General features: G+C 43.0%; 150 protein-coding genes, 3 tRNA genes and 1 pseudogene. 73 read left to right on the top strand and 81 right to left on the bottom strand.

The features are described 5' to 3' along the window. Positions 1-302 precede the first annotated feature (302 nt). Positions 303-869, bottom strand: a complete 567-nt coding sequence (locus ABFV72_RS10750; protein WP_347163632.1) for a DNA glycosylase — start codon at positions 867-869, stop codon at positions 303-305. Positions 870-1,350: 481 nt separating this feature from the next. On the opposite strand from ABFV72_RS10750, the gene upp reads away from it, so the two are divergent. Together upp and ABFV72_RS10740 are read left to right on the top strand one after the other, a co-directional pair. Next, on the top strand, positions 1,351-2,010 hold the full coding sequence (upp, locus tag ABFV72_RS10745) for a uracil phosphoribosyltransferase (protein ID WP_057761878.1): 660 nt from the start codon (positions 1,351-1,353) through the stop codon (positions 2,008-2,010). A gap of 73 nt (positions 2,011-2,083) precedes the next feature. After that, entirely contained in the window at positions 2,084-2,833 is a 750-nt protein-coding gene (locus ABFV72_RS10740; RefSeq protein ID WP_347163619.1) for an SDR family NAD(P)-dependent oxidoreductase, read from the top strand. 69 nt (positions 2,834-2,902) lie between these two features. Here ABFV72_RS10740 and ABFV72_RS10735 read toward each other — a convergent pair whose 3' ends face one another. Further along, positions 2,903-3,583 carry a hypothetical protein gene (locus ABFV72_RS10735; RefSeq protein WP_347163618.1) on the bottom strand — a complete coding sequence of 227 codons (681 nt, stop codon included), beginning with the start codon at positions 3,581-3,583 and terminating at the stop codon, positions 2,903-2,905. A 222-nt stretch (positions 3,584-3,805) separates the two neighbouring features. Between ABFV72_RS10735 and ABFV72_RS10730 the strand changes: the two genes are divergently transcribed. Beyond that, positions 3,806-4,780, top strand: coding sequence for an alpha/beta fold hydrolase (locus ABFV72_RS10730; RefSeq protein WP_347163617.1), 975 nt, complete (start codon positions 3,806-3,808; stop codon positions 4,778-4,780). An 80-nt stretch (positions 4,781-4,860) separates the two neighbouring features. Here the strand turns inward: ABFV72_RS10730 and ABFV72_RS10725 are convergent, their stop codons facing one another. The 4 genes from ABFV72_RS10725 to tyrS all read right to left on the bottom strand — a co-directional run bounded on the left by ABFV72_RS10725 (position 4,861) and on the right by tyrS (position 8,060). Then, positions 4,861-5,085: a DUF1653 domain-containing protein gene (locus ABFV72_RS10725; protein WP_431192101.1), complete on the bottom strand. Its 225-nt coding sequence runs from the start codon at positions 5,083-5,085 to the stop codon at positions 4,861-4,863. Beyond that, a complete protein-coding gene (locus ABFV72_RS10720; RefSeq protein ID WP_347163615.1) occupies positions 5,086-5,607 on the bottom strand; it encodes a DUF4411 family protein in 522 nt (173 codons plus the stop codon). It abuts the gene before it with no gap. 17 nt (positions 5,608-5,624) lie between these two features. Continuing rightward, positions 5,625-6,755, bottom strand: coding sequence for an ImmA/IrrE family metallo-endopeptidase (locus ABFV72_RS10715; RefSeq protein WP_347163614.1), 1,131 nt, complete (start codon positions 6,753-6,755; stop codon positions 5,625-5,627). Positions 6,756-6,848: 93 nt separating this feature from the next. Beyond that, positions 6,849-8,060: a tyrosine--tRNA ligase gene (tyrS, locus tag ABFV72_RS10710; protein WP_347163613.1), complete on the bottom strand. Its 1,212-nt coding sequence runs from the start codon at positions 8,058-8,060 to the stop codon at positions 6,849-6,851. A 143-nt stretch (positions 8,061-8,203) separates the two neighbouring features. Between tyrS and ABFV72_RS10705 the strand changes: the two genes are divergently transcribed. The 3 genes from ABFV72_RS10705 (at position 8,204) to ABFV72_RS10695 (ending at position 12,026) form a co-directional block, all read left to right on the top strand. Next, complete coding sequence (locus ABFV72_RS10705; protein ID WP_347163611.1) at positions 8,204-9,562, top strand: anhydro-N-acetylmuramic acid kinase; 1,359 nt, start codon at positions 8,204-8,206, stop codon at positions 9,560-9,562. A gap of 153 nt (positions 9,563-9,715) precedes the next feature. Continuing rightward, complete coding sequence (fabF, locus tag ABFV72_RS10700) at positions 9,716-11,050, top strand: beta-ketoacyl-ACP synthase II (protein WP_296210241.1); 1,335 nt, start codon at positions 9,716-9,718, stop codon at positions 11,048-11,050. Positions 11,051-11,180: 130 nt separating this feature from the next. After that, on the top strand, positions 11,181-12,026 hold the full coding sequence (locus tag ABFV72_RS10695) for a hypothetical protein (RefSeq protein ID WP_347163609.1): 846 nt from the start codon (positions 11,181-11,183) through the stop codon (positions 12,024-12,026). 138 nt (positions 12,027-12,164) lie between these two features. On the opposite strand, the gene ABFV72_RS10690 is transcribed toward ABFV72_RS10695, so the two are convergent. The 5 genes from ABFV72_RS10690 to ABFV72_RS10670 form a co-directional block, all read right to left on the bottom strand. Further along, entirely contained in the window at positions 12,165-13,982 is a 1,818-nt protein-coding gene (locus ABFV72_RS10690) for an aminopeptidase P family protein (protein ID WP_347163608.1), read from the bottom strand. A gap of 407 nt (positions 13,983-14,389) precedes the next feature. Beyond that, positions 14,390-15,958: a peptide MFS transporter gene (locus ABFV72_RS10685; RefSeq protein WP_347163606.1), complete on the bottom strand. Its 1,569-nt coding sequence runs from the start codon at positions 15,956-15,958 to the stop codon at positions 14,390-14,392. Positions 15,959-16,276: 318 nt separating this feature from the next. Continuing rightward, positions 16,277-16,735: a hypothetical protein gene (locus ABFV72_RS10680; RefSeq protein ID WP_347163605.1), complete on the bottom strand. Its 459-nt coding sequence runs from the start codon at positions 16,733-16,735 to the stop codon at positions 16,277-16,279. A gap of 192 nt (positions 16,736-16,927) precedes the next feature. Beyond that, positions 16,928-18,502: an apolipoprotein N-acyltransferase gene (gene lnt / locus ABFV72_RS10675; protein WP_347163603.1), complete on the bottom strand. Its 1,575-nt coding sequence runs from the start codon at positions 18,500-18,502 to the stop codon at positions 16,928-16,930. A 275-nt stretch (positions 18,503-18,777) separates the two neighbouring features. Then, positions 18,778-19,677, bottom strand: coding sequence for a CBS domain-containing protein (locus ABFV72_RS10670; RefSeq protein WP_057761902.1), 900 nt, complete (start codon positions 19,675-19,677; stop codon positions 18,778-18,780). A 462-nt stretch (positions 19,678-20,139) separates the two neighbouring features. Here ABFV72_RS10670 and ABFV72_RS10665 point away from each other — a divergent pair, with 462 nt between their 5' ends. Further along, entirely contained in the window at positions 20,140-21,315 is a 1,176-nt protein-coding gene (locus tag ABFV72_RS10665) for a DUF4105 domain-containing protein (protein ID WP_347163602.1), read from the top strand. A gap of 7 nt (positions 21,316-21,322) precedes the next feature. Here the strand turns inward: ABFV72_RS10665 and ABFV72_RS10660 are convergent, their stop codons facing one another. Further along, entirely contained in the window at positions 21,323-21,865 is a 543-nt protein-coding gene (locus ABFV72_RS10660; RefSeq protein ID WP_347163629.1) for a YcgN family cysteine cluster protein, read from the bottom strand. 229 nt (positions 21,866-22,094) lie between these two features. On the opposite strand from ABFV72_RS10660, the gene ABFV72_RS10655 reads away from it, so the two are divergent. The 5 genes from ABFV72_RS10655 to mutY all read left to right on the top strand — a co-directional run bounded on the left by ABFV72_RS10655 (position 22,095) and on the right by mutY (position 30,043). Further along, positions 22,095-22,832, top strand: a complete 738-nt coding sequence (locus tag ABFV72_RS10655; protein ID WP_102092069.1) for a dienelactone hydrolase family protein — start codon at positions 22,095-22,097, stop codon at positions 22,830-22,832. Positions 22,833-23,004: 172 nt separating this feature from the next. Then, on the top strand, positions 23,005-26,211 hold the full coding sequence (locus ABFV72_RS10650; protein WP_347163601.1) for a DUF2339 domain-containing protein: 3,207 nt from the start codon (positions 23,005-23,007) through the stop codon (positions 26,209-26,211). Between the two features lie 125 nt (positions 26,212-26,336). Further along, positions 26,337-27,293 carry a ribosome biogenesis GTPase YlqF gene (ylqF, locus tag ABFV72_RS10645; RefSeq protein ID WP_057761911.1) on the top strand — a complete coding sequence of 319 codons (957 nt, stop codon included), beginning with the start codon at positions 26,337-26,339 and terminating at the stop codon, positions 27,291-27,293. Positions 27,294-27,344: 51 nt separating this feature from the next. Then, positions 27,345-28,724 carry a hypothetical protein gene (locus tag ABFV72_RS10640; RefSeq protein WP_347163600.1) on the top strand — a complete coding sequence of 460 codons (1,380 nt, stop codon included), beginning with the start codon at positions 27,345-27,347 and terminating at the stop codon, positions 28,722-28,724. Positions 28,725-28,777: 53 nt separating this feature from the next. Further along, positions 28,778-30,043 carry an A/G-specific adenine glycosylase gene (gene mutY, locus ABFV72_RS10635; RefSeq protein ID WP_347163598.1) on the top strand — a complete coding sequence of 422 codons (1,266 nt, stop codon included), beginning with the start codon at positions 28,778-28,780 and terminating at the stop codon, positions 30,041-30,043. Positions 30,044-30,130: 87 nt separating this feature from the next. On the opposite strand, the gene ABFV72_RS10630 is transcribed toward mutY, so the two are convergent. Both ABFV72_RS10630 and rapA read right to left on the bottom strand, forming a co-directional pair. Further along, positions 30,131-31,033 (bottom strand): acyl-CoA thioesterase, encoded by a 903-nt coding sequence (locus tag ABFV72_RS10630; protein ID WP_102093910.1) that lies wholly within the window; start codon positions 31,031-31,033, stop codon positions 30,131-30,133. A gap of 360 nt (positions 31,034-31,393) precedes the next feature. Continuing rightward, positions 31,394-34,282: an RNA polymerase-associated protein RapA gene (gene rapA / locus ABFV72_RS10625; protein WP_347163596.1), complete on the bottom strand. Its 2,889-nt coding sequence runs from the start codon at positions 34,280-34,282 to the stop codon at positions 31,394-31,396. A gap of 454 nt (positions 34,283-34,736) precedes the next feature. On the opposite strand from rapA, the gene ABFV72_RS10620 reads away from it, so the two are divergent. Next, positions 34,737-35,684, top strand: a complete 948-nt coding sequence (locus ABFV72_RS10620; RefSeq protein WP_347163594.1) for an NAD(P)-dependent oxidoreductase — start codon at positions 34,737-34,739, stop codon at positions 35,682-35,684. Positions 35,685-35,695: 11 nt separating this feature from the next. On the opposite strand, the gene ABFV72_RS10615 is transcribed toward ABFV72_RS10620, so the two are convergent. Then, the gene (locus ABFV72_RS10615; RefSeq protein ID WP_347163593.1) at positions 35,696-37,321 is read right to left on the bottom strand and encodes a flavin-containing monooxygenase; all 1,626 of its coding nucleotides are present in this window, start codon (positions 37,319-37,321) and stop codon (positions 35,696-35,698) included. A 97-nt stretch (positions 37,322-37,418) separates the two neighbouring features. Beyond that, positions 37,419-38,132 carry an RluA family pseudouridine synthase gene (locus ABFV72_RS10610; protein WP_347163591.1) on the bottom strand — a complete coding sequence of 238 codons (714 nt, stop codon included), beginning with the start codon at positions 38,130-38,132 and terminating at the stop codon, positions 37,419-37,421. A 481-nt stretch (positions 38,133-38,613) separates the two neighbouring features. Between ABFV72_RS10610 and trxA the strand changes: the two genes are divergently transcribed. The 3 genes from trxA (at position 38,614) to ABFV72_RS10595 (ending at position 41,279) form a co-directional block, all read left to right on the top strand. Further along, a complete protein-coding gene (gene trxA, locus ABFV72_RS10605) occupies positions 38,614-38,940 on the top strand; it encodes a thioredoxin (RefSeq protein WP_057761928.1) in 327 nt (108 codons plus the stop codon). Between the two features lie 525 nt (positions 38,941-39,465). Continuing rightward, positions 39,466-40,734: a transcription termination factor Rho gene (gene rho / locus ABFV72_RS10600; RefSeq protein ID WP_055125334.1), complete on the top strand. Its 1,269-nt coding sequence runs from the start codon at positions 39,466-39,468 to the stop codon at positions 40,732-40,734. Positions 40,735-41,051: 317 nt separating this feature from the next. Beyond that, positions 41,052-41,279: a hypothetical protein gene (locus tag ABFV72_RS10595; RefSeq protein WP_057761930.1), complete on the top strand. Its 228-nt coding sequence runs from the start codon at positions 41,052-41,054 to the stop codon at positions 41,277-41,279. 194 nt (positions 41,280-41,473) lie between these two features. Here ABFV72_RS10595 and ypfJ read toward each other — a convergent pair whose 3' ends face one another. After that, positions 41,474-42,361, bottom strand: a complete 888-nt coding sequence (gene ypfJ / locus ABFV72_RS10590; RefSeq protein WP_057761931.1) for a KPN_02809 family neutral zinc metallopeptidase — start codon at positions 42,359-42,361, stop codon at positions 41,474-41,476. Positions 42,362-42,905: 544 nt separating this feature from the next. Here ypfJ and ABFV72_RS10585 point away from each other — a divergent pair. Continuing rightward, a complete protein-coding gene (locus ABFV72_RS10585; RefSeq protein ID WP_201549039.1) occupies positions 42,906-43,262 on the top strand; it encodes a hypothetical protein in 357 nt (118 codons plus the stop codon). Positions 43,263-43,508: 246 nt separating this feature from the next. On the opposite strand, the gene ABFV72_RS10580 is transcribed toward ABFV72_RS10585, so the two are convergent. The 5 genes from ABFV72_RS10580 to rpmI all read right to left on the bottom strand — a co-directional run bounded on the left by ABFV72_RS10580 (position 43,509) and on the right by rpmI (position 48,668). Beyond that, positions 43,509-43,808, bottom strand: coding sequence for an integration host factor subunit alpha (locus tag ABFV72_RS10580; protein WP_057761935.1), 300 nt, complete (start codon positions 43,806-43,808; stop codon positions 43,509-43,511). Positions 43,809-44,023: 215 nt separating this feature from the next. Next, positions 44,024-46,423 (bottom strand): phenylalanine--tRNA ligase subunit beta, encoded by a 2,400-nt coding sequence (gene pheT, locus ABFV72_RS10575; RefSeq protein WP_347163588.1) that lies wholly within the window; start codon positions 46,421-46,423, stop codon positions 44,024-44,026. A gap of 188 nt (positions 46,424-46,611) precedes the next feature. Beyond that, positions 46,612-47,667 (bottom strand): phenylalanine--tRNA ligase subunit alpha, encoded by a 1,056-nt coding sequence (gene pheS / locus ABFV72_RS10570; protein WP_347163587.1) that lies wholly within the window; start codon positions 47,665-47,667, stop codon positions 46,612-46,614. A gap of 327 nt (positions 47,668-47,994) precedes the next feature. Then, positions 47,995-48,351 carry a 50S ribosomal protein L20 gene (gene rplT, locus ABFV72_RS10565; protein WP_011281252.1) on the bottom strand — a complete coding sequence of 119 codons (357 nt, stop codon included), beginning with the start codon at positions 48,349-48,351 and terminating at the stop codon, positions 47,995-47,997. A gap of 119 nt (positions 48,352-48,470) precedes the next feature. Next, the gene (rpmI, locus tag ABFV72_RS10560) at positions 48,471-48,668 is read right to left on the bottom strand and encodes a 50S ribosomal protein L35 (RefSeq protein WP_057761939.1); all 198 of its coding nucleotides are present in this window, start codon (positions 48,666-48,668) and stop codon (positions 48,471-48,473) included. A gap of 435 nt (positions 48,669-49,103) precedes the next feature. On the opposite strand from rpmI, the gene ABFV72_RS10555 reads away from it, so the two are divergent. The 7 genes from ABFV72_RS10555 to ABFV72_RS10525 all read left to right on the top strand — a co-directional run bounded on the left by ABFV72_RS10555 (position 49,104) and on the right by ABFV72_RS10525 (position 55,496). Next, on the top strand, positions 49,104-49,547 hold the full coding sequence (locus tag ABFV72_RS10555; RefSeq protein WP_347163585.1) for an acyl-CoA thioesterase: 444 nt from the start codon (positions 49,104-49,106) through the stop codon (positions 49,545-49,547). Positions 49,548-49,735: 188 nt separating this feature from the next. Then, positions 49,736-50,593, top strand: a complete 858-nt coding sequence (gene hisI, locus ABFV72_RS10550) for a phosphoribosyl-AMP cyclohydrolase (protein WP_347163583.1) — start codon at positions 49,736-49,738, stop codon at positions 50,591-50,593. 218 nt (positions 50,594-50,811) lie between these two features. Next, positions 50,812-51,051, top strand: coding sequence for a Sec-independent protein translocase subunit TatA (gene tatA / locus ABFV72_RS10545; RefSeq protein ID WP_057761945.1), 240 nt, complete (start codon positions 50,812-50,814; stop codon positions 51,049-51,051). 26 nt (positions 51,052-51,077) lie between these two features. Continuing rightward, positions 51,078-51,788 carry a Sec-independent protein translocase protein TatB gene (gene tatB / locus ABFV72_RS10540; protein WP_347163582.1) on the top strand — a complete coding sequence of 237 codons (711 nt, stop codon included), beginning with the start codon at positions 51,078-51,080 and terminating at the stop codon, positions 51,786-51,788. Between the two features lie 149 nt (positions 51,789-51,937). Beyond that, on the top strand, positions 51,938-52,675 hold the full coding sequence (gene tatC, locus ABFV72_RS10535) for a twin-arginine translocase subunit TatC (RefSeq protein ID WP_431192100.1): 738 nt from the start codon (positions 51,938-51,940) through the stop codon (positions 52,673-52,675). 211 nt (positions 52,676-52,886) lie between these two features. After that, complete coding sequence (locus tag ABFV72_RS10530; RefSeq protein ID WP_057761950.1) at positions 52,887-54,386, top strand: UvrD-helicase domain-containing protein; 1,500 nt, start codon at positions 52,887-52,889, stop codon at positions 54,384-54,386. Between the two features lie 75 nt (positions 54,387-54,461). Beyond that, positions 54,462-55,496, top strand: a complete 1,035-nt coding sequence (locus ABFV72_RS10525; RefSeq protein ID WP_347163578.1) for a tRNA dihydrouridine synthase — start codon at positions 54,462-54,464, stop codon at positions 55,494-55,496. 217 nt (positions 55,497-55,713) lie between these two features. Here the strand turns inward: ABFV72_RS10525 and ABFV72_RS10520 are convergent, their stop codons facing one another. Together ABFV72_RS10520 and ABFV72_RS10515 are read right to left on the bottom strand one after the other, a co-directional pair. Further along, positions 55,714-56,142, bottom strand: a complete 429-nt coding sequence (locus ABFV72_RS10520) for an MAPEG family protein (protein ID WP_406947838.1) — start codon at positions 56,140-56,142, stop codon at positions 55,714-55,716. Between the two features lie 11 nt (positions 56,143-56,153). After that, positions 56,154-56,567, bottom strand: coding sequence for an OsmC family protein (locus ABFV72_RS10515; protein WP_201549050.1), 414 nt, complete (start codon positions 56,565-56,567; stop codon positions 56,154-56,156). Between the two features lie 475 nt (positions 56,568-57,042). Here ABFV72_RS10515 and ABFV72_RS10510 point away from each other — a divergent pair, with 475 nt between their 5' ends. Next, a complete protein-coding gene (locus tag ABFV72_RS10510; protein WP_057761956.1) occupies positions 57,043-57,561 on the top strand; it encodes an RNA pyrophosphohydrolase in 519 nt (172 codons plus the stop codon). A gap of 97 nt (positions 57,562-57,658) precedes the next feature. Here ABFV72_RS10510 and ABFV72_RS10505 read toward each other — a convergent pair whose 3' ends face one another. Both ABFV72_RS10505 and ABFV72_RS10500 read right to left on the bottom strand, forming a co-directional pair. Further along, the gene (locus ABFV72_RS10505; RefSeq protein WP_347163576.1) at positions 57,659-58,492 is read right to left on the bottom strand and encodes an NRDE family protein; all 834 of its coding nucleotides are present in this window, start codon (positions 58,490-58,492) and stop codon (positions 57,659-57,661) included. A 108-nt stretch (positions 58,493-58,600) separates the two neighbouring features. Continuing rightward, positions 58,601-60,253 (bottom strand): DUF4139 domain-containing protein, encoded by a 1,653-nt coding sequence (locus ABFV72_RS10500; protein WP_347163575.1) that lies wholly within the window; start codon positions 60,251-60,253, stop codon positions 58,601-58,603. A 412-nt stretch (positions 60,254-60,665) separates the two neighbouring features. Between ABFV72_RS10500 and urtA the strand changes: the two genes are divergently transcribed. The 8 genes from urtA (at position 60,666) to ABFV72_RS10460 (ending at position 69,627) form a co-directional block, all read left to right on the top strand. Continuing rightward, on the top strand, positions 60,666-62,018 hold the full coding sequence (gene urtA / locus ABFV72_RS10495; RefSeq protein ID WP_347163574.1) for an urea ABC transporter substrate-binding protein: 1,353 nt from the start codon (positions 60,666-60,668) through the stop codon (positions 62,016-62,018). A gap of 228 nt (positions 62,019-62,246) precedes the next feature. Then, entirely contained in the window at positions 62,247-64,073 is a 1,827-nt protein-coding gene (gene urtB / locus ABFV72_RS10490; protein ID WP_431192098.1) for an urea ABC transporter permease subunit UrtB, read from the top strand. Between the two features lie 10 nt (positions 64,074-64,083). Next, on the top strand, positions 64,084-65,154 hold the full coding sequence (urtC, locus tag ABFV72_RS10485; RefSeq protein ID WP_347163573.1) for an urea ABC transporter permease subunit UrtC: 1,071 nt from the start codon (positions 64,084-64,086) through the stop codon (positions 65,152-65,154). Then, a complete protein-coding gene (gene urtD / locus ABFV72_RS10480; protein WP_347163572.1) occupies positions 65,154-65,999 on the top strand; it encodes an urea ABC transporter ATP-binding protein UrtD in 846 nt (281 codons plus the stop codon). Before urtC ends, urtD begins: the two co-directional genes overlap by 1 nt. Before the next feature lie 85 nt (positions 66,000-66,084). Next, the gene (gene urtE, locus ABFV72_RS10475; protein ID WP_347163570.1) at positions 66,085-66,783 is read left to right on the top strand and encodes an urea ABC transporter ATP-binding subunit UrtE; all 699 of its coding nucleotides are present in this window, start codon (positions 66,085-66,087) and stop codon (positions 66,781-66,783) included. Between the two features lie 304 nt (positions 66,784-67,087). Further along, positions 67,088-67,972 (top strand): prolipoprotein diacylglyceryl transferase, encoded by an 885-nt coding sequence (gene lgt, locus ABFV72_RS10470; RefSeq protein ID WP_057761969.1) that lies wholly within the window; start codon positions 67,088-67,090, stop codon positions 67,970-67,972. Between the two features lie 148 nt (positions 67,973-68,120). After that, positions 68,121-68,990 (top strand): thymidylate synthase, encoded by an 870-nt coding sequence (locus ABFV72_RS10465; protein ID WP_347163568.1) that lies wholly within the window; start codon positions 68,121-68,123, stop codon positions 68,988-68,990. A 64-nt stretch (positions 68,991-69,054) separates the two neighbouring features. Then, positions 69,055-69,627 (top strand): dihydrofolate reductase, encoded by a 573-nt coding sequence (locus ABFV72_RS10460; protein ID WP_347163567.1) that lies wholly within the window; start codon positions 69,055-69,057, stop codon positions 69,625-69,627. A 133-nt stretch (positions 69,628-69,760) separates the two neighbouring features. On the opposite strand, the gene uvrC is transcribed toward ABFV72_RS10460, so the two are convergent. Together uvrC and ABFV72_RS10450 are read right to left on the bottom strand one after the other, a co-directional pair. Then, the gene (gene uvrC / locus ABFV72_RS10455) at positions 69,761-71,605 is read right to left on the bottom strand and encodes an excinuclease ABC subunit UvrC (RefSeq protein ID WP_160022103.1); all 1,845 of its coding nucleotides are present in this window, start codon (positions 71,603-71,605) and stop codon (positions 69,761-69,763) included. Positions 71,606-71,756: 151 nt separating this feature from the next. Beyond that, a complete protein-coding gene (locus ABFV72_RS10450; protein ID WP_347163565.1) occupies positions 71,757-73,280 on the bottom strand; it encodes a DUF3360 family protein in 1,524 nt (507 codons plus the stop codon). A 512-nt stretch (positions 73,281-73,792) separates the two neighbouring features. Here ABFV72_RS10450 and ABFV72_RS10445 point away from each other — a divergent pair. Beyond that, positions 73,793-74,353, top strand: a complete 561-nt coding sequence (locus ABFV72_RS10445; protein WP_296210096.1) for a DUF4442 domain-containing protein — start codon at positions 73,793-73,795, stop codon at positions 74,351-74,353. Between the two features lie 252 nt (positions 74,354-74,605). On the opposite strand, the gene rplS is transcribed toward ABFV72_RS10445, so the two are convergent. The 4 genes from rplS to rpsP all read right to left on the bottom strand — a co-directional run bounded on the left by rplS (position 74,606) and on the right by rpsP (position 77,044). Then, complete coding sequence (rplS, locus tag ABFV72_RS10440; RefSeq protein ID WP_057761981.1) at positions 74,606-75,028, bottom strand: 50S ribosomal protein L19; 423 nt, start codon at positions 75,026-75,028, stop codon at positions 74,606-74,608. 205 nt (positions 75,029-75,233) lie between these two features. Further along, positions 75,234-75,998, bottom strand: coding sequence for a tRNA (guanosine(37)-N1)-methyltransferase TrmD (gene trmD, locus ABFV72_RS10435; protein WP_102092093.1), 765 nt, complete (start codon positions 75,996-75,998; stop codon positions 75,234-75,236). Positions 75,999-76,075: 77 nt separating this feature from the next. Then, positions 76,076-76,609, bottom strand: coding sequence for a ribosome maturation factor RimM (gene rimM / locus ABFV72_RS10430; RefSeq protein ID WP_101205950.1), 534 nt, complete (start codon positions 76,607-76,609; stop codon positions 76,076-76,078). A 165-nt stretch (positions 76,610-76,774) separates the two neighbouring features. Next, positions 76,775-77,044 (bottom strand): 30S ribosomal protein S16, encoded by a 270-nt coding sequence (rpsP, locus tag ABFV72_RS10425; protein WP_021812802.1) that lies wholly within the window; start codon positions 77,042-77,044, stop codon positions 76,775-76,777. A 426-nt stretch (positions 77,045-77,470) separates the two neighbouring features. On the opposite strand from rpsP, the gene ABFV72_RS10420 reads away from it, so the two are divergent. Beyond that, positions 77,471-78,946: an ATP-binding protein gene (locus ABFV72_RS10420; RefSeq protein ID WP_347163562.1), complete on the top strand. Its 1,476-nt coding sequence runs from the start codon at positions 77,471-77,473 to the stop codon at positions 78,944-78,946. Between the two features lie 38 nt (positions 78,947-78,984). Here the strand turns inward: ABFV72_RS10420 and ABFV72_RS10415 are convergent, their stop codons facing one another. From ABFV72_RS10415 to ABFV72_RS10355, 13 genes are all read right to left on the bottom strand, one after another. Next, positions 78,985-79,164: a hypothetical protein gene (locus ABFV72_RS10415; protein ID WP_057761990.1), complete on the bottom strand. Its 180-nt coding sequence runs from the start codon at positions 79,162-79,164 to the stop codon at positions 78,985-78,987. A gap of 191 nt (positions 79,165-79,355) precedes the next feature. Further along, a complete protein-coding gene (locus ABFV72_RS10410) occupies positions 79,356-81,053 on the bottom strand; it encodes an ATP-binding protein (RefSeq protein WP_347163561.1) in 1,698 nt (565 codons plus the stop codon). 329 nt (positions 81,054-81,382) lie between these two features. Beyond that, the gene (locus ABFV72_RS10405; RefSeq protein WP_057761994.1) at positions 81,383-82,099 is read right to left on the bottom strand and encodes a response regulator; all 717 of its coding nucleotides are present in this window, start codon (positions 82,097-82,099) and stop codon (positions 81,383-81,385) included. Between the two features lie 600 nt (positions 82,100-82,699). Beyond that, complete coding sequence (locus tag ABFV72_RS10400; protein WP_347163560.1) at positions 82,700-83,116, bottom strand: F0F1 ATP synthase subunit epsilon; 417 nt, start codon at positions 83,114-83,116, stop codon at positions 82,700-82,702. A gap of 114 nt (positions 83,117-83,230) precedes the next feature. Beyond that, the gene (gene atpD / locus ABFV72_RS10395; RefSeq protein WP_057761998.1) at positions 83,231-84,664 is read right to left on the bottom strand and encodes a F0F1 ATP synthase subunit beta; all 1,434 of its coding nucleotides are present in this window, start codon (positions 84,662-84,664) and stop codon (positions 83,231-83,233) included. A 38-nt stretch (positions 84,665-84,702) separates the two neighbouring features. Then, positions 84,703-85,584 (bottom strand): F0F1 ATP synthase subunit gamma, encoded by an 882-nt coding sequence (gene atpG, locus ABFV72_RS10390; RefSeq protein ID WP_347163559.1) that lies wholly within the window; start codon positions 85,582-85,584, stop codon positions 84,703-84,705. A gap of 216 nt (positions 85,585-85,800) precedes the next feature. Then, entirely contained in the window at positions 85,801-87,345 is a 1,545-nt protein-coding gene (atpA, locus tag ABFV72_RS10385; protein ID WP_057762002.1) for a F0F1 ATP synthase subunit alpha, read from the bottom strand. Between the two features lie 93 nt (positions 87,346-87,438). Continuing rightward, on the bottom strand, positions 87,439-88,062 hold the full coding sequence (locus ABFV72_RS10380; protein WP_057762004.1) for a F0F1 ATP synthase subunit delta: 624 nt from the start codon (positions 88,060-88,062) through the stop codon (positions 87,439-87,441). Positions 88,063-88,075: 13 nt separating this feature from the next. Continuing rightward, on the bottom strand, positions 88,076-88,546 hold the full coding sequence (locus ABFV72_RS10375; protein WP_101205956.1) for a F0F1 ATP synthase subunit B: 471 nt from the start codon (positions 88,544-88,546) through the stop codon (positions 88,076-88,078). A 117-nt stretch (positions 88,547-88,663) separates the two neighbouring features. Beyond that, positions 88,664-88,912 (bottom strand): F0F1 ATP synthase subunit C, encoded by a 249-nt coding sequence (atpE, locus tag ABFV72_RS10370; protein ID WP_010197960.1) that lies wholly within the window; start codon positions 88,910-88,912, stop codon positions 88,664-88,666. 33 nt (positions 88,913-88,945) lie between these two features. Beyond that, the gene (gene atpB, locus ABFV72_RS10365) at positions 88,946-89,812 is read right to left on the bottom strand and encodes a F0F1 ATP synthase subunit A (RefSeq protein ID WP_101205957.1); all 867 of its coding nucleotides are present in this window, start codon (positions 89,810-89,812) and stop codon (positions 88,946-88,948) included. Positions 89,813-90,489: 677 nt separating this feature from the next. Then, the gene (locus ABFV72_RS10360; protein WP_057762011.1) at positions 90,490-90,888 is read right to left on the bottom strand and encodes an ATP synthase subunit I; all 399 of its coding nucleotides are present in this window, start codon (positions 90,886-90,888) and stop codon (positions 90,490-90,492) included. Between the two features lie 277 nt (positions 90,889-91,165). After that, positions 91,166-92,059 (bottom strand): metal ABC transporter solute-binding protein, Zn/Mn family, encoded by an 894-nt coding sequence (locus ABFV72_RS10355; protein ID WP_347163556.1) that lies wholly within the window; start codon positions 92,057-92,059, stop codon positions 91,166-91,168. 209 nt (positions 92,060-92,268) lie between these two features. Here ABFV72_RS10355 and ABFV72_RS10350 point away from each other — a divergent pair, with 209 nt between their 5' ends. The 6 genes from ABFV72_RS10350 to gluQRS all read left to right on the top strand — a co-directional run bounded on the left by ABFV72_RS10350 (position 92,269) and on the right by gluQRS (position 97,957). Further along, positions 92,269-92,847, top strand: a complete 579-nt coding sequence (locus ABFV72_RS10350) for a Fur family transcriptional regulator (RefSeq protein ID WP_347163555.1) — start codon at positions 92,269-92,271, stop codon at positions 92,845-92,847. A gap of 72 nt (positions 92,848-92,919) precedes the next feature. Further along, on the top strand, positions 92,920-93,717 hold the full coding sequence (locus tag ABFV72_RS10345; RefSeq protein WP_296211205.1) for a metal ABC transporter ATP-binding protein: 798 nt from the start codon (positions 92,920-92,922) through the stop codon (positions 93,715-93,717). 113 nt (positions 93,718-93,830) lie between these two features. Beyond that, positions 93,831-94,634 carry a metal ABC transporter permease gene (locus tag ABFV72_RS10340; protein ID WP_347163554.1) on the top strand — a complete coding sequence of 268 codons (804 nt, stop codon included), beginning with the start codon at positions 93,831-93,833 and terminating at the stop codon, positions 94,632-94,634. Between the two features lie 315 nt (positions 94,635-94,949). Beyond that, entirely contained in the window at positions 94,950-95,789 is an 840-nt protein-coding gene (locus ABFV72_RS10335; protein ID WP_347163553.1) for a metallophosphoesterase, read from the top strand. Between the two features lie 492 nt (positions 95,790-96,281). Beyond that, positions 96,282-96,719, top strand: coding sequence for an RNA polymerase-binding protein DksA (gene dksA, locus ABFV72_RS10330; protein ID WP_057762021.1), 438 nt, complete (start codon positions 96,282-96,284; stop codon positions 96,717-96,719). A 242-nt stretch (positions 96,720-96,961) separates the two neighbouring features. After that, positions 96,962-97,957: a tRNA glutamyl-Q(34) synthetase GluQRS gene (gene gluQRS / locus ABFV72_RS10325; protein ID WP_347163551.1), complete on the top strand. Its 996-nt coding sequence runs from the start codon at positions 96,962-96,964 to the stop codon at positions 97,955-97,957. A gap of 141 nt (positions 97,958-98,098) precedes the next feature. Here the strand turns inward: gluQRS and ABFV72_RS10320 are convergent, their stop codons facing one another. Next, entirely contained in the window at positions 98,099-99,295 is a 1,197-nt protein-coding gene (locus tag ABFV72_RS10320; RefSeq protein ID WP_179799106.1) for an FtsW/RodA/SpoVE family cell cycle protein, read from the bottom strand. A 276-nt stretch (positions 99,296-99,571) separates the two neighbouring features. Further along, positions 99,572-100,996 carry a UDP-N-acetylmuramoyl-L-alanine--D-glutamate ligase gene (gene murD / locus ABFV72_RS10315; RefSeq protein WP_347163550.1) on the bottom strand — a complete coding sequence of 475 codons (1,425 nt, stop codon included), beginning with the start codon at positions 100,994-100,996 and terminating at the stop codon, positions 99,572-99,574. Between the two features lie 744 nt (positions 100,997-101,740). Here murD and ABFV72_RS10310 point away from each other — a divergent pair. The 4 genes from ABFV72_RS10310 (at position 101,741) to ABFV72_RS10295 (ending at position 106,462) form a co-directional block, all read left to right on the top strand. Beyond that, a complete protein-coding gene (locus ABFV72_RS10310; RefSeq protein ID WP_057762027.1) occupies positions 101,741-103,240 on the top strand; it encodes a SulP family inorganic anion transporter in 1,500 nt (499 codons plus the stop codon). A gap of 179 nt (positions 103,241-103,419) precedes the next feature. Continuing rightward, the gene (locus tag ABFV72_RS10305) at positions 103,420-104,274 is read left to right on the top strand and encodes a universal stress protein (protein WP_057762029.1); all 855 of its coding nucleotides are present in this window, start codon (positions 103,420-103,422) and stop codon (positions 104,272-104,274) included. Between the two features lie 479 nt (positions 104,275-104,753). Further along, positions 104,754-105,092, top strand: coding sequence for a P-II family nitrogen regulator (locus ABFV72_RS10300; RefSeq protein ID WP_010197981.1), 339 nt, complete (start codon positions 104,754-104,756; stop codon positions 105,090-105,092). Positions 105,093-105,199: 107 nt separating this feature from the next. Next, the gene (locus ABFV72_RS10295) at positions 105,200-106,462 is read left to right on the top strand and encodes an ammonium transporter (RefSeq protein WP_057762031.1); all 1,263 of its coding nucleotides are present in this window, start codon (positions 105,200-105,202) and stop codon (positions 106,460-106,462) included. A gap of 201 nt (positions 106,463-106,663) precedes the next feature. On the opposite strand, the gene ABFV72_RS10290 is transcribed toward ABFV72_RS10295, so the two are convergent. The 3 genes from ABFV72_RS10290 to ABFV72_RS10280 all read right to left on the bottom strand — a co-directional run bounded on the left by ABFV72_RS10290 (position 106,664) and on the right by ABFV72_RS10280 (position 108,492). Continuing rightward, entirely contained in the window at positions 106,664-107,047 is a 384-nt protein-coding gene (locus tag ABFV72_RS10290) for a DUF2147 domain-containing protein (RefSeq protein ID WP_057762037.1), read from the bottom strand. A gap of 261 nt (positions 107,048-107,308) precedes the next feature. After that, complete coding sequence (locus tag ABFV72_RS10285; protein WP_057762038.1) at positions 107,309-107,572, bottom strand: hypothetical protein; 264 nt, start codon at positions 107,570-107,572, stop codon at positions 107,309-107,311. 71 nt (positions 107,573-107,643) lie between these two features. Then, the gene (locus tag ABFV72_RS10280) at positions 107,644-108,492 is read right to left on the bottom strand and encodes a DNA/RNA non-specific endonuclease (RefSeq protein WP_347163549.1); all 849 of its coding nucleotides are present in this window, start codon (positions 108,490-108,492) and stop codon (positions 107,644-107,646) included. A gap of 174 nt (positions 108,493-108,666) precedes the next feature. On the opposite strand from ABFV72_RS10280, the gene ABFV72_RS10275 reads away from it, so the two are divergent. Both ABFV72_RS10275 and ABFV72_RS10270 read left to right on the top strand, forming a co-directional pair. Continuing rightward, a tRNA-Ser gene (locus ABFV72_RS10275) sits at positions 108,667-108,757 on the top strand. Positions 108,758-109,030: 273 nt separating this feature from the next. Then, positions 109,031-110,389, top strand: a complete 1,359-nt coding sequence (locus ABFV72_RS10270; RefSeq protein ID WP_347163548.1) for a tyrosine-type recombinase/integrase — start codon at positions 109,031-109,033, stop codon at positions 110,387-110,389. On the opposite strand, the gene ABFV72_RS10265 is transcribed toward ABFV72_RS10270, so the two are convergent. Continuing rightward, positions 110,386-111,351, bottom strand: coding sequence for a hypothetical protein (locus ABFV72_RS10265; RefSeq protein WP_347163547.1), 966 nt, complete (start codon positions 111,349-111,351; stop codon positions 110,386-110,388). The genes ABFV72_RS10270 and ABFV72_RS10265 overlap by 4 nt on opposite strands. Positions 111,352-111,829: 478 nt before the next feature. Between ABFV72_RS10265 and ABFV72_RS10260 the strand changes: the two genes are divergently transcribed. The 6 genes from ABFV72_RS10260 to ABFV72_RS10235 all read left to right on the top strand — a co-directional run bounded on the left by ABFV72_RS10260 (position 111,830) and on the right by ABFV72_RS10235 (position 116,850). Then, entirely contained in the window at positions 111,830-112,720 is an 891-nt protein-coding gene (locus tag ABFV72_RS10260) for a YagK/YfjJ domain-containing protein (protein ID WP_347163545.1), read from the top strand. 150 nt (positions 112,721-112,870) lie between these two features. Next, the gene (locus ABFV72_RS10255; RefSeq protein WP_347163544.1) at positions 112,871-113,152 is read left to right on the top strand and encodes a hypothetical protein; all 282 of its coding nucleotides are present in this window, start codon (positions 112,871-112,873) and stop codon (positions 113,150-113,152) included. Between the two features lie 49 nt (positions 113,153-113,201). Then, entirely contained in the window at positions 113,202-114,194 is a 993-nt protein-coding gene (locus ABFV72_RS10250) for a DUF932 domain-containing protein (RefSeq protein WP_347163543.1), read from the top strand. 97 nt (positions 114,195-114,291) lie between these two features. Continuing rightward, a complete protein-coding gene (locus ABFV72_RS10245; protein WP_347163541.1) occupies positions 114,292-115,419 on the top strand; it encodes a YqaJ viral recombinase family protein in 1,128 nt (375 codons plus the stop codon). 88 nt (positions 115,420-115,507) lie between these two features. Further along, entirely contained in the window at positions 115,508-116,419 is a 912-nt protein-coding gene (locus ABFV72_RS10240; protein ID WP_347163540.1) for a hydrolase or metal-binding protein, read from the top strand. A gap of 170 nt (positions 116,420-116,589) precedes the next feature. Beyond that, positions 116,590-116,850 (top strand): helix-turn-helix transcriptional regulator, encoded by a 261-nt coding sequence (locus ABFV72_RS10235; protein ID WP_347163538.1) that lies wholly within the window; start codon positions 116,590-116,592, stop codon positions 116,848-116,850. Positions 116,851-116,973: 123 nt separating this feature from the next. Here the strand turns inward: ABFV72_RS10235 and ABFV72_RS10230 are convergent, their stop codons facing one another. Together ABFV72_RS10230 and ABFV72_RS10225 are read right to left on the bottom strand one after the other, a co-directional pair. Continuing rightward, on the bottom strand, positions 116,974-117,933 hold the full coding sequence (locus tag ABFV72_RS10230) for a restriction endonuclease subunit S (RefSeq protein WP_347163536.1): 960 nt from the start codon (positions 117,931-117,933) through the stop codon (positions 116,974-116,976). Beyond that, positions 117,933-119,879 carry an HsdM family class I SAM-dependent methyltransferase gene (locus ABFV72_RS10225; protein WP_347163535.1) on the bottom strand — a complete coding sequence of 649 codons (1,947 nt, stop codon included), beginning with the start codon at positions 119,877-119,879 and terminating at the stop codon, positions 117,933-117,935. The genes ABFV72_RS10230 and ABFV72_RS10225 overlap by 1 nt, the downstream gene beginning before the upstream one ends. Before the next feature lie 939 nt (positions 119,880-120,818). Between ABFV72_RS10225 and ABFV72_RS10220 the strand changes: the two genes are divergently transcribed. Beyond that, positions 120,819-121,538, top strand: coding sequence for a hypothetical protein (locus ABFV72_RS10220; protein ID WP_347163534.1), 720 nt, complete (start codon positions 120,819-120,821; stop codon positions 121,536-121,538). A gap of 94 nt (positions 121,539-121,632) precedes the next feature. Here the strand turns inward: ABFV72_RS10220 and ABFV72_RS10215 are convergent, their stop codons facing one another. The 8 genes from ABFV72_RS10215 to rsmH all read right to left on the bottom strand — a co-directional run bounded on the left by ABFV72_RS10215 (position 121,633) and on the right by rsmH (position 131,925). After that, entirely contained in the window at positions 121,633-121,929 is a 297-nt protein-coding gene (locus tag ABFV72_RS10215) for a hypothetical protein (RefSeq protein WP_201572366.1), read from the bottom strand. 433 nt (positions 121,930-122,362) lie between these two features. Further along, positions 122,363-123,310, bottom strand: coding sequence for a putative RNA methyltransferase (locus ABFV72_RS10210; RefSeq protein ID WP_347163625.1), 948 nt, complete (start codon positions 123,308-123,310; stop codon positions 122,363-122,365). Positions 123,311-123,449: 139 nt separating this feature from the next. Further along, positions 123,450-124,568, bottom strand: a complete 1,119-nt coding sequence (mraY, locus tag ABFV72_RS10205) for a phospho-N-acetylmuramoyl-pentapeptide-transferase (protein ID WP_057762045.1) — start codon at positions 124,566-124,568, stop codon at positions 123,450-123,452. Positions 124,569-124,571: 3 nt separating this feature from the next. Next, positions 124,572-126,023 (bottom strand): UDP-N-acetylmuramoyl-tripeptide--D-alanyl-D-alanine ligase, encoded by a 1,452-nt coding sequence (locus tag ABFV72_RS10200; RefSeq protein WP_347163531.1) that lies wholly within the window; start codon positions 126,021-126,023, stop codon positions 124,572-124,574. Positions 126,024-126,105: 82 nt separating this feature from the next. Further along, complete coding sequence (locus tag ABFV72_RS10195) at positions 126,106-127,818, bottom strand: UDP-N-acetylmuramoyl-L-alanyl-D-glutamate--2,6-diaminopimelate ligase (RefSeq protein WP_347163530.1); 1,713 nt, start codon at positions 127,816-127,818, stop codon at positions 126,106-126,108. Between the two features lie 66 nt (positions 127,819-127,884). After that, complete coding sequence (locus ABFV72_RS10190; protein WP_347163528.1) at positions 127,885-129,975, bottom strand: peptidoglycan D,D-transpeptidase FtsI family protein; 2,091 nt, start codon at positions 129,973-129,975, stop codon at positions 127,885-127,887. After that, positions 129,972-130,454, bottom strand: a complete 483-nt coding sequence (gene ftsL / locus ABFV72_RS10185; RefSeq protein WP_347163527.1) for a cell division protein FtsL — start codon at positions 130,452-130,454, stop codon at positions 129,972-129,974. The genes ABFV72_RS10190 and ftsL overlap by 4 nt, the downstream gene beginning before the upstream one ends. A gap of 436 nt (positions 130,455-130,890) precedes the next feature. Next, complete coding sequence (gene rsmH / locus ABFV72_RS10180; RefSeq protein ID WP_431192099.1) at positions 130,891-131,925, bottom strand: 16S rRNA (cytosine(1402)-N(4))-methyltransferase RsmH; 1,035 nt, start codon at positions 131,923-131,925, stop codon at positions 130,891-130,893. A 364-nt stretch (positions 131,926-132,289) separates the two neighbouring features. Between rsmH and gltX the strand changes: the two genes are divergently transcribed. The 5 genes from gltX (at position 132,290) to ABFV72_RS10155 (ending at position 135,708) form a co-directional block, all read left to right on the top strand. Continuing rightward, on the top strand, positions 132,290-133,816 hold the full coding sequence (gene gltX, locus ABFV72_RS10175) for a glutamate--tRNA ligase (RefSeq protein ID WP_347163621.1): 1,527 nt from the start codon (positions 132,290-132,292) through the stop codon (positions 133,814-133,816). Between the two features lie 158 nt (positions 133,817-133,974). Then, positions 133,975-134,340, top strand: coding sequence for a hypothetical protein (locus ABFV72_RS10170; protein WP_347163525.1), 366 nt, complete (start codon positions 133,975-133,977; stop codon positions 134,338-134,340). A 122-nt stretch (positions 134,341-134,462) separates the two neighbouring features. Continuing rightward, a tRNA-Ala gene (locus ABFV72_RS10165) sits at positions 134,463-134,538 on the top strand. A gap of 148 nt (positions 134,539-134,686) precedes the next feature. Further along, positions 134,687-134,762, top strand: a tRNA-Glu gene (locus ABFV72_RS10160). A gap of 292 nt (positions 134,763-135,054) precedes the next feature. Continuing rightward, on the top strand, positions 135,055-135,708 hold the full coding sequence (locus ABFV72_RS10155) for a LysE family translocator (protein WP_347163524.1): 654 nt from the start codon (positions 135,055-135,057) through the stop codon (positions 135,706-135,708). Positions 135,709-135,807: 99 nt separating this feature from the next. Here the strand turns inward: ABFV72_RS10155 and ABFV72_RS10150 are convergent, their stop codons facing one another. Together ABFV72_RS10150 and ABFV72_RS10145 are read right to left on the bottom strand one after the other, a co-directional pair. Next, positions 135,808-138,645 carry an aconitate hydratase gene (locus ABFV72_RS10150; protein ID WP_347163522.1) on the bottom strand — a complete coding sequence of 946 codons (2,838 nt, stop codon included), beginning with the start codon at positions 138,643-138,645 and terminating at the stop codon, positions 135,808-135,810. A gap of 296 nt (positions 138,646-138,941) precedes the next feature. Continuing rightward, entirely contained in the window at positions 138,942-140,012 is a 1,071-nt protein-coding gene (locus ABFV72_RS10145; protein ID WP_347163521.1) for a DUF3025 domain-containing protein, read from the bottom strand. A 126-nt stretch (positions 140,013-140,138) separates the two neighbouring features. On the opposite strand from ABFV72_RS10145, the gene ABFV72_RS10140 reads away from it, so the two are divergent. Further along, positions 140,139-140,855, top strand: coding sequence for a hydrolase (locus ABFV72_RS10140; RefSeq protein WP_347163519.1), 717 nt, complete (start codon positions 140,139-140,141; stop codon positions 140,853-140,855). A 59-nt stretch (positions 140,856-140,914) separates the two neighbouring features. Continuing rightward, a complete protein-coding gene (locus tag ABFV72_RS10135; RefSeq protein WP_347163518.1) occupies positions 140,915-141,490 on the top strand; it encodes a YchJ family protein in 576 nt (191 codons plus the stop codon). Positions 141,491-141,514: 24 nt separating this feature from the next. Here the strand turns inward: ABFV72_RS10135 and ABFV72_RS10130 are convergent, their stop codons facing one another. The 4 genes from ABFV72_RS10130 to ABFV72_RS10115 all read right to left on the bottom strand — a co-directional run bounded on the left by ABFV72_RS10130 (position 141,515) and on the right by ABFV72_RS10115 (position 145,115). Further along, positions 141,515-142,435, bottom strand: a complete 921-nt coding sequence (locus ABFV72_RS10130) for a class II glutamine amidotransferase (RefSeq protein ID WP_347163517.1) — start codon at positions 142,433-142,435, stop codon at positions 141,515-141,517. Continuing rightward, positions 142,436-142,765 carry a hypothetical protein gene (locus ABFV72_RS10125; RefSeq protein WP_347163516.1) on the bottom strand — a complete coding sequence of 110 codons (330 nt, stop codon included), beginning with the start codon at positions 142,763-142,765 and terminating at the stop codon, positions 142,436-142,438. A 72-nt stretch (positions 142,766-142,837) separates the two neighbouring features. After that, positions 142,838-144,001 (bottom strand): homoserine kinase, encoded by a 1,164-nt coding sequence (locus tag ABFV72_RS10120; RefSeq protein WP_347163515.1) that lies wholly within the window; start codon positions 143,999-144,001, stop codon positions 142,838-142,840. Positions 144,002-144,266: 265 nt separating this feature from the next. Beyond that, on the bottom strand, positions 144,267-145,115 hold the full coding sequence (locus tag ABFV72_RS10115; RefSeq protein ID WP_347163513.1) for a class II glutamine amidotransferase: 849 nt from the start codon (positions 145,113-145,115) through the stop codon (positions 144,267-144,269). A 97-nt stretch (positions 145,116-145,212) separates the two neighbouring features. Here ABFV72_RS10115 and hisF point away from each other — a divergent pair, with 97 nt between their 5' ends. The 7 genes and pseudogenes from hisF (at position 145,213) to glmS (ending at position 152,996) form a co-directional block, all read left to right on the top strand. Further along, positions 145,213-145,995 carry an imidazole glycerol phosphate synthase subunit HisF gene (hisF, locus tag ABFV72_RS10110; protein ID WP_347163512.1) on the top strand — a complete coding sequence of 261 codons (783 nt, stop codon included), beginning with the start codon at positions 145,213-145,215 and terminating at the stop codon, positions 145,993-145,995. A 185-nt stretch (positions 145,996-146,180) separates the two neighbouring features. Further along, positions 146,181-146,702, top strand: coding sequence for a 6,7-dimethyl-8-ribityllumazine synthase (gene ribH, locus ABFV72_RS10105; RefSeq protein WP_075106501.1), 522 nt, complete (start codon positions 146,181-146,183; stop codon positions 146,700-146,702). Between the two features lie 216 nt (positions 146,703-146,918). Next, positions 146,919-147,755: pseudogene (gene nusB / locus ABFV72_RS10100) on the top strand (transcription antitermination factor NusB); the annotation flags it as partial. A 28-nt stretch (positions 147,756-147,783) separates the two neighbouring features. Then, positions 147,784-148,815 carry a thiamine-phosphate kinase gene (gene thiL / locus ABFV72_RS10095; protein WP_347163510.1) on the top strand — a complete coding sequence of 344 codons (1,032 nt, stop codon included), beginning with the start codon at positions 147,784-147,786 and terminating at the stop codon, positions 148,813-148,815. Between the two features lie 3 nt (positions 148,816-148,818). Beyond that, a complete protein-coding gene (locus ABFV72_RS10090) occupies positions 148,819-149,424 on the top strand; it encodes a phosphatidylglycerophosphatase A family protein (protein WP_347163509.1) in 606 nt (201 codons plus the stop codon). Positions 149,425-149,593: 169 nt separating this feature from the next. Next, positions 149,594-150,970, top strand: a complete 1,377-nt coding sequence (glmU, locus tag ABFV72_RS10085; protein WP_347163507.1) for a bifunctional UDP-N-acetylglucosamine diphosphorylase/glucosamine-1-phosphate N-acetyltransferase GlmU — start codon at positions 149,594-149,596, stop codon at positions 150,968-150,970. A 181-nt stretch (positions 150,971-151,151) separates the two neighbouring features. After that, complete coding sequence (gene glmS, locus ABFV72_RS10080; RefSeq protein WP_347163506.1) at positions 151,152-152,996, top strand: glutamine--fructose-6-phosphate transaminase (isomerizing); 1,845 nt, start codon at positions 151,152-151,154, stop codon at positions 152,994-152,996. Positions 152,997-153,300: 304 nt separating this feature from the next. Here glmS and ahr read toward each other — a convergent pair whose 3' ends face one another. The 7 genes from ahr to recG all read right to left on the bottom strand — a co-directional run bounded on the left by ahr (position 153,301) and on the right by recG (position 164,003). Then, positions 153,301-154,302 carry an NADPH-dependent aldehyde reductase Ahr gene (ahr, locus tag ABFV72_RS10075; RefSeq protein ID WP_347163504.1) on the bottom strand — a complete coding sequence of 334 codons (1,002 nt, stop codon included), beginning with the start codon at positions 154,300-154,302 and terminating at the stop codon, positions 153,301-153,303. Positions 154,303-154,569: 267 nt separating this feature from the next. After that, a complete protein-coding gene (locus tag ABFV72_RS10070; protein ID WP_347163502.1) occupies positions 154,570-155,505 on the bottom strand; it encodes a DMT family transporter in 936 nt (311 codons plus the stop codon). An 89-nt stretch (positions 155,506-155,594) separates the two neighbouring features. After that, entirely contained in the window at positions 155,595-156,305 is a 711-nt protein-coding gene (locus tag ABFV72_RS10065; protein WP_347163500.1) for an AraC family transcriptional regulator, read from the bottom strand. Between the two features lie 84 nt (positions 156,306-156,389). After that, on the bottom strand, positions 156,390-159,479 hold the full coding sequence (locus ABFV72_RS10060; protein WP_347163499.1) for an efflux RND transporter permease subunit: 3,090 nt from the start codon (positions 159,477-159,479) through the stop codon (positions 156,390-156,392). Next, a complete protein-coding gene (locus ABFV72_RS10055; RefSeq protein WP_347163497.1) occupies positions 159,476-160,804 on the bottom strand; it encodes an efflux RND transporter periplasmic adaptor subunit in 1,329 nt (442 codons plus the stop codon). The genes ABFV72_RS10060 and ABFV72_RS10055 overlap by 4 nt, the downstream gene beginning before the upstream one ends. Before the next feature lie 90 nt (positions 160,805-160,894). Beyond that, a complete protein-coding gene (locus ABFV72_RS10050; RefSeq protein ID WP_347163496.1) occupies positions 160,895-161,578 on the bottom strand; it encodes a TetR/AcrR family transcriptional regulator in 684 nt (227 codons plus the stop codon). 73 nt (positions 161,579-161,651) lie between these two features. After that, complete coding sequence (gene recG / locus ABFV72_RS10045) at positions 161,652-164,003, bottom strand: ATP-dependent DNA helicase RecG (protein ID WP_347163495.1); 2,352 nt, start codon at positions 164,001-164,003, stop codon at positions 161,652-161,654. 279 nt (positions 164,004-164,282) lie between these two features. Between recG and ABFV72_RS10040 the strand changes: the two genes are divergently transcribed. Continuing rightward, a complete protein-coding gene (locus ABFV72_RS10040; protein ID WP_347163493.1) occupies positions 164,283-165,287 on the top strand; it encodes a patatin-like phospholipase family protein in 1,005 nt (334 codons plus the stop codon). Between the two features lie 174 nt (positions 165,288-165,461). Here the strand turns inward: ABFV72_RS10040 and ABFV72_RS10035 are convergent, their stop codons facing one another. Continuing rightward, positions 165,462-166,049: a hypothetical protein gene (locus ABFV72_RS10035; protein ID WP_347163492.1), complete on the bottom strand. Its 588-nt coding sequence runs from the start codon at positions 166,047-166,049 to the stop codon at positions 165,462-165,464. A gap of 398 nt (positions 166,050-166,447) precedes the next feature. Between ABFV72_RS10035 and argA the strand changes: the two genes are divergently transcribed. Next, positions 166,448-167,770 carry an amino-acid N-acetyltransferase gene (gene argA / locus ABFV72_RS10030; RefSeq protein WP_057762129.1) on the top strand — a complete coding sequence of 441 codons (1,323 nt, stop codon included), beginning with the start codon at positions 166,448-166,450 and terminating at the stop codon, positions 167,768-167,770. Positions 167,771-167,903: 133 nt separating this feature from the next. Here the strand turns inward: argA and ABFV72_RS10025 are convergent, their stop codons facing one another. Then, entirely contained in the window at positions 167,904-168,635 is a 732-nt protein-coding gene (locus ABFV72_RS10025) for an FKBP-type peptidyl-prolyl cis-trans isomerase (protein ID WP_347163491.1), read from the bottom strand. Positions 168,636-169,091: 456 nt separating this feature from the next. Here ABFV72_RS10025 and ABFV72_RS10020 point away from each other — a divergent pair, with 456 nt between their 5' ends. Further along, the gene (locus ABFV72_RS10020; RefSeq protein WP_347163489.1) at positions 169,092-170,756 is read left to right on the top strand and encodes a mechanosensitive ion channel; all 1,665 of its coding nucleotides are present in this window, start codon (positions 169,092-169,094) and stop codon (positions 170,754-170,756) included. A 143-nt stretch (positions 170,757-170,899) separates the two neighbouring features. Here the strand turns inward: ABFV72_RS10020 and ABFV72_RS10015 are convergent, their stop codons facing one another. Then, positions 170,900-172,351, bottom strand: coding sequence for a hypothetical protein (locus tag ABFV72_RS10015; RefSeq protein ID WP_347163488.1), 1,452 nt, complete (start codon positions 172,349-172,351; stop codon positions 170,900-170,902). A 298-nt stretch (positions 172,352-172,649) separates the two neighbouring features. On the opposite strand from ABFV72_RS10015, the gene ABFV72_RS10010 reads away from it, so the two are divergent. After that, entirely contained in the window at positions 172,650-173,432 is a 783-nt protein-coding gene (locus ABFV72_RS10010; protein WP_057762139.1) for an SDR family NAD(P)-dependent oxidoreductase, read from the top strand. A gap of 179 nt (positions 173,433-173,611) precedes the next feature. On the opposite strand, the gene ABFV72_RS10005 is transcribed toward ABFV72_RS10010, so the two are convergent. The 3 genes from ABFV72_RS10005 to ABFV72_RS09995 form a co-directional block, all read right to left on the bottom strand. Further along, positions 173,612-174,307 (bottom strand): lysophospholipid acyltransferase family protein, encoded by a 696-nt coding sequence (locus ABFV72_RS10005; protein WP_347163486.1) that lies wholly within the window; start codon positions 174,305-174,307, stop codon positions 173,612-173,614. A 165-nt stretch (positions 174,308-174,472) separates the two neighbouring features. Further along, positions 174,473-176,359, bottom strand: a complete 1,887-nt coding sequence (gene parE, locus ABFV72_RS10000) for a DNA topoisomerase IV subunit B (protein WP_347163485.1) — start codon at positions 176,357-176,359, stop codon at positions 174,473-174,475. A 110-nt stretch (positions 176,360-176,469) separates the two neighbouring features. After that, positions 176,470-177,138 (bottom strand): YqiA/YcfP family alpha/beta fold hydrolase, encoded by a 669-nt coding sequence (locus ABFV72_RS09995; RefSeq protein WP_347163484.1) that lies wholly within the window; start codon positions 177,136-177,138, stop codon positions 176,470-176,472. Between the two features lie 187 nt (positions 177,139-177,325). Between ABFV72_RS09995 and ABFV72_RS09990 the strand changes: the two genes are divergently transcribed. Then, positions 177,326-177,586 carry a DUF1289 domain-containing protein gene (locus ABFV72_RS09990; protein WP_057762147.1) on the top strand — a complete coding sequence of 87 codons (261 nt, stop codon included), beginning with the start codon at positions 177,326-177,328 and terminating at the stop codon, positions 177,584-177,586. Positions 177,587-177,623: 37 nt separating this feature from the next. Here the strand turns inward: ABFV72_RS09990 and ABFV72_RS09985 are convergent, their stop codons facing one another. Next, entirely contained in the window at positions 177,624-177,932 is a 309-nt protein-coding gene (locus ABFV72_RS09985; protein ID WP_347163482.1) for a hypothetical protein, read from the bottom strand. Positions 177,933-178,246 lie beyond the last annotated feature (314 nt).

Genomic DNA, 178,246 nt, shown 5'->3' with positions numbered 1-178,246 from the left:
AGCTTTCCAGCTCGTCTTGATGAGGTGCGTATTATAGACGGTTTATCTTTTGTGTCAACCCGTTTTATTAATGTTTTTAATCTTATTTTAATAGATAAATAAATCTGTATTTCTTTCAATGGGTTATCGTTTGATTAATTTCAATAGGTTTAGAGACTGACTATAGATGTGTCATTTACTATACTTTCTAACATCAAAAATGCTCAGCTTTACTAGATAAATACCTTTTACAATCTTTGATCTTTATCTTCTATTAAAGCAACCATTTCTCTATTTGAACTTTATAACTTACCCATTGAACTTTATAACTTACCCATCTTTTCAAAAAACGCCTTATACGCCGCTACTTTTTTATCCAACGATAGTGGATAAGCACGTGAAGTCGACGGTAACCTATATAAGGTTAGGTTATTCACATCAGCTTTCTGGTTATCTGTACTTTGCCATTGATAAGGGTAATCCATACTTTGATTGGTTTTCGGATGCTTTGATTTGGCAATCGGCTCGTCTAATAACCCAAGCAGTACTTCGGTCGCCTTTCCTCCTGTTGTAAACAATGACTCTACCTTTGGGACTTGCGGCAAGATAACCTCTAGATCAACAGGTGTGACTACTGTTAGATTTTTATCAGAAGCGTTACCCGTCTCACGAATGGCCTGCTTTACTGTCGGACAAGAAGCAATACCACGTTCGAACATAAAATCTCGAATGCGCTCAGGGTCAAAACGCTTCTCATCGCCTACTCTAAAGTAGTCAGCATCATCAAAAAATACTCGGCCATATATCCGCCACATATCATTATAAAAATTGGGATAATGAAAGCTCATCGCCCATTTATCAGCAGTCGGTGGAAACGTACCCATCATCATGACCGTGGCATTTGGCGGTAAGACAGGCTCAAAAGGATGGGTTTCGAGCTCTGTGGCTTTGTCATTAGACAATTTCGATTCAGTATCAGTGGTTTTTTGAGTGCTTGGTGTTTTTATAGTCATGATATTCTTCATCAGAAAAGCGGTTTTTTTGGTATCATAGCAAGTCTAAACACTACCTCACTTATAATCACGTTATATAGTCAAACTTAGTCGGTTCAATCAGTTGACTTAAACAGCGCGATATCATTTTACTTAGCCTGAATTGCTTAGGCTTTGATGGCAGCTGTGAACGCAAATATTGTCATTGTGATAAATGAGCACTGTCGTAAAGTAGTTTATTAGCTTGATTGTGAAGGGTTTAACTTTACTATTTATGAGCTGAAGATATGGTTAAAGTGCGGTAAGTGTTTGTATCTTTTATACTAATAGCAACCGCAGTAACTGCGCAAGCATCAGACAAGAAACCAAGAGAGTACCTATGAGTGACTTAAACAGCGATTTAAAAATTACGGTAATCGATCATCCACTAGTCCGTCATAAACTCAGCCTTATGCGCGAAAAAGACTGTAGTACTTATAAATTTCGTACATTGACCAAAGAGCTTGCGCGCTTGATGGCTTATGAAGCAAGTCGTGATTTTGAAATCGAAACGTTCCCAATGGAAGGCTGGTGTGGCGAAATCACTGGTGAGCAAATCATCGGTAAGACAGCAACGATCGTACCGATTTTACGCGCAGGTATTGGCATGCTTGATGGGGTGCTCGACTTGATCCCTACTGCTAAGATTTCTGTGGTCGGTCTACAACGTGATGAAGAAACATTGCAGCCAGTCCCTTTCTTTGAAAAATTCGTGAGCCACATGGACAAACGTCCTGCGCTGATCATTGATCCAATGCTAGCCACGGGCGGCTCAATGGTTGCAACCATCGAGATGCTAAAGAAAAATGGCTGTACTAATATTAAAGCATTGGTACTCGTGGCTGCACCTGAAGGCGTACGCTTAGTAAATGAAGCGCATCCTGACGTGACTATCTATACTGCTGCGTTAGACAGCCATTTAGACGAGCACGGCTACATCATCCCGGGTTTAGGCGATGCTGGTGATAAGATTTTTGGTAAGCAGCTATCTAATAGATAAATTGCATTAGGGTAAATAAAGCCGTCATCAAAATTATGGCAACAGCAGACAGTATCAACAATAAGGACAGATCATGAACGTATTGATTACAGGAGCAAGCGCGGGTTTTGGTAAAGCGTTGGCAGAGCGTTTGGTTGCTAACGGCCATCGCGTGATTGGTTGCGCCAGACGCCTTGATAAACTGAATGCTTTGGCAGAGACTTTAGGTGAGGCTTTTTTACCCGTGGTTATGGATGTGAGTGATACAGCTTCTATCCCTCACATCATTGCTGACTTGCCTGATGGTTTTAAACAAATCGATGTCTTGGTCAATAATGCCGGACTAGCACTAGGTACAGAGCCTGCACACAAGGCCAATCTTGATGACTGGATGCGTATGACTGATACCAATATTAAAGGCTTGATGGCGTTGACTCATGCGGTCTTGCCAGCGATGGTAGCTCGCGATAGCGGTTATATCATTAATGTCGGTTCGATTGCTGGTAGCTGGCCTTACTTTGGTGGCAATGTTTACGGCGCAACGAAAGCGTTTGTAAAACAGTTCAGCTTAAACTTGCGAGCGGATCTGATTGGCACCCAAGTGCGTGTGACCAATCTTGAACCTGGTAATGTGGCTGGCACTGAGTTTTCAAACGTGCGCTATCACGGTGACGATGACAAAGCTGCCAAGGTTTATGATGGCTTTAAAACCATGACAGGTGAAGATATCGGTGATATTTTGTTATGGCTAATTGAGTCACCTGCTCATATTAACGTCAACCGTCTAGAAGTAATGCCAGTCGCCCAGACCTATAATGGGCTGACGATAGCCAAGCAAAACTAATACTATTTGCCTTATTGGTTAACGTATTGGCGTTGATTATCGATATATTACTTATCAACACCAAACCTGTTAGCGTAATTCATAAGACCGAAGCAATATAGAGTCATCTATATTGCTTTTTTTTATGTCTTCAATAGCTTGCTCATTGACCAAACGCAAATCCTGAAAGTCCAAAATCAGCACTTCGTTACGCAGACGTTCGCTAGTGCGCTTGTTATGACGTATCGCAAACCCTAATACTTGCTTACCAGTGATGGTTATCTGATTAATAATTAACTTTGAAGTATTCACGGTCAGCTTTTGTGCCAGATTATGAGACATTTTCTGAGCATTTATTATTGCCGTTGCTGGATTTACCGTCGTGGTTAACGTCTTAGTCTGTCGTACACTTTTGGGCATATCTCCTGCAAAAAACAATACCTGACCTAATGGTAAATACTGCGCATGGCGTACTAGTTCTTGACGGAACAAGGCAGGCATATCTGTATTAAAACTGTCTTCTGTCTGCTGATAAAATGCGGTAAAGTTACGATGTAAATAACGCCCGAACACCGTAGTATTAATCCATTCTTGATAGACATCGTCTGCCAATAACTGCTTGGTAAAAGCACTGGCATCAATTGTGACCTCTCTACTCAAAGTAGCAGACAACATCGATAGCAAAAGCGCTTGCGGACTGGTAAATGTCTGCTGCTGCCATACTTGTGGATATAGGCTACTATCGAGTAATGGCAATGTTGATCTGCTCATGCACTTGTATCCTCATCGATAATTTCCAGCCCATACATAGACTGGTATCGTCTCACTGTTAACTTTTACCCTTAGCCAAATTCTATGCTATGGTCAGGTGACAGCTTTAATATAGCAGTCTTTTATTCGCGGTATAACTATTTTGTAGCGGTGTACTCTACTGCAATATTCTCTTAGCTAAATTGACCGAGACAGCTTAAAAAATCAAAGAGATATCACTCTATGAAAAAAGACCTCATACCCTTTCCTACTCCCTACCAGCTAAAGACCATTACTGTCCAAACAGCTGATGGAACGCTGTTGCCCGTCTCTGTCATTGGCAAAGGTAAACCTGTCCTATTAATGCACGCTTTTGGTATGGATGCGAGGCAATTTTTGCCATTTATTTTACCGCTCATTCAGCACTACTGTTTTTACTTGCCGCATTTTAGAGGGTTTGGTTTGGCCAGTAACCTAACGCTGCCAACGTTTGATTTTATTGAGCAATATGCACAAGATACCCAAGATGTATTTGAATACGTGAGTAAAGAAACTGGCTTTGAGGCTTTTCCTGTCGCCGCGATATCGATGGGAGCATTGGTCATGTGGGCGTATTTTCAGCGCTTTGGTACTCAGCGCGTGAGCCATTATCTGAACATTGATCAAGCACCGATTATTCATAATCAGCCAGACTGGCAAGGTGGCGGTGTATTTGGTACACGACAAACCGAATTGTTTGCGCAATTTACACAGTTAATTACCGACACTGCCCTTTATCTACAAGCCGAGCAAATGGTTGACTTCCGTCACCTGCCCTATCGATTAAAAGTAAACTTATTAGACATGGAGCGCTCTTTTTCTCTGCTCTCTGTCAGTAGCAAACCTTCGCAATTATTGGTAAAAGCCCTCAGTTATCGGGCACCGCACAAAATCTCATTAATGGAGCATGCGACTTGGCAACATAAACTGCGTTGCCTATCTGCTTATGTTGCGCTGCCCTACGATTACCGCGATGTGTTGCCCACTGTCAACATTCCAACTACCTTACTAATTGGTGCGCGCTCGCAGTTATATAATGCAGAGTGGCAACAGCGTTTGACCACTCTGCTGCCCAATGCGCACAGTATTATTTTGCCAACATCAGGGCATGCCGTACCGATGGATGCACCAATTAGTTTTTATAAAGTATTGAAAGAGTTTCTGAACGCTCAATTGTGAGTTTGCGATAATACACAAAAAAAACGACCTCAACGGGTCGTTTTTTTGCGCTAAATTCAATCTAAATCATTGGCTAAGTATTAATCATTTAATGGTTTGATCAATTCAAATCGCGGAATTTCTTTACCATCGACCGTGACCGTTTCAGCAAACATCGCAAGCGGACGTGCCCACACGCCATATTCACCGTATAGGCAACGATATACCACTAGCGATTCTTCGGTTTCTGAATGCTGCGCCGTATGCAAGACCTGATAAAGGCTACCTTTGTAATGGCGGTAAATGCCTTGGGATATTATGATAATTTAAAACCTCATACCTAAGTGAGTGAAGACTTCTAACCAATTGCTACAAGGAATATTTTTATAACGACAGACATCAGGAATTTTTAATTGAGTGTTTTTGCTTAATACTGGATTAGTAATATCTTTATTAAAGCCCTGTTCGCTAGTAATAACTTTCGCATTCTTGATAGATGCTACTGAGATGTTTGATAAGTCTTCATCTAAGTTATCTAGAAATGTTCCTTGCTTTTTAGTGATGAAAGGCACATTACTAGCTAAATCTCCTTTTAAGCTAATTAGAGCTTGAGCATAATCACTGTTTCTTATTACATCTACTTTCAGACGTTTTATGAAATCATCGTAATTGTTTCTAGGATAGCCAAACTGAACAAGCTTCCCTTCAACTTCTTTATTAATATGCTCAGATTGAATAAAACGTACTTGCCCTGCAATAACAGCAGACTCTAATCCATCCCATAGACCTGTAAAAGAATCATTAGGGTAATAACGATAGCATATATCTAATAACGCATTAGTATCCACACAACACATTAATGTCATTAGGTGAAGGCCTTCTTCTCTAGATGGTCTAAATCACTCATTTTTTCAATACCTAGAATTCTCATGGCACTACCTAAACTCAGTGCATCCTCCCAAACGGCTGAAAACACTTGCTGAATATAGATCTTACCAAAGTGATTATAGGTAGTATGTTTTTTATAACTAGCTCTGAAACCACTATCCTTTTCATCCATTTCTTTCTGTTTATTAGCAAAATATGTATTTAAGTCGTTCTGTGAGATTTTTCCCACTTGCTTTAATTGTATAGCAATCGCATCATAACTGACTTTAATAGCTTTTCGAATGTGCTCAATATTCTCGATTAATTGCTTTTTTTCATCATAAATTTCATTTATAACTGAAGTAGGTACTAATACATGGCCTGCTACTTCATTACAATAATTTTCAGTTTTATTGTTAGCTTCCAAAATATAGCCATCTAAAGCACTTTGTCTTAGACCTAAATGTACTAGTTCATGAATTAAAGTAAAGAGTTTTCTTGATGGAGTTTGACCAGATGTAATAATAACTATAATAGGTAAGACATCATAGAAAAGAGACAAACCTTCTGAACCTATACTAAGTCTAGACTTCTCTAGAACTAAAACATCTTTTTTCTCTAATAATAAGCGCCATGACTTATAGTAGTCGCTTCCTTCAACAGTCAAACGAGCGTTATCCACGTCTAGAAAATCTCGAATACGTTTAGCATCTTCCTGTGCATTATTTCCTAATAAGCTTAACTGGAAACCTCCAAGGCTTTCTTCGATAGCATCATATACATGTAATAAGTTCTCTCTATCTTTATAAACTTCACTAATCAGTTTATTTAGCTCATATAAATCCTCATCATCCGAATTCTTATCTGAGTAGTTTCTATGATCAATATACTTTGGGATATTTTTACTATAGACCTTATCCATTGTAAGATAATAGGTAGGTAGAATGAGAGTTTTAGCGATACTCTCTAACTGCTTCACAGTGAAAACTTCGGACTCTGTTTCACCTATGAGAACTTTCTTCAAATTAGTATTCGATTTTTTGGCAAGCAAATCTACAGATAGCGACATCTGTTTTCGATAATGAGTTAAAGCTTTAGGAGAATGTGTCACTAGCTGACGGCTTGCCATATATGTCTAAAATTCCTAATCAAATGAAAGTGGAGATACAATTAATATTATATCTCCATTCATAGTTCAAGTTTGTAAATGTATTATTTTAATTTAACCAACCGTTACTTTTGCATAAGCCTTTTTACCTGCCTGGATCACGACCGTTTGACCTGAGGTTAGACTAAAGCCACCATCAACGACTTCGCCATCTACTTTTACCGCGCCACGTTTTACCATGTCTTTGGCAGCTGAGTTGTTTTTAGCGAGCTTAGCTTGGTTCAGGATTTGAGTGATAAACAACGCATCTTGCCCTTCTAGATCCAACATAATTTCTGGCAAATCCACTGGTAGCTCGCCATCTGCTAAGACGTTACCCGCTGATTTGTGCGCATTGGCAGCGGCATCAGCATCATGAAAACGCTCGATTAACTCTTCAGCTAAGATACGTTTGATTTCTTGTGGGTTGCGCCCGTCTTTCATTTCGCGCATCAAGCCTTCCACTTCTTCCATTGGCTTAAAGCTTAAAAACTCAAAGTAGCGATGGATCAGTGTGTCCGGCATCGACAGGATTTTTTGATACATGGTGCCTGGTGCGTCGTAGATCGCGACATAGTTGCCCAGTGATTTGGACATTTTATTGACACCATCCAACCCTTCTAAGATTGGCACAGTGATACAAACTTGTGGTTCTTGGCCATAGCGTCCTTGCAGCGTGCGACCCATTAGCAAGTTAAAGGTCTGATCGGTACCACCAAGCTCAACATCGGCTTTTAGGGCGATAGAATCGTAGCCTTGTACTAACGGATAAAGAAATTCATGGATAGAGATGGGCGTTTGTGATGCATAGCGTTTTGAAAAGTCATCACGCTCTAGCATACGCGAGACGGTTTGCTGACTGGCAAGCTGAATCATGTCAGCTGCGCTCATGTCATTGAACCATTCAGAGTTAAAGACCACGCGAGTCTTTTCTTTGTCCAAGATTTTAAATACTTGTTCAGCATAAGTCGTGGCGTTGGCTTTGATTTGCTCATCAGTCAACGGTGGACGCGTGCTGTTTTTGCCAGAAGGGTCACCAATCTTGGCCGTATAGTCACCGATTAGAAAATAAATCTCATGACCCAAATCTTGAAAATGCTTAAGCTTATTGATCAATACTGTGTGACCCAAATGCAGATCTGGTGCGGTAGGATCAAAGCCGGCCTTGATACGTAATGGGCGATTGAGCTTTAGCTTAGCCACTAAGTCATCTTCAGATAATATCTCTTGTGTGCCACGCTGAATAAGGGCCAGTTGTTCTTCTAGGGTGTAAGTTTGATTGCTCATGATGCTCTCTATATATCACTTTAATTGGGATTTTTATGAATGACGGTTACTGGCTCAACACCTTAGGAAGTTTAGAACCTCAAAAGGTTGGAAAAAATGCTAGAATTTGACGGATATACTAGCGTTTTTTAAGGTAAATTGCCATGACCAACCCCGCATCGATTGCTGATACTGACCATAATGCCCTCGCAGACTTGCTTATGAATAATGGTTTGGATAACCCTTCAGACGATATTGATGATTTGACCTCTGATAATTCGAACTATGCCACCTTAACGGATGCCCTTGAGCAAACCGTATTTGAAAGCTTCGATGATGGCTTATATATTGGCATGATGTCTGGCACCAGTTTGGATGGTATGGACGCTGTTCTTTGTCAGTTTAATTCTGAGATAAGCAACGAAGATAACACTCAACCGCCGATGCGACTGCTTGCAACCTATAGCCAAAACTTTCCGTCACGTCTGGGTGAAGTATTATTGGCATTATGTCAGCCGAACGGTGTGAATCAACTCGTACCAGAGGCCGATGAACCAAACAGTGAATTGGACTGGTTCGGCTGGGCAAGTCGTGCGTACGCTGAGTTCGCGAGCGAAGTGGTCAATACTTTATTGCAGCAATCAAATACCGATCCTGAGTCAGTGCTAGCGATTGGCTGTCATGGACAGACCGTACGCCATCGCCCGCAGATGGGATTCACGTTGCAATTGGTCGATGCCAATATTATCGCTGAGCGCACAGGTATCAGCGTGGTCAGTGATTTCCGACGTCGTGACATGGCGGTTGGTGGTCAAGGCGCGCCTTTAGTACCTGCATTTCATCAGGCATTATTTGCCAATCCCGATAGCACACGTGTGCTATTAAATTTAGGGGGGATTGCGAACATAACGGTCTTGCCAGCCAATGAAAAAGATCAAGTTGTTGGCTACGATACGGGTCCTGCCAACTTATTATTGGATGCGTGGATATCTTTGCATACTGACAATGCTTATGATGCAGGTGGCGCTTGGGCACAGTCTGGAACTCTCATTGAACCATTATTACAGCAACTTTTGGTACATCCATTTTTTGCTCAGTCTCATCCAAAAAGCACAGGTCGTGAGGACTTTAATTTAACTTGGTTGCAGGACGAGCTACAGGCTTTTGAGCAAGCCAATGCTAACATCAGTTATTCAGCCGCCGATGTGCAAGCAACCTTAACTGAGCTAACGGCTATCAGTGCCAGTACGCAAATCAATATGTTTGTCAGCCCTGCCAAAAACAGCTCAGTATATGTTTGCGGCGGCGGGGCATTGAATGACTATTTAATGACGCGTCTGCAAGCACACCTACCCCATTGCACAGTAAAAACCACTGAACATTTAGGGCTTGCGCCAACATGGGTAGAGGCCGTTGCTTTTGCATGGTTGGCCAGACAAACATTGATGGGTGAAACTGGTAATTTACCAGCGGTAACTGGTGCAAATAAAGGCGTGGTATTGGGTCAAGTATGTTTTGCCTGACCAGTTAAATTTTAGTTTACATACGTGCACCTATGTGTTTTATAATGACTTTTGAAACGCCATCCTCTTAGGACCTGTAAGTATAGGATATATCGCATGAGCCAGAATAGTAGTTCACCTATCGACCAAGCCACCACTGATGACACAAATAATATGACTGCAGCACCTGTACATAAATCGCGTCAAAAACCACCTCACTACGAGCGTTCTGATGATACGCGTGTGGTAGTCACAGGTATGGGCGCCATTACGCCGCTCGGTCTAGACGTCGATAGCTCATGGACCAAATTGCTCAATGGCGAGAGTGGTATCTCACCGATTACGCATTTCGATGCCACAGGCTACCGTGCGCAAATCGCAGGCGTGATCAAAGACTTTGATGCCAAGCAATATATGAATGCCAAAGATGCGCGTCGCTATGATGAGTTCATGCATTATGGGGTTGCCGCTTCTGCCATGGCCCTAAAGCACGCTGGTTTTATCGATGAAGTCAGTGCTGCTGATGCGCCTGTGCAAGGCGTTGACCAAGATCGCTTTGGTATTATTTTAGGTTCAGGTATTGGCGGTATCCAAACGATTGAAAACAGTCGTGATACCCTACACGAAAAAGGCGCAGGCAAAGTCTCACCTTTTATCATTCCAGGCTCTATCGTTAATATGGCCGCTGGACTGGTAGCGATTAAGCATAAGTTAAAAGGCCCAAACCTTGCGACATCGACGGCTTGTACCACGGCGACTCATGCTATGGGTCTTGCTGCTCGTTTGATCGCTTATGGTGATGCTGACGTTATGTTGGCAGGCGGTAGTGAAAAGGGTTCTAGCCCACTTGGTATAGCTGGCTTCAGTGCTATGCACGCACTATCTACGCGCAACGATGAGCCAACTAAAGCTTCACGTCCGTTTGATAAAGGTCGTGATGGGTTTGTCCTTGGTGATGGTGCTGGCGTGGTGGTATTAGAAAGCCTTGCCCATGCCAAAGCGCGCGGTGCAACGATATTGGCAGAGCTAGTCGGTTTCGGTATGAGCGATGACGCCAGTCATATTACTGCACCACCAGAAGACGGTAGCGGTGCGGCAAGAGCGATGCAAAATGCGCTAAACGATGCTGGTATCGAGTCATCAAGCGTCGGTTATGTCAACGCTCATGGTACTAGTACCCCTGCTGGTGATGTTGCTGAGTCTATTGCTATCGAAACTGTGTTCTCTCCTGTGAAAGACAGTATCTTAGTTAGCTCAACCAAATCGATGACCGGTCACTTACTTGGTGCTGCTGGTGGAGTTGAAGCTATCTTTACAGTACTTGCGCTACAGCATCAGCATGTACCACCTACGATCAATCTAGATGATGTCGAGGACAACTGTAACCTTGATTATGTGGCTAATCAATCGCGCAAAGTTGATAACTTGCAGTATGCAGTATCCAACAGCTTCGGCTTTGGTGGTACCAATGGCTCCTTGGTATTTGCTCGCTGGCCTGTCAATCAATAACAGCCACCCAACTACCTCGCAGCGCATGGTAATGAATGCGTTGTAACGTTGGTGTCAGATTTGCTACGTTTGTCCACTTGCAGCCCCTTATCGTACTTGCGTATGATAAGGGGTAATTTTTGGAACATTTATGGAAGATACCATGTCAAGCTACTCATTTTCCCATCAGTTTTATCAACGCTGGACGTGTGCACCTGAGCCAGTACGCGCAGCGATTACCCAAGAACTAAAAGACATCACTACCCTGCTGCAATCTGACACCTCATTTGAAGACTTTACTTTTAATACCCATGACTTAGATGCGTATGTAGACGAGCTATATGACAACTACAATGCTGAGCAAGCCATTGCGAAAGCAATCACGGACAAACAAGAACAAGAAGACGCAGCCGCTGCAAAACAAAAACTAGAAGACGAACAGAAGCAAAAAGAAGCAGAAGAAGCCACACGCAAGGCAGAAGCGACTCAAGAAGAACAAGAAAAAAATGAGCAGGCAGCGTTAGAGGCAGACAACGACAAAGAACTGGCTGCTACCGATGTAGCTAAATCAAATACAGATAAAGTCGTGACAGATAGCGCTGTTACTGACGATTTTGTTACTGATAATTCTAGTGCAAAAACTGAAAAAGTGGCATCAGAAGTCGTAAATACTGAAGGTAATGCTAGCGATAATAAAAATGCTGACAACAAAACCACTGGCGAACAGGCACATACGCTTAGCGATAACCATATTAAAGATATCAATAGTAAAGCCAGTGCAGCGATTAATTTGGCCTTAAAAGACGCGAAGCTAGATGCAACACACCAACAGCTAATCCGCGAGCTAGAAACACAGGTCGATGACTATTTAAGTGAGCAAATGATGCTAATGTCTGAAAACCTAAAGTCTTGGCTACGTGCTGAGGTCACTCAACACTTCAGTGAACAGAATCACTCAACTACTAATAACGAAGCTGCTAAGAAAAGTATTCACTGACAGTGATTATCCTTCAGTATTGAACCTACAGTTAGCAACAGTCGCTCAGTAATAAGTATTAAATAACGAACACTAAAAAGCCCCGTAAATAATTTACGGGGCTTTTTAGTGCTTTTAGTTAATGTTTTGTGCGTGGTATTAAATGGCTTTGGTACGTTCAGTCAACCACTCAAGCGCTGCACCTTCAACACGACCTTTTAGCTCTGCAAAGACTTGGCTATGATAGTCATTTAGCCAATCAATCTCGGTTTGATCCAACAGTGACGGCTCAATCAAACGCGTGTCAATTGGGCAGTAAGTGATGGTCTCAAAGTTTAAGAAATCACCAAACTCTGTCTCAGTAGGCTTAGCAACTGGCGTATTTACTACCAAGTTCTCGATACGAATACCCCATTTGCCTTCGCGGTATAGACCTGGCTCATTACTTGAAATCATACCGACTTTCATCGCACGCTCTTTTGGTGTGCTAGCGCTATAGGCGATGACTTGTGGGCCTTCATGTACGTTTAAGAAATACCCAACGCCGTGACCTGTACCATGACCATAGTCCATCTGTGCTTGCCACAATGGCGCACGGCAGATAGCATCGATCAATGGTGAGGCGATACCGTCAGGGAAATGAGCGCGAGCCAGCGCGATGTGGGCTTTTAGCACAATCGTAAAGTCGCGTTTATGCTCAGCAGTGACTTGCCCAATACCGACTACGCGGGTGATATCAGTCGTACCGTTTTGATATTGTGCGCCTGAGTCAATCAGTAGCAACCCGCCTTCGCCCTCGGCCACATCAAGGTAGCTGAATTTTTCTGGCGTTGCACGGTAATGTGGCAATGCGCCATTTTCATTAAAGCCTGCGATGGTCGGAAAACTTGGCGAGACATAATGCGGCTGACGACTGCGCACATCTATCAGCATGCTATCAACATCTAGTTCACTCAAACGCTCACTGTTTGCTAGACGCTGCTCAAATGTGGCAAAAAATTCAGCCAAAGCAGCACCATCTTGACGCATCGCTTCACGCACATGATCGATATCTGCATCAGATTTTACAGATTTGAGTAATGTACTAGGTGCCATTTGCTCAATAAAGCCAACATCATCTGCCATTTTTGAGAGCGTACCTACTGCGACTTTGCTCGGATCTAACAATAATAAATCGTCTGGCGTTAATGCACTCAATGCATCTTGCACAGCAGAATAGTCAGCCAATGTGATACCACTGTCTTTTAGACTCTGTGCAATATCTTCGCTTACTTTATCAGTATCAACAAACAACGTTGCTTTGTCGGCATTAATCAACATATGTGATAAGAATACCGGATTATAATCAACATCCGCACCGCGCAAGTTCGTCAACCAAGCGATGTCATCTAAGCTTGAAAGCAGATGATGGGTCGCACCTGCTTCTGCCATGCCTTCGCGCACATCAGCAAGTTTTGAGGTGGCAGATTGAGCAAGGAACTGTTCATCATGAGCGTATAATTTAGCCGCTGGTAGTGCAGGGCGGTCTGTCCAAATCTCTGTCAGTACATCACGCTCAGTGATCAAAGTAATGTCATTAGCATCAAAAGCATTTAACAAGCGATCTTGCTCAGCGATAGATAACACATTGCCGTCTACTGCTACGCTATCCCCTTCTTGCAAATGCTCGGCTAGCCAATCGATATGATTTGGCTGACCTGGCGCAAGCTTTTCTAAAGTAATACCTGTGCCTTCTAACTGGTCGGCAGCATGTACCCAATAACGGCTATCCGTCCATAGACCTGCAAAATCAGCAGTCACGACCAGCGTACCGACAGAACCGGTAAACCCTGACAGCCATAAGCGTGCTTGCCAGTACTCTGGTAGATATTCAGATAAATGTGGATCAGCAGACGGTACGATGATTGCGGTGAGATCTTGCGCGGCTAAGGTGCTGCGTAAGTTAGCAATACGTTCGTGAATGGCTTGTTTATTCATTGAATGTGTCCTTATAGAAGTTATAAAAATATGATGATGGCGCGATTATTTACAATCGTCTTGTTTTAATAGTCGTCTTGTTTGAGGTATTGATACCGCTTTAGTTTTAATAAGATATTTATTATCGATAGCAATTATTCAAGCAAACAGTCTACTTATTTAGCTATCTAATTATGTTTGTTTGGGTAATTGCTTCTACTTATTAAGAATAAAAAATTGAGATTAATATTGCCTCACGGATATTTATGGTGAGCTATCATTAGATGTTTGGGCAGATAGTAAGCTTTCAATGGCTTGTGCTAAATATCCCACTAACTAAAACAATAAAACGTGTTACCAGTAATGGTAACACGTCTCATCATGTGTCACTTGTGCTGTTGCTATCCACAAATGTACATCAGACTATCTTATTGCTTGGCCAGTTGTTTCTCACGCTCGCTTTCTTTAAGCATCTTATTAATAGGTTTTGCTAGTATCAATAATAGTACAGCAGTAACTACCAAGAAGATGGTCATGGTGGTAAATAGACCTGGTAACCCTTCGATTTTGTCAGCAGATACATGCCCACCAAAGAAGGCGGCAACCAAGTTACCCATAGCTATAGAAGCAAAGAACAGCCCCATCATTTGGCCTTGCATACCCTCTGGCGCTAGCTTAGTCATGGCAGACAAACCAACTGGGCTTAATGCTAACTCACCTAGCGTCAATAATAATAAACTACCAACCAACCATAGTGGCGATGCCAGGCCAGCACCAGGCGCTAAAATGCTTTTTGAAGCAAAAATCATCAAGGCGAAACCTGCGGCTGCCAGTAGCATACCGAGTGCAAACTTAGCCATACTGCTAGGCTCAAGACCTCGGTTACCAAGCTTGACCCAAATAATACTAACGATAGGTGCCAATATTAAAATAAATAGCGGGTTCAATGACTGGAACCAAATACTTGGTATCTTAAATCCTAAAACATTCAGATCAGTATAACGATCGGCAAATAAGTTAAAAGACGTTGGCTGCTGCTCAAAACTTGACCAAAACAGCGTCGAACCAATAATTAAAACAAAGCAAATTAGCAAGCGTAGTTTGTCCGTCTTATCCAATCGCGGAGAGATAAACATAATAGCGAAATACAAGATGACCACCGCAGCAATGATATACGTCATATACTCTGCAACCATCTCAGGATTGAACGATATCATGCCGGTAGACACTAATAGCACTGCGGCTACTAGCAAGGCGACAAAACCACCAACCCAGCGACCGATGTTTTTGTAATGGTCGTTAGATTTTTCCCACTCAGCAGAAATACCTTTAGCGCGTGCATAACGCGTTAAGTTCTTTTGCGCGACAAAGCGATAAATCAGTAATGAGACCAGCATACCCAAACCACCAACGCCAAAGCCGACATGCCACATGCCTTTTTCTTTGAATACGCCAACGATAAGTGCTGCTAATAACGCACCGATGTTAATACCCATGTAAAACAAGGTAAAACCGCCATCACGGCGAGAGTCGCCTTTGGGGTACAAGGCGCCAACCATCACTGAGATACAGGTCTTAAATAACCCTGAGCCCAAGACAATACAGATTAAACCAACAAAGAACAGCGTCATGCCAAACATCGCTGAAAGCGCGATACACAAGTGACCAAGGGCAATAATAATACTGCCCCACCATAACGCACGCTCTTGACCTAGCCAGTTATCTGCTAACCAGCCACCTGGTACTGCTGCTAAGTATAACGAACCGGCAAAAATACCATAAATAGCAGAAGCGGTGACTTCATCGAAGCCAAAACCGCCACTACTCACTGTTGCCACCATAAATAGAACTAATAGTGGACGGATACTATAATAGGAGAATCGCTCCCACATTTCGGTAAAAAACAATGAGCGTAAGGGCGCAGGATGTCCCATAAAGCCATTGTCTAGTGCTTCTAGCTCTGCTGCACTAGCCCCCGATTTTGTTTCTGTGCCCATAACTTTATTCCTTTAAAGATCATATTTGTAATGACCAAACCCCTGATTATCCAGATGGACGGTCATATAGGCGGAACATTGTTTCACTTGGCTATAATCAAGTAAAGAAAGAATTGGTCAAAAATTACACAAATACTCATAAAAAAAGCCCGCTCTCAATGGTTGAGAACGGACTCTTTTTATGGGTATCTAGGACAGTAATATTATGCTTATAGCACTGTTGATACAGACTTCATAATGCAGCTCATTTGACAATCGAGTAGCACCATTTTGGATCATTTACACTATTTTAGATCAGTTACATAGTCATACTACAGCTTACTGTGCTGCGGTCTCATCAGTAGCGTCGCCAGCATTCCCAGCATCTAAGTCACCATCCGCTTGCTCAGCTGTCAAATCAGCATCAGCAACAGCGGCTTGGCTTACAGTACCAGAAGCAGTTGCGGTACCAGCTTCTGCAGTGACAACTGCACTATCTGCATCTGCCGCTGGTGTTACGGTTGCATCTGCTGCAGTATCAGGCGCTGTAGCATCTGACGCTTCTTCTGTTGCTGCAGCTTCTGCATCGGCTGGAGCCTCTTCTTCTTCAGTAGCAGTGGCTTCTGCTTCATCTGCCGCAGCTGATGCTTCAGTTGTCTCAGCAGTGATATGCTCGCCTGCTGGACGCAAAAATGCAGAAACACCAATAAGTAAGACAATACCTAAGAACATGGCAATGCCACCTAAAGCGAATAACAGCTCTTTTTTTGGATTGTTATTAACGATACCTTCTGACATACCTTATCCACCTTGCACAAAATATTTGAAATATTGACCTATTATATCGCAATTTATACTGATTTGTGAAAACCCTTAAGTATTTAAAGGGTTTATTATCCACAATTTAAATATTCATTTTTGGCACTTGTAACAGCTAACTACTTAATCAGTTATCTATTATTCGCTATCGACACATCTTACTTAATAATACTACTTAACCAAACGTACTGTAGTCTTCGGACGTTTACCCAAATAGCTGAGTATCAGCAACAGTGCCATGATAAATAAGATAGGATATTGACCAAAGCGCATGAACGGCGTATTGCCAACTCGCGCCTGAATATTACCGCGCAATACAGTACGTTCAAACTGCGGTGCACGTTCTACGATACGACCTTTATGATCGATAATAGCTGTCACCCCTGTGTTGGTCGCACGCATAAACCAGCGACCGTTCTCTAATGCGCGCATCTGTACCATTTGTAAGTGCTGTAGTGGGCCTGCTGACGTACCAAACCAAGCATCGTTTGAGATGGTCAATAAGAAGTCCGTGCCAATGGCGTTTTTGCGCGTGGTATCTGGATAAGCCACTTCGTAACAGATGGCTGCGCCTAAATTATGCCCTCGCACACGTAGCGGTGACTGCTGATCACTGCCGCGACTATAGCTCATAATGTCTTGACTACCTGCTAGATTAGGCAAAATATCGAGCACACCTTGGAATGGAATATATTCCCCAAATGGCACCAGACGTTGCTTTTTATACAGCCCCTCTGCCTGTGCCCCTAGCGCAACCACGCTATTATAAAATGGCGGATATTTATCTGTACTGGCATCAAACGCTGCTTCATCCTTATAAGGAATACCTGTCACCCATGTCGTGTCAGTCTCTTTGGCCATCGCGACCATTTCGCTGATAAAACCAACAGCTTCTGTCTGAAACATGGGAATCGACGATTCAGGCCACAGCACGATGTCACGTCCCCATTCATCTCGGGTCAACGTTGCATAGATTTTTAGCGTCTCAATCTGATACTCGGTGAGCCATTTTAGGTCTTGCGGGATATTACCTTGAATCAAAGATACCGATAAATCAGGAGTGCCTTTTGGTTTGGTCCATTGCGGATTGATCAACCATAGCGCGCTACTAATGATTAGCAATGCTATCGATGGAATCATATAGCCACCGCGGCGACGCAATAGCTCAACGATACTGGCAGCCAATAATACCGCTACGAAAGAAACCGCAAAGACACCAGCCACAGGCGCGAGCGACGACAACCAGTACTGCTCAGTAAACGCATAACCAACGAATAGCCAAGGAAAACCAGTAAACAGCCACGTTTTCATCCACTCTTGGAGTATCCACAGGGCGGCAAAAGATAACGGCTGCTTGCCGACCACACGATTAAAGATGAGCGCCAAAAAGCCATGGAACAAGCCCATGCCTAGACCCATGAGCGCAATCATAATCAGCGCAAGCCATGCGGGCGTATCGCCATAAACATGTATCGAGGTATATAGCCAAAACGCGCCAACACACCATAGCCCTGTACCGTAGGCCTGACCGATTAGAAAGGCGCGGCGACCTGTCATCGCTGGTACCAATAACGCATATAAGATGGCAGGTGATACCAAAGCAACTGGCCAAATACCATAAGGCGCGAGCGCGAGTATAAAAGCGGCCCCTGCCAGCCAAGCTATTAGTACCGTCAATCCCATGTGTAAACCTTTTGGCTTATCGGGGTTCAGACGTTTTTGCAAATCAACAGTAGACAGACGCATAGCAGTTATCCAAAACCATATTTTCTAAAATTTCTCAGCTAAGCGATGAGATAACACTCACGCAAAACCTGACTGCATAATGCTTTATGCAGGACCACAAATAAAACCCACCCATGATACCAGTCAAAACCTACAAGTGGGTAAATTTGCGTAGCTAAAACCTCATTCTAAAGTTCAAAAGGCAGAAAGCAAAAAACACGATTTTTCATCGTGTTTTTTATTAATTTGCTAACAAGTTTTATTCATTGACCAACTATCATGATACTATACGCAAGCTAATGGCTGCCTATCAATATCTGTTGCTCGGCATTGGTTTTGGTCAGCTCTAGATTTTGGATAAATCGCCCTTCTACATCAGTAATGGTAATTTTCCAATCATCTATCACGACGCTCTCGCCTTCTAGATCACCAACGAAGCCAAGTGCTTGCATGACCAAACCGCCCATCGTATCGACATCGGTATCGTCAAAACGACTACCCAGCTCATCATTACAGTCTTCAATCACCGTAGACGCTTGGACACGCCATGTGTTTGGTTTTTCTGGATCAGGGACGATGTTATTGATATCGCTGTCTTCATCAAAGTCATCATGCTCATCGACGATGTCGCCAACGATTTCTTCCAACAAATCTTCCATGGTGACGACACCACCAAAGTTACCAAACTCATCAACGACAATCGCCATATGTACTTGGGTGCGCTGCAATGAGCGTAGCAAGGTATCAGAACGAGCCGTCTCACTGATATATAACGGCTGGCGCACCAAGTCTCTGAGACGCTTACTGTCAATTTTATCTTCTTGGTTGCGGACCATATGTACCAGAATCGGAATCAAGTCTTTTGCCAATAAGATACCGATGACGGCATCATCATCTTGACTGTCAAAAACAGGATAGCGCGAATGGGTGGTCTCAAGAATGATGTCCATCACTTCGGCAAGACTGGTGCTCTCGTGCAGACCAATCACTTGCGGACGCGGCGTCATGATTTCGCGGACTTGTGTCGCAGGCAAATCGAGCACGCCTTCTAACATATCGACAGTATCAGGCTCTAAAAACTGGCGCGAGTCTTGTACCAGACGAATCAATTCATCACGGGTTTCGGGGGCGGTCGATAGCCAGCGTTTTAAGCCGCGCATCGACCAACTACTCGGGCTGGGAGTGTCGTCAGACATGGTGGTGTGATTTAACCTCTTTAGTTAATAAAAATTAGAATAGTATTCAATAAAAAAACGAACAATACTCAATAAAAAAACAAGTAGAGCCTAGATGGGGATAAAAGCAGCAAATAAAACCGCTGGTTTGTTATTAATTACTGCATGAATAACAAATTTGCTAATACAAATTAGCTTCACTTTATCGCAAGGCTCACCGACATTCAACGACAAATTCACTCAAATTGTATTGTCAGCGTGTTATAAACTTTGCTATGGTCAAAGCCTTTATTTATCAAAGCAAACCCTATGTCGCTACGTTCTGTTTTTTCTTGCTTACTCTCGTCGCGTTCACGCAGTCGACGGTCAGACAGTCGTGGCTTAGAGAGCCATGGTTTAGAGAGTCTTGACTTAAAACGGAAAATATCAAAAAACAGCACATCAAATAGCAAACAGCCAAAGCTTACATGGCGTCAGCGTCTTGTGACTTTTTTAATTGCTGTTACGTTGTTGTTATCAGCGCTATGGTTGTTACTCGCGATTTGGTATCAGTACGGTGTTAGCTCAGTATTGACTTGGCTTGCGACAATAGCGATTGTAGGTATATTAGCTGCGCTGCTAAGTACGCGTTATTGGGATGCCGTCACAAAAATATTGCACAGTGACTCACTATCTAATAAAAGATCAATTAATAAAGGCACAGCAATCAAGCTGCTTATCGGCGCATATGGCGCTGTTTGGCTGGTGGGTCTAGGTTGGTTTTTTTCTATCGAACCGAAACAAGATCGAGAATGGATGGCTGAGGTCGACCAGCGAGTCTCTTATGAGCGCGATGCGACCAACCCTGACTTGATTACTTTAACCAATGTCCGTAACTTTGATTGGCAAACTGAAGAAGACGCTACCGAGCATTGGGATACCCGTACAATTGATCTGTCTAAATTATCTGGCGTTGATGTGACCAACTCTTATTGGATGGGGCCACTGATCGCTCATACCTTGGTTAGCTTTCGATTTGAAGATGATAGGCCACTTGCCTTCTCGTTTGAGATTCGTAAAGAAGATGGTGAGTCTTTTTCAGCGTTGGCTGGGTTTTTTCGACGTTATGAGCTGAGCCTGATTGCCGCAGAAGAACGCGACATTATCTACACTCGCAGCAACGCTCGTGGCGAACAGGTTTATTTGTTTCCTATTAGCAATTTGCAGCAGCATGAAGTGAGGTCGCTGTTTGAGTCTTATCTAACGGCGGCTGATGGTTTGAACGCTAAACCTGCTTGGTACAATACATTGGTCAGTAACTGTACCAATATTATCTTTTATATGGCGCGTATCGTCAGTGGCGATCGTTTGCCATGGGATTATCGGATTTGGGTGTCTGGTTGGTTACCGAACTATCTATATGATGTAGGCATGTTGGATGCGGCGCCAGAAAAGGACAACCAGCCTTGGTCAATGAACACCTGGTATGAACGCACTCATATCAATCCAAAGGCAAAAGGCTTTGATAATCAAGTCAACTCACAGTCTGATATTGATAGAGATAAAAACAGCCGTAAATTCTCACAGCAGATTCGTCAAGATATTCCGATACCAGCATTGGCTAACTCGCAAGCCAGTGCTGAAGCACAAGCCAAATCTACTGCTCAGGCATCTAACTAACTGTAGATTAAGGGTTAACCCAGTTAACCACCCGCGTCTCCATTTCTTCATCAGACATACCGATTTCCGTGACACAGCGACCAGCGACGCCTACGTTGGCAGCGCGCATTTGTTGTTGTGTCACCACAGCATCCCCAGTCAATAATAAATGCCAACTTGGTAAGTCCTGCCCTTTATACAGACGCTTATAGGCGCAATGCGATGGTAGCCACATCATCTTGGGCAAGTTGTCCATAGTCAGCTGAATACAGTCTGGTACGTGCTCTTGACGCGTTGCATAGTGACTGCAATATCCTGTCGCGCAGTCCATCAACTGGCAGGTGACATCAGTATATTCGACCAGCTCTTCATCCACATTGCCGCTTTCATCTTCATCGATGTACTTAATCAAGCAGCAACTGCCGCAACCATCGCACAACGCTTCCCACTCGCTATGGTTTAGTTCTGTTAACGCAAATCGCGACCAAAACTGCGGACGTAGTGGCTCGGACTCATACTTAGAGTCAGAATCAGCAGAATCAACATCGCCACTATCGGGGAAAAAACTCACCGATTGGGCAAGCTTGGCCGCTGCATCGAGATCTAAGTTCAAGTCAGATTGGTCATTATTTTTGTTTAACAAATTTATAGTCATAAAGTCGCAGTAGCATTTTGATAAAGAGCGTTACAGTATTATAGCTGTTTTTGCTAGACATGGGCGTTAAGGTAGTACGAGTTAGAAAAACGAACCATCACAATGACGAATAATTAAAACTCACAACATAAAAAAGGACAATAATATGTCAATTAAGACTTTTGAATTAATCAGTACTACCGAGAATGGTGTAGAACTTATCAGTTATGTAGCACTACCAGAAAACGCTTCAGATGAAAATCCAGCAGCAGGTATCTTGGTTGCACCAGAATGGTGGGGCGTGGTCGATCATCCAAAATCAGTGGTTGAGCGTTTGGCAGAGGCGGGCTATGCAGCAGTCGCTATGGACGTTTACGGTGAAGGCAAACTAACTACCGATGCGGCAATGGCAAACATGTGGATGGAGCAAGTACTGGCCGATCAAGACATGCTAATGGCACGCTGCCGCTTAATTCTTAATGACTTCAGCGATCAGCTATCTGTCGATGGTGACAACCTAGGCGCAATCGGTTACTGCTTCGGCGGTAAAGTTGTACTAGATATGGCTCGCGAAGGCATGCCGCTAAAAGCCGTTGCCACGTTCCATGGTAACCCAACCCCAAAACAGCCAGCAGACAAAAACTTTGCAGCAAAAGTGTTGGTCGCTCATGGCCGTGATGACTCAATGGTATCAATGGATGCTATCGAAGGTCTAAAATCAGAGCTAGACGCAGCCGATGTTGACTACACTATCGACGTCTATGACAACGCTAAGCATGGCTTTACCAATCCGCATGCTGATGAGCGTGCAGCCAAAAATGAAGTAGATCTTGGCTACAATGAAGCCGCTGCTAAACAAAGCTGGGAAAACATGCTTGAGTTTATGAAAGCCAATTTAGCATAATAAACGATTTGGTATAAAGACCATTAAAAAGGGTAGCTTAAGTATTAAGCTACCCTTTTATTTTGATTGTCATTCTAGCATTTGTCTTTTAGCCCAGTAATCAGAGTAGTCTTGTGCTTCTTATCAAATCACGTCATTATCACTTTACTATAAACTGGATTGAGTGACGAAGATGTTGTATCTAATGGTGACCCAGTTGGGCTGGCTGGCTTTTACGATTTTGTTGATCGTGGTGGTCGCGTTATATACTAGGATAACTCGAAAAATCGAGCATCTACGCCGCGATGTGACGACGCTGCAAGCTGAGCTGGAACAGCAAAGATATCGTAGTATGACGCCTCCATCTGCACCTTTGATCGATAAAAATGATTATGCACGCAACACTGCTACTAACGAGCACGATCTTAAAAACAATGTTCCTAAAGACAGTGACGCTAAAGACCATGATGCTAAAGAAATAACTTTTGACTCACAACACTCTTCTCCAGATAATCGGCTGCCTGTATCACCACCACCGCTTCCTACCGTTGCTTCAAACTCGACCACACATGCAGCATCAAGTATCTATGACGATAAACCTGTAGACGATAACGCCTCGATAAATACGCAAAACACAGCGTCTACCGCACAGATTGAGCCTGATGAACGCTCATTACCTATTGTGACCTCACTGATTCATTCAATCAAAAACTGGTTTTTCGGTGGCAACTTGGTCGTGCGAGTCGGCGTACTGGTGCTGCTGGTAGGTGTGGTGTTATTGCTACGCTTATTAAGCGAATATATCGAGATTTCGATTGCCACAAAGCTTCTAGCAGTTGGCGTTACAGGATTAGCATTGGCAGCACTTGGATTAAAGCTGACGGCAAAACGCTTTTCATATGGAATTACGCTACAGGGCGCAGGCTTAGCGATTGCCTATCTAAGCACCTTTTTCGCTTACAGTGTTTATGAAATCATTCCTAGTATCCCAAGCTTTATCGGGCTTGGGTTATTGTCTGCCATTACCATTGCTCTCGCCGTACGTCAAAACGCCTTCCCATTAGCATTGTTGGCATTATCGGGTGGGTTTTTTGCACCGATTTTGACCAGTGAAGATACTGGCAGCTTGGTCACCTTATTCAGCTACTACCTACTATTAAACGTCACCATTGCCGTCATTGCTCACTATCGACCATGGAAAATATTGAATCTATTCGGTGTGACTGTGACATTTGGCTTGGCATACTATTGGGGTATCAGCGAAAACCTGAGCGCCGTCATTGAAACGCAGCGCTGGGCATTGGTAGCATTGGTAACCTTACACTGGCTGCTTTACTTATTTGTCGTCATTCGTTATGCGCAGCAAATCATCACCTATAATGCACTAAACGAAAAAGACCTCAGTCATGCTGATAATGTAGATGACACAAAACACTTGGACAGAGCCAATGTAGGCAGCTCCTATGTATTTCCCATTGATACGGGTTTACTGTTTTCAGTACCGCTACTGGCCTTTGGTTTGTTTTCTGCCTTACTAAACGACATCTCTAACGCCCTCACGATTACCAGTGCCATTTTGGCTATGGTTTATCTTGGGATGGGCTGGTTGTTCATCCAGCGCAGTAGACGCTATGCTTTAATCACCGAAGGTATGCTGGCGTTAGGATTAGGATTTTTTGCGCTCGTTATTCCGTTGGCGCTAGATGCTGAATGGATTGCTTTTGGCTGGTCAGTACAAGGGTTGGCGCTAGTATGGTTTGGGCGACGCTCACTACGCTCATGGTCGGTATTATTCGGCTTGCTATTACAGCTCGTCAGCATTGGTATGCTAGTGACGACAGCGATATTCTCTAGCAAAGACTATCCCGTTTTAGCTTTCAGTATTTCAGCGCTCAGTTATCTAGCGACCGTCTTTATATTACGCGCTAGCAACTCCCCTGCTGTGCTGCTTAATAGCTTAGATAGTAGTAACAACCTTAATAACCTTAACAGTAAAAGCGCTACAACATCCTCGGTCATACAATCACTGGACAACGCATCAGATGCATTGACCAGCTATGCCCATGCGCTGGGCGTCAGTATGCAAGCGACGCAGCAATGGCTGACCTCCATCGATAGTCAGAGCCGTGTATTCAAATTTGTTTGGCATAGCCCTAGATTCATCAAATTTTTGACACTGACCGCGATGGCTTGGATGCTACAAGTATTAATGCTTGATTTGCATCATTGGTTTGATATCTGGCAATCAAGCACGACGGTAATTGCACTAGCAGCACTCATCAGCTTGATCGCCTATTGGGTCATCAATCGCTATCGTCTATGGGCTGAAATCAGACAGCTTAGTCATGGATTATTAGCCCTGTTCTACTTCATGCTAATACTGCAACTACCGCAAAAATTCGAGCAAAATTTAACATGGGCAATAGCGGAATGGTTGGTCTTAATAGGGTTGATAATCGGCTGGTTAGTCATGGGTCAGCTATGGTTAAAGACATGGTCTGATACATGGTCCGATAACAAAAATACCTCACGTTATACTGCTGCAAGCTGGCTAGGTACGGGTATCTTACTCATTGCTGCCGCGGCGCATTATGGCCTACCAGACTCTGATGGCGTAATGGCTTTCTTGTTTTCAGCGGTGCTTATATTGCTTGGGTTATGGTTAAATCATCATTATACGAGACAAAATGCAGAAAACACCTCAACTAATAAAGTTTCAGAACAAGGTCTGCTGTACTGGTTTGATTGGCAACAGGCACTATTAGGATGCGCTGCCATCTTTGCTCCTATTGCTTTACTGTGGGTTGTTCTTACCAATTGGTCTTATGACGGTGTGATTTGGAGAATGTCTTATTTTCCATTATTTAACCTATATGACACCACATCTTGGCTGACATTATCGGTTGGTTTTAGTCTGTATTACATCAGCCAACGCCGTCGCAATGATACCGTTATCGAGTCGAGTACAGCTGCCAAATCTAAGCGCGTATTCACCGCTGAGAACTTGCTAATTATATTGGGACTGATCAGTTTTTGGTTGATCTCCAGCATGTTGGTCAGAACGCTACATGCCTTTATTGGCACACCACTTTGGAATGACTATCAAGGCGGCGCATGGCAGAGCGAGCAAGTACAAACAGGACTGACGATTTTATGGACGCTCTTGGCATTGGTCGCCACCATCATGGCGAGTCGCTACTGGCAGCGCTCGCTTTGGTTTATGGGTATTGGTCTACTAGGCATTGTCGTACTCAAGCTGGTCTTGGTCGATTTGTCACAGACCGAAGCGATTTGGCGAGTCATATCCTTCCTTGGCGCAGGCAGCTTAATACTATTAATTGGTTACCTTGCCCCATTACCACCCGCGCATGAGGAAACAGAAAACCAAAATCAGGCGTAATGACAAAGCTGGTTGGGTGAAATTGTGCCGTGAACAAGGTGGTTCTGTAGTAAACTGGACACCATTAGAAAGTAAACGTTGATTGTTTTACTTTTAGCATTTTTTATAAAAGGTTATGAAAGCAGATGGATAAGAGAGCAAGTATTCAGTGGTTCCCTGGGCACATGAACAAAGCCCGTAACGAAATCAAAGAAGTCATGCCGCAGATGGATTTGGTCATCGAGGTCATCGATGCGCGTATTCCATATAGTAGTGAAAACCCAATGGTCGCAGCACTGCGCGGCGAAAAACCTGTTATCAAAATCCTGAACAAAGCTGACCTTGCCGATCCTGAGTTGACTCAAGCATGGATGGATTATCTCGAGCAGCAAGATGGGGTCAAAGCCATTGCTTGCGATACTGAAAAAGCCAATGATGTAAAACGCATCATCGCCATCTGTAAGCATCTCGTACCCAATAAAGTCGGGACTGGTCGTCAAATCAAAGCGATGATTATGGGTATTCCAAACGTTGGCAAATCAACGCTGATCAATACGCTAGCAGGACGCGCTGTGGCAAAAACAGGCGATGAGCCAGCCGTGACCAAGTCGCAGCAGCTGATTAAGCTCGACGATGACATCATGCTCTATGACACGCCCGGTATGCTATGGCCAAAAGTTGAAAACGAAAACTCAGGTTATCGTTTAGCAGCGACAGGCGGTATTCGTGATACGGCTTTTGATTTCGCTGATGTGGCAAGCTATACCGCTGAGTACTTGATGCAAGCCTATCCTGAGCTGCTAAAAACTCGCTATAAAATTGAAGAGCTGCCAAAGACTGACTGGGAGTTTTTTGAAGTGGCTGGACGTAATCGCGGCTGCGTACGCGCGGGCAATCAAGTCGATACTTACCGTATGTCTGAGATTCTAATTAACGAATTGCGTAGCGCGAAGATTGGTCGCATCACGCTTGAAACACCAGCAATGACTGAAGCTGAAGAAATCGTGGTCGCAGAACAACGACTCGCGGCTGAAGAGAAGAAAAAAGCGAAAGAGGAAGAAAAACGCTTACGTCGTTTAAAGACACGGAAGAATCGGAAGTAGATTAGAAGGTAGTTAATAAATAGTCAATATTAATTATATTTAGAGAAAATTATGACAGATTTCCTAGTAGAAATTGCAGATGAAGTGAAACATTTAACAGCTTCAGATATCGATGAGTTATACCAACGATATCTAAATGGTGAAAAAAACTCTGTTTTGATATCTGAGTATAAGATCGATATTAACCCTAACAAACTAATTAAAGTACTACCTCCTCAGCAGTTGCTCAATACTGTATGTCCGTACTGTCAAATACCAATGTATGTAAAACGTAAGAGTAAGAGCGATGGTTCTTATAAAAAGAATCCTATTGAATGCTATAAATGCGACCACAAGATATTTGATAATAGTAACAATTATTTTGAAAAAAAATGTGAGTGTACTGAATGCGTTAAGATAGAAAAACAGGAAATCATAAATAAGAAGAATACAAAGAGAGAAATGGTAGAAGATGCATACTGTATTCTTAATTTTCGTACTGTAAGCTATGAATCATTGGGGTTTAAAGAAAAGTTATTATTGTTAACTTTGTTTAGAATCCAAACTGATGAGGAATTTGAACACATATTATCTTTGAATAATCCTTTGAGAACAAAGCTATTTACGCCTTCTGATAATATGGATGAAAGCTATATTGATAAACTATATAGATCAAATATACTATTGATAGATCCTCTTTCTCCACTTGACGCTTTTCCAGATGAAGCTCCAGATAAGGGATATTATCCTAGACGAGTCCAGTGGATAGTTAACGTAGCTATACATGATGACGAACGTAGTAACTTAAATGAAGTTTATAATCAGATTTATTTCGATTTGAAAGACAATATTGACTCAAATTACGAAGATGATTTCTTCAAAATTATATTGGAGCTTAGTGTTGAAGAGGCACTACAGTATCTATATATAAAAGCTGAAGAGCTAAATATAACATTTAGTGCAGAAAAGAAAACTAGAGAGGTATTACAACAGTTGTTAGAAGATTTCTCAATAAGTGAAATATACTATTTTATAAAAAAATCAGTTGAGGATGCCCATATTTTTTATACCAAGGGGTATGCTCAAAGCAAAAAACATGCAGGAAATATCATCCCTGGGAAAATGTTATCTTTGGGTGAGAGAGCATTACAAGAAAACTGGGATACCTATAAATATAATCGCGACTCACGAGCTCCAAGATCTTATTTAAGTCAAATAATTTTTGACTTTATTTTAAAAGACGAAGATGCCGGATTTAAAAAACCTATAGGTAAATACTGGAATCAGGAAATAGTCCCTAAGTATTTTAACTTTGAAGAAGAAGGTAATGAGAGTGTTTTGCACTGTATCAAATGCAATTCCAAAAATGTAAAAGTCAATATGGAAGGCTCGAAAATTTCGCTTGATTGTGAAGCTTGTGGTTTTAAGAAAGATTACAATTCAGAAAATTAAAAATATTTGTTGTCTTCTAACAAATTCATATTTATCAAATATTACTATCGCCTATGACCAAACCAACCACTATATCCAATATTTCCTTTTCTCAGCCTATAGAAGCGTTAAACTCCTTTGCCCCGCGCCTACTTGATTGGTTTGCCGAAAATGGTCGCCATGATTTACCTTGGCAACAGCACCAAACCGATACGCCAAATCCTTATATCGTTTGGTTATCCGAAGTGATGCTTCAGCAAACGCAAGTGACCACTGTACTGCCCTACTTTGCACGTTTTATGGCATCGTTTCCGACTGTGCAGGACTTGGCCGCAGCAGAATGGGATACCGTAGCGGAGCATTGGGCAGGACTTGGCTATTATGCGCGTGCGCGTAATTTGCATAAAGGTGCTAAGCAGTTGGTTGAGGTAATCGATGAAACGGGCGAGTTTCCACAGACGCTATCAGGATGGGAAGCGATTTCAGGGGTCGGGCCGTCGACTGCTGGGGCGATTATGGCGATGGGATTGCATCATTATGGCGTCATCTGTGATGGTAACGTCAAACGTGTGCTGACACGTTGGGCAGCAATTGACGGCGATATCACCAAATCTGCTACCACCAAAAATTTATGGGCATTGGCAGAGCGACTAACACCGACAGAGAACTCAGGACTATTTGCGCAAGCCATGATGGATATGGGTGCGACATTATGTACCCGTAGCAAGCCTGCCTGTCTGTTATGTCCATTAAAAGAAGACTGCCTAGCCCATGCGCAAGGGCGCGAGACTGATTATCCCGTCAAAGCAAAAAAGCAGCCCAAACCTAGTAAATTCAGTGACGCACTGCTCATCGAAAGTGCAGATGGTGAGATATTATGGCTACAACGCCCTGACAATGGTATCTGGGGTGGATTATGGAGTTTGCCATTACAGTTTGTGGAAAAAGTTGACGGTAAAGCGAACACTAAGGCTACCGTTAAAAAGACACTAGCTAGCGATGATAAGCCATCAAACACAGTAAACGATGTCCGTAGTAATGAAAAAGTATACGAAGCAGAATTTACCACTGCTGAGCAAATCATAAATGAATGGCTGATAAAGAATGAACTGGTCGCAAAATCAGTCAGCAATACTTTACTCGATGACGCCCCTATTAAGCATTCGCTGACGCACTTTCACTGGTATTTGACCCCGCGTAAATTAACAATTAATGCGACGCAGGTCACCGAGTTAAATAATAAATTAGCAGCGGCTGAAATTGACTTTAAGTGGTTAACCGAACGAAAAGCGCAAGACAGCCTAGGACTGCCTCGCGCGATGCTTAAGATCTTAGAATAAAAATTAGCATAAAAAAAAGCGACTCACTATTAATAATGAGTCGCTTTTTTATGATGATAATATAAAGATAGCTGGGTCTAAATAACTCTAAGACTTTGGCACACGTAAACGCATGAGGCCTTCTTGTTGCACAGTAGCGACCAGTTTGCCATCTTGCCAAAACTGACCATGATTCAAGCCTTTCGCATTAGACGTGGTATCACTCCACATGTCGTACAGCATCCATTTGTTTAAGTCAAAATCACGATGGAAATGCATCGAATGATCGATACTAGCGGCCTGTAGACCACTGGTCATAAAGCTAACACCATGAGACATCAGCCCTGTGCCAACCAAATAAAAGTCAGACGAAAATGCTAATAGCGCTTGCTGAATAGCCACTGGCTGATTGCCCAATTCACGAATGCGTAGCCAGTTTGCTTGTTTAGGCTTCATTGGTTCTGGGCTAATCGGATTACGCGGCTTTACTGGCTTAATCTCGACATGACGGCGGCGCATAAATCTTGCTTTTAGCGCTTCTGGTACTTTTCCGACATTCTCTTCTTTTAGATCCTGCTCTGTTAGCAAGTCTTCTGGCGGTGGATAGACAGGCATGTCTTCTTGATACTCAAGCCCATCTTCCATCGGTGAGAACGAGGCAATCATTGAAAATATTACTTGCTCAACAGGCGGCTTACCACGTACTTCTTTGTACTGAATAGCGGTGACTTCACGTGCAGACAGGCTACGACCATCACGCAAACGACGGACTTGATATATCACCGGTTGGTTGATATCACCACCACGCAAAAAATACCCATGCAGTGAGTGACAAGGTTTGTCTTGATCTAATGTATGCGCCGCTGCCATAATCGCTTGAGCGAGCACTTGCCCACCAAATATACGACTGCCCACATAGTCATGGCTTTTACCCTCAAAAACATCAGGGGTAACTTCAATAAGCGCGATAGTAGCCAGCAGCTCATCAATCAGTTGTAGATTGTCGGACATGACGATATGTTTCCTTATTTTTATCAAAAACGCTCAGCATCTGATGATATTGATGCCATATAGCCATCATATTTGAATGTAAAATAATGCGAGATCACTTGTTAAGATCTGTCGAAGGAGACCTTAAAATAAACATACAGACATCGTTAGCGATGTTATCACCGAATATTTATTTTCTATAGAAAAGGTAAACATCTTACCCAATATTGGTGGCTTTGACTAGTTACTGTCGGCTTACTCATAAGTATTGCTTATCTATTTTTGCCAGAAAAATCGCAACTAAAGAGCAAAACAAGCAATCTCAACCATAAAAAAACGAGATGTATAATAACACCTCGTTTTTGACAAATACGCCGATGCTTATGGCTTAACTGCTACGAGTACGCGAATAGAATCCGGCACTAATGACAGATTACCAAGTGCTTGCTCACCTTGAGCTTTAAGCTGCTCTAAACGCTCAATCTCTTCAGGACGTACGTTTGGATTAATCGTCTGTAGATGTTTTAAACGCTTAATTTCGCGTGACCACTGCTGGCTAAAGCGGCTACTTGCTTGCTCACCAATCTCAGCGATCTGCTGACGAGCGATGTCTTCAGCTTCGTAATAACGCTGCTCAATCACATCGCCGCGCACTTTAATCACTTGGCGAGCACGGTTTTTATCTAAACGCTCAACGTGCGGCATAATCATTTCAGCACTGATACGAGCCGATAAGTCACTGCCCTGCTCACTGATAAAGACACGGATATTTTGTGTGGACAAAGTCGCTGGCAGATTGAGCACTTTTGGCGCGATCGCTTCAACACGGAAGTTCACCTCTAGCAGTACCATACCTTGCGGAACAGCGGCACTTTTTAGCATTGCAACCGTGGTGTTACCAAAGGTGCTAGTGCTCGCTAGCTCATAAATCGCACGCATCAATGGATGCTCGTGAGTGATAAACTCGATGTCTTCACGTTGAAGCGCTTGCTCACGCTCAAAAGTCAACGTCATACCGTCTTCATCACCAAGTGGCAAACCATCAATATAGTCACTGATCTCGGTGCTATCGATAGGTGCGATGACCCACGAGCCATCACGTTGGATGTTGTGATCGATATTGGCAGACGCAAAGAAACGCTCAATAAAGTGCGGCAACAAATTATTGCCATCAAAGTCACGCATAGCATCAGCGATACGACCAGCGACACGCGGGCGGCATGAGTTGTACTCTAGCAGACGGTCACGACCAGCCTGTAGCTGTGCTTCTAGTCCCAAACGTGTCTGTAGCGCCTCGTCAATGATGTCTTGCAAGATGACATTATTTTCAACGGTATCAGCACCCTCAAGCATAGGCTTAAGCTCTTGGATATATTGCTCTTGTACGCTTTGTGCCGTTGGCGATATCTGATTGAACATGTTCAGTGCATCGTTATACCACTGATACAGACGCTCTTGTGCTGTACCCTGTACATAAGGCACATGTAGCATGATTTGCTGCGTCTGACCGATACGATCTAGACGGCCGATACGCTGCTCTAAGGTATCTGGGTTAGCAGGTAGATCCCATAGTATTAATTGGCTTGCAAACTGGAAGTTACGACCTTCTGAACCAATCTCTGAACACAGTAGTATCTGCGCACCTTCACTATCAGCAAAGAACGCAGCTGCTTGGTCACGCTCAAGCAAAGTCATCTGTTCAGTAAAGATAGCTGTCTTAATGCCCGCATGCAGACGCAATACTGCTTCTAAACTCTCTACCGTCGCACCACTACGAGCGATTAATAGGACTTTTTGATGCTTAAGCTCACCGCGCAAAATATCAATCAACCAAGAAACACGTGGATCATCTTCTAGCCAGCCACCGTCTGGTTGGTTTTCTTCGCCCCATAGCTGCTCACGCAACTTACCATTGGTTTGATAGCTATCTTTCCATGCTTCAGGTAATGGCAGTGGATATGGTTGGCTACTACGGCCGTAGAAACCTTTGACACTCTCACGCGTATTACGGAACAAGATACGACCTGTACCATGACGATCTAATAGCTCGTTTAGCGCATGTGTACGCAGTTTTTCATCTTCATTGATTGAAGATAGTTCTTCAATACTAATATCTAATAGACTACTTAAGGCAGCAATTTGGCCTTCATTCAGTGGCTTTTCTTCTATCAAGACACCAGCAACTGCTGCTGTCTCTGCAAAAGCTTCTTGACCATCGATAAATTCATCCAAATCATCAAAACGATCTGGATCAAGCAAACGCAGACGGGCAAAGTGACTCTGCGCACCAAGCTGCTCTGGCGTTGCTGTCAATAGCATCACGCCTGGCGTTTCTTCTGCGAAATCTGCAATCAGGTCATACTTATCATTGCCGCCCTGTGCTTCATCCCAATGCAGATGATGCGCTTCATCAACAACCAATAAATCAAACCCTGCATCCATCGCTTGGTCATATAAGTCTGGGTGATCGAGTAACAGATCCATGCCACCAATGATACATTGCTCAGTGGCAAAGACGTTTTGTTCAGGGTCGTGTTCTTTAATAGCTGCAGTACGCACTAGATCAAACAAGGCAAAGTTTAGGTTAAAGCGGCGACGCAGCTCAATCATCCATTGATACTGCAAACTATCTGGTACCAAAATCAACACACGCTCAGCTTTGCCCGTTAGCAACTGCTGATGAATAATCATGCCCGCTTCGATGGTCTTACCAAGGCCAACTTCATCAGCCAATAATACACGCGGCGCGATACGCTTACCGACTTCATGTGCGATATACAGCTGATGCTCGATGATATCGACACGTGCACCCATTAGGCCTTTTAGTGGGTGGCCTGCTAGCGCTGACTGCATGCGCAAGATGTCTTGACGCAGCTCATACCAGTCACCGCGCTCAATACGGCCAGCAAGCAAGCGTTCAAGCGGCTTGGCCAATGTGATATTGGCAGCAAGGCGGGTTTCCATGATGCCGCGCTCGTGCTCATCGACGCCATATTTAAGTACGCCCATCACTTCATCAACGGCATTGACCGTATAGCTTTTTCCATCTTGATCGTAGATGCTATCGCCTACTTTAAACACCACGCGCGATAATGGCGCAGAGTTTTTTGCGTAGACGCGTGTCTCTTCACTTTGCGGAAATAAAATATGCACACATCGGTCGTCAACATCGATGACCACACCTAAGCCAAGCTCAGACTCCGTATCAGATAAATAACGTTGACCAACGGCGAATTCAGTACTGTGCAATGAAGCAATAGAGATAGTCATAAGGCGATGTCTTTTGTACTCAGATAATGAAATTTAGATAGATAGCTTAGAAAACAGCAATGGCGGCTAACAATAGCTAAATAAGGTTGTTCACACCATAAAATGTCAAAAAGACATAGAAGAAATGCCACAACACCAATCAAGCCAATCGTTCAGCCCAACCATTATATAACGTTAGCGGGTAGATGAGTGCGTTAAGTTGAATTTTCAAGAGGCAGCTTGCGATAGCTATGATTTTATAAGTTATTTAATCGATACTATGTTAGACAAATACACGATTGTTGAATAATAAAGATTGTCCTGCTTTATCAGCAGCTTATATCTATTCGATCGATATTTGGCCGATTCATTTTTGACTAAAAATACCAACGTGCTACATTAAGCCGATAAGGATTCATGCGATAGCCGTTTATTCGCTAACTATCTATAAGACAACAATAAGTAAGGACTAGCCATGCAAGCCGTTTTTTTAGATAAAGGTACGTTTTCTGAAGGTATTGACCTGCCAGCGCCAATAGGTGTGAGCGATTACATCACTTATAATGACACGCCAAAAGACACGTCTGTCATCATTGAGCGCTGCAAAGATGCTGATATTATTATCACCAATAAAGTCCAAATTGGTGCTGAGGTGATAGAGCAATTACCGAAACTCAAGCTTATTCAACTGACTGCTACTGGCATGAATAACGTCGATCAAGAGGCTTGCGATAAGCACGGTGTTGCGCTGTTCAATGTCGCCGGTTATGCAGTCAAAAGCGTGCCCGAACACACATTTATGCTCATGCTGACAGCGATGCGTGCTGGTATTCATTATCATCAGAAAGTCGCTGACGGCACGTGGCTGGCAAACGGCAATTTTTGCCTGCTGGATATTCCGTTGATAGATTTGGAAGATAAGACATTAGGTATTATCGGTATTGGCACCATTGGCAAGCGCGTGACCGAGATTGCTCGTGCCTTTGGTATGACCGTACTGTGGGCGGAGCACCAAGGAAGTGAACCACGCAGCGACGACTATACCGCGTTTGATGAAGTATTAGCGCGTGCGGATGTGATCAGTCTACACTGTCCATTGAATGAACAAACTGAGCATCTTATTAACAAGGATACTCTAGCAAAAATGGTTAAACAGCCGCTCATCGTCAACGTCGCCCGTGGCGGCATCGTTGATAGCCAAGCATTAACTGACGCGATTAATAGTAAGCAGATCATCGGCTATGCTAGCGATGTGTTTGAACAAGAACCGATCGCTGATAATGATCCTTTGCTCAGTATCAGCGATCATCCGCGTGTTATCTTTAGTCCGCACAATGCATGGGGCAGCAAAAGCGCCCAAGAGACCTTGTGGCAGATGTTAAGCAAGCAAGTTGCCGATTTCATCGACAACCATCATCAATAACTACCAAGATACTAACGACTAAATCGTAACCAGTCGTCTTTTATCTTGCGATACTTAAGCATGATTCGATCACTTAGATAGTTATTGGTCACAAACCAAGGATAGCGATCGCCTTGCTTAGGTAGCTCGTCTTTGCCGCGTCTGACATAACCAGACGATAGCGAACCCATCACGGTATCTGCTTGAGCACAGGCTGTCATATCGGCAGTCTGTGCTTGTGGCATGGCGACTTGATAACGGTTTTTATGCATATACCCCAACAGCCTCACTACATACTGACAAGCCAAATCGATTTTAAGTGTCCACGAGGCATTGGTATAGCCAAACAGTGCCGCCAGATTAGGTATGCCTTCTATCATGACTGCCTTATAGGTCATACGCGTGCCAATATCGATAGATTGACCGTCGATATATACCGCTGCCCCGCCCAGCATCTGTAGCTTTAAACCAGTCGCAGTAACGATGATATCAGCGTCGAGATGCTGGCCAGATTGCAGCATAACTCCTGTCTCAGTAAAGTGGCTGATTTGATCGGTCACTACTGTTGCGCGTTTGTCCTGCAGGGCTTTGAATAAATCACCGTCAGGTACCGCACATACTCGTTGATCCCATGGATTATAGTCAGGCATAAAATGCTTGCTATCAACGCCGCTACCTTTCAGCTCTTTTTTCACCCCATTTTTTAAGACTGCCTTCATCACCTTGGGTGCGTGAGTCGCAACTTTGTACAGGCCTTGTTGCCGTAACACGTTGCGCGCACGCAGTACCGTATAGGCTTGCTCTTTTGATAATGGTGAAAACTTGCCTGATAGCCAGTCAATAGCATGGTCATCACCCGGCACGCTTGCCACATAGGTCGGCGTACGCTGCAGCATCGTGACATGACGCGCACACTGACCACTGTCTTTATCTACTAGCGCAGGTAGCAACGTCATCGCTGTGGCACCGCTACCAATAATGATGACTTTTTTATCATCATAGTCTAGATTATTCCAGTGCTGTGGATGAACGATTTGACCGTGAAAATCCTCCTCTCCATCAAAATGAGGGCGATAGCCTTGCTCATAATCATAATAGCCAGTGGCACCTACAATAAACTTAGCAGTCTTAACAAACATCTCACCGCTTGCATGGTTTTTAATAGTTGCTGACCACTGTTGATCCTCACTAGACCAAGATATCTGCTGAACTTCATGCTGATAGTGGATATGTTCGGTCACCCCAAACTCGCGTGCCGTATCAGCGATGTAACGCTTGATATCATAGCCTGCTGCAAGCATTCTATAGTCAAGCCACGGCCTAAAGTTATAACCAAAGGTCAAGGCGTCAGAGTCAGAGCGAATCCCCGGATAGGTAAATAAATCCCATGTACCACCCAAATCAGCCCGCTTTTCTAAGATAGCAAAGCGCTGTGGAGGTTTTTGCTTATTAGTCGGTTTTGCCTGCTTTTGCTTTTTTGGAGCTTTATGACCGAATAGACCTTTATGCTGCTGTTGCTGTAAACGGCAAGCCATACCAATACCTGCGATACCCGCACCGATAATCAATACTTCATAGTCGGCTACTTTATCCGTCTTTGACTTTTTACCTTTAAGGCGGTTTTTGATAGCCTGTTTGGTCGTGGTGATATCAAGCATACTTTCATCCTTGTATTTGCATGACTGGCATTTTATAGCTGGCTTTATAGCCGTTGTTTATCGCATCTATTGACAGCAAGTGGCAAAATCTAACGATTTAAAACGGGCAGGGACTTTCCCAGTCCATCCAAGCACCCAGTACTGGATGCTTTAAACGCAATTGCTGTGCATGTAAGTTGAGCCTTGGTGCTATCTCTAGTGCGGCACCTTCAGCATAAATCGGATCGCCAATCATCACATGATCGACATGGACCATATGTACGCGTAGCTGATGGCTACGGCCCGTGACTGGCTTTAGCATGACACGAGTGACTGTCTCGCCATTACAGGTTTCGTGAGCCACAACTTCGTATAGCGTCAGCGCATGCTTTGACCAGTCGTGATCGACGATATGGCGCGGTTTGGTACTTGGCTCATAGCGTACTGGCACTGATATCTCACCAGTTGCGCCGACCTGCTCCCACTCACCAAAGACACGCGCTTGGTATTTCTTTTGCGGTAGACGCTCGATAAATTGCTTACTGATATTGGTTTGCGCTGCTGCATTTTTTGCAAAAATAAGCAGTCCAGATGTGTCCATATCTAAGCGGTGAATCAATTTGACGGCTGGATTGGCACGCTCAAGCCGAGCAAGCAGACTCACTTTGAGTGTCTTGCCATCGACGCTTAATAGGCCTGCAGGTTTATCAACTACCCAAATGTCATCGTCTTCGTAAACCGTAATCTCTTGTGCAAAATTTTTAAAAAACTCAAGTGGATAAGCGCTTTCTTGGGCATTGAGGGCATTAACTTCTTCATCGGTAAAAGGCATAAAATTAACTACTTATGTAAATTGGTTTTAAGATAAGGATTTTTGGTGGCTAGTCTTTTAGACACGATAGCTATATTTGGCACGACAGCCATTTTAGGAACAACGGTTATTCGGATAAAATGGCAAAACTTTGACTGATTTTTAAAGTTATTAATATCGCTAGCTACTAATCACTAACTACTATATAAACGAGGTATAAAATAAGACTTCTATCTGGCTGAGATACATACTTTGATAAGGATAATCGTATTCAATAACAGATTGGACACTCTTGTGCTGCACCGTTTCGATTTATTGTGCTAATACTAGTTGTTAAACAATTTAACCAGCCTGTATCTGTCAAATTAGGGCAAACATGTTAATATAATGGCACATTTTCACCCCTTCTAAACAATTCTTTGACCACCAACTGATTTATTATTAAACCAATATATAGGTTGATGAGTGGTGATAGAAGTAATAAAACAAGAGAGATAAAATTATGTCAGACCTTATTGTACATACTACCGACACAGACTTTGATCAAGATGTTCTACAATCAGACGTACCTGTACTAGTAGACTTCTGGGCGCCATGGTGTGGTCCTTGTAAAGCCATTGCTCCTATTTTAGAAGATCTAGCGACTGAGTACCAAGGTAAAGTTAAAATCGTTAAAGTAGACGTAGACAACAACCCACAAGCGGCTAGCCGTTTTGGTATCCGCAACATCCCAACGCTATTTGTATTTAAAGATGGCGAAAAAGTTGATTCAGTAATGGGCCTACAGCCAAAAGCTGAATTGGCTAAAGTACTAGACAAGCATTTATAAGTTAAATTTGCCAGCTCTAGATTACCTTGAGTAGGCAAAATATAATAACCGAGAAAGCCATTATCTGACTAAGATAGTGGCTTTTTTGCTTGTTTTTTGTGCAAAAAACTCGATAATGTGACTTTTTTGGCAAAATTTATTGACAACGCTATTGTGAAGACCGTATAGTCTGCTGACAAGAGAAAACCAACTGTTTTCCTAAGTATCTTGTCGCTATTCTCCTCGTGTTTATCAACAAAAACACAATCGTCATTATAAACACCATTGCTGAACAAAATGACTAAACGCAATTACTGATATTGAGTTTTTGACGCAGACTCTTATGTAGCCTTTTTTATCCTTATTTCTTATTACCTTGCCTCCAATGATGACAATGCGTACATAAGCAGACATATAAAACCAAAACTACATAAACTACAGCGCTGTGCACACACCCATATCATCATATTACCGTTATTTTAATCACTGTCGTGACTTGTGCTGCTAATGGCATCTCTCATCTGATCAATTGCTAATGACCTATCTATGAATCTTACTGAATTAAAGAAAAAATCAATCGCTGAGCTATTGGCTATCGCCAAAGAAATGGGTCTTGATAATATGGCTCGTAGCCGTAAACAGGACATTATCTTTGCTATTCTAAAAACCCATGCGCGTAACGGTGAAGCCATTTATGGTGACGGCGTACTTGAGGTTCTTCCTGATGGTTTTGGATTTTTGCGCTCATCAGAAGGCTCATATTTAGCCGGTCCTGATGATATTTATGTCAGCCCTAGCCAAATTCGCCGTTTCAGTCTAAAAACTGGTGACAGTATCGCTGGTACGATTCGTCCACCAAAAGATTCTGAGCGTTATTTTGCATTATTAAAAGTTGGTGAAATCAACTTTGATACGCCAGATCGCTCACGTCATAAGCTTATCTTTGAGAACCTAACGCCCCTATTCCCAACTGAGCATTTAAAACTTGAGCTTGGTAACGGAACCACTGAAGATTTGACTGGTCGTATCATCGATCTAATCGCTCCGATTGGTAAAGGTCAGCGTTCTATCATTGTCGCACCGCCAAAAGCGGGTAAAACGATGTTGCTACAGACCATCGCGCAATCAATCACTCGTAATAATCCTGAATGCTATTTGATCGTACTATTGATTGATGAGCGTCCAGAAGAAGTCACCGAGATGGTACGTACGGTACGCGGTGAAGTGGTTGCTTCTACCTTTGATGAGCCACCACAGCGTCACGTACAAGTTGCTGAAATGGTCATCGAAAAGGCCAAACGTTTGGTCGAGCATAAGCAAGACGTGGTGATTTTACTTGATTCGATTACGCGTCTAGCACGTGCTTATAATACGGTTATCCCATCATCAGGCAAAGTATTGACGGGTGGTCTGGATGCCAATGCTCTAGAACGTCCAAAACGTTTCTTTGGTGCTGCGCGTAACGTTGAAGAAGGTGGTAGTTTGACCATTATTGCCAGTGCATTGATTGATACTGGTAGTAAGATGGATAGCGTTATTTTTGAAGAATTTAAGGGAACTGGTAACCAAGAGATTACGCTTGAGCGTGACTTGGCTGAAAAACGTGTATTCCCTGCGATTAATATCAAAAAATCTGGTACACGCCGCGAAGAGCGTCTATTGGACGAAGACAAGCTGCGTAAAGTATGGATTTTACGTAAACTACTTCAACCGATGGATGGCGTACAAGCTACTGAGTTCTTATTGGATCGCCTAAAAGAAGCGAAAACCAATGATGAATTCTTCGAGCAAATGAAGCGTAAATCACAAAACTAATTCTTAGTCAGTTTGCTAGACATATTCAGCTTTGATTTGATATTAAGACTACCTATAGGTAGTCTTTTTTATGGCAGCATCAAAATATTAATAGTTCAGCCAATTAAACTATACTGCTCTGTCGCTCATAGGCATTACTGATGATACAGTACGGCAACATCGCTTACATCTCGTTTGCAAAGATTAGCGTTTTTACTACGACTATATTATTAGTAACCGACTATTATGACAGACAGTAGGAATATACTTGAAAATATCATGGACACAGTATTTTGAAGGTATTGTATTTTAAACTTGATGACTTAATAGGTGATAATATGAAATTTGCTAAAACGATCGCAATGACTGCAATTACTAGCTCAGCACTAATCATGACTGGTTGTAACTCTTATAGCGGTATGAGCAACACTGCTAAAGGTGCTACTGCTGGCGCAGCAGCTGGTGCTCTTATTAAAAGCAAAGGCGACAGCAAAGATATCGCTCGTGGCGCATTGGCTGGTGCAGCGATTGGCGGTGCTGGTGGTTATGTTCTTGATAACAACTAAATCTTTCTACGCTGATATTATTTGAAAATTGATTGAGTAGTATCAGATAAAAGATGACAAAAAGCCTGCAATTCGTTGCAGGCTTTTTTGTGTCTTAATTTTGTTTATAAGTCCATGCACTAGACTTATAGTCAAAAACATCAGTATTACAAAACATCGTTAGTCAAATACACGATTATTAATATATATGGCCATTAAAGTGCACCGCTGAACGTATCGCAAGATTGTACATTACCGCTTTGTAGACCACGGGTGAACCATTCGACGCGTTGTTGACTGGTACCATGAGTAAAGTTATCAGGCACTACTGCACCACCACTCGCTTTCGCTAGACGATCATCTCCGATTTGACTAGCTGCATTTACCGCTTCATCAAGATCACCAGCTTCTAAAAACTGTACACGCTCTTGATTGCGCTGTGCCCATACACCAGCAAAACAATCCGCTTGCAACTCTTGTAATACTGATAGCTTATTGGACTGTGCTTGTGTTACTTGCTGACGAGCTTCATTGACCTGTTGGCTAATGCCCAATAACGTCTGAACATGGTGACCTACCTCATGCGCTATCACGTAGGCCTGTGCGAAATCGCCAGCCTTGCCTTGGTTCTCTTCACCACCAGAGCCTTGCTGATCGCCTGAAATACCAAGATTCTGTCGCATCTCTACAAAGAATGACGTGTCTAAATAAACAGTCTGATCCCCTGGACAATAAAATGGACCTGTTGCAGAGCTAGCACTACCACATGCCGAACTAACCTGACCATTAAACAAAATCAATGACGGCTCTTGATAAGTGCTACCAGCTTCATTGAAGATTTGATGCCAGACTTCTTCTGTATCTGCTAGTACAACTTTCACAAACTGCGTGTCTCGGTCTGTGCTGGTTGCCAGCTCGGTAGATGACTCACTACCACCACCTGTAACCGCTTGTCCTGTCTGTAATGCGGTCATTGGGTTTACCCCAAATACCAACCACAATATACCTGCAATGATAATACCGCCAATACCACCGCCGATCATCTTACCGCCACCTGTGCTAGAGCGCACATTCGAGCTGCCTCGTCTACCTTGCCATTTCATAGTTCTCTTCCTCAAATGTAGATTGATTCATTATTTCTACTAACCATTATCTCTACTAGCCACTACTTCTATTACTCATCACTTATGTTATATATTGTTTGGCCAGTTAATTTACGCTATGACCTAGTCTACTATCCTAAAATCAAGTAGAAACTTATAAAATTGCTAACTTAACTAGGATTTATGTAATATAGGACGATAATCAGACTATTTAATTCAATTCTTACCCATAAGAACAGGGCTAATATCAACAATTCGAGACAAAAAATGAGAACTAAAAAAGGTCTCAATCCCTCTGATATCATTGATTATACGTCGATTAATCTAGCTTCTTGTATTAAAAAGTATATCGGATAGCCAAAGTAAAATATTATTTTAAATTTTATTGTTACTTAATTGTACAGGCTATTTCTATTTACTTAGAAAACCTATAGAATGCGTGGAAGCTGAGTAGCTGTGACTAAGACTAGTTGAATTCTGAGAAATCTCGGATTTCGACCTTTGTTGCTGCTACTGCTCATTTCATTTTTCCGGAGAAAACCATATGAAACTTAAATTACTTGCTCTAGCTGGTATCATGACTGCAACTATGGGCCTTACTGCCTGTGATAGCAGCAAAGAAAATGCTGCTGAAGATTTATCTGACGCGCAAGAAGAAGTGCAAGACGCTTCTGAAGAGCTAAACGAAGCTGCTGCTGAAGGCGAAATGACTGCTGATGCTGACGCTGCTGTTGCTGGCGCTGAAGCTGACATCGCTGATGCACAAGCTGCAACTGCTACTGACGAAATGGACGCTGAAGTTCCTGTAGACGGCGACACCACTAGCATGGATGTAGCTAGCGAAACTGATACTGCTGCTGTTGAAGCTTCTGACGAAGTAGTAGTTGAAGAAGCTCAGTAATTTATTGTTCATACAATAGATAAACTGTAGTAAAAAAAAGAGAGCCTATGCTCTCTTTTTTTATGTCTATGATTTATGATCTTAGTAGGACTCTACTTTATAGATAACCCTAATATACGATGCATGCTGCAATATCGGAATATATAGATGTACACAAAAATAACTAAGTGCAAATACGCACTAGCATTCTTATAAACTCACGATAAAACAGACACACTATCGTTCAGCGCAGTGCCAAACTAAGTATTAGCTATCAAACAAACGCTCGTCAACCTTCTGACGAAATTTCTGTCCTGTCTTGAAAGTAACCACACGGCGCGCGGATACTGCAACAGGCTCCCCTGTTTTCGGGTTACGGCCTGGACGGCTGTTTTTATCTTTAAGCTCAAAGTTGCCAAAGCCTGAAAGCTTGACCTCTTTGCCATCAATCAAACTTTCTGACAGCTCATCAAAAAAGTTCTCCACCAGACAGCGGCCTTCTTGGCGTGTTAGGTTTAGGTGACTCATTAAATGCTCAATCATGTCAGATTTGGTTAAGGTGCTCACAGTACGACTCCTATGCTATGTCGTGATGTCGAATATCATGGTTTAGCGGTATGAGGGTTAAGGCTAGCTATTATAAAGGTTTTTTGACCGTTTTTTAACAAAGTCTTCATTAAAATCCTTTATTAATAACCACTTAACTTATTCTATGAATAGCAATGCTCCGTAGCCTCATGGTAAAAAGACTACAGAGCATTGGGTATAATACTTACTAAATGTTAGCTGTCGCGCAGCTGTACAGAATGCTGGTCAGTTAGCGCTTGTACCACTTTATCTGTGGCAGTCTTGACGGCTTCGTCAGACAACGTTTGCGTACTATCTTGCCATATCAGTGCAAACGCTAGTGAGCGCTGGCCTGCTGGTACTTTGTCACCTTGATAGACATCAAATAACCAAAGATCAGTCAACAAATCACCTGCTGCAGTTCGCACCGTTGTCTCTAGCGTCTGCAAACTGATGTCACTGTCTACCAAGATAGCAATATCGCGGCGTACTTGCGGGAACTTGCTTGGTGTCGTGATAGCATGCTGCTCACGTGCAATCGTCAATAGCGGTGCCAGTGACAATTGAGCGACCCAGGTAGTAGTCAGATCTAATTGCTTAGCAGTATTTGGATGCAACTGACCCAACCAACCAACGTATATATCATCGATATATAACTCAGCGCTTTGTCCTGGATGCAGGAAACTCAGCGTACTACGCTCATAGCGGATACGTGCGCTATCGATTTGTGCTGGTAATAACTGCTCAATGTCATGCTTTAGGTCATAAAAATCTAACGCACGGTTTTGATAAGCTTGCTCGCTCCATATATCACCAACTGCGACTAGAGCAATACTTGGCGTTTGTACTAAGTCACTAATACTTTGTCCAACAAAGCTAAGACCTGTCTCGAAGAAACGTACACGTGGCTGCTGACGATTTAAGTTATATTGAACGCAAGGCAGTAGGCTCGATAGCAAGGTACGACGCATAACGGCCAAATCACTAGAGATAGGGTTTGCCAGTGCCAATACCTCCCCTAGCGCTTCGTCGTCAAGCAATGCTTCTAGTTTTGCATCACTGAAGCTAAAGCTAATCGCTTCCATATAACCATTGTCGACCAACGCGAGCTTCATCTCATGCGTCAAATCTGCAGTATCATCATAATCCATGCTGACTTGCAAATGTGGCAGGACACTTGGAATATTGTCATAGCCATAGATACGAGCAATTTCTTCGATTAAATCCTCGCGGATACTCATATCAAAACGATAAGATGGCGGCTTGCAAACTAGTGAATCGCTCTGCTGCTCTACGTCAAAACCCAATTGGGTCAAGATACGTACCATCTCAGTTGGTTCAATATCAATCCCAATGACATCACGAACTTTCGCGATGGGCAATGTAATCGGTGCGCGTGCTGGCAAATGCTCAAGGTTTTCGGCCGTGACTATTTGTCCAGCTTCACCGCCAGTAATACTGGTGATTAAATCACAAGCTCGTGCCAACGCTAATGCTGGCAATTCAAAGTCGACGCCACGCTCAAAACGCTGTGATGCGTCCGTATGTAGTCCGAAACGACGTGCGCGTGCAGCAATAGCTAGCTGATTAAAGAAAGCACTTTCTACAACGATATTGGTAGTGCTATCAGTGACACTGCTACGCTGACCACCCATGATACCAGCTAGTGCCAAGGCACCTTTATCATCAGCAATCACAAGCTCATCACCAGTCAAGGTAACGGTTTGCTCATTTAGCAAAGCAATGGTTTCATCAGGTTGTGCCAAACGTACAACGATATCACCTTCGATCATGTCTGCGTCAAACGCATGTAACGGTTGACCCAATTCCATCAGTACATAGTTGGTCACATCGACCAAGAAGTTGTGTGAACGTAGTCCTGATTGTACCAGCGCATCTTGCATCCATTTCGGAGTATCGATGCTACGATCAATATTGCGAATCGACTGCAACAGATAGCGAGGGCACGCTTCCTTTGCATCGACTGTCACAGCTGGTGTTGCGGCAGTGCCAGCGGTATTGGCCGAGATTTCTGGCATTTGTACAGGTAAGTCGTTGATGACAGATATTTCACGAGCAATACCACGTACGCTAAAGCAATCACCACGGTTTGGGGTGATAGAGATATCCAATATTTGATTATCTAAACCTAAATATTCACGGATATCTGTACCAACTGGTGCATCTTCAGGCAACTCAAGCAAGCCATCTATATCATCGACTAAATCAATTTCAGAAGCGCCGCATAGCATGCCGTTTGAGGCAACACCGCGTAGCTTACTCTTTTTGATTTTAAACCCTTTCTTATCATCGCTTGGCAATACCGCACCAACGGTAGCAACCGGTGCTTTCATACCGACGGTCACATTAGGCGCGCCGCAGACAATTTGTAGCGGCTCAGCATCACCGATATTTACTTGAGTGATACGTAATTTATCTGCATCAGGATGCTGCTCAACGCTGATGACTTCACCGACAACCACACCGCTAAAAGCACGGGCAACCGCATAGCGATCATCAATCTCAAGACCTGCCATAGTCAACTGTTCGGCTAACTGTTCGCTAGTATTTGTAGGGTTTACCCACTGACGTAGCCACTGTTCGCTAATTTTCATAAATATCTCGGATCAGAATTTTATAATAAAGATGTTGGAGTAAAGCTTGGCGAATTCACTTGCTATAGTCAATCCTATATAAACTAGATACAGCGTCAGGCTCGTTCAGTCTACAATTTGTAGTACTTTCACACGCCTTCCTTGTATCTAAATTATCTTGAACTGACTATATAGATATAAGGAAAACTCTAGCCAAATTGCTTTAAGAAGCGCACGTCATTTTGGAAAAATAAGCGCAAGTCATCAATACCGTAATACAGCATCGCAAAGCGCTCGATACCCATACCAAAAGCAAAGCCAGTGTATTTATCGCTATCAATACCGCAATTGGTCAATACTTGTGGATGCACCATGCCGCAACCCATCACTTCAAGCCATTTGCCATTATCATCTAAGATATCCACTTCTGCAGAAGGCTCAGTGAATGGGAAAAACGAAGGACGGAAACGTACGGTCAACTCTTTGGCAAAAAATGCTTCTAGAAATTCACTAATCAAACCTTTTAGCTCAGCAAAAGTGCTCGACTCGGTGACCATAAGTCCTTCTAGCTGATGGAACATCGGCGAATGAGTTTGATCTGAGTCATTACGATAAACACGGCCTGGGCAAATGATGCGAATCGGCGGCTCATTTTTTTCCATGGTACGAATCTGGACAGGACTGGTATGCGTACGCAATAGATAATGCGCATCAAAATAAAAGGTATCGTGCATCGCGCGCGCAGGATGGTGCGACGGGATATTCAACGCTTCAAAATTATAGTAGTCGCTCTCGACTTCAGGGCCAGTTGCAACATTGAAGCCCGCTTGAATAAAATACTGCTGCATACGCTGAGTAATCATAGTTACTGGATGCAGATGACCTTTTTGCCCACCACGAGCAGGCAAAGTGATATCAATACTCTCGCTTTCTAGCTTGGCATTGAGCGCTGCGACTTCTAGTTGCTGCTGTTGGTCTGTTAGTGCTTGCTGAATGCGGCTACGTACTTGATGCAACCAGCCGCCATAAGTTTTTTTATCATCAGCATCAAGCTTGCCCATCTGCTTTGACCAGCCCGTTAACGGACTCTTTTTACCAGTCAATTGCACACGCAAATCTTGTAGTGTGCGCGCATCAGTTACTTGTAGGATTAGAGCTTCAGCAGCATTTGCAAATTCGGTAAGCTGAGCTTCGGTAAGCTCATTGAGCTCTGAAGACAAGGTCGGTAGCGCCGACAAGTCGTTGGTGGCAGCAGGGTTAGTCATAAGACGCATTATTCCTGATTTGAACGGACTATTAATTGTAGGGATTTGACCAAATATTGCAAACCATTTATCCAGTTATGTTTATATAAAAGATTAATATAAAGGCTGGTTATAAGAATGGCTTGAATATTTAGACAATGATAAGCGTATTTTTACTCAACAAAGTTCAATATAGAGCACGCTTAAAATAATTTAATATAAAAAAAGCCACCGACCAGCGGTAGCTTTTATTAATATCATACTATTAATCAATATTAGTCCTGTCCATTTAGACAATTGCTTATAAATAATTATTTAAAAGCATCATACCTAAAGGACGGTTAATATTTAGGCCAATTCCGCTTTTGCTTTTTCGACCAATGCTGTGAAAGTCGCTGCATCATGCATAGCGATGTCTGCTAGAACGCGACGATCGATTGCGATGTTTGCTTTTTTCATGCCATTGATGAAGCGGCTATAGCTTAAGCCGTTTAAGCGTGCACCAGCATTGATACGTGCGATCCAAAGACGACGGAAAGTACGTTTCTTGTTGCGACGGTCACGATAAGCATATTGACCAGCTTTGGTCACTGCCTGTACCGCTACGCGGTAAACACGTGAACGGGCACCGTAGTAGCCTTTTGCGCGCTTTAAGATTTTTTTGTGACGGCGATTTGCCTGTACACCACGTTTTACACGGGCCATAATTTACTCCAAGATTTTTTAATCACTGTTAAGCGAGTGATGATGCCGTTAAATAACAAACATCATTGTCAGATTGCGAAGTCAAATATTTTCAATCAAAGATAGATGACGGTAGGCTATTAAATATATGGGCACATACGACGAACTGCTGCTTCGTCAGACTTGTGCACCAACTTAAGACCACGCAATTGGCGAATACGCTTAGCTGATTTCTTGGTCAAAATATGGCTTTTGAATGCTTGCTTACGCTTGAAGCCATTCGCTGTTTTTTTGAAGCGTTTAGCTGCGCCGCTTCTGGTTTTCATCTTAACTTTCATGATGATTTGCCTCTTTTTCTGTTTTAGAACCTGGTCGTCAAATAGTCACACTGAATAATCGTTATATAAATAACCACTAAACCTCTATTTGCCTCGAGGTGGGAGGCGCTATTTTAGCAGATAGTGCCTTGTTTTGCCAAGTAAAGTTTTGGCGAGGTTTTAGTAGACAATATAGACAAGTAATCAGCATCAAATAAGCGATAGCGGCTCTCCTAAAAGCGCCAATAAAATGGCTAATTTTTCTCCAAATAGATTGAATGTCAGCCTAAGCTGTGCTTAAGTAGAGACTGAGCTATATCTTTATATAAATACTATTAAAACCCGCTTATTCATCATGAATATTTAGGCTGGAATGCATAGCTACAACGATAACAGTGCTGCTAACTTACGGCATGGTAAATAAAACAATCTTTGGCCATCACTCTAGGAGATAGTGTGTCAAAACAAGAGTTAGTATTCGACGACGACTTGTTTGTTTTTGAGACAGTGATGCGTGTACGTCATACGGAAGCCGACGCAGGACAGCATATGACGGTAGAATCTCTGACAGCGCTATTGTCCGAAGCACGGCTAAGATTTCTATACGCTAAAGGTATCAGAGAAATCAATGCAGACCATCAAGGCTTGATTATAGATAAATTGCAGCTAGATATTGTGAGCCGTATCCGCGTACGAGAAGAGCTGTTATTTGAAGTTGGTGTTGAGCCAATATATGATAATGGCGGTAATATAATACTAAAGGTCACGCGGATGCATACGGGCGAAATAGTAGCAAAAGCGCGCCAGCATTTTAGAGGTTACGACTTTAACCTCAATAAAGTGACCAAGCTTGATAATACGATCAAAGAAGCGCTGTATCCGCATTTATTTAGACTGTAGAATCGCTTGTTATAAATAGTATGCTGTCATTTAGCATACTTGCACTCTATAGCGCATTTAGTTGATATCATATTGCTAGCTGTCAGCATCTTGCAAAGCATTTCAGATAATCTCCCCGCTTTAATCATAAGTAGTATAATTGCTTATCACTCTTTTTCACTTTCTACCTATAAGACGACAAATACATTATGACTTTACCTGCTTGGCTGACTGCCGTAACTTTTAATGCTGATGGTTTGATTCCTGCAATTGCTCAAGATCATCAGACAGGTCGTATTTTGATGATGGCATGGATGAATGCAGAGGCATTACAGCTCACCGCACAAACACAGACAGCGGTTTATTTTTCACGCTCGCGTGCCAAGCTGTGGCATAAAGGTGAGTCATCAGGTCATACGCAAACTGTGCATGATATTCGTCTAGACTGTGATGCAGATGTGATTGTGCTTAGTGTCACTCAGGCTGGTGGCATTGCTTGCCATACGGGACGTGAGTCGTGCTTTTATCAGCGGTTGGATTTGTCAGGCCAAACGCCTGAGTGGCAGACCGTCGATAAAGTATTGAAAGACCCTGCGGATATTTATCACACTCATGAATCTACTAGCAACACTCATGAAACGGAAAACACTGGCGCGAATACTGATTCTGATACCATCCAAGCACAATCTGATATTACTCAAGCACAAGTCGATAAAGCCTCTGTATTGCAGCAGCTTGATAGCGTATTAGCAGAGCGCAAACAAGCCGATGCCGACAGCTCTTATGTGGCCAGTCTGTATGCCAAAGGATTAAATAAGATATTAGAAAAAGTTGGTGAAGAGAGTACAGAAAGTATCATCGCTGCCAAAGATTTTGCTAACTGCGATGAGAGTACAGACAAAGCAAGCTACGATGAAGCGCGTCATGAGCTGATCTATGAAGTTGCCGATGTCTGGTTCCATACCTTGGTTGGACTGGCATGGTTTGATATAGAGTCGGATGCTGTGTTAAATGAGCTAGGCAGACGTTTTGGGTTATCCGGTATCGATGAAAAAGCCGCTAGATAAGCCTAAATAAAAAATAAACGTCTATTTTATTGGATTATTGTTGCTTTCACCTATTTGTAATAAGTGCAGGTTATAATATAGCTCTGTTTTATCTCGCATTATATGTCGATGCTTTTTGTTTGCTAGATAGACCCTTTTGCAAACTAAAAGCAGGCGTATAAAGACTGAAAACCAAGTCACAAAATCAGGTCACAAAACCAGGTCACAAGGATACCATTATGGGTAGTTTTTCTATTACACATTGGCTGATACTATTGGTCGTTGTCGTTGTCGTGTTTGGCACCTCAAAACTCAGAAATGCTGGTAAAGATTTGGGCGGTGCGGTCAAAGGTTTTAAAGAAGCTGTTAAAGATGAAAATACAGAGCATGCCAAAAAACACGCGGTTCTTGACCACGATGCGACGGCACACACTGAAGAGCGCTCAACCACCAAGGTTGATGATAAGCATAACGTATAGCATCTAAACAGTGACATCGGACCATTATGTTTGATATCGGGTTTTCTGAACTACTTCTCTTTGGCGTTATCGCCCTAATCGTACTGGGCCCAGAAAAACTGCCGCAGGCAGCGCGCACGGCTGGGCAATGGTACGCCAAAATTCGCCGTACAGTCTCAACATTGCAATCTGAAATAGAGGCTGAGCTTGACTTGGCTGAGACACGTCAGCAAATGCAGAAAGAACTTGCCAAAATTCGCCAGACCGAAGCTGAGATGAGGCGTGAAATGGCTGAAATGCGCGGCAATATGAAAGCTTTTGAAAGCTCACATAGTCCTGCTTCGATAGCTTCTGAAGCATCTACGAATGCTGAAAATAGTAAGGGTGACGAAGCTCATGAAAATAACCGCACACAAAAACAGCAACCAGCTACGCCAAAAGCATTCGACTATGCTTATGCCACTGAAGAGCAGCCAGATACATTAGAAAATGGTCAATTATCGAAGCGCGGTCACAGCGGTGGCAATATAAATGATCCAAATGTAGATGATCCAAATGTGAGCGATAACGCCAAGGCAGCGCCAGTTGTTCAGACCATCACTACCCGTCCATGGGAAAACATGTGGTTTCGACTGGGCGCTTATGATAAAGCACGTCGGCTCCCAATGCCGCCATATGTGCCAAATTATAAAGCGGACGCCCTACTCAACAGTCCTGCCAACATGCAGACTTCTGACCATAAGCAGGAGACTGATTGATGCAACTACTCAAACGCAAAAAAAGTCGTCAAGAGAAAATCGCTGTTTCTGCCATTACTGACCCAAATGTCATTGATCAAGATACTGAAACAAAAACTAGTACCACTCAAGATAAAAAATCAGAGGATGTTTTAAGCCCTTTGGCTGATATGCCTATTACCGAGCATTTGATTGAGCTGCGTCGGCATTTGATCAAAATATGTGTGGCAGTACTGATAATATTTTTAGGTTTGGTCGGCTATTCGCGCGAGCTATACAACTTGTTGTCTGATCCACTAGTTGCGCAGTTACCTGCCAACTCGACCATGATTGCCACTGATATCACGTCAAACTTTATGGCGCCAATACGTCTGACCGTATTTGTAGCCGCGTTTTTGGCGATGCCCTACATTCTTTATCAAATTTGGTCATTTGTAGCGCCCGGCTTGTATAAAAAAGAAAAGAAAATCGCTATTCCAGTGCTGCTATCTTCTATATTTTTGTTTTATGCTGGCGTGGCTTTTTCTTACTTTGTTGTGCTCAAAGGGGTCTTAAAGTTCTTTATCATGTTTGCCCCGCAAAACGTACTACCCATGACGGATATCGACAGCTATCTCAGTTTTGCCTTAAAACTATTCATGGTATTTGGCTTAACCTTTGAGATTCCAGTCGTCACTTTGCTATTGATATTGGCAGGCATTGTCTCCATTCAGAGCTTAGAAGAAAAACGTCGTTATATCATTGTGGGCTGTTTTGCTGTGGCTGCTGTTGTCACGCCGCCAGATGGCGTATCGATGCTCATGCTAGCGATTCCGATGTGGTTGTTGTTTGAGCTTGGTTTATTTTTGGCGAAGATTCTAATCAAAGAAGAGCCCAGTCCTACTCTCATATCGACAGACAAAGAATAAAACACTTACCAGTCTAATCTAAAATAAAGTTATTGATTACATATAGCTATGCGTTAAACTACCATTACACCGTTTTATTCTTGCCTCATTAGTAAGCTGATTGCTTATTATCACGTTTTAGCATCACCATCATCTATAAGCCATTGTTTACCCAGTGGCTTTTTTTGCCCCTTTTGTTTTTAATCAATTTTTGTATTTAGGTAGCTTTATTATGTCCGCATCTATGCCAGCTTATATGAGCGATCCCACTGACGAGCAGCTGAGCGCGCTGAATATGGCGATGGATCATAAGTCGTTTAAAGTGGTCGCTTATGCGGGCGCCGGTAAGACAACGACGCTCAAGCTAATCGGTGAGCGCCTACGCGGACGCGGCCTATATCTGGCCTTTAACAAAGCGATTGCCAATGATGCTCGTTCAAAGTTTCCGCCGCATGTAGAGTGCCGTACTTTTCATTCACTAGCTTATCGTCATGTTGCTCGTGATATTACCGCCAAACTATCTTTGCCGCGCTTTTCACCCAAGCGCCTCGGTGATGATTTGGGACTACAGCCTGTGCAAGTGCGTCGACAAATGGATGGGGTTAATAAATACATTACGCTGACACCCGCACGATTGTCTCGGTTCGTCAGCGATGCAGTAAGTAATTTTTGCAGCACGCATGCCAGCTACCCTGCGCCAAGGCACATACTCTTCCCAAGTTGGCTCGATGACTCAGATGCAGAACAGTTACGCGAGATGCTCTACCCTGCTGTTGAGCAGCGCTGGTTACAGTCGATTGATGCGCGTCACCCTGCTGGTATTGGCCATGATATTTATCTCAAGCTTTGGGCGTTGTCTAAGCCCAGTATTCCAGCGGACTTTATCTTATTTGATGAAGCCCAAGATGCCGATCCCTTGATGATGGGTATCTTGACTCAGCAGTCGAGACAAGTCATCTATGTGGGCGATGCACACCAGCAGATTTATGAATGGCGCGGCGCGGTCAATGCGATGAAAAAGTTGCCATTGCCGCAGACATTATTGACACAGTCTTTTCGCTTTGGTGAGCCGATTGCAGAAGTGGCCAATACTCTATTAAAAGCACTACAAGAGGACGTACCGCTAAAAGGCAATCCGAATAAACAGTCCTCTACCGACAAGGGCATGGTACATAGTAAAAAAGATGCTATTTTGTGCCGTACCAATGCTGCTGCTATGTCGCAACTGTTGACAGGGCTAAAGCACGGGCATCGCGTGGCGCTACAAGCAGATACCGACCGTATGCTCAAATTCTGTCAGGCAGCCGAAAACTTAAAAAATGGTAAATCGGCTTACGGTGTACCTGAGCTAGCTTATTTTTATAATTGGGGTGATGTACAAGAATACGCTGAGACCAACGAGGGTAGTGATCTAAAAACACTGGTCAAACTGGTCGATGACCATGGTACCAATGTCTTGAGTCAAGCGGTCAATAGTCTGACCAGTATTGAAAATGCTGACTATGTCATCTCTACTGCTCATAAAGCCAAAGGGCTCGAATGGGGAAAAGTGCAGTTAGACGATGATTTTTACTACGATGTGACCACCAATGCAGTCAAGATCAGTCCAGAAGAGCTGCGTTTGCTTTATGTCGCCTGTACTCGTGCGCAAAGCAATTTGGATATTCATAATATTAAAGACTTGATATCAGGATTACAGACGGGTAAAAAAGTGATTTTTGGTAATACTTAATTACCCTACACCTCTGTCAGCCTCAAGTTTTATTCAATCTTTCTTATAACGACCCTTTAGCAGTGAATCACCAGCATGAATAATAGCCAGCAACTTCAAACGCGTCAAAATACTATTAATCAGTTATTTGCAGCTCCCGTGCGTTTGCTCGCGCCTATGGAGGGCTTGACCGATCCATTAATGCGCCAAATCTTAACCCAAATTGCGTCTGACTTGGGCCGTCCTTATGATTGGTCAGTGAGTGAATTTATTCGCATCACTCAACACGTCTTGCCTGCGCACGTGTTTTATAAATATGTGCCTGAGCTACATCATGATGCCAAAACGGCCTCTGGTACGCCCATTCATGTACAGATTTTGGGTAGCGAAGCACAGCTTATGGCCGAAAACGCAGCGTACGCTTGTGAGCTTGGTGCGCCTGCTATTGATATAAACTTTGGCTGTCCTGCAAAAACGGTCAACAGCCATCGCGGTGGTTCTGTATTGTTAGATGAACCTGAAACCATGTATCAGATTATCAGTGCCGTACGCCAAGCCGTTCCCGCCCACATACCAGTATCTGCTAAGATTCGTCTGGGCTATACCGACACCAGCCGAATGGATGATATCCAAGGCGCAATTAACGATAGCGGTGCTGACTGGCTAACCATTCATGCACGCACTAAGACCCAAGGCTATAAGCCGCCTGCCTATTGGGACAAAATCCAGAGCTTTAATGCGCTCGATATTCCAGTCATTGCCAATGGAGAAATTTGGAACATCGAGCATGCGCAAAACTGTATGATGCAAGCAGGTACACCGCATTTGATGTTAGGTCGCGGCGCAGTAACGCGTCCTGATTTAGTGGCACAGGTTGATAATGATACTGAAAACAGTACTGACAGCATAGAGAATACAGCTACATTATTATGGCAAGATTTAATTGCCCATCAGATCAAGTTTTTAGAAGGTGAAGCAAAGAACGATGTGGTGTTAGTCGGACGCTATAAGCAATGGCTCGGTATGCTCACCAAAGGCTATGTTGAGGCACAAACAGTGTGGGAAGGTATTAAACGAGAAAAAAATAAAGCGGTGATTATTAGCGCACTACAAGCAAGCGTACGAGATTAATCACCTGCTTGTATTTGAGCATTTTGGCGGTTACGGGTATTTTTACTAGGGTGTGTCCTCATTTCAAAAATAGAGATAAAGATGAGATAAATTGCCGTTAAACGAGAAAAATAGCGTAGATAATATCGAGATACTAGCAAGCGATTTGACGCTGTTTGGCAAAATTTAGCCATTTTTAATCCGTTTAGATAACTGTCATTTGAATTGAGGGCATGCCCTAGACGCTGACTCGTATCGCTAAATAAAATAGCATTAGACAGCAGGCCATTGATAATACCCAGAGGATAGAGCGGAACATTGCCAAATTAGTAATATACGCCACACAAAAACCAATTCGTATCATCACATACAACCAAGCCAATACGTTGATAATCGACTGCGGTACAAAGAACAGCATAGCTACCAATACTGCCGCCAAAAACACTGGCAAGGTTTCATAGCTGTTTTGTTGTGCTGCATTAGCACGTGCTGCCATGCCTGTCGCATTTTGAAAAAATTCGCGAGGATGTGCATTATTTCTGATTCTAAAGCCACCAGATACTTTTGCAACAATCGACACCGCCCATGGTAGTAGGCTTGCTACCACCATGGCCAAAATGGCAGACGCCACTTTATCAGTTACCAACTCAAAGAATGCACTTATCATTATATAAGTCCCTAGCCTGCAACCACTTCAAAGTCATGGGTGATATTGACCCCACCTGCTACTAGCATACGGCTGGCAGAACAGTATTTTTCTGCTGATAACTGGATGGCTTTTTCGACCTGTTTTTCTTTGACCTCTTGACCAGTGACAATGAAATGCATATGAATATCAGTATAGACCGCTGGTACGGTTTCAGCGCGCTGGGCAGTTAGCTCACAACGTACATCCGTCACTGCTTGGCGTGATTTTTGTAAAATCTCTACGACATCATAACTGGCGCAACCACCTAGTCCTAACAAAATCAGCTCCATCGGGCTTGAGCCTTTCTCTTTATCAGCATCGATTTGTACATTATGTCCTGATGGTGACACACCCATAAAGGCTTTGTTCTCTTGCCATATGACGCTTGCTTTTGATTCTGACATTGTAGATGATCCTTATTTTAAATGGCGTATTGCCTATTATTATTGTGTGAATGATATATTGCCCAGCTAGTGTAGCATAAGCCAAAGCAAGATTTTATAGGCTCATTGTTTTGCTACTAACTCACCAGTGAAATCTGTACTTTTATCACTTTATACATATCGAAATAGTGGAGTTCGATAGTTTACTGAATAATCGTATGTCCATGCGCCTATTACTACTCTTCGACACTTGCCTAAAAGTGTCGTATAAAAACCTACAAAAGTCTACTTATAAATAGTTGATTTTAAAAGGTAAAACTCGTGAAACATTTTATAGCAAAATACTGTTACACATTTTGCTTGTTTCTTGGTTTAATAACGGTAATGAATCTTGTTTTGAGCGAATATCGATAACAATCACCTTATAATAATTACGATTGCTGTCACGGTTTCAAGTCAAAACAAGCTATTTTTAAACAAATTAAAAGGTTTAGTCATGATAGATGCAGACGGCTTTCGCGCCAACGTCGGCATCATCTTGGCAAATACACAAGGGCAGGTTCTGTGGGCAAAACGTATTGGTCACAACGCTTGGCAATTTCCGCAGGGTGGTATCGACCGCGGGGAGACGCCGATGGATGCAATGTATCGCGAGCTCTGGGAAGAGGTCGGCTTACATCCGCGTCACGTAGACTTATTGGCAGTCACGCAAGACTGGTTGCGCTATCGTTTGCCAAAACGTTATGTACGTCATGGTCAGCATCCCTTATGTATTGGGCAAAAACAAAAATGGTTTTTGCTACGCTTAGATGAGCCAAATACTCAACATATCCGCTTTGATGAAGGGAAACCTGAATTTGACCATTGGCAATGGGTCAGCTACTGGTATCCACTCGGACAAGTGATTCACTTTAAACGAGGCGTTTATCGTCGTGCCTTACAAGAATTGGTACGCGAACTCCCCCTAAAGCAAGAGCTGATCATTCCTGAGCAAAATAATCACTTGCTGATGTAATGAGTCACTCAATAGTACAATGCAAAACACCCACGATAGTAGCTAGAATGTTAGCAATTACCGTGGGTGTTTTTTTATAATCTACTAACAGTCGTTGTTAGTGACTATGATTATGATTGTCAAACTCTCGGCTAATAATATTCGCCTTATAGTTTGCTCCCGTATCTCTCTCTTTGCGCAACGTTAAGATGCTTTGAGTGCGGGTACCATAAGTAGGTTTGCTAGTTTCAGTGTCGCTAAAAGCGACGGGGTCAATATAAACAGACGACAGCATCTGCTCCACTTCAAATGCCACGCCAGTCACAGGCAATTTGTCTTCTGGTGCTTTGGTACTATCTGACAAGACATTGAAAGCCGCCGCTTGCCAGTACGCAGGTGAGCTATCCTCCGCAATCAATGGCAGCACTTCTTGACGTAGTCGCCCGCGCAACCGCTCTGTCTTAAACCAGCTGTCCTCTGGTTGACCATTAGAAATAACATGTAGACCTGCATATAATGGCGTGGGTGCATGACCGCGATTATTGACGATTACAGCTTGCGCAGCGTCACCAATGATCAGATTAAAACCCGCATAATCCTGCAAATCAATCTGCCGTGCAAAATCCATCGGACTTAGAGCCCCTGTCAAGAATTCAGTGACCAGTGCACCACGTGAGCGCTCATCACTGCTTGCTTGCACTCCATCACGAAAATTTAATACCGCAGCCCAACGACCATTTTGTTCATAATACTCTGGACTCTGCGCTGGCGATGCTTGCTGATGAATGCCTAACCACGTACCACCGCTTTGTTTATCACGTCCAGCATAAATAGGTTGGTCAAACCACTGGTGGAGCGGCTCAGTTGGGCGCTGCAAAAACTCATCACGGTTAGACAGTAGTACCAGCGGTAACTCATCAAATAATTGCCAAGCAATAGCGACAATACACATAGCTTTCCTTTTATAATAATTTTCGTTATGCGGGTAATTCTTAATAGAGGCAAAGATATTATTTCAGACTTTACTTATTAATAAGGTAGCACTTACAGGCAGTGCTCATTAATTGCCAGTCAGTAATTTATTGGCAGGATAACTAATCTGGGAGGTTGAACGTATTACCTTTGATTGCTTACTTGGTAAGTCAAACTCCCACGCTACCATGCCTTGATTGTCATTCCAATCTCGCTCAGTTACAGGCGGCGTATGCGTCATTGCAACCTTTAAACTATCGTCACGACTGATAGGCTCACTGCCCAGTACTTGCAAGCGTACGTTGCGATTGTGCTGATTGGTAAATTGATAAGCTTTGGTGGTCGTCAGTGTTTGCGTACGGTTTAGTACACCTTTTTCACCTTGCTTATCTTCATTAGTCAGCTCTTTTACGAGCATATTTGAGTCACGACCAAATCCAATTCCCTGCTCTTTTAGCACTTGATAATTATAACGCGACTGACCTACATAATTGTCATCACGGTACAGCTGTAGCGAACCATCGACCCAGTCCGGCGTCAAAAACGGCGCTGACGCATACCAGTAGGCAGCAGTCTCAACACTTGGCGTACTGCGAATCCAGAGCTTACTATTACCTGCCTGCTCGCCAATCACTGTGCGTACGCGTCTCCCGTCACTCGGAATACTGACCAACTGCGGTAAACGATACTCGATGATGCCATTCTTGTTTTGGCTACTGACCGTAAAATTAGGTAGCGGTGCCATAGCTGCCCCTGCTCCTTTGTTATAAGCAGGCTCTTCCATCATAACAGGGGACGCATCCATCATAGGGAGCTCACGTCTTACTCGGGCATCTTCGCTCTCTTCATACAATGACAGACGCTGCACATACGGCAATTGCCCCGTCGTACTTTGATTGGGGTTCACGGTACTGAGTGTCAGAGGTACGTTTGTCCAGTTCTCGCCAGTTTGCTGAGCGATAATCGCAGAAGCTGTGATACTTAACTGCTCACTGTTTGTGTTTAGGCGAGCTTGATACGCAGGCTCCCAACCTGCACCTTGCACTTGATAATGCAACTTAACGCTACTTGGCGAGCGACTTGCCGTACGTACACTCACCTGTGTCACCTTGTTAAAGGTCGATGTCGCGCTGCCTGACATAAGCTGATTAAGTGCATCTTGAGCACGCGCCTGACGCTGTTGAATCTCTAAAATCCTTTGGTTAATACTGGTCGCTTGAGTTTCTATATCGCGGGCATTATTGGCAATCGTGCTATTTGTATTGACTTGCGTGGCTTTGGTCAAATTCTGCAAGTAGGCCTTTGCTAATCGTGCCGCTTCTAATTCAGCATTGATATTGGCTAGGGTATTTTGCTGCGTCTGTACCTTGGCGTCACCTTGGTACTGGCACTGGGCTGCCTGCTCACCTGTCAGCTCTTCGATACTGACTTCCCCAACGTTGACACTACCTGTCGCTTGTACGCTTAGACTTTCTTTATCCATATAAGGTGACAGGCAGGAAAACACCACCGTTTGCTCACCGCTACCTGTTATTGGTAATGCGCGCGTCACGCTCGCTAGCCCCTGATAAATGATCACTTGCTCGACACTACTGGCTGCTGCTTGTGCCGAAGACAATCCCAAAATAGCACTACTACTAAGTACAAATGGCAGGATAGCAAATCTAGTCATTTGATTAAGCGGTGGTAATACGCTGCCATGGCTTGTTGAGACAGGCGAATCCGTTAATTGTGCGTTCATACATCATTCCTTAGCAGTAAAGTCCATCATGGCAGCCACGCATTGGCTCAACGCGCAAAATAGTAACTATCTTAAAGATATTACCGTAGCCGTTTTGCAGGTCTTTGGCAATAAATGCTTTTAGCAAGCAGCATTTTTATTAAGAAGCACTTTTAACGGTAAATCTACTCATGTGGCAGCTATTCAGTTTTAAAAATTTGGTTTTTGATATTGCACCATTTTTTTGTTCATTTCCCCTTTATGGTGCAATTTATTAACCATCCTGCACTAAATTAATGAATATATTAAACAGAACTTAATTATTGCTCAATTATTACTCGATTATTGGCTTTTTTAACTTGGCACGGAACTTGAACTCTTAATAGGTGTTCAGGAACATTATTTTACCTTTTGTATTTATTAGGAGATGTCCATGTTTTCGTTACCAATTTTAGCCAACACTCAAGTAGTAGACCCTCAATCACACGGAAAAATAAAATCACGTTTTTCGTTACTAGCGGTGGCCGTCGTTGGCAGCTTAAGTCTTATTGGTTGTCAAAAACCTGCCGAAACTGCAGCATCAACAGAGACTACAACTGAAACCAGCACAGAGACAACCACCGAGCCTGCTGCTGATGGCGACACTATCAAAGTCGGCATACTACATTCACTGTCTGGCACCATGGCCATCTCTGAAACCTCTCTAAAAGATACTGCATTGATGACGATTGATGAAATCAATGCCAATGGCGGCGTGCTCGGTAAGCAACTCGAACCAGTCGTCGTCGACCCTGCTTCTGATTGGCCATTATTCGCTGAAAAAGCACGTCAGCTACTCACTCAAGACAAAGTAGATGTCATCTTTGGCGGTTGGACATCGGTATCACGCAAATCCGTGTTGCCTGTGGTTGAAGAGTTAAACGGATTGATGTTCTATCCAGTGCAATACGAAGGACAAGAGCAATCAGAAAATATTTTTTACACTGGTGCGGCACCAAATCAGCAAGCTATTCCAGCAGTAGAGTATTTAATGAGTGAAGAAGGCGGCGGTGCAGAGCGCTTCGTATTGCTAGGTACTGATTACGTCTATCCACGCACCACCAACCAGATTTTAAAGGCATTTTTGAAATCAAAAGGCGTAGCTGATGCAGACATCATGGAAGAGTACACACCATTTGGTTTCAGCAATTATCAAACCATCGTATCTAACGTTAAAAAGTTCTCAACGGGTAAAAAGACCGCGGTTATCTCGACCATCAACGGTGATTCAAACGTTCCGTTCTATCGTGAACTAGCGAACCAAGGCATCAAAGCGTCAGACATTCCAGTCATGGCATTCTCAGTCGGTGAAGAAGAGCTACGCGGTATCGATACCAGTCTGCTACAAGGGCATTTAGCGGCGTGGAACTACTTTATGTCAATCAAAAACCCAACCAACAGCGCCTTCACCAAACGCTATAAGCAGTATGCATTGGACCAAAAACTACCAAATGCTGAAAAAGTCGTGACCAATGATCCAATGGAAGCGACTTATGTCGGTATCAATATGTGGAAGCAAGCTGTCGAAAAAGCAGGTACGACTGATGTTGATAAAGTACGTATTAGCATGGCGGGACAAACGTTCGATGCACCTTCTGGCTACACGCTAAAAATGGATGAAGAAAACCATCACCTATGGAAGCCTGTCATGATTGGTCAAATTCGTGCTGATGGACAGTTTGATACGATTTTCAAAACGCCTGAGGTCATCCAAGCCCAGCCATGGAGCGAGTACATTCCTAAATAACCTGCCCTAAAAATAAAATGATACTGAAAATCACATGGATAGTAATTGAATAGTAGGCGGATGGATAAACGATACCAATAACCGTCCTAACGCCTACTTTTCACATTTATTTTTAACACTTATTCTTAACTTTTAAATAACACCAAACCTTATCAACTCTTCTATCGCTTAATACGTTAAGTAGTAGTGGCTAAGGGTTTGTTGTCTGTGAAAAACAGGGAGCCGCACATGCAGCACCATACTTTACGCCCGTTTGTAGGGCAAACATCGTCCAAAAATGGAAATAACCCACAAGCATCAGCCAGTGAAGTCATGCAGTATGCGCCTCGTTTTTCAATTTATGCGCCTCTGCGATTACTTGCATTGATGGCATTATGCATAACAACCTTCACCACCACAGCATATGCGGATCATGATGGTCAGGTACATGACCACGATACGGATATCGCTCATAGTGAGCAATCTTTGGTCACACCTGTCAACGTAGCCACTTCTACTCAAGCCAGCACCTCAAATATTTCAACAGCAACTACAAGCTCAGGTGATGCCATTCAACAATTCGTGGCCGGCGATTTTAGTAAGCGTCAAGCCATGCTAAGTGATTGGCCAGGATCCGTTGAGAGTTTAGATAGTTTGGTTGAATTTATTGCCAATGATGAGCTATATCAAGGCAATGGTGGACAAACGTATCTACTGAATAAAGATGACCAGCTATTTACTTATCCTGATAAAAAAGAGACTGACGATTGGCCAAGTGATTTATCACAAATCACCCTAACCAATGCACTTCGCTCAGCACTCATCTTTGGTCAAGCCAAGGTAAAGCTAGCTTCTGACAAGCCCGCACAGCGCCTACAAGCTGTAGAGATTTTGGCCGATAATATTGACCAAGTAGATCCAGCCATTATTGCGACAGCAGCGGTAAATGAAGACAGCGCTAAAGTCAAAAAGGCACTAACGGCACTACAGGCGCGTATAGATTTTAAAAACGGTGACTTGCCCACTCAGATTGCAGCGGTCAATCTACTCGCTGATAGTGATAACCCACAAGTATTGGTCGATATTGAATCTGCCCTTGCTACGGATAACTTAGATGCCTCGCTCAAAGCTGCACTTATCGATGCTGAATCTAGCGTGTCACGCCGTATCGAAATCAGTACATGGACAGGTCATATCTTCACCGGTATGAGTACCGCCAGTATTTTACTGCTAGCGGCGCTTGGTCTTGCCATTACCTTTGGTTTGCTTGGCGTGATTAATATGGCGCACGGTGAGCTAATTATGATCGGGGCTTATACCACTTATATGGTGCAAAACTTCTTTCAAGCTTATATGCCAGATATGGCAGGTTGGTATTTGCTTGCTGCTATTCCAGCTGCTTTTTTAGTCAGTGCCATCATCGGTATGATAATCGAGCGCATTGTCATTCGTCCGCTATATGGCCGCGAGCTAGAGACCTTGCTGGCGACATTCGGCGTAAGCTTAATATTGATGCAATTAGTACGGATGATTTTTGGTGCGCAAAACGTTGAAGTCAGTAACGTGGCGTGGCTTAGCGGCGCATATCAGATGTCATCCAGCCTTGTACTGCCTTATAACCGCATCGCCATTATTGGTTTTACGGTCATCATCGTGGCGCTACTGGTGTACTTACTCAACAAAACGCGCTTTGGATTATTTATACGCGCAGTCACCCAAAACCGCCAAATGGCAAAAGCAGTTGGTATTCCTTCTGCACGTATCGATATGATGGCGTTTGGTTTGGGCTCTGGACTTGCAGGCATGGCAGGCTGCGCGCTTGCCCAAGTAGGCAATGTGGGTCCTGACTTGGGACAAACCTATATCATTGATACGTTTTTGGTCGTCGTCGTCGGCGGTGTCGGTCAAGTATGGGGTGCAGTACTAGCAGCCTTAGGACTTGGTGTGAGTGGTACGGTACTCGAGATTGGTATCGGTGCGGTATTGGCAAAAATAGTATTGTTGGTTCTTGTGATTCTGTTCATTCAGAAGCGGCCACAAGGTTTATTTGCACTCAAAGGCCGCTTTGTCGAATAAGGAGACTCCTATGATACTGACCAAATTACTGTCTGATACACCGCGTAGTGCTGTTTTAATTGGCTTATGTTTTGCCGTACTACTGATACTGCCTTGGCTACATCTTATGCCAGAGACCTCAGCTTTTCACCTTTCGGCCTACTGGATTACTCTGATTGGCAAAATAATGGCTTTAGCCATGGTCGCTTTGGCACTAGATCTCGTCTGGGGCTATGCTGGTATTTTGAGCTTGGGACATGGCCTGTACTTTGCCTTAGGGGGTTATGCGTTTGGCATGTACCTAACACGTGAGACAGCAGGAGATGCGCTTCCCGATTTTATGCGGTTTTTGAGCTGGACTGAAATGCCCTGGTATTGGGCTGGCACGCAAAACTTTTGGTGGGCTGTCGCACTGGTTGTATTAGTGCCTGGCTTGGTTGCATTTATCTTTGGTTTCTTTGCCTTTCGCTCCAAAATCAAAGGCGTTTATTTTTCTATTATCACTCAAGCCATGGTTTACGCGGCAGCCTTGCTGTTCTTCCGTAATGAGACAGGCTTCGGCGGCAACAATGGTTTTACTGGTTTTACTACCCTTTTAGGCTACGACATTACCGCTGCCTCTACTCGTTCAATGCTGTGCTTTGTCACGGCCGTAGCATTATTAGTCTCTTATATGGGTTTGCGTCATTTAATGAATCAGCCGTATGGGCGAGTGCTTGGCGCTATTCGTGATAGCGAAAACCGCTTGCAGTATCTAGGCTACCGTACGTTATGGTACAAGCTATCCGCTTGGGTATTATCCGCCGTCATCGCTGGTATCGCTGGTGCGCTATATGTGCCGCAAGTAGGCATTATCAATCCGAGTGAGATGAACCCAGTGAACTCAATTGAGATAGCCGTCTGGGTAGCGACTGGTGGTAGAGGAAGCTTAATTGGCGCGATCTTAGGTACTGGTGTGGTCAATGCTGTGAAAACTTACTTTACGGTCGCCTACCCTGAGTTTTGGCTATTGATATTAGGTGGACTGTTCGTCATCGTGACGTTGTTTTTACCCAATGGCATTATGGGCTTGTTCGATCGATTCAAAAAGGAGAAGCAATAATGCTAAATGATAAACCTTCAACGACTGAGCAAATTATTAATGAGTATGGACGTAATCATGGCGGTACTGGCCGCAGTCACCCAAAGCCATCAGGCGTCGATTTTAGCCACGGTATTGCATTATATTTAGAAGATCTAAGTGTTTGGTTTGATTCGTTTCGAGCACTCAACAATCTGTCACTATATATTGAGGAAGGTGAGCTACGTTGCATTATTGGCCCCAATGGCGCTGGTAAAACCACGCTAATGGATGTCATCACAGGAAAAACTCGTCCTACCGAAGGCAGTGTATTTTTTGGTCAGACTCATAACCTTGCCAGCTTATCTACCGAACAAATCGCTGAAGCGGGTATCGGCCGTAAGTTTCAAAAACCTACTGTCTTTGAAAATTTTACGGTAATGGATAATCTGTTACTTGCTGCGCCAAAAGACAAACGTGTGGTCAAAAGCTTATTTAACAAACTCGATGCCGATACTCGCGATACCCTCGACGCTACCTTACAGCAGATTCGTTTGACCGACAAAATCAACAACCCAGCTGGATTGCTTTCACATGGGCAGAAACAGTGGTTAGAGATTGGCATGCTACTGATGCAAAGCCCCAAACTGATTTTGCTTGATGAGCCCGTAGCAGGTATGACCGATGCCGAAACAGAACATACCGCTGAGCTGTGTCTACGGCTTAAAAAGAACCACACTTTAGTAGTAGTCGAGCACGATATGACCTTTATCGATGCCATCAGTGAAAAAGTCACGGTATTGGCACAAGGAGCGATTTTGGCTGAAGGTACGTTAGCGGAAGTGCAAGCCAATGAAGCCGTGATTGAGTCCTATTTAGGTCGATAGCTGAATTGATAGCTGAAATAATAATATTGACAAACTGCTATGCCATTTAGAGATTAGGAAACGATTCGAATGTTAGGAGACAGCCATGTTACAAGTTAACGATATCAATCAATATTACGGCGGCAGCCATATTTTACGAGACGTCTCGCTTACAGCCCCCATCGGCGAATGCAGTGTAGTACTTGGTCGTAATGGCGTGGGCAAAACCACCTTACTTAAGTGCCTGATGGGGATACTACCGATTAAATCAGGAGAGATTTTGCTCAATGATAAAGACATCAGCAAGATGTCTCCCGAGCAACGTGTCCGAGCTGGGCTGGCTTATGTACCGCAAGGACGCGATATTTTTTCGACACTGACGGTCGAAGAAAATATTTTGATCGGCATGGCCAAGTTTTCACGCAGTAAGGCCAAACACGTACCCAAACATTTATACGATATTTTCCCCGTACTCGATGAGATGAAACATCGCCGCGGTGGTGATCTGTCTGGTGGTCAGCAGCAGCAGCTTGCTATCGCCCGCGCCCTAGCCTCCGAGCCGACTGTATTAATTTTGGACGAGCCAACTGAAGGTATTCAGCCCTCTATCATCAAAGATATTGGCCGCGTCCTGCGTGACTTAGCTGACAAAGGTGACATGGCCATTGTACTGGTTGAGCAATTCTATGAATTCGCCGAAGAGCTTGCTGACAATTACACGGTACTATCACGTGGTAAGGTAGTGTCACAAGGCGCAGGTGACACGATGGTCGAAAATAACGTACAAGATTTGGTCGCCATCTAATTCCTTTTAATAATAGATGTAATAGTACAACTTGGTAGTGAAAGTTGAATAATGCTAAAAATGGCATTTTTATCCCAAGCTGCTAGCTACCAAGATTACATATCATCACGAAAACACTCCTTAATTAAAGTCACTTTTTTCACCTCACTTCTTATTTTTTTGACTCTTAGCCTATACATTCTGTACCATCTCAAAAACTCAAATTACTCATACACTCTGATTGGCACCAGAGCAATTATGTATGCCCAGCCAACGAAATTTGCTATTATAGTCAGCATTTTATTATCAATATTATGATGCCCTTATGATGATTCATCCTCAGTACGATCCTGTAGCATTAGCAGTTGGGCCTGTCGAAGTCCATTGGTATGGGCTGATGTATTTGTTGGCATTTGCCGCAGCCTACGGACTGGCATGGTATCGCAGTACTAAGCGTGAAGGCTGGACGACCGATATGGTCTCAGACCTAGTGTTTTTTGGCGCACTTGGTGTGATATTAGGTGGCCGTGTCGGCTATGTATTGTTTTATCAGTTCGGTGAGCTACTCCAAAACCCTGCCTATCTGTTCAAGGTCTGGGAAGGCGGTATGTCATTCCATGGTGGCCTGATTGGTGTCATGTTGGGTATGCTGTATTTTGCCCGCAAATATAAAAAGACACCTTTCCAAGTGCTCGATTTTGTCGTTCCCTGTGTACCAACTGGTTTATTGTTCGGACGTATTGGTAACTACATCAATGCCGAGCTATGGGGCCGCGTCTCTGACGGTGGCTACAACTGGTTGACCTACTTCCCGCAGGCCGCTAGTGTTGATATGCAGCAGCTACAAGCCAATCCTGCGCTGCAAGACCTTATGACTGAAGTCAATGGTCAGTACCTGTTGCCTCGTCACCCGTCGCAACTGTATGAAGCCCTTGCAGAAGGTCTCCTGTTGTTTCTATTCTTGTGGTGGTACTCATCAAAGCCCCGTCCTCGTATGGCAGTGACTGGTGTCTTTATGCTTGGTTATGGCTTTAGCCGCTTTATCATTGAGTTCTTCCGCCAGCCAGACATCGACCAAGGATTCATCTTGCTAGGTTGGATGACCAAAGGTCAGATACTAAGCGCCCCAATGATAATTATCGGTCTATTCTTGATCGGTTACGCTTACAAACGCGGCATCTACGACTGGGGTAAGCAAGCTGCTTATTAAGCCTACCTTTTTGTGATAAAGGTTTAGGACTTAAAATAGGGTAAGCTGTCAAAACACCTACTCTAGTAATACTTTCAATAATGACAGTGTATATATCGACTACCCATTTAGCCTGTATGCGCTGTCAGTAGTAACTAAAGAGCATTTTATGATCAATGGCACCCAAAGTAATAACGAGCAAGGCTATTTAGATTTGCTACGCCACGTTCTCGACAATGGTACTGAAAAAGGCGATCGTACTGGTACTGGTACGCTTAGCCATTTCGGCGCACAGCTACGCTTTGACTTAGCAGATGGCTTTCCATTGCTAACTACCAAAAAAGTTCACTTTAAATCTATTGCTTATGAGCTATTATGGTTTTTAAGTGGCAGCACTCATGTTGACTATCTACAACAGAATAACGTTCGTATTTGGAATGAGTGGGCGACAGCTGAACAGACAGCACGCTTTAACAGACCTGCTGGCGATTTGGGTCCTATCTATGGTCATCAATGGCGTAACTATGGCGCGACCAAAAATGAAGATGCCAGTTATAACGCTGATGGCGTCGATCAAATCGCACAAGTCGTTGAACAGATAAAGAACAATCCGAATTCGCGCCGTTTGATTGTTTCAGGCTGGAATCCAGGTGAGGCAGAGCAAGTAGCCCTACCACCATGTCATACGTTATTTCAGTTCTTTGTCGCAGATAATAAGCTGTCATGCCAGCTGTATCAACGTTCTGCTGACTTATTCCTAGGCGTGCCTTTTAACATTGCGAGCTATGCGCTATTGACTCATATGATCGCGCAGGTATGTGATCTGGAAGTTGGAGAGTTTGTTTGGACGGGTGGCGATTGTCATATTTACCAAAACCACCGTGAACAGGCCGAGCTACAGTTAACACGCTCGCTATATAAACTGCCGACATTGTCTTTGAACCCTGAAGTAAAAGACATATTTGCATTTGAGTACGAAGACATTAGCGTCAATGACTATGAGTCGCACCCTGCTATCAAAGCCAAAGTTGCCGTATAAAGTTAGTCTGGTTAACTACGCCAAATAAGAGCAAAATTTAAGAATATAATAAAAAGGATATATTATGAGCTATGCCCATACCGAAGTTGCCCAAATCGCTGCTATTAGTAGCAATTGCTGTATCGGCAAAAACAATGAGCTACCGTGGCATATCTCAGCAGATTTGCAACATTTCAAAAGCATGACGACCAAAGAAAACGATAGTAAGATTCAAGGTATCGTAATTATGGGTCGTAAGACATTTGAGTCAATGGGTAGTAAACCATTACCTAAGCGTGTGAGCTTCATTGTCACGACACAGATGGACTATGCTGAAACAAAAGGTCTTGCAGATAGCAGCAATGCTTATGTAGTACACAACTTAGATGACGCACTGACACAAGCAGCTAGCCTGGCTCATGGCGCGCATCTCGATACGATTTGGGTGATTGGCGGTGAGCGAGTATTTAGTGACGCTTTGATGTACACCGACCGTATTGAGCTGACTCATGTAGATACTGATATTGCAGACGGCGATGCATTTTACCCTGAGTTGCCAGAACGCTTTAAAGTAGCAGACGAATCTGAGCAAATGCACGATGAAAAAAGCGATTTAAGCTTTAAATTTACCACTTATAAAGTAGAAACTGATAAGTAGTAAAAGCTTATTAAAAAAGGGGCAGTCTTGGATAAGTAAAATTATCTAAGACTGCCCCTTTTTTTGTTTAATCTCCACACAGCTTTATTTATAGACAATCAATAAAAACTGATGCTTGATACTATCTAATCCATTACTCATGCAATACTTTATACACCGTTTTTGCGAGTACTGGTCCGATACCTTGTACACCTGCCAACTCCTGCTGTGAAGCGCCAAGCAGCTGCTGCATACCACCAAAGTGATTGAGTAAGTCACGACGACGTTTTTCACCCAGTCCTGGTATCACCTCTAGCACTGATGACGAGCGACGCTTATCGCGTTTTTTACGGTGAGCGGTAATCGCAAAACGATGCGCCTCATCACGAATATGCATCAGCAAGTGCAATGCTTTGCTATCCATCGGTAGATCTAACGGTTCGTGATCGATAAAGTGCAATACCTCAAGCCCAGCCTTACGCCCTTCCCCTTTTGCCACACTGATGAGCAAGGTGTCGCCAAGAATACCTAACTCAGTTAATACTTCTTTGGCAATACCAAGCTGACCTTTACCACCATCAACCAATAGCAAATCCGGCAACGGCTGCTTCTTATAACGTCTGGTCAGCACTTGTTTCATCGCCGCATAATCATCGCCACCTTGGATATCATGGATAGCATACTGACGGTAATCGCGACGGCGCGAGCCACCTTGGTCAAACACCACGCAGCTACCAATGGTCGCTTCACCCATCGTATGTGAGATATCAAAACATTCAATGCGATCAATCGTCCGATCGGTGACAGTCGCCAATACGTCTTTTAGTGCGCCAAAGCGTGCATGCAGCTCTAAATAATCGCCAAGCTTGGTTTTTAATGCATTACTGGTATTCAATGTGGCTAAGTCCAGCCACTCTGAACGGTGTTCGCGTACATTGGTCTTGATGACTACTTTATTACCAAAGTGCGTTGCCAATGCTTCACTCACTGCCACCTGATCTGGTATCTGATGGCTCAATATGATTTCAGCTGGCAGATCATCGGTCACTTGGAAATAAAATGATGTAATAAAAGCTGATAAATTGTCTGCTAACGACTCACTACTATCCACATCTGGGAAATAGTTTTTTCCACCTAGTACACGGCCGCCACGTACCGTCAGCACGTTCACACAGGTCATGCCAGCTTGACTGGCAATCGCAATAACATCTGCCTCACCTTGTACGGTATAAACCGCTTGCCTTGCTTGTACTTCACGTAACATGGACAGTTGATCTCGATAAAATACCGCCTTTTCAAAATCTAACGCTTCAGCTGACGCTTCCATCTTTTCAATCAGCGTACTATGGATATCGCTAGAATCTCCCTTTAAAAAACGAATGGTATTATTCACATCTTCTGCGTACTCTTCTGGCGATACCAAACCGACACAAGGCGCACGACAACGTTTAATCTGATACTCAAGGCAAGGACGCTGACGCTGCTTAAAAAAGGTGTTAGTACATTGACGCATTTGAAACATCTTTTGCATCAATACCAACGTTTCTTTTGCCGCATGTGCAGAGGGAAACGGGCCAAAGAATCGACCCTTTTGATGATTGCCTTTGCCGCGACCGTAGGCCAAACGTGGATAAGGCTTATCGGCTGAGATAAACACATAAAGATAGGATTTATCATCACGCAGCAGCACGTTATAGGGCGGACGATGCTCCTTGATTAGATTCTGTTCAAGCAACAGCGCTTCGGTCTCACTACGCGTAATAATAGTCTCAATATTATGAATCCGCGCCACTAGCGCCCGTGTCTTTGGATGATCAATCGTCTTGGCAAAATAGCTATTTACCCTGCTTTTTAGCGACTTAGCTTTACCAACGTATAATATATCGCCGTTCTTGCCCAGCATCTTATACACCCCTGGCAAGTTAGGCAGGCGTTTAATCAGATGCTTAAGACGGGCTTTTTTATCATCGACAGGACTCGATTCTGAGACATTAACCATAGAATTTATTGCTCTTAAAAACCTTAGTAATACTGCTAGTTATGGGGCGGGAGTCATTGTTTTACAAGCCAATTATTATCGCAGCGCTACCCATAAAAAAGCCAGCTTTCGCCGGCTTAGTTTGTTCTATTATCGTTTATGTAACAACCTACTAATGGCGGAAATTTGCCATTAATGCTGGGATACCCGGCAGCATACCAACGATAGCCATCACGCCTGTCAGTACCACAAACATAATACCCGGTATGATCCAGCGGCTCATTTTAGTCAAATTCGCACTACGTTCTTTAGAGCCAATCAGTCCCAAGTTATCAAGCAACAACGTGAGCGACCAACCAAAGGCTGGGTTAACCAATGCCGACGCGAATACCACGATAGCAGCAGACTGCGTGGTTTTACCTTCACGCGTCATCTCCATACCAGCTTCTAGCAATGGAATAAATACCCCGACAATCAAGGCTACACACATCACTGGCTGCCAAATGGCCAAATCCATCGGATAGCCCCAAACCCCTGCAATGATACAGAATAGAGCTGTCAGTAAAGCTCCGGCAGGAATTGGACGTTTAGCAATCGCCGCAGGAACAATATACGTTCCCCAAGATGACGCAAAGTTGGCACCGCCTAATACAGAGCCGACTACCTGACGAAATGAAGCACTGGTCATGGTGTCATCAATATCCATAAGCACTTTTTCAGTACGTTTGGGATAGCTGATTTTTTGGAATACCTGATGGCCTAAGAAATCTGGCGACCACATTGCCACGGCCAAAATAGCAAACGGCAGTACTACAATGAAGCTTTCAATCGTCGGCAGACCTAACATCCAACCTGTGTTTTCGCCCCACCAATACATTGGATTCATGTTTGGTAGACCTGGCGCTGTTTTGAACTCAAAAGGTGCACCCAATGCAAATGCAAGACCACCACCCAACACACAGCTTAGCGGAACCGCGAGCCAGCGTTTTTGCCAATGCTCAAGCAGTGCATACAGCAGGATAGTCGCCAGAATAATAAAGAAAGCAATATGCGACATACCAATCCCTTCGGCCCAAGCAAAGAGATTTTTGACCTGTGACGTCGTTCCGATAAAGCCCAAGTAAATCAAGAGGCCACCGCACACACCTTTACTGGTCAAATTAGCCAGCAGACTCCCCCCTTTACTAATCGCGAGGAGCAGACCAAAAGCACCAATAAGCAGACCAAAGGCCATCGGGTGCCCACCAGCTGCTACCACAATAGGAATCAAAGGAATAAGTGGGCCGTGAGTACCAGCGAGGTTGGCCGTCGGCAGTAGAAAGCCCGAAAATAAAATAATAAAGAAGGAGACGATCAATAGCTCGTAGCGCACGTTTTCTAAGACAAACGCATCACCTAAGCCGAGTGGACCTGCAAAGGTTGCTGCAATGGCGCCCACCATAACGACTTTACCGATGGTCGCGGCCATTGCTGGAATAGTATCTTCGTATTCAAAACGGTAATCACGGAATGGTAAATTAGGACGCCAGCGTTTCGGCTGCATGATTTGTAATTCATGGTTTAAATAAGCATCACGACTGTCGAAACTAGAACTGGGCTTATGCAAATCTACATAACTGCCTTGTACTTGACTGTCGTGGTTTACGTTCGAGGTCGGCGTATTAGACCCTGAAGAGGGGGTCTGAGGGTTACTCATCACATTTCCTTGTGTCGATTACGTCTTTGATTGACTACACACGCTCTGCTCTAATGTCATAGACCAAAGCGCCTATTACAAACTGCGAACTATTGTATGCCAAGACTTGATGAAATGCGAACCTAAAACCATTTAAAGATACTATGTATCTCATTATAATATATAAACTAAAGTTTCTATTTGAGACAAAATTGACCTTAATAGAAAACCATGAGGAAAAAATCTTTCTGTTATAGACTTTGAATTAGAATAAACGACCGTTTTATTGATAATGATTTACATCTAGGTGGATTTTTATCACATAGATGAATAGCAAAGATAGTTATAATAAATAACGATTGCTATCTATAAGTGGGCATAAATATGTCATTTTGGTTACGCTTTAGAGCTAGCAGGCTAAGTACTTTTTAATTATGATAAATACTTTTTATCGATTTATTTCTCAGTGATACTGTTTAAAACCGCATTATTGGTACAATCAAAAAATTAAAAAAAGGCAACAGGACAAGTTTATGAGCGTATTACCTACCAACCTTGAGACTTTGAAACGTCGGGCCAAGCAAAGCATCATGCCATTGCTGACACCGCATCTATTGAAGCTGCGCCTTAATACTTATGCACCATATATTGGCGCAGGTATCAAAATCGATCATATCAGCCTCGATCAGGGTTTGTGCGTAGTCAGCATGGGACTAAACACTCTGAACAAAAATATCGTCGGTACTCAGTTCGGTGGTAGCTTATATTCGATGGTTGACCCTTTTTATATGCTCATGCTGATGCATCAACTGGGTAGCAATTATGTGGTGTGGGACAAAAGCTCACATATTGATTTTATTGCGCCTGGCAATAGTAAAGTCACTGCACGCATGAAAATACCTAGCTCTGAAATCATTACGATTCAAGAGCTGGCAAAAGAAGGTGAAGCGGTATTCCGTGAGTATAAAGTCGATATCGTTGATGAGCAGCAAAAGCTAATCGCGACCGTTACCAAGACTTTATACATTAGACTGCGCAAATACAGTAAGTCCAAAGAGCAAGTCAACCGCATCGATACATTTGATGCTCAATAAACTTTAGCCTATAACTGGCACTATTAGAGCTGATAACTGATAACTGATAACTGATAACTGATAAAACTTAAATTATTAATGCTATACATACAAAAACCCCAATCTAGCTTTCGCATAGATTGGGGTTTCGTCTTTTTTGGTATGGCCCGCTTATTTATAAATAAACCTATGAATAAGGGCTTGTATCTACTATTACCTTGTCTTGAGCCAATTCTAAAATTATAGGACTAACTCAAAACGGCAAACTTGTGCTTAGATACCAGGTGCAGTATCAACTGCATCAGGTACGCCAGCGTCAGTTTTTTTCTTAGCAACTGGACGAGCACCAAGTTTTTCGCGGATACGTGCTGATTTACCAGAGCGCTCACGTAAGTAGTATAGTTTCGCACGGCGAACAGCACCGCGACGTTTCACTTCGATGCTCTCGATGATTGGTGAATGCAATTGGAATGCACGCTCAACGCCAACGCCGCTTGAGATTTTACGTACGGTAAACGCTGAGTTTAGACCGCGGTTACGCTTAGCAATTACAACGCCTTCAAAAGCCTGTAAACGCTCACGCTCACCTTCACGTACTTTTACTTGTACCACAACGGTATCGCCGGGTGCAAAGCTTGGGCGCTCAAGCAATTGAGCGTTTTCGATGACCTGAACCAATGGATGCTTGTTGCTCATGAGAGTTATCTCCTCACATTAGATAATAGAGGCTTGACGCATATCACCTGTTTGTAATAATTAATCGCATCTCTTTATAGTGAGACACAACGTAAATGGGTTATAACCAACGGCCACTATGCTATGACTCGTTTTATTATTGCTCAAAATTCTGTTTCTTAACTGTTTATCAAACTTGCTAACGATAAAGTTAGATTTTAAAAACCTACTTTTTATCTGCTTTGGCCAATGCTTTCAACCACTTTGCTTGCTCTACCGTTGGAGTAAACGCTTGCCATAAGTCTGGACGACGCGTTTGCGTACGACTGACTTGCTGACTAAAACGCCACTTAGCGATATTGGCATGGTGACCTGAAAGTAACACCTCAGGAACCGCCATACCTGCAAACTCATGCGGCTTAGTATAGTGTGGACAGTCAAGCAAGCCATCGACAAAAGAGTCTTGCTCCGCTGACTTGTCATCACCCATGATATCGGGCAGACGACGTATCACACTATCCATCAGCACCATTGCTGGCAACTCGCCACCAGTCAACACGTAATCACCTAACGATACTTCCATATCGACATATTGTGATAGTAAACGCTCGTCAATACCTTCATAACGACCGCATAATAAAATCATGCCATCGTAATCAGTCATATTAACTACGCTACTCTCACTAAGCGTTTGCCCTTGCGGTGACATATAAATCACCGGACAGTGCTCACTATCGACACGGCAACCATGTTGACTGGCACGCAATCGTGCATCCTCAATGGCTTTCGATAATGGTTCAGCCATCATCACCATCCCAGGACCACCCCCATAAGGGCGCTCATCAATACGGCGATAGTTATCGGTGGTATAATCACGTGGATTAATGCATTCAATCGTAACTTGCTCTTGAGTCACTGCTCGGCCCGTGATTCCAAATTCACGAATCGTGGCAAACATCTCAGGAAAAATACTAATTACGGCAAAATACATCTGATGTCTACTTGCGTTAAGGCTAAAACAATCGGTGTAAGTACTAACAACATCTGACTAAAAAGCCAGAAACGCTATTAGTAATCACTTGGCCATGCCACAAGCACTGTTTTTTCAGTCATATTGACTTCTATCACAGTTTGCTTATGCCATGGAATCAGGCGTTCTTCATTGTCCAAACTGTCTGAATTTGCCGTTACACGCATGATGTCATGGGCACCGGTTTCAAACATTTCAGTGATATTACCTAGATACTCATCCTGCTCGTTCATCACGCGCAGACTGACCAAATCCGACCAATAATATTCGTCTTCAGCTGTTTCAGGTAGGACGTTTTGTTCGACCCAAACGGTAACACCGTTCATAGTCTCAGCAACATTACGATCAGGAATCTGCTCAAATTGAGCCACAATTCCTGTTCCTTGCTCACGCCAAGCCTTCACAGTCAAAGGTTTCATGCCAGTAGCAGTTTTCATCCACCACGGCTTCATGTCGAATATTGCTGTACGGTCATCCGTATCACTGAATACCCAAAGCCAGCCTTTAATGCCGTAAGGCTTCTTAAGCTGACCAATTTTCATAAGGGCACTAGCGTTTGGAACAGATGACATAGCAGCTAACCTAACAATGATTAAAACAGCAATTGCAAAAACAATTGCGTCAAAAGCGATAAACAGTTAATGGCGCACCCTGGTCAGACCAGTTACGCTATGTATTCTAAAGTCTACTGAGTCATGTCATAGTTTTGCTACGAACGTCTCAGTAACAACCAAAACTTAAGCAGTTGCTTCAGTTTGAGCTGCAGACTTGTTGTAAGCTTTTGCTAATGAAGCAACGCGATCTGAAGGTTGTGCACCTTTTGCGATCCACGCATTGTACGCTTCCATGTTTAGGCGTACTGCTTCTTCAGACTCTTTAGCGAGTGGGTTAAAAAAGCCGATGTTTTCAATATAGCGACCGTCACGCGCGCGGCGTTGATCAGCAACAACTACTTGATAAAATGGGCGTTTCTTGGCACCGCCCCGTGCTAAACGAATAACAACCATGTGAATTCTCTCTTTCGCAGGTATACCAAAAAGGGCATAATTATATCACAGTCTTTATTTGTTGAAAACATAAACTGTGCATATTTAATTATTTATTAACAATAGCTTAAATGACGACCTAAGTAAAATATAACTGATGATAATGGCTTATTTTTAAAGTTTTTCTTTAGACTCTATAGATTACTATCGCTCTCTCTGAAAAATAGATGATTGTTAAATACGTCTATCCTTAAGCTTAACTTTATATCTATTCCTATGATTATCTGGCTTGTTCGTCGATTGCATACTGTATCAGTACTATTTATTGGTTATGCTATTCTATGATATATCGCTATAGATTGATGCACGGACTAGCTTTAAGGCAATCGTATTTAGAGAGCTACACGCTATATCACAATAACTTTTCTTTTACTCTGTTGGACACATATGATCTCTCCGAACCCAAAGCCGCGTCGTAAAGGTTGGCTGCCACGCTCTTATTCCAACACTTGGCTAACAACCTTAATGGTTGCCTTTATCGTGCTTATTAGTGTGAGCTTATCAATTTTGTTCTTTTGGCGTAGTCTGTATCTACCAGAGCTAAAAAACCATGCGCGTTATTTAACGAGTGAGTTGCAGCTGATCAATAGCGTTAATAAAGACTGGCAAGGTCGTCCCGAAGTACGCCAATGGATTTACCAGCACTCTCATGTCGTCGTGGTAAACAATCCGAGTGACTTTCCAGAAGTCGCTGACAAGCCATTTGTAAGCTTTTTTACTGACGTACTACAGCGTGAAATCGGTGCGCAGCTCGGTCGCCCTGTAGAGGTTTATTTTAAATTTAAGCCAACGCCGCAGCTATGGGTACAAGATAGCCGTGATGACAGTTTTTGGGTGCGTGAGCCTGTGGTTTACTATTCGCAGTATAGCCCGACATTACTGGTGCTATTTTTGATTGGCCTGCCTATCCTATCGTTACTAACGATTATTCTATTAGCGCGTCAGTTAAATCGCCCACTACGCTACCTACAACGTGCAGCTACTAACTATATTAGGCTTGGTCATGCAACCACTCTGCCAACGCAAAAAGGCCCCACAGAGATACGTCAAGTTAATATGGCGTTTAACCGACTGTTTACGACATTGAACCAAGCTCAAAAAGAGCGAACTATTATGCTCGCGGGCATCTCACACGATTTGCGTACACCGTTGACACGTATGCGCTTAACCGCAGAAATGCTACCAGATGACTTCTTTCGTGAAGGGCTGATTTACGATATTGAGGATATGGATGCTATTTTGGAGCAGTTCATCTCTTTTATGAAAGATGGTTCTGATGAGCCAGTCAGCTTGACCAATCTAGATACCATATTTAACGAAATCATGGTGCAGTTTGCACCGATGAAGTTTGTATATGAGTCAGAATGCGACAAGGTCGTTCCCGTACGTCCATTATCCATTAAGCGTCTGATTATCAACTTGGTCAATAATGCCAATCGTTATGGAAAGCCACCTATTTATTTATCGGCAACGGTTGTACCGACATTTATAGAAACTGTTGAAGACGAAGATACAGATGTGGTCAGCGAAAATGTAGTGAACAAAGAAGCACAAGAACAGTTAGTGATTTGTGTACGAGATTGCGGTGATGGCGTCGCTGACGATCAATTAGAGCGAATTATGCAACCGTTTGAACGTGGAGAGACGGCACGGACTACTCAAGGTAGCGGACTAGGTCTTGCGATTGTTGATCGTATTGCACGATTACATCATGGTACTGTTGAAGCCATCAACCACCCTGAAGGTGGGCTACAAGTATGTGTACGCATTCCCCTACTTTCTAAAGTCGCTGGAGATACTACGTTAGCGGCTGACATAGACGAAGTAACTGAGGTAGACAGTACGGTGCCAGATTCAAAATAGCGATGAGACTTCAGGTTAAATAAGTAAAGAGGTCAACGCTAGTCTTTGCTACCAATAGCCGGCGGAATATACTCAGCACTGTTAGTGAAAGCTAATGGCTGGGTAATTTCAGCCTGAGCTGTTTGTAGTGTTTGGGTCGTTGATGGCTGTTTTAAGAATAAATAATAGCCTAGCGTAATCGCATTCAACACTACCAAGCCACCAAATAAATATGGCATCCTATGCCCTCCTATGACATTGTCCAACTGTCTTAAAAATAGCGACGAGCGCGTCATCTAGCTACAAAGCGCTATCGTGTTATACCATTAAGATGCCGCTGATTGTCTTTAGTATCATGACTAATACTTACGGCCTAGTCTGATAACTTAATCTGATAGCTTGCGTTTATAATATAGCTCTATAACTTGGTTTAGTCTGACAACTTAGTATCGAAGTCGCGCTCGCTTTTCTCTTGGGTCAATTCATCAGCAGCAAGAATTTGCGTCAATGGTTTAATAGGCCATGTCATCACAAACCTTGCACCTCCTAACTCACGACTCTCGTCCACCTTCATACTACCATTAAACCAAAAGGCGATACGCGATACAATAGACAAGCCTAGACCATAACCACCTGACGCGCGTGTACGGCTGTCATCTAAGCGTGAGAATGGAATAAATACTTTTTCGCGATCTGCTTCAGGAATACCATGTCCATCATCTTCGACACTGACGAAGGCATTACCTTTTTTGACACCTGCACTAATGATAATGGTTGTTTCTGCATAGCGTAACGCATTACCTGCAAGGTTCTGAATCACACGGTGTAAGTAGCGTCTATCTGCCACTGCTGTGACTTTTGCATTTGGCAAACTGGTTACTACTTTAATAGGTTTACCTAGTGCATTGGTTTCGCGCTCGATCTGCTCTAACAGCTCTCTTAAATTTACTGGTTCTAAATCTAACTTTGGTGACCCTTCCTCAAGCTTAGCATAGGTCAAAATCTCATCAATCAAACCATTAAGCGATTCAATATCTTCATCAATATAGTCACGCTGCATAAAACGTGAGTCTTCGTCATCCGTATCAGCAAGCATATCTACTGCAAATCGAATACGAGCCACTGGCGTACGAAGCTCATGTGAAACCGCTCGGGTAAGCTCTCGCTGTGATTCAATTAAACGCTTAATATGAGAGGTCATGGCATTAAAGGTCGCTGACAAACGCGCTATTTCATCCTGACCAATAACCTGTACTTGAATATCAAGGTTACCTTGACTGACCTCATTTACACCTACCTGAATCAATTGTAGCTTACGTTCAAGCGGGAAGATGAGCGCATATACACCTAAGCTAATTAGGAACATGCTGATAAGAATCATACTAATAATTAAGTTAAGCGGGAACCAGTTAAATAACGGTATAGGCCCAATCAAAATTGCCATATCATTGATTTCAGAGGGTACTATTACCCTAATCGCAGAGTTACTCGTACTACTGTTAGTATCTTGCAACGATATAACAACTTCGTCACGGCGCAGGCGAGACATCTGATCTGAATCTAACTCAAGTGTATTGACTGCTTTGAATGCTAAAGGAAAAGAAAACTTTTTTTCCAGTTCAGCCAAACGTGCGCGCTTATCCGATAATGTCATGTGATAAGACAAATCATCTAATAAAAAGACCGCAATTGCCCTTACTTGCTGCTCGGTAACTTGAGAGATTCTCGCTGTTAACACACTTTTATTATCCGGCAAACGATAATAAACATCTGCATATACAGGCTGGTTAAAATAACGTACAACGGTATTATCATTTTTAAAACGTCGTAGCTCACTGGCGCTAAAATCTACTTCGTCGATAGGTAAGACTTTGAAAGTAGTACCAAATAAACTACTCGCATCTGACAACCAATATTCACGCTCTTCTTCGCTATTTTGGTGAGAGATTCCTTCACTCACCAAATGGAACGCCCCCATTGCCATATTTTCACGATAGGACTGCACACGCTCTTTATTGATGGTATCCATCAATAACTGCGCAAACAGTGCCACACACAAGCAGACTATAAGTAGCCCAGCATAGATACGAACAAAAATACTGTGTTTTAAAGAAGAGACTAATGACATACGTGCCGTGACCAACTTAATAAATAGAGATTGCTAATATCATCAAACATATAGGTAGTGCTATGTGGTGGATGATATCGAACATGATCGAATAGGGATAAACTTTAACTTTGACTTTTAATTACCGCATTTTAATTCATATGCAGCAATCATCCAAAGACTTATATGTATGACATATATTTAGTCAGCGTCTATAATAATGGCTTAATTAAACCACATAACACTGCATTTAAGTTTAAAAATTAAAATTTAGCCACAAAAAAACCAGCATCATTGCTGGTTTTTTCGAATAGCGATCAATAATTAATCAACCTATAGAAGCAACAATATTAGTTGCCTTCTTTTACGAATAGATAGCCTTTACTACGTACGGTCTTAATACGTTTTGGATTTTCTGGATCATCACCGATTTTTGGACGAATACGTGAGATACGTACGTCAATTGAACGATCTTGACCATCATACTCAATACCGCGTAGACGTTCAAAGATATCTTCACGAGATAGGATACGACCTGCATTAGAAGCAAGTAACCATAGTAGATCATACTCAGCACTGGTGAAATCAACCAACTCATCACCTAGGTTAACTGAACGACCACCGTTGTCGATGACTAACTCGCCAAACTCTAGACGTTGTGGCACATCTTCTGATGGTGCATTTTCTGAACGGCGTAATAGCGCACGGATACGAGCAAGCAATACACGTGGCTGAGCAGGCTTGGCAACATAATCGTCAGCACCCATTTCAAGACCCAATACCTGATCCATGTCTTCAGTACGTGCAGTCAACATCAAAATTGGATTTTGATAATGTGGGCGTACTTCACGGCATACGGTCAAACCATCGCTACCAGGTAGCATGACATCAAGTACAACCATATCTGGTTGCTCGTTGACGATACGGCGAATAGCACGATTACCATCAGTTTCAATTGCCACTTCTAAACCATTTTTGACCAAGTAATCTTGAGTCAACATGGCCAGACGCTCATCATCTTCAACAATCAAGATTCGGGGGGTGTTGTCTTCTTCATTCGTTGTCATTGTTATATCCTCTAATACATCTAATTTAAAAGCAGTAAAAGTAAGAGCGGTAAAATTAATAGCACCATATAGTGGCACAATTGATGTTCGTATAGCTGTTACAAACTTGGTAGCACAGTATACTATTAAATTATCAGCTTCCTATACTATAGCTGATAGTCGGTAACAAAACCTATAAACTACCCCTATCAAAACTTTAGTTTGCGTCCAGAAATTACGTCAATTACTTCGTTAGTACATCGCAATTTGTATTATCTATCATTTGCTAATTACCCAAACCATCGAGCCAACATTATCGCGTACAGTTACTGCTCGCTGCTTATAACACGTTATGTCTAATATAACCATATATTAACGTTGTCGCCAGTGTCTTTTTAAGAAAATTCCAATAGGTGATGATTCATTGATAATAAAAGATTTTTCCTGAAAATAGATTGGACTGCCACAAATACTATCGAAGTAATAACTATGTGTATTTACCGCAGAGCCGTTAATTTCATAATGAATAGACATAAAAAAACAGCCCATATAATGGACTGTCTTTTTATTATTACTTTTAGCGATAACTCTAAATAATTAGCTAGAGCTATCAGTAATAAATTACGCGCGGTTTTTGTACTTACGAATAGTCTGTAATTGTCCTACTGACTCTGCAAGTGAGGCCAAAGCCGCATTGGTTTGTAGCGTATCAGACTGGTTAATTAGCATTTGCTCAGCTTTTTTACGTGCTTCGACGATTTTGCTTTCGTCAAGATTGTGTGCACGCATGGCTGTATCAGCCAATACCGTAACCATCTTAGGCTGTACTTCTAGTACACCACCTGAGACGTAAATTACTTCTTCTTCACCGTTTGGTGTTTGCACTCGCATTGCACCTGGCTTTAGCAAAGTAATAAGCGGTGTGTGACCTGGCAATACACCAATCTCGCCTTCGGTACCAGTAGCTATTAACATGCTAATTTCGCCTGAATACAACTCTTCACGAGCACTTACGACGCGACATTGTAACGTTGCCATACTTAATTCCTTACCATCAAAGCGCGATCAAAAAACAGTAAAACTGCGATGCGTTACTGAAGAGTAGATACAAGGTTTATATTATATCTACTCGTTAGCTTATGCTTATACAACTTACGCTGACTTAGACTTCATTTTTTCAGCTTTAGCGACTACTTCATCGATGCTACCAGCCATGTAGAACGCCTGCTCTGGTAGGTCATCGTATTCACCAGCGATGATTGCTTTAAAGCTAGCAATGGTATCGCGTAGTGGTACGTATTTACCAGGTGCACCAGTGAAGACTTCGGCTACATGGAATGGTTGAGACAAGAAGCGCTGGATCTTACGAGCACGATAAACAACCAGTTTATCCTCTTCTGATAACTCATCCATACCCAAGATAGCGATGATGTCTTTAAGCTCTTTATAACGCTGTAGAACTTCCTGAACACCACGAGCAACGTTGTAATGATCTTCACCGATTACTTGTGGATCTAACTGACGTGATGTTGAATCCAATGGATCAACCGCAGGATAGATACCTTGTGATGCGATATCACGGCTTAGTACAACTGTTGCATCCAAGTGAGCAAACGTTGTAGCAGGTGATGGATCGGTCAAATCATCCGCAGGTACGTATACCGCCTGAACTGAAGTAATAGAGCCTGACTGAGTTGACGTAATACGTTCTTGTAGTAAGCCCATCTCTTCAGCTAGTGTTGGCTGATAACCAACTGCTGACGGCATACGACCAAGTAGTGCTGATACTTCAGTACCCGCTAGTGTATAACGGTAGATGTTATCAACAAACAATAGTACGTCACGACCTTTGCCAGTAACAGGATCTTTAGTATCACGGAAGTACTCAGCCATGGTCAAACCAGACAGTGCAACACGTAAACGGTTACCCGGTGGCTCATTCATCTGGCCATATACCATTGCTACTTTAGACTTACTGAAGTCTTCAGTGTTTACAACGCCAGCTTCCTGCATTTCGTGATAGAAATCGTTACCTTCACGAGTACGCTCACCAACACCAGCAAATACTGACAAACCTTCATGTTTTAGAGCGATGTTGTTGATCAGCTCCATCATGTTAACGGTTTTACCAACACCAGCACCACCAAACAGACCAACTTTACCACCTTTAGCGAACGGGCAAAGTAGATCAATAACTTTAATACCAGTCTCTAGTAGCTCAGTGCTGTTTGACTGATCCGCGTAGCTTGGCGCTTCACGATGGATAGACCATTTTTCGTCAGCAACAACAGGACCTTCTTCATCGATAGGACGACCAAGAACATCCATGATGCGACCTAGCGTACCAGTACCTACAGGCACAGAGATAGGTGCGCCAGTATTAGTAACAGGTAGGTTACGCTTTAAACCTTCGGTTGAACCCATTGCAATAGTACGTACAATACCGTCACCTAGCTGTTGCTGTACTTCTAGGGTAGTTTCGGTACCGTCTACTTGCAAGGCATCAAAAATTTGAGGAACTTCATTACGGTTGAACTCAACGTCAAGAACCGCGCCAATAATCTGTACAATACGACCGCTACTCATTGCGTTCTCCTTGAACTTCTATATATAGGTGTAGTCAATTATGAAACAGCAGCAGCACCGCCAACGATTTCCGAGATTTCTCGGGTAATCGCCGCTTGACGCAGCTTGTTATAAACCAACTGTAAATCGTTAATAAGGTCACCAGCATTATCTGTTGCCGCTTTCATCGCAACCATACGTGAAGACTGCTCAGAGGCAATGTTTTCCATTACCGCTTGATAAACAATCGACTCAATATAGCGACCAAGCAATTCATCAATTAACGTCTTGATGTCAGGCTCGTAGATATAATCCCAGCTAAGTTCTGTCTGTATACCACTGTCTTCATCATCAAATGACTGCTCTGGTAGAGGAACCAACTGATTGACTGTTGGTTTCTGAGTCATTGCATTGACGAATCGGTTATAGACCACATAAATACGGTCAATATTGCCGTTACTATAGTCTTCAAGCATCGCTTGAACCGGTGCATTCAATTGTTCAAACGTTGGTTTATCGCCATAATCGGTCACAGCCGACGTAACTTTACCACCAAAGTTTTTGAAGAAACTCACACCTTTGGCACCGATGACTGCAAACTCAGCTTGTACAGACTGATCTTGATAATCTTGGATACTTTTAGTTAGGGCTTTGAATAAGTTAATATTCAAACCACCCGCTAGGCCACGGTCAGAGGTAATGACAATATAGCCAACCTTATTGACTGGACGCGATACCATATACGGATGTTTGTAGTCTGATGAGGCATGCACCAAATGTGAAATAACCCGGCGCATACTATCAGCATACGGGCGACCCACATCCATGCGCTCTTGCGCACGGCGCATTTTACTTGCCGCTACCATTTGCATAGCACGAGTAATTTTCTGGGTGCTTTTAATACTGGTGACTTTGGCACGTATCTCTTTTAAGCTTGCCATAATGATTCCAATATAAGAGGGTTAAAAAGCATTGGCGCATGCGACAATCGTTTGATATACAACATCAATCCTACAGAATAACATTTTATATCTTGTGGCATTACGCGATCTAATACCGGTAATGGTTAAAACAGTGGCGCAAATATCTGGTCAGACAACGCGCCACTTTATCAGCTCTAAGCTACAGTTATAACCAATTCGGCTTAACCCGTTAAATTAATAACTGTGATTTTGTTTAAAGGTCTCTAGAGATGACTTTAAACGACCTGCGATATCATCATTGTAGTTCGCAGTGTCATCAATCTCACGCATCAATTCACTTTGCTCATCATGCATATAGCGTAGGTACGCTTCTTCAAAAGAACCAATCTTTTCGACAGGTACGTCAGCTAAGAAGCCTTCGTTTGAAGCATAGATAACGGCTGCTTGCTCAGAGATTGACATCGGCTGATACTGCTTCTGCTTCATCAATTCAGTCACACGCTCACCATGGTCAAGCTGTTCGCGAGTTGCGTCATCAAGATCTGATGCGAACTGAGCGAATGCTGCTAGTTCACGATACTGAGCTAGAGCAGTACGAATACCACCAGATAGCTTTTTGATGATCTTAGTCTGAGCAGCACCACCAACACGAGATACCGAGATACCAGCGTTTACTGCTGGACGGATACCTGAGGCGAATAAGCTAGACTCTAGGAAGATCTGACCATCAGTGATCGAAATCACGTTGGTTGGTACGAATGCAGATACGTCACCAGCTTGTGTTTCAATGATTGGTAGAGCGGTTAAAGAACCAGTTTTACCTTTCACTTCACCGTTAGTGAACTTTTCTACATAATCAGCATTTACACGTGATGCACGCTCAAGTAGACGTGAGTGTAAATAGAATACGTCACCAGGATAAGCTTCACGACCTGGCGGACGACGTAATAGTAGTGAAATCTGACGATAAGCAACTGCTTGCTTTGATAAGTCATCAAATACAATCAGTGCATCTTCGCCGCGGTCACGGAAGTATTCGCCCATCGTACAACCTGAGTACGGTGCGATATACTGAAGTGCTGCAGGCTCTGATGCTGAAGCAACCACAACAGTGGTATATTCTAGTGCACCAGTTTGCTCAAGCTTACGTACGACGTTAGCGATAGTCGAACGTTTCTGTCCGATAGCCACGTATACACATTTAATGCCTGAAGCTTTCTGTGCGATGATCGCATCGATAGCCATCGCTGTTTTACCAGTCTGACGGTCACCAATGATAAGCTCACGCTGACCACGACCAATTGGGATCATAGTATCAACGGCTTTATAACCAGTCATTACTGGTTGATCTACTGATTGACGGTCGATAACGCCTGGAGCGATCTTTTCGACTTTATCAGTCATCTTGGCATCGATAGGACCTTTGCCATCAATAGGATTACCCAAAGCATCAACAACACGGCCTAACAGCTCAGGACCTACTGGTACTTCAAGAATACGACCAGTACAATAGGCTTTTTGACCTTCTTGCAGCTTTAGGTAATCACCAAGTACTACCGCGCCAACAGAATCACGCTCTAAGTTTAGAGCCATTCCGTAGATTTCGCCTTCAAACTCAATCATTTCGCCGTACATGGCATCTTCAAGACCATGAATCTGCACGATACCGTCAGATACTTTGACAATCGTGCCTTCATTCTTTGCAGTTGCACCCGCATCAAGGTCTTGAATACGCTGCTTAATCAGGTTACTGATTTCCGCTGGATTCAATTGTTGCATTGCCTTGTTTCCTTTAATTTATGATAACCCGCCCACTGACTTAATTGCTCTTATAATCATACAGTCAATATTTGACTGTATTGATGATTGGCATTAGGCAGTTAGCTGTGTTTTTAACTGTTGTAACTTGCCGCGCATCGAATCATCAATGACTTTGTCACCGACTTTGATTGTAGCGCCTGCCAATAGACTTGGATCAACTGATTCGTGAATCACTACACTAGCATTTAGCGAGGCAGCAAGACGCGTTTGTAGCGTTTGACGCTGTTCATCAGTCAATGGGTAGGCAGAGGTCACATATGCGTCAAGCTGCTTTAAGCTTATTGCCTTGTGACGGCGATAATGCTCATAAACTTCAGGAAGCAGCGCCAGACGCTCTTGTTCTGATAACTGTTTAACGAAGTTACTAAGTGCTACTGATACCTTTGGATAGCTTACGTTACTGTCAAGGCTAGTCCCTTGAGCTTCGCTTAATAACTGCTTAAAAGCAGAATCATTAGCGCTAGCTACTTGCGTATCATAAAGATCGACCAAAGCAGCTGACTTATGCTCAGCAGAAACAGCTGGATTGTCTAGCCAAGTACTGAACGACTTGTCATTGACAACAGTGCTAGCAACAAGTAAGAAGTTTTCCCACTCGTTGACTGCGCCGTTTTCGTTGGCATAGTCAAACGCGGCTTTAGCGTACGGTCGTGCTAAGGTTGATAAGTCAGCCATTATATCCTCACAATTACAGCTTCGCCGCCAGTTGGTCTAACATACTGGCATGTTTTTGCACATCGACTTTGTCTTGCAAAATCTTCTCTGCACCAAGTACAGCCAGTTCAGCAACTTGGGCACGTAATGATTCACGCGCTTGATTGATTTCTTGATCGATAGATGCTTGCGCTTGTTGACGAATGCGCTCGCCTTCCGCTTGGGCTTGCGATTTTGCATCTTCGACGAGCTGATTGGCACTCTTGTTCGCTTGCTCGATTAGAGCGGCAGCCTTGGTCTTTGCAAGATCAAGTTCCTGCTGGACATTTTGCTCCGCGGTCGCCAAATCTGCTTTTGCTTTTTCTGCGGCATTCAGACCTTCAGCAATTTTACGCTGACGCTCATTGATGGCACCGATAAGTGGTGGCCACACGAATTTCATGCAAAAAATCACAAATATTGCAAAAGCAATGGCTTGACCGACGAGGGTAAAATTGATATTCACGTGATCACCTCTTTGTTAATGAAAAATCAGTTTCATTGATCATGTTTGGTAGTCAAATCTTGACTATATTTGATAGAAAGTCTCCGAATACCAAACATTTACAACTGAGCTTTCGGATTAACCTGCTAGAGGGTTAGCGAACAACAATAGCATAGCAATACCAACACCGATCATCGGAATAGCATCAAGAAGACCTGCTACGATGAACATACGAGTTTGCAATTGTGAGCCAAGCTCTGGTTGACGCGCAACGCCTTCTAAGAATTTTCCACCTAGAATAGCAAAACCAATACCTGTGCCAAGTGCGCCAAGACCGATAAGTAGTGCTACTGCGATAACTGTGTAACCACCTAATACTGGATCCATTGATGTATCCTCATTTACCTATTGAATGTCTAATTAATGTTCAGTTGATGATGCAAGCGACATGTAAACTATCGTCAGCATCATGAATACGAACGCTTGAAGTGTAATAACTAAGATGTGGAAGATAGCCCACGGTACCGATAACGCCCATTGAATCCAAAACGGCATTAGAGCAATCAGTATGAAAATCAATTCCCCAGCATACATGTTGCCGAATAGACGCAAACCAAGTGATACAGGTTTGGCTATTAGAGTAACTGCTTCTAGGATGAAGTTGATGGGAATCAAAATCGCTTGTACGATTGGGTTTTTGGCGCCAAACGGATGTAGTGTTAACTCACCGATAAAGCCGCCCAAACCTTTTTCTTTAATGCTATAAAAGATAATCAGTGCAAAGACAGAGAACGACATGCCAAGCGTGATGTTAGGATCAGTCGTTGGAACAATCTTAAAGAAAACATGATGTGGATCATGGCCCATAGCGGCACCGATTTGCCCAGCAATACCTGGAATGAAATCAACAGGTATTAAATCCATCAAGTTCATCAAAAAGATCCAGACAAAAATGGTCAACGCCAATGGCGCAATCAGTTTTGATGTACCACTGTATGAATCACGAACGTTGTTATCAACAAACTCAACGATCATCTCAACTGCTGCCTGAGTTTTTCCTGGCACGCCTGAAGTGACTTTTTTAGCAACCATCCAAAAGACGGCGCAAAATAAGATACCTAGACCAATCGACCATAGCATAGAATCAAGATGGATAGCGTTAAAGCCCATTGCCCCTGCTTCTTCAGCAGTATGAGCAACTTTCCAACCTTCGCCCGGCAGATAGCCATACGTCCAATTCGTTAAGTGGTGAGAGATATATTCTGATGATGTTTGCTCGGATGCCATAATGTAAGCTTCTTATTAATCAACGATTTAATCAACTACCAAAAATATGGTTGTCATCTGATGAGGTATAGTATTTATATCTATCTTGCTATTAAGCAAGATAGATAAACCGTACTAAATCACTCATGTAACCAACAACATCCAACCCATAGTTCTATTACTAATATGCAGTATTTGATAGCGTGAGATAAATTTTAGCTATCAAAAAAGGGCTTATGATAACTCAGTAATAGCCCTTGCATTTTTATACGCAAAATTATTATATATGTGCTTGCCCACTGACCGTTTTTTACGATCGGCGCTTAATGTAGCGCTTATAAGCAAAATATTTAGCCGCCTATATTAATGCAGCGTTGTATTCGTGTAAAGTCAATTGTGATTTTTTTATCCACTGTATGAATAAGTTAGCCACCAGTTTTACTTGCTAATATAGCCACTAACCATAATTAGATATCAGTACTCTAATTATCAGTAATACAGATAGTTGAATAACCCCTACCCTCTCACTGCATACTACGTCTAACATTGAGACTCATAGTGCGGTCTTTATAATCACTGGTGCTATCCTAAGACAGCGTTGTGCTTCGACTTTTCGAACTAGTCATAGAGAAGCTGGACGGCAGGGTGACTTGCCAGTACTATTAATAAACCATCTGTTTAGCGATCATTTATTAGCGCTAGCGTATATGCCACAACATCCAACTGTGACTAATTTGCATTACCATAAAACCGATAAACAGCGCTGGCGCAGATAGGGGTTGTACGGTAATAAAAATTAGTGCAAAACCAAACACGGTCAATAACCATTTTGACATTTGACCCCGATATAGCTGGCTAACGATATGTTGGCGCGCGCGATATCCGGTGTACCAAAAAATAAAAAACGCAAATACTGCTTGAGTGATAAAACTTAGTAGCGCACCAATTGCAGCGCTTTTTGCTATCGTAAGCTCACTATGTAGCCAAATAGTATCTACTAACCAAGCAATGATAATAAGGATAAATAGTATCCATGCTTGTCGTTTAATATAGATGCCAATCTTGTCTTTTTGCGTGCGTTTGGCAGGCTTGGTCATCGGTATTCCTATAGCCCTTACAGCATTGGGACAATATATCATACTTATGATAATTTTATCCGTGAATGACTTACTCTATAGGCATTACCTTTCGGCCAAAATAAAACGCTACTTATTATAGGTAGAGCGTAACTATTAAGCAAGTAAAATATGACTTTTATCAGTCACCTAACGCATTTTGCTAAGATTATTATATTATTTAGTCTGTCATAAATGCTTGAAGACAAGCTATACAACCAACTCAAACAATCCTAGCAAATTGCTGTTTTTGATTACATTATGAGATACATTGATATATCTGTTTGGCCATACTCTGCCAACCACTAATAAAGTCATCGCTACTACTCATATCTTCTGGTTGTACCGTACTCTTCACTGGTTGCAATTTCGCAAGTAAGCCTTTTGCTGGCTCACTTGGACTAACCAAACACATTTGCTTGGCTGGGCGTTGCTCATTCAACCAACGGAGTTGGCTTGCTTTGGGCGATAGATGATGATCCACGCTAAGGCTACCGACGAGCGTTAAATGTAAGCTATTTTCGATATATTGATAAGCATCGTGATAAGCCCAATAAGGTCGTGTTTTTGAGGCGCTCTGAACAGAGCTTTTCTCAAATGTAGTAACTTCTTTGTCTAGTTGCTGTGCAAACTTTTTCGCGTTGGCTTGATACAAGTCTTTATATTGCGGATTTGCATGGCTATGAATCACAGCCAATGCACGGGTGATGGCTTTTGCATTTTCAGGGTCTAGCCAAATATGTGGATCTAGTGTACCCGCGATAGCGTTGCCCTTTACATCACGTAATGGATGACGATTGAATGCATCGAACTCAAATAAAGCAATGGCATTTGGGGCTGTTTTTAGACTTGCTGCTAGATTGTTTTCTAGCGGCTCACCAAACCATACGACGAACTTACTGTCTTTGATTGCCTTGATATCACCTGGGCTAATACTACCATGATGTCCCACCTCCCCCGCTTGCAATAGTCGATTGGCTGATGGCGCGCCTTCTGTTACTGCTTCACTTAACAAGAATAGCGGATAATTGCTAACACTGACCGTTGCAGCTTGTGCATTCAGTGTGAAAGTTCCTAGAAATATCAGTCCTGTCATTAGCAAGCGCTGTAATGTGATAAGCGAACGTACGGAGTAAGTAAAAACAGCGTTCATAGTAAGCTCTTTTATTGTTAGATAGCATTGTTGGATAACGAAAGTATAAATAATAGTGTCCTGCCCTACTCCTGTAAAAAGGTAGATAGACAAGACTATTATAAGACTATTAACTCAGTTCTTACTTTAGTATGTTATACTATAACAATAAAAAACGCTATCATAAAAAACGTCATGCGATTACCATGCTATTTTTAGGAGCTTGTACCATGTCTACTACTTCATCGATCTGCGAACATTTGCATGATGTGCAAGATCTGACTCCGCATGATGTTCATGAACGCTTAGCAGCAGCTAAAGAGCATTGCCGTCTAAATGGCGCGCGATTTACTCCTTTGCGTCAGCAGATATATCAATTGGTCTTGGAGGCAGATCAGCCCGTTGGCGCTTATGACCTAATCACTCAGTTGCAGCAAATGCGACTGTCTATACCTGATGACAGCGATATTCAAAAAGTAGCGAGCTCACCAACACTTTCGGTAGACACTAAGACAACCAAAAAACGTGCGCCGAAAAATGTCGCGCCACCGACGGTTTATCGCAGTTTAGAATTCTTACTAAGTGAAGGGTTGATTCATCAGTTAACCTCTATTAATGCTTATGTTCCTTGCTGTCATCCGCGCGCCCAGCATACAGCCGCCTTTTTGATCTGCGATCAGTGTCAACGCGTGCAAGAATGCAGCAGCCTACCCGTTCAGGAAATGATGAGCTTTGCCGAGCAAGATGTAGGGTTTGTGGTTGAGCGTAGTGTCATTGAGCTTAGCGGTCGTTGCCAAGCTTGCCAGTAGAGCTACTATGGTTTGTGTAAACGTTTTAAGCATGATTCGTCGATTGTCTATTTACCTATGCGTTGTCATATTATGAATACCTCTACCCTACCTTCTAATCAGTCAAATACTGCTGTTGCGAATAGCAGTACTGTGAGTAATGCTGACAAATTATTGAGCTTAAACAATATCAGTTACCATATTGGGCCTCAACGCCTGCTCTCTCACATAGATATCGACATTGCTGTTAACGAGACAGTCAGCCTTATCGGTCCCAATGGCGCTGGTAAGTCAACGCTAGTCAAACTTATCTTAGGTTTGATTGAGTCAACTGATGGCTCTATGACAGCACATCAGCCGCTACAGCTTGGCTACGTACCGCAGCGATTTGCTGTGCCACCGATATTACCACTACGCGTTTGCGACTTGTTGGGGCAAGCAGATAAGAAACGTTTAACCCCTGAGCAGCGACAATTTATCTTCGATAACTTATCATTAACGCATTTACTGTCACGGCAGATGTTGCATTTATCAGGTGGTGAGACACAGCGCGTACTATTGGCCAGAGCGCTACTAGACAAACCCAACTTGCTTATTTTAGACGAGCCGATGCAGGGTCTCGATCCCGATACTGAAGTTTGGCTCTATCAGTTTATTGATGAGCTGCCTGATTTCTTACGTTGCGCCATGCTAGTGGTGTCTCATGATTTGCACTGGGTCATGAAAGGCAGCCGCCGCGTCATTTGTTTGAATAAGCATATTTGCTGTGAAGGACAACCTAGCGAGCTGGCTATTAGTACTGAATTTCAAAAGCTATTTGGTCATCATTATGAGCAGCCATACGTACATCAGCCTCATGCCTGTGAACACCATGCACCAAGCGAGTTATAGCGTTAGTAATCAAGGTTCGAAATCGTCGAAATCTAGCTCATTAAAGCCAAAACTATTAAACATATAAGCCATATAGCTTTACTCTATTTATAAAATTTTTACGGACATTCATTATGACTGCTTGGTTAGCCATCATTGCGCCTGCTTGGATCGCTGGCAGTATATTAGCGTTATTATCAGCGCCGTTAGGTTGCTTAGTATTGTGGCGGCGCATGGCGTTCTTCGCTGATGCCTTAGCCCATGGCACTTTGTTAGGTGTGGCTTTAGCGGTGTGGTGGCAACTGCCAATGGGTATCGGCATTGCATTAGTCAGTGTTATGGTCGTGCTAGGACTGGTATTGATTGATGATGAGCGTCTGCCAGTTGATGCTGTATTGGCAGTCGTCTCAGTGTCGCTCTTGTGCCTAGGCTTGCTGGCCTTGACCCAATTGACTGACCAACAGGCCAATGTGCTCGGGTTTTTATTCGGCAACTTGCTAGACCTTGATTGGGTAGATTTGCCTTTGCTTGCTGGTAGCGTATTAGCTGGCTTGGGACTGCTTATTTATATTTGGCCTGCGCAAATCAAGCTGGCAACGCATGAAGCATTGGCACGTATTCAAGGTATCAACCCAACACGGCAACGACTGTTTTTTATGGGTGTACTGGCAGGGTTTTGTGCGATTGCACTACAAGCAGTTGGAAGCCTATTAATTAGCGGATTATTAGTGCTACCTGCACTGACCGCACGTCTATGGTCGGCATCGCCAAAACAAATGGTGATTATAGCGTTGATAATCGCTCAACTGGGTGTGACACTTGGTGTGTGGGGCAGTATTTGGTTAGACATTCAAACAGGTCTTTCTATCGTCTTGATATTAGCTGCTTTATTTTTTACTGCACTCATTTTTTCGAAGTTAATAAAGATAAAACTTTAGTTAGCGTCGTTGTAAATACGTTATAATAAATGAAACATGACTTTTTTCGCTATCTTTTTGTTCGACTTTATTTTATTAATATAATGAATACTTTAGCTTGATAATACTATAAGGTGGCTCTAGACTTTAAATTTGATATTACTAGTTGATAGTATAAATATCGTTGATTAGAGTCAAAGTAAGCTCTAAGCAAACGCTATGCTCTTTTATAGTAGATTCATGATAATTATAAATACCCAGTGAAAAATAGTAGCTCATTTATCCATACTCGCGCTAAAAATACTTATTGTTGTGATTCGATAAGGGACTGAACCAATGCCAAACTATCCTGCCAATAAGTTAAGCACCTCCGACCAAACAATAAATATTTTACAGATTACTGATTTGCATTTATCGACGCCTGTCTTTGTTGATGAGAGTGACATCTATAGTGATGACATGGCTTGTCAGCGTAGTTTTGAAGCAGTACTCCAACAAGCGCTTAGTGAAGATATTCGCTGTGATCTGATTATTGTAACCGGTGACTTGGTCAATCGAGTAAAGTCCTCAATTTATGATCATATCTTTACTGTATTACAAGCGACTCAGATTCCTTTTGCTTGTATTGCTGGTAATCATGATGTGACGGACGAGAATGGTAAAGACTTGCCGTTTTTTCAACGAGAGCTTGTCGCTCAGCCTGCTGACTCACGTTTGTTAAGTCGTCATGTCATTGAGACTGAATACTGGCAGCTGTTGTTATTAGACTCCTCCATTTCTGGTAAGGTCGCAGGCGAAATCACGCCTACTGATATCGATTGGTTATGTGAGAGACTTAGCACCTGTGATAAGCCCGCATTAATCGCCCTACACCATCATATTGTTCCAGTTGATTCTGACTGGATTGATACCCATATGGCAGAAAACACTGAAAGTTTTTGGCAGCATATGGCACCATTTGAACAGCTACAAGTGGTAATCAGTGGCCATACTCACCAAGAGCAAGTTCGACTGCGCCAAGGCGTCACGGTGTATAGCACGCCATCTACCTGCTATCAGTTCAAACCTTATGAAGATGATTTCTCTTATGATGAGCATGCACTACCAGGATATCGCTGGTTGCAATTAGCCAACAATGGAACAGTTGCAAGCTGGGTTGAAAGACTGGATACTTGATGCCCAGAATTATTAGCACTAGTATAAGTCTTAGCCCTTATTACTTATAGCTTTCGTCAATATTTTTTGATAAAAAATACAGTAATAAACAAATAAAATATGCATTCAATATAAAAAATCACTTCATTATTATTACAAACAATGATACAACTTATGAAATAAAGCAAGGGTGGCCCCATATCTGATATGAAGCCACTGCACGATAGCTAGGATGGCCCATTAACCACAAGCTCAGTTTTCACAATCAATGACCTACGGCATGCTTTAGACAGTATTATTAAAACCGAAGTTTGTATAACAACCTATCTAACAATCGGTATATAACTGTCAAGATCTAAAGTCTACGATATTATTTGATCAGCTGTGTTACTTGTATTACCAAGTGGTGAAACGTTTGATAAAAGGACAAATTGTAGCGTTTGTAGCATTAATAACGTCTTGTCTTTTGATACGTCGTTTTATTGAATTAATTTGAAAAAGTAGGATACCCATATGAGCACCCTGACCACGAATCCGAGTGAAGTTAAATTTACTCCTTATGTGCCGGCCAAAGACGAAGAGTATATGTCTGATGCGCAGTTGGAGCACTTTAAGGCTATTTTATTGGATTGGAAAAACCAACTGATTGGTGAAGCGGATCGTACCAAAAACTATATCCAAGATGAGTCAAGCGCCATGCCAGACATCAATGACCGTGCCACTCAAGAAGAAGAGTTTGCATTGGCATTACGTACTCGTGACCGTGAGCGCAAACTTATCCGCAAAATTGACAAATCTATGTTAGAAATCGAAAATGATGACTATGGATTTTGCGAGACTTGTGGTGTAGAGATTGGATTACGTCGCCTTGAGGCACGTCCAACCGCTACCCAATGTATCGACTGCAAAACCTTATCTGAAATCAAAGAACGTCAAAACCAAGGCGCTTAGATCAGATATTACAGATATGAATGTAAACAGAAGCGACCTTCTAATAGGTCGCTTTTTGTATTTTAGACTGTCACTATTTTGCTAACCTCATAGCACTACTTCACAAGATATAATCGCCTGAATAATGATACAACTAACAAAACAATCTCATTTAATGAATATCTTTTGATACTCATATTTATTATTCTATCTTTATTACCTTTTATAGACAGCCATTTATTTTGAAAACAATGCCTACCGCCATGCCGACTCAAACGCCACCATCACAGCCCATTGGCCGCTTTGCGCCTTCACCAACAGGTGAGTTACATCTCGGCTCTCTAACCACTGCGCTTGCCAGCTTTTGCCATATCAAATCAATCGGTGGTAAGTGGCTGTTACGTATGGAAGATACCGATACTGAACGCTGTGATAGACAGTTCACTGAGCAAATTTTGATGGATCTTGAGGCACTTGGATTACATTGGGATGGTGATGTCATTTATCAGTCTGAGCGCATTGATATCTATAACGATTATCTATCATCATATCTGCGGCCGTTGACCTATGGCTGCCAATGCTCTCGTAAAGACTTAGAACAGTACTGGGCGCAAGAAGAGATAAGTAGAAACCATAGTCCTGCTAGTTTAGCTGCGCTGACCGACCAGACATCGTTAGACGAACAAGTTTCACCAATTGATCAAGTACATTCAAATAGACAACGCTATCCGCGTCGCTGTGTGTCAGCTGACCTTGATAGACAGCAGCATAAGCTACGTATTCAACTACCAGACTATCGGATTGGCTTCAATGACGGTATTCAGGGACTACAATGGGATAATCCGCAGCAGACGTTAGGCGATATGGTCGCTCGTCGTCAGGATGGCATGATTAATTATATACTGGCAGCCAGCCTCGATGATGGTCTACAGCAGGTTACTCATATCATGCGTGGTCTTGACATCCTACCTATGACGACGGCGCAAATCGGTATCATGCAAGCCACCCGCCTACCTACTATTGACCAATGGTATCATCTGCCATTGATTAATAATGCTGACGGCCAAAAACTCTCTAAGCAAAACCTTGCTCAACCAATCGATACATCAGATCCTAGCCAACTTATTGCTGAAGCCCTATCACTACTACAGCAAGCAAAGGTTGATATCGATACCCCAGAAAACATGCTCAAACAAGCCATTGCGCAATGGGATAACACCCCGTTACAGGGTAAGCAGCAGTTAAATCTGTCTTATTAATAAGAGTTATTCCATCAAAAGTCATAACATAGACAATAAAAAGCGCCACTATGAGTGACGCTTTTTATTGCAATAGTACTGCACACTATTTACCGAAACTCTGAAACTACATTATGCCAAGCCCATTGTATGCAAAACCTATTAGTAATAACGGCATTGGCTTTTTTCTATTTCAGGGCTTTCTTTATATATCTTCAATAATAGCGCGACCATAACCAAGCTAATCAACATAGACGATCCGCCATAACTAAAGAACGGCATAGTGAGACCTTTGGTTGGGATGGCACCCATGTTCATCGCAGCGTTAATAATCGTCTGGGCAATAAATACTACACCGATTCCGAAAGCGGTATAGCTCATACGCATCTGGCGGCGTTTCAGAGCGTTGTAACTGATTCGCATCGCACTACCGATGATCAACGCTTCAAGTATCAGCACCATGCTGACACCGACGAACCCTAACTCTTCACCCGTAATGGCTAATAGGAAATCCGTATGCGCCTCAGGCAAATGCGACAGTTTCTGTACACTTTCGCCATAGCCGACACCCGTGAACTGCCCACGACCAAAGGCGATCAAACTACGTGCGAGCTGATAATCAGTATCCTGCACATCGTCAAATGGATCCATAAACGACATCACACGCACCAATCGGTACTCGGCCGTAGTCACCATCAAAACAGCCCCACCGATAGCAGCAGCACCCAAGGCTAAGAAATGCTTGTAAGGTGCCCCAGCGATATAAAAAATCGCGAACAACGTACCAATGATGACGACAAAAGAACCAAAATCTGGCTGTGACAATAGCAGTATCGTTATTAGCGCCACTACCAGCATAATTCGTAAGAAACCGTCTAGGCCATTACGAACTTCAAAAGATCGCCGCACCACAAAGTCAGATACAAACACAATCATGACCAGTTTGGCTAACTCGGCTACCTGAAAGTTAAAACCACCTACCGTAAGCCAGCGTTTAGAGCCATTAATTGGTGTGCTAAACAATGTGGCAACAAGCAATAGCCCCGTGATGCCTAACAAAGCAAACTGGGTCTCGGTCTTATATAGTGTGCGTAAAGACACGCCATAATAAGGAATGACCGCAACGATTAAACCAATCGTCATATACAACAACTGGTTTTTGAAAAAATACAGCTCGGTCATACCGCGGCTGAGCGCAAAAGGGATAGAAGCAGAAGCAACCATCAGCAAGCTAAGCACCATCATACAGCCGACGCTTGATAATAAAATTGCGCGCGCTGATGGCATAGATAGAACACCATCTGAGCCAGAGGTTTGCTTGGTTTGGGGCGAGGAGCGAAAAAAAGAAGAGAGCGCCATAATTTTATATACACTAACAAACGAAAAACACGGCGTCTATGAAACGCCACCGTTTAAAAAATCATAAAGTAAATCGTACTAGATAGATGATAGAAAACCTGTAACCATCGGCAAACGCCTTAGCTAGCACCTATTTTAGTAATCAGGATTATATGCTTGACAGTAGCAGCAATCTATAAGCAAAACAATCATTTATCCATAAAATACTGGCTGTTGCTAGAGAAGAGACATCTGCTATGCCAATCTATATAGCTGCTTAATATATTCGACTACCTATCAAGCTTCTGATTGTGCGGTGTCTAATTGATTGACCAGTTGGCTAAAGTGCTCACCGCGAGCCGCATAACCACTATATTGGTCAAAGCTAGCACAGGCAGGTGACAACAATACAGCCTGTACTTGCGATAAACTACTGGTAGTGACTTGTTGAATAGTCGCAAACGCATTCTCTAATGTCTGACACTGATGTAGTGCGACATCATCACTCAATTTCGCAGCTCTTAGATGTTGTTCAATCTGCTGACCATCTTCACCAATAAACAAAACTTGGCTCACATATTGATTGATAAAAGGCGTTAATTCACCAAACTGTTGCCCTTTGCCTTGCCCGCCTAAGATCAATAATAGCTTACCGTCTTTCGGCGCATAGACTGCACCCAAGCCTTCGATAGCGGCCATGGTCGAACCAATATTGGTGCCTTTAGAATCATTGAAATAATCAATACCAGCAGCATTTGCCACATATTGGCAGCGGTGCTCAAGACCTGTGAACTGCTGCAAAGTGGTTAGCATGCTCTCTAGCGGTAATCCTGCAAGCTCGCCAAGTGCCAGAGCCGCTTGCGCATTCAGTAGATTATGACGACCTTTAATCAACAGTTTGTCTGCCGAAAGTAATCGTTCTGTACCACGAGCAAGATAAGTTTGGCCCTCTGTGTCGGTAATCAGACCATACTGACCTTTATCAGGGGCATGAATACCCGTACTAATTCTCGGTAGATTGTCCGCGACCAATGGACGAGTGAGCGCATCTTCACGGTTAATCATCACCGACTTGGCACCTTGGAAGATACGGTGTTTGGCTTGATGGTAGCCAAGCATGTCTCCATGACGATCTAAATGATCAGGCGACATATTGAGCACAGTCGCTACTTTTGCGCCCAAATTGGTGACGGTTTCTAATTGAAAGCTAGACAGCTCAAGTACCGCAAGTTCCATATCAGAATTATCTAGCAATGTTAAAGCTGGTACACCGATATTGCCACCGACACCTACGTTAACGCCAGCATCTGCCGCCATTTGACCAACTAACGTAGTGACCGTACTTTTGGCGTTAGAACCTGTAATCGCTACGATGGGTACGGTACACGCTTCACAGAACAGTTGAATATCGCTAACTACAGGAATATTAGCTTGGCGAGCAGCAGCCACAGCGGCAGTCTCAAGAGAAATACCTGGGCTAATAATAATACGTGCCGCTTGCTGCAATAAATCGGCATCTATCGCACCAAACTGACGAATCTCAATCTCGGCTGGCAACTGATCGGCCAACTTAGGGGCAGCTTGAGCATCAGTGACTGCGACTTGATAGCCTTGCTTGCCCAGATAATGCGCGACTGACAATCCAGACTGCCCCAAACCGACCACGACTTGTAGACCACTACCCTTATGAAGTAAGGCTTCTGTTGCTGTATTAGTGGTCATATCTATTCCTTCTATTGAACGAAAAAAGTTGTATCAAATAAATCTGCTGTATAGCGACTCTAAACGACGCCGCTAAGATATGCAGCATCTTAACGCCATCGTTCAAATTTCGGTACTGATTTTTTATGAGTTTATGCTATTATTCGCCTATTTTTATATTAAGTGGCTAATGCTATAATAGTCAGCTTGATTAATATTTATCAGTATTTTGCTGAGCACATTGCTCAAGCATTTTAGTTTAGCATGTTGTCACATTTATCGCGCTATTGTCACGCCTCTTCATCAACGATTCTTGTTGTGATAAGGGTGTATCAGACAATTTTGATAATTTGACGAGTGATATATCACCTTCTACTACAGCAAGTGATTGCTGACTCTATATATTATTGTAGGTACATCTATCTAGTTGCCTATTTTAAGCAATCTTTTAAAAAATATTTTTAGGTAATTTACTGCCCTTATCATCGTATTGATTATTGATGAGCGTATTTTTGATACCAAAAAAATCAGTAGATACTTTGGTTATTAGTTAGATACTTTGGTTATTAGTTAGATACTTTAGTTATTAGTTACCTCAGTTATTAGTTAGATATCTTGGTTATTAGTTTCTCACAATCCAACACAGCAACATGACCTAGTGCATGTTGACGTAAAAGAAAAATGAATAGCTATTATTAGCGACGCGATCATTTTATAAATGAGTAATGATTACTTTTTTTGCCTCTAACCCTATGTAGTTTACTTATGACATCTTTTATTGATAACTTGCGTGACGAGTGGTTTTCCAATGTTCGCGGTGACGTTTTATCGGGTTTGGTTGTAGCTCTAGCCCTTATTCCAGAAGCCATTGCCTTTTCCATTATCGCTGGTGTTGATCCAAAGGTTGGCTTATATGCCTCATTTTGTATCGCGGTAGTGATCAGTTTTGTCGGTGGTCGTCCAGGTATGATTTCGGCAGCGACTGGCGCGATGGCATTGGTCATGGTCGATTTGGTTGCTGACCACGGTCTGCAATATTTGCTTGCCGCAACTTTGCTTTGTGGTGCCATTCAGGTCGTGATGGGCATTCTAAAACTTGGTAATCTGATGCGCTTTGTCTCCCGCTCAGTGGTTATCGGTTTCGTCAACGCTTTAGCAATATTGATTTTTGCTGCGCAATTACCAGAATTAAACCCAATGACTGAGCGTGTTGGCATGACCGTTTATATCATGACGGCAGCTGGTTTGGCGATTATTTATCTGTTTCCACTTATTCCTAAAATCGGTCGCATCGTTCCTTCACCACTTATTTGTATTGTAGGTTTGACCGCCGTTGCAATGTATATGAATCTCGACATTCGCAACGTTGGTAGCATGGGTGATTTGCCAGATTCACTGCCAGTGTTTTTGTTGCCTGACATTCCATTAAACCTAAATACCTTATTGATTATTGCGCCATACTCTATCGCGCTTGCCATTGTCGGTCTTTTAGAGTCTATGATGACAGCGACGATCGTTGATGAACTGACTGATACCCCAAGTGATAAAAACAAAGAGTGTCGTGGTCAAGGTATGGCTAATGTCGTATCAGGTTTCTTTGGTGGTATGGCAGGCTGTGCGATGATTGGCCAGTCAATGATCAACGTCAAATCGGGTGGTCGTACGCGTCTATCTACTTTGATGGCAGGTGTTGTGCTTCTTATTATGGTCGTGTTCTTAAGCGAATGGGTCAGTCAAATTCCAATGGCAGCCTTGGTTGCAGTCATGATTATGGTATCGATTGGTACGTTTAATTGGCAGTCTATTCGCGAGTTTAAAACGCATCCAATGTCATTTAATATCGTCATGCTAGCGACTGTATTGACTACCGTCTTTACTCACAACTTAGCTTACGGTGTCGGCGTAGGTGTCTTACTATCTGCTTTAGCATTTGCTAATAAAATTGGTCAGTTCTTAACGATCTTTAGTGAATATGATGATAGCAGCAATACCCGCTACTATTATGTTCAAGGGCAGGTATTCTTTGCCTCTACCACCCAGTTCTTGCATAGTTTCGATACCAAAGAGGCTGTAGATAGTATTCAGATTGATGTAAGCCAAGCACATTTTTGGGATGTCAGCGCTGTTGACACCTTAGACAAACTAGTGATGCGCTTGCAACGTGAAGGCATTGATGTCAAAGTGGTAGGACTCAACAATGCGAGTCGAACACTGATTGATCGCTTCTCTGTTCATGACCGCCGAGACATTGGCTTGTTAGACTAAGCGAAACTGCTAAGCAAATCTACGCGGTTGCCATGTGGCTATATTATTAGTCCATGACTGATGTATAGGATATTAATAGACAGTTATCTTGGTAGAAGGGTTGGGTTGGATGTATTTTTCATACATCCAACCTAAACTAAGATAGCAGATTTTTATTATTAAAATGATGTGGTCGTTTTATGAGTAATTTAAAACCAGATAGTGTGATTGCTTGCTTGGACTGTCCTGATCATGTTCAAGCGGTACTAGAGGCCAGTATGTGGGCTTCTATTCGCCTGCGCGCGCCTGTTGGCTTATTACATTCGATGCCAAGTTTGCAGCAAAAAGCCGCTATTAATTATTCTGGTTGCCTCAATATTGATGACGAAAACGCTTTGCTCGAACAGTTCACATCCAAAGAGCATTTAAGCAACTGTGAGCTAAAAGCACAAGGCCGATTGTTATTATCTCAAGCAACCTCGTATTGTGAACAGCAACGCCATAAGCTAAAGACATATACACTACATCGTCATGAGAACCTCAACCAAAGCATTGATTACGTCGATGACAAAGCACAAATGATCGTTATAGGTCATCATGTCACCTGCAAATCTACACTGAGCCAACTTATTCGAGTCAGTCACTGCCCCATTTTGGTGACACATGCACCATTTTTGCCCCCTACTACTGCTTTATTTGCGTTTGATAATAGTCCAACGTGCCATAAACTACTAAATTGGCTGTGTAAAACGCCACTGGTGCGTGCACTAACGGTTCATATTGTGATGGTTGGCAAGGAAACTTCTGATAACTGTGATGCGTTGCGTGAAGCCTATGCCAAGCTCAAACAGGCGGGTATCAAATCCAAAAAGACATTGCTGGATTGCCGTGATGTCGCGGCAGCTTTGAACTACTATCAAAACCAACATGATATCGGTTTACTTATGACTGGGGCTTTTGGCCAATCTCGTCTACGCGAATTACTACAAGGTAGCGATACAAAAAAGCTATTGGTCAGCACAAAAACCCCTTATCTACTCTTTCCTAAAGCATAACGACGTATATATAAACACGTCCAAACCCTTTATCTACCTAAGCACAGGGGTCTGACTACTATGTTAGGCTCTGCCGCTTATCTCTATTTTCTCTCTACCTTCCCGCCATTCATCTTTGATACGCTTGCATGAAAAGGCCAAGCTAACGACCAAACTCAAGTTAGCAAATCGTCACATGAAATAAAGGGATAGCCTCCCCAAGCACTCAAAAAGTTGGTTATAATAAAGTTTTCGTTAACCAAACGCTAAAGATTGATTCACCTTTATTATGCTTGTAGCGATGGCTCTAATCGTTGCATCGTAGCCCATATTCTATGTTACTACTGTCATTACTTTTTAGTGAACAACGCCAATTCTACCTCCCCCCTTGAGTAGGTTGGCACGGTTCTTGAATAACTTACAGTAAGCAAGGCAGAGATATGATGATGCACCATAGTACTTCTATCAATCTGCGGCATCACACAAATAAGGAATTTTTTATGAAGCTAATCACTGCGATCTTAAAACCGTTTAAGCTCGACGACGTGCGTGAAGCGCTTTCCGACATCGGTGTTAAAGGTGTCACTGTCACTGAAGTCAAAGGTTTCGGTCGTCAAAAAGGTCATACAGAGCTCTATCGCGGCGCAGAATACGTGGTGGACTTTTTACCTAAAGTAAAAGTCGAAGTCGCTGTGATCGACGAAATGGTTGAGCCTGCTATCGAGGCAATCACTCGTATCGCTAGCACTGGTAAGATTGGTGATGGCAAGATTTTCGTCACTGCACTTGAGCAAGTTATCCGCATCCGTACGGGTGAAACAGGACCTGACGCTATCTAAATTTGAAGACCTACCTACGGGCATAAACTTATAGGTACAGACTCTTACAGCATTTTTATCTATCGGTAATGCCGATATCTATATTATAAATTCAAGGGGGAATTTAAATGGAAAGTCAAATCTTTGAGCTCCAATATGCGCTCGATACGTTTTACTTTTTGATATGTGGTGCGTTGGTCATGTGGATGGCAGCAGGCTTCACTATGTTAGAGGCCGGACTGGTCCGATCAAAAAATACAGTCGAAATCTTAACCAAAAACGTCGCACTATTTGCAACGGCTAGTATCATGTATATGGTATGCGGCTATGCGATTATGTATGGTGGCGACCTATTCTTAAGCGGAATTGCAGGCGGTGATACGTTAGTAGAAGACGCCTTAGCAGCCTCTGCTGAAAACGGCTTCGGTGGCGACTCTGTCTACTCTGCCGCATCAGACTTTTTCTTCCAAGTGGTCTTTGTAGCGACCTGTATGTCAATCGTATCAGGTGCCGTTGCTGAGCGCATGAAACTGTGGTCATTCTTATTATTTGCTGTGGTCATGACCGGTGTTATCTACCCACTAGAAGGTAGCTGGACATGGGGCGGCAACGATGTCTTTGGTTTATTCAACCTAGGCGACATGGGCTTCTCTGACTTTGCAGGCTCTGGTATTGTGCATATGGCAGGTGCAGCAGCAGCTCTAGCAGGTGTATTGCTCTTAGGCTCACGTAAAGGTAAATATGGCCCTAACGGCGAGATACGCGCTATTCCTGGTGCCAATCTACCATTGGCAGCACTCGGTACACTAATCTTGTGGATGGGTTGGTTCGGTTTCAACGGTGGTTCAGTGCTTAAATTAGGCGACATCGCTAGTGCTAATGCTGTTGCAATGGTATTCTTGAACACTAATGCTGCTGCTGCCGGCGGTGCTGTCGGTGCCTTAATCTTAGCCCGCATCATCTTTGGTAAAGCGGATCTAACCATGCTCCTAAACGGTGCACTAGCAGGTCTAGTAGCCATTACTGCTGAGCCTTCAACGCCTTCTGCATTACAAGCTACTATCTTTGGTGTTATTGCCGGTATCATTGTAGTGTTATCAATCTTAGCCTTAGACAAAATCAAGATTGATGATCCAGTTGGTGCAATCTCAGTTCATGGTGTGGTCGGTCTATTTGGCTTGCTAATTGTACCTATCACTAACCCAGCATCTACCTTTATCGGTCAGATTGTAGGCGCTGCAACCATCTTTGCTTGGGTATTCATTGCCAGCCTAGTGGTTTGGTCTATTATCAAGCTGGTTATCGGTCTACGTATCTCTGAAGAAGATGAGTACGAAGGTGCTGATATTGCAGAATGTGGTATGGAAGCTTACCCAGAATTTATAAGATAAGCTCCTTTTAAGTAAGCTAAAGATTGATGTCAAATGCGCTGATACTACCTACTGTAGTATCAGCGCTTATAGTTTTAGTGTTTAAAGTTCTCCCTTATTAAAGATATGAAATATAAGCTTAAATCTAAAACGTAAAAAATCCCGCGAGACCTTCCGGTAACGCGGGATTTTTATATATTACGCTGAAACTAGTTTTTTGGTTTATTTCTTTTTCCACTCTTGGCTACGAGAGAATGGCCCGATATAGCCTTTTAGCTTTAATGTGTTGCCGCTTAAGCTTGCAGTCATACGATAGTCTTTACCTTTTGCTGGATCAGTAATCGTACCACCACTATATTTACCACCACCGTCAGCTTTTAGACCTCTAATAATGGTCGTACCAACGTGCTTTTTGCCTTTCGCAGTATTGGCAGCAATAAGAGTACCGGTCAGAACACCATTTGACTCAGTGATTTTTACCGTACCTTTTGGTTCACCATCATCATATGTCTGCCAAGTAGTGTTGGCTAATGGGTCAGCGGCGAATGCCATGCTAGCAATACCAATACCAGCAACTGCTAAAGTGGTCTTTGTAAATAATTTCATAGATTGACTCCCTTCATACAATGATTACTCGAAACGTTATGTTTCTGTTGTCCTATGCTTATCCTTTGCTAGAACCTTTCATTACGAGCTTTACGGTTTCGACCTTTTTAAATGATAGTTACCATTACAACTTATAAGCTTTTGGTCAAAGATTCGAGCGACACAAGCGATGTCTTAACTCATTATAAGCAATTTTTAGGTTTTGCCTAGTAATTTTTTTACAGTTTCTTATTTCTGTAAAAATAAAACCATATCAAAGACTTATAGGAAAGGATTGTCGATATCTTTATCTAATTGGTCATCATTTTCCTTTGACTTAGCATCATTCTTACTATATAGATTTTTATCTGCAAATGCTTGTACGATTTTCTCCGACAGCTCATGTAACTGTTGGGCTTGCTCGTATCCTAACTCGTCAAAAGTGAGATCAATATCACCATATATAATAATCTTGTCTTTTTGATTTTCAATGACAAGATCACCAATCTGCATGCTTTGATGGTCGTTGGCGAATGGCTCAATCATTTGATTATCCTTATTATCAGTAACATTTTATTTTTTTCGAACTGAGGCTATTTTTGGGTCTTACTTTCAGTTTAAGCCTTTAATTGTGCAATCAACCATTCTAAAATAGCCCACACAAACAGCATCCACTCCGGCTCTTCTACTGGCGCCTCGGGGGTATCTGAGCTCTCACCTGCCTTTAATGGCAAGTCAAACGCTTGAGATTTGGACTGACTATCTAGCATAGGTAATACATCGATGCCAATCTCAGTAGTCAGCTCATCGATACTAATTACGTTGATGCGTTCTGACTCATCATTTGGGGCGTAATACACACCTGCTTGATTGGTTGCTGGGATATATACCGCTTTGAAGAAATGGCTAGGCACAAGGACACGATTAGCGAGCTGCTTGGTTTTTTTATCAGTAAATGCCACACCTGTGATGGTATACACCTCACCGTATTGCTGTGTTAAATACCGAGTAGCAGATTCTATATTACGCCAGATGTAGCGATTGTTACGTGGTGACTGCGGGGCAATATTGGCTAGACTAAAACTATCATACTGCTGGCTGCGATTGGCCATATTGGCGTTGGGTGCCAAATGCCCTCGATCATAGCCAGAACCTGAATAGTCAGATAATGAGGCTCGTGCTGACTTTGGCAGTTTACTCTCTTCGTGAAAGCTATCTTCACGGTCAATCTGTTTAGCTTGTTGTAGACGTATGCGATCGAGATGCTCTGCTGACCAAAGCGGGGTACGCGATACCCCTGAATACATGACTGCAAAGCCATCCATGCACAGCGCTTGTGTGTCTTTTTTTAGCTTGGTATTGGTAAATTCAGGATAAACACCACCATAAAAAGACTGGCTACATTGGGTCAAATCATCAGCATGTGCTTGGGTAATACCCGTCGCGACAAGCAATACTGCCATCATCGCACTATTCTTACATCCGTACTTAAGCCTACTAAAACTTATCATTCAACTTTCAACCATTTATACTTGCCGTTACATACTTGCTATCCTAGCAGGCGCTTGCCAATAAAGAAAGATAGCGCGCAAGTCGTGACATTTTAAATGGTATCCGCTATACTTAGGCGTTCAAAAAACGGTGAAGTGGGTGAGTGGCTGAAACCGCACGCCTGGAAAGTGTGTATACGTTCATAGCGTATCGAGGGTTCGAATCCCTCCTTCACCGCCAATCTTATTAAACCTCAGTTTTCCTACCCTGTCCTAAACACCGCTTAAACCCTTTATAAATAACGCTTCTCGCGTTTTTTTTATGCCTGCTATTTTCCCAAGCTATCCGAATATAGCCCACCTATCACGTGGCTTGTGTTGGTCTATCCGTTGGTCTATTATTTATATACACCTAAATTAGACCAACATTCGATCTATTTTTATACGCCTTAGACCAACATAATCGTCTTAATGCTGTAAACATATAGCTCGTAGGTATAGGAAATAGACCAACATGTTGAGTGATGCCAAAATTCGTAAGCTTAAGCCAACTGATAAATGCACCCCTTCTCGTCCAGACAAATATAGCGACCAACAAGGTTTGCAGTTACTGGTACGTAGCTCAGGCACTCGAACATGGGTAAGTGCTTATCGCTACGATGGTAAGCAGCAGAAGACTACTTTAGGTACATACCCGCAGATGGGCTTAGCAGAAGCTAGAGTAGCTAATGCTGATATTAAGGCTTTAGTAGCAAATGGAATCAATCCCAAGAATAAAAAGCGTCAAAACAAACTTGCGAATGAACAAGCTAAAATGTTCAATGAGTATGCACTTGAATGGTTAGATGAGCGTAAGCGCAACGTAAAGACTCGCACCTATCAACAAGACTACAATCGCATGCATAAAGACGTGCTACCTAGCTTTAAAGGAATAGCCTTGAAAGATGTGAAATTTGAAGATTGTAAATCGATGGCAGATAGCATTGAAGCTAGGGCCGAAAAAGGAACACCGCCACGAGAAGTAACCAGACGCACTATTGACCTCGTTGGCAATATTCTTAAAAGAGCTAAGAGAGAACGTCTAATAGAGGTAAATCATACAGAAGGGTTAAAAGAGCTATACCCGAAAGCGAAGACTAAGCACATGAAACACGTTGAGCTTAGTGAGTTACCCAAGCTATTACAAGACATTGAAGGCTATCATGGTCATGACCAGACTCGATTAGGCATGAAGTTTTTAGCATATTCATTCTGTCGTACTATCGAGCTACGTATGATGAAATGGGAACATATCGACTTTCCCAACCGTCTATGGCGTGTAGATATTGATAACCTTAAGATTGCGCGTAAGCATGTCGTTCCTTTGTCAAACCAAATGCTAGCAGTGTTAGAAGAGATGAGACCCATCACAGGCCAATACGAATACGTGTTCTATCATACTGGTATGCACCAGCCTTATAGCGAAGAGTTCATTAATAATGCTTTAGACATACTTGGCTACGCTGGCAAGCAAACTGGTCACGGATTCCGACATATTGCCTCAACTAATCTAAACGAGCTTGGCTATATGGGAGATGCCATCGAAAAACAGATGGCACATGATAAAAAAAGCAGCATTCGCGCAGTTTATAACCACGCGCAACACTTAGAAGAGCGACGTAAAATTATGCAAGTCTGGGCTGATTTTTTAGATTTGCTTAGAAACACAGGTGAAGTTGTAGACTTTCAGACAGCGCGGCAGAAAATTGAAGAGTCTTTAGCTAAATCTGAAGAGAAGTCAAAGACACACAATAAGAGTATTATGATAAATGCTCTATTGAAGAGTGGACTAACCAAAGAGGACCTAAGGCGATTTCTAATCTCCGAAGACTAAAATATATCATTGCCCTGCGGATTAATATACTCAGACTCGTAAAAAAAATTGATGAGTTCATTCAATTTAGCAGTATCAGATTTTTTCTCAATCGTGGCCATTTTTTTTAACCTCTCTCTAGATATTTTAGTTAACGGCAAATGGTAAGGCCTCTTAGTTTTCCCTGCGTTATTATACTTTTTCTGACTCCAAGCTCGTTTTATCTTATCAATAGATATTTTTCTACTATCTATTATAGCCTGAGATATTTCATAATCTTGAATAGCTAACTGCTCGATACCTATGGCGTCTAGTGATGCTAGTATCAACTCTGTCTTCTTATTGTGATCAATAACTATAGCGCTGCCTGTTGAGAGAATTTTAGATGTCCTAACAAGATGCTTATAAATCCAGTCTTCACGTTCATTGTCACTTTCGTTGACCCACGCAGTGTATTTATCATTCTTGATGATACTTAACCATTTTCTTTGAATTGATTGGATTAGCTTTTGTTTATCTGAAATATCATTGACTAAAGTTGCATTCTTTCCAATTTTATAAAATTTTACCTGAGTATCAAATAGCCAGTAAATATAACCTAAAGGATCATACGTGTAGAAAATATCTCTGTAGTCGTGATGTGCTCCATCATAATTCTTTACCAAAAGAGAATAAGTAAACACTTGAGCTCGGTAGTCATTCCGAAGCCAGTCAAAGTATGAATCTGCAATAATTGAATGACGTTTTATTTCTATAATAAAGTCAATCGTCATTTTTTCATTAGACAGTTTTTGTAAAATATCTATTAAATTACTCTTAACATTATTGGGTGATATATTTTTTGGACCTATAGGTTCATGCAGGCAAATATAGTTAGCTGTCCATGCTAAATCTCTATCTGTAAACTCATTGAGTTTCTGTTCTATTTTATTTTTATTGGCATGGTTTGAGCTACCGTAACGCGGTGGTTGGTAATTTGGCATAGACAATGATGCTCCGCTTGTTTTTATCATGCATGATATTTTATATAACATTCTACATGATATTTATATGATATTAGGGTATTTTCCAATATTTGACCCATTGCGTAGGTCGCCTATAGGCCTAACTTGTTCTCTTCTAGATTTTAGCGCTCCTCTTGTAACATAGCCCTTTATCACTCTGCGATTCACCACGAAAAGCTTAGATTTGTATCTGAAAAAATCTGAGAAATGACTTAGTACCATCCTGTCTTTATTTCGAACAAATACGTAACTCCCCATACAGTGAACTCATATGTCAGTAGGCTTTTTAGAAAATTAAAACCACACCACAGCATGATATTTGTCACTCTTAAAATCCGGTTATTAATAATATTTATATAACATGGCATACCATTTTCTAATGTAGCCACCTTTCAAGCTGCAGTAATAATTTATCTATCTGCCCAAGATTATGAACGTATAACCTTAGGCAAATAACATGACCACCTTAAAATTAACCCACGAAACAGTAGTCGCTAAAGTCGACAAACTCGTTAACGATATTCTTACTCCTAACAACAAAATGAGTATTCAACAGATCAGTGAGCAACTGAACACTTACTATCAACCAATGACATTGCTCTTCGATGACGAGTTGGAGTACACCAACTCTATAAAATGGTTCATAGGCAGTGGCTATCTTGTGTGTGGTAGTTGCTATCCCAATGAAATTTTTTGGAACGAGGATATGACACAAAGTTTCTTACGTGCGTTAGTTTTTTATCGTGATGAATTTAACACTGCTATCACTAACTTCGCTTATCAAGAACAAAGAAACGGTTATTCACTTTACAATTATATGAGTTATTTTTTGAAAGAGTATTCACGAGTGCTTATCGTAAGAGTGGATCTTAAGATAAAGTCGGAGTTTGCACATCTAATAGGTATAGAAAAATTTCATAATTTAATGGACGAGTTGAGAGACAGTCTTGGGAGAAAGAGAGGTTGTTTTGAGCATTTAAGGGGTCATGCTTGGGCGATAGAACAAGGAACTGACACAGGTGGTCTACATTGTCATCTGCTATTGATATATAACGGTGACAAGCGGCAGAAAGACTGGTTCTTAGGTGATGCCGTTGGCAAAAAATGGATAGAGATAACGGATGGTTTTGGTTCGTACTATAACTGTAATACGAGCGAGCATAAAAGTACGTACAAGAAGCAAGGCACGCTTGGTATTGGCATGATTCATAAAAACAATGCTGTAGAAGTTAAGAATGCCATCAATGCAGCACTGTACTTAACTCGACCTGACAAGTACGAACAGCGCCTTAAAGCATGGACGCCAAGCATGCGCAGCTTTGGTCGCGGAACTACCCCTAAGGATTAAGTGGTACCTAGCATAGCCCATAGCTAAATAATTTCAAATACATACTACATTCATGAGATCGAGCATCAACGTCCTAACGCTCATCCTTACTCACCATTAAAGGTCTGCCTCGTGCAGGCCTTTTTTATGCCCAAAATAAAAGGAGTCTTTATGAAACCAGTATGTCCACGTTGCCAGTCATTAGCGGTGTATGAAATGACGGATGGTACTCACGACCGTTTGATCGATGAGCTGCTGTCTCCTACTGCAATGATCGGTCTTGGTATCAGTCTATGCAAGACGTTTAAAATCCATCCTGTGTTCGGTGTGATTACAGGTACTGCTATCGCAACCCTGATCGAGATGGCTCAATCAAAGAACGCTTTACCGCTGTTGATCAATAAGCAGTATCGCTGTGATGAATGTACTCACGTGTTTACAGCTTTTAATTAACCATCAATCATCAACTTACTTAACCAATCAATTTAAAAGGAATATTCTCATGGCACATTTAATCGAAAGTATGGCATACGTTGGCGAAACCCCTTGGCATGGTCTAGGTAACGAGCTTGCACCCAAGCAGCCACTTGAGGTTTGGGCACGCGAGGCAGGTCTTGATTGGCGTATTGAATCATCAGACGTCAGCTACATGGCTAATAACGATAAAGGTCAGAATCTGATCTTGCCCTTTTCTGAGAACAAGGTGCTCTATCGCAGTGATAACCTAGAGCCGTTATCAGTCGTAAGTCAACGCTACCAAGAAGTACAACCGCGTGAGATTTTAGAGTTCTATCGCGATCTCACCGAACAGTCTGACTTTGAGCTGGAAACGGCTGGTGTATTAAAGGGTGGTCGTAAGCTATGGGCATTGGCTCGTACAGGCCAGTCAGCAACGCTTCGCGGTGGCGATGTGAGTAACGGCTATCTATTACTGGCAACGGCCTGTGATGGAACGCTTGCGACCACAGCACAGTTCACTAATATTCGTGTGGTCTGTAATAACACCCTTGCTGTTAGCTTAGCCAACGGAAGTGGTGGTGTGGTCAAGGTTCCGCATAGTACCTCCTTTGATGCTGGAATGGTCAAGCAGCAATTAGGCGTATCAGTAAAGCAGTGGGAGGAGCACGTTTATGAAATGAAGCAATTATCGGAGCGCCGTGTCACTCAAGCGGATGCCGCTAATTATCTCAGCCGTGTGTTCAATGACCAAGACAATGACCTTATCTTGTTCAATAGCGCTAAAAAGCAAAAGGATACTGTTCCTAATGCCAAAGCGATGAATAAGGTGATGCAGATGTTTAACGGTCAAGGACGCGGTGCTGATTTAGATGCTGCCCGTGACACAGCTTATGGACTGCTATGTAGTATCACGGAATACGTTGACCATGAACGTCGAGCGATGAGTACCGATAATCGTCTCAATTCAGCATGGTTCGGTGCTGGGGCTAAGCTGAAGCAAAAAGGTTTAGAGGAATCGCTACTGATGCTCGCGTAACCTGTTGTATTGAAACTCAACAATTAAACCACACCCTAAGAGCGTGGTTTTTTATGCCTACTATTTTACTTTAATAAATTTATCTAAGGAGTTCACTATGAACCTAATCACATCAAACACGATGACTCAGCTAAGAAAGACAAAGCATACTAGCGTAAAGCTTAAGGCTCCTCTAAAGACTAAGACCACTATAGAAAGCGCGCCTGAAGTTAAGATGAAGGAGCCATTAAAACCTTCTGCTAATACTTCTACTACAGCTAAGCGCCTAGTCAATACCAAAGACTTAAGCCGTGAAGAATGGCTAGCGTTTCGTAAGCAAGGCATAGGCAGTAGTGATGCTGCCGCTGCGTGTGGCATTCATCCCTACCTTTCCATGCTAGAGCTATGGCTGATTAAAACCGGACGTTTGACTTCAGACTTAGATGAGAGCATCGAGGACTATTCACCGCTATACTGGGGCAACACGCTTGAGCCAATGGTCGCTAATTACTATCAACAGCAGACAGGCAATAAAGTAAGGCGCGTCAATGCCATACTTCAACACCCTGATCCTAAGCAGCATTTTATGCTAGCTAATTTAGACTACGCCATAACTGGTAATGATGAGGTTCAGATATTAGAGTGTAAAACCGCTGGAGAACGTGGCGCAAAGTTATGGCGTGACGGTGTACCGCTCTATGTGATATGCCAAGTACAACATCAGTTAGCGGTTACTGGTAAACAAGCAGCTCATATTTGTGTTTTGCTTTGCGGACATGAAGCCAAGATTTATAAGGTTGAGCGTGATGAACGCTTAATTGCATCGATTATTGAACATGAGCGTTTGTTCTGGCAATACGTAGAAACAGGTACAGTACCAACATCTGATCATAGCGAGTCAGCTGCTCGTGCTCTCAAGCTACTTTATCCAACCCCTAAACCCTTAAGCAAAGTCGATCTAACGAATGATGAACGTGCTAATGAGCTGTTCAATAAGCTGCTTGGTTACCGCTCTTCTATGGAGAAGCTAGAGCAACGACATAATCAGGTAAAGCACCAACTACAAAGCTTAATGCAAGACCATGAAGTAGCTATATTTGCCAATGGATGTATCTCTTGGAAAAAATCTAAAGACAGTACTACCTTAGACAGCAAAGCATTACTCAAAGCTCAACCTGAGCTGCTAGACAAATTTAGTAAGGTCAGACAAGGCAGCCGTCGATTTGTCATTCACAGCGACAGCTAATCCATTAAACCAATTCAGCGCATGGATAGCCCACCTTCAAAAGGTGGGCTTTTTTATGTCTATAACAATCTATCTAAGGAATACCCTCATGATTAAAGGTCTCATTATTACCCCACCAGTATTAGGTCGTATTAGCATCGGGCGAGTCGTTGAAAAGAACGGGAAACGTTTGCCTAGTAAAGACGATCAATTCACAATCACCAGTCAGATCCAGAATAAAGACGGTTGGATCAATCACCCTATTAATGCCGTACTACGTGAAGGTAGCGACGGTAAACTCAGAAAAATCCCTGTGAGGATGCTGTTCAATGATCCAGAGCTAAATCTTAGAGCAGAGTACACACTCTTTGACAGGCAGACTGGCAGACCCGTTTGTGTAGGAGATGGCGAACAATGCCAAAGGCGTACTGGCCAAGGTGTAGAACAACTTCCCTGCCCTTCCCCTGATCGCTGTCCTTTAGCGCAAGGTGTCGCTTGTAAGCCTTATGGACGGCTGTACGTCAATCTGTCTGAGGACGATGAGCTGGGTACTTTTATCTTTCGTACCACTGGCTTTAACAGCATAAGAACGCTTGCTGCCAGGCTAAGCTACTTTGCAGCAGTATCAGGCAATAAATTGTCTTGCCTACCACTGCAACTTACCCTACGGGGTAAAAGTACAACCCAGAGCTATCGGACGCCAATCTACTTTGTCGATTTAACTTTACGGGAAGGTTTGACATTAAAGGATGCGGTACAAGATGCGCAGTCTATTTATGCGGAGCTTGGTCATCACGGTTTTGATCAGGAGGCTTTAGAGGCGACTGCTAAGCGTGGCTATGGCAATTCTATCTTCGAGATGAATGACGCTGAAGCCTTAGAGGTAATAGAGGAGTTTTATCCTGCTGAGCAAGATAACGATCACCGTAAGCTACAACATCAACCCCCTTCGGAAATATCCTCTAATGCTATTGGCAGCATTGAGAAAGGACTACGCCAAAGCGTGACCGCTGTGAGATGATGCCTTCACATATTTTACGCAAATAAAAAGAGCTGATCATATCAGCTCTTTTTTTATATCTTTTAGCTCAGTCAAACTGAAGACAGGACTGCATGGGATGCCGTAAAAAAATATTGGACTCGGTAACTGTATGAGAGGAAACGCTCTCATTCACTTACAAGGAGCTAATTATGGAAATCTCAAACTTCAATGCTCAAGAAAACTCAGCTAATACTGTTAGCTATCGCCTTCCACGGATGCTGCCATTAAAAGAAGTGACCTACTATACAGGACTAAGTAGTACGACTATTTACGATATGTTAGACAAAAAGTCTAAACGCTATGATCCTACCTTTCCTATTCAAGTCAAACTCTCAAAAGGACGTGTCGCATGGGTGGAGAGTGAAATCTCGGAATGGTTAGAGTGTAAGATAGCTGCTAGATTTTGCTAAATAGCAAAACTAAATAAGCGACATGAAGTCGCTTATTTTTTTATTAAGGCTTCATGATTAACTTAAGCCTAATTGAAATTCGAGTAAAAGTAGCTAATCCATATATTCACTACTCCACAGTCATCATTCAATACTTGAGCTAAATTGTAAACTCTTAATATAAGACTCCATAAAATTTAAGTCAGGTTTACCAATATTGTCTACAGGCACTTTAATAATAGATTTCTTCATTCGATCAGTGTGCCATTTACGACCATAATTAAAACGGTAACGATCTAATTTAATAAGAGGTATTAAGAATAGAGCTATATAAGAGTTAAAATAAGGAAACATATCAGCTATTGGGTATAATACGTTCACATCATCTGAAGCCCAAAATGGTATTTCCTGATAAAAGCTCTCACCCACTGATCCATTATAATTAACAGTGATAACGTTTCCTTTATGAATAGGCTCTTGACCTACAAAATTAGTTAATCCGTTATTACTATCTGTAGAGCCTATAAATGGAGTGTCACCAGATAACATATTTGCTTTGGTTAATCGTAAGCCTTTATTTATGTCAAAAAGCTCTTCATATGAGAATTCCTTCCAACCTGTAGTATCTAACTTAGGAGTAGGTATATCACGGATTTTATCGTCAGAACCCTTAAATCTTTTAAGATCACTTCGATTAACCCATTCAGGTATAGCTTCCAAACCAGGAACTTCTAGGTCTTTGAGTGTTCGATTAGCTTCGCGACCACAAGCTGAAAACCTAAAAGCATTAGCATATATGACATAGCAGTAAAATAGCTTTTCTTGTTCAGACATGACCTGTAAAGCATTTAGAACAGCTACATTTTGCGATGTATAAAATGGATTGACTTGTAAGAAGCTTGAAAGAACTGATCCTCCTAATGCTACCGTAATTAGTCCTGGTTTATAAGGTTTAACACCTCTAATTAAATCAACTTTTGCACTGACTCCGTTATTTTTTTGAGATCTTCCAACGAAGTCAATCTTAGGGTCTACTTGAGTCATTTTATTAAGATCTAGTTTACTACCATAACTTACATCAAAAATATCTTGGAGTTTAGCCATTATTTATCCTCGACTTTAGAGGCTTTATCTCTATTCAGCAATTTGAATAAAGCGTAGTTTGTTACAACTTCTTCGAATTTATCTTGAGTTATTGTAGAATAATCTGTCTCTAAATAAGCTTCTGCTATCCACTCATCTTCATCTGTAACGTAAGCAGTAACCGATTCGCCTGGATGAACTTCATTATTACGGTATTGCTCTAACCAATTCTGTTTTATGTCTAACCATGTATCATTCAGATCTATACGACCTAAATGCTTAGTTTTTTCAAACCCATCATCACGCCAATAGCCGAACCATGTTTTCTTAAAAGCTTTTTTATGTTCTATTGTCTTATTGGTAATTGGATCAATGACTTTAGGGGTCATGTGGGGCTTATGTGCTTCAAATACAACTATACATGTAACTGTGGCAACTGGATAAAACAACTCGCTTGGCATTGACATTACGGCTTTCAGAGTATGAAATTTAAGCACTTCTGCCTTAGCTTTATTAGGTGTTATAACACAGCTTACTGGAATAATCGCTACCCCAATACCTCCCTCCTCTAGCATATCTAACATTTCTTTCACAAAATAAAGCTCATGTAACTCTGCATCACTTTTAGATTGAGCATATGGAGGATTAAGTAGTCCTATATTAGGTCTTTTCCGTTCAGAGTCTTTTTTAGGTGCAATAATGCTTTCCTGTAAAGAAGGTTCAAAGCAACTGCTTTGATATAAATTAGCCTTTCCATCGCCTCTTAGAATCATATTGCTAGCAGCTAAAGAAAACATTTTTGGATTATTTTCAATACCTATAAGCTGATTTTTTTTAATACCCTCCTCCTCCTTGTCTGTAACTGCTTGTTTGAGCATTGCTTGCATTGAAGAGATTAAAAACCCTCCTGTGCCAGCACATATGTCAAGTACAGTATCTTTTTTAGATACATTAGCTATTTCACAGAACAATTCAGTGATATGTCGTGGAGTTAAAACAATACCCAAAGCTTTTTTATCACCTCCAGTGTACTTTAGAAACTCACCGTAAAAATGACCAACTACATCAAAGTTATGATATACATTAATGAATGGCCAGACATTATCATTAATATTGTTAATAATTTCTGCAAGTACACCTTGGGGATATTTTTTCTTAACCTTAGCATCTGGCTTACCCAGATTTGGTTGAGCTGCAACGCTTGCATAAGGTTGTAACATTGTCTCTTTTTTAGCTCGCGGTATATCAGCTCTATTTAGTACTTCCCTTATGGCCTCTAGCCACTTTGTAGGCATAGTTTCAGCATCATAAGCCTGATAAGTCAATAAAAAAGGCTTGTACATTAAGGCAATTAAAGTACCACTGACTAGTAAAGGTTTTTCTTCTTCTGAAACTTTAGCCGCAGTCCAAATTAATTCATGTAGTTTTTTAGAAAAAGCTATCAGGTCTTGATGTCTTATTTTTTCAACAATAGGATCATAAGATGAAAGCTGATAGTACTTATTAAATGACAATATCTCATCAACTAGAGTACCTTTTATATTGGTTAAATCTTTATAGTCATCTGCACCACAGGGGTATAAGTAATTACTAACTTTTAATTCAGACTCGTTCTGACCGCTAACAGCAATAGCTATGACTGTAAATTTTTTAGAAAGATGTTTAGCATAGTGTAATACCCCATCAACTGCATAGTCCTTCGGTTTATTAAGGTCGATACTTGCATGGTTTTTTACTGATGCTTTGCATTCAATAACGATTACAAAGTTCGTATCTACATCCCAGTTAATAATGAACTCAGGGTAACCTGAGTTGCCCGTAGATGACTTACTAGCGATTTTCAACAGATTATCAATAGCCTTTATTTTGGATTTTTGCTCTTCAACGACAATTTGACTATCTGAGTCATAGTAATTATTTTCTCTTAATAGCTTTCTTACAATATTTTCAGTGATTCGCTCGCTCATTGTCTGACCTCAGTCTTAATTTGTAGGTAATTATGGGTTATTTTCAATACGTTCGACTGTAGTGAATTTTTAATATACCATTATTCACTACAGTCGACAAGATAAGATCGAATTTAATTCTTATCTCCAATTAGATATGTACGTACAATAAATAGTGTTGTTTTTGAAAATTACGTTGAGATAAATTATTTTAGGTGAGAAGAGTTCGTTGGTGTAAGTTATCAATCATTTTAACAAATAGTAGTGGAGTGCCCAAAAATGGTTTTTTGGTGATATTATGTATTTGAAATCATATTGGCCATATGAAATATTCAGTTACATTATGTCAGTCTATTTTCAACATCTGACAATTATTGGTCTATTTGTTGGTCTATTATTTCGATATAAAAAATAAATACTTAAAAATCAATAACTTATTATTATTGTTTAACTTCCTCCTTCACCGCCAATCTTATTCTACTTAAGCAAAACCTCAGTTTCCTGTCTTGTTCTACCTTTCTCTAAATATTCTTTATATCCTTTAATGATAAGACATTAAGTCTATATTCATTCTCTACTGCTGTCTGAAATACTTCTGTCTAGCCTTAATTTCGTGTGTCGAATGAATCTAATAACTATATATCTATTCAAATAATACATTGATTGACCAAGCTAAAAAACTCGTCTCATGGACTGAGAGTGATTCATAAAATGAGTCGATATTCTATTACGATTCGTTTTATTATCAGCTTGTTTTTATCATTAAACCTTTGTACAGAAAGGCGTTGAATTTTTCTGTGATGCTCAATCTAGCTTTGCATCTATATTTACCATCATTGCTATACCGTACAAAAATGTAATAACAGTAGGGTCACTGATACTCGGCAAATGCCATTGTCCAAAAATTGGATTATAGTAGATATTGGTAGTAATTATTTAAATAAACTAAGGGATACAATAATGAAAACACTAGGAATGTATATCGCAGCAGGACTCGGATTGAGTGCTTGCGCTACTGGCATAGGCGGCACGGCAACAGGTAATACCAATCAAAATAACAGCTCTGATAAAGTCGTCACTCAATACCCAATTGAGACTGCCCTACTCAATATCTATACCAAACAACGTAGTGAAAAACTGGTAGCTACTATCGGCGGACAAAGCGTAGCCGCAGATATTCAAATCACCCCTAAAGGTAGCATGCGTTTTAATAATAAAATGGTACAAGGCGCAGAAGTCAGCACAATCAACACAGTGAACCAGCAGATTACGGATCAGTCCGTCGCTATCAATTACTTTACGCTAGACCCATTGGTGTTCCATGGTTTTACGGATAGTACGGGTGAGTATTCAATCGCTAACCAAACGACTAATATCCCTAAAATGGCTACTGTAGGCGACTCAAATCAGCTCATCACTGAAAACGTATATGCTGACAGCAGTATGCGTCAGAAAACCGCCACTTATAAGCAGGACTGGTCGCTCACACAAGATACAAATAACACGGCGTGGCTCTGTATAGAAACCTCAGGCAATCTACTTTTGACTTCTGGTGCTGCAGGTACGTCTTCAGAATGCTATAAAATCAATGCCAAAGGCGATGTTTTGAGTAGCAAAGTCACACTCACTCAGCCTAATAAAAGCGGCATATCCAAATCAATGACGTTTATCAGTCAGTAGCATTTGCTCAATTAGTAACGATCAATAGCGTCATATAAAAACAAAAAAATAGCGCCTCATTAAGGCGCTATTTTTGGATGGTAAAATCGTGTTTTTACGAGCGACGATCATGGTTATTTTTATCATGACCGTTTTTGTCGTGGCTGTTTTTAGCATGGGCATTTTTGGCTATTGCTTTGTGCTTAGCAGCCACTACGTTCGCTTTGTGATGTGACTTTGCTGCCTTAGCTTTGGCATACTTATAATTATTACTCGCTTTATTGCTGCTGTGCTTTTGTTGCTGTGTTTGAGCTGAATGATGCTTATCAAAATTAGGTGCAGCATTGGCTTGACCCACCATCGACAAACAAGCAGTAGCGGCTAAAATCGAACTAACTAGTATCTTTTTCATCATTTTATTCCTTTGAATTCATATTTAGAGTAGTTATAGATAATTCACTTAGTGTTAAATGAACTATCGTGATAAAGCTTTACTCTATCGACAAAGAGAAGGATAAATGATTCTAGTATTAAGTAGATTTATGAAACTTGAAGAAAGGTTGCGATTGTTACGAGGGCATGCGCGATCAAAGGGATGTTAGGTGTTGGCGTAATGTTTGGTTAAATGGAAGCGTATTTAGGCTTTATCGGTAAGCATCGTAGACAGGATATTCATAAAAACGCGAATGACTAGCTGATTGGTGAAGAATGCAAATACGGAAACGGTTAAGCCAAGTCTTCTGTATCGACCTTTCTGCTATTCGAAAAACCTAACTCATTAGAAGTTGCTGGCTAATATTTAAAACGAGCATAGCAATACTCCATACTCCTATGCTCTAAATGTGCTAAACAGACGTTTTCTGCAAAATATAAACCACAAACTTCGCCTCTGTACCAAATGCTGCTGTTTCTACGGCGGCCAATAGTGCTTGCCTTTTTTCGCTGCGGGCACGGTACGCATAAGGTGTCATTGTCATCAAATCAGCCAAATCCTCTGCGGATAACGTTAGCTCTGTACTGACACGGCAGGTCTCAACCAACGTAAAATACGGTGCCAATTCTTGCAAGAATTTATCAGAATCATGCTCACGCACATCATCAAATAGCGCATCACGCATCGTTGCCAAATGCCCGATATCAGGTTTGGCAATGATTAAATAGCCACCATCCATCAATACATTATCAAACGCCTCGGGCAAAATGGGGCTAAAAATACTGCTAATACCCGTCACACTGTGTGGGTGTAATGGTAAATGTGCAGCACTGGTCACTAGTGGATAGACCGCTGTCGTCTTGGCAGTATCTTCTTTGCGCGGCTGATACCATAGACGACCTGCTAGTTTACTGACTTTGGCCAGCTCAACCACTGCAGGCTTACTGATGTCAGCGGCTATCAGCGTATCTATGACATCCGAGCCCATTTGCGCCATTGCCTGCGTGTAGTAGCCTTCTCCGCAGCCAATATCAAGCCAATTGACTGGCTTGCTATCTTGCCTATCTATTAACTCATCGTTAGACAATAACTCTGTCATTTTTTGACTAATTAGGTTTTGGAGCGGCGCATAGTGCCCATGATTCAAAAACCGTTTACGCGCATCGATAGATTCTTGGCTATCCCCAGGTGCTTTAGACTTTTTTTGTTGTACTGGCAGCAGGTTGACATAGCCTTGACGCGCTACATCAAAAGGATGTGAAGTCTGTTTGGGATGCAAACTACCATCACAGCGCCAAGTATCTGCGGCGGGCTGTAGCGGTGACTGACAAAGTGGACAAATAAATAACGACACGGGCATCTCAAAGTGATAGCAATATGCTTCGCATTTTAACAAAATTCATGGGTCCTGAGCGACAAAAAGCCGTCTCAATCATGATTGAAACGGCTTTTTGGATTTTTGCAAATTGATATCCATATAGATATTTGGCGGTTATAGCTTAACGCAGTTTTAGCGTCATTAGCCCAAGGATGACAAGGATAATGGCAATAATCCAAAATCTCGCCACCACTTGCGTTTCTTTCCAGCCAATTTCTTCAAAGTGATGGTGCAGCGGTGCCATACGGAAGACGCGTTTTTTGCGAAGTTTGTACGAGCCAACTTGCAACATCACCGATAGCGCTTCTGCAACAAACAAACCACCCATAATCGCGAAGGCAATCTCTTGACGGGTCATCACGGCGATAGTACCTAGCATTGCGCCCAGTGCTAGCGCGCCAACATCACCCATAAAGACTTGTGCTGGATGCGCGTTGAACCATAAGAAACCAAGACCTGCTCCGACCATTGAGCCACAGACGATGATGACTTCGGAGTTGTAAGGGATATAAGGTACATGCAAGTAATCAGCAAAGCGTACATCGCCTGATACATAGGCCATCGCGCCCAAACCTGCAGCGACGAGAACAACTGGCAAAATCGCCAAACCATCCAAACCGTCGGTTAGATTGACTGCGTTAGAAGCACCATTAATCACAAAGTAGGTAAAGATGATGAAGCCAATACCAAATGGCACCGCTGAAAATGGAATCATCCAGTCTTTGAATACTGGCAATAGCAGATCCTGCATCTCGCGCGTGGTGTTGATATCGGGTTGTAGCGTGGCGATATAATACAAAGATACACCGACAAACAATGCACCCATAGACAACCAAAAATACTTTTTGCGAGCGATTAAGCCTTTTGGATCTTTGTACTTAATTTTTAGCCAATCATCAGCCCAACCTACGGCACCAAAGATAACCATGACCACGAGCAAAATCCAAACATAAGGATTGTTTAATCGTGCCCACAGTAGCGTTGATATCCCAATCGCACTGAGGATCAACACCCCGCCCATGGTTGGCGTACCAGTCTTGGCCAAATGTGACTGAGGCCCATCATTACGAATGGCCTGACCATATTTGAGTGATCGCAAGTGCCGAATGACACGGCCACCAAACATCATGCTAAACATAAGGGCGGTAACAACGGCAAGCAATGCTCGCAGCGTCAACGAAGAAACCGCAGAAAACGGCGTATAATACTGGCCAAGCCAGCCGAACAACCAAACTAACACCGCCTACTCCTCTACTAGCGCATGAATAAGTGTTTCCATTCCCATGGAACGAGAGCCTTTGAACAACACAGTACAAGGCTTAGCTTGTTGCGCTTGCAAATATGGCTGTAAATACTGTAATAAACTGTCTTTATCGGCAAAAGCATGAGCACTGATATCAGACACCTCTTGCGCACCTGCAACGGTATAAGGGGCATATTCGCCAACACAAAGCAGCACGTTGATACCTGTGGTCGCGATAGTACGGCCCAAGCTTTGATGTTCACTAATAGCAGCCTCTCCTAGCTCACCGATATCGCCCAGCACCATGACCTGCGTACCTGTTTGCGCGGCCAATACTTTGGCGGCGGCACGTACTGAATGAGGGTTGGCATTATAAGTATCATCAATGAGACGATGCATACCAAGTATCTGGCTATTTAGACGACCTTTAGCAGGACGCGCATTTTCGAGCCCAATGACAATGTCGCTCACCTCAATATTCAGCGCATGTGCACAGGCAGCAGCGGCCAAGGCATTATTGACATTGTGTTCACCTGCCAATGGCAAGTTAATATCATGGACTTGGTTACCGATATGTAGCTTAAATTCACTACGTTCAGGCTCTACGTCTAGATGGCTTGCGCTTACATCCGTATTACCAAAGCCAATCACATGTGAGGTGTGCTTTTCAGCGATACGGCGTAGCTGATTGGTAAAATCATCCTTATCGGGAACGATTGCAAACTGTGCATCCGTCAACGTATGGTAAATCTCTGCTTTAGTCTGGCAGATGCCTTCACGGCTACCGAATTCGCCCAAATGCGCTGTACCGATGTTTAAGATACAGGCCACATCAGGCTGAACGATTTCAGTCGTATAAGCAATCTCGCCAATATGGTTTGCGCCTAGCTCTAAAATAGCATAACGATGATGGTCTGATAGCTCAAGCAACATCATTGGTACACCCAAATCGTTATTAAGGTTACCACGAGTGATCAAGGTCGGTGCCAATCTACCAAAAATACTGCCAAGCATTTCTTTGCAAGTGGTCTTGCCGCTAGAACCCGTAATAGCAATTACGGTTAAATCTGTATGCTGCTGACGACGATACGCTGCCAATTGACCTAGTGCCAAACGAGTATCGCTGACCACTAATTGTGGAATAGCATTTGGGCCGGACAACGAGATAGGACGCGAGACAACAGCGGCAACTGCGCCTTTTGATATTGCTGTCTCGATATAATCGTGACCATCGAAATTATCGCCGCTAAGCGCCAAAAATATATCGCCTGGCTTTATCGTGCGGGTATCAGTGGCTATACGCTTAATGGCTAAGGCAGTTTGCTCTGCTTCTGAATGGCCTTGTGGTAGTTGCCAATGCCCATCGAGCGACGTGGTCGCTGCGAGCAAATTGTTCATTTGCCAGACATAGAGCCCTTGCGACTGGGCAGTATTATCGGTGTCGGCTGTCATAATGATTACCTTATATGATGACTACTTAATTTTTATATTTAATGATCAATTTTTGCTAATACATGTACCGAGAGCCAATCAACTACACACGTCCAGCTTGACTCAATGTCTGCTGCAAAATAACACTGTCATCGAAATCATAACGAACGTTATTAATCTCTTGATAGGTTTCGTGACCTTTGCCTGCGATGACAACGATATCATCTACACCTGAGTGACTAACTGCGTATTCAATGGCGGTTTGGCGGGCAGGTTCAATATGGGTTCGTTGATATTGCTCAGCTGTCATACCAGCCTGCATATCTTGCAAAATCACATTGGGGTCTTCGGTACGTGGATTGTCCGCGGTCAAAACAACTTGATCAGCACCTGCCAGACCTGCTTGCGCCATCAATGGTCGCTTGCCTGCATCACGATCTCCGCCGCAACCAAATACCGCCCAAAGCTGACCTTTACAGTGGGTTTTTAAACTTGCCAGCACTTGGCTTAAAGCATCTGGAGTATGCGCATAATCAACGATAAAGCAGCCATCATTTGATGGTACACGCTGCATACGCCCAACCGCACCTTGCAACTGTGCAACAGCAGGCGCAATACGCTCGATATTCATAGCTAAGTCAGTATCAAGTGCTACGACAGCCGCTATCGCTGCGAGCAAATTGGCTACATTGAAGCGACCTAATAATGGACTAACAATCTCTATGTTGTCAGCTTTGTCATCACCAAAATCAGTACGCAGATTTATTTTGACGCCTTGTAGACTTGGTGTGATATCAGCAGCAACAAAAGTAGCAGCTTTTGATGAATCCAAACTGTATGTCCATGCCGTCAAACCGCTGGCACTTGCCATATCTAACATAACCTGAGCGTGCTCATCATCAATGTTGATAATGGCATGGGTCAAATCTGGAAAATGGGCTTTATCAAACAGCTTGGCTTTCGCAGCGGCATATTCTGCCATATCAGCATGATAGTCTAAATGGTCACGACTCAAATTGGTATAAATCGCTACAGTGACTGGCATACCTTGTAGACGTTGTTGGTCTAACCCGTGAGAGCTGGCCTCTAATGCCAATATTTCTGCTTGCTCTGTTCCCATTTGATATAGGAATTGCTGGACAGCTAACGCATCGCCCGTGGTATGACTTGCTTGTACTAGAGCGCCAAGCCTACCATTACCTGCCGTACCCATCACTGCGCTACTCTGACCCATCAACTGGGTAAGCTGTGCCACTAATTGACTGATGGTTGTTTTACCATTCGTACCAGTTACCGCAACCACGGTCGGTAGAGTCACTGGCTGCTGATATTGCAGGCGCGCTTGAATTAAGCTACCCAAAAAGTCGCGAATGTTAGGAACGTACAATACAGGGCATGGTAATGCTGCTAGTTGCTGCATACTAGCGATACTATCTGTCTTAGGTTCACTATTGGTATTTGAGAGGTTGTTTGCTTCGCTAAGCAAAATAACAGGGTCAATCTCTGAGAGAACAAACGCGGCTTGCTCAGCGGCTTGCAGTAGATAATCGCGACTTTTTTGAGGGTTGGCTGTTTGGCTTTTTAACAGGACAAATACGTCGTTCACTTCCAATTGGCGATTGTCCAAACGAAACTGTTGAAACGGAATATGGGCAATAGACTGAGCTTGACCTGAACCTACCTGATTGGATGCGTCCTGAATCGATGTTGCTATCATCGCTGTAAGCTGCTCAGCCAGTTTTTGCTGTTGGTTTTTATTGGCATCTATAAGCTGTTGTAAAGTAACAGTAGCGCTATCTAGCGATGATATAGTCATAGATAAATCCTAAACAGTTAAAACGTGTCAGCTCAGTAGAACTGGACATTTAAAATAATTGAACGCTTACTGCGCTTCCGTTTTTAGTGGCTTATCCAAAGGCACATTATACAATCGCAATGCTTCTTTCATCACATTATGAAAAACAGGTGCGACCGTTAGACCAGCATAAATCTGACCGCGCGGGTCTTCGATAAGCATTACGCCTACCAGCTTTGGATTAGATGCAGGCGCCATGCCAGCAAAGACGTTACGATACTGGTCGGTATAATAACCACCATCTGGATTGATGCGGCGTGACGTACCCGTCTTACCTGCCACGCGATATCCGTCAATGGCAGCAGCTTTTGCTGTACCACCAGGCTCAGTCACGCTCTCAAGCATCTGTACAATCGACATTGCCTGCTCATGCGCCATAATACGTTTGCTTGGCTGCGACTTGTCACCTTTAATTAAAGTTAATGGATGCATGACTCCACCTGCTGCTAGAGCTGAATACGCCTGTGCAACCTGTGCCAATGTCACTTGCAGACCATAACCATAACTGACCGTCGCACGGCGCGAGGTTTCTTTCTCTTTTGGCGTAACAATCAGACCACTGCCCTCACCTGGGAACTGCAATGGTGTTTTTGAGCCAAAGCCAAACTGTCGTTGCATATTACTAATAGCATCGGCTGGCAGTGATAGCGCAATCTTGGTAGAGGCAACGTTACTAGATTTCTGTAATAGCGTGGCCATGTTAATCATACCCAAGTTGTTATGATCTCGAATGGTATAGCCACGTACGCGAATCGAACCAGGATTGGTATCAATCAAGGTCGTTGGCGTATATTTGCCCGAGTCTAGCGCTGCCGCCACGGTAAACGGTTTCATCACCGAGCCTGGCTCAAACACATCTAGCAGTGCGCGGTTACGCTGGTTTTCACCCGTCATCTCGTTGAGGTTGTTTGAGTTAAACGACGGCCATGTCGATAGTGCCAGCACTTCACCAGTTTGTACATCAACGATCATACCCGTTGACCAACGGGCTTTTTGCAAACGCCCAGCCTTTTCTAGCTCTTTATACAGTAAATACTGTAAGCGCGAATCAATCGTCAACGCCACATTTTTACCGGGTACTTCTGGCTCGATTTGCTTAATTTCTTTTAGGCTGTTTTGTTTAGCGTCTTTTAGAACTAAAACTTTTCCGTCATCACCTGCCAGATCTTTTTCGTACTGACGCTCAATACCAGCACGACCTTCGTAGCCACCTTCAGGATCCTTGGCGTTTTGACCCATAAAGCCCAGCAGCTGTGCGTTAGACTGTGGCTGCGGGTAATAACGCTGAAAGAAATTCTTTTCGTAGACGCCAGGGAAATCAAGCGAGCTGACGCTTTGGGCAATCTCAGGTGTAACCTTATTAAGCAGTGGCAAATAGTGCGAGCCTGCGCCAGATGGCAAAGCAGCTTTTACGGCTTTCTCATCGGTCACATCGATACTGTCATCAATAGCCGTGACTTTCTTTAGTTCATCCACCGATATATTTGCAGCAGCGGCTAACTTTGTCAGATCCATATTATCCAGACGCTTTTGCATACGCGCCTGTAATTGTGGACTGCTAGGATTGGTAATAATAATGCGCTTTAGCTCGTAATATTCACGCGAATAATCATGCGGACTAAACGAAACCGTCGCGAGCGGTGCACTGACTGCGAGCGGTAGATTATTACGGTCGGTAATCATACCGCGATAAGATTTTTGGGTGCGCTCACTGGTAATGAGCTCATTACCTTTGTCTTGATAAAACTGTGCGTTGGCAACCTGAATATAATAGGCGCGGCTAATCAGTAGCGCTAATATGACCAGCGCTAGACCCCAGACCATACGAAAACGGTTTTTGTCTTGTTCGAAACCACCAAGAGCAGAAGCACCTGACGCTTTGCTCGAAAAAACCATTTTACTTTTGCGATTTTTTACACTGGTATAAGCGCCTTGGGTGTCACTTTTTTTGATGCGACCAAACAATTTGGCCTTACGATTACTTGCAGCTTTATCGGGCTTGCTACTCGTTTGACCAGATTTAGCAGCACTGGCTCGGCGTAGGGGTTTGGTTACCTTACCGCTGGCTGGTTTTTTGCTAGTGTTCTTTGCGGTGGATTTAGGCTTTTTCTCACTCATTGTCCTGCCTCCGTCGCTGGTTCTTCAGGAGAGATGTCGGTAGAGGCACGTGGCCCAATAATGTCATTCAAATCTTCATCTGAGTCTTCCGTAACCACTGGCACCAATGCAGTAGCGACACCAGGCTGGATAATCAGCTTATCCTTTAATGTTGGCGAATACATACCCAATTCAGCAACCGCTCGACTGGCAATCTGCGGCGTGGCGCTAAAGGTTTGCTGCTCAATCAATAGACGCTGATGCTCTACTTGTAGCTTACGTTCTTGTTTTTTCATGTCTTGCAAGGTTTTGTAGTCCTGATGATATTGCTGAACTTCTTCGGCAGTTTTGATACCACTCCATACAATCGTGGCTGCCAATAGCAGTAGCACGACCACATAAATGCTCACCACATTAAACCGGCGCACGAACAGCTCGCCGACATCGGTATTATAAGGTGTAGCAGTGCGGCGATTCGCAGGTTTGTCAGATATTGCCATGACGATCTCAAAAAGGTGAACGTAAACGATAGAGTAGATAACGGATTGCGAAAGATGAACGTGTCATTATTCGGTCATACCATCGATAAATATAAAACCAAAGACACTTATAAGTGTAAAAACTAAACCTAAAAAACCGAATGTAAAAAACACATTCAATAGCCAATATATTTAGGAGCCACAAGTCATCACAATTCATGGCTATCAATATGTCATACCACAACCAAACACGTTGAGTGGCTGTACTATATAAAACCATTCAACTATTAAGCATAAGCAGATGAAAACCAACTGCTGATCCTAACAGACAATATTTACAGATTTTTAACAGTGGCGTAGCCATTAGGACATTTGCGCATCATTTAGACAAACATTAGCAATCTTAGACAACTCACCAATCCTATTCGACTATGACTTGTAGCATCATGATGTTCTTCTATAGCCCTGTTGTCTGCTCATAAGCTGTGTCGGTGCGAGTTGCCATACGCAGCCATGCACTACGCGCGCGCGGATTCTGACTCGTTTCAGCTTTGCTTGGGCCAACACGTTTTGGCTTGCTAAAATAGCGCGGACGATTTGGCGGCATTGGCAGGTTTTCGTCTTCTGGATACTGCCCTTTGCTATGTCGCTGCAAAAACTGCTTGATACGGCGATCTTCTAATGAGTGAAAGCTAATGACCGCAAGCTGCCCACCTGACTTTAAGATAGGAATACTTTGCGCTAAAAAGTCGTCAACATCGCCCAACTCATTATTAATGAAAATACGCATGGCCTGAAAGCTTTGCGTCGCTGGATGTTTGCCGCGCTGCCAGTTGGGATGCGCTACTTTGATCACTTCTGCCAACTCAAGCGTAGAATCGTAGCTCTCCATCTGTTTGATAGCACGAGCAATACGGCGACTATGACGCTCTTCGCCAAAATCATAAAGTACATTGGCCAACGTTTCATCATCGACTTTTTCAAGCCATTCGGCAACTGACTGGCCGCGACTGGTATCCATACGCATGTCTACTGCCCCGTCGCGCATAAAGCTAAAGCCGCGACTACCATCATCAATTTGCGGTGATGAAATGCCCAAATCCGCCATTAACCCATCAACTTCAGTGATGCCCATAGCAGCCAGACTGTCGGTCAACGTCGCAAAACTATCGTGAACCACACGCACACGGCTGTCCTTGCTTGCCAGCTCTTGCGCCACGCTAATAGCTGTTGGATCTTTGTCGAAGACAATCAGTGTTGCATCATCGGCAAGTTGACTTAATAGCAGTCGGCTATGACCACCACGACCAAAGGTCGCATCAACATAGATACCACTTATATTTAAGCTATTTTGGTCGCCTTCTGTTTGCTTAGGCAAGGATTTTACGCCGAGCACTGCAGCGACAGTCTCTTGCAGCAGCACCGCATCATGGACAAAACTTAATACATCAGACGTGATATCGCCCTCATGACGGGCGTGAGTAACATCCAGATCGACATCTTGCGTAGACGCATCCTTTATAGCAGAAGGACTAGACACTGACTCAGAGAGATCAGCGGCGGCAGAAGGACTGGCTTTCGATTTTGGCTTAGACTTTGATAGGGACACAAACAACTCAATAGATGACGACCGTACTGGCCAGTAATTAGATGAAAATAAACAAGTTATGACTTGCTTAGCATTATTATCGCAAGGATACACCTGTAGTCAAGCACTAGAAGGGCTTTTCATTAAAAATATCACATGTCTCTGTTATACTAGCGCTATATTTTACGCTATTTCTTAACATCGACTTCATATCTTTCATCGCTATTTATACTGATAGCTTATATCGATAGCAAACTTTGAGACTTTTATCATGCAAACCTCTACTGACAGCACGCGCCCTGTACGTACGCGTATCGCCCCATCACCAACTGGCTTCCCACACGTAGGTACTGCCTATATTGCCCTATTTAACTTGGCCTTTGCCAAAGCGCATGGCGGCGAATTCATCTTACGTATCGAAGACACTGATCAGACTCGCTCAACTGAGCAATCAGAACAGATGATTTTGGATGCCCTACGTTGGGTTGGTCTGGATTGGAGCGAGGGCCCAGATATTGGCGGCCCACACGCCCCTTATCGTCAGAGCGAGCGCAGCGATATCTACAAAAAACACGCCGAGATACTCATAGAAAAAGACCATGCGTTCCGCTGTTTTTGTACCCCTGAAGAGTTAGATGCTATGCGTGCTGAGCAAATGGCCAATGGCGAGACCCCTCGTTATGATGGTCGCTGTGCTCATCTTGCTCCAGAAAAAACTGAGCAACTGGTAAGCGAGGGCAAGCCGCACGTGATTCGTATGCGTGTACCGGCCGAAGGCACTTGTCAGGTACAAGACATGCTACGTGGCACCGTTGAGTTCCCTTGGACTCAAGTCGATATGCAAGTACTGCTAAAAACAGACGGCATGCCAACCTATCATTTAGCCAACGTCGTTGATGATCACTTGATGGAAATCACTCATGTGATGCGCGGTGAAGAATGGTTGAACTCTGCGCCTAAGCATCAACTGCTATATGATTATTTTGGTTGGGAAATGCCAACGCTTTGCCACATGCCGCTACTGCGTAACCCTGATAAGTCAAAACTGTCTAAACGCAAAAACCCAACCTCTATCACCTACTATCGTGATGCAGGCGTGCTACCTGAAGCGCTGCTAAACTATCTCGGTCGTATGGGCTACTCAATGCCTAATGATGCTGAGCAGTTTACGCTAGAGGAAATGATTGCCAGCTTTGATATTCAACGTGTGTCGCTTGGTGGCCCTATCTTCGATATCGAAAAATTAAACTGGCTCAATGCAGAATGGCTACGTGCGCTTAGCCCTGAAGAATTGAAGAATAAAATCCTTGAGTGGGCCAGCAACAGTGACAAACTGACTGCTATCGCAGCGGCGATTCAGCCACGTATCGAGCTATTGTCTGATGCGGTTAATTGGGGTGGTTTCTACTTCCAAAACCTACCTGACATCAATGCTGAGAGCTTCACTCATAAATCACTCACGCCTGAGCAAATTATCGAGATGCTGCAATTAGCGCTTTGGCAATTAGAAGTCTTACCAACTTGGTCAGAAGAAAACATCTATGCCACGCTAAAAGGCCTTGCTGCTCACCTCGATATTAAGATGCGTGATTTTATGGCGCCGTTCTTTATCGCTATCGCTGGTAGCACCTCATCGACGCCAGTCATGAACTCTATGGCGATTATCGGTGCTGATATGACCTTGACTCGCTTACGTCACGCGGTTGATGTATTAGGCGGCCTCGGTAAAAAGAAACTGAAAAAACTTGAGAAACAAGCGGCAGAATTGCCAGACTTTTTGGCTGCTGCTGAGTAGTTTAGAAGCTGAATGGCTTATCTACTAAACAGTTAACTAGCTAAACTTGTCGAATGTAAAAGGGTCAGGCCATATCTGGCCCTTTTTTCGTCAAGCGCAGTTACTACTACCTCAAATTATTAGATATCTTTTATTAAATATTTTAATTGGAAATAAACATGGCCGCCAAAACCGTCACGATAGAAAGCAAAGATTATGTCTTTAACACGCTAAAAGAAGCACAGAAATATTATGATGCCATCATAAAGGAACTGTTTGATGCAACTTTGACCCTGACCAAGGGCCAAGACTTCGAAGATTTAAAATGGATATACAGCACTTACTGTAGTTACACCAAGCATAATCTAGATAAATTGGGCGAATATGACATCATTGGCGTCAAAGGTATCAGAACGATCCGAGAAAAAGGTGGTCAATATATGCCAACTGAATGCTGTGCGATTATTTTTTCTGATGGTAGCGAAGAAGAGTTTTATACCGATAAAGCCATCAAAGAGATCGCCATTAAGCAAAATCCACACTAATTTGGGCTTGTTGAGCCTTTAAAATAGGCTAAATCAATTTTTTTTGCATATTTATGCATTATTTTTAAAATAGTTGTTGACAAGACTGCCGCTCTTACATAAAATACGCACACTCTTAGCGAGGGGCTATAGCTCAGTTGGTAGAGCACTTGCATGGCATGCAAGGGGTCAACGGTTCGACTCCGTTTAGCTCCACCATACTTATTTATAGCAACGCTCAGTATTACTGAAACGTAATAATAAATACTCGCTAGTAGGACGATATCAGCACCTAGGCAATGCTTATTTAATAAGCTATCTGATATTGTGAAGTACCGTTGTAACCACTGGTTATAACACTCTATGCGTCCCCATCGTCTAGAGGCCTAGGACACCGCCCTTTCACGGCGGTAACGGGGGTTCGAATCCCCCTGGGGACGCCACTATTCGGCGTCACTTATTAGCACTTTTGCTTAGCATCAGATTAGACTAATAAGCGAACAATAAAAAATCCCAGTCATCATACGGTGACTGGGATTTTTTATGTCTGTCATCTCTCAACATCCTCTATTCTGTTGTCGTTAGCTTATTATTAATAGTTGCTAGCTTACTGTTGATAGCGCTATTGCCAACCTATCTAATACTCGTTAATATCGACCTGACAAGCGTATTTATAAAGTGCACCTACCTACTATAAATGATGGGGCTTAGCGTGATTAAAGGGAAGTGATTGCGATGTTTGGTATCGAGAATTATCTAGGGTTTATCTTGGCGGCTATTTTGTTAAACCTAACGCCAGGTACGGATAGCATGTACATCATCACCCGTAGTATTTCACAGGGGCAAACAGCAGGGGTTTATTCTGTTCTTGGCATTACTTCGGGTATTTTGGTACATACGTTATTGGCGGCACTAGGATTGTCCGTATTACTTGCCAACTCCCCTACCGCTTTTATGATTGTCAAATATGTTGGGGCCAGCTATTTATGTTATTTAGGCTTTAAGATGCTGACGAGCAAAAACTCGAACTCGATTGCAAACAATTTGTCCAAAGATCAGAACGTGACTAGCCGAAAGGCTGTAGATGGTTGGCAAATATATAAGCAAGGTGTATTGACCAATACTTTTAACCCAAAAGTCGCTTTATTCTTCTTGGCGTTCTTTCCTCAGTTTATCGACGCTAGTTATGCTTATGGCATGCTGTCATTTTTGATGTTGGGACTGACTTTTGCCACCACAGGCTTTATATGGTGCTTATGTTTGGCGATGTTGGCGTCAAAGTTCAGCAAAAAACTAAGAGCGAATCCAAAAATTGAATCCATAATGAATAAAATAAGTGGTGTCGTATTTATGGGGTTAGGAATTAAGTTATTGACTGAAAAGGCTTAAAGAGTAAAGTAACAAGAAGAAAAACGTCTTCCATAAAGAAGCCCAATCCCCTACTTTGACGGAGATTGGGCTTTTTTTCAAACCAAGTCTAGTATATCACTAGCCAGCTTCTTTGCTTTCAGCAGCCAATTGACGTAGTACATAGTGCAACACGCCGCCATGACGCACATATTCGCGCTCTTTTGGCGTTTGTAGACCAACATTTACCTCAAAGGTTTCTGCTGATCCGTCAGCACGCGTAGCCGTAACCGTGGCCGTTTTACTCTCGCCATTGTCCAGACCTGTGATGCTGAGCACTTCAGAACCATCTAGTTTGTATGTCTCCGCATTTTGACCGTCTTTAAACGTCAATGGCAACACGCCCATACCGACTAGGTTTGAACGGTGAATACGCTCAAACGAGCTGGTCAATACAGCTTTTACACCTAGCAAGATAGTACCTTTGGCTGCCCAGTCACGGCTCGAGCCCGAACCATACTCTGCCCCGCCCAATACCACTAGCGGACGCTTGTCTTCTTTATACTTCATCGCTGCATTATAAATAGGCATTTCTTCGCCATCTTGTAGCGTAGCGCTGTCATCTTTGAAGTAATAAGTATAGCCCCCTTCTTTACCGCTCATCATCGTGTTTTTGATACGGATGTTGGCAAAAGTACCACGAGTCATAACTGCATCATTACCACGGCGCGAGCCATAGCTATTGAAGTCTGCTTCCATCACACCGCGCTCTTGCAAGTACTTACCTGCTGGTGAGTCTGGATCGATATTACCTGCTGGCGAAATATGATCGGTGGTGATGGAATCACCAAACAGACCCAAGATGCGCGCGCCCTCGATATCAGGAATACCTTCTGGCTCCATGGTCATACCATCAAAGAACGGTGGGTTTTTAATATACGTCGACCCTTCATCCCATGGATACAATTGGCTATCCGCTGAACTAATCGCGTTCCACGCGGCACTACCATCAAATACTTCGCCGTAGTTTTTGCGGAACATATCAGCATCGATATTGTTGGCAATTAACTCGTTGATCTCTTCCGAGGTTGGCCAGATATCTTTTAGGAATACATCGTTGCCATCTTGATCCTGTCCTAGCGGATGGGTCGTTAGATCGATATCGACTGTACCGGCTAGCGCGTAGGCAACGACCAACGGTGGTGATGCTAAGTAACTGGCTTTGACATGCGAGTGAATACGACCTTCAAAATTACGGTTACCAGACAGTACAGCCGCTGCGACTAAGTCATTTTCTTCAATGCCTTTTTCGATCTCTTCTGACAATGGCCCTGAGTTACCGATACAAGTCGTACAACCATACCCTACTAGATAGAAGCCTGTTTTTTCTAGCTCATCCATCAGATGGGTTTTCTCAAGATAGTCGGTTACGACTTTAGAACCCGGTGCGAGTGATGTCTTGACCCAAGGCTTGGCTTTAAGTCCTTTGGCAGCAGCTTTTTTGGCCACCAGACCTGCACCAATCATTACCGCTGGGTTTGAAGTATTGGTACAAGAAGTAATAGCAGCAATAACTACCGATCCGTCTCGTAGTTTGTGTTGTTTGTCATCGATGCTGACATTTGAGAAGACATTGTTTGCTGGCGCATAACCTGCATTGTCATCACTCGTATCAACTTCGATATTCGGTTCAGCTGCCAAGTGTTCAGCTTGCTCTTGCTCGCCGCCTTCTTGATCAAAGCGTACTTTGCCTTCTACTTCTGACTTACGATCTTTGGTCATTTTTTCTAACGTTTCACCAAATTTCTCATGCATATCAGACAAATTGATACGCTGCTGTGGCAAGTTTGGACCAGCAAGTGCTGGCTGTACTGACGACAGATCTAGTTCGAGCTTGCTCGAATAAGTCGCCGCAGGTGTATCGGCATCGTGCCATAAGCCTTGCGCCTTAGCATACTTTTCGACCAGCTCAATCTGTTCTTCATCACGGCCTGATAGACGCAGGTAATCAATCGCCATTTGATCAATTGGGAAAATACCACAAGTCGCGCCATACTCTGGTGACATGTTGGCAATGGTAGCGCGGTCCGCTAACGGCATACTGTGTAAGCCTTCGCCATAAAACTCGACGAACTTGCCCACTACGCCATGTGCACGCAGCATTTCAACCACACGTAATACCAAATCGGTTGCCGTGACGCCTTCGGTTAGCTTTCCTTTTAACTCAAAACCGACTACCTGTGGAATCAGCATCGATGACGGTTGACCCAGCATCGCAGCTTCAGCTTCGATACCGCCCACACCCCAACCAAGTACGCCAATACCATTAATCATCGTGGTATGGCTATCTGTACCAAATACTGTATCTGGATAAGCTGTCAGCTCGCCATCAACGTCTGCTGCCATCACAACACGGGCTAAATACTCAAGGTTAACCTGATGCACGATACCTGTCGCTGGTGGTACGACAACGAAGTTTTCAAAGGCTTGCTTGCCCCAATGCAAAAACTCATAGCGCTCATTGTTACGCTTAAACTCAATCTTTTCGTTCAAATCTAGCGCATCTTCGCGGCCATAAGCATCGACCTGTACAGAGTGATCGACGACCAGCTCACTAGGGATAAACGGATTGATCTGCTCAGCCTTTCCACCAAGCTCGACAACTGCATCACGCATCGCCGCCAAATCAACCACCGAAGGTACACCAGTGAAATCCTGCAATACCACCCGCGCTGGCATAAAGGCGATTTCTTTTGACGCCTCAGCCCCTGCATCCCAGTTGGCAACCGCTTCGATATGGTTTTTGCCAACTGACTGCCCGCCGTCTTCGTTACGCAATAGGTTTTCTAATACCACTTTCATACAAAATGGTAGTGTCTTGATATGCTCATAAGTTTCGGTCAGCTTTGGCAGGCTGTAGTAGGCATGTTCCTTGCCAGCAACCGAAAGGGTGTCTTTTACATCAAAAATATCACTCATGATAGCTTCCTTATCGTTGTTATAAATCCTGGACATAAATTATTATAAGTTTATGTATGACTGGTGGCTCAATAAATGATTGATCTGTCTTGAATCAATATCGCAGTTTCGCAAAACTGTCTGATATGAGTCAGTGTTAACAAAAGAGATAATCATATCTGTAGTGATTAACAGAAACTCCCTTTTACCATAACAAACATACAAGGCTTTGTTAACGTCTGGACGTTGTCGAATCGTGGCACAATCGTAAACGTAACAACGGTTTAGCGAGCTATCTTTAAATGATTTATTCCTATTTAATTTTTATCTTTTTTACGTCGTCCACTGCGAAATACGTAGCTGTCCTCATAGAAGCCAGTATCTGCATTCTCTGCCCAAAAGTGTGGCACCCCTAAAATCGGTAGCGGCGCAAGCTGGCGCGGTTTGACATCATCATTTGATAACAATGTGTCCATGTATTCTGCAACCTTGTCATCCAAATAGCTCATACGTTCAGCTAACGATAAGCTAAAGAATTCTTGTGCAACGTGAATGACAATACTGTGTGCGCATAGAGGTTTGCGAGGATGTACCAACTGCTCAAGCAATGCATGCCCGAAGATATAAACTACTGCCTGAGCACTTGTATTCGGTTGTGCTGGGTTGTCCCATTTAGCACGTGGGTTCACCAAACTTGCCTGCCAGTCAAAATCAACCAATGCCTTACCGATACTAGCATCAGAAGTCACCAGCACTGCGCCATTCTCATCAAAGACAGTAATAGTGTCGCGCACACGCCCTCGACGCTCACTAATACCCTGCTTAGCGATTTCTAGCATATGGTAGTAATTGAGCATAGCTTTAGTCTTCGGAAAGGTCAGCCAAATACTGCCATTAAACAAGTCATGTAAGTTATCACGCGTCGGGATATTGCCAGTTGTGCCGATGAAATGCTCATAGGCTTCCCCTTCAGGCAATGCATTTTGAGAGACGAACTGTAGCGTCTGAGATTTGTGATCATGAGCAGGTTTGGTATGAGGTAACGGCTGGTGCAAATGATCAGCTTGTTGTACCATCGCCGTTTTTAAGACTTTGGCAATCGTGTCAGGCGTATTGATGTCAGAAGCATTTGTATCGTGCTCATCTAGGCTTTTCACATTATCCACACCTTCTGAATCATTCGAACCATCCAAGCTATTTCTCTGTGATTTCGAACGACTAAGGTGTTCAATCGTGTTGCTGATATAACTCAATTGAGTAATATGCGATAACCAAGGCACTTGCCAGTCAATAGTAGCAAAGCTGTTATCAAGCTGACCTTCTACTACAGGCAGCTGCTTAGTATGAGTATCAGAGTTAAGTGTGGCGGGTAAATCACTGGCAGGCATAGAAGCTCTCTCTTACAGGCTATCTCTATTAGACGTATGGGCGGTCTATGGTATCATGGTGCGCTTTTTTACTGCTAGATACGCCGCTCGAAAGGACTTTTTGAGCGCTATGGAAGAATGAGTTTTATGGCAAATTTTAATACCCACTTAAATGTCGCTTTTATGGTCAGCGGCACACTGAGTTTGACGGTTTATAAAGCTGGATTGATTGATGATTCAGGGTTTTTGGTGTGCGTGGCGCTTGGTACTATCGGCGGGTTGTTGCCAGACTTGGATTCTGATAATTCAACACCGATTAAGCTCGGTTTTAATATCACCTCGTTTATATTTGCCTTTGGTCTGGTCATGCACTGGCGTAGTGATTTGAGCTTACTGGCATTGATAGTATTATGGTTGGCAGGCTACGGTTTTATGCGTTACGTGGTATCTCATATCTTTACCACTATGACGGTGCATCGTGGTGTCATCCATTCTGTGCCGTATATGGCGATACTGGGATTGGGTCTGACGTGCCTAAGCTATTATGGCTTGCACCTACCACTGACGACTAGTTGGTTTTATGGTCTGTTTTTATTTGGGGGCGCAATGGTACATTTGTCATTGGACGAACTGTATAGCGTCAATCTGTCCAATATGAAAATGAAACGCTCATCGGGCACGGCGATGAAGTTTTATCAGCCAAAAGACAAATGGTGGTATCTGCTCTTATATACTATCCTTGCACTACTGGTATACGCCGCCCCACCTTTTGAGATGTTTTGGTCACGACTAATTGATCCTTCCGCATGGGCGCAGCTCAAAGTCGGCATCTTGCCAGAATTAATAAAAAGCATGCTGCAATAAAGTTATCATAAGACCACTGAGCCTAAACGAATAAGCCCAAACAAAAAGTGGAGTAACTCATGCAACCTTACCCAGATACTTGCCCTTGCCAAATCAATCCAACAGCAGAGACGGCAGACGCTCCGCTATCCTATCAAGACTGCTGCCAGCCATATCATGATGCTTTTTATAATGATGAGGTTGATAAAGCAGATGGTATAAAAGCGGAGACAGCCGAACGGTTGATGCGTACGCGCTATAGTGCCTTTGCATTGGTGAAACCAGACTATATCGTCAAGACCACAGTGCCTGCTCAGCAAGCATTACTTGACGTGCAGGCGATTGAAAGTTGGGCAAAAGAGTCAGATTGGGCAGGATTAGAGATTGTAGAGCACACGCCAAAGTTGGGTAAATGTCATGCACAGGTTGAGTTTAAGGCTTATTTTAAAAGCGCTGAGGAAACATCAGGTGGTTTAGAAGAAAAAACACAAGCGCATCATGAACTGTCCACCTTCATAAAGGTTAAAAACAAGGCTAATAACGATGCGCGCTGGTATTTCTTAGACCCGACGGTTGCGATGACTGTCAGCCAAAAGCAACCGTGCATTTGTGGATCTGGTGAGAAATTTAAACGATGTTGTGGGGGTTATATTTAAACAACGTTAGATATCCATTGACCGCTAAACACTCGCTCCAACGGCTCGTGCAATCGCAATGCCTTCGTCCACTGTCAAAAACTTGCGCTGGCTTGGACTGTCTTTATAAATGACATCACCATCTTGGAAGATTAAGCATTCATTGACCGCTAACTGTTGCCATCTCTCATTTTCAGTCAGTGGCACGGTGACTAGAATAGTAACTTTATCCGTGTCTGTAGTCACATCACCGAAGTTAATCGCCATATCATCATCAGCGAGTTTCGCTTCACCAAATGGCGCTTTGCGCGTGAGATAAAACAGTAAGCTGCCCGCATAAGCCAGTTGCCACCTGCCATTGGATATTAAGCAATTAAATAGACCATTGGCAGATAAATAACGACATTGCGTGGTCAAAAAATTAAACAACGTTTTGTCATCAGGACGCGACTTAAAGCTACTCTTTAGACGATTGACCAAATAGCAAAATGCCATCTCCGAGTCAGTATTGCCTACTGGCTGACAGTGTGATGCATTGCCGTTGTCTTGTAGGCGCTGACAGCGTTTGATAAATTCGCTATTCATCTGCCCATTGTGCGCAAATACCCACTGCTCGCCCCAGACTTCACGAACGAATGGATGGGTGTTGGCCAAACAGTTCTGTCCTTGCGTCGCTTTACGAATATGCGCAATGACATTCATGGCTTTGATTGGATAGTTGTTAACCAAATCAGCGACTGGCGACAGATGGCTTGGACGATTATCATGAAACAGACGCAGACCCGTTGAGTCATTTGCCGTCTCATCGTTGGTTTTGTCATTATTGCTGCATTCGCTACGCTCAAAAAAGGCAATACCAAAGCCATCTTCATGACTGTCCGTCATCCCGCCACGCTTGCGAAACCCTGCAAAGCTAAAGCCAATATCCGTTGGGGTATTACAGTTCATTCCTAAGAGTTGACACATTTAATCATTACCACCGTTATTGTCGTCTATTATCGAGTTACCTTGAATAGGATTGCTTTGAGCAGCAGATAGCGCATCAAAGTCAGCATCACTCATTTCATCAAGCAAAGCAGCACCATCAGTTGGGATAGTATCCAAAATACGCTGAGCGCTTGCCAGATCGGTACTTTCTACCCAAAGAACGATACCCGAGTTCATACCAGGGATCGCGCTTAGCGGCTGCAAGGACACGGTAATGCCGTTATTACGTAGTAGGTTGGCGTGTAGCTCACCCTGCATATTGGTATCGTAGCGCGCCAGTTTGTGCCAGTTATCAACTTGATCGGTCATGGGGTCGCCTCTAAGGTTTCGGTACTAAAATTAGTACTAGCATTGGTACTAGAATAAATGAATAAGCAATGCTTAAGACAATTGATCTAGCGTATATTCTTTGATTGCAAACTCACTACTACTTAATGTTTCCTGCGCTTGTTCGGCTTGGGTGATACTGCTAAATACGCCGACTATTTGATTGTCTGGTTTGCTTAATAGTACAAATACGGTATTTTGCGACTTTTCAACATGCGCCCAATGGTAAGCGGCCAGACGTTTCATCAAGTCAGGGTTTTTGACCATGATGTTATCACCCGTACGGCCTTCGGTACGATTGTAGTGAATCACATTTAGGCGTAATAACCAGAAAATCACCGCTGCTTTTGCTAGCATAACAGGTAGTGCACGTTTTTCATCACTGTTTAGCGGGCGTATCGACTCATAACCTTGTAAAAACGCTGCCATTTTACTACGGTCAAAGTTAACGGATTCGCCTTGTTCTGCAACGCCCCACGTGGTACAAAAATCATTAATAGTGATCGCAATATCCATCACATAATGCTCGACACTGACTTCAGTAAAGTCCAACAAGCCCGTCAGACGCGCTTCGCCTTTTTGTAGATTCCATAAAGTATTGTCGGCAAACATATCTAAATGGCATAGGCCTTTTGGTAAAGTGGCCAGTGGTAATTCTGAATAAGAGCGCCAGATATCGCTCATCAGCTTGGCTTCGTCACCTGGCATAAACTGCATTTCACGGTCGCGCACATCTGCCCATGGGTACAAAGGCACGCCATATTGTTCACTTGGTTGTAGTGCTTGTAGCGTTTCATGCAGCATTGCTAATGCCGCACCAATGTCATGACACATCGCTTGCGTGGTTTGATCCGGATGTGAACCTGCTAAGCACGGCACTAGCGTAATCGCTTTGTCTTCATAATGGATAACATAGCGCTTATCATCACCATCCATTTGTGAACTATTTGATTCAATAACGGCTAGCGGCGCGGCGACTGGTAGATTGCCATTTAATTGATTAAGAATAACGGCCATTTTTTCGATATCAGCAGGCGGACGTTCTTCAAATAAAGTGAATACATAAGAGTACGTGCCATCTAAATCGTCAGTCGTTTGAATAAACCAGTTTGAGTTTTTAATCCCTTGAGTGATTGGAATTGCGCGGGCAAACGACACGCCAAAGCTTTGGCAAAAGGCGGCAAACTGATCATCGGTTAACTGGGTATAGACGGACATGACATCTCACTTATGACGGTTAAATGGTAAAAGTAGTACGTGAAATAATAAATTCAATTTGGGTAATAATAAATGTGGGGACAGTCAATAATAGTGACCATTACGTCGCCGACAAGCAAACTTTAAATATCGTTAAGACATTTTGTCAATCAGCTGCGCTCTGAGACGTAGCTGATACTGATAAAAGTAGCCACATAGTAAAATAGCAGCTCAGCAGGCAGCTACTTAATAAATCAGCTGACACATAGGCTAGCTAATATATAGGCTAGGCATTTTTTGCAATTTTCAAACCTTCTTCAATCGACAAGTAAACAGGGCGAGTAGGAACATCTTGATAAACCATATGACCCTCTGCAAAAATAATGCACTCATCGACAGCCAGCTGTTGCCAGTCTTCATCACTGGTAAGCGGGGTGGTAGCAAGCACTGTCATGACATCGTCTGTCTCGTTGACGGTCTCAAAATCCATCGTCACATCCACATCAATGAGAGCCGCTGAGCCAAATGGAGTTTGACGAGTCACATGAAACAACAACGTATTGGCATAGCCAAGCATCCACTCACCATTGGACATCAAACAGTTAAATAGTCCGTAATTTGCCAAAAAACGGCATTGCACGGTCAAGAACTCATACAGTGTCCGCGCATCGGGCTTATACTCAAACTGCTCTTTTAGTTGATTGAGCAAATAACAGAACGCAAACTCCGAATCGGTGTCCCCTACTGGGCAATAGTGACGTGATTTGCCTTGCTTGATAGGGTCACTATCAGCCGCATCCTTAATGGTCATTTTACCGTTATGAGAAAACACCCAAGCCTCGCCCCAAATCTCACGTGTAAAAGGATGAGCATTACTGAGTAACTGATCATCTGATTTGCGTATATGGACGATAGTATTGTCAGCTTTTACTCGGGTTTGACTGACCAATTCAGCAAGTGGGGAATCCATCGCCGCGCGATTATCGCAGTACAAACGCAGACCCGTCGGCTCAAAATAAGCAATGCCAAAGCCGTCAACATGATCATCTGTAAGCCCGCCACGAGCCCGAAAACCAGCAAAGGAGAAACCGATATCAGCAGGATTTTTACTGTTCATGCCGAGCAGTTGACACATAAGCACCCTTTGCATTTGTTTTGTAAAATAGTTACGCGTATCATAGCATTTTATGTGATGTATCTTTGTATTCTTGCGCGAATTAATAGGCGGTTTTATGCTAGCAAAACGTATTATTCCCTGTCTTGACGTAGACAATGGCCGCGTGGTCAAAGGCGTCCAGTTTGTCGATATTAAAGACGCAGGCGATCCTGTCGAAGTCGCTCGCCGCTACAACGAACAAGGCGCTGATGAGATTACCTTTTTAGACATCACTGCGACCAATGATGAGCGCGATACCACGTATCATACCGTTGAACGCATGGCAGAGACGGTATTTGTGCCACTCACTGTCGGCGGCGGCGTGCGAAAAATCGCTGATATTCGTAATTTGCTAAATGCAGGCGCGGACAAAGTCGCAATCAACTCAGCAGCAGTATTCACCCCTGAATTTGTTGGGGAAGCTGCACAGAAATTTGGTAACCAATGTATCGTCGTTGCCATCGATGCCAAACGCGTCGCTGATATCAATGTAGATGGTATCACCGTACCGCGTTGGGAGATTTTTACCCATGGTGGTCGTAAGCCAACCGGTATCGACGCCGTCGCTTGGGCAAGCAAAATGGCCGAGCTGGGCGCTGGTGAATTACTGGTCACTTCGATGGATGGTGATGGTACCAAAAAAGGCTATGATTTGGCCCTCATGCAGCAGATCACCAGCCGCGTCAATGTACCTGTTATTGCCTCAGGTGGCGTCGGTAACCTACAGCATTTAGCGGAAGGCGTACTAGAAGGCGGCGTAGATGCTGTACTTGCCGCCAGTATTTTTCACTTCGGTGAGTACACCGTGTTAGAGGCCAAAGAATACATGGCAGCGCAAGGTATACAGATGCGTCTATAGTACGCTCGTAAAATACAAATAAAACTTAAAAAAATGCTATCATAGCGCTAACCATTTATTTTCGTTCAATTAACTAGGGCAACGCCAAAACAATAGGCGACCGAATCGATTGAACGCATCAGACTATTTAGCTATTTATTGACGCCTATATTTCAATTGAACGCTTATTAAGCAAAGGATTTTTTATGTCGAATTTACAACAGCAGCGCAACGACGTGACTCATATCGATGGTAACCTACATCAAAACGCTGACGCTCGCATTGGTATCGTTGTTGGTCGTTTTAACGGTTTTGTCGTTGAGTCATTGGTTGATGGTGCAATCGATGCCCTACTCCGTCATGGTGTATTGGGTAGCAACATTACTGTTATTCGTGTGCCTGGCGCATTTGAGCTACCACTTGTGGCCCAACGTGCTGCTGAATCAGATCGTTTTGACGCGATTGTGGCATTGGGTGCAATCATCCGTGGCAGCACGCCGCATTTTGATATTGTAGCTAGCGAATCTGCCAAAGGTTTGAGCGCTGTTGCAATGGATTATAATATTCCTGTTGCTAACGGTATCATCACTACTGACAGCATTGAGCAAGCTATCGAGCGCTCTGGTACTAAAGCGGGTAACAAAGGCTCTGAAGCTGCGATGGTTGTACTAGAAATGATCGCTGTTTTGTCACAGCTAGATATTGATGACAGCATCGATGAAGCATAAGCTTTAAAGTTCAAATTTATTAGTTTAACTGGTGCTGCTATTTAGTAATAACAGCACCTTATAGCACTAGCCAGCTATCAAAATAATTGGCTACTTTTTGAATTTTCGCCGTATTTCTATACCCTTTAAAGCTTTAAGTCAGCATAGTTAAGAAGTTACTTTGCTAATTTATATTTTGACTGGGTATCATCTCAAAAATTTAGGTACAGACCCCCTATGACTGACCAACTCAAGCGCGCTATTAGCGCTGCGAAAACCGCACAAGCCAATGATGGACAAGCTGAAGCTACCCGTATAGCGAGCAGTAGTGCGGGTGATCAAACATTCGATATGAGTGAGTCTTCTTACAAGACCAGTCACACTGCTATCCGTAAGGCACGTCGCTTTGCGATGCAAGGCCTATACGAATGGCTCGTCACTGATCGCCGCTTTGATGTAGATGGTAAGCTTGGCTGGAAAGCCAATGCTCCGCACGATATTGCTGCTCGCACACGTGCAACCAATGCCATGCATACCGTCCATATCGGTTATTATCATGAAATGATGCGCGACATTCCAGAGCAGATTGAAGCACTCGATGCGCTTATCAGTCAGCATCTTGATCGTGAGGTTGATAAGTTAGATACGGTTGAGCACGCTATCTTGTTGATTGGTGCGTATGAGCTGCAGAACCGTGTAGAGATTCCTTATAAAGTCGTGCTTGATGAAGCGATGAAGCTAAATAATCACTTTGGAGCGACTGATGCACACAAATTGATTAATGCGGTACTGGATAAAATGGCCGGTGAGCTGCGCGCGGTTGAAGTGCAAGCAGATACCAACGCCAATCTACGTACGTCACAAAAAGTAGCGGCTAAACAATCTGAAGCGAGTTCGGCTGAAGTAACGGTAGCCGATAATATCGAAACTGCTGCTGAAACAGAAAGCGCTATCGTCGATGAGCCGACTGCATCAAACAAGCCGCGTATCAGTGCTAACAAAGCCAACGTTAAACGCAGTAGTGCCAGTAAAGCCAGTGCAAATATCAGTGACTTTAAGGCGAGCAAGAAAAACGCTAACGATACCAAAGACTAAGATAACCATGAACGAGTTTGAGCTGATTGAGCGTATATTCTCACAGATGCAGGCCACGCATGCGCCATTAACTGGTATCGAAAAAGGTATCGGTGACGACGCGGCTGTGATGGCATTGCCAGCAGGATCACGCTTGGTTAGCTGTATTGATACACTGGTTCAAGGTCGTCACTTTCATGCTGATTGGCAAAAAGTTGATGAACTAGCATTTGCGATTGGCTATAAGGCAGTCGCCGTTAATGTCTCAGACATTGCTGCTATGGGTGCGACGCCGCATAGCATTATGCTAGCGTTGGCATTACCTGAACGTTTAGCAAATCACGAATGGCTCACTGAATTTGCCAAAGGGCTGTTTCATGCGTGCCAGCTGTTTGGCGTAACGCTGATAGGTGGTGACACCACGCGTAGTGAGCGCTTAGTACTTAGTATCAGCGCGCAGGGGTTACTGTCCGCAGATACACCTGCCATTTACCGCTCAGGTGCGCAAGTTGGTGATAAGATTTATGTATCAGGCACCCTTGGTGATGCCGCTTTCGCCTTAAAGTATCCTGAAAGCGCACAAGGTATCGAGTTGGCGCATCGTCTACATATGCCAACGCCGCGTATTGCACTAGGTGCAGCGTTGGCAAAGCTCGGTGCAACAGCGATGATAGATATCTCCGATGGTCTTTACCAAGATCTTGGCCATATCTGTCAGCAAAGCTCTGTAGGTATGCGCATCCATTTAGACAAGCTACCGAGTAGCGAGTCATTATCTACTGTCGATTTGTCTGATCGCTTATTAGGTCAGCTAGCGGGCGGTGATGATTATGAATTGGCATTTACCTTACCTGCGCATATTAAACCTCCTACTGGCAATACACCTGTCACCTGTATCGGCGAGGTAATTGCACTAGCAGATCCGATAGCGACAGATACCAAGTCTTCTGATAACTCACGTCTTGAACTGTTTTATCAAAATCAGCCAGTGACGCCAACTCAGCCCTCACCGTTTTTAACGTGGCCCAATCTTACTGGTTACCAACACTTTACAGGCTAATCCATGACTGATCACGACTTATCTAAGCCTGACATCCGTAAAGCAAATGACTGCCCACCGCTACCGGTCGATGCCAGTATGCTTGACCGTGCAGTCTATTGGCTTGGGCTAGGTTTAGGTAGTGGATTACCACGCCGTGCACCTGGTACCTGGGGTACCGTTGGTGGGCTGATTGTGGGCGTGCCCCTCATGAGTCTAGGTTTTATTCCTTTTTTACTGCTGACTATTTTATCTTGTTTGGTTGGTATCTGGATCTGTGGGCGTACTTCTGAATTAATGCAGGTGCACGATGATCCACATATTGTGTGGGATGAATGGGCAGGCATGTGGATTACCTTATTACCGTTATCTTACATTTTGTCTTATTTATTTCCTAAGCCTGAAAACACATTGTCGTTAATGATGATGCCTATGTTTTGGGGCTGGCTACCGACCGCCTTTATCCTATTTCGCGTATTTGATATCTTGAAGCCGCCACCGATTGGCTGGGCAGACAGAAAAGTTGCTGGCGGTCTTGGGGTCATGTTAGATGATATTATTGCAGGCATCATGGCAGCGGTCATTTGGTTGGTTATTTACATCATTGTGATGATGTTCATGTCTTTTTGATATTAGCGCACAGAAATATTTACTACAGTTTTAGCTGTCTTATATATTTGATTTTACTTACTTAAGTTATTGGTATTCAAATTACAAAGCCTGCACATCACAGCGTTTTTATAAATGAACATTTGCGCTATAATCCAATATTATATTTTGTTACATTTGTGAGCCTATTATGACATCTCCTCTTTCTGTAATTATTTTAGCTGCCGGTAAAGGCACACGTATGCAATCGGCAAAGCCAAAGGTATTGCAGACATTGGCTGGGAAGTCTTTATTAGGTCATGTGCTAGATACTTGTCATCAGTTAACTGTTGATGAAACCATCATTGTTCATGGCTTTGGTGGTGATCAAGTAAAGTCAGAAATTACCAATCAATATACACAAGCATCGATTACTTGGGTTGCTCAAACTGAGCAATTGGGAACTGGCCATGCGGTCAAGGTGACACTGTCTGATTTACCTAAATCAGGACAAAGTCTCATTCTTTACGGTGATGTGCCATTGGTCAGCTGTCAGACATTGACAGCATTAAAAACTGCCAATACTGATGGCATGTCTATGCTGACGCTGACGGTCGATAATCCGTTTGGATTGGGTCGTATTAAACGTGACCAAGCAGGCAATATTGAAGCCATCGTTGAGCAAAAAGATGCCAATGCAGATGAGCAAAGCATTAGAGAAATTAACAGCGGTATTTACTGCGTCGATAATGCGCTATTGCACAAATATTTGCCTGAGCTCTCTAACGACAATGCACAGCAAGAATATTATCTGACAGATATTGTCAAAATGGCAGTCGCCGATGGCATTACTATCGCGGCAATTGAGCCTGAGCATACGTTTGAGATTGAAGGAGTTAATAATCGTCAACAGCTTGCTAGTCTAGAACGCACTTGGCAGCGCAAGCTAGTTGCTGACTTACAAGAAGCTGGCGTACAGTTCGCCGACCCTACTCGTGTCGATATCCGTGGTACGTTGACCGCTGGTCAAGATGTGTTTATTGACGTTAATGTGGTATTTGAAGGTGACTGTACCTTGGGTGACAACGTCTATATTGAAGCAGGCTGTGTTATCAAAAATGCCAAGATTAGTAATGCTTGCTATATTAAACCGTATTGTGTGATCGATCGCGCTGATATCGGTGCTGGTGTTGATATCGGGCCTTTTGCGCATCTGCGTCCTGATACCATATTATCTGATAACAGCAAAGTTGGTAATTTTGTCGAAATTAAAAAGTCGACTATTGGTCAAGGCAGTAAAGTAAATCACTTAAGCTACGTCGGCGATGCAATTGTCGGTACAGGTGTGAATATCGGTGCTGGTGTCATTACCTGTAATTATGACGGTGCTAATAAATCGCAAACCATCATTGAAGACAATGCTTTTATCGGCTCTAATGCTAGCTTAGTCGCGCCAGTGACGATTGGGAATACAGCGACCGTTGCCGCTGGTTCTGTGATTACCAAAGATGTTGACAGTAGTGCATTGGCATTTGGTCGTGCACGTCAGGTACAAAAAAATGACTTCCAAAGACCAACTAAAAAATAATTGCTCATTGGTGGTTTAGCCAACCTCAGTCATTGTTGAACAAACCTAAGCAGTACGGCAATCTTTGTGGTACTGCTTCATCGTATTTATTAGTTAATGACTTATCATTAATGACCAACCAAATTTTTGATCTTGCACCATTATATATTGAACTACTAAAAATTGAATCTAAGGAATAGCCATGTGTGGAATTGTAGGCGCCGTTGCTGAGCGAAATATCGCTAATATCTTACTTGAAGGCCTAAAGCGTTTAGAATATCGCGGCTATGACTCAGCTGGCCTGACCGTTATTCGTGATGGTGAACTACACCGTGAGCGTCAAGTAGGTAAAGTACAGGCACTCGTCAATGCCGTCGCTATCAATCCAGAGTTTTTTGATGGTCATATCGGTATTGCTCATACGCGCTGGGCAACCCATGGTGAGCCAGCACAACGTAATGCGCATCCACACGTGTCAGGCAAAATTGCGGTCGTTCATAACGGTATCGTTGAAAACTACGCTGAACTAAAAGAAGAGCTAATAGCCAAAGGCTACGTGTTTACTTCACAGACAGATACTGAAGTTGTGGCGCATCTAATCCATGATATCTACAAAAAGACACCTGACTTGTTAGAAGCGGTCCGCACCATTATCCCGTTATTGCACGGTGCTTTTGCATTGGGTATCGTCCACGTAGACTGCCCTGATGAGCTTATTACTGTACGTTTAGGCTCACCTTTGGTTATTGGCGTCGGTATTGGTGAGAACTTTATCGCGTCAGATCAATTGGCGTTGCTGCCGGTGACTAACCGCTTTATGTATCTAGAAGAAGGCGATATCGCCAAATTAACTCGCAATAGCATTCAGGTTTATGCAGATGGTGTTGAAGTCCAACGTCAGATACATGAAATTGATGCAACCCAGCACAATGCCGATAAAGGCGAGTTCAAACACTATATGCTCAAAGAAATTTACGAGCAGCCAGATGCCGTCGCTCGTACGATAGAGATGGCTTTGGACAATGGTGAAACCACCAAACTACGCGACGATTTTTTACAGCGTCATGAGACACTGTTGTCAGGTATTCATCATGTGCAAGTGATTGCTTGTGGTACCAGTTATCATGCCGGTATGGTCGCAAAATACTGGTTTGAGAGCCTTATCCGTATACCTTGCTCCGTCGAGGTTGCCAGCGAATTCCGATATCGCAATCCTGTCGTCGTCGATAATACTTTGGTCATCTGTATTTCTCAATCTGGTGAAACGGCTGACACCTTATCAGCGTTACGTGATATCCAGAAGCAAGCGCCAGCAGGCTTAGTCAGCTTGGCACTATGTAATGTACCGACGTCATCGCTGGTACGCGAAACAGATATTTTCTTGCCGACGTTAGCAGGACCTGAGATTGGCGTTGCCTCTACCAAAGCATTTACCACTCAGCTTGTAGCTTTGATATTGTTAATATTAAAAGTTGGCGTCACACAGAAGCGCATGACTGACGAACACTTAAATACGTTATTAAGTGAGTTACATCAATTACCAGGACAACTCTACGCCAGCTTAAATCTTGATGCTCCTATCAAGACCATGAGTGAAAGCTTTGAAGATAAGAAGAGCTGTCTATTTTTAGGTCGCGGGCTACAGTTCCCGATTGCGCTAGAAGGCGCGTTAAAGCTAAAAGAAATTTCTTACATTCATGCAGAAGGTTATGCGGCAGGTGAACTCAAACACGGTCCATTAGCATTGGTCGATAAAGACATGCCAATCGTCGTACTAGCGCCTAAAGACAGTATGTTTGATAAATTAAAAGCCAACATGCAAGAAGTGCATGCGCGTCATGGCGAGCTATTTGTCTTCGCTAGCGAAGCCAGTCAAATGGTCGCGGAAGATAGACTGCACTTAGTATATGTGCCCGATGTTTGCGAGACGCTTGCCCCTATCGTCTACAGCGTGCCTGTGCAGCTGTTGTCATACCATGTAGCAGTGATGCGTGGCACAGACGTCGACCAGCCACGCAATTTGGCAAAATCAGTCACGGTAGAATAAGAAGAGTTACTCTACGACAGCTCCGAAAAGATAAGTATTTATCCCTGCTATTGTAAACTCAGTAGCAGGGGTTTTTTATAATTTTAAAACGACCTACTAGCAGTTTAGAAAAAAGCAGTAAGAACTACATCAGTAAAGAATCAAATAAAAACACTTAGACACAGTTCCAAAGAATTCGCATGTATTAAAAATTGGTCAAAAGTAGAATTTCGATACAAAAAAATAGTGACACTCTATCTATTAATTAGAGTATCACTATTATTGTGCTTATTTGGTGGCTACATTTAGTTGCCTGTAAAGACGTTTAGTCTCTTTCTAGCACCACTCTATAGCGAGCATTACCACTCTCTAGTCGTTCAAACGCTTCATTAATCTCAGACATTTTGTATGTTTCAGTGACTGGCTGAATATTATGGCGAGCAGCAAAATCTAGCATTTTACGTAGCGTCGCTGGTGAACCAACTGGCGAGCCTGATAGACTATTCTGAGCCATAATCATTGGTGCAGCCGATATCTCTAGTGGCGCTTCTAACAGTCCAACAAAATGCAGCTTACCTTTTGGTCTTAGCGTCTTGATCACGACATCCCAGTTCATATCGACGTTTACTGTTGAGATGATTAAATCAAAAGAACCTGCGGCTTTTTCAATTTCGCTATCGTCTCTTGAGTTTAGTGAATGGTGAGCGCCCATCTCTTTTGCTTCTTCCATTTTTGATTCACTGGTAAATGCCGTCACTTCACAGCCCCACGCATTGGCAAACTGCAATGCCAAATGACCCAAACCACCAATACCGATTACAGCCACTCTAGAAGTTGGTTTGATGTCGTACTGTATAAGTGGGTTAAACACTGTGACGCCGCCACATAACAGTGGTCCTACCGCGTTAAAATCAAGCCCTTCAGGTATCTTGATGACGCTAGTATCTTTTGCGCGTACTTTATCTGCAAAGCCGCCGTGGTTACCAATGATCGTACCTTCTTGCTCAGGGCATAAGTTGTGGTCTCCATCGATACATAGATCACAAATGTTACAGTACCCTTTATGCCAACCAAGTCCGACTTTATCGCCCAACTCTAGATGCTTGACGTGCTTGCCTTTATTGAGGACTTTACCTGCAACCTCATGCCCACCGACAAACGGATATTGAGTCATACCCCATTCATTTTGCCACATCGATAAATCACTATGGCAGATACCGCAGCTATGTACTTCGATTTCTACTTCGTGATCGCCTAGAGCACCAGGATCGTATTCATAAGGCTCAAATTTGCCACCTTTCTCTTTTGCTGCATATGCGTTAATCATAGTTATTCCTTATTTTCTAGTTTTTTTAGAGGTTAGTTTGTAGAGATTGGTTTATAGCTCTAGCAGCTACTTATCTGTTAGTAAAATTAAAATAGTGCTATAAGAGATAAACAATTTCTTCAATTAATTTGATTGGACAGACTATAGCAAAGACTGACCCAACTAATCCATTCAACTTACCAGTTTTAGACTAACGTCATACAAAGAGTCATACTTACCAAGCAGTATCTCATCAAAATACTACTTATCGTCAGAAATATTGCCTGGTTACTTGCATAGTGCATGTCTTCTTCGATAACCTGTCATTTTTGGCGTCTTCATTACCTGCAATAAAAGACAGATTATCATGAGTGACATTCCTAGCCAGCCGATAGGAGAGAATGTTTCACCGATTATAATGATAGCCAATATAGTGGCCACGATAGGTTCTAGTAACGTGATAAGCGTCGCTTTGCTCGCCTCAATCACTCTCAACGCTTGACCAAACAGTAAATAACCAAAGAACATCGGCGCAATTGCCAGATATAGGGCAACGCTTATATGTTTTGCATCTAAAAACAGGTTTTCCCCTGTTAATAATAATGATGGCAACAATAAAATCGCCGACAGACCAAACATACTGGCCATTGCTGATTTCGAGTTTACCCCGTTCTCTATCATCTGACGTGCTGTCCATGAGTATGTGGCATAGGTCAATCCTGCAACTAACCCTAACAACACGCCTAGTATTCGATTATTTGCTTGTGCGTTTATATCCAAATATTGGGTTTTTCCCAAGGTTAGCAAAATGACGCCAACCACACCAAATATAAAACTTACCACCCATCGACTAGTGACTCTTTTATTGCTAATCAGACGCTCCATGATAACAGTAAAAAATGGTGCGCTAGCAATTGAGATCACTGTACCAATAGCGACACCTGCCAATCTCATAGAGGAATAAAAAGCTAAAGGATAGATAGCAACGCATAGGCTACCGATGAATAAGAGACTGGGTTTAGAAATTAGTTTCTGTCTATCGCTTAATAAATTATTCTTAGCATTCAATACTAGCAATACACCGCCTACCCCCATCGAAAACGCACCAACGGCTAATGGACTAACGTCAGGTATAAAAGCAGAGGCTGTACCTGTCGTGCCCCAAAGGACACTGGCAGCTATCACACATAAAATAGCACTTAGACTAGATTTATTCTGCAGCATAGTAGCCACCTCTAACGTTATAATGAATAACATTATTATAGAGAGTTACAGAATATAATTTTTGCAGATTAGACGGTTTGCATGTCTGGTTAGACGTGTTTTAATTTGGAAGGAGCAATACCGAAATATTTAGAAAAGCGGCGGCTAAAAGCGCTAACATCCGTATAACCAACCAGTTCGGCTATGATAGCGATAGGTGAATCAGTATGTAATAATAAAGCTTGCGCCTTTTGCATTCTGATCTTTGTGATGTACTCAGTGACGGTTTGGCTTGTTTGCGATTTAAAGTTCTTTTTAAACTGTGTAGCACTGAGACAAGAGATATCCGCCAACACTTCGACAGAAAGGTTTTTAGCAAAATTGTGGTGAATATATGCGACGACTGCTCTAATTCGAGCGTCATATTGCACAAATAGATTTTGTTGTTCTAGGAGTTTATAAAAGGTATCAAACATTAATCTCTCTACTTCAGGATTGATTTGATACCTTAACTGACTCTCTGAAAACTCCAAAAATGCCAACAATGGCGAATTTATAGAAAAGACAACTTGTGATGAATGAAGCACATTTTCTGGCAATAAATCTGTATCCACAACGATAAACTTTGCATTCTCTTCAGCGCTGAAATAGTGCTTTTCATTTGACTTGACCACAACACATTCGCTTGGGATAACTTTTCCAGTATAGCTCCCAACTTCGATATTGATTGCCCCTCGCAAAGGCAAAACAATCTGATGAAAGTCATGAGAATGCCCTCGAGTCTGGCGAGTGTATGACCTAATTGAGAGCGTGTTAATCATTTCGCATTTTCCACATTGCTATTATTGTGTCGTGTCTTGGCTCACTATTGGGTTAGCTATTTGGCTCTCTATGAGAAGTAACTATCAGAGGTCACTAGGTTTGCCATGTGGAGCTAGCCATTTAGCAAACCATCCTGATAGGTCATCCATCAAAGTATAGACGACAGGAATAACAACCAAGCTCAATAGCGTAGAGGTTACCAGACCACCCAGTACCGCTGCTGCCATCGGTCGCCTAAAGGTAGGATCTGCATCGCCCCAACCAAATACCAATGGCAACATACCTGCACCCATCGCAATGGTCGTCATGATAATAGGCCGTGCACGCTTGCGACATGCATCTACGATAGCCTCAAAACGCGCCAGACCTCGGCGCTGGGCAATCAACGCATAATCGACTAGCAGGATTGAGTTTTTGGTCGCAATACCCATGAGCATAATGAAACCAATCATCGAAGGCATCGATAAGCTGCTATTGGTAATAACCAAGCCGACAAACGCCCCACCGATCGACAGAGGTAACGCCATTAGAATGGTAAAAGGCTGCAATAAACGACCAAAAAGTAGAATAAGTACGCCTAAAATACAAACCACACCGACGGACATCGCAATGATAAAGCCACTAAAGAGGTCTGCCATGTTTTCGGCTTGGCCTTGATCGATGATGGTAATCGAAGGCGGTAGTTGCTGCATGGTCGGCACTGCTTTGACCGCTTGTACCAAATCACCAAGCTCGCCACTCGCAGGTTGTACCGTGATACTAATAGCACGCTCTCGATCCAATCTACTAATCTGCGCAGGCCCAGTGCCAAAGTCTAGCGTAGCAACCTCACCGACGCGTACACCTTGACCTGCAGGCATAGTACTCGGCACGTACAAACCTTCTAGCTGACTAACATTTTGCTTAGCCACGTCAGGTAAACGTACGACGATTGGTACTTGACGTGTATCAAGATTGAGCTTGGACAATTGCTGCTCGTAGTCGCCTACGGTCGCCACACGTAGAGTCGTAGCGATATCTTGCGTGGTCACCCCTTTGTCAGCCATTGCCAACCTATCTGGCGTTACCGTTAGCTCTTGGCGTGGCAGACTGCGATCACTGGTCACAGCGCCTGCACTTGGTAGCCCTCGAATCTCAGACATAATTTTTTGTGCAGTTTGTTCAAGCAGTTGCGGATTGGTACTAGTCAATGAAAAGTTATAGCCGCTCTCACCACCACTCGATAAGCCAACGGTAAACCGTGCTCCTGGCACTTCTGTCATCAGCTTACTAATTTTGCGTTCTATCTCTTGCTTGGTGCCTCGTTCTGCACGCGGAGCAAGCACGATATCCAGGCCCGCGATGTTTTCAGCCTTACCGCCGCCGCCATCCGACGCACCCATCGACGCCTGTGCCTCTCCCACCGAGGTAAAGATATTGGTCACCTCAGGCATGGCCAAAATACGAGCACTTGCTAGTGCCGCTACGCGCTCAGTATCCGCCAACGACACGTCAGGTGTCAGCTCAATAGCCACTCGAGTTTGATCGATATCATTATCAGGGATAAATGACGTGGGTAACAGCTTAACCAGAGCTAGCGATGCCACAAATAAAACAAGCGTTGCACCCATGGTCAACCAACGATGATGTAGGGTCCAAGACACAATCTTAAGATAGTACTTCATCATTGTGCTTTGTTTTTCGACGTGCTTTTTCTCAGGTCGCAAGATATAAGCTGCCATCATAGGGGTAATCAGGCGCGCCACCATCAGCGAGGCAAAAATTGATAAGGCAGCCGTCCAACCAAACTGACGGAAAAACTGTCCAACGATACCGCCCATAAAGGCCGTTGGTAAAAACACCGCAATCAAAGTAAAAGTAGTCGCGACAACGGCCAGACCGATTTCATCAGCGGCTTCCATCGCCGCTTCATAAGGCGTCTTACCCATGCGTAGATGGCGTATGATGTTTTCGACTTCAACGATTGCATCATCGACCAGCACTCCAATGACCAATGATAATGCCAGTAGTGAGATGATATTAAGACTAAAGCCAAACAAATACATACCCAAAAAGGTTGGAATGACTGATAGCGGCAAAGCAACCGCAGCAACGATAGTCGCACGAATATTGCGCAAAAACAAGAAGACTACCACTACAGCCAAAAGTCCACCTTCAATGAGCATTCTTAATGAGGCTTCATAATCTTCTGCAATGGGTGTGGCTCGGTCATAGACTTTCTCAATACTGATATTGCCGACATCAGCAGTCAGCTTGGCAAGCTCCTCATCGACCAGATTCATCACATCGACCTCACTGGCCCCACGCGATCGAGTGATGTTAAATGCCACCACTGTTTGACCGTCTAGCTTGGCAATCGAGCTTGGATCTGCTGCGCCGTCAGTGATTTCTGCCATCCGACCTAAAGCCTGTGTGCCTCCTGTAGGGACAGCCACTTGCAAATCGTTTAGCTCATTTGCTCGTTCAACGGCACCGAGAACACGGATGGTCTGAGTCGTATTGCCAACTTCCGCCTCCCCGCCAGAGCTGTCCTGTTGGATACCAGCGATTTGCTGCGATAATTGTGAAATAGAAAACTTTAGACCACTTAATGCAATCGGGTCGGCAGCAACCGTGATTTCACGCTGCAACCCGCCAACACGGCTCACGGTACTAACGCCTGGTATATCAGATAGCCGTTTGGTAACGGTATCATCGACAAACCAAGATAGATCCTCCACGCTCATATTTTCAGCAGCAACAGAGTAAGTAACCACTGGAAACCCAGCAGTAGATACTTTGGTAATAATAGGATCATTAGCTGCCGCTGGTAGATCACCACGTACTTCGCCGACTGCTGACCGCACATCGTCTACCGCTTCTTGAATGTCTTTTTCTAAGGTGAATTCAGTAGCAATGGTCGCCGCACCCGTCTGTAGCGTGGTGCGAATATGACTCACGCCTTCGATACTGGTCAGTTTGTTTTCAATCTTTTTGGCGATATCGTTTTCAAGCTGTGAGGGCGCAGCACCCGGTAGCGTGACCGTGACTACCACCGCTGGCAAATCTATATCTGGAAATTGCTGGACTTTCATTTTCATGAAACCGTAAATGCCACCCAACGTCAGCAGCACAAACAGCAAGATAGCGACGAGCGGGTTCTTTATCGAATAAGCGGAGACGTTTAAGCTCATGGCTGTGCCTGCGCTGGCTTACTGGTTTGAGTTACACCATTAACAACGCGCACTAGGTCACCATCATTTAAGAAGCTACCGCCCTGTTTTACGATACGACTGTCACTTGGCAAGGGCTCTGACACTGCTACGCTTTCGCCCAATCGCTCACCCAATGTGACTCGCTGCTGCTTGATACGTCCCATCGACCGATCTTCTCGAGTAGTTGACTCGGTAACGAGCATCACATAATCATAACCATCATTGCTGACCACGGCGCTATTAGGAATCGTTTGCGTACTGGTACTTCCCAATAGGAATTTGCCTGTTTGATACATGCCTGCACGTATCTTTGAGTTGGCAGCTAGGCTAGCATAAATCGTAATTTGGCGGTTATTGTCTGCGGTTGGTGCGATGCGGTTCACTTGCCCTATCACTGTATCACCACCCGGTAGACTGACTTGTACAGGCGTACCGACGTTGATATCACCGATAAGCTTAGGATCTATATCTGCTCGCCATTCCAAAACGCCGCCTTTGATAATCGTAAATAACGGATCCCCGCCTGCCACCTGCCCAACTTCTACCATTTTTTCACTGATAATACCGCTGACAGGAGCGACGACTTTTGCGTTCTCTAACGTCAAACGCTGATTGCTCAAACGGGCTTGGGATGCTTGCAAAGAAGCTCTGGCACGTACTTCCGAGGTACGGTAGCGGTCGGCTTCTTGTTTGCTGATGGCATCGATATCGATCAATGGCAACACACGTGCAGCATCAGCGCTAGCATTGGCAAGGGTGGCTTCCGCTTCTGCGACATCTGCTTGCGCCTGTAGCACTTGCTGCTCCATGGCATCAGTATCAAACACAGCTAAGACTTTACCAGCTCTGACGCGGTCGCCTTCTTCGACCAAAATACGCTCGATAGCCACACCATTAACTTTTGCACTGACGTTCGCAGTATCTTTAGCATTGATGGTTCCATCGGCACTGAGGGTGCTGCCGATATCATCTTGGCTTGGACTGACTGTTTCTACTGAGAGTACTGATTGCTCTGTACTAGTGCTACCATCAGCTACATTATCGCCTGCCACACTATTGGACGCTGCCGACTCGTCTGACGCTATCGTGTCATTGTTGCCCCAATACTTGCCCAGCAGGACACCAACGACCAGTACTGCTACCAATACAGGTAGCAGCCATAGCGGCATTTTGGAAGTGGGTTTTTGAGACAGGCTGTCAGATTGACGATACGGTGGTAGCTCAGCGTGTTTAGATGTTTCAATATTGGTATCTTGCTCGCTAGTCGGTTCTTGCTTATTATCAAGGTCTTTAAAGTCACTCATAGTCGGTCTCTATAAATACGGATAACAATCAAAATAGCGCTTAAACCATTACTTAAAAGCAATCACTAGACAGTCACTAGTCAGAACAGCCTATGAATTAGTAGTTAGTGCGCCATCTTTTTGCAATAAGCCCATTGCGAGATTTTTTGCAAACGATTTAAGTTGTTGTTGTAACTCTGGTTGTTCATAAATCGACCCACCAAGCGTGGCTTGTTGTAGTAACGAGTCAGTAAACATACCGATGGTAAAATAAAGCAAGGTGAACAGGCGCATTGGCTTAGTATGATCGTCAGTGGGACCAAGAAATGTAGACAGATAGCCTTGAAACCGTGTCAATACTTGAACGTCATGTTCAAACAAAGTCACCATTTCTGGGTTATTCTGTACTGAGATATTTTGTGACGCTAGCTTAGCAATCGCTGGATTCTCAATCAGTAAATCCAAAGTTTTATCGATCCATTGCTCTAACGCTTGGTTGGGCTTAAGTGTGCTATCTGCAATCGCGGCTTCCGTTTGGGATACAAAAGCCAATAGCTGACGAGCATGCATTCTACATACCGCTTCATACAGCGACCGTTTGCTTTGCCAGTGAAAATGAATGGTGGAGATATTCTTGCCAGAAGCCTTAGCAATATCGCGAGTAGTAACCGCTTCAAAGCCTTTAGTCGAAAACAGCGCTTCAGCGCATCGTAAAATAGAGGCGACGCTACTATTAGGTTCGGATTCGACTCGATCAAGCGCGGCTTCAAAGTCAATTTCAGATAATTTTGTCATAAATTATTATTAATCAATCAATTGATTGAGTCAAACGTTTTAGATATCTGAGCGGTATATAATAATAGTACTTTTAAGCATTGGTATAACGACTGGCTTCTGGCATCCAGCGATGAATCAATTGGCTGACATCTGCTTTTCGCGCAGGGTCTGCTATCAAATGCTTCGCTAACCGCTGAGCAATAGCAAATAATTGCTCATCACGGATCAGATCAGCCAGATAGTAGCCAACGTTACCCGTTTGACGTTTGCCTAGCAGCTCTCCTGGCCCACGTAGCTCTAAGTCTTTTTGAGCAATGACAAAACCATCAGTACTATCGCGTAGGACATTTAGTCGCTCAGTACCTGTCTCTGATAGCGGTTTTTGATATAACAGTACACAGAAACTTTTGGTCGAGCCACGTCCGACTCGCCCGCGCAGCTGATGCAATTGCGATAGCCCCAAACGCTCCGCATTTTCGATAACCATTAACGATGCATTGGGCACATCAACCCCTACCTCGATGACAGTCGTCGCAATCAGCAAGTCCAAATTACCTGCTTTGAACTCCTGCATAATGGCTTGCTTATCAGCAGACTTCATTTTGCCATGTACCAGTCCAATACGAATATCTAGACGTTCATTTAAATCCTCATAAGTAGCTTCAGCTGCCTGCGCATCCAATACGCTAGAGGCCTCTACCAGTGAGCATACCCAGTACGCTTGCCTGCCCGCTTCGCAATTAATCGCAATACGTTCTATGACTTCATCGCGTCGATTGCGATCGATGGTTACTGTCGTAATTGGTGTACGCCCCGGTGGCAATTCATCAATAATTGAGGTATCCATATCGCCATAAACGCTCATCGCTAAGGTTCTTGGAATCGGTGTTGCGGTCATGATTAGCTGGTGCGGTGTGCTATTAGCCACGCCTTTATTGGTCAATGCCATGCGCTGCTCAACACCGAATCGATGCTGCTCATCGATGATAACTAAGCCTAATTTAGCGAACTGAACTTGCTCTTGAAACAATGCATGAGTACCGACCACCACTTGCACGGTATTTTCTGCGACTGCTTCCAATGCTTCGCGGCGCTGTTTGGCCGTTTGCTTACCTGCGAGCCAACCGACTCCAATGCCCAGTGGCTCAAACCATTGCTTAAAATTCAGTAGATGTTGCTCTGCCAAAATCTCAGTCGGGGCCATTACCGCGACCTGCCAGCCACTATCGAGCGCATAACCTGCCGCCCCTGCTGCCACCAACGTCTTGCCAGCACCCACATCTCCCTGTACCAGTCGTAGCATCGGAATTGAGGTCGCCATATCCGCAGTGATGTCTTTCATCACTCTTTTTTGCGCACCCGTTAAATCAAAAGGTAATGCAGCAAACAGCTTGTCAGCAAGAGGACTATTGGTAGTGCATTTGGGTGCTTTATGCTGATGTAGCTGCTGGCGACGATATAGCAAACTGAGCTGATGCGCAGTCAACTCTTCAATAATCAAGCGCTGGCAAGCAGCATGCGTGCGGGCACTGAGTTGAGTGAATAATTTGTATTGCTGAGACGCGCTGGTATAAGTAGGTGGCGTATGCAGCAGTACCAATGCTTCAAATATCGTTAAATTATAGACATTGTGCTGAGCAATACTGGCAGCGACGCTATGTATGTCATTATCTGCCTGATAGTTAGAGGGACTGGGCTTGTATACGCTATTGCCAATCGCATTATCAGGCACGCTGCGTGCTAACGTCGAAAAAATATCTTCGGTATATTCGGCCTCTGACACCGCTGATTTGGATGGCTCAAAAGGCACTAATGGCAAATCGGATACAACTGCAAAATCTTCAGCCGTAAACAATGTCATCGGCAGACCTTGGCTCCGAACCGTTTGCAATGCTAGCTTAATTAAAGTGCGCAGCTTGTTTTGATGTAAGCCTTTAACTGTAGGGTAAATAGGCTGCAATCCCGTATCAGTCATGACTGTGTTATCAGTGATAATCTGATATTCAGGATGATGTATCTGCTTGCCGTAGCGGCTGACTTTGACCTCACCAAATAGCTGTAAACGTGTTCCTAAATTCATAGTCTGTACCAGACCACGATAGACCTTAAAAAACCGCAACGATATCGTACCCGTATCATCATCCACCGTCACAGTCATCCCACTGCGCTTGGTATCGACATGGACGATGTGACCAGTAATTAGCGCTGATTGTCCATGCTCTACATCGGCGATTGATACCAGTCGACTACGATCCTCATAATCACGGGGCAAATGTAACAGCAAATCGAATATCCGCTTGATATTCAATTGCGCCAACTGCTCTGCGACTTTTACCCCTACACCTGCTAGCGCAGACACTGGCATATCTAGTGCTGACAGCGGCATATCAGATCTAAAGTGATCTAATGAGTTAGATGAAGCATGACTCTCCGATATTGGCATTAAAGATCCTAACAATATTATTTTTAATTTTTGTATGCTAAATCGAGCATTTTTAATAGGCTGTACATGATGACTTGTACCACAGAATAGCGATAACGATAGTACGTATAAAAAGTCGACTCATTTCATTATAGCTGACAATACAATTGCTTATGCTAGGCTATTTAGTAAAATAGCATCTATACAGTCCATCTACTATAGATAAACCACTTCTCCTCATCATACCAATAACTGATGTCTTATTTTTTGAATTCTGGCAATTTCGTAAGGTGTTTTTCTATGCTTGTTTCTATTTTGCCTCGTCAGTTTCGTCACAATCTGATTCGCCATAATTTAAAACTACTGAGGTTGAGCTTAATACCTATACTCGGTTTTTATATTAGTGCGTGTAGCACATTGCCATCGACTATTCCTGCAACGCCAGAGCCTGTTATTAAGACTCCTACTGTAGCACTGGTATTGGGTGGTGGCGGTGCAAAAGGGTTTGCCCATGTGGGCGTCATTAAGGCGCTAGAAGAAAGCGGTATCAAACCAACATTGGTAGTCGGGACGAGTGTGGGTAGCTTGATCGGTAGCTTATACGCCAGTGGTTACACGCCGGCACAGCTTGAGCAATTGGCACTGACCACTACTGATAGCCAGCTCACAGACTTTACCTTGTCCAATCAAGGTTTTATCGAAGGTATTAAGTTAAAAAACTTTATTAATAGCAAAGTGAATGCGCGAGCCATAGAAGACTTCCCCATTGCTTTTGCGGCAATCGCAGCAGAAAAATACACTCTGAAGAAAACAGTCTTTACCACTGGCGATGCTGGGCTTGCCGTGCAAGCGTCCTGTAGCGTGCCTAATATTTTTATTGCCCCACGCATTCCTGAAAAGGTCGGTAAAAAATATGTCGATGGTGGTGTGGTCAGTTTAGTACCAGTAGATAGCGCCTATGACTTAGGTGCTGATATTATCATTGCTGTAGATGTAACGGGAGCTCAAGGCAGTGATAGTACTAATAGTCAAATACCGACTATTAACTCATTAAGTGACTTTTGGGGCTTCCTCGAAACCAACATTCTAGCTACCAACCTGACTACTAATCGCTCCGCATCAAACCAGAGCGAACGAGATCGAGCAGATATTGTTATTACTCCCAATGTCGGTCGTAACAGTTCGATAGATACTAGGCAGCGGCGTAGTCTGATACAAGCAGGCGTTCAAGCTACAACGCCACAAATCAATGCTATTAAACAACTTATCCAAGAGAAATCTAGTAGCAAATATGCCACGCTGTAGCTTAGTATTTTTACTTACTTATCAGTAAAATTATCAAACGTCCTGTCACACCATAAAAAAGCACCGCAGCTATAAACTGTGGTGCTTTTTTATTGATGGCTTTCAGTACTAAATGGATAGTTTTCAGTGCTAACTACATCAATGCTAGCTAAATTCTAATCCAAAAATTCAGGATTATTTAACACGAGCGCGATATTTTACAGCGACAGTATCATTTAGACCTACGCCTTCTAGGTCCCAACGTACCGCTTTATAGTATTTAAGCGCGACGTCTTGTAGCTGATTATCTACTTTGGTACGTAATGGCATACGAGCAAAGTTATTGCCATCAACACTGCCATATGGGAAGTCAGGAGCAACCGTTTTTAACAGTTCTACCTGCTCTGGGATACTCATCGTAACGGTCATTTTACGGACTCGATCTGCATTGGTATTGGTAAAGTATCCTTGATACTCCAATACATTGCCTGACTGCAAACGAGTATTGGTATCTACAGGGACGAGCACTTCTTGACCATTGGCATCAACGCTGACCAACGACGCTGTAATTCTGCTATTAACGGCTTGAGCACTTGAGTTGCTGCTCTTGTTAGCATTTGTCTGAATAGCCATTGAGCTATCAACCGCTTGCTCTGGTGTTGGCAGCATCGCTGAGGCTTGTGTAACTACCATTGCACCGATAAGCGTACCGGCAACAACGTGAAATAAGCGGTGGCCGCTCCAAGCACTGAACGGGCTAGCAAACTGGTTACTTTTTTTCATGATTTTCATTATCCCTGGTTGATATATCGGTAAAACACAGATGGTGCAACTTAAGTTATTTTTATAATTTGTTCAACAGATAAAAAGCATTACGATGTATATAAGATATTGCTGTGAAATAGCTCATGCAATCTATGAAACACATGAACTCACTTATCTAACCTGATTATCTTCGCTCAGCATTTGTAAAGCAATAGCGCTTAGCATAACAAAAAGCATTTGTACGTACATTAACCCAGTGTTGAGGTTGTGTATATCAGCGATTGGCAATCAGAATGCTTGAATACAGCTGAAATAAAAGATAGCTCATAACCGCGTTTTTTGCTATGGTAAATCTTTAGCGTTAGGCATTTTTTTGCTGCGCCCCTTTTCTTATTCTAACGACTACTGCTCCCATTATGACTACTAGCTCCATGCCCCAGATCAACCCTGAATACGTCCATTGGTTCCGTAACTCTGCACCTTACATTAATACCCATCGCGGCAAAACTTTCGTGATCATGTTTGGTGGTGAAGCGGTCAATCATGCGAACTTCAGCACACTTATTCATGATTTTGCCTTGTTGCATAGCTTGGGTATCAAGCTAGTACTGGTACACGGGGCACGACCGCAAATCGAAAAGAACTTAAAAGACGCTAACATCGAATCGCCACTACATCAAGATATCCGCATTACGCCACGTGCAGCGATGCCATCTATCTTACAGGCCGTTGGTGCTATTCGTTTACAGATTGAAGCTCAGCTATCAATGGGGCTGGCCAACTCTCCGATGTATGGTTCGCGTATCGATGCGATATCGGGTAACTTCGTGACAGCGCGCCCATACGGTATCCGTGAAGGTATTGATTATCAAATGACGGGTGAAGTGCGTTCTATCGATGTGGAAGCCATCAAAAATAACCTACTTCATGACCATATCGTTGTACTAGGCTCGATGGGCTACTCTGCAACTGGCGAAGTATTTAACTTATTAGCGGAAGATGTGGCCCTAAGCGCTGCTGTAGCACTGGGTGCTGACAAGCTTATATTCTTAGGTGAAGAAGCGGGTATCAACGACGATGATCGTTTATTACGTGAAATGATTCCAAACGAAGTTGATCGTTTCTTACGTGATCGCGATTTAAATTGTGAAATCAATTATTTCTTGAACTGTGCAAGTTTGGCCTGTCGTCAAGGCGTCCATCGCACGCATATTATTTCGTATGCCAAAAACGGCGCATTACTAGAAGAGCTATTCACACGTGATGGTTCTGGTACGCTGATTAGCCATGACCCTTATGAAGAAATTCGCCGTGCCAATATCGATGACGTGGTTGGTCTTATTGAGCTGCTGTCACCTCTAGAAGAGCAAGGCATCTTGGTCAGTCGTTCACGCGAGCGCTTAGAGCAAGAGATTGATAACTATAGTGTGATTGAGCGCGATGGTATGATTTTGGGCTGTGCAGCATTGCATACGTTAGACTCAGAGTCAGCGGAAGTTGCCTGTGTTGCTGTTCGCCCTGAGTACCGTAGTGGTAGCCGCGGTGCAGATTTACTAGCGTTTCTAGAGCAGCAAGCGCGTAGCCATGGTTTGTACAAGTTGTTTGTTTTGACCACTCGTACTGCGCATTGGTTCGTTGAGCAAGGCTTTGCTGAAGTTGAAGCCAGCGCTTTGCCTGAAGCACGTTTAGAGAAGTACCATAACGGCCGTAACTCTAAAGTCTTTCAAAAGAATCTATGATTTATTGCCAACTTGATATCGGCTTTATAAGCTCGGTATCAAGTTGACATAAATATTTACCCATAAAAAAGCCTTCATAATTATATGAAGGCTTTTTTATGTTAAGTACCTAAACAATATTTGCTTTAAATGCTTATTTTACTTTTAATAGCTCAACAGTAAAGATAAGCGTGCTGTTAGGCTCGATACCAGCGTTACCCGCTTCACCATAAGCGATATCTGATGGGATATAGAACTCGTATTTTCCGCCTTCTTTCATCAACTGTAGACCTTCAGTCCAGCCAGCGATTACTTGGTTTAGTGGGAACTCGATTGGCTCACCGCGCTCATAAGAGCTGTCAAATACCGTACCATCAAGCAATTTACCTTCGTAATTTACTTCAACGACGTCAGTTGCTTTTGGTGATTTACCAGTACCTGCTTTGATAACTTTATACTGTAAACCAGACTCTGTTTGCTTCACGCCTTCTTTTTTAGCGTTTTCTGCTAAGAATGCAGTACCAGCGGCTTTATTTTCTGTCGCTTTGGTTTCCATGTCTTTAACAAACTGCTCTTCTTGCTCTTTTTGATAGTCCATCAATACTTGTTGCATCTGCTCTTGGGTCAATGCTGATTCATTGCCTTCGTAGCCATCACGGAAGCCTTTTTCAAAAGTATTTAGGTCTAAATCTTTGACAGCGTCTTTGTTACCTTCTGCCATCATGAAACCTAAGCTATAACCTACTTTTTCACTAGCTGTGCTTTGTTCAGTAATGGAAACGCTTTGAGCGGCTGTTTCTTGATTGCCATTGTTGGTGCTACAGCCTGTTACTAACAACATAGCGCTAGCAAGTGCACTAACGCCTAAAGTAGTGATTTTTTTCATAAAGTACTCTCTAATTGTAAGAATAGTGGCGAGATGTCACATTCCTCTATAATAACAAATCTTAGTTTTAGGAACCACGCTTTGCACGAAATTATCGGGCCAATGTATAGTCTATGTTAATATCTTCTATCATAATAACAAGTTATCACACAAATATAGTAACAGGTAAAGCTTTCTGTCTTTAAATCCATCAATACATCAGCTAAGCTGAGTTAGTTAAGGAGATAAGTAACCGAGCGTTAATTTTTATCAAAAATAAGCAGATATCGATAGCGAAGTCACTGTAATATAAATAAGAGATACTGCTGATAATAATTTATGCTCAAAAACGATAATATCTCTATATAACTGATTCTAAAAATACTATTTATGACAACCATCTGTATGTCTTGCTCACTAATCGCTGTATGAACATTGTTTTTGGCGAGTTATATAAGATGCTTCAAGGAGGATAAGATGAACCCAATGTACACATCTTTTAACGGCTATCTTGGTGGACCTATCGGTTCCATCATTGGTGCTATTTTGATATTCGTTATTGGTTGGCTAGTAGCCCTTGGTATCGCAGCACTGGTACGTGGCGTACTCTCTAAAGTTAATCTCAATCAACGTATGAACTCTTCAACTGGTAAGACCTACGACCTTGAAGGTATCATCTCCAAAATTGTTTTCTGGTTTATTTTCATCATTGCTATCTCAGGCGCACTTAGCCAATTAAACTTAAACTCTATCTCAGCACCATTCGCAAATATGGTTAATCAAGTATTGGCATTTATCCCTAATCTTATCGGCGCTATCGCACTTGGTGTGATTGGTTGGGTCGTGGCTACTGTTGCACGCACAGCGATCAACGCTGCACTCGCAAAAACCTCTATGGATGAGCGTTTAAGTGCACAAGCTGGTGTAAAACCAATGAGCAGCACGATTGCTGATATGGTTTACTGGTTCATCTTATTGGTTGTGTTGACCATGGTACTTGGTCAATTAGAGCTTGATGGTTTGTTTGCACCACTGACTAATATGGTCGACAAAATCTTTAGCTTCATCCCTAATATCTTGATTGCTGGTGTGGTCTTCGTCGTTGGTTATATCATTGCCAAAGTCGTACGCGGTATTGTGACCAACCTTGTTTCTACTTTTAATGTACAAGAATTGGCATCAAAAGCAGGTTTAAGTGAGCAAAACAGCTTACCTAACATTGCAGGTTCATTAGCATTTTTAGTGGTTATCATTCCAACCATTATCGCTGCTCTAAACGCATTAAAAATCGAAGTGATTGCTCGCCCTGCGACCAATATGCTGAACAAAATCATGGAAGCATTGCCAAACATATTTATGGCAGTGGCTATCCTAGTAGTAACTTTCTATGTTGTACGCATGGTTGCCAACATCATCAAAGGTCTGATTGAGAACACTCAAATCAATCAATTGCCTGCGAAAGTTGGTCTACAAGAAACCATGGGTGACAAGAAAATCTCTGACCTAGTTGGTTATGCGATTATCTTCTTCGCTATGCTATTTGCTGCTATTGCAGCTGCTGACTTGTTAGGTTTCGAGCCTATTTCAGCTATTATCACGATGTTCATCGCATTCGGTGCAAACATTATCCTAGGCGCAATTATCCTATTCATCGGATTCTGGCTTGCCAATATCATTGCAGGTGTGGTTGAACGTTCTGAGCAAGGTTCACAATTCCTAGCAAACATCGTACGTGTATTAATTATGGGCCTAGTATTAGCGATGGGTCTAAAAGCGATGGGTATTGCCGATTCAATCGTTAACCTAGCATTTGGTCTGACACTAGGCGCGGTAGCCGTTGCCTTTGCCCTATCATTTGGTCTTGGTGGTCAAGAAGCTGCAGCTCGCTTCTTACGTAAAATGCAGGATAAGATGGATCATGAACGCACTGAAGCGAAAGCAAAATCTGCGCTACAGCCAAGTTCATCAACTCAAGAAAAAGTTGCTGATTCAGTTCGTGAAAACACGCCATCTGCTGCTAGTACACCTACCACTGATTTACGTACCGATGTAGTTGATACACCACGTGTTGATACTGATGACATCTACAACAGCGATGACGTACTTCCTGGTAGCGGTCTCAATGACGATATCAATAAATAAGTATTTTTGATTGTTTAGTTTAGATACGAAAAAGACAGCCTAGGCTGTCTTTTTTTATGTCAGCAAATATATTAATAAATCTGTGGTTATTGTTATCGAAGCTCTTAGTATAAAAGTTCATTCAAACAATTTCACGCTACAATCTACTGCTTATCTTTTCGCGCTGGAATCGTTAAGCTCATCTGTACTTGAGGTAGTTTCTCTTTTTGCGCCTTCGTAGGTTTACTACCTTCCACGCTACTAGCAGGTGGTGTATTTTGCTTATCTAATTCTTGTTGTTTTAGTTTCTGCATTTGCTTAGTAAGTTGGCGCTCTCGCTGAGTCATCGCATCAACTGGCTGAATCCACAAATCAATATCGAAAAAACTCTCATTATTCTCAGTGATAAAATCAATACCAAGCACGACTACATGATGTAGCTCAATAATTGGCAAACGTGTGGCAACGTCTTGTGCGATCTTTGCTAATTTTGGTTGGACAGCGGCTTTGCTATTAGGTCCTTTTGACTCCTGACCATAAAACACCAGTACATAATGTCGTCCCAAACTTTCATAAGAATGTTGATGTACCACATAGCCATCTTTTTGCAGCGCTGCGCTTTGTTTAGGGTGTTTATATAACGTACGGATAAGCTCGTGACGTGAAAACAAAGACTCATCTAGCAGTTGTTGTTGCCAGTGAGCGAGCGGTGTTTCTGTCTGTTCGTCACTGCTAGTTACGTGATTTTTACCATACGTATCTATCATCTGCATACTTAGCTGAGACCATATCGTAGCCGCTTGCATCATATGCTGATGGTACATTTGAGAAGTTGAACTTTGGTTCTTGTAGGCAAGCGTGATGGCTACCAATGCTGAGTTAGGTTCGTCTTGTACTTCATTTTTGATGAGCGCATTGTCGACTACAATGGCAGGGGCAAATAAATCTGGGCTTTGTAAGAAACGCTCAACCAAAGCGTCTTCTGACTCGAAACTTGGGATATGGTTTACGGCCGATTGATGTAGCTGTTCTAAATGATAAGCTAAGAAACGCCATAACTCACATGGGGTTCGTACCGCTGCTGCTATCGAGTACCAGTCATCCCAGCTAAAGACTTGCAGCTGCTGCATGCTTTCGCTCATGTCGACAACTAAGTCTTCTAAAAAGTAACGAACCCCAAAATTGTGTTTAAGTCGCTGTAGAGCACTGTTTGAATGTTTTGCACTGTCATCGTTATCATCTTGATTAAGACTGCTACTTCCTCCGACAAGCTGAATGTCAAAAATCATAGCTTCATAACCAGCTAAGGCATTGTCTCCATCTTGAGACGATAATGACTTGTACCATGTAAGTACTGACTTTACCGCAGTCATACGCACAGCCTCAATATCAACTGATTCTGTATCATAGGGTAAATACAGTGTCAGCTCCAACAGCTGTAGCTTGCCAAGTGGTAACTGATATTGGTAGTGACGAGCGATGTACTGAGCATTGTATTCATGCTCAATCGTATGCATACCTGCTAAAGTCACTGCCATAGCATCTGCTTGTAAATAACTGACTAGCTCAGTCGTCAGATAGCCCCAGTCGGGCATAGTAGTAATCGAATGGGACACAGGTTCCAACCTTCTATTATCGTATGGTGAATATCGCACATGCCAGCTCGTAATAATAACCACATCATTATCGCGTATTACAAATATTTGAATGATGCAAAATTATGCTACATAAGCACTATCAGGGACAGTCGCTTTCAAGGCGATCACTTGTTATGATGATATCAAAGCAGTATTGCTTGCGTGCAAGTTTATGGATGACAAACTGTACTTAGTTGTATTTATCGAAACCGTAGTCATTGAAATTTTAATCATCGAATTTTTAATGACTATTATATAATAATAAGGATTAAACATTATGAAACGTTTTAAAGAAAAGACCGTCGTTGTAACGGGTGCAGGTTCTGGTATTGGCCGTGCAACTGCCATTCGCTTTGCCGAGGAAGGCGCTAGCGTGGTTTTAGTAGGACGTACGGCAGCAACACTAGAAGAGACTGCCAAAGAATTACCACAAGATCGTACTTGGATTCATACCGATAACTATCTCATTATTACATGTGACATTAGCGTTCAAAGCCAAGTACAAGAGATGGTTGAGCGCGCTATCGACAAATTCGGCAAGATTGATATCTTGGTAAACAATGCTGGTAAGGCAACCCAAGGTAAAATCACGGAATTGTCTGCCGATGATTGGCGTTCTGCTATCGATGTGAATCTAAACGGGACTTTTTACGTCTCTCAAGCGGCTATGCCTCACTTAATTGCATCAAAGGGTAATATCGTCAATATCTCATCGCTCTCGGGCGTGGGTGGTGACTGGAATATGGCTGCTTACAATGCTGCTAAGGCGGGTGTAACCAATCTAACCCGTACATTGGCATTAGATCATGGTTCAGATGGCGTTCGTGTTAATGCGGTTAATCCAAGCGTCACCAAAACTGATATGACTACGGCTATCCAAGACAATGAATCTAAGACGGATAAGTTCTTAGCTCGCTGTCCGCTTGGACGTTTGGCAACCCCAGAGGATATCGCCGCTGCCATTACTTTCTTAGCAAGTGATGATGCCTCTATGATTACTGGTGTTAATCTACCTGTTGACGGCGGTGTTAGCGCTTCTAACGGCCAACCACAGTTCTAAATTGTTAAGCTGATAGGTATCTAAATATTATTCAAAAAAAGCCCCTGATACCATCATATCAGGGGCTTTTTAAATATGAATTATTGGAACTTAGTTGTAGACAGCTTTGAGTTTTCATACCTGTCATACAACCAGTGATTTTAACTTAACTAATTGAACTAATATTTATACTAACTAGCTTATTCAGCTGCATTATTGATGTCTTGTAGTGGCTGCGACAAACGCTCAAGGTGTCTTGGTAGCACTCCTTTATACTGAGAATATATTTTCGGTAAATCTGCTTCGATATCACCTGTAGGATAAACCAGCGACATAAACCGTATTTCTTTAGTATTGTAGTCCATCGCTACTGGCAAAATCGGTACACCAGCACCCACCGCTAAATAATAAAAACCTGTCTTCCACGACTCAGTATATTGTCGTGTACCCTCTGGTGATAATCCTAAAAACAATGGTTCACCAGTTTTGAACTTATCAATACTGGCTTGCAGCACAGAGCCTTTATTACCACGATCGACAGGAATGACCCCTATCCAATTTAATAACTGCGCAAACACAGGTACTTTAAATAGCGTGTGCTTGCCCATAATGCTGATTTTGATATCTAATGCAAAAAGACTTGGAATCGCATAGATACCATCCACATTAGAAGTATGTGGTAGAGCAAGCACTACAGCTTGTGAGATATTTGGAATCTCGCCTACCGTACGCCAACCTGATGCCTTTAACAGCGCGGATGCAATAACAGGCGCAAACTTGTTGCCACGCTTTGGAACCTTGTCTCCCAAATGCTTTTTGCTAAGTTTTGGGAGCACTTTGGAGCGCGCAGGTTTAGAAACAACAGACTTAGAACGGTTAAAAATCTTCGGTATCATGACAGCACAATATAATGAAAGGTACTGACATAATACCATTAAGCCTTTGTGGCTAGGCTAAATTTTGCGTGCTTTTATTATGTGATAGATCGTTTAGCCATAAATATAAGTAATGACCTATTTCGATATTCTGCACACATATTTCTTTAGATTCACTGCTACCTCTTAAGAAATATCGGCCAAATCACCTTTGCTCTCAAGCCACGACTTGCGATCAGAGGCACGTTTCTTAGCCAGTAGCATATCCATCACGCTATTGGTCAGTACCATGTCATCCATATCTAACTGTACTAAGCGGCGTGTATCACGGCTCATCGTCGTCTCACGTAGTTGCTCAGCACTCATTTCACCAAGCCCTTTAAAGCGTGTAATCTGAGCTTTTTTGTTTCCCGGTACGTTAGCCAAGATATGTGCAAGCTCTGGCTCATCTAACGCATAGTGAACTTCTTTACCCACATCTACTCGATACAAGGGCGGCATGGCCACAAATAAATGACCCGCATCCACTAGCGCAGGGAAATGCTTCACAAACAGTGCGCAGATCAATGTCGCAATATGCAGTCCATCAGAGTCAGCATCCGCTAAGATACATATCTTGTCGTAACGTAGCTCGGACAAATCATCAGAGGCTGGATCAACACCGATAGCAATGGCAATATCATGAATCTCTTGGCTTGATAACACCGTATCTGATGATACTTCCCACGTATTTAGGATTTTGCCGCGCAGAGGTAATATCGCCTGATAATGACGATCTCTTGCTTGCTTAGCACTACCACCCGCAGAGTCACCCTCTACTAAGAACAGCTCAGCGCCATCACGCAAATCACCACGACAGTCTGCCAATTTACCAGGTAATGCTGGCCCCTGCGTAATCTTTTTACGAGCGACTTTTTTGGCCGATTTCAGACGACGACCTGCTTTATTGATCGCCAATTCAGCGATTTGCGTACCTATTTCCGCATGCTGGTTTAACCATAGGCTAAAGGCATCTTTTGCCAATGTCTGTACAGCGCCTGCAGCTTCACGGCTAGATAAACGTTCTTTGGTCTGCCCAGAAAACTGTGGCTCAGAGAACTTCAGAGACAGGATATAGTTCACCCCATCCCAGACATCTTCTGCGGTTAACTTCACACTACGTGGTAGCAAATTATGAATATCACAGAACTCACGCAGAGCTTCTAAGATGCCCGTACGCAGTCCGTTGACGTGCGTACCGCCCTGAGCTGTCGGAATCAGGTTCACATAGCTTTCTTGAATCGGCGTGCCACCATCAGGCAACCAAGACAAGGCAAAGGTAATAGCCGCTCGTTCGCCCGCTTTCGCATCGTAATTATAATAAAACGGCGCTTCAGGCAATGTTTCCAAACCATCTAGTTGTTCGCTTAGATACTCGACTACCCCATCCGTAAACTGCCAAACGACCTTTTCATCATTGATATCGTCAGTGAATTCAATCGTCAGTCCAGCGGCCAAAACAGCCTTTGCTTTTAAATTATGCTTGAGCTGTTTTACATTAAGTTTAGGTGTATCGAAGAAACTACCATCCGCCCAAAAGTGTACTCTGGTGCCACGTTTGCGCTTATTTGAGCTGACTGCTTCAGTCAATGGCGTAACTGGTGCACCATTTTCAAATGCCATGTCGAACTGTGTGCTATCACGCCATACCGTAACCTCAACGCGAGTTGATAGCGCATTGACAACAGAGATACCTACACCATGCAGACCACCTGACACTTCATAATTAGAGGTCGAAAACTTCCCACCTGCATGTAAGCGAGTTAATATCAGCTCAATACCAGATTGACCAAACTCAGGGTGAATATCAGTTGGCATACCGCGTCCGTCATCTTCGACAGACAACGATCCGTCACTATGCAATTGCACCTTGATGGTTTTCGCATAACCAGCTAACGCTTCATCCACTGAGTTATCAATAACCTCTTGCGCCAAATGGTTCGGGCGCGTGGTATCGGTATACATACCTGGACGACGACGGACTGGCTCAAGACCTTCTAAAACTTCTAACGATTGCGCATTATATTGACTCACAAATGCATCCTTAACTGTTCGCGTGCGTTTAATTCTATTAAACCATTATAACGAAAAATAGCGACGTTAACGTTAATACTCCATCGCTTACGTCATATAATGTCGTCTATTTAGGCTTGTACTAAATTCTGTAAGATATTCATCACCATTGGCAGCTGATCATTAAAATCACTGAAGCGATGATCGCCACCTACTTGCACCGTTACCGATGCGCCATGACTTTGATAAAAATCTTTAGACAATTCAGAATTTAATAGCTCGTCGCCTTCTTTTAGCAGTACAGCAACTTTATCGGGATAATTTACTGATAACAGCTGATTATCTGCAAACCACTGTAAATCTGCAGGCGTAATACTCCAGCCGCCCGCTGTTGTATGCAGGACTTTGCTAGTAGATGACTCATTTAAATTATCTTGACTTGATACTGGTTTATTAGAGAAACGCTGTAAAGTGATATGGGGCTGAGTACTAGGATTGAGCAGTAAAACTGGGCAACCTATCTGATTGCTTATCAAAGTAGAAAAATACCCACCTAGCGAGCTACCGATTAATACCGTATTTGATAACTCAGTCTGCTTATCTGCTGATTTTCTATCTGCACTATTATTTAGCGCTTTGACTAAAGACAGTAATTGCTCACAAACTTGCGCAGGGGTTTTATTTAAATCAGGACGCAGCACATTAATATCAGGATGATGTCGCTGGCAATATTTTTCTAACAACACCCCTTTGGTCGAGTTGGCATCACTGTCCAATCCATGGATATAAATCAAGTTCACGTATCATCTCACTTATTAATTTTGTTATGATTATCTTATAAAGGCTATCAAAGCTAAGCATAACACCCGCTAGACGGAAATAATAACAATAAAATGGCACACTATTAGTCGGTATTTGCGACATAATAATGTTGTACAGTGATTTTATGCAGGTCAAAGGAATGACGGTAGTCATTATGGAGGAGTCATGAATCAACAGTTTGAGCTGTTCGAGATTGCCAATCCATGTATTGGTCTTTGTCAAAGCAATAAGAAGGGTTATTGCTTTGGTTGCCTGCGTAGTCGAACTGAGCGCCAACTATGGCATGATATGACGACAGAGCAGCAACGCGAGGTACTAAGGCTTATCGCAGGACGTAAGCTACGTATAGAGCAAATGAAACAGCGCAAAGATGAACAGTTAGGATTTGATTTTGAAGAAATACCTGAAATAGGTGAGTTGTTTTGAAAAATAATTAATCAGGCTAGACATGCTAACAGTATTCTTAGAATGCATTAAATTTGGCTAAAATATATGCCCAATAACCTAAAAGTAAAGTCAATAATACCCAAGGTATGGCGAAACACCAATAATATAAATCGCTAGTAGTAAATAAATAAAAGTAAACAGCCATCCCAACACTAATTACAAGCGAAGCTGCATATCCAATCAGTAAGGTAAAGAGAACATTATTCTCAATTTTGGTTAAGCTTGGGCTTCCCTCTGCACATATATAGAAAAGAAACCCGAAGGCAAAAGCCCCGCCAATAGTAATATGCAAAAATGATATTAGAACTAGCAACCAAATTGACACGCATACTTCCTTATTAGTCTAATGACGGCTTTGTCTTTAATACAGTGCTTTTTACAAGTTAGAAGCGCTTTCAATAAAAAATAGCATACCTTCAAGTTTTTCTATAATCAATACTGCAATACGCTTGCCAGAATAAATTAGATCAAATCATCAAATACTAAACTTTCCACCACCAAGCACTGGCGCCAAACCGCACGCAAAGAAAAACCCCCGACAAGCTAATGTCGGGGGATATTTCAGAATAGAGAGCTGACGATGACCTACTCTCACATGGGCGAACCACACTACCATTGGCGCTACGATGTTTCACTTCT

The organism is Psychrobacter proteolyticus (assembly GCF_039762275.1).
Lineage (GTDB): Bacteria > Pseudomonadota > Gammaproteobacteria > Pseudomonadales > Moraxellaceae > Psychrobacter > Psychrobacter proteolyticus_C.
Note: the sequence above shows the minus strand (reverse complement) of the source record. Positions and strands in the feature narration are given on the sequence as shown.

Coding starts and splice junctions, on each gene's coding strand:
- ABFV72_RS10750 (WP_347163632.1), bottom strand. CDS start 869: ATGATGATGGGTACGTTTCCACCGACTGCTGATAAATGGGCGATGAGC.
- upp (WP_057761878.1), top strand. CDS start 1,351: ATGAGTGACTTAAACAGCGATTTAAAAATTACGGTAATCGATCATCCA.
- ABFV72_RS10740 (WP_347163619.1), top strand. CDS start 2,084: ATGAACGTATTGATTACAGGAGCAAGCGCGGGTTTTGGTAAAGCGTTG.
- ABFV72_RS10735 (WP_347163618.1), bottom strand. CDS start 3,583: ATGAGCAGATCAACATTGCCATTACTCGATAGTAGCCTATATCCACAA.
- ABFV72_RS10730 (WP_347163617.1), top strand. CDS start 3,806: ATGAAAAAAGACCTCATACCCTTTCCTACTCCCTACCAGCTAAAGACC.
- ABFV72_RS10715 (WP_347163614.1), bottom strand. CDS start 6,755: ATGGCAAGCCGTCAGCTAGTGACACATTCTCCTAAAGCTTTAACTCAT.
- tyrS (WP_347163613.1), bottom strand. CDS start 8,060: ATGAGCAATCAAACTTACACCCTAGAAGAACAACTGGCCCTTATTCAG.
- ABFV72_RS10705 (WP_347163611.1), top strand. CDS start 8,204: ATGACCAACCCCGCATCGATTGCTGATACTGACCATAATGCCCTCGCA.
- fabF (WP_296210241.1), top strand. CDS start 9,716: ATGACTGCAGCACCTGTACATAAATCGCGTCAAAAACCACCTCACTAC.
- ABFV72_RS10695 (WP_347163609.1), top strand. CDS start 11,181: ATGGAAGATACCATGTCAAGCTACTCATTTTCCCATCAGTTTTATCAA.
- ABFV72_RS10690 (WP_347163608.1), bottom strand. CDS start 13,982: ATGAATAAACAAGCCATTCACGAACGTATTGCTAACTTACGCAGCACC.
- ABFV72_RS10685 (WP_347163606.1), bottom strand. CDS start 15,958: ATGGGCACAGAAACAAAATCGGGGGCTAGTGCAGCAGAGCTAGAAGCA.
- ABFV72_RS10680 (WP_347163605.1), bottom strand. CDS start 16,735: ATGTCAGAAGGTATCGTTAATAACAATCCAAAAAAAGAGCTGTTATTC.
- lnt (WP_347163603.1), bottom strand. CDS start 18,502: ATGCGTCTGTCTACTGTTGATTTGCAAAAACGTCTGAACCCCGATAAG.
- ABFV72_RS10670 (WP_057761902.1), bottom strand. CDS start 19,677: ATGTCTGACGACACTCCCAGCCCGAGTAGTTGGTCGATGCGCGGCTTA.
- ABFV72_RS10655 (WP_102092069.1), top strand. CDS start 22,095: ATGTCAATTAAGACTTTTGAATTAATCAGTACTACCGAGAATGGTGTA.
- ABFV72_RS10650 (WP_347163601.1), top strand. CDS start 23,005: ATGTTGTATCTAATGGTGACCCAGTTGGGCTGGCTGGCTTTTACGATT.
- ylqF (WP_057761911.1), top strand. CDS start 26,337: ATGGATAAGAGAGCAAGTATTCAGTGGTTCCCTGGGCACATGAACAAA.
- ABFV72_RS10640 (WP_347163600.1), top strand. CDS start 27,345: ATGACAGATTTCCTAGTAGAAATTGCAGATGAAGTGAAACATTTAACA.
- mutY (WP_347163598.1), top strand. CDS start 28,778: ATGACCAAACCAACCACTATATCCAATATTTCCTTTTCTCAGCCTATA.
- ABFV72_RS10630 (WP_102093910.1), bottom strand. CDS start 31,033: ATGTCCGACAATCTACAACTGATTGATGAGCTGCTGGCTACTATCGCG.
- rapA (WP_347163596.1), bottom strand. CDS start 34,282: ATGACTATCTCTATTGCTTCATTGCACAGTACTGAATTCGCCGTTGGT.
- ABFV72_RS10620 (WP_347163594.1), top strand. CDS start 34,737: ATGCAAGCCGTTTTTTTAGATAAAGGTACGTTTTCTGAAGGTATTGAC.
- ABFV72_RS10615 (WP_347163593.1), bottom strand. CDS start 37,321: ATGCTTGATATCACCACGACCAAACAGGCTATCAAAAACCGCCTTAAA.
- ABFV72_RS10610 (WP_347163591.1), bottom strand. CDS start 38,132: ATGCCTTTTACCGATGAAGAAGTTAATGCCCTCAATGCCCAAGAAAGC.
- trxA (WP_057761928.1), top strand. CDS start 38,614: ATGTCAGACCTTATTGTACATACTACCGACACAGACTTTGATCAAGAT.
- rho (WP_055125334.1), top strand. CDS start 39,466: ATGAATCTTACTGAATTAAAGAAAAAATCAATCGCTGAGCTATTGGCT.
- ABFV72_RS10595 (WP_057761930.1), top strand. CDS start 41,052: ATGAAATTTGCTAAAACGATCGCAATGACTGCAATTACTAGCTCAGCA.
- ypfJ (WP_057761931.1), bottom strand. CDS start 42,361: ATGAAATGGCAAGGTAGACGAGGCAGCTCGAATGTGCGCTCTAGCACA.
- ABFV72_RS10585 (WP_201549039.1), top strand. CDS start 42,906: ATGAAACTTAAATTACTTGCTCTAGCTGGTATCATGACTGCAACTATG.
- pheT (WP_347163588.1), bottom strand. CDS start 46,423: ATGAAAATTAGCGAACAGTGGCTACGTCAGTGGGTAAACCCTACAAAT.
- pheS (WP_347163587.1), bottom strand. CDS start 47,667: ATGACTAACCCTGCTGCCACCAACGACTTGTCGGCGCTACCGACCTTG.
- rplT (WP_011281252.1), bottom strand. CDS start 48,351: ATGGCCCGTGTAAAACGTGGTGTACAGGCAAATCGCCGTCACAAAAAA.
- rpmI (WP_057761939.1), bottom strand. CDS start 48,668: ATGAAAGTTAAGATGAAAACCAGAAGCGGCGCAGCTAAACGCTTCAAA.
- hisI (WP_347163583.1), top strand. CDS start 49,736: ATGACTTTACCTGCTTGGCTGACTGCCGTAACTTTTAATGCTGATGGT.
- tatA (WP_057761945.1), top strand. CDS start 50,812: ATGGGTAGTTTTTCTATTACACATTGGCTGATACTATTGGTCGTTGTC.
- tatB (WP_347163582.1), top strand. CDS start 51,078: ATGTTTGATATCGGGTTTTCTGAACTACTTCTCTTTGGCGTTATCGCC.
- tatC (WP_431192100.1), top strand. CDS start 51,938: ATGCCTATTACCGAGCATTTGATTGAGCTGCGTCGGCATTTGATCAAA.
- ABFV72_RS10530 (WP_057761950.1), top strand. CDS start 52,887: ATGTCCGCATCTATGCCAGCTTATATGAGCGATCCCACTGACGAGCAG.
- ABFV72_RS10525 (WP_347163578.1), top strand. CDS start 54,462: ATGAATAATAGCCAGCAACTTCAAACGCGTCAAAATACTATTAATCAG.
- ABFV72_RS10520 (WP_406947838.1), bottom strand. CDS start 56,142: ATGATAAGTGCATTCTTTGAGTTGGTAACTGATAAAGTGGCGTCTGCC.
- ABFV72_RS10515 (WP_201549050.1), bottom strand. CDS start 56,567: ATGTCAGAATCAAAAGCAAGCGTCATATGGCAAGAGAACAAAGCCTTT.
- ABFV72_RS10510 (WP_057761956.1), top strand. CDS start 57,043: ATGATAGATGCAGACGGCTTTCGCGCCAACGTCGGCATCATCTTGGCA.
- ABFV72_RS10505 (WP_347163576.1), bottom strand. CDS start 58,492: ATGTGTATTGTCGCTATTGCTTGGCAATTATTTGATGAGTTACCGCTG.
- ABFV72_RS10500 (WP_347163575.1), bottom strand. CDS start 60,253: ATGAACGCACAATTAACGGATTCGCCTGTCTCAACAAGCCATGGCAGC.
- urtA (WP_347163574.1), top strand. CDS start 60,666: ATGTTTTCGTTACCAATTTTAGCCAACACTCAAGTAGTAGACCCTCAA.
- urtB (WP_431192098.1), top strand. CDS start 62,247: ATGCAGCACCATACTTTACGCCCGTTTGTAGGGCAAACATCGTCCAAA.
- urtC (WP_347163573.1), top strand. CDS start 64,084: ATGATACTGACCAAATTACTGTCTGATACACCGCGTAGTGCTGTTTTA.
- urtD (WP_347163572.1), top strand. CDS start 65,154: ATGCTAAATGATAAACCTTCAACGACTGAGCAAATTATTAATGAGTAT.
- urtE (WP_347163570.1), top strand. CDS start 66,085: ATGTTACAAGTTAACGATATCAATCAATATTACGGCGGCAGCCATATT.
- lgt (WP_057761969.1), top strand. CDS start 67,088: ATGATGATTCATCCTCAGTACGATCCTGTAGCATTAGCAGTTGGGCCT.
- ABFV72_RS10465 (WP_347163568.1), top strand. CDS start 68,121: ATGATCAATGGCACCCAAAGTAATAACGAGCAAGGCTATTTAGATTTG.
- ABFV72_RS10460 (WP_347163567.1), top strand. CDS start 69,055: ATGAGCTATGCCCATACCGAAGTTGCCCAAATCGCTGCTATTAGTAGC.
- uvrC (WP_160022103.1), bottom strand. CDS start 71,605: ATGGTTAATGTCTCAGAATCGAGTCCTGTCGATGATAAAAAAGCCCGT.
- ABFV72_RS10450 (WP_347163565.1), bottom strand. CDS start 73,280: ATGAGTAACCCTCAGACCCCCTCTTCAGGGTCTAATACGCCGACCTCG.
- ABFV72_RS10445 (WP_296210096.1), top strand. CDS start 73,793: ATGAGCGTATTACCTACCAACCTTGAGACTTTGAAACGTCGGGCCAAG.
- rplS (WP_057761981.1), bottom strand. CDS start 75,028: ATGAGCAACAAGCATCCATTGGTTCAGGTCATCGAAAACGCTCAATTG.
- trmD (WP_102092093.1), bottom strand. CDS start 75,998: ATGTATTTTGCCGTAATTAGTATTTTTCCTGAGATGTTTGCCACGATT.
- rimM (WP_101205950.1), bottom strand. CDS start 76,609: ATGTCATCTGTTCCAAACGCTAGTGCCCTTATGAAAATTGGTCAGCTT.
- rpsP (WP_021812802.1), bottom strand. CDS start 77,044: ATGGTTGTTATTCGTTTAGCACGGGGCGGTGCCAAGAAACGCCCATTT.
- ABFV72_RS10420 (WP_347163562.1), top strand. CDS start 77,471: ATGATCTCTCCGAACCCAAAGCCGCGTCGTAAAGGTTGGCTGCCACGC.
- ABFV72_RS10415 (WP_057761990.1), bottom strand. CDS start 79,164: ATGCCATATTTATTTGGTGGCTTGGTAGTGTTGAATGCGATTACGCTA.
- ABFV72_RS10410 (WP_347163561.1), bottom strand. CDS start 81,053: ATGTCATTAGTCTCTTCTTTAAAACACAGTATTTTTGTTCGTATCTAT.
- ABFV72_RS10405 (WP_057761994.1), bottom strand. CDS start 82,099: ATGACAACGAATGAAGAAGACAACACCCCCCGAATCTTGATTGTTGAA.
- ABFV72_RS10400 (WP_347163560.1), bottom strand. CDS start 83,116: ATGGCAACGTTACAATGTCGCGTCGTAAGTGCTCGTGAAGAGTTGTAT.
- atpD (WP_057761998.1), bottom strand. CDS start 84,664: ATGAGTAGCGGTCGTATTGTACAGATTATTGGCGCGGTTCTTGACGTT.
- atpG (WP_347163559.1), bottom strand. CDS start 85,584: ATGGCAAGCTTAAAAGAGATACGTGCCAAAGTCACCAGTATTAAAAGC.
- atpA (WP_057762002.1), bottom strand. CDS start 87,345: ATGCAACAATTGAATCCAGCGGAAATCAGTAACCTGATTAAGCAGCGT.
- ABFV72_RS10380 (WP_057762004.1), bottom strand. CDS start 88,062: ATGGCTGACTTATCAACCTTAGCACGACCGTACGCTAAAGCCGCGTTT.
- atpE (WP_010197960.1), bottom strand. CDS start 88,912: ATGGATCCAGTATTAGGTGGTTACACAGTTATCGCAGTAGCACTACTT.
- atpB (WP_101205957.1), bottom strand. CDS start 89,812: ATGGCATCCGAGCAAACATCATCAGAATATATCTCTCACCACTTAACG.
- ABFV72_RS10360 (WP_057762011.1), bottom strand. CDS start 90,888: ATGACCAAGCCTGCCAAACGCACGCAAAAAGACAAGATTGGCATCTAT.
- ABFV72_RS10355 (WP_347163556.1), bottom strand. CDS start 92,059: ATGAACGCTGTTTTTACTTACTCCGTACGTTCGCTTATCACATTACAG.
- ABFV72_RS10350 (WP_347163555.1), top strand. CDS start 92,269: ATGTCTACTACTTCATCGATCTGCGAACATTTGCATGATGTGCAAGAT.
- ABFV72_RS10345 (WP_296211205.1), top strand. CDS start 92,920: ATGAATACCTCTACCCTACCTTCTAATCAGTCAAATACTGCTGTTGCG.
- ABFV72_RS10340 (WP_347163554.1), top strand. CDS start 93,831: ATGACTGCTTGGTTAGCCATCATTGCGCCTGCTTGGATCGCTGGCAGT.
- ABFV72_RS10335 (WP_347163553.1), top strand. CDS start 94,950: ATGCCAAACTATCCTGCCAATAAGTTAAGCACCTCCGACCAAACAATA.
- dksA (WP_057762021.1), top strand. CDS start 96,282: ATGAGCACCCTGACCACGAATCCGAGTGAAGTTAAATTTACTCCTTAT.
- gluQRS (WP_347163551.1), top strand. CDS start 96,962: ATGCCGACTCAAACGCCACCATCACAGCCCATTGGCCGCTTTGCGCCT.
- ABFV72_RS10320 (WP_179799106.1), bottom strand. CDS start 99,295: ATGGCGCTCTCTTCTTTTTTTCGCTCCTCGCCCCAAACCAAGCAAACC.
- murD (WP_347163550.1), bottom strand. CDS start 100,996: ATGACCACTAATACAGCAACAGAAGCCTTACTTCATAAGGGTAGTGGT.
- ABFV72_RS10310 (WP_057762027.1), top strand. CDS start 101,741: ATGACATCTTTTATTGATAACTTGCGTGACGAGTGGTTTTCCAATGTT.
- ABFV72_RS10305 (WP_057762029.1), top strand. CDS start 103,420: ATGAGTAATTTAAAACCAGATAGTGTGATTGCTTGCTTGGACTGTCCT.
- ABFV72_RS10300 (WP_010197981.1), top strand. CDS start 104,754: ATGAAGCTAATCACTGCGATCTTAAAACCGTTTAAGCTCGACGACGTG.
- ABFV72_RS10295 (WP_057762031.1), top strand. CDS start 105,200: ATGGAAAGTCAAATCTTTGAGCTCCAATATGCGCTCGATACGTTTTAC.
- ABFV72_RS10290 (WP_057762037.1), bottom strand. CDS start 107,047: ATGAAATTATTTACAAAGACCACTTTAGCAGTTGCTGGTATTGGTATT.
- ABFV72_RS10285 (WP_057762038.1), bottom strand. CDS start 107,572: ATGATTGAGCCATTCGCCAACGACCATCAAAGCATGCAGATTGGTGAT.
- ABFV72_RS10280 (WP_347163549.1), bottom strand. CDS start 108,492: ATGATGGCAGTATTGCTTGTCGCGACGGGTATTACCCAAGCACATGCT.
- ABFV72_RS10270 (WP_347163548.1), top strand. CDS start 109,031: ATGTTGAGTGATGCCAAAATTCGTAAGCTTAAGCCAACTGATAAATGC.
- ABFV72_RS10265 (WP_347163547.1), bottom strand. CDS start 111,351: ATGCCAAATTACCAACCACCGCGTTACGGTAGCTCAAACCATGCCAAT.
- ABFV72_RS10260 (WP_347163545.1), top strand. CDS start 111,830: ATGACCACCTTAAAATTAACCCACGAAACAGTAGTCGCTAAAGTCGAC.
- ABFV72_RS10255 (WP_347163544.1), top strand. CDS start 112,871: ATGAAACCAGTATGTCCACGTTGCCAGTCATTAGCGGTGTATGAAATG.
- ABFV72_RS10250 (WP_347163543.1), top strand. CDS start 113,202: ATGGCACATTTAATCGAAAGTATGGCATACGTTGGCGAAACCCCTTGG.
- ABFV72_RS10245 (WP_347163541.1), top strand. CDS start 114,292: ATGAACCTAATCACATCAAACACGATGACTCAGCTAAGAAAGACAAAG.
- ABFV72_RS10240 (WP_347163540.1), top strand. CDS start 115,508: ATGATTAAAGGTCTCATTATTACCCCACCAGTATTAGGTCGTATTAGC.
- ABFV72_RS10235 (WP_347163538.1), top strand. CDS start 116,590: ATGGAAATCTCAAACTTCAATGCTCAAGAAAACTCAGCTAATACTGTT.
- ABFV72_RS10230 (WP_347163536.1), bottom strand. CDS start 117,933: ATGGCTAAACTCCAAGATATTTTTGATGTAAGTTATGGTAGTAAACTA.
- ABFV72_RS10225 (WP_347163535.1), bottom strand. CDS start 119,879: ATGAGCGAGCGAATCACTGAAAATATTGTAAGAAAGCTATTAAGAGAA.
- ABFV72_RS10220 (WP_347163534.1), top strand. CDS start 120,819: ATGAAAACACTAGGAATGTATATCGCAGCAGGACTCGGATTGAGTGCT.
- ABFV72_RS10215 (WP_201572366.1), bottom strand. CDS start 121,929: ATGAAAAAGATACTAGTTAGTTCGATTTTAGCCGCTACTGCTTGTTTG.
- ABFV72_RS10210 (WP_347163625.1), bottom strand. CDS start 123,310: ATGCCCGTGTCGTTATTTATTTGTCCACTTTGTCAGTCACCGCTACAG.
- ABFV72_RS10200 (WP_347163531.1), bottom strand. CDS start 126,023: ATGACAGCCGACACCGATAATACTGCCCAGTCGCAAGGGCTCTATGTC.
- ABFV72_RS10195 (WP_347163530.1), bottom strand. CDS start 127,818: ATGACTATATCATCGCTAGATAGCGCTACTGTTACTTTACAACAGCTT.
- ABFV72_RS10190 (WP_347163528.1), bottom strand. CDS start 129,975: ATGAGTGAGAAAAAGCCTAAATCCACCGCAAAGAACACTAGCAAAAAA.
- ftsL (WP_347163527.1), bottom strand. CDS start 130,454: ATGGCAATATCTGACAAACCTGCGAATCGCCGCACTGCTACACCTTAT.
- ABFV72_RS10170 (WP_347163525.1), top strand. CDS start 133,975: ATGGCCGCCAAAACCGTCACGATAGAAAGCAAAGATTATGTCTTTAAC.
- ABFV72_RS10155 (WP_347163524.1), top strand. CDS start 135,055: ATGTTTGGTATCGAGAATTATCTAGGGTTTATCTTGGCGGCTATTTTG.
- ABFV72_RS10150 (WP_347163522.1), bottom strand. CDS start 138,645: ATGAGTGATATTTTTGATGTAAAAGACACCCTTTCGGTTGCTGGCAAG.
- ABFV72_RS10145 (WP_347163521.1), bottom strand. CDS start 140,012: ATGCCTGCCAGTGATTTACCCGCCACACTTAACTCTGATACTCATACT.
- ABFV72_RS10140 (WP_347163519.1), top strand. CDS start 140,139: ATGGCAAATTTTAATACCCACTTAAATGTCGCTTTTATGGTCAGCGGC.
- ABFV72_RS10135 (WP_347163518.1), top strand. CDS start 140,915: ATGCAACCTTACCCAGATACTTGCCCTTGCCAAATCAATCCAACAGCA.
- ABFV72_RS10130 (WP_347163517.1), bottom strand. CDS start 142,435: ATGTGTCAACTCTTAGGAATGAACTGTAATACCCCAACGGATATTGGC.
- ABFV72_RS10125 (WP_347163516.1), bottom strand. CDS start 142,765: ATGACCGATCAAGTTGATAACTGGCACAAACTGGCGCGCTACGATACC.
- ABFV72_RS10120 (WP_347163515.1), bottom strand. CDS start 144,001: ATGTCCGTCTATACCCAGTTAACCGATGATCAGTTTGCCGCCTTTTGC.
- ABFV72_RS10115 (WP_347163513.1), bottom strand. CDS start 145,115: ATGTGTCAACTGCTCGGCATGAACAGTAAAAATCCTGCTGATATCGGT.
- hisF (WP_347163512.1), top strand. CDS start 145,213: ATGCTAGCAAAACGTATTATTCCCTGTCTTGACGTAGACAATGGCCGC.
- ribH (WP_075106501.1), top strand. CDS start 146,181: ATGTCGAATTTACAACAGCAGCGCAACGACGTGACTCATATCGATGGT.
- thiL (WP_347163510.1), top strand. CDS start 147,784: ATGAACGAGTTTGAGCTGATTGAGCGTATATTCTCACAGATGCAGGCC.
- ABFV72_RS10090 (WP_347163509.1), top strand. CDS start 148,819: ATGACTGATCACGACTTATCTAAGCCTGACATCCGTAAAGCAAATGAC.
- glmU (WP_347163507.1), top strand. CDS start 149,594: ATGACATCTCCTCTTTCTGTAATTATTTTAGCTGCCGGTAAAGGCACA.
- glmS (WP_347163506.1), top strand. CDS start 151,152: ATGTGTGGAATTGTAGGCGCCGTTGCTGAGCGAAATATCGCTAATATC.
- ahr (WP_347163504.1), bottom strand. CDS start 154,302: ATGATTAACGCATATGCAGCAAAAGAGAAAGGTGGCAAATTTGAGCCT.
- ABFV72_RS10070 (WP_347163502.1), bottom strand. CDS start 155,505: ATGCTGCAGAATAAATCTAGTCTAAGTGCTATTTTATGTGTGATAGCT.
- ABFV72_RS10065 (WP_347163500.1), bottom strand. CDS start 156,305: ATGATTAACACGCTCTCAATTAGGTCATACACTCGCCAGACTCGAGGG.
- ABFV72_RS10060 (WP_347163499.1), bottom strand. CDS start 159,479: ATGAGCTTAAACGTCTCCGCTTATTCGATAAAGAACCCGCTCGTCGCT.
- ABFV72_RS10055 (WP_347163497.1), bottom strand. CDS start 160,804: ATGAGTGACTTTAAAGACCTTGATAATAAGCAAGAACCGACTAGCGAG.
- ABFV72_RS10050 (WP_347163496.1), bottom strand. CDS start 161,578: ATGACAAAATTATCTGAAATTGACTTTGAAGCCGCGCTTGATCGAGTC.
- recG (WP_347163495.1), bottom strand. CDS start 164,003: ATGCCAATATCGGAGAGTCATGCTTCATCTAACTCATTAGATCACTTT.
- ABFV72_RS10040 (WP_347163493.1), top strand. CDS start 164,283: ATGCTTGTTTCTATTTTGCCTCGTCAGTTTCGTCACAATCTGATTCGC.
- ABFV72_RS10035 (WP_347163492.1), bottom strand. CDS start 166,049: ATGAAAAAAAGTAACCAGTTTGCTAGCCCGTTCAGTGCTTGGAGCGGC.
- argA (WP_057762129.1), top strand. CDS start 166,448: ATGACTACTAGCTCCATGCCCCAGATCAACCCTGAATACGTCCATTGG.
- ABFV72_RS10025 (WP_347163491.1), bottom strand. CDS start 168,635: ATGAAAAAAATCACTACTTTAGGCGTTAGTGCACTTGCTAGCGCTATG.
- ABFV72_RS10020 (WP_347163489.1), top strand. CDS start 169,092: ATGAACCCAATGTACACATCTTTTAACGGCTATCTTGGTGGACCTATC.
- ABFV72_RS10010 (WP_057762139.1), top strand. CDS start 172,650: ATGAAACGTTTTAAAGAAAAGACCGTCGTTGTAACGGGTGCAGGTTCT.
- ABFV72_RS10005 (WP_347163486.1), bottom strand. CDS start 174,307: ATGATACCGAAGATTTTTAACCGTTCTAAGTCTGTTGTTTCTAAACCT.
- ABFV72_RS09990 (WP_057762147.1), top strand. CDS start 177,326: ATGAATCAACAGTTTGAGCTGTTCGAGATTGCCAATCCATGTATTGGT.